Here is a 230686-nt window from a genome sequence, read left to right as displayed (position 1 = left end):
ATCTTCGGTGAAGGCGAAGCGAACCACGACAAATCTTTCGCCGGACTTATTGCTCTGAAAACACTGGTAGATACAGGCGGTGTCAACCAGAATGACAATATTGACGCCCCCCTGGTAAAAAATGAGCAGGAGCTTCGGGAATTCAGAGAGCGCTATACCATCAAACCCTTTCAATCTCCCCAATTGACAGAAAAAACTACCTGTTTCCTCGGTATAGACGGAGGCTCCACCTCTTCCAAAGCGGTATTGCTGGATGAAAAAGGTGAACTGCTCCTGAAAGTCTACCAGCTCTCAAAAGGAAACCCCATTGACGATACACTGGAACTTTTGCAAAAGATCACAGAATCAGAGAGTGGGAAATACTACGATATCAAAGGTCTTGGCGTCACCGGCTACGCAGCAGATGTACTCGGTGGTGCACTCAAAGCCGATGCAAATATCATCGAGACCATTGCACATATGAAAAGTGCGCAGCAGGCTTTCGGTGAAAGCATCAATGTCATCTGTGATATCGGCGGACAGGACATCAAAGTGCTTTTCATGGAGAACGGGATGATGAAAAATTTTCGTCTCTCCAATCAGTGCAGTGCCGGTAACGGAACCCTGCTGCAGAGTATGGCCAAGCAGTTCGGTGTTCCGGTGGAAGGCTTTGCAGATGTTGCCTTTGCCGCCAAGCAGGCACCGCGTTTCAACTACGGATGTGCCGTTTTTCTCGATACGGATAGAGTGAACTTTCAAAAAGAGGGATACACCAAAGAGGAACTCTTTGCCGGCATATCGAAGGTCCTGCCCAAAAATGTCTGGCAGTATGTCGTACAGGCCCCCAACCTTGCCATGTTCGGAGACCACTTCGTGCTGCAGGGAGGAACACAGTACAACCAGGCAGCACTTAAGGCACAGGTGGATTACATAAAAGAACGTGTACCCAATGCCAGGGTCGATGTTCATCCGCATCCGGGAGAAGCCGGAGCTATCGGCGCCGCACTTGAAGCAAGAGATGTCGTACAGAAAAGAGGCACGGCCACCTTTGTCGGGTTGGAGGAAGCACTGCAGATGACCTATACTTCCAAGACAGATGAGAGTACGCGCTGCCATTTCTGCACCATCAACTGCTCACGTACCTTCATCGATACCCATACCCCTTCTTCGGAGACCGTGCGTTACATTGCCGGGTTCTCCTGCGAAGATGGTACAGTCGAGTCTGCAGATGCCTTTAAAGCACTGAAAAGTTCCAGAAAAGCATTACAAGAAACCGTACCAAACCTTGTCAAAAAAGAGTCTTCCAAACTTTTTGCACCCACCTATATGCTGGATAAAAAGCCGACAGAATCGACACAGGTGAAAAGACAGGAAGTCAAAGTGACCCTTGGAGGATGGGGACCGACACTGCGCAGGGAGATCACACAGAATTTCAAAGTCAGTTCAGTGGAAGATACAGCCTACAGGAAAGCACTGAAGATCGCTATTCCCAAAGTACTCAATGTCTATTCTCTGGCTCCCTTCATGCGAACCTATCTTGAAGCGCTTGGCATCGACCCTCTCAACATCCAGTTCTCCGGTTTTTCCAATGAAGATATGTACCTTGAAGGAGCCAAATACGGTTCTGTGGATTCCTGCTACCCTGCCAAAGTGGCACAGTCTCATGTCTATGCACTGATGTACAGCAAAAAATTCGCGAAAAAAACATTTGACTACCTATGGTTCCCCGCCGTGACGGAGCTTCCCGGTTACGTTCAGCATACCATGGGACAAACCTCATGCCCCATCGTTTCCGGTACACCGAAAGTGGTCTACTCCGCCTTCACCAAGGAGAAGGACCTTTTCTCGGAGAGGGGGATCGTTTATGTCGATGAAGCGCTGAATTTCGATAACCGGAAACTGCTTGAAAAACAGCTCTTTGCCACCTGGGGAGACAGGCTGCGCATTACTGAAGATGAGAACAGATGGGCGGCCGAGCAGGCGTGGAAGGCACTTGATGAAAACGACCGGGAGATAATGGAAGAGGGACACCGCATTCTAGATGAGGCAGAAAAAAACAGCGAGGTTATTATTCTGCTGCTTGCACGTCCCTACCATTCCGACCCCGGGCTCAACCATGAAGTTCTCGACGAATTCCAGTCACTCGGGTTCAAGACCATCTCCATGCGTGCCATCCCCAAAGATGAAACCTATCTGATGCGCTTCTTTGGAGAAGAAGTCGCACAGGGAATCATAGAATCCCCTTATGATATACGAGATGTCTGGGCAGAGAATTTCTCGACCAATTCGGCACAAAAGGTCTGGGCGGCTAAATTCGCTGCACGGCACCCCAATGTGGCTGTACTTGACCTCAGTTCGTTCAAGTGCGGGCATGATGCACCTACCTATGCCATTATCGATAAAATACTGGGTGCAAGCCGTACACCGCATCTGACCCTGCACGATATCGATGCGAACAAGCCCGGCGGATCGATCAAGATACGTGTCAAGACCTTTGCCTATACTTTGGAACAGTATAGGCAAACGCTTTTGGATAATTTGTCTTGTCACCCTCAAGGGGATATAAAAACTTTTGAAAATTCGAGTGAAAGGGTTTTGGTATGATGTATTCTTTCAAAATAAATATCTTTTCTGTTTTACGATCTTCTCTTTCTACCTTTTTAGAAAAGGTAGGCCAAATGCGTCATCCCTCTCGAATCGCTTCGCTTTCAAGGTCGTTCGGGATGACATTTTCTTTTTTTAAAAACAAGGCTAACGCCAAATACAACGTTTTTTTATCAAAATATGCTTTGTTGTCTCTGAGCACTGGGTGTACAGATGCGTAGGTATGCATATTGCAAAGCAACATGCCGAGAGCATCGCCCGTACACTTGTGAAGAGACGCTTTTTTGCCTACTTTTTTCTAAAAAAAGTAGATTAAAAGCCTTACATACAAAACCAATTTTGGAGGCAACCATATGAGTCAATCCTGCTCCAGTATCAAAATGACCGACAAGAACGGTGATCTGAGTTTCATTAACAAAGCGCCTTCCCAATGGAGAGACATTCCCTCCAAACCCATTGAATATGCCCCAAAAGAAGAAACCATCTTCCTCTCGGGTGGATTGACACTCCTGCAGGACAAACTGGTCGAAGCAGCCCTCAACTCCATGGATATAAACTTTATCGCCCTGCCCAATCCGGACTTCAAATCCTTTCAGACGGGAAAAGCCTTTGGGAACAGAGGCCAGTGCAACCCTACCTACTTTACCGTAGGGAACCTGGTCAAATATCTGCAGGACCTCCATGACAAACAGGGATTGAGCAGTGAAGAGATCATCAGAAAATATGTTTACATCACTGCCGGAGGATGTGGCCCATGCCGTTTCGGTATGTACATCACCGAATACAAAAAGGCATTGCGAGATGCGGGCTTTGAAGGTTTCAGACTGACTTCTTTCGAACATGACAAGGGGATCTTTCAGGGAGATACAATAGAGGAAGATATTCTCAGTTTTACCCCAAAATTCTTCATTAGACTCATCAAGGCCGTCATCATCGGCGACATCATCAACATTCTGACCTATAAAATGCGCCCCTATGAAGTGGAGAAAGGAAGCGTTGACAAGGCTGTAGAAAAATGTAAAGAGATCGTATCCAAGGCTTTTCTGGATCATTCCAGTCTCATCAATGCACTGTGGAAGTGCCGGACTGTCCTGGCGAAGGTCAGACTGAACCGTCTGCAGCCCAAAGCAAAAGTAATGGTCATGGGAGAATTCTGGGCTGCTATGACAGAGGGTGACGGGAACTACAATCTACACAGATTTCTGGAAGCCGAGGGGGCAGAATGCACACCGCAACCTATCACGAATCGTCTGATGCTTAGCATCTGGGAAGCAGAACAGGCTCTGAACAAAAAAGAGAAGCTCGCTGTCGAGAACGGCAAAAAAATAGACTTCTCGAACGTCAGAACGCGCATGCTCATCAAAGCCGGAAAAGCGGCTGTCAAAACCCACTTTTCACTTTATGCCAAAGCCATCGGCCTGCATGACTATGACATTCCAAATATGGAAAAGCTGGCAGAGCTTGCAAAGGAGTACTATACACTCGACTGCAGCGGAGGAGAAGGGCACCTTGAGGTGGCACACCTCATCGAAAGCGTCAAGCACAATCTTGCACACCTCGTCATCTCCATCAAACCTTTCGGATGCATGCCCTCCTCTGCCGTATCGGACGGAGTCCAGTCACTGGTGACCAGCCGCTATCCGCAGGCGAATTTCCTCAGCATAGAGACATCGGGAGAAGGTGCAGCCAATTTCTACAGCCGTGTGCAGATGGCACTCTTCAAAGCCAAACAAGCTGCCAAAGAGGAATATGAAGTATTAGAAGTACCGGAGCATATTCCGGAGAAGTTGAACAATTACCTCTACCAGCCCAAAAATGAAAAAGCAGGTACCGCAGCGCAACTTATTGACAGTCTTGTATAAAACTGGTGTTGTGGGGGCACAACACCCTACGGAAACAATGTTTTGTTATTAATTGTGATTTTATCATGAAGCTGTAGGGTGTTGTCCCCCGACAACACCAATACACCGCATATTATCAAACGATCATCGGTGCAAACGCTTTGGTACTCACCCTCACCTTCTGCCCTATCTTCAGGTTCTCTGCTTCCTGTGAAGAGACCACCACTTCAACAAGCTGCTGTCCGATGGAAACAATGGCCACATAGATCACATCCACTTTTGTAATATCGAGCAGTTCACCCTCGAAAGAGAATTTCTGGGAGCCCTGTGTTTGAAGCAGTACCTCTTTGGGCTTGCCGTCATTGATGATCTCTCCCTGCTCCAGCACCAGTACGCGTGACGCCAAACGGTAGATCTCGCTCGGGTCATGGCTGACCATGATCGTTGTGGTACCGAACTCTTTATGCAGTGCCAGTATCTCGTTTTGCAGTTTCATCCTCATTTCAGGGTCGAGTGCAGACAGCGGTTCATCCATGAGCAGCAGTCTGGGACGCTTCATCATGGCACGACAAAGACTGACACGCTGCTGCTGTCCGCCGCTCAGAGAATGCGGCAGTCTTTTCTTTAAGTCATACAACTCCGTAAGCTCAAGTAAACGATCCGACAAGACTCTGTCATTCTCAACAAAGAGCAGATTCTCTTCTACCGTCATATTGGGGAACAGGGCATACTCCTGAAAGACATAACCGATCTCTCTCTGCTGTGGAGGAAGAAAATGTTTCCCGTCCTGCCAGATCTCTCCTGAAACAGTAATCTTTCCCTCCACCTTTTCCAGACCGGCAAGTATTCGCAGCAGGGTTGTCTTCCCACTCCCGCTTTTCCCTGTCAAGGCAATAAAATCCTGCTCTTTTATCTCTAGATCGACAGAAAGATCCATCTCTCCCGTACTGCCGTGAAGGCTTTTTTTTATCTCTATCTCTATCATTGTAAACCAAACTTTTTATGCTGTTTTGCATTGAAGATATAGACAGCCAGCAGCACCAAAAAACTCATGACGATCATAATGGCGCTGTAGATATGTGCAGAGGTATAGTCCATCATTTCGACCATATCATAGATAGCCACCGATGCCACTTTCGTCTCACCGGGAATGCTGCCTCCCACCATCAGTACCACACCGAACTCGCCGACCGTATGGGCGAAAGTCACAATAAGCGCAGTCATCAGGGAAGGTTTGATGTTGGGCAGTGCCACTTTGAGGAGCGTCATCCATCTGCTTTTGCCTGCGATGTAGCTCGCTTCAAGCATATTTTTATTGAGCGATTCAAATCCGCTCTGCAGGGGCTGGACCATGAAGGGCATGGAGTAAAAACAGCTGGCTATCACCAGTCCGGGAAAAGAGAAAGCCAGCTTGACGCCGAATATCTCTTCAAAAAAGGCGCCTATAGGTGAATTAGCGGAAAGTGCCCAAAGCATATAAAACCCCAGAACGGAGGGCGGCAGTACGATAGGCAGGGCTGTAACAGCTTCCAGGACAGGCTTCACTTTGGAGCGTGTCTGTGAAAGGTACCATGCCAGAGGCAGGGCTATCGTAAAAAGAATCATTGACGTGATCGCCGCGAGTTTGAATGAAAGCACAAAAGGTGTGAATTCGATGGTCTGAAACAATTCATTCATGGATGATCTCCTGAATGTAGATTTCACTCGCTTTGATGAGTGCCGTGACCTTTTCACCTATATGCAGATCCATCTTTTTCAAAGCATCTGCAGAAATGATCGCCTCCAAAGCGGTATCAAAATGCTTTAAAGTCACAGCACTCAACAAGACACCCTCTTCAATATTTTCTACAATAACCGGCAACTGGTTGGCATAACTCAATGATCCGCCGATGTGCTTCCCTATGGCTATGTTCGTTGCTTTGACTGCAAGTTTGACCACGGTTCCGATCCGGACGGTATCACCAAGGTCCAAACTCATCATTGTCAGGCTGTCACCCTGCACATTGAACTGTACGATGTTGAGATTTTCAACCGTATCGATGCCGGTGATCGCTGCAGTAATGCTGTTCATCTTCTCTTATGCCTGTTTATTGATAACAAAGCCGTACTTTTTCATGATCTGCTGCACTTGCGGGGTTTGCATAAACGCATAAAATGCTTTGGCCAGTTTTGACTTTGAACCATGTTTCGTGATGCCGTATCCCTGCCTCAGCGGTTCATGAAGCGAATCATCTATCAGATAATAACTGCTGTATTCACTCCTGGCAATGCTTGGGGCAAGTACCAGTGAAAGCGCGATGATGCCTATATCCGCCGCTTTCATATTGATATAATTCGCCGTTTGGGAGATATTCTCGCCAAAGACGATTCTGGGTTCAAGCACTTTGTAGAGTCCGACACTTTCAAGCGCCTGTTTAGCTTTTTGTCCATACGGCGCATGCGACGGATTGGCAATGGTCACTTTATGTACCCATGACATTTTGAAATTTTCAAACCCTTTTTTCGCATCAAAATGTCCGTTCTTACTCCAGATAACGATCCTTCCTATAGCATACAGTTTGGGTTTTGTCACGATATTCCCTTTTTTATACAGACTTTCCACATAATCCATATTGGCGGAGAAGTAGAGATCGTATGGCGCCCCTTTTTCCACCTGTATCCTTCCCTTGCCCGAAGAACCGTAAATCATATTAACGGTATCATCCGGATGCTGTGCCAGGAACTTCTCTTTGATACTGTCAAGCGCGAATTTCAGATCACTTGCCGCAAAAACCGTGATCGTATCGGCAAAGAGCAGACTGTTTAGCAGTAAGATTCCCCAAAAGAGTTTTTTTAGCATTGCATCTTCCTCCTTATCTTCCCAACATCAAATTTTTTGCTTCAATTACTACTATAACACTACTGCTCTCTGCTATTGCCAATTTCTCAAAGTTCTCCAGGGACATTACAGAAACGATCGTATCATGCTCGCCGATATCTACCGTTATCTTCACATTTTTCTTGTCTTTTTCTATCTGTACTACCCTGCCTTCAAGATGGTTTTCCATCTCATTCTTATTCTCGTTTTCCACAAGGAGGTAAACATTTGAAGACTTACAAATAGCCGTTACCACCTGTCCTTCTTTTATATCAAGATCTTCAACGGCTTCTTCCGTGATCACAGAAACCAGTTCTTGCCCACTTTTTAATTTCAGGTAAACCTTTGCATTGACCTCTCCGGGTTCAATGGCTGTAACCACTGCCTGTATCTGGTTTCGTGCCGAGATCTGCAATCCCAGCCGCCCAATGGTTTTAAACGCTCCGCTCTGAATGTCCGTCAATTCGGAAAGACGTTCCAGAAAACGGTTATGCTCTTCTTTCAGTAGTGCATAATTCTCCAAAAGCTGCATTCCATACGCGGTTATGGTCGTTCCACCGCCATCCTTTCCGCCTGTTTCCCTAAAAACAATGGGTTCCGGAGAGAGTGCGTTCATCGCATCAACCGCTTCCCAGGCACTTTTGTAACTCATGGGTACTACTTTAGCCGCCTTGGAAATGGAACCATGCTCATTTATCGCATACAAAAGGCGTATACGTTTTTCCAGCAGGAACGGTTCACCTGAAATTTCAAAGGTAAGTGGCGATGTGACTTCCATCTTTTTCCTTATATACTTAAATACATAACGAAAATATTAGCATTATATACCTTAAGAAACAACGCCCTTGACAAACTAACCTAAAAGTGTTATTATCCGCCCACATGGGGATGACTTGGTTTCGACTGGAGTAGTCGGGGCTATGTGCATGTCGGACTGGGCAATTCCGTTACGCGGCCCACTTAGCTTAAACGCAAACAATACAGATTATCGTCCAGCTTACGCAGTAGCGTAAGTCATTAACCCCGCTAACGCGGAGGACTGCCCTGCCGGTGAGTGTCATCTTAACCGGATCTTTGGGTATCACATCTGATGACTATGCTCCGTGGAAGCCATGCCACGGTGTGAGAATTCTGGCTGGTTTGATGTAGTTTTGGGTGTTGAACGAAACCAAACGAGACCAATCAACACCGACTAAGCATGTAGAGTCATAGTCCTAGCTATTTTAGGACAGGGGTTCAATTCCCCTCATCTCCACCAAATTCAAATGTAATACTTCTTAAAAAATTATAAAAAATCACTATCCTCTGTAAACATCATTTATTGTGATTATATTTAAATCAGAAATCTATACCAAATAGTTTTTTATGCTCATTTAATTCCAATATTACATCATTTTTATCTACTTTATTAGCATACTCAAGAGCTCCTTGGAATTTTGTATCACTAATTGAACATATATATTGACTGGCATTATTTTTTGCATAATCAAGAGCTGTTGCTATTTGCCTTTCATCAACAACATCATATAGTATATTATCATGACTTGAAAAGCCTATTAAATTAGAATTCAAATCATAGGTAAGCATATCGTAAATAAATATTTTCATCATTCCTATTCCACTACTTTCATCAGCTTGTATTTTAGGATCGATTTTATATACATATTTAGCTTTCATTGTAGAATTTATATCTATGTCAAGATACCCTGGTTTTTCATAGAACTTATTTGATATATCCCTAAATTTAGTTGCAAGAGATCCAAATTGAGACTTCATTGTTTTTGATGCTTTTATAAGTTCAAGTTCAAACTTATCAATTTCAAGTTTTAACTGCTGCTTTTCCTCTTCATACCTCTCTTTTTCTTTCTCTTTAGCTTCAAGATCTTGAAGCTTATTCTTTAATTCATCTCTATATCTTAATAATTTATTATACTCTTCAAGAGCTCCTTTAGATTCTAAATATTGAAGCAATTTAGATCTTTCTTTATCTAGTGATTCTATTCGTTGTTTTTCAATTTCAATTTCTTTTATTAAAATTTCAATCTCTTCTTTAGCTTTTTTCTTTCTATTCTCAAATAATGTATTATGAAATTCTTTTACTGCCTCAAGATGTTTAATAACTTTATCATCTAAAAAGAATTTAGCTTCATTATAAATTCTTTCAACTCTATTTATATCAACATCTTCTTGCTTGTTTACACGGATAAGCTCTTCTCTTAAATTCAAATCCCTTCTTAACATAGATAATCTATTTTCAGAATCTCTAAGCTGTAATGTTAATTCATCAGCTTTTTCTTTTATTTGATAATAATCTTCAGCTATTTCAAAATTTTCTATATCTTTTTCAATTTTTTCTAACTTTTCTTTTATTTCATAAATCTCTTCTTTATTTACGGTCTCTTGAAGCTCTTTTAAATAGGCAATAATTTGTTTTAAAGCTTGTTGCTTGTTATAAAGCTCTTTTTTCTTGTCAATATAATGAATATCTAATCCCAATAACCAAGCATTTATAGCATTATTTTTAAAAGCTTCTTCCGTAGAAATTTGTGCCGTTGCTTTTTCATAAGATTGCCTATTAAATCTCACGAACAAATCACGAAAAGTAAATCTATCATTATCAACACTTTTATTCAAAAAATCTTTTAAGTCTTTTAGCTTTAATTCCTCTTCGTCTAATGATATGATCTTCCCGTCTCTTGAAATTTGGTGTATTTCATCTTTAATCTTAAGTTGTAGGGTAACTGAAGTTGTTAAATTTTGCAACACTTGATCAAGTAATTTATTTTGCCCAGCAAGCAAATAATTTATAAGTTGAATTGACATTGTTTTTCCAACACCATTAGATGTTTCTTTCTTATCTTTATCAATTTTTGTACCGACAATTAAATTTAGCCCATCTTTAAACTCAATAGTAGAAAACTTTGAATTATTACTTGTAATTTGTAGAAGCTTCATAATAACTCCAATATATCATCTTCTTTTATATTTATTTTCCCTATCATATAAAGAAAATCTACAGTATATATCAATCTATCAAACTTAATATCTTTTACATAATTATCTTTTACATATAAAAAAATATCATCAAGCCTCATAGAGCCATATTTTTGAAGTACATTAACAACTTCTGACCCTATTACAATTAAAGCATCTTCAATTTTAAATATTTTATCACCCATTACCATTATCTTTTTTCCCTATATCACATATGTCAAAGAAATATCCTATTACTATCCATAATGCAATAGATAAATTATGATCATTATTTAATTTTTCATATATTTTTTGATAAGTTTCCATAATTGCATGTTCCTCATCCATACTTTTTAATAAAGCAATATATTTCTTTTTAATATACTCTCCTACTTCATCAAGATATTCTTCTCCAATTTTATCTTTAAATTCTTCAATTGTAACTCGTGCATTTTTAACTATTTCTATAAAAAATATTTTAAATTGCTCTGTTTTTATATTGATATCTATTTTTTCATCTTTGCCTTGAAAAAACTGAACTCCTCCAAAATTAACAAATACATCAATACTTTTAACTTCATCAATATCCGCAATAAAGTCTATTACTTTTGATATTTTATCAAAGTCTTTAAAGTTATCAATATTTACATCAAAATTTAGTAAAGAATATATTTTTAAATGGCTGCTATTATCATTCTGCCAAGCATCCATAATCAAACCTATTAAACGACTACTATCAATTAATTCAATCTCAATAGGCTTCTCATTCTCTTTAAGTTCCAATACCGCTGACACTAATTTAGCTGGAGCATCTTTCAATTTGGTATTTACTACATAATGCCACCCTGAAAAGTCCCACTTTTCTTTTGCTTTAGTATAGTCTTCATTCATTTTAGATATAGCATTAGTACCTTTCAGGTCTGCTGGTCCATAAACTTGAATCAGGATATTTCCATTGGTTCCATCATTTCCATCATCACCACCACCAGAAGCAACTCCTAAAAAATCATCACCATATACAATCTTATAAATATAGACTACAAACTCTTCAAATTCAAAGCCTTCTTTTCTAAGAATAGCATTTGATATAAGTTCTTCTAATTTTTTAATGGTCATTTACCACTTATCCTAATATTTTATTAATTATTCTTCTATATGAAAATAATATACCTCAATCTCGAGGCAATATATTATTGGCATATCTTACCATTTCCTTTAAAAGTAAAACAATCATCATTAGACTAATTTTAGCATATTTATATCAAAAAGAACCTCAAAAATAATATTTGAATAATATTTGAAAATTAAGACACCTAATGATGAGACGGCACAAGTCATCAAAGAAGCAAGAGTTGGTGAGAATATGACTAAAATCAGTAGGAATCAACAACCTCGATCCAAGGGTACGGGGTATGAATCGGATTTAAATTTATTGGTGCTGACCTGCCCCAAAAAATAGATCTATTCCCAAAGTTAGACTTTGATTGTATATCAAGCAGCATTTTGTCTGCCTGAAACTTTTGATGGTGGCTGGTTATCCAGTGCACTGTGAGGTCGTTCATGATTATAGCTGTAACGCCACTTTTCTATGATGACCTGTGCTTCTTTTCTGTTTAGGAACCACTCTCTGCTCAAACACTCATCCCGGAACTTTCCATTGAAGCTTTCAACATAGGCATTTTGCCAGGGAGAGCCGGGTTTGATGAATGCAGGACCGATATTGTGCTCTGTCAGCCATTTGATCAGTGCTTTTGCTGTAAACTCCGGACCATTGTCCGAACGGATAAACTTTGGTCTACCATACAGTGTCATCAGCCTTCCAAGGGTTTTAATGAGATGGTTGGCTCTGATCGATGTGGCTACTTCAAGTGCCAGGCATTCTCTGGTATATTCATCTACCACCACAAGGATCTTCAGTTTCTGGCCATTGGCAGCACGGTCACTGATAAAGTCATAACTCCATACATGGTTTGTATGTTGGGAGAGCAGCTTCATGGGATCGGTACCGGGTCTTTTCCTTCGTGGCCGTCTCTTTGGCAGTTGGAGGTTTAGCATCTTCCATATCCTGTATACCCGTTTGACGTTCACATGTTCTTCTGGTTGTTGCCAACCCAGCATTACGGCAATACGTCTGTAACCGAACCGTGGATAGGTTTCGCTAAGGCTTTTGACCGATTCCATCAAAGGCCTGTCTTTTGCTGGCTGCTTTGGCTCATAGACCAATAGAGAACGGCTCAGGCCGATCTCTTTGCACGCCCGCCGCTGGGATATCTGATGATCCATCATCATTCTGACAGCTTCACGTCTTGCAGCAGGCGTTACCACTTTTTTTCCGTGATCTCCTTGAGTGCTTCATTGACAAGCATCTGTTCGGCCAAAAGCTTTTTCAGTTTGGCATTCTCTTTTTCCAGCTCTTTGAGTCGTTTTACTTCGGAAACACTCATACCGCCATAGGTACGTTTCCACTTATAAAAAGTCTGTTCACTGATATTGTACTTTCGGATAATCTCTCGTTGGGTATCCGCTATCTGAGCCTCTTGCAAAATCTTGACGATCTGCTCTTCGCTGAATCGTTTCTTCATCTTGTCCTCCAGTAGTATTGACATTATAGTCTAACTCTGGTTTTGGCTCAAATTTTGGGGAGCAGGTCAGTGCGACGTGACTCACGATAAATTATCACTTAAGGTCGATAATGCATCGATCCACAAGGTCGGGGAATTATTCCCGAGAGGATTCAATTCATTAACTGAACAACATATCTCACATTTCTACCAGCCGTTCCCTCTACTTGTTCTATGAGGTTTTTTGAGACCAGATCAGCGATGTCTCTCTTGGCTGTGGCGGTAGAAGTTTTGGCTATGGAGATATATTTTTTTGTATTTAGACCACCCTCGAAACCATCTTCTCCTGCATCCAATAACTTATTGAGCACTTTTATTTGGCGAGTGTTAAGTGAATACTCTCTTGCTCTATCCCAAAAATTGGCTTTTTGTATGGCTGTTTGAACCTGCTGTAGTGATATTTCTATAGCTTTGTTTATCATATCTGTATGCCATAATATCCACTCTGTTATCTCTAGACTTTTATTATATATAAGTTTTTGACTATGTTCCAAAAGCTCATAGTAGCTCTTTTTATCCTCTACTATGGCTGTAGATATGGAGTAGTACCCATCATTTAATCCAAGCTCTTTTGATAATACATAGTTTGTTATTGCTCTTGCAATTCTACCATTTCCATCATCATAAGGGTGTATAGTCACAAACCAAAAGTGGGCTATTGCGGCTTTAGTGTAAGGTTCTTCTGTACTTGTGTTTACAAACGCTAAAAAAACATCCATCTCTTTATCTAAAATATCTGGCGGTGGTGCAATGTAGTGTGTCTGTTCTCTGCCACCCTTATAGGAGACAACAGACATCTCCTCTTCTCTAAATTTAGCCACATTTATTTTATACAATCCACTATATCCATCAGGAAACAGCGTATTATGCCATCCATTGAGACGTTCAACTGTTAGTGGCGAGTTATTTGTACTGCTATCCATAAACATAGCCACAAGTCCATCTGTGTGTTTAGTAGAAGTATCTTTTTTTGTAACGCTACCAGCCATCTTTTTTAAAATAGATGAACGAACACTCTGACGATCTAAAACCTCTCCTTCTATTTGAGAGGAGGTAACTATTTCATTGATAGAAGATTCCACTTTAAGAGCATTGCTTTTTTGAACTCCGAGCATGGTAAGTATGCCATCTAGTCTGCCGCTGTTTTGACTCACAGACAATAAGCTTTTATTCAATACATCCTTATTGTATCTGAAATGAGGATAGTTATCATCTTGCCATATCCATATTTTTTCATCTTGCATTTCTATCCTTGGTCTGTGTGAGCTGATTATTTCAGATAATCGTATCATAATATGAGCTGATTGTCAAATTTAAGCAGCTCAAAGGTACAATAATTCTTTATCTGTCTTGCAGATAAGATGCAAAGTATTTGAAGTGGTACACGAATTGGTACACAATTTAGAGCCTATGGCTTGAAATCACGGTTTTAAGGGAAAGTAAAATTTCCTTCACCTCCACCAAACTACAATACAAAACAAATCACAAAAGCCATTTTGTATAAACACTGATTTTCGTTAACTCAGAAATGCTATCATTAAAAATATACAGACAGGAGATATTATTATGTTAAAAGATCTATTTTACATTGGCCTGGGCGGTGCGCTTCTGGCGAAGGAAAAAGTTGAGAAAGAGCTCAATGAGCTGGTTGAAAAGGGCAAACTGAACAAAGAAGAGGCTCAAAAGCTGATCGACAAGGCCAAAGCCAAAGGCGAAGATGAAGAAAAGGAGTTCAAGTCCAAACTCAAAGAGGCGATCCGTGAAGTCCTTGAAGAGATGGACCTGGCTACCAAAGCCGATATAGAAGCACTGAACAAAGAGAAAGAGAAAAAAAAGTAAATACTTGAACCTTTCAAATTATTCGCCCGGACGGGTCAAAAAAGTTTTTGTTTTTCTGCTGACAGTTTATCTGCTGATCAAAAAGAAAGAGCGTTTTCTTTTTATGCGCCCGCTTTCTCCTTCCGAGTTGAGGGAGAGCATCAACGAACTGGGTGCGAGTTTCATCAAACTGGCACAGGTACTGGCCACAAGAGCCGACTTCTTCAATGATGCCTACCTGTCCGAGTTGCGTTCCCTGCACGACGAGATCCCTCCCATGTCTCACAGGAACTTCAAAAAAGTCTATGACCGTGCTTTTGGGAGCAGTAAGCCCTTTGAACGTTTCAACGAAGTACCCATCGCCAGCGCTTCCATAGGGGAAGTGCATGAGGCTTGGCTCAAAAGTGGAGAACATGTGGCGGTCAAACTGCGCCGCTGGCAGATCGAAGAGCAGGTCAAAGCGGATATCCGGATATTAACTTTTTTCAACCGGATCTTCCGTCCGCTTTTTTCACACTACACCAAGAACTCCATCGATTCGCTCATAGCTGAATTTTCCGATATGATCCTCAAAGAGGTCAGCTTCACCAATGAACTCTCCAATCTCAAAAGTTTCAATATGGTCTACGAGAAAAGCGGTGTCATTTTCCCTGTTCCCTATGAGGCACACTGCTGCGATGATGCCATTGTAATGAGCTTTGAAAAGGGCATCCGCTTCGACGACAAAGAGGCGCTTCTGAACAACAGGATCGACTTTCAGACCGCCATGCACAAACTGATAGAGTTCTACACTGAGCAGATGCTGATCAACGGTTACTTCCATGCAGACCCGCACCCGGGCAATCTTCTGATCCGCGAAGACGGACAACTGGTACTTTTGGATTTCGGGATGGTCAAGCGTATCAGCAATCCCGCCCGTATCGCGATCATCGAAATGGTCAAATCCGCCCATGAGCAGGATTTTGAACTTTACATTTCCAGCTGCAAACGCCTGGGGGTCATCACCTATGAAGCACCTCAGGACCAGATGACCGAACTTGCACAGAAAATGTTTGAGATATTCAACGACGATTCGCTCGATGCGACAAGCATGCAGGAACTTGCTTTCGGCGTTATGGCATCGATGCGGGATTTCCCGTTCAAACTGCCGCAGGAAGCGATCTACATCATGCGTGCCAGTGCCATTATCGAAGGTCTGGGGACCATCTATATCCCCAATTTCAACGGTGTCAAAGACATTCTCCCCCTGCTCCAGAAGAACATCCCAAAAGCACTGGGAGCAGATAGCGGCATACTCGAAACGGTTATAGATGAAGCGGGATCACTTCCCCTGACACTCAGGCAGATCAAAACCGGGATACAGAAGATCAGTGAGGATGAGCTGCGGGTTCATTTGAGCGAAAGGCAGTTGGAATGGCTTGAGAGCCGTTTAGCTAATCGTCTCAATTCGCTTAAACTCTCGTTTGTGCTGATCTTGCTCGCGTTTTTCATTCTGTTGATCGATCCTACCTACAAAATGGCAGCGATCATACTCTTTGCCACAGGAGCGGTCAGACTGCTTTATAAATAGGGCACCTCTAATAGTATTTTCATATTCGTACAGTTTCATAAATACGCGGCTCCCAGCGCATGGGAAGCAGTTTATCCAGAGTCATCCATTAGCGATCAACGATCTTTCTTTCAATATCTGTACTTAAAGCCGTTGTCATTTCATAAGAGATCGTACCGAACTGTCTGGCGGCTTTTTGGGCATCATTCATAATAACAAGCTCCTCTTTTTCAGATTCCAGAATAATGAAATCCATGGAGACACGCCCCAAGATAGGCAATCCTTCTGCTGTGATATACGGATGGGCGCTGTCACCGCGACACCAGCCGTCACCATACCCCAGGTCATAGGTTGAAACGGTCATCTCTTCAGGTGCCGAAAAATCCCCTCCGTACCCTACTCTTTCACCTTTTTTAAGTCTGCGGGTAGCGATCTTCTTTGCAGACAGGGACAGTACTGGTTTCAAGGGGATGTCATCAAAAGCGTCAGGCAGTTCATTGTAACCATATGCGCCTATGCCAACACGTACCAGGTCTTCATCGAATGTTTTGGTACGCAAAATAGCCGCGGAGTTGTGAGAATGGAAACGTACATTCATGAAACCGGCCTCTTTCACTCTCTCTTTCACTGATTCAAACCGCTTCTGCTGCCAAAAGAGTTCTGAACCCATCTCATCGGCCGAACGGAAATGGGTCATGACCCCCACAAGTTCCAAATCTTTCTTTTGGATCATTTGCAACGCACTCTCTAACTCTTCGGGTGCGATACCGTTACGATGCATCCCAGTGTCGACCTTGAGTTCCACTCTGGCGCCCAGCTCTGCATTTTCTATGTCGTTCAAACAGTTGAGTGCAAAAGAACAGATATCATCTTTGACCGCATGGTCTCCCAGTACCAGTACCGTCCGGAAGAGTTCTTTGATATTCTTGGCTTCCTCCATACTCCTGACCACTGCATGCCTGATGCCGAACTCTGCAGAGAGGAAAGCCATAATCTCAAGGCCGTGACCATACGCATTGTCTTTTAGTACAATGGCAATCTTGTCGATTGAACCGGTCTTTAATGCAATTTGGTTAAGATTATGATAGAAATTTTCTTTATTGATCGTAATAGTTGCCATATAGGATTATACAAACATAATGACTAAAGGGGGATTAAAATGAATTGGCTTACACTGCTTGAGATTGGCGGTATGTTCTTTACCGCCTACCTCATCTTTCTGCTCATCAAAGAGTTCAAGAAAAGCATTAGAGAGAGCAAACAGGGAAAAGTAAGCGGGAGATGTGACCTTGACTGAGAGAAGAATGGTTGCCGAATGGGAGCGTCAACGCTGCGTACTTATGTCTTTCCCCCATGAGCATACCGACTGGTACGATCCGGAAGATCCAAGCTCTCTCAATGAAGCACTCTCCCCTTTTATCCGTATCGCCCAGGCCATTGCCTACAAAGAAGCGGTTTACATCATTTGTCAGGCGAAAGAGAAGATAGCGTCTATGTTCTGCTCTACCAGGAACATGACTTTTATTGAGATACCTACCAACGATACGTGGATACGTGACTACGGATACATCAGCATAGAGGAGGATGGGCAAACAAAACTGCTCGATTTTGTCTTTGACGGATGGGGTGGAAAATTCGAAGCCGAACTTGACAATAGTGTCAATACTCTTTTACATCAAAAAGGCTATATGGGAATCACACAGCTTGAGCATATAGACTTCATACTTGAAGGCGGTTCCATAGAGAGTGACGGGAAAGGAACCATTCTGACAACGAGTCAATGCCTCTGTAATCCCAACCGTAATGGAGGATCGACAAAAGAAGAGGCAGAACACAAATTGAAAGAGTATCTCAGTGCAAAAAGGGTACTCTGGCTCGATCACGGCTATCTTGCAGGGGATGATACCGATGGCCACATCGATACACTGGCACGCTTTACTGACGAAGCTACTATTGCCTATGTTCAGTGTGAAGATTCGGAAGACGAACACTACCATGCCCTCAAAAAGATGGAGGAGCAGCTTCGAAGCTTCAGGCAGCAGAACGGCAACCCCTATAAGCTGGTCCCTCTGCCCATGTGCGAAGCCAAATATGACAAGGAGGGGAAAAGATTGCCTGCAACCTATGCCAATTTCCTCATCACGAACGATGCACTGGTATTCCCGACATACAGCGACAGTCAAAATGACAGCAAAGCGGAAGAGATATTAAGGGAATTGTTTCCGGGGAGGGAGATGATCCCGGTGAACTGCCTGAAACTCATAGAGGAGGGAGGAAGTCTCCACTGCTCTACGATGCAGGTCGCATATTAACAAGGAATCATTCATTATGAAAACAGCATTGATACAACAGAAATTTTATGAAAACAAAGAAGATACTGTCCGGGCTACAGTAGAAAAGATAGAAGAAGCTGTCTCCAACGGCGCAGAACTGATTGTTCTTCAGGAGCTTCATCAGAATGAATACTTTTGCCAGAGCGAAAATACCGCATTCTTTGGTTATGCTTCCGACTTCGATGCAGATGTGTCATTTTGGGGAGATGTCGCAAAGGAGAACGGCATCGTTCTTGTCACCTCGCTTTTTGAAAAACGTGCACCAGGGCTCTATCATAACACAGCCGTTGTCTTTGAAAAGGACGGCAGTGTCGCGGGGAAATACAGAAAAATGCACATTCCCGATGATCCCGGCTTTTATGAAAAGTTCTATTTCACGCCGGGAGATATGGGGTTTGAACCCATCGATACATCTGTGGGCAGACTGGGGGTTCTGGTCTGCTGGGACCAGTGGTACCCCGAAGCGGCACGCATCATGGCACTCAAAGGTGCCCAATTGCTCATCTACCCTACTGCCATAGGCTGGTTCGATGAGGACAGCGAGGAAGAGAAAAATCGGCAGCTCGAGAGCTGGATCACCATACAGCGTTCCCATGCCATCGCAAACGGCATTCCGGTACTCTCCTGCAACCGTATCGGTTTTGAACCCGATAGCAGCGAAGTGTTGAACGGAATCCGCTTCTGGGGGAACTCTTTTGTCTGCGGTGCACAGGGAGAGATGCTCGCACAGGCCAGTAACAGCACAGAGGAGATACTCTATGCCGATGTTAAACATAAACGCACCAAAGAGGTACGTGACATCTGGCCTTTTCTGCGTGATCGTCGCATTGAGGCATATGACTGCTTGCTCAAACGCTATTGTGACTGAATTTAAGAGACTTTAACTATAATCCATTCAGATAAACAAGATAAAGGTATATTATGGCTACAAGAAAAGAGATCATGGACCTGCCTATCACAGCGGTAGAGAAAGGAAAGCCCGTTCATTTCAAAAACCCACCCAAGGCATTTTATGAGGCTATCGGTGGAGAAGAAGGGATGAAGGAGCTGATGTACAACTTCTATGACAAGATATACGAAAGCAAGATCGCCCATTTCTTCCCTCAGGATGAGGAGGAGTTCGAAGAGGTCAAAAAGAAGAACAGCAAATTCTTCATCCAGATCTGCGGCGGACCAAAAGTTTATGAGAATGAGAGCAAAGGGATGGAACTCAACGAGTACATGATCCGAATCCATGATGATTTTTCTATTAACGAGAACAACCGTATAGAATGGCTTGGCACTATGCGTGAAGCATTGGCGGACAAAGCACAGCATGTCGATATTGGACTGATCAGAGAGTTTTGGGAGTATCTTGAAGCATTCTCCAAGTTGACTGTCAACAATTTTGCCGACGGAAGTACCTACTATGCAGCCTATACACAGGTGAAAGAAGACTAACAGAAATCGGGGATCGTGTAACCATTATAAATAGTACTGTCTGGAGACAGCGCCCTACCCATTCATTATCCATCCAAAAGCGCTTTTCGCCTTTGTTCCCACCACATGAACGCAAACATCAATCCCGGTGTTTTGGCGATACTCTCGTCAAATATAAAAGCCTGTGCCTCTTTGACCGGAAGTGCGATCACTTCGATCTGCTCAGCATCCACGCCACCGCCTTCTGACACCTTCATACGCTCATCAACTTCGGCATAATAGAGGGTCTGCCTGCTTCCGGCAAATCCGACGGAGGTATAAAAAGAGGTGATCTTTTCTATTTTATCCAGCGGTACATTATAGCCACACTCCTCTTCTATCTCCTCTTTGGCGATCTGTTCAAGAGAAAGGTCTTTATCGACGATACCCGCACAGAGTTCAACGGTCAGACCGTCATGATTGTTGATGTAGACAGCCGGACGGAACTGCTGCACCAGAATAAAAGCATCTTTTTGAATATGATAAATGAGTATAGCCACACTGTCGTGCGCTTTGACGATCTCCCAGCTCTTTGCCGTGCCGTTCTGCTCATAGGTTGCCCTGGCTGTGGAGATGAACCTTGGATCTTCCAGAGGATGTAAAGTAAATTTCTCAATCTTGTTCTGCATCTTCAAACTTCCCTTTGTCGTTGACATGTACCGTTCCTGTATATTCTTTCCCCCAGATATAGGAGGGGGTATCGTTCAGGAGGTATGCTTCGAGTTTTTTCCTGTTCTCTGCCGTACCCTTGATACTCACTTTTTTGTACCGGGTCTCTTCTACATCTTTATATTTAGTGAACTTCTTCAGAATGGTTTTCCCGATGGACCTCTTGCGAAGATACTTCATCGGATCGACCCAGCGGCCGTTCTTCTTAAGCCCGAAGTGGAGATGCGGTCCGGTACTTCTGCCCGAACTGCCTACATAGCCGATGATCTGTCCTTTTTTCACTCTCTGGCCACGCTTGACACGTATGCGGCTCTGATGTGCATAGAATGACTCATAGCCCCCGGCGTGTCTGATCTGGACAACCCTGCCGTAACCGCCTTTCCATCCGGCAAAACTGACTTTACCGTCATTGACCGCCAGCAGGGGTGTACCGCGTCTGGCACCAAAATCTGTCCCGTGATGCGGACGGTAACGGTGCAGGATGGGGTGCCAGCGTCTGTAGGAGAAACTTGAAGTGATACGTGCATGACGCAGCGGCATCCCAAAGGTGCTTCCTTTCTCTTTGACACGTCGCGTATAGATCACTTTCTTTTTTCCTGTCACCGTATAGGCTACTTTTTTACCTGTCTCCTTATAGCCATTCCCATCCTCATCGACATAGATGAACTGTTCACTTTTCCTGGTCTTGACCTTCATCACCCTGATCTGGGGCATCGTATAGGGAACCCCCACCCTGCTGCGCTGGGTATAGACAAATGCAAGCATATCGCCTTTATGAAGTTTTTTTGTATTGATAACACCTTTGAGTGCCTGGGAAGCTTTTTTTGCCACACTGTCCCGGCTGATGGCTTTCTGGACATCGGTATAGGGATTGGAACTGATGATCACTTTGGCAAAATATTCCTGTGTCTTGTAGGCAATAGGGATAATGTCGAACTTGTATCTGTCTTTCTTAACTTCTTTGAAAAGATGTATCTGCATCTCTTTGGAAATGGGGATCAAAGCCTGCATAAGGCTACCGTTGTCATCCAGCAATTCATAATATTTGTATTTGCTCTGGATATCGGAGAGATATTCCTGGTCTTGGGGGGAAATAGAATCAAGCATCTCTCTTGAGATATCATTAAAATCCAAATAGTCTGCAAATGTGAAGTCATGAGGCCATTCCTTCATTTTGGCTTTCATTCCAAATGAAAAACTGAACAATACAACGATCAATATAAGATATTTCAATTCTGCTCCAACCCCGTTATCTAGGCAATATTATAGCCAATTAAACTAAATGGGTATGTGAAGCGGATATTTACAATCAGATTTTTAATCTTTTGTCTGTATAATCAAATAATTGGGAATATCTAATTATAGAAACTGCCCACAACACTATTTTTCAAAGGATCATAATGATCAAAATAGCATTGATATTGCTGACTGCCCTGCCCCTTTTTGCAGGATTTTTTCCTTCGACCGTTCACACTTCCGTTTCTGTTGCCAAAGGAGACACAATAGCACTTCGCTCCTCTTTTCCTGCCAACGGTATGAGTGGCATCATCGTACACAACTACGGTAGCGACCTTCAGGCTATTACTGCCTATATTGCGCAAACTTCAAAAGGGCATGCAAAAGTGATCAGTAAGGACATCATACATCATGACAAGCTGCCTACCATAAAAACACCGGTCAGAGCAGGAGACAAGGTCATAGGCGGGTATCTTTATAACAATGTTCTGCTTCTTGCCCCTGATGCAGATACTTACGCAAAAGTCACTTCCTCTTACACAAAGAATTGGATACACCCGGATCTCTTTGCCATTTACCTTTCCAAAAGAGGCGATGCCTTTCCTACACGTGAAAATCTTTCCTCCTTTGCCAAAGATTACCAGATAGGACTCATTTGTATTGTTCGCAAGAATTCCCTGGTACTGCTTGACCCTATTTCCGGCAGGATCATCAATAAAAAGGCGATGGGAAATCTTCCTGCAAAAGCACAGTTTCCTTTCTATATGCACTTTAACGAGATCCGGACGGGATGGTTCTCAAAAAGCAGTACGGGAAGCTACTATCAGACCATGGAGGCATTGTAGTGCTTGATCCGAAACATGTAGAGACCCTCAAAGAGATCGTAGGCAAAGAGAATGTCTACAGTGACAAAGCTCACCGTATCGCCTACTCCTACGATGCCACACGTACTCGTTTTGAACCCGATGCAGTCGTTTTCCCAAGAAATGAAGAAGATGTAAGCCGTATTCTAGTCTACTGCAACCACCACGGTATCGTTATCACCCCGCGAGGTGCAGGTTCCGGTTTTACGGGCGGTGCGCTTCCGACCAACGGCGGTATCACACTTGCCATGGAAAAACATATGAACAGGATCCTTGAGATCGATATGGAGAACATGGTCGCAGTGGTACAGCCGGGAGTGGTCAACATGGACCTGCAAAGAGCTGTGGAAGAGCTCCGTCTGTTCTACCCGCCCGATCCTGCCAGCGAAGAGTATTCCACCCTTGGCGGGAATGTTTCCGAAAATGCCGGCGGTATGCGCGCAGCCAAATACGGCATCACCAAAGATTATGTCATGGCCCTGCGTGCCGTGCGTCCCAACGGTGATATCATCCGTGCAGGCAAAAGGACTATCAAGGATGTGGCAGGCTACAACATCGCCGGTATTCTTATTGCATCCGAAGGTACGCTTGCCGTCATTACCGAAATTACAGTCAAACTGCTTCCCAAACCGAAGTTCAGGAAAGCCTATATGGGCATCTTCCCCTCTGTTGACAATGCAATGAACGCTGTCTTCAGGTCGCTTTCCGGCGGTGCGAACCCTGTTGCCATGGAGTTCATGGATGCTCTTGTCGTACAGGCCCTCAAAGAGAAACTGGGCATCGAACTTCCCGAAGATGCAGGTGCCCTGCTTATCGGCGATGTGGATGGAAATGTCATTGAAGAGGTCGATTTTCAGCTTGAGATCCTTGAAAAATCTTTTAAAGAGAACGGCGCACAGGATTTTGTGATTGCACACACCGACAAAGAGAGAGACACACTCTGGTATGCGAGAAGAAATGCTTCTCCTTCCATTACCGTCTTCGGAAGCAAGAAGCTCAATGAAGATATCTCCGTACCCAGAAGTATGCTTCCCGAAGCGCTGAAACGTATCTACGAGATCGGTGAGCGTTACAATTTCAAAGTGCCTTGCTTCGGGCATGCCGGAGACGGGAACATCCATGTCAACGTGATGGTGGACGGTTCTGACGAAAAACAGCTCGAAGAGGGACATAAGGCCATAGAAGAGATTTTCGAACTGGTCGTCGATATGGGCGGGACACTCAGCGGAGAACACGGTATCGGTACCAGCAAGGCTCCTTTTATGAATATTGCTTTCAACGAAGCGGAGCTCTCACTTTTTAAAGATATCAAACATGCTTTCGATCCGAACAATATCTTGAATCCGGGGAAAATGGGATTACCCGGCGTATGATCCAAAATGAAACTTCAAGAGAAGAGAATTGAGAAGAGCAGGATGAGAAAGCTCTTTAGGGAGTATTATATTTTTCTCAGAGATTTCTTCAAAGATCTTTTCGATGACAGACTGGGCTACTATGCCTCCAGTCTGAGTTGGAATACCATTTTTTCCATCATCCCTCTGCTCGTCATTCTGCTTTATGTCTTTACCACCCTGCCTCTTTTCCATGAAATGTACGACAAGGTACAGCAACTCATTTTTGCCAATCTCATGCCCACACAGTCCAAAGAGATCATGGAGCACATCAATACTTTCATCGCCAATTCGGACAAGCTTGGAATAGTAGGTGTATTCTATGTCACCTTTGCGGCCATTATGTTCTTTAAGAGTTACGACTATATCGTCAATGATATTTTTGAACTGCCCAGCCGGGGAATTATGAAAAGTATCAAAACCTATCTTTTGCTGATTGTGCTGCTGCCTACGATGATGGGGGCATCCTTTTATGTTTCCACTCTCATTCAGGGTTACCTGAACCAAAATGAGATCACAAGCACTATCCATCTCTATTCCGTCATTCCCTATATCATTATCTGGAGTGTATTTTACATCGCCTATCAACTCTCTGCCAATACAGCCATCCAAAAAAGAGCGGCACTTACCAGTTCATTCATCGCGTCACTCATCTGGTACCTTTCCAAAAGCGGATTTGTCTTCTATGTCATGCACAACAAGACGTATACTTCAGTCTACGGCAGTATCAGCACCGTACTCTTTTTTCTTCTATGGATCTATATCTCCTGGGCGATCTTCCTGCATGGATTACGCTTCTGCTACCTGCTCAATAAAGACAAAGAGATAGAACATATTTAAATCCGGATTAAAAGAAAAACAGAAAACCTGCATAGGTAAATGCACTGCCTAAAGCAGCGTAGAACATCGGCCTGTACCTGATAGCAGCTAGAGACAACAGCACATACACAGCTCCCGCCCAGAGAGGCAAAAAGTGTTCTGTACCGCTGGAGGGAAGATCGAACATCCACAGCAATGCATTGTCCAGCAGATTCCCCATACCCAGAAGATGCAAAAAGATCACCAGAGGATAGAAAGGGATGAATAGGATGGACAGGAGTGGAGAAAAGAGCTGCAATATACTTGTCGTTCCAAAGATCATATGCACGACGGGAAGCATCAACAGAAATATACCTACGGGGATAAACAGCAACGTGATGAGCCATTTGTTATATTCCCTGAAATACTGCAAAAGCAGAAAAATATAGAAAACCCCCGCCACAGAGAGCCAGAACCCGAGGGAGACAGAGAGTGAAGGGAAAAGAACCGGCAGCAAAGCCGCAACCATGGCCAGAAAACTGAAACTGAGAAGCTCAATGGCCATCAGAAGTACAGCCCATCCCGCCAGGATCATTGCATAGGAGCGTATCAGGGAAGGCGGAGCGCCTACGAACCACACATAGATTCCCAATACGACTATCGCTATCAGGCCCACATCAAATAACGCATATCTATAGGGAAAGTAACGCTGCTGCAAAGGCCGGTACAGCAACAACAGTCCACCATAGACCAGTGCCCATAAGATCCCAAGATGGAAGCCGCTGAGTGCCACAAGATGGCTGACACCAAGCAAACTTATTTTTTCCCTTATCTCTTTTGAAAGCGGGGTCGCAAAAAAGATCGCATTATAGAAACTGCCAATCTTCTGGTCACTGTGCTGGGAAGCCACCTTTTCCAGTACGTCTTCTTTTACACCTGCAGAAACAGGGTCATTTGACCTGATACGACTTTTAACATAGAAACTTCCCAGATAATCAGTAAAACCTATCTTTTTACTGGGGAAAATTTGCAGGCGTAAGCGTCTGTTTTGAAGCAATTCCTTCTGATGCGTCACCGTATAAAAAGTCAGTCCGTTATCGCTGTGAAGTTTCAGAACTTGATAGGAGCGTTTTCCCTTTTGCTTGATATAGGCATTAAGCACCGTAGCATAGGTATAATAGAAAGGCTTTGAAATAAATTCCGTGTAGTTTTTATATTCCCATCCGAGTCGTATGGAAAACAGAAACAACAGAATGACCATAGTCCAGACAAAACTTTTATGCGTTTCAAAAAGTTTTGGTTTTTCCATAGGGGTTCCCTGTCTGCTTTTTTGGTGCGTGCACCCCAAGGGCATTACGCACTCTACGGTTTATATGGAGGGCATATCCACGGAGATATTCCCTGTATTGGCAGGGATGTCACTCTCTTCATACACCACTTCAAAGGCAGGAGAGTGCGTTGCATCCACAAAACGCGTGTACTGTTTCTGAAAGACCAGATCGACCGTCCCGGTCGGTCCGTTCCTCTGTTTGCCTATGATGATCTCCGCTTCCTCTTCGGCTTTCTTCCTGAAATCGGAAGTATACTCTTTCCCTTCCGCCTTGGCTTTCATCTCCTTCTCTTTCTCTTTGGCTTCACGGTAGACATCATCACGATAGACAAAAAGAATGATGTCGGCATCCTGCTCTATCGCTCCCGATTCACGCAGGTCAGAGAGCATTGGACGCTTGTTCTCTCTAGCTTCCAGTCCACGGTTCAGCTGTGAAAGCGCCACGATAGGTATCTCCAACTCTCTGGCCAACTGTTTCAAGCCTCTGGATATTTCAGAGACTTCCTGCTGTCTCCCCTCTTTGCCTTCACCGCTCATCAACTGAAGGTAGTCGATGATCGCAACGGATATCTCCGGATGCTGTGTCTTGAGCTTACGCAGTTTGCTCCGTACATGGTGGATGGTTGCATACCCGCCGTCATCGACAAAAAGCTTTTTCTGCGAAAGTTCATCTGTCGCAGCAGAGAGCTGGCTCCACTGCTCATCACGCAAGTCCCCTATCCTCAGCTGCTGCAGTGGTATGGATGTCTTGGCAGAAAGCAGCCTCAGCATCAGCTGCTCCGCCGGCATTTCCAGCGAGAAGAAGGCTACCCCTTCGTTTCTTTCAATGGCCCTGAGCGCCATATTGAGTACCAGGGCAGTTTTCCCCATTGCCGGCCTCGCAGCAATGATCACCAGGTCCCCTTTACCAAACCCGGAGGTTTTATCATTCAGATTCTTGAACCCCGTATCCGTACCAATGAGTTTAGAGTTTCCCAGCGCTTTGAGACGGTTGATCTCATCCATCATCGCCAGAGTGATCTCTTTGGATTCCCTGAAGTCTTCATTGGTATTGTTCTGGGTGATCTCGTAGAGTTTCTTCTCTACCAGGTTCATTACCTCTTCGGCAGGCAAGTCATCCTCTATGGTGACTTTCTTGATCTCTGTCGCCAGAGTTGCCAATGCCCGCTTGCTTGATTTGGCTTTGATCTCGGAAAGGTAGGCTGCGGTATTGGAGATGGGGTTTGCCGAAAGCAGCTCAAGCATCGCCACTTCATCGAACTTGCCCATACTGACAAGCTTGGAACGGAGGAATTCTTCATCTATGGGTTTCTCTTCCCGTGAAAGTTCTTCCATTGCAAGAAAGACATGCTGGTGGAACGGCAGATAGAAATCATGCGGATGAAGTTTCGCGGCGATCTCCTCATAGATCTCCGGATCAAAAATAATGGCTGAAAGTACTGCCCTTTCGATATTCAGGTTATACATGTTTTCCATGAAACTACCTTCTATTTCTGTAGGGTGTTGTACCCTTACAACACGCTGTTTCAAAAGGTGTTGTCATGGGACAACACCCTACATTATTTATTTTGTTCTGCAAACTTTTCTACCTCTTCCACAAATCTCTCTACCAACTCACTCTCAGGCAGTTTTGCCACCACTTCCCCTTTGACCATCACCAGCCCGCTACCTTTGCCATAGGCTATGGCCACATCGGCATGCTTGGCCTCTCCTATGGCATTGACCACACAGCCCATGACAGAGACATCCATCGGTGTTTTAATGTGCGCCGTTCTTTTTTCCACCTCGGCAACGGCAGAAACAAGGTCCGCCTCTATCCGCCCGCAGGTAGGACAGGAGATGATGTTCAACCCCTCCTGCACCCGTCCGCTGTCTTTGAGTATCGCCTTGCCTACTTTGATCTCCTCTTCCAGTTCGCCGGTAATGGAAACCCGCATCGTATCGCCTATGCCGTCCAGCAGCAGCGCTCCCAGACCTATGGCCGATTTAACCGTGGCATGAAAGATCGTACCCGCTTCGGTGATACCGAGATGGAACGGATAGGCATTTTTGGGACGCAGCATTCTGTAGGCATCCACTGTCCTGTCTACATCAGAAGCCTTTAGAGAAACTTTGATATCGGTAAATCCAAGGTCTTCGAGAAACTTGATATTGTATTCCGCAGAGGCAACCATGCCTTCCGCCGTCGCGCCGTACTTCTGGTCGAACTCTTTTTCCAGAGAACCGGCATTCACACCTACACGTATAGGCAAATTACGCTCCTGACATGCTTTTACGATCTCTTTGATACGTGATTTTTCACCGATGTTCCCCGGGTTGAATCTGATGCAGTCCACCCATTTGGCCGCTTCGAGTGCCAGTCGGTAGTTAAAGTGAATATCGGCAATGAGTGGCAGGGATATCTGCTCCCTGATCGCTTTAAGCGCCAAAGCATCTTCTATTTCGGGCACGGCGACACGCACCATATCTGCCCCGGCAAAATGCAGCCTGTTGATCTGCTCTACCGTTGCGGCTACATCACGTGTATCACTATATGTCATCGACTGTACAGAGATCGGTGCATCACCGCCTACGGCAACATCTCCGACGTAAATTTTTTTAGTTGGGTATCTTTCTTTCACACTTAACCTTCATTATAATTGTTTTATTTTATCGTAAATTATTTAATCCGTCGTAGGGTGTGCAATTGCACACCGATCAAAAGTTAATCTATGATTCTTTATGAATATCCATAGGCTAATGCTTTGTAAAAGATGTGTGATCTCTCTTGTATGTTCCGGGTTAAAATAATAATACGCATGCAAAAGGTGTGCTATTGCACACCCTGCATTGCATACCCTACGAAAACTCGACCGGGTCCATATCTATCTCTATCTCCCGTCTGTCTACTGCATGCAAAGCTTTTAACAGAGGCACCCGGCTCTTGGCGCGCAGCAGTATGTTGAAACGGTATTTGTTGGCAATGCGTTCAACAGGTGCTTTGCCGTGACCGACAATTTCAATGTCACCGAACTGTTTGAGTTTCGTCACCGTATCCAGTGTGATCTTCCCTGCTTTGGCTTCATCTTTATGGGCTATGAGTATACGTGCCAGTGACGCGAACGGTGGATAGCCTGCCATTTCAAGAAACACCAGTTCGTCCCTGATGAAATCTTCATAGTCATGCAGATAGTTTTTGAAAAACTCCGCATCACCGGTCTGAACGATCACCTGTGCTTCTTTGGCCCTTCCGCTTCGTCCTGCTACCTGGAACAGCAGGCTCACCGCCCGTTCCCTGGCTCGGTAATCCGCCAGTCCCAAAATGTGGTCCAACCCCATGATCACCGAAAGCGTGATATTGGCATAGTCATGCCCCTTGCTCAACATCTGCGTACCAAGCAGCAGATGGCTTTCTCCGCTCTCAAAACGCTTGAGGGCATTTTTAAGCTGCTTTGCCGTACCGATGCTGTCCCTGTCGAACTGTTCTATTTCTATACCCTCTATGGCATTGCCAATGACTTCCATAGCCTCCTGGGTTCCCATACGTTCACTCCTGAGCGGTGTATGCCCGCAGTAGGTACAGGTGTCGACTATGGCTTCGGTAAAGTTGCAGTAGTGGCATTTGAGGTGTCTGCGCCTGCGATGCAGTGCCATCCCCACCGAACAGTAGGGACAGAGATGCGTCTTGCCGCAGCTTTCACAGTAGAGGTATTTGAAATTCCCCCTCGTAGGCAGAAAAAGCAGCGACTGGTTCTTTGCTGCAAAATTCTGCTGCAAGGCATTCAAAATAGGTGCATTGATGCTGTCACCACCGATAAAACGGTATTCTTTTTTCATCTGCACATAGGGCTTCCCAAGCTTGACCACATCATACTTATAGTAACTCGCAGCCGAAGGTGTCGCCGAAGCCAGCACCACTTTGGCACCCAGCCTCTGCCCCATAAGTACCGCCACATCGCGTGCATGGTAGCGCGGCCTGGTCTGTGCCTTGTAGCTGTCGTCATGCTCCTCATCGACAATGATCAGCCCCAGGTCTTTTAGCGGTGTAAAGAGCGCCGAACGTGCCCCGGCAATGATGCGGACGGTTCCGCTCCCAATGCCTTCAAGTATCTGCTCTTTCTTCTTTTTGGTGATCTTAGAGTGCCACATCGCCACGGTATCGCCAAAATAGACCTTCAGACGCTTCTCCATCTGCGGAGAGAGCGAGATCTCAGGCATCAGGAAAATAGACGTTTTACCCTCTTCGAGCATCTTTGCCATCAATGAAATAAATATTTCCGTTTTCCCCGAGCCGGTCACACCAAAAAGTAGGGCTTTGTCTTTTTTCAGGAGCTGGGCGTAGGCTTTTTGTTGTATTGTCGTTAACGTAGGGTGTTGTACCCCTACAACACCACAAGGCTGTTTCTCATGGTCTGTTTTTAAAGGTGTTGTCATGGGACAACACCCTACAGCATATGGCAAAAATAATGAGATAGCTTCGGAAAATGAGGAGAAATAGTACTCAGAGATGAATTTGGCGATCTCCATTTGTACAGTATTGTAAGCTTTGCCGGATGCGGAAACGATCTCAGCCGTTTCAAAATCAGGCTTTTCAACCTCTTTGACCACAACCGCATCTTTTTGGGTAGATTTAAGAGGAACAGAGATTATGGAACCCGCATCTAATGTTTGTCTGGAAAAATAGGTCAAAGCAGGAGCGCTTGACCTTAAAAGAAGAATTTCGTAGTAATGCACTTACTTATTCAAGTTCGCTACAGTCAGAGGAGGTTTTACAGTTCAGTTTATTGCCTGAAAGCGTAAAAACCGCATCTGTCCCGGTGGGACTCCTGAAAGTATACTGCGTATTGCTGTCACGCTTCCAACATTCATTCGCACCGGTTGCACAGTTTTTTACCGGATATTCAAGCACGGGATTGGAACTGTTGTTATCGAAGTACCTAAATGCATAGGTACTGTCTCCCAAGTCACCTATGGCTGTAAAATCACCCCGCAAAATACGTTTCTGGCGTTCAGTACTTAATGAACTTCTGACTGATGCCAGGGTCGCCCTTGCTTTGGTAATGACGGCATCATCACGTGTAGCTGCCAGTTTTGGTATAGCGATTGCTGCCAGAATTCCAATTACCACGATGACAAATACCAATTCAATCATGGTGAAAGCTTTTTGATGTTTATGGTGCATAGAAATCCTTTTTTGTGTCATTTTATTATTATATTATATCATAAAAGCAGGAAGTTATCTTTCATGCAACACAAAAATATATACTTTAGGGAACCTCTATCGTACGACTGTCTCTCCGCCCAGTCTATACGATTTATTGCTGATGGCAGATATCGCAGGATCGGCCTTCACTGCCTCACAGATGTAATCTGTTGTATCCGTCCCATCCGTTATGGTCAAATTACCTTCATTTATCGTCGTGAAGGTGAGGCATACCACGTTGTCATGACACAATACGAAAGTTGTGGGACTGAGTGCACTACCGGAGTCCACAAGACCGGTACAGCCAGCCTTTTCAAGCGGTACACTGGTAGCTTCGGTCACATTCACGCTTGTCCATCTGTCATTTCCCTGTGAGGTATAAAAGGCTTGAAAGTCACCAAGGGTTTTTCTTGCATGGCTTATGATGGCAGAAACCTTCGCATCATCTCTGGTCGCTGCCAGTTTCGGGATGGCAACTGCCGCCAATATACCGATAATGACAATGACAAAGACCAGTTCGATCATTGTAAACGCTTTTTGATATGGAGTATCCATAGATATCCTTTTAACTTTCATCAGAAAATAAATAAAAATTAGAAAATAAATAAAAAATTAGAATTTATTTTCTAATGCTTATTGAAATATGCATTCCCACGTTGTACGTGGGAACTAGTAAAATAAGGCAAGCCTTATCTTACAACACCTACACCACCAAGTTTATGTGTTTTTGTATTTCCTGCACCATCAGTAAGTGCTATAATAGCAGGATCACTCACTACACCATCACATACGGTACTTGTTCCTGAAGATGCTGCTGTCGCATTTATATCTGTCTGTGTCGCTTTGAGAGTTACACATGGCTTACCTTTTGCCTCATCACACAAATAAACCGTACCTATAGCATTTGTACTGGATGTTGCTAGAGTCGTACATCCATTATCTGTGTAAACAGGTACATTCGTTACATCACTTAATTTGGCAGTTTTCCATACTGTACCACCTTGTGAAGTATAATATGAAGACATATCACCCAAGGCTGTTCTTGTATTTGCAATAACGTTAGAAATCTTTGCGTCATCTCTCGTTGCTGCCAACTTTGGAATGGCAACCGCTGCCAAAATACCGATAATTACAATTACAAAGATCAATTCGATCATTGTGAATCCGCGTCTCATGTTAGTCATGATGAACTCCTGAAAATAAATTTTAGTACCAATTCAATAATCGGCCCACTAAAAGTATATGATACTATAACTTAAATGAATATAAAAAATTTTGAACCTGTACGTTCCCGCTCTATGTATTTGACTTATCTTTCTTTTTTATAGTATCATAAATTAAAAGAGATTGGAGGGATTGCATTTGAAAAGCGAAAACTGTGAACACAACATGAAACAAATGAGACGCGGATTCACAATGATCGAATTGATCTTTGTTATAGTAATCATAGGTCTACTTGCAGGCATTGCCATCAAAAAACTCTCTGCCACAAGGGATGACGCCAAGCTTTCAGCTGTTGTATCAAACATGTCGATCTGCATAACAGACGCTGCTGCCCATTATACAGCCACCCATCGTGATTATACATTAGCAGACCATCCTGTAGCATGCGACAAGAACAGTACCATGTGCTACAATATCGTCTATTCCGTCAATGGCGAAGACTTCAATGTAACAACTGATCCAACAGCCGCTCCATACTGTACAGATATAGACTATGTAGGAGGCCACCTGGCCAGAAGTTATGACTTTGGCGGCATTGGTGTAAACAGAAATTAAAAAATGAAGATATAATAATAAGGAAAATAATATGCAAAAACAATGGTCATCATTTCGGATCACACTTCTACTTTATCTAGTCGTTCTCATTCTCCCTTTCAGTTTTTACTTCGTCTACTCATCATTTGAGACGATCAAAACCGATACATTGATCGTCCGCCAGAGCAGCTGGATCCCCGGTGCAATAGAGCATACCTCAAATGAAAATGATATACTCCAGATAGACAAAAATCTCAACAACATTGCACAGTGGGCAAAAAAGAACGCCGACTCCAAACTCTACATAGGTGCGAAATCACTCTCGCAGGATCTCTCAGATGTAACAGCATGCTGGAGCGCATCCAAAAAAGATCTTTCTGCACAAAAGGGGAAATGTTACGATCTGGCTGAAAATATGGCCGTCAACATTGAAAAGATGGTCTACCTGAAACAGAAAGAGATCATCAATGTCTTTTACATCAGCCTTTTACTGGCTATGATATTCACACTTCTTCTAATCTACTTTGTAAGAGTATACATTCATAGACAGATGAAAAAGCATGCCATTCACGACCACGATACAGATCTTTTCAACCAAAAATTCTTCCTGGCGGAACTTCAGACTGCAGTTGCCAGAGCAAAAAGAGAGAACAGTCCACTCTCCATCTTCTTTTTGTCGGTAACAAACCTGAAGGGTGGGATTTATGATGCGAAGCAGCAGAAACATCTTGCACAAAAAATAGCGCATGTTATCAGTATGTCCACAAGGGACAGCGATACAGTATGCCGTTACGATGAAGAGCATTTCGCCATACTCATGCCCATGGCAGACAGAGAAGCTGCACTCCATCTTGAAACACGTCTCAAGACAGCATTGTCACATTATGAATTCCATGTAGATCCGCAACCTGAATTTGATTTCATAACAACACAGTTCGACAACAGCGAAACGGAAGAATCATTTATAACGCGGAGCAAGAATTGATGTAAGAGCTATGAGAGCACGGCACCAAAAAGTATTTACTCTCCAAAAGAGAGTAACGAAAGGTAATGCTTTACAGACCATCCAGCGTTTCGATAAGCAGTTCTATCTCATCTTCATAGGAAGTGGCCTGTTTGGCCAGACGAAGATAGGCTTTGAGAAGCTTATCGGGTTTATTGTCTGTATGCAGGTTGACACCGGCATCCGAGAGGTCCTTGTTGACAAAATCCGCAAAATCATCTTCAAGTTTAATTTCATAGCGGTTGCCGCAGACAGTAAGTCCTACATTTTTCATATTCAAATCCTTCAGATATAGAAATTAAAAATCAGAAGATCAATTTTTAATTGTTACCTTTCAACTGTACTATGACAGCAGCGCCTCAACTTGTGCGATTATTTTTTCGATCTCTGCATCTTTTTCAGCTAATTCCCTTTTCAGTGAATCGATTATAGTATCTTTTTCACTTTGGGAACCAGACATATTTGCAAGCTCTGCATTGAGTTGCTCATTTTCATTTTTGAGTGCTTCGTAATCTGCTTTCCATTGCGTAATCTTTTCCTGTAGTTTCTGTAAGGCTGTCATCGTTCGCTCCATGATAATATTTTTTCTGAAACGCTATCATAGCAAAAGAATCAGAAATTGGAAATTAGAAATTGGAAATATCCTGTATAAAACAGCATCTCCTCCAACACCAAACCAACTTGCTTTCTATTTTCTGAATTTGGATTTAATAAATATTTAAGTTAAAATAAAATACAATTAAATTTAAGTTATTGTTTTAGAAATGCTAAACCTATCGTGAGGTAGGGACAGAAAGCTATGGGTCTCATGTAGATTGCCAGGTTGCCGATATGGACAATAAATAGAGAATACTATCTCAGTAGAGTTTTTTATTTACATATTTTTTGTAATCTCCCCCCCCCTGTCTTTTCTGTCCCTTAAATTTTTTATATTTTAAAGGATCATTATGTATTCTCTATACAGACCAATAATAGTTTTGCTATCTCTTCTGTTTATTACTACAGGTATGGAAGCCGGAGGAACAAGCTTTGGTATCACCATCAAAGCTACTCCACTTTCCTATGATGAGTTTTCACTCCCCAGATTAACAGATGATGAGTTCAATAGCCTTTCTACCGAAAAAAAATACAAAGTGGCCACCAAGCTTTACAGCACTCTGTATTATGGTACTGACATGAATGATATTAACACCAGTATTCAATCGGGTACTTTTATCAGTCAAACCTATGACATGTTCGATCGGGAGAACAGTGCTGCGGAAGTCAGTGACGTGGAAGAATTGATTGGCCAGTATTACAGTGCCACCAAAAACGGTCAAGTCATAGTACCGATCCTGGCAAGACTGTTTCATTTGACACCCGGGAAAACATACTTTAACCATTGGGCCGCCTATGTATTGGCCCAGAGTATACTTTATTGTCCCGGACTGGAACTTCCCAATGTCAAAGAAACCGATGCCTATGCTGTCTACTATTCCAATCTTGTAAATGAACTTAATGCCGGTTCCAGTTTGCAGTGGATCACTTTTAAACATATGATATCACAATCCAATTGGAGACGGTTCAAGAGCCCTGAGGACAATGGCCGTGAAATGCTGGAGATCTACCTGTACGATATGAATGACAGTCACGTACCTTTGGCTGCACAGGCACTACAGAACTGGAAACTTGATAGAGGCAGCAATACGTTGGTCATCGAGGAAGGAAAGGGAAATACAGAACCGATCACTGACCTGTTCGAAGGTACCACGGTTACCAGCGGAACAGATTTTTACAGCAGCCTTGTCCTTCAACCTGACTTTTTGCCCACTGTGACCAGAAGATTGGTGAATATCTATTTTTCAACTTATACGGATACACAAAAAGACGATATCGTTTCCCAACTCGTTATGAGCAATCCAACAGCATGGACAGACCTCCTGAAAGAGATCATCTATTCCAGGGAGTATTTATTGAATTCCAACAGAATACGCTCCTTTGAGGAACTCTTTCTCCCTATAGCCAAAACAGTGGACTGGCATCCACATAGTTCTTCTTTTTTCACCCTCTACGATGCTTTGGATAAGATGAATCAGGCATCTATGGCATACAAGCTGGGAAGAGCAGTCAGTGCACCCCTCAATACTTATTCTTTTGCCTGGATGCACAAAAGTTTAAGGGATAACCTAATGACCAAATTTGAAAAGAACTCCTCTTTTGTATCGATTGCCGACGGATGGGGCTTGAAAGAGATATTTGCTGTTATTCCAGATACGCTTACAACCAATGTAGAGGTAGCCGAATATATGGTGCATTCTCTTTTCATTTCCACAATCGGAAGGGATGCTACGGCCAATGAGCTTCAAATGTTCAAAGACCTTGTAGATCCAGACAAATATGATCCCGATCTGTTCAACAGCTATGGCAGGCTGGTATTAACAGGAAGCGACAATCCTGACCTGGATGCAAAGATGCGGGGATATATCGCCGATCTTATCCTTGATTATATTTCCAGACTTGGCGAAACATATCAATTCATAACAAATTCATAGGAGAATATCATGAAAAAGAACATTCAACGTCCAGAAGAACATATCGACCGACGAACCTTTATGAAAGGTCTTGGTGCTTTAGGCCTTTCTTCTGTATTCCCCAGTACTTTGTCTGCTGCCGCTCTGGACTACGATCAGATCCAGTTCGATCCGAATATCTACAACGACAACAATGCCCAGACCATTATTGTTTATCTTACAGGGGGTGCTGCAGAATTTGCAGGGAACCTCACAAACCTGGACGAGATAAACAGTGCAAGCCAGAATCCCTATCCTCTCCCCTCCATGACACCTACACAAAACAACTGCTGGCTGGAAGCAGGAGGTGACAGCATCGAGAAACTTCTGGCAAATGGAGATATGAACCTTTTCAGGACATGTTTCAGAACCTTTGATGATTCCAGGTCCCATGGTGTATGTTCTTCCCAGGCACAGTATGGGCAGGCTACTCAGGGAACATCCGGTATTGTCACAAATATCGCATCCATTCTGTATAACAAAGGAGCGGTCACCGAACCGACAGCCAATGACGAGATAGGAAAGAATTTCCCTTTTGTTTCAATGGAAAGTACGATATCACCGCTCTATGCCAAAGGCGGCATCGATCTGCCTTCATTTCTCGAACCTGTGATATTCGACAGCAAAAGTGCTATCAAGAATCCTTATGCAAGATCCTCCTCCCCACTGATAAACCGTATCCTCAATACACAGACCGAAGAGACTATTGATAACCTTCTGGACACACAGGCAACTCAGACCAATACACCAGGGACGATACAGGACAATTTTGACAAAAGAGCTATTCTTGCACAATATACGGACGAATTGAATGCCATACCGCTGCCTGAAGGTGTGAGTTACCCTGCACACAATGAATATGCGGATAAATTACAATTGGCAATGAAACTTCTTATCCATAATGCACATACCAAAGTAGTGACCATCGGTGCTATAGGCGGACTGGGAGGATGGGACGACCATCAGAATGCACTTGCACAATATAGCAACAGAATGAAACAGCTGCTAAGCGCACTCGATGCAGCCGTAACCCATATGAACGCAGCGGCGCGCACAAACATCAACATTGTGGTCTTTGGTGAGTTTGGACGGAACCTGAATTATAACAATGCAGCGGGATGGGACCATGGGAACAACCAGAACGTATACTGGATAGGAGGAAAGGACTATATGAACCAAATGGGTATTGTCGGAGAAACGGAACTCTATACTACAGGAGAACCCGACCGTCTCTACAATAGACCGAAAAACTTCGGTCAGGAAGGAGAATCATATCATTTTCAAGTCTTCAGCATTGCTGCGACACTCTATAATATTTATGGTATCACCAATCCTGAGATACTCACTGATAACAATATGCCCATCGACGGCCTGCTAAGTTAAAAAAAGGAAACAGTTATCTTTCCCAAAGATTGGTCTCGACATATGTATGTCCGGGCTGATAGAATTCGAAAAGGTTTTTCAATACATTGATCCCAGTCATATCTGCCAAGCGTGTCAGATCCAGACCTATACCGATATAGACTTGCTGACTTTTAGCAATATCTATATCATAAGCCCTATATCCTCTTGTATAGTAGCCGAGCTGCACTTCCATATACCCAAGCGGCGTATCCTGCAACTCTTCGACGCCGGCAAACTTGAAAGCAATTAGATGTTTCATCCCCGAATAATCTGTCGCCGTATCTATATGTTCCAGATAACCTGACGAGGGTAGGTATTCCAGTCGAACATCAAGAAATTTATCGACACCGGGATTGGATCTTATCAGATAGGCGGTTACAGCACCCATCCCATCTGCCAGGAGATCCTCCTTTGAGAAACCGTAATGACTTGTACCATCACCTACCTCCAGCAGAGTCATTGCCAGCATTGCAGAGAGAGAACCATACAGAGAGGATTCCTCCAGACTCCATCCTCTATCCTGCATACGGGAGCCCAAAACGCGGGAGAGCAGATAGGTCATATAGAAGTGTCCTGTTTTATCGGCACCTCCTGTATCCGAATCTTCTTCAAACCAGTCTTCTTTTGTAACATGAAAAGATTCTGTACCCCAATTCCAATTTTGAAATCCCCATAGAGCGATCATGATATCAGCAGCAAGATTATCTATGATCATCCCTTTTTTTGGGTCTTCTGTCATTAATGTATATTGATTCATCTTTGCTGTTGTACTATTGAGATTATTGACCCATTCCGCACTGTAGGAAAATGTGTACAGGAAACACAGGAGAAATGTTTTTTTGAACATCAGTTCACCTCTTTCACAATCATTTTTTTATTGTAGCATAAAGAAGATATCAGCCTTATTGCAGCTCTTTGGGCATCCGGCCGTAAAAACTGCCGTTCAGCTGTGTATGATTGACAAGATATTGTCTGAACCTATGATAAAGCTTCCTGTCTGGCAGCTGAGGGTCGGACCAGAATACTTTGAGTTCTTTCCCCTTGTTCGTCAATCCTTCTATATCGTAAACGGCTTCTCCCAGCGTAATGGTGGGTATACCGTATTCGATAGAGGTAAGGCCGACCGTACTGTTGATGGTCACCGTACCTCTGGTATGTTTCAGTATCTCAGGCAGAAATACATCATGAATAACGATAACAGATTCTCTGATCTCCAGGATATTGGCCTGCTCGAGGATGAATTTCCGGTAATTCTTCCGTCCTCGGTCCACCGGGTGATGCTTGAAAACGAGATAGGTATCTTTGGGGGCATATTGTGCAAACGACTCCAGGACTTCAATAATAAATTTTTCGATCGATCTGTACCTGGAATGCTGAAGTATCTGAAAATCATTATGTGTCTGAAGTGGTACAAAATAGTATCTGCCTGAAAGTGTGACGGTCAGCCGTTCAAGACAGTCCCGCTCGGTCACGGCGTACAATGCTTTGCGAAACAGTCCACGGATCCCGTAAAAAGCTTCCTGTACGGCAGAAAATTCCCTGTGGTGCCTGTAATGCGGGTAATGGATGCCAAACAGGTTGGAAATTGCATAATAAAGTGTAGCCGAAATGACCATTTTTGTTTTACTGCTTTTTGCATGTACAGGTTCAGGAACCATCTCATCCCCCGTAGAGGAAAGATAAAAGGCAGGATTTTTACTCAGTTGGCTGAAGCCATTGACACCGAATTTTTCCATTGTGATGTAATGGGGCCGAAGATATCCCTCCTCAAACACAAAAACGTCGATCCCTTTTTCTTTGGCAATGGCTGTTGTCACTTTCTGATAATACCGGCAGTCACCGAAAAGAAATACCATATCAATCTTTTTTTTTCCTAAAAATTCTTCTATGAATTTTGGCCAGACTTCACATACATCTCTGAAGGGTATATAATTGTCACGGTATGAAAAGAACTGATCGCCCATATTGAATCCGATACGATAGGTGATGGCACCTTTTTTTCTAAAATTCTTATCCAGCTTTTTGAAGAATGTACCCATAGGGCCCTGTAGAAAAAGTATTCTCTTGCCTTCTAAAGATCCAAAATTATTCACCCTTTAATGCCTTTATACACCATTGAATTTTTCTAGATACTATATTGCGACTATCGACATATACTTTATATAGACTGTTTTTATTATAGCGTTTTTTTTCTTCATCTATTTTATTTAAAATTACTTCAATTTCACATGGTTTACTGTCTACCGGATTTATATATCGGGGATAGACGATCAAGGTGGCAGCGACCAATTCATCCAGAGTCCTTCTTCTTGTGCGTCTCGGAACGGTTTTTCTGTCAAATGTCAAGCCCCATCCTGCATAAAAAGGAGTACCGTATGTATAGACCTTTTTCCCGCGTATCAGTGCTTCAAATCCGACCAGTGAGGTCATAGTATGCACTTCATCCGAGAGTGCAAGTATCGAATCCAGACTCGTATTCGCTATCATCATATCACAATACTTCATGACATCATCATAGGCTACATTCCCTTTTCTGTTCCCTGCCAGGACATCAGGGTGGGGTTTATAGACAATATATGCTTCAGGAGCATGTTTTCGCGTTTCCTTTATCAGTGCAAGATTGCTCATACCGTTTGCTCCATACAGGATGGAGGCATCATCCTCGACCTGCCCAGGGATGAGAATTACCTTTTTCTCGTTGGAATAATGCGGCAGAATCAATTTTCTTTCCCGGTCCGCATTGTATTTGGATATTCTGTGCCTGACAAGATAATCCTGTAGTCTTTGGGCACGTACAATAAGTTCAGGTCCGAAAGTAGCGGTGTTCAACATATGTTCCAGATCACTCTCTTCATGCGGATCAAAATAGATGCCTCTGCTGTCCATCACAAGGGAATAAGGCCTTGTAAGATCTGAGCCCAGTGATACTGAACGGATAAAACCGTCTTCTACCCGCCACAGTTTCCCTTCACCGCCTCCAATATAGGCTTCCACTTCCGGAAAGGGGTTTTTCCCCCAAAGGTAAACAGAGGAATGCTTCGTCAGGCCTTTCCCGAGTGCTTCATCCAGTGTCCGGCAAAACACTATCTCGCCTTCTTCTGCAAAAAAAGGCTTGATGAAGTTTCTTTTCCAATAGGAAAATCCAAAAAGGAATATCCGCTTTTTTCTCTTACGGTAAAGAATATAATTGAGTGAAACACCAAGCCTGTACCAGATATGCCTTTTGAGGAGATCATAACGCCATAATCCCCGTAACTGCTTTAAGGATCTTTTTCTTTGTTGTAAATATGCCAGGAAATGCTCCAGCACTATTCTATCGTTCTGCTGCAGTATGCAGTCCTCCAACAGGTATTCGATCATGCATGTCCGGGACGAATCCACATAGGGAAGCTCGATCTCCCCTTTCAAAAAGGAGACTCCTGCTTTCACAGGGTCGTAAAATACAGAACTTTCCCTATTGCTGCTGTTCTTTTGGTGTATCCGGTAGTTCACCAGTGGTTTCTCAACGGTAATACGCACCCCGTACAGTTCATTGACCAAAGCGATCCATTGGTCATGAAATGCGACACATTCCGGAAAAGGCAGTATCTTCTCTTTCAATGCACGGTTGAAGAGGAGCGTGTTTCCCATCACACCGCAGGGGCCGGCAATATGTCCGATATCCTTCGTGGGTTTAAGTCTATAATGCTTCATACTAAAATAGGAAAGGTACTTCAGCCTGCCCTGTTCATTGATCACATGCAGATCGGAATGGACCATTACGGGATGCTCCGGAAAAGCCTTCTCCTGTTCCGCCATTGCATCCATCTGTATCTGCAGTTTATCCTCTTCCCAGATATCATCCTGGTCACTCAGAGCGATATAGTCGGCTGTACTCAGCCCAATACCCTTTTCAAAGGTTTTGACAAACCCGATATTTTCTTTGCTTTCATGAAGGGAGATCTGCGGACAGCGCTGCATATATTTCCGGACGATATCGAGAGTCCGATCGCTGGACCCGTCATCACAGATGATCAGTTCCAGAGAACTGTAGCTTTGGGAGAGTATAGAGTCGATCTGTTCCGAGATAAAGGCTTCTCCATTGTATGTCGCCATGACAACAGAGACCAGGGGCTGCACATTATTTTCCATGGTACTTGCCGTAGATGGAGTGTCTGTGATCCATGTAGCCCTGCCACAACATACGGATCGAAAGTATCCTCTCATTGCCGAAAAGGAGTTGTTTCATGAAAAACTTCATAAGATAGCGCCCTCTATTCTGAATAAAATCCGGAAAATCATCCGTATATTTCTTTTGAATGTACAGATAATTACGCAGCATATAATACAAACGCTGTGCCGGATACAGCCTGATGTTCCCATGGGTACCCAAAGGAGTGCCCAACTCATGGTTCAGATAGACTGTCTGATCCCGAAGGATATCATAGCCGTGGCGCTGTAACTCAAAGCAAAAAGCATGATCGACCTCATCTATGAAAAGTGCTTCATCGAAGGCACCGGCATTCAATGCATGTTCTACATGCAGCAGGTTTCCGGACGACAGTACAGCCTCCTGTTTGACATACAATGTCTCCACAGAATGCTCTACAAATTTCCGGTTATGCATCGGGGCAATCACGCCTACTTTCCCATACTGTCTGAGTGATACAAAATGCGCCAGATAATCCGACCACTCTTTTTTGCCGAAATAGGAGTCCTGATCCATAGTCAGCAGCCAATCGTAACCATCCTTCTTTGCATGTTTCAAGGCGAGATTGAATGCCTTGGCGATACCGATATTCTCATATTGATGGATCACGGAGACATTCGGAAAAGAGAGCAGTTTCTCTTTCAGAAATACCGAAAGAGCATGCTCTTCGGTATTGTCAACAAGATAGAGATGCATTACTTCATGACAGTAGGTTTCAATATGGGAAAGTACCTCTTCGGAAGGGTAGAAGAGAAGGACGACTGCTGCTATCTTTGGCATAGTACCCTTTCTCCCGGACCGTGGATTATTGGACGTTGTACTTTTTCAAGTACCAGTCAACAGTCTTGATGATCCCCGTATCAAAGTTCTCGTCCGCTTTCCAACCCAGCTCATTTTCAATTTTGGTCGCATCGATAGCATAGCGTCTATCATGTCCTGCCCTGTCTTCCACAAAAGTGACCAGCTCTTTATAACTCTTTTTTACAGGTATTTTCTCATCCAGTATCCTGCAGATCGTATCTGCGATCTGCAGGTTGGTACGCTCGTTACGTCCTCCAATATTATAGACATTTCCCTCTTTCCCTGCATGATAGACCAGATCGATCCCCTTGCAATGATCCAGGACATAAAGCCAATCCCGTATATTTTTTCCATCTCCGTAAATAGGAATACTCTCTCCTGCCAACGCCTTTCTGATGATCGTCGGTATCAACTTCTCATCATGCTGCTTCGGGCCATAATTATTCGAACAATTCGTGATCACCGTATTCAGGCCATAGGTCTCCTGATAGGAACGTACGATCATATCGCTTGAAGCTTTTGAGGCGGAATAAGGGGAATTTGGGGCATACGGCGTCTTTTCGGTGAAAAGATCCGTCTCATTCAGGGTACCGTATACCTCATCGGTGGAGATATGGTGAAACCTGCACCCTTTGTACCCCTTTTTGTAGCTAAAAGGTTTTTCCATCCAGTGTTTTTGCGCCACATCCAGCAGAGTAAAAGTACCGTTCACGTTGGTCTCTACAAATACTCCCGGGTTCTTAATGGAATTATCCACATGGGATTCCGCCGCAAAGTGTATTATCCCGCGAATGTCATACTCTTTGAAAATAAACTCGACCAGCTCACGGTTGCAGATATCCCCTTTGATAAATTTGTATCTCGGGTTTTCTTCACATTCCTTCAGGTTCGCGAGATCTCCGGCATAGGTCAACAAATCGAGATTGATCAAATTGTACTCCGGATATTTTTCCAAAAAATACGGTGCGAAATTCGAACCGATGAAGCCTGCTGTTCCAGTTAACAAAATACTTTTCATTTTCTTTCACCCATTGTTCTGAGACAGGTATCCAATCCATCTTTCCAGTATGGGATTTCCAGATTGAAAGTCTCTTTTATCTTTGCTTTATTCAACAAAGAGTAGTATGGCCTTTTGGCCGGCGTTGGATAGGACTTTGTCTCTATCGGATTGATCTTGCACTCCAGCTTCGCCATCTTCATGATCTCTTTGGCAAAATCGTACCAACTGAGCACCCCCTCGTTCGAGTAGTGATAAATCTCAACCTCTTTATTCTCTATCTGTGGCACAATATCCAGGATCGCCTGTGCCAGGTCCCGTGCATAGGTCGGTGTACCCACTTGATCGAATATTACTCCCAATGTATCTCTTTCTTTCCCCAGACGCAACATGGTCTTGACAAAATTGCTGCCGTAGGTGCTGTAAACCCATGATGTTCTGATAATTACCGTATTGTCCGGGTTGATCTTCCGTATTGCTTCTTCCCCTGCCAGCTTGGTCCTTCCGTACACACTGGTGGGGTTTGTCCTATTACTTTCAACATAGGGCATGAAGTTCGTACCGTCAAAAACATAATCGGTTGAGATATGTACAAATCTGATCTCCCGCTCTTTGGCGATCTGTGCCAGATACTTGACAGCCAGGTGATTGATCCTATCAGCATTCTCCTCATCTTCTTCCGCTTTGTCTACAGCCGTATAGGCGGCACAATTGATAATCACTTCAATATCTTTTTCAAGGCAAAAATGTTTTATTGCATCTTGATCTGTTATATCCAATACACTTCTATCTGTGAAGTGAAATATTGCATTATTATTAACAAGTTCACGAAGTTCACTCCCCAGCTGCCCTCTGCTCCCCGTCACAAGTATATTAGGCATAGTAGTTCACACCGTATTCAAACAGATCATCTGTCTCATACAGTTCCGGTTGCCTGGTATCTTTCTCTGAAAGCTTTATCTCTTCCAAAGGCATAGGCCATTCAATCCCCAAATCTTTGTCGGCATAGGAAATGCCTCTGTCACACTCCGGAGAGTAGTAGGCATCCACTTTATAGGCAAATATCGTATCATCGGCCAATACGATGAATGCATGCGCAAATCCCCGGGGAACCAGAAGCTGGCGTTTGTTCTCACCGCTCAATTCAACGGCAACATGTTGTCCAAAAGTCGGGCTTCCTTTACGAATATCCACAGCAACATCCAGAACACGTCCCTGTATAACACGTACCAGCTTTGTCTGTGCATGAGGTGGGAGTTGATAATGCAACCCTCTAAGAACACCATAAGAACTTTTGGATTCATTGTCCTGACAAAAATCTATTGTGTATCCCAGAAATTCGGAAAGTTTATCCTGCCTGAATGTTTCTACAAAATATCCTCGCTCATCACCATGAATCGCAGGTTCAACTATCACAACATCTTCGATCTCTGTACGTATAAAGTTCATTTTCCACTCCCTCTCCTATTGCGCTCTTTGAATAAGATACTGACCATAATTGCTCTTCTTCAACGGCTCTGCCAGGGTAAGTAACTGCTCTTTGGAAATATACCCCATCTCATACGCAATCTCTTCGATACAGGCTACCTTCAGAGATTGTCTCTTCTCAATGGTCTGTATGAACTGGCTTGCTTCAAGCAGAGACTCGTGTGTACCCGTATCGAGCCATGCGTATCCTCTACCCATGAGTTTCACCCGAAGTCTTTCCTCCTCAAGATACATTTGGTTCAGTGTAGTGATCTCGAGCTCACCGCGATCTGAAGGATTCACTTCCTTGGCTTTCTTCACGACATCATTCGGATAAAAATACAGTCCTACCACGGCATAATTGCTTTTGGGGTATTTCGGTTTCTCCTCCAAAGAGACAACATTACCCCTTGTATCAAACTCCGCTACACCGTAACGTTCAGGGTCACTGACATAATACCCGTACACGGTTGCTTTATCCTCTATTTCAGCATTTGCAATACTTTTTTTCAACAGTTCCGTCAATGCATGACCGTAAAATATATTGTCCCCCAGAATAAGACAGACATTATCATCGCCAATGAACGATTCTCCCAGTAAAAAGGCCTGTGCCAACCCGTCAGGAGACGGCTGTGCCATATAAGAGAACTGCATACCGATATTGCTTCCGTCGCCCAGTAATTCTTCAAATCTCGGGAGATCCTGCGGTGTAGAGATAATCAGCACTTCTTTGATCCCTGCAAGCATGAGTACAGAAAGAGGATAGTAAATCATCGGTTTATCATAAATGGGGACCAACTGCTTGCTCACACCTTTAGTAATCGGATAGAGTCTTGTCCCGGATCCCCCCGCTAAAATAATACCTTTCATACTATTATTTTACCACGAACCAGGGATTCAAAAGATTCTCTTTATTGTAGACTACAGGTCTGTCATTTTCAAACTGACAGGTCATCTTTCCACTTTCTCTTACGACTGCATCGGCTGCTGCCGTATCCCACTCCATCGTAGGAGCAAGCCTAGGATAAATATCGGCTTCTCCCTCAGCCACCATACAAAGTTTCAGAGAACTTCCTTTGGATACCTGTTCAATATTTCGCGTATCAAGTGCATCGATAAAAGCCTGTGTCTCTTCGGAAAGATGGGATTTGGATGCAACAACACTCATTTTTTCTTTCTGGTCAGGATTGCTGCACAGAGGAAGCTTTTGGTCATTCTTAAAAGCACCCTCTCCTTTTTTAGCTTTGTACATATCTCCCAGCGCCGGGGCATAAACTACCCCCAGAACCGGTGTATCTTTATGGATCAACGCAATATTGACCGTAAATTCACCGTTTTTCTTAATGAATTCTTTTGTCCCGTCTATGGGATCGACACACCAGTAGTATTCCCACCCTTTTCTCTCATCATAGGTGATGGTCTTTCCCTCTTCGGACATCACAGGTATGCCGTACTTCTCCAACCCCTCCATGATCACTTCATGAGAAGCCGTATCTGCCTCGGTCAACGGGGACTTGTCATCTTTATATTCGATGGAAAAATCTCTGTTATATATCTCCATAATGGTATTGCCTGCATCCTGCGCGATCTTTTGAATATCGTTTAAATCGATTTTATCCAGCATTTATGTAACCTTTTTCTTTTAAATATCCGATAACCTGCTCCGCCGATTCGGCGATAGTCTGATCTTCTGTTTTAACATGTATTTCAGCTTCTGCAGGGGCTTCATATGGAGAAGAAATACCTGTAAAGTTCGGAATTTCTCCTTTACGCGCTTTTTCGTACAAACCTTTGGGATCTCGCGATTCACAGACTGCTATCGGTGTATCTATGAAAATTTCAATAAATTCATCTTTCTCCACCAGTGCACGTACCGCATCTCTCTCTTTTTGAAAGGGAGAGATAAACGCTGTCAGAACGATAGTCCCCGCATCCACAAAAAGCTTGGAAACTTCACCGATACGGCGTATATTCTCTACCCTGTCCTCATCTGAAAAGGTCAAACCTCTATTGAGCCCCATACGGATATTGTCCCCATCCAGCAGATAGGTGTGCTTTTTCAGTGCAAGCAGTCTGCTCTCAACTGCATTCGCAACGGTGGATTTTCCGGAACCGCTCAGCCCTGTAAACCAGAGTATACAGGGTTTTTGTGTTTTAATGGCGGCACGTTCCTCTTTGGTGACATGATGGTCATGCCATACAATATTCTCATTTGACATAATGTTTCTTTACGTATTTTGCTATGATCTCTGCAGCTTCATCTGCACTTAACTTGTTCGTATCTACCGTGATCTCCGCATGCTGTGGTTCTTCATAGACATCATTGATGCCGGAAAAGTTTTTCAATTCACCCTTCATCGCTCTGTCATAGACCCCCTTATAGTCACGGGATTTGCAGGTTTCTATATCGGCTTTGACATAGATCACAATATTGTTCTTGACCATCTCCCGTATCGCTTTGCGTGATTCCGTATAGGGAGAGACAAAGGTCGCTACCGTAGAAATGGAATTTTTCTGCAGTCTCTGAATCAGAAAACCGATACGGTGCATATGTCTGTTCCTGTCCTCCCGCGTATAGCCGATATCGGGGATCAGGTCTCGGATATCTTTCGAATCGATACGTTCAATAGGGATATGCAGTTTCTCCAGCTCAGTATAGACCTTATCCGCGATCGTGGTTTTTCCCGAGAGCGGCAAGCCTGTGAACCAGAGGTTGAAAGGGTCTATCTTCTTCTTTCCCCAGTGGATTCTCTGCCATATTTTTTCATGTCCCCAGTAGAGAGCTACTTTGAGGACCGTTTCGATCAATCCTGCAGCAATAGCAAGATCCAGCCGGTCAAAGAAAAAATAGACGATCAGGATGGTCGTGGTCGTGGCCACAACCCTCCAGCTGATCCCCTTGACGATCGAACGCTGGTTGGTCTCTCTGTACATTAGACGACTTTACATTCCCATTCAGGGAAGTTCTCTCTGATATACTGGTTCAACGCTCTCTCTGCATCGGTATACTCTTTTTCCGACAGCTTTGCGGCATCCTCTTCACGTCTGCTCACACCGACGATCATTCCTGCACCGACAGTATTGTTGGTGATCCTGTCCACGACAATAAATGATCCCGTCAGGCGGTTCATTTCATACGCATCCGCTGCGATCGGCTGTGTCAGGACCATTTTGCACGAAGCGATATCATTCAGGCCGAGACTGTGCACCTGCTCTCTCTCATAGGTATTGACATCGACCTTATAGTTGATATGTTCAAAGGCACCCGATACGACTGAAGTAGCCCGCTTGATATCGTAAGATCTTCCGACTTCCATAGGTGTCTCGTCCATCCATACCAGCATGACCTTGAGTGAGTTCGATACTCTCGGCAGACTCTTCGTATGTACGATCATATCACCACGCGAGATATCGACCTCATCTTCGGTCGTAATGGTCACGGCCATAGGCGCATAGGCGAATTGGGTTGTCGCCGTTCTATTGTCTTCGGTAATGTCACCCGCATTGATAATACTCTTCACTTTGGTCGTTTTTCCTGAAGGCAACACTGTGATCTCATCACCCACTTTCACTTCACCTGCGGCTATGGTCCCGCAGAAACCTCTGAAATCAAGGTTCGGACGGTTGACGTACTGTACGGGAAGTCTGAAATTCTCCGCCGTCTGTTCTTTGGAGATATCCATACTGTCCAGCAGTCCAAGCAGCGGCATGCCGGTATACCATGGCATCTTCTCGCTTTTATCGACTACATTGTCCCCTTCCAGCGCAGAAACGGGGATATAATAGGTATTTTTGATCCCCAGTTCATCTGCCAGTACACCATAGGCTTTGGAGATGTCGTTATAAACCTCCTCGCTGAAATCCACAAGGTCCATCTTGTTGATCGCAACGATCACATGTTCTATACCGAGCAGGTTCACGATGAAACTGTGTCGTCTTGTCTGCGTCAATATCCCCTTGCGTGCATCGATAAGAATGATCGCCACATCCGCGGTAGAAGCACCTGTCACCATATTTCTGGTGTACTGTTCATGGCCCGGAGTGTCCGCGATGATAAACTTTCGGTTCTCGGTTGCAAAGAATCTGTAGGCGACATCGATCGTAATCCCCTGTTCCCGTTCGCTCTGAAGTCCGTCTACAAGCAGAGCCATATCGATCTTCTCGCCGGTGGTCCCATACTTCTTGCTCTCACCTTCCGCCGCTGAAAGCTGATCGTCAAAGATCATCTTTGAATCATAAAGCATACGCCCGATCAATGTACTCTTTCCGTCATCTACCGACCCGCAGGTCAGGAAACGCAGCATGTCCTTGTTCTCATGTTCTTTGAGGTATCCCTCTATATCCATCGCTATTTTGTTGTTCTCTTGTGACATCCTAAAAATACCCCTCTATTTTTTTCAATTCCATTGCACCTTCCTGATCCTTGTCTATCAGTCGGCCTTCTCTTTCCGAGCTTGTCGAGAGCAGCATTTCTTTGATGATCTCCGGCAAGGTAGTCGCTGTCGAATTGATGGCACCGGTCAGAGGATAGCATCCCAGTGTTCTGAAACGCACCATCTCTTTTTTGGCTTTTTTTCTGAGTTCTTCGGGCATACGTTCGTCATCTACCATAATCTTCGTACCCTCATACTCTACGACATCCTGCTCTTTGGCAAAGTAAAGAGAAGGAATAGGGATACCTTCCAGATAAATGTACTGCCATACATCCAGTTCCGTCCAGTTTGAGATAGGGAATACACGTACACTCTCACCTTTTTGGATAGCCGTATTGTAAATGTTCCAAAGTTCGGGTCGCTGGTTTTTCGGGTCCCATCTGTGGTGTTTGTCACGGAAAGAGAAAATACGCTCTTTTGCACGCGATTTCTCTTCATCACGACGTGCTCCTCCTATGATCGCATCATAGCCGCCTTCATTGAGCGCCTGCTTCAAGCCTTCCGTTTTCATAATGTCAGTATGCACCTTGGAGCCGTGTTCAAAGGGAGAGATATTCATCTTGTCACCCTCGGGGTTCGAATGCACGATCAGGTCGAATCCGAGATCCTTGGCACGTTGGTCACGGAACTCTATCATCTCCTTGAATTTCCATTTGGTATCTACATGCAGCAACGGAAACGGCAGTTTGCTCGGCGCAAATGCTTTCATCGCCAAATGCAGCATAACGGAGGAGTCTTTTCCCACCGAATACATCATCACCGGATTGGTGAATTCGGCGGCAACCTCCCTCAGGATATGTATAGACTCCGCTTCAAGCTGTTTTAAATGTGTTAATCGTTCTCTGGTCATTTATTGATTCCCTTTCCCTAAAACTTAAGTTATATTATACTCTACATCATATTATAAGGTCATAATCCAAAAATTATTTACACATTATTTAATAAAATTTATGTTACATTAAAAAAACAATAAATACATTAAGGAGGAAAGAAGATGAACAGATATATACAGGGTCTTATTGCGGGCGGTATCTGCACAGCCATTGCAATAACGAGTGCAGGAGCGGAGAACGGGGTGGTTGTCCATAGGATTCAAAACAAAACAGCAATAAACCTGGATTATGCACATGCGATTGCTATGCCTCTGCCTCTGGTCTCGGGAGATGAATCCACGATTGAGTTTGAGATAGCAAGTACCCTTTCAGAGGGGGAACCTGGTGTCAGCAAAGGGTCTGCAGGACCTGTTGAGAATATCAGGGCATTCATTTCAAAAGTACCCGAGTCAGAGACAGAAGAAAGTGATCGGGATGTAACACCTATGGAATTTGGAACAACATCACACCCGTTCAGTACAACAAGGGTCGATGTCTACGGTAATAAAATTTCATACAGATATCCTTATAGAGCGGCAGGAAAACTTTTTTTCAAAATAGGCTCTTCAACTTATGTCTGCTCAGCTTCACTGATTAAACCGGGTCTTGTTGTTACTGCAGCACACTGTGTCTCTGAGTTCGGTCAAAATGAGATATTTTCTGATTTCGAATTTATTCCTGCCTATTATAAAGGGATCGCTCCCTATGGTAAATGGAAAGCAAGCCATGTGACGGTCAAGGAGTCATATCTGGATGGAACGGATCACTGTGCGGTGACCGGTCCCGGAGTTGTATGCGAGAACGATGTAGCGATCATTACATTGAAACCTGTCTTATACCAGGGTGAAGCAACGTATGCAGGTGATCTTACCGGTTGGCTTAGTTATGGTTGGGACGGATGGGGATATACCACATTCAATAAATTTGGTGACAACTCCGTGGTACAACTCACACAGTTGGGATATCCTGTTTCCCATGATTCAGGTCGTATGATGCAGCGTACCGATTCTACAGGTTATGTATCGGGGATCAATGCTTCCAATACCATTATAGGCTCACGTCAAACCGGTGGTAGCAGTGGGGGACCCTGGATAGCAAATCTAGGAGAAATAGCAACACTGTCAGGTACATTTGTCGGAAGTGACAGTACATCCAATACCGTGCTGGGAGTTACAAGTTGGGGATATACTACCAATGGACCGAAAGAAATGGGGGCAAGTCCATTCACTAGCACAAATATCGTGGAATTGGTAGACGGTGCGTGCGCCGATACGCCATCAGCCTGTAGTGAATAGATCGATCGGTATCGGGGATACGGCCCTTCCCGGTACCGATATTATCTTTATTTCCTCATCCCTTTGATCCACTCAACCTTTTGTTTCTTGGTGAGTATCTGGAATGTTTTGTCTATAAAGTTTGCATTTGCCTCTATACGTACTTTTGCCGCAGTCTCACCTTTTTTGATATAAAGATCCTTATTGAATCCTTCTTTCGAAAAAATACGGCCTTTTGGTATTTCTGCTCTTCCCTGCTGCAGCTCTTTCCTTTGTTCCTCTTTGAATTTTTCTATCTGCTCTTTCTGGTTTTTCTGAAGTTCCACTTTTTGCAATGCATTCATCAATTTCCCCTGTTGCCCACCGGATGCATAGAGCGTACTTCCTGCAATTACCATACTCCCGATGACAGGCAGAGCTATATGTTTCAATTTCATGTGTATTCCTTTGAAAATATTTTATATGATATATAATAATATACCATAGGGGGTGCATTATAGCATCATATGAATAATGACCCCTTACATTCAAAGTGCACCCCTGTCACAGGTTTATCAGATCGGTATATTAAATACTCAAGACTTTTCTCATTTGTTCTCTCCAGCGCTCAAGAGAAAAGCGTTTCTTTGCGCTCGTATAAAGTGTTTCACTGGCTTTCTTATAGAACTCACGTCCCTCAAAGAGTTTACGGACCTTCTCTTCAGCCTGCTTTAAAATGACATCTCGTGAAATACTCTGCTCTATCAGAAGTGATTCCATATCCGTACCGCTATAAACTTCATCAATAATGCCAGTCCTTGTACTTATCATCGGTACTTTGCTTGCAATACTCTCAATAGCGAAATTGCTAAAACCTTCATAGAGAGAAAGCTGCATTGTAAAATCTACCTCTTCATATAACGCCGGCATTTTTTCATAAGGAATATTATGGAGCACGATTACATTTTTCATTTCATCAGAACCTCGTACAGGTTTGTCTGTAGCAAATACCCAATAGATATCAGGGAACTTTTTCGCAAGTTTCAGTGTAATATCCGGTCTTTTCTCCTGAGTAGACCATCGGCCGGCATAAAGACCCACGATTGCATTCTCGGGAATACCATGCTCTTTTCTGATATTCAGTTCTTTTTTCCCAGAAGGCAAAAAAAGGTCAAAATCGAATCCGTTATTGATAACGATACTATCTGCATCAAAATGTTCTTTCAGCTCTGTCTGTACTTTTTTGGAAACAGAGATCACCTGGTCTTTATTGCGAAAACTGGCTGCTTCCGCATAGGCTCTGACCTTGGAATTATAATCTTGGGCAAGGTTTTGTTCAAGCATATTAAAACCTACTGCAAAGACTGCATGTACCAATGTGATCACCTTGGTATGTTCAGTCGTATGACATACACCGCCCACCGAATCATTCGTCACTACAAGGTCATACGAACGCCAGTCATAGGTACCTGCCAGCAGAAAATGATCATAGTAGACCATGATATTCCCCTCACTGAGTCCTTTCTGCAGTTTTTCGACATCCAGGTCATAATAGCTTCTCGTATCTACTTCCCAGCCGGCATCCTGGAGCATATTCATGATCTGCAAATTCACTTTTTCAATCCCTCCAACATGCGTCAGTGGTAAAGATGTGAAAATCAGTGCTCTTTTTTTTCTTCCCTTTTCTTTCTCTTTTATGGCCGGGACCATTTCTGCCGCCAGTGATTCGACCATGCCCGATTCTTCATTGGCTTTCCGTTCTTTTGTTTCAGTCTTTTGCAACTCCATGAACACATACGAAAGTTTTTTATTCCTGAACCTTTTTTCGGTTTCTTTGAGTCGATCCGTCACTTCATCGATCTGTTCAGAGGTAATACCCAGTTTTTTTGTGATCCTGTCACGGTATGTACGAATAAGATATCTTTTGTATTCTATATCTGGTAAAATCAGGGAAGAAAGATCTTCTACATGGTTTAATGCAAAACCCTCTTTTTTTGCCGTATTTACAAATTTTTTCATATTGCGCGGGTTTTGTTTGTTCCCGGAAAAGGTATCCATCACCAGAATCCTCCCCCCCCTCTGTTAAAAGGCTGCCCGCTTTCTCAAAAAGAGAAGAGAAAGAACCCTGATCGGCACTCTCTCTGAAAATAATGATGTCATACTTCGTCTCTGTTTCAAGCTCTTTGAGGTCCGTATGCAGAAACTCTGCATCCGGGAAACGTTTCTTTGACTTTTTGATTACTGTTTTATCTTTGGAAATCCCTGTATACTCGAACCCTTTCTCCATAAGTCTTTTGGGCAGAAGGTCCAGCCCTGTACCGACCACCAGGACTTTTGCAGGTGCTTTATACAAATATCTGAAAAAATAATCGACTACATTCTTCTCCGCCTCTTCCGGAGTATCGTCCTTATTCATATATAGACCGTGATGCTGCCCCTTGTTTTTTTTATCTTTAGACAGCTTTTTCACAAGGTTAAGGTGGATAAATTCTTTATTTTCTTCAAACTTTGGATTAGGCACTGTTCATTTCCTTCTTTTTTATTTTTTGATCTCAGGGAATTACAAACCCAATATACGAGTCATTTTTTCACGCCATGCTTTCAGGGAAAAAGTCTCTTTCGCTGTTTCGTACAATTCTTCACTGGCTTTTTTATAGAAAGGATACGACTCTCTAAGCAGAGTGACCTTCTGCGCTGCCCGTTTTAAAATGACCTCATGGGACATATCCTGTTCAATCAGCAGAGGCTCCAAAGGTGTTCCCATATACACTTCATCTATAATACCCGTTTTTGTACTGATCATCGGTATTTTTGTAGCGATCGTTTCCATCGCAAAATTACTGAACCCTTCATATGAGGAAAGTTGCATAGCAAAGTCTACACCTGCATACAATGCCGGCATCTCTTCATAGGGTACACTGAGAATAACTATGATGTTCTTATACTGTTTATATCTGGGATCCACCTTGTCTGTTGCAAATACCCAATAGATGTCCGGAAACAGACGGGCAAGCTCAATAGTAATATCCGAGCGCTTCTGTACCGGATCCAGTCGGCCGGCATAGATCGCAACCAAAGCCTCTTTGGGAATAGCGTACTTCTCCCGTAATTCACTTTTGACATTCCTGAAGCGTTCAAATTCAAAACCATTCACCACTACATGGCTTTTTTGCCCGAACAGTTCAAGAAGTTCATCGCTGACCTGCTGAGAAACCGCTATCAGTCCGCTTTTATTGCTGTAACTTATCTCTTCAGTAATATTTTTCAGACTCAGTACGTGTGGTGGGAAAACGCCAGGAAAAGCATGCTCCACCTCTTTGCCTACACCACTGAAAATACCATGGGAAATCGCGACTACTTTTGTTTTTTCTGTAGGATGGCATGCACCTCCTGCATTGTTATTGCTGACAACCAGGTCATAGGATTTCCAGTCCAATACACCCGCAAATGCAAGACACTCGAATAGTGCAGTATCTGTTCCAAGCAAATATTTTGAAAGTGCTTCCTCCTGAATATCGGCCGTACAGCGTGCATCTACCTCCCAGCCATGGTCATGTAGAAGGTCTGCTATGTTCTGGTTGATCTTTTCAATACCACCCACGTGTGTCAATGGTATCAAGGTCAGAAGCAGTGCTCTTTTTTTTCTTCCCTTTTCTTTCTCTTTTATGGCCGGGACCATTTCTGCCGCCAGTGATTCGACCATGCCTGATTCTTCATTGGCTTTCCGTTCTTTTGTTTCAGTCTTTTGCAACTCCATGAACACATACGAAAGTTTTTTATTCCTGAACCTTTTTTCGGTTTCTTTGAGTCGATCCGTCACTTCATCGATCTGTTCAGAGGTAATACCCAGTTTTTTTGTGATCCTGTCACGGTATGTACGAATAAGATATCTTTTGTATTCTATATCTGGTAAAATCAGGGAAGAAAGATCTTCTACATGGTTTAATGCAAAACCCTCTTTTTTTGCCGTATTTACAAATTTTTTCATATTGCGCGGGTTTTGTTTGTTCCCGGAAAAGGTATCCATCACCAGAATCCTCCCCCCCTCTGTTAAAAGGCTGCCCGCTTTCTCAAAAAGAGAAGAGAAAGAACCCTGATCGGCACTCTCTCTGAAAATAATGATGTCATACTTCATCTCTGTTTCAAGCTCTTTGAGGTCCGTATGCAGAAACTCTGCATCCGGGAAACGTTTCTTTGACTTTTTGATTACTGTTTTATCTTTGGAAATCCCTGTATACTCGAACCCTTTCTCCATAAGTCTTTTGGGCAGAAGGTCCAGCCCTGTACCGACCACCAGGACTTTTGCAGGTGCTTTATACAAATATCTGAAAAAATAATCGACTACATTCTTCTCCGCCTCTTCCGGAGTATCGTCCTTATTCATATATAGACCGTGATGCTGCTTCGGGTTTTCTAATTCTTCTAATATTTTGCCTAGCATTTTCTGGATCATGCTCTTTTTCTTTTTCACTGTATATTCTCCAATATCAACTTCCTACATAAAATCCGTATCGCCATATGTCAGGAACCATTTTCCTTTGATCTCTTCAGGGTTTAAACCCTTAACGATACTGATGGTAGGGATCACAATATCCGTATTATTGATAAGTGCTCTGGCATGGTTAAAAAGTTCGATCCGTGATTCCGGAACCCATGCCCTCAACAATTTGGCACCTTCATTATGAGCAATGCGTATCGCTTCGTTAATGATCATTTCAAACTGTGCTTTGGGTGCGATGATATCCATCAATGCAGCCAGCTTGTCCTCTATCCTTAGGACAAAGACACCCAACAGTTTCTCTTTCTCATCATAAACAAGATATGTCTGATATTTGATTAGAGGATGTTTCATGTATCTTCTTCTGAGATACTGTGCATCCCTTATACCGATGATATTTTCTTTGAATTCATCCGCCATTGTATTCCAAAGGGCATTAATAGTCTTATCCATCTCTTTATTATAATCAAACAAATCAACATTTATCAGAGGGGAGGCTTCTCTTTTTTTTGTATACCAATCCACTTCTTTCACTTTGTCAACTTCTGTATAAAGACCCATTTTCTCACCGAGTCGCATATGCCTATCATTTGGGAATCCATAGGTCAAAAGGAATTCTTTATTCACACCAAGATTACTGAGTATCCATGCTTTTGTCGAACTGAAGAAGGGACTGTTCGTTTTGATCCCGCCTCTCGCTTTGGCAGAGACCATAGTATCACAGGGCTGTATTGCACGTTTATGTTTTCCAAAATAAAGTATATCTCTTGCCATTCCGTTATAATGCGCGATAATCTTCCCGTCTTTCAACGCACAGACTGCACGCCATTGTACACCCTCATATTTCCATTTCCAAAACTCCTGGCTCATAGGCCCTTTGAATACTTCCTCAAAGAGTTCAATTAACTCTTTTTCATATCCTACAGGACTGACCAGTTTAAAATCACGTTTGCCTTCGCCTGCTGCATTAATCGGGGCCAACCTTTCATCCAAGAGCTGATGGAGCAAGGCATCATGTTCAACACATTCTCTGTCATGCATGACCAGGTTTTTGTTCTCTGTACTGTCAACTGTTCCAGACTCAGTTTTCAGTTTTTGCAGCTGCATGATCTTTGCTGCTTTCTCAAGGGAAAGCGTTTCTACCCTTTTCTTTAATTCCCGGATTTCTTTGGTGTATTTATCATCCTGGGATTTATGATTCGGGATATCAGCAATGGCCTTTTCATGTTTTTGTATCGTTTGTTGCAGTTCCCTAATATGATTCAACTGTGCCTTATGCGTTATGGTCAACTGAGTTACTCTGTCTTTCAATACCTTGTTTTCTTCTTTTATTCGTTCTGCATCCTGTGTAGAGATATGCTTGGTATCCAAAGAGGCTTTCCCACTTTTCTGTATCGTATCCTGGAATTCACGCAGACGTCTGATCTGTATCTCATTGGTACGAGACAGCTTCTCTATCTGCTGTTTCAGTCCTTTGTTTTCCTCTTCCATGGTATTCAGTTTTGCTGTTTGTGTCTCAATGGTTCCAACAAGCCTTTCCCTCTCTTTATCGGGGAAATTACCTGTTCCTTTTTTCTTTCCTTCACTACCCTCTTCCCGGGAATGTAGTTTTTCCAGGATATCAAAGGTCTGATTTAGTTCTGTAGCATCCCATATTTTGGACCATTTGTCATATATTTTTAATTTCCATTGTTCCTTTTCTGTCTCACCGGTTAACGTCTCCTCTCCACCGATTCTGTTAACATGACAGACTGCTGCCGTTTGGTCAAGGTAGTAGAACTCGGAATGCTGTGCCAGTTGAAGAAGGAAATCCCATTCTGCATTCATTTTAAAATGCTTATCGAAACTGCAGCCGTTCTCAACGAGCTTTTTGGAAAAAAGTACGGAATTCAAAGGAATATAGTCGAGTCTCCTCAGCAATGCAGGAATATAGGAACGGTTCACATACTCACTCTCTTCACTCTTCTGCTCCACCGTAACCGCACCGTAGCATAACAGCCGGTTTTTATTTTCAACTACTGTCTGTACCAGGTTTTCAATATACTTTTCATCGAACCTGTTTTCATCATCCAGGAAGATACAGTAATCACCTTCTGCCATTTTAAGCAGAGTGTTTGCACTGCGGGCAGCCCCCTTGGGTTTTTTGTTGTTTTTCAGGTAAATACGGCTGAAGACAAAGTCATTCACGATATGCTGTACACTTTCGGTACCGTCATTCACAATATTGATCTCGATCTGCCGATAAGTCTGTCTTGCCAGGGAATCAAGAGCCTGCCGTAACAATTCCGGTCTGTCTTTTGTCCGTATCAGTACAGAAACCAATGGAAGTGCAACGGATCTCATCCTGCCATGATATCTTCCCAGATTGCCATAATAGTAACTCATGAGATCGGATCTGATATTTTCAAAACGATAAAAAGCTTCCACATAGGCCGCCTCTTTAGGCGGAAGTGTATATGTACGCAAATGATTCATCGATGTGATCGTCGTAATAAAATCAAGCTGGGCCTGCTGAGAAGCATATACCTTCATAGCCTTGGTCTTCCGTTCCATAACGGCACTGATATCGACCAGTGTATTTACCGGAGACTGGTTGGCGATCTCATAGGAAAAGACATTACCGGTAAATTGAATACTCTGTAAAGCGTTCCATACGATCCATGCCGTTGCACGGTGATCGGGATGATATTCCAGAGGAGAAGTGAAAAAAACATTACGCGGTTGATATTTCTCTATCAGGTCAACCACCCTTTGTATCGTATCCGGGTTGACTTCGAGTCCCTGATCAGGTGCACCGAAAAAATAGCACTCCCCAACTCCCAGTATCTCTGTTGCTTTGCGCAACTCCTCTCTTCTTTCCTCTTGAGCTCCACCCATTGCACCATCTGTCATCATCACGACATTGACGATCTGTTTTTTGTCTGTCATTTTAAGAATCGTACCACCAAGACCAAATGTTTCATCATCCGGATGTGGCGCAAATACCAGTGACGGACCTGCAGGAATCTCTGATACACTATATGGAATAAATTGATAATCTTTTAACATTAAAAAACGTTCCCCCCCTTCTTTTTTGATATTTCATAGACAATTTCAGTGTTAACGTAGAAAAAATCTGAAATCAGGTTCCACTGCTTTATGATTTTTTACAACTTACAACAAAAATTCAAGCCAGAAAATGAACCAAAATTATAAATATTATTATACCTGATTTATTTTCAAATTCTTCTAAACCATAGAGGAATATCTGGAGAGTATACCAATTTACTTTTTCTATCGAAAAGGTGTATAATTAAAATAAGTATTCTAAATATTATAAAGGATAAAGGAGTAATATTTATGAAAAACATAAAAAACAGACTTTTTGAAACAATAGAAAAGATCAATGACAGAGTCATAGATATCCGTCATGATCTTCATGCACATCCTGAACTTTCCGGACACGAAGAACATACGAAATATCTGGTCAAAGGCATACTTGAAGCCAGCGGGTATGCGGTCAGGGAGAGCGAGAAACATTTTGGGCTGATCGCTGACCTGCGGGTAGACGACAATGCCCGAACCGTTGCCATTCGTGCCGATATGGATGCCCTGCCTATCGAGGAACAGACGGGGAAACCCTACAGTTCCAGGGAAAAGGGGATCATGCATGCCTGCGGGCATGACAGCCATACGGCCATTGCACTGGGAACTGCCATTGCAATGGCGGAACACAAAGAGGCACTTGCGGGCAATGTACGGTTCATTTTTCAGCCTTCAGAAGAGAGCAAGGAAGGCGGCAGTGTCGAGATGATAGCAGACGGTGCACTCGAAGGAGTGGATGGCATCTTTGGGCTGCACGCCTACCCCTACCTCAAAACCGGGCAGATAGGATACAAATACGGTGTCATGATGGCATCGGCAGACATTTTCAGCATCGAAGTTTTCGGCAAATCTGCGCATGGCGCCAGACCGCATGAGGGCGTAGATGCCATCCTGGTGACCGCCATGATCGTCAATTCACTCAATCATATCGTCTCACGCATGATCGATCCGCTGCACCCTGCCGTCATCTCTCTGGGAACGATCGAAGGAGGACGGGCCTCCAACATCATTTGCGACCATGTCCTGCTGAAAGGGACCGTGAGGACCATCAATGAAAGCGTGAGGAACAATATTCCCAAAATGATGGAAGCTTCCATCAAGGGCATCTCTGAATCGATGGGAGCGACCTACAACTTTGACTATGAATTCGGACAACCCGAGCTGATCAACTATGACAAGATGGTAGATATCATAGTGAATGAGGCCAAAGGGATCATTGGAGAAGAGAATTGCATCGATCTCGTCGATCCGGTGATGGGAGGGGAGGATTTCTCCGAATATTTAAAAATCGTTCCGGGTGCCTTTTTCAGGCTCGGTACCTGCAATGAAGAGAAAGAGACCTGTGTTTCACAGCACAACAGCCGTTTTGACGTCGATGACGATGCCCTGCAAGTCGGCATGAAGATCATGGGGGCTTCCGCCCTTTCCTTTCTGGTACAAAAGGCTGAGTGATGCATGAGAGTATCAGCCTGAAGATCCCCAGCGACCTAAAGTTCATGAGGATCGTCGAAGACCTCATCGGAGATACCTGCGAAACATTGCCGCTGACCAAAGAGGATACACAGGCACTCATAGACAGTACCGGGGAATTGATTGAGAATGCCGTCCTCCATGCCTACAAAGATTCTTCCGGTTACATTCAGGTAGGCTTGTACCCTTTCAAGACCGGTCTCAGGATCGATGTGCATGACTGGGGTCTTCCCATGTCCTTCAAAAAACATATCAGTGTTCCCATCAAAGAGGATGCCTCCGAAGGCTTTAATCACATCTACGACCTTATGGATCTTTTTGAGTACCAGAATCTCGGGAAAGACGGAAAGAAATTCATCATTATCAAATATGCTTCCCATCCCTTACATGCAAAAAAGGCAAATCAGGAACATCTATCTTTTCCTCCCCTGCAAAAGAGTGAAAAAAGAAGAGAGAGCGAAGGCTCAGATGAGATTCCTGTTACGATCCGAGAGTACCGGGAGGGAGATGAAGAAGGCATTGCCCGACTGATCTTCAAGAACTACGGTTACAGCTACATCAAGGACCTTTTCTACTATCCGCGGAAGGTCTTCGAATCACATGGAAAAAAGTTCTACTCCATCGTTGCCCAGAGAGAAGAGAGGATCATCGGCCACTTCGCCCTGGTACTGGTACCTGAATCGACCATAGCAGAGATAGGGGTTGCCGTGGTAGACCCGGAATTTCAGGGAAGAGGTATCATGAACCAAATGCTCAAGCTAGTCCTGCAAAAAGCCAGGAAGATCAATCTCGATGCGGTGTTCGGTGAAGCGATCATGTTCCATATCTACAGCCAAAAGGCCAACCTCAGGCACGGCTTTTCCGAAACAGCACTAATGCTGGGGAAAGTACCTGTCGATACAACCATTGTCAACAATGAGCTGGCCATGAAACACAGACGGGGTTCGGTACTTGTCGGTTATTACTTTTTAAACACAAAGAACAAAAATCTTTTTTTTCCCGCAGTCTATAAGAAAAAGATCGAACAAACCTATAGAAATGCCGCTGTACCTTTTGAAAAAGCCAAAAAGAAGAAGGAGAAAACCACCGATCATATTTTTCTGAGCTACACCTTTGACCCGCCGACCAATGTCGCCAAGATCAGGGTCGATCGTTACGGCAAGGATTTCAAACAGAAATTCATTATACTGCTCAATCAGCTCAAAGCGAAACACTGTGATATGATCTATGCGGATATCTCACTTGAGGGTATCCCGCAAATCGACAAAGTAATCAACATCATGAACAAAAGAGGATTTTTCTACAGCGGCGTAATGTTCTACTATCATAAGAAGAAAGACTATCTCAGGTTACAGCTCAAGAACAGCGACAAGATCGGAAGCAGGAATTATGTCTGCTACTCCGATTTCTGCAAAAAACTCTCAAAATACATTCGAAAAGATGAACAGAGGGTCAAAAAGGCTTAGTCCGGAACCCGGCTTCAGTTCAAAACGGTGGTCTGCTGCCCGATCTCCTGATAACGTGTATAGTAGTACTCGACAAATGTCTTTATCGCTTCATTCTTAGGCAGATAGACCCCTGTGTTTTTCACGGTATATCGCCCCAGATATTCGTTTGCATCAACTTTTTTGAGATAATTTTCTGCTAAATCTTTGTAAGCGGAAGTATACGCTTCTTTCATCGCATCATACCTGGAATAGTCTATCTTGATCTGTCCATCGTAAGTAATGATACCGGAACTGAACAGGATGTCTAAATGTATGAGCCCTTCACAGTAGTACGGCAGTACTTCACCTACTTCACGCCATGCCATCAGCCCGACCGCACGTGATACAAGGTCATCGACGATGTGGTGCTTCAGCGCTTCTCTCTCATTATGGAAGAAAGCCATGAGCCCGCCGGTAGTGGCTTTGAACTCTTCGATGTTCTTGAACTGTCCGGTACCGTTCATCTTTGTCTCGGTATCGGAATCGATCCAGAGAATATGCCCGTACTCATGCCCGATGGTGGAAATGTCGTAGATCTCCTGCCACAGTTCGGGCTCGTTTTCAACTAGTGCCCGCTGTTTTCTGACAAAAGCTTCACCCATCGTCTCCACGGAGAGCTTCATGACCGGTTTGGATTTTTTGCTCTCCATCACGAAGTCGGCATAGGCAAATATCTTCTTACCCAGTTCGGAAGAGACTTCTTCATCGTTAGGTACCACCTGCGCGGAGAAGAGTCCGTTGAACTCCGCTGCATAGTAGAGCATCGGCTGGCCGATATAGAGCTGTGTTTCATCGACCTGAAGCAGGTTCTTGCTCATCGTATGCAGTGCTTCTTCTCCAAAACTTTTTGCCATTTCATAGGCGAAGAGCTTGATATTATTTCGGGTATGTGAGCCCTCCTGAAGCTTGGGATTGACGATACGAAGGTCCCATTCAAGTGCTACCGCCTTACGGTAGTGATCTTCATAGTACTCCAGCGGGTGCCCGACCTGAAGCGGTGTAGTGATCGTCATCCATCGTCTGTCAACCTCTGCCCACATTCTGACAAGTTCATCAATTTTCGTATGAGTAAAGGCCTCTTTGATGGCGCTGAAGTAGGCGATCCACTCATTTTTCTGCCCATAGACCTCGTCTTCATGCTTGCCTAGCAGCATAATGAGCTGTTCAAGTGCCGTTGCTACCTGCTTTACCTGCTCGGGGAATGCTTCGGCATAAGCGACACTTTTGAAACTGTCACCCTCTTTTTCAAGTACCGAGTAACACCTGTCTGCCACTTCTCCGTTCTCGTCCCTGTCAAGCAGCGACTTGTTCTGCAGCATTTCGAAGACCTTGGCATCATCCCCGTTGAACATTTCGGAGAGCTCCAGATTGACCGTATAGATGATCTGATGCGTCCAGTAACTCTGCCATTCTGAGAGGCGCAACCCTACAAAATGCGCTCCCAGGATCAATGATCGGTAAAACGGTGTCAGCAGTTTACGGTTCTCTATCCATCCGATGAGCGACTCATGCCGGGCAATATGCATGGTACTGACAAACCCGTATGCCAACTCTTTCTTGACACGGATCTCCTCATCGTTCAATCCAAGCTTGCCGAGTACCTGCTCCAGAGCATCTTCGCGCAGATTGACGATACGCGTCAATGCTGCCATCACGCTGTCGTCATCCCTTGGAATATCCAGCAGTTTCAGGAAAGCATTTACCACTTCCTCCGCTCTTTGGTTCTCACCACCTCTGGCGATCTCATAAAAACCGTTCAGTTCCGCCTGCCTATCCTGCAACTCCAGATAGATCGCCTGAAGGTCGTTCATGAATTGTTCTTTTTTATGACTCTGCATTTAGTACCTCGCTGTACTGAATTTTAATTCTTGTCATTTAATATCCTCCGTAGGGTGCGTAAACACGCACCTTTATGATGTTTGGCCTTTCGGCAATACCATTTATTGTATACAAATTTTATTATGTGGTGCGTATTTACGCACCCTACAGCTATTTTGTTTTCAGCATTTGAATGATCGGTTTTGCCAATGCCAGCGCCTTTCCCCGGTGGGATATATTCTTTTTAATATCATCATCCAGTTCACCAAGTGTTTTATGGAATCCCGCAGGGATGAACATCGGATCATACCCGAAACCCTTCTCTCCTCTTGCTTCGTCTATAACATCACCGTGCATCCATCCGTGTACGACATACTCGCCGTATTTTGAGACAATGGCTATGGCTGCGGTGTAATACGCCGGGGTACTTTTGAGACCCTTCTCTTTGACTGCCTCTACCAGCTTGTAAAGATTCTCCTTGTCCGTTACATCTTTGCCGGCATAACGTGCAGAATAGATACCCGGTGCCCCGTTCAAAACGGGCAAAGAGATCCCGCTGTCATCTGAAATAACCAGATAATCTGTTGAGGGGTCTTTCTCTTTCAATTTTTCGTAGATCGTACGGGCTTTTATCAGGGCATTCTGGGCAAAAGTGTCACCGTCTTCCACGATATCGAATGCACCGAGCAGATCGGAGAACGCTACCACTTCATCTTCGCACATCTGCCTGAATTCACGCAGTTTTCCTCTGTTTCCGGTTGCAAGTACCAACTTCATAATGCTTTAACCTTTTCTTTACTTTTTAGGAATATAATAAGACAAATTTTATCGTATTAAAGGTATTACCATGATTAAACAGATCATGCCCCTAAGTCTTATCGTCGCCTTGAGATTTTTCGGACTTTTCATTGTGCTTCCCGTTCTTTCCATCTATGCCATGGAAATGAAAGGCGCCACTCCTTTCCTTGCAGGACTTGTCGTGGGGGGCTACGCCCTGACACAGGCAGCATTCCAGGTGCCTTTTGGGCTGATGAGCGACAAAGTGGGCAGAAAGAAGACCCTGCTTTTTGGGCTGCTTATCTTCATTGCTGGTTCGGTCATCGCTGCCATGAGCGACAATATCTATATGCTGCTTATCGGTCGGTTTCTGCAGGGGGCTGGTGCCATCGGTTCCGTTGTCTCCGCAATGATCGCCGACCTGGTCAAAGAGGAACAGCGCGCCCACGCCATGGCGATCATGGGCGGGACGATCGCGATGAGTTTTGCCGCTGCAATGATCATCGCGCCTCTCGTCGGCGGATACTGGGGCATTGACAAACTCTTCTGGCTGACCGCCATTCTTTCTGTCATGGCCATCGGTATTCTCTTTACTGCCGTTCCCCAGCCGCCCAAGATCGTGCACTCCTATGCCGAAGAGGAATCGAAGATGCTCGATGTCTTCAAGGACAAGTCACTGACACGTATGTATATCACTTTTCTTTTCCACTCTTCCATTATGACGATGGCATTTTTCATCATACCCCTTGTCATGACACAGGCTCTTGACGACGGCGGTTTTGGATGGAGCAAAGCGGAACTCTGGAAGGTCTATCTTCCGGCCATGGTTTTCGGCCTGCTCGCCATGGGGCCGGCCGCGGTCTTTGGAGAGAAGTACGGCAAGGGGCGTGAAATATTCATGATCTCCGTTGCCGTCATTCTTTTGGGTTTTCTTGCCATGGGCTTCGCCTCTTCTCCCTGGCTCTTCATTGTCGGTGTCGTTCTTTTTTTCATCGGCTTCAACATGTTCGAACCTCTGCTTCAGAGCTTTGTGAGTAAATTCGCCAAAGTACACCAGAAAGGTGCCGCGCTCGGTGTCGCCAATACCTTCGCCTATGTCGGGATCTTTCTGGGAGGCCTGCTTGCAGGGTTTCTCATGCAGCATTACGGCAGAGGTACACTGGCAATCTTCGTTGCCGTTCTCTCCGCCGTATGGTTCATCTGGGTAGCAACGATGCCAAACCCGAACAACCGAGGCAATGTCTATCTCCCTCTTGACATTTTCGACAGGAACAAAGTCGCAGCGCTTACCGACCATCCCGCCATTGTGGAAAGCTATGTGAATGAGACGGAGAATATCGCCGTCGTAAAGTATGAAAAGGATATGATCGACGAGGATGAAGTGAGAGGGATGTTGCTAGACTAGCTTGAAAGGTTTATCCTAAACAAGAGGCTGCTTCCGGGTCGTTTGGAAGCAGAAATATCAGGATGCTAGCACTTACCCAGATCGACAACTCTGTACTCGGCATTCATTAGGTCGCACGCTCTTTTAGTGATGTTCTGAATGGTGAAACCAAACTTCTCGAAAAGTTGTCCTGCCGGAGCGGAAGCACCGAAGCTCTCCATACCAAGCACATCATCCGCATAGCGGTAGTACTCGGTTGCAGTGGCCGCTTCCACAGCCAGTACTTTAGTAGCCGGATCTACAACACCGGATTTATAGGCCGCATCCTGCTCGTTGAACAGGTCAAGACACGGTACAGATACCACGTTGGCCTTTACACCCAGTACTTCAAGGTGGCAGGCTGCCTGCAGACACGGCATAAGTTCAGAGCCGCTCGCCATCAGTGTCAGGGTCGCACCTTCACGTTTTTTGACCATGTAAGCACCCTTGCCTGGCTCACCAAAGTCTCTTTTTGGCTTGAGTGTCTTGAGCTTCTGTCGGCTCAGGACGAAACCGTGCGGTGCATTGATGCTCAGTGCAGTTTTCCACGCTTCAACGTTCTCTGTGGCATCTGCCGGTCTCCAGACATAAAAGTTAGGCAGCGCTCTGAACTGGCTCAGCTGTTCGACAGGCTCATGCGTCGGCCCGTCTTCACCCACACCGATACTGTCATGCGTCCAGACGAAGAAGTTCTGGATGCTGGTCAGTGCCGCGATACGTACAGCCGGTTTCATATAATCGGAGAAGACGAAGAATGTCGCATTGAATGGCATAGTCGTGCCGTACAGTGCCATGGCATTGGTGATCGCTGCCATGGAATGTTCTCGGATACCGAAATGCAGGTTCTTGCCTTTGGGGAAATTGCCCATGTCCTTCAGCTCTGTTTTGTTCGACGGCGCAAGGTCCGCAGAACCGCCGAGGAAAGACGGTACCGCTTTGGCAATAGCGTTGAGAATCTTTCCGTTTGAATCTCTTGTCGCCACTTCCGCATCATTGGAGAAATCCGGATACTCAACAGTCGAGAAGTCAGGATTGAGTAGTCTCTCCAACGCTTCGTTCTGCTCGATCAGCGGCGCTTCCTTCTGTCTGTGGATCCACTCTTTTTCAGCCAATTCACCCTCTTCGATAGCACATCTGAAACGCAGCAGGACATCCTCGGGGATCTGGAAGGTCTGGTCGGGGTCGAACCCTTCTTTAGTCTTGGATGCGCGGATGATATCTTCACCGAGCGGTGCACCGTGCGTATGGTGTGTCCCTTCCAGCTCTCCGGCGCCTTTTCCGATGATCGTGTTGGCAATGATAATTGTCGGCTTGTCCGCTTTTTTTACTTCATTCAGTGCCTCATCAATCTTGTCATAACAGTGCCCGTTGACTGTCAAAACATTCCAGTTCTGTGCTTCGAAGCGTTTGGCGACATTTTCGCTCCAGGCAATGTTCGTATCACCCTCGATCGTGATCTCGTTGGAATCATAAATAAGTACAAGATCTTTCAGTCCAAGGTGTCCTGCGAGTGCACAGGCTTCATAGGAGATACCTTCTTCAAGGTCGCCGTCACCGCAGAGGCAGTAAACTTTATGGTCAATGAGTTCACAGGTTTCAGAATTTACCTGCTCTTTGGTAAAGGCTTCGGCCATGGCAAAACCGACTGCATTGGCGATACCCTGTCCCAGAGGACCGGTCGTGATCTCTATACCTGCAGTATGGCCGTATTCCGGGTGGCCCGGTGTTTTGGAATCGAGCTGACGGAAATTCTTCAGGTCATCAAGACTGACATCATAACCCCAGAGGTGAAGCATCGAATAGATAAGTCCTGTCGCATGTCCTCCCGAGAAGACAAGACGGTCACGGTTAAGCCACTTGGGATTTTTGGGATTGTGCGAGAGATGCTCGGAAAGTACCACTGCAATATCGGCAAGCCCCATCGGTGCACCCGGGTGTCCGGAGTTCGCTTTCTGTACCATATCTGCCGCGAGGAATCTGATGGTATTCGCCATTTTTTTACGCATTTGGTTCTGCTCTGTCATTGCCATTTTATATCCTTAAAATTATATGCAAGTATGTCATCCTGAATCAAGTTCAGGATGACGTGTTTTTATGTCTGTACAAATATTTGTTCATCAGGGGTTGCAAGGCGGTCTGCAACTTCTCGTCGAAGTCTTCAAATCGTCTTTGTAAATCTTTTGCCAGAGTATCTGCCTGAACGACAGTCTCCTCCAGTCCCAAAAGATTGACAAAGCTATTTTTATCTGCATCGTTCCCCGTGGTCTTTCCCGCTTCCTCTTCCGTCTGTGTCTCGTCGACGATATCATCCTGTATCTGAAAAAGCAGCCCCAGATCGATCCCGAAATCATACAGGTCTTTCTGTACATCCGGTGCAAGCCTGACGATCACCGCGCCCATTTGCAGGCTGACGGCTATAAGCTTGGCCGTTTTATTGGTATGGAGTACCTTGACCTCATCGATCGTCAGAGGTCTGTTCTCAAAATAGCAATCGATCGCCTGTCCCAGGACCATCCCTCTACTACCACCGTCACGTGCAAGTAGTTCGACCAGCTTGATCTTTACATCTTCACGAAGTGGTGCTTTGGCAATGAGGTAAAACGCATCCGAATTGAGTGCGTCACCTGCGAGAATAGCCGTAACCTCATCGAAACGTTTATGCAGTGTCTGGTGTCCTCTTCGCAGGTCAGCATCATCCATTGCTGGTAGATCATCATGTATGAGAGAATAGGTATGAAACATTTCAAGTGCCAGTGCTACAGGCAGTGCAGAGTCATACAGCATCGGTTCATACGCATCCACGATACTCAAAAGCAGCATCGGACGGAAACGTTTCCCCCCTGCCTGCAGCATTGCACCCAATGCCTCTTCATAGACAGGATGAAAGCTCGTTACTTTTGGTAGGTTCGTACTCAGATAGGCTTCAAATCTCTGCATTTATTCTCTTGAAAATTAAGTGATAGAATTATATCTAATTTCGATAAAATAAGCATATGGAAAGTACACAATTAATGATTATGATAAAATGGCTGAAGCGGATATCGGCAACGGGAGCGATAGGAATATGGCTGTATGCTATAGCCGTATTCGCCAAAGACCCTGCACCTTTTGCAGAACTTGTCCCTTACTGCATGGGAAGCACCATGCTGATCTTCGGTGTATTGACCGGAATATTCAAAGGGCTGGAATACTGGGAAGCACACATCAAAGAGAAAGAGAAAAAACAATGAAGAAAAAACCCGTTAAAAACGCCACAATGTTCAACATGAAAGGTATTTTGATCCTGATCGCTTTTGGGGTGTGGATCAACCTCATGATGGGCATCAAAGAGAATTATGAAACTCTGAAAGATGCGATCTATGCATTGAGCGGGAACACACTTCTGGTAATAACGGTCACCTATGTTATTTTGGTGATCATAGGTATTTTTGTCGAAACAAAAGATACCGACCGCTTTTCATAGAGGAAAAGAGTCGGAATCTCTTTTCTTTACACTTTACACTTCCTGGCGATCTCGGCGATCACTTCATCAAGACTCTTGTTTTCAACATTGACGATAACATCTGCGACTTTCAGATATGCTTTTTCACGTTCGTTGTAGAGTCTTTTCGCTTCTTTCTCTTTGGAAAAAAGCGGCCGCTTCGCCAGTTTGGCTTTGGCATTTTTCGCTGTTTTGAGACGCTTGTGTATCCACTCAAACGAAGCTTCAAGCAGTACTACCGTTCCTAGCTTGTCAATATTGCCAACTTTGTAAAACCCGCCGCCGCAGGAGATGAGCGTCCCTTTGACACACTTCTCTATCCAGTCGGCGGTTTGCTGTTCACACTGTCTGAAGTACGCTTCGCCCTTCTTGGCGAAGATCTTCTTGACCTCTTTGTTCTCTTTGGATTCTATAAGATCGTCCGTATCGATGTTGTAAACACCGTACTTTTTGGCAAAGGCACGCGCAGTTGTCCCTTTTCCTACTCCCATAAATCCAATCAAAATAATATTTTTTTTCACTGATTTCCACCTAATAAAAGCATTGCAACGCAATGCAGATCTTCACTCTTCACTCGATGAAACAAAGTTTCATCACTATACCATATTATAGCGGTCAATGATCTTTTTGAGACGTTTACGCAGGTTCCTCAATGCATCCTCTGCACTCTCGCCTTCAGCGACCAGAGATTCGAACTCGTCAAACTGTATCTTGGCGACCCATCCGATCTTCTTATGTTTTTTGATCCCTACGAAACGTACTTCACCAAAATGCTCAATGGCCATTTTATAGATACGTTCAATTCTCTCATCCAGTGTTTTTGATTCTTTTCTCACGATATTCCTTTTAACTTGATATGATTCTTATTACTTTGGCTCTCATTATAGCATAGCATTGATCAGACTTTGATCTTCTGCCACTCCCCTTTATCGAACGTCCTCCATAGCCAGATCGCCTTGACAAAAGTATCCGAGATCATCGCCAGATAGACAAAGAGGATATTGTGAAAATACCAGCTGAGCAGAAAGGCGGGTATGATACGCACGGCCCAGAGAGAGATCAGGTTGATCTTTAGTGTTCTTCGACTGTCACCTGCTCCTCTGAGAGCACCGGAGAGGACGAAGTTAAATGCCAGGGGTATCTGGGAAACACCCACGATCCGCAGATAAAGGCTAGCCTCTTTAATGGTGGCGGGGTCATTCGTAAAGAACCAAACGATCTTTTCAGGCATGAAGATCATAAAAAATGAAAGTATGAACATGAATCCCGAAGTATATTTCAGCACCAGAAGTACATCTTCTCTGGCCTGCCGGGGATTCTTGGCTCCCAACCCCTGCCCCATCAGTGCCATAGCTGCAATGGTAAACCCTATACCGGGCATGAATGCCAGCCCCTCGACACGCAGGCCTATCTGATACCCGGCAAGTACGGCCGTACCGTAGTGGGCGATAACGACGGTAAAAAGCATGAAAGATCCGAAGGTAAGAGCACGTTCCATGGAGGCAGGCAACCCCACCTTCAGTGCACGTTTAAGAAGCGACTTTGAGTGGTACCATAGCGGTATATAAGGTGTCCTGTGACGTACATACAATACGACATAGACAAAAAATTCTATGATATTGACGATCACCGTACCCACGGCCGCTCCCATAACACCAAGTTCAGGAAAACCGTATTTACCAAAGATCAACAGATAATTCAGTATTACATTCAGTAGAATAGAGGAAATTTTGACATACATCGGCGTTTTTGTGTCACCTGCAGAATTGAGTGCCGCTACGAACACCAGTTTCATAAAAACAAAAGGCATCATCCAGGTCAGTGTCTGTACATAATCCTCACCCAGAGCCACGACTTCAGGTGCCGTCCCGAACCATACAAAAATATTCGATGCAAGGAAATACCAGAGGATCATTACCGGCAGACTCAAAAAGAAAGCGAAGCGCAGCAGCGTCGAAAGCCCTATGGAAGCACGTTTCATACGCTGGGCTCCAACAAAACGGGATAACAGGGCAGACGTACCTACATTCAACAGCGTGAGCACGGCAAAAACGAACATCAGAGACTGCAGGCCAAGCCCCACGGCTGCAACGGCAAAGGCAGAGATACGCCCCACCATGATCAGGTCAGTGATCACCTGAAGCATATCGAGCAGCGAATTGATGGCAGCAGGGATGGAGAGCTTGAGTATCTTTTGATGTTTTACAGGGAAATATCTTAGCAAAGCGGCTCTTTTTTGAAAAGAATTATACTGCAATGAGCTGAGAAAGAAAGGCGTACAGGAACACGATGGCTACTGCCGCCCATCCGAGCATCCAGCCCGTAGCCCTGAGGCGTTTATGTTCGCGGAACATCCTGCGTGTTTTGTAAAGCACAACAGGGTAGGAGAACATCACGAACACAACAGGCAGATAGGCCATCAAAGTCAAATGGTACTTTACCACTGCCAGCTTCACCGCTACAAGAGAGGTATAGACAAAACTGTAAACGATCAGCAGTATAAAGACTTGAAGCGCAACAAAAACAAAATAGGCACCTCTGCTATTCTGTTCATCATTATAGTATTGCATTCTATTCCTTCCTTTAGAGGTTCCCTTTACTTATTCTGCTAAAATAATACAATAAATCACTTAGGTTATAATACATTTATGAGACTTTTTATCGCTTCACCTGTCAGGTTTGAGAACTATAGCAAGATCCAAGATGATTTCAAAGATATTATGGAGGGGAAATGGGTCGAAGAGGAGAACCTGCATCTGACATGGGTCTTTCTGGGCAATGTTCCGGATGAGAGACCTGTCATCAAGAAGATGCAAAAGGTCAGCGTACCCGAAAGGGAAGTGACCATTGCCGAACTAGGGTATTTTGGCAGACCTCCCAGGGTCTTCTTTGCCAAAGCGGAAGACAGAGGTCTCTACGAAACAGCCCAAACTTTCAAAAAAGCCGGATTTGACCTCTACCGATTCAAACCTCATGTTACCCTTTGCCGCATCAAAGAAATCTATGATTACAAACGCTACAAGGAAGTGCTCAAAAACTATAGAGAAAAAGATCTCGGTCTCATTCTACCGCAGATCACGCTTTACAGAAGCGAGCTCTCAAACACAGGGCCGGAGTATACATCTCTTTATACACTCTAAAAAAACCTATAACACTTTTCTGATCGCTTCGACAAGAACTTCCTTCTCTATTTGCCGTATCGTTTGGTCATACTGTTCGAAACTCAAACCTTCTTTGCAAACTTTTTTTTGCAATATGATCTCCCCGCCGTCCAGTTCGGATGTCACCCAGTGTACCGATACACCACCCTCTTCATAGGCATCATTATAACTCTTCTCAATGGCATTGAGTCCTTTGTGCCTTGGCAGGAGTGAGGGATGCAGGTTGACAGACTTGACATGTTCTGTAAACACCGGTGTCAAGATACGCATGAAGCCTGCAAGTACCGTAAGATCCGGGGCATAATACTGCAAGCGCTTGACGACCTCTGTATCAAAAGTTTCTCTGCTTTCATAGGCTTTGGAATCGACGATCTCCAGAGGGATATCCGCTTCTTTAGCCACTGCAATACCTTCGGCTTCAGGGTTGTTTGTCAAAGCAACGACAACTTCAGCCTCTTCAGGATGTAAAGTATTGACAATATGGGCGAAGTTGGAACCTTTGCCGCTGAAAAGCACCGCTATTTTTTTACGCTTTACCATCTCTTCTCTCATTAAAGGGAATCTCTAAACTGTTATTGTTAGAGCGTATTCTATCGTGTTACACTTTATTGCTCCAAATATGCTAAAATCTCTTTATGATAAAAATTTTACTTCTTTTTTTGACACTTATCATACTTTCCCCTGCCGGCATTCTGCAAAAAGCCATAGACAAAGCGCCGTCAGGAGCCACACTGAAACTGCCCTCTGGTATCTATCGTGGCAATATCGTCATCAACAAACCTTTGACGATCATCGGGTCGGGAAAGAATGTCATCATCAAAGGTGACCTGAACGCCACGGTCATTACCCTGAACAGCTCGCAGGTTACGCTCAGGAACCTTCAGATCATGGGTTCGGGCGACAGGATGGAGAACCTTGACGCCGCCGTTTCGCTCAACCACGTAAGAGAATGCGAGATCAGTCATTGCAGGATCAGCGACACGCTATACGGGATCGATATGAATATGGTCAAAGATTCCGTCATTTCAGACAACACCATCACTTCCAAAAAGCATGCCGTTCCGCTCAGAGGCGATGCTCTGAAACTGTGGTACGCCAGCGGCAACATCATCAGGGACAATACCATCGAACGATCAAGGGATGTGACGCTGACCTATTCCCACCATAATCTTTTTTTGCACAATACCTTTCTGCACAACAGATACGGGCTACACCTCAGTATGAGCCACGGCAACAGTATCAAGGACAATACCTTCCGCTACAATGCAGTAGGCATACTGATGATGGGGATCAAAGACACTAACGTCACAGGTAACAGGATACTCAGTTCCAACGGTGCTGCGGGTATAGGCGTGGTCGCAGACAAGGTCTCCAATTTTCATTTTGACCACAATACGCTGAAATTCAACACGAAAGCACTCTATATCGACGTCAAAAGGACCGAGAGAGGCAAGCAGAGGTTCATTACGCACAATACCATAAGCTATAATACCGAAGCTCTGCATTTCCATGCCGATATCAAGAACAATATAATTGCGCACAATGTCATCAAAGGAAATATAGAGGATGTCCTGCAGGACCTCAAAGCCAAATACGGAAAAACCAATACTGTAGAGTATAACTACTGGGACCGCTATGAAGGTTTCGACAGGAACGGGGACGCTATAGGGGATACGCCCCACCGCATCTTTCTCTACGCCGACCAGCTATGGAAATATGACAACAAGATCAAGTTTTTCTATGCCACGCCCATCATGTCGGTCATCAACTTTCTCTCAAGAATCGCACCGTTCATTACACCCGTCTTGCTTCTGGAAGACAGCAAACCGCTTATGAGCCTTCCAAAAGAGGGAGCCCCTCAATGATATCCGTTGGCAGCATGGCATAGGAAGCCCCCTCGTACTTTCCGGCGGAGAGCACCAGGGCCAGAGAAGCCTGTATGGCAGCTTCAACCCCAGGATATCCCTGGGCGAGAAGCGAAACGATGAGACCGGAGAGAACATCCCCGCTGCCGCCTTTACTCAGTTTTGCATTACCCATAGGGTTGATGTAGAGTCGCTCCTCCTGCATGATAAGCATATTCGCCCCCTTAAGGAGAAGCGTGACATGCGGATAACAGGCATTGAACCTGCGTACAGTCTCAAAACGGTTCTTCTGTATCTCCTCCACACTGAGGCACTCTCCCGTCAGATGCTCCCACATGGCGGAGAACTCTTTGGGATGCGGCGTCACGACGATATCCCTCTCTTTCTGCTTGAGGATCAACAGTATCTCACTATGATGGAAACTGTCCGCATCTAGAACGACAGGAAGATGGCTGTCAATGAGATACTGCTGAAGGAACTCCTGTTCGAAATGCTCTCCCAGCCCCATCCCTACGGCGATGGCGGAAGCGGTTCCGGGCACAACGGTCGAATGCATCAGATAAGGCGGAGGGGAGATCTTTTCATGTACCACCAGCGTCGTCAAACCGGCACCGAATCTGCTTGCAGCAGTACCTGCGATGATCCCTGCCCCCTCCTTTTCACCGCAAAAAACAGCGGCATGCCCGAAGGTTCCTTTGTGTGCCGTTTCTACCCTTCGGCTGGGCAGCTTCAGATCGCTCTCTTCAAGAAGAAAAGTACAGCTTCCCGTCTCGTACTGCACCGTGCTGACACCAAGATCTACACGGATGATCTTCCCTACATAGTCTTTACCCTCATCAAGATAAAGCGCCTCCTTGTACGCCCCCATCGTAACAGTCACATCCGCTTTGAAAGCCATGGGCATCAGACGGCCCTCTTCTCCCAGACCCGTCGGAATGTCACAGGCGATCCTGTGCCCTCTAAAACTGTTGAGTCTATGTACGATGAACTGCGTCTTCTCGTCAATCTCTCTGCTCAGCCCCGCGCCGAAGACCGCATCGACAATCACATCCGCATCCTGCATCTCTTCCGTGAGATACACTCCTGCTGCCTGTGCTCTCTGCAGCTGCAGTTTCGCCATTTCCGACTTCACACCGAACGGGACGGCAAGCCGGATATCATAGCTGCCGTGAAGCTGACGTGCCAGAACGATGCCGTCCACACCGTTGTTGCCCACCCCCGAAACAATCAAAACAGAAGACCCCGCTTCGAAATGTTCCTGAATGTATGCGGCCATGCCTCCTGCCGCATGCTCCATCAAGATATCTTCCGTCAGACCATACCGTTCATAGCAGCGTCTATCCAGCTCGTAACAGGATTTAAATACTTTTTGCATTGTTTTTCCTTCATTGGGTCCAAAATGACTTTTGGGGATTTTATCTTTTTATCTTACCATAAATTTATTTCGATATAATCCGAAACTTTGTTTCCACTCTGGTCATTTGGCCGGAGAAATTTTGAACAGGAAGGGGGTGCTTTTCGATGCCAGGAATTAAACTTACACCACGTGACTCTTTTGATGATGCTTATAGAAAATTCAAAAGACAAAGTGACAGAAACCTTATCGTAACTGAAGCGAGAGCTAGACAGCACTACGAAACTAAGACTGAAAAGAGAAAGAAAGAGAAGATCGCCACTCGCAAGAAGATCCTCAAGAAACTCTTCATGCTTAGAAGATACGAGAGCAGACTGTAATTGGTCCTTGACGGAGCTTCAGCTCTGTCACTCGCTACTACTTTTTTACACAAATCCTACAAAACATTTTCCAACTCATTACAACTTAGACAACTTTTTGATAGAATATCTCATCAATCATTAACTATTAATTGTTAATTATTAATTCTAAACCGAAGGTTTTCCCATGACATTTACAGCCCCTCTCCAAAAAAACGCTATCAGGATCATGCTGCTTGGTTCCGGTGAACTGGGTAAAGAAGTCGCCATCGAAGCGCAGAGACTCGGTATCGAAGTGATCGCTGTCGACAAATATGAAAATGCACCGGCACACCTGGTCGCCAACCGTTCATACGCTATAGATATGCAGGATGAATCTGCCGTACTTAAACTCATTGAGAAAGAGCAGCCCAGCTACATCCTTCCCGAAGTGGAAGCGATCTCCATCTCGGCACTTTTCGAAGCGGAAAAAAGAGGCTTTCACGTTATTCCCAATGCCGAAGCGGTCAACAAGACGATGAACCGTAAGAACATCCGTGTCTTTGCCGCCGAAACACTTGGACTAAAAACCAGCGATTATGAGTTCGTGACCACGCTCGAGGGCCTGAAAGAAGCTGGTGAGCGCATCGGTTTTCCCTGTGTCATCAAGCCCGTGATGAGCTCATCGGGACACGGACAGAGTATCGCTAAGACAGCCAATGACATCGAAAAGTCATGGGAGATCGCCAAAGAGGCTCGCGGGGATGCAAGTGAACTGATCGTGGAAGAGTTCGTTCCTTTTGATTACGAGATCACCCTGCTTACTGTACGTAACGAGACAGGAACCGTATTCTGTGAGCCCATAGGCCATGTACAAAAAGACGGTGACTTCATCCTCTCCTGGCAGCCGATGCAGATGTCTCCAGAAGCACTCAGAAAAGCACAGGAGATCGCCAAAGCAGTCACGGATGGCCTGGGCGGTCGCGGGATTTTCGGAGTGGAGTTCTTTGTCAAAGATAATGAGGTCTACTTCTCCGAACTCTCCCCCCGTCCGCACGACACCGGCATGGTCACGCTGATCACGCAAAGCCAGAGCGAATTTGCACTGCACGTCAGAGCCGTACTTGGCCTTCCGCTTGACTTCACTTTCTACGGAAATGGTGCCTGTGGTGCCTACAAAGCAAAGAATGAGAGCCACAGCCCGGTACTCGAGATCCCCAACGATGCCTTTACAAAAAACTCCTTTGTCAGGGTCTTTGGAAAACCTGAATCACACATCGGCCGCCGCATGGCAGTAAGCCTTGTGCTTGACAAAGACGTAGAAGCTGCCAAAGCACGGGCGACAGAGATCGTTTCACAGATCGATGATCACTAAACAGTATGTACTCACTCTCCCTTCTCTTCACAGGGGGATGCACCTGATCACAGAGAGGATCAACGACCTTCTCGACGGCTCTGTCCAGACAGGGACGGTGCATGTTTTTCTACAACATACTTCAGCCAGTCTCTGCCTCAATGAAAATGTGGACCCGCGTGTGCGCAGTGATGCAGAGACCTTTCTAAATGACCTCATCCCCGAAAATTACCCAAAATTCCTCCATACCTACGAAGGCAGTGACGATATGCCCGCACACATGAAGAACATGCTGCTTGGCTCCTCACTGACCCTTCCCGTCACACAGGGCAGACTTGCACTGGGGACATGGCAGGGCATCTACCTGTTCGAACACAGGGACTATGCCTCTGGCAGAACACTCATCATTACATTACAAGGAGAATGACCATGCCAAAACAGATCGTCATACTGGACACGGAAACACTCGGGGAAGACCTGGACCTCAGCCCGCTGGAACAGTTCGGAGATGTGACACGCTACAAGAACACCACACCTGACGAAACACTCGGTCGGATACAAAATGCCGACATCGTTATCAGTAACAAGGTTGTATTGAGCGAAGAGATGATGAGGCAGTGTCCAGACCTGGACCTTATATGCATCGCTGCTACAGGGATGAACAATGTCGATCTGGAGGCTGCGAAAAAGCTTGGCATTATAGTCAAAAATGTCTCCGGTTACTCCACCCAGTCGGTGGTACAGCATACCTTTGCCATGCTCTTTTACCTCCTTGAACATCTCAAATATTACGACAATGTCGTTCAGACCGGACTCTGGACCATTTCAGGACTCTTTACCGATGTCAGCAGGCCTTTTTACGAGATCTCCGGGAAGAAATGGGGGATCATCGGTATGGGTACCATCGGCCAGGAGGTCGCCAGGGTTGCTTCTACTTTTGGCGCACATATAAGCTATTACTCCACCAGCGGAGAGAACAGCGACCAAGCCTATATTCAGCAGCCTCTCGATGTACTCCTGAGCACCAGTGACATCATCTCCATCCATGCACCGCTCAACGAGAAAACTTACGGGCTCATCAACGAGACCAATCTCCCTCTGCTGAAAGAAAAAGCCATTTTGCTGAACCTCGGAAGAGGCGGCATCATTAACGAGACCGATCTGGCCTACGAACTGGACAGAAGAGAGATCTATGCGGGCCTCGATGTCCTTGAAAAAGAGCCGGTCGAAGCAGACAACAGACTCATGCAAATCTCACACAAAGAGAGACTGCTGATCACACCGCATATTGCCTGGACAAGTATTGAAGCAAGAGAAAAACTGCTTGAAGGAATCGTGGAGAATATCAAACAGTTTTTGAAAGCGACACCTGTATGATAGATGTATTGGTCATCGGTTCGGGCGGCGCTGGTCTCTCTGCTGCTCTCGCAGCCAAGGAAGCAGGAGCTTCCGTACTGGTCATAGGTAAAATGTACCCGACAAACTCCCAAACTTCCATGGCTCAGGGAGGCATGAATGCTGCACTTGGCAATGTCGATGAAGACCATATTTCCCTGCATATCCAGGATACGATCAAATCTGCCCATGGGCTCTGCGACGAAGATATGGTACGTCAGATGTGTGGTGATGCACCCAAAACGATTGAGTGGCTCGAGAGCATCGGCGTACCCTTCTCACGTCTAGACAATAGCAAAGAAGGCATTGCAACCATCTCCCAAAGACAAATGGGAGGCGCTTCAGCCAAACGTGCCTGTTATGCGCAGGACTATACCGGTCTGAAGATTCTTCATACACTTTATGACACCTGTCTCAAAGAGGGTATTGATTTTATGGATGAACACTATCTGCTTAACCTCATCGTTCCAGAAGATACAGTAAAAGGAGCCACTTTCCTCGATATCCGTACAGGAGAGGTCAAACAGATCGATGCCAAATCCATCGTAATGGCAACGGGCGGATATGGGAGCATTTACCACGGCTTTACGACCAATATGTACGGGGCGACCGGTGACGGAATCGCTACGGTACTTCGTGCCGGAGGTGCAGTCAGCGATATGGAGTTCATACAGTTTCACCCTACTGCGCTCAAACATTCCTGCATTCTCGTCTCGGAAAGCGCCAGAGGGGAAGGCGGCTACCTGGTCAATGAAGCCGGTGAGCGTTTCATCGATGAACTTAAACCGCGCGATGAAGTGGCACGGGCAATCTTCGCACAGATGAAAGAGGCTCAAAGGGTCTTTCTCGATGTGCGCCATCTTGGTGAAGAGAAGCTGATGGAACTGCTTCCACAGGAAGTAGAACTGTGCAAACTGCATGAACATGTAGATCCTGCAAGTGAGCTCATTCCTATCAAGCCTGTTGCACACTACTCTATGGGTGGGATAGATGTTGATTATGCTCTTGAGGTCAATGGTATAAAAGGATGTTTCGCAGCCGGTGAGTGTTCCAATGCCAAGGTGCACGGAGCCAACCGGCTTGGAGGGAATTCCCTGCTCGAGATCACTGCTTTTGGACGTTTTGCAGGAGAGAATGCCTATAAACACAGCATCTATGCAAGCTCCAAACCGGCCGATGATGCACAACTCCAAAAAGACCAAAAAGAGATAGAAGCTATCTTTTCCAAAGAGAGCAGTGTCAACTTCTACAGTTCCAGAGAGGCACTGGGAAACCTCTTCTATGAAAAGGTGGGTATTGTTCGGGAAAACGGGCAACTCAACGAAGCGCTCCAGGAGGTCATTGCCATGCAGGTTTCACAGCAGCAGATGGGTATTTCAGACAAGAACAAAACCAATAACCAGAACCTCATCGAATTTCTGGAATTCAAAAATGCCCTACTCCTTGCACCCACCATCATCTCCGCTGCCATCGCCAGAGATGAAAGCCGCGGAGCACACTACAAGGTAGGGTTTGAAGAAGAGAATGAAGATTTTAAAAAGCATTTTGTATTACAATGGAAGGATTAAATATGATACTATCTCACTTTCGTAGGGTGTTGTGCCCCCACAACACCTTTTCTAAAGATAAGACACAAAATCATGCCTTTTTTCTAAACTTACACTATTGGTGTTGTCAGGGGACAACACCCTACAGAAATAAAGGCTTTTTATGCAAATAAAAATCCTACGCAGCGAAACCAACACCTATCAGGAGTACCGTCTTCCTGCCGGTGAAATCCCGCTGCTTAGCGCTCTGGTCTACATTAAGGAGGCCCAGGATGCCACACTGACCTTTTCTGCAGGATGCCGTGCGTCCGTTTGCGGCACCTGTGCAGTACGGGTGAACGGAAGGGAAGAGCTTGCCTGCTCCTATAAGGTCAAGCCCGGAGATGTCATCGAACCGCTACAGTACCACTCCGTACTGCGCGATCTCAAAGTAGACAAGGACAAAGCCAAAGGGACACTCAAAAAAGCAACCACTTGGCTACAGAAATTCCAGGAAGCTCCACTTACACCTGAAGATGAAAAACGTACGGAGAAACAGACGGACTGCATCCTCTGCAATGCCTGCTACTCCGCCTGCCCCGTCTTTGCAGTCAACCCGGATTTCCTGGGTCCATTCGCTCTTACACGTGCTTACCGCTACAGTAAAGACAAGCGTGAAGGAAATGCCAAAACCATCATCGACAACATTCAGAGCAACGGTGTATGGGATTGTACGTTGTGCGGAGAATGTACGGCGGTCTGCCCCAAAGGCATTGACCCCAAAATGGACATTACGATGCTTCGCGGAACTTCACTACAGCACGGTCATCAGGACCCGTCATTTGCTTCGCAGAATTTCGGTGGACCTGATTTTGGAGGCGGCGGGTTCGGGTTTGACCCCAATGCAGGGTTTTAGGTATTCTTAAACCCCTCAATGATCTCCTGCGGGATCTTCATGGGCCGCATCTTTTTACTGTCCACAAAGACCCACTCTGTCTTTCCCTCGCAGATAAGTGCACCATCACTCGGACGTGTCAGTTCGTAGCGACGGGTTGAGAGGATCTTCCCGATATCTTCTATCCATGTTTTCATTTGGAGTTCATCATTTTCGAAGGCAGGTCTTTTATACTCGATGTTATGTGATTTGGCGACCCATGTGCCGCCAAGTTCCAGACATTTTTCATATCCGTAACCGACAGCAGCAGAGTGTTTTGTGGCTGCATCTATCATCCATGAGAGGTAGGTGACGTTGTTGACATGGCCGTTGAAGTCAATATCTTCTTTGTTTACATTGAAGTTATAAATATATGGTTTCATATTTTATCCGACACCTTCAATTCTATCCGAATACACACGCACCAACTTATATTCTTCACTCATTAATAGAACATCATTCCAAATATGACTTACTACATCATGAAATACTTTCATTTTCATATTTCCCAATTTGATATGTATGACTTTTGGTGGGGGATTGTTTAAAAGTACTCGGTCTGAGAAGTCAGCATCTTTGGTAATAATTGTAAGATTATTCTCTTTGGCGTACTGCCATATTTCACTGTCTTTCATATGAGGATTCAGATCAATAACGTGAATATGTGCTTCGTTTCTCCACAAAGAGAAATAATAAGGCAGATTGGCATCAACAATATATTTTGGCATAGATTATGCTATTTTTTGCAATGAATACTTTTGCCCCATAAGTTCTGAGGCAAAACTGAGACAAGTTTGTATATCTTCTTTTGTAAGCGTTGGATATTGTTTTAATATTTCACATTCACTTTCACCGGCACTTAAGAATTCTAAAATCGTCTGGACAGTAATCCTCTGCCCTCTAATGGTTGGCTTGCCATTACACAGATCCGGGTCAATTGTAATTTTCCCATTAAAATAACTCAACTTTTCTTCTGTCATGGTGCCTCCTTTAACTTTTTTTATAGTTTTAGTATAGCACAATATTTGAAATACACTAAATATCCCGAGGATCGACGATCTTACCTGCGATGGCAGAGGCGGCGGCCACGGCAGAGTTGGCAAGGTATATCTCCGACGTTCTGGCACCCATGCGTCCTACAAAGTTACGGTTGGTCGTTGCCACACAACGCTCGCCATCACCCAGGATACCCATATATCCGCCAAGACAGGCACCGCAGGTAGGGTTGGAAACCACAGCACCCGCTTCGATAAGGATGTCCATCAAACCTTCATGCTGTGCCTGCATCAGGATCTTTTGTGTTGCAGGCGTAACGATCATTCTCGTATGCTTGGCTACTCTCTTGCCCTTCATGATCTCAGCAGCAATCCTCAAATCCTCGATACGTCCGTTCGTACAGCTTCCTATCATCACCTGGTCGATCTTAAGATCATCTGCAACAGCCTGCTCTACAGGTTTACCGTTACTTGGCAGGAACGGATAGGCGATCACAGGAGAGAGGTTCTCCACATCGATCGTGATGACCTGACAGTAGTTCGCATCGTCATCGGAGTAGTGGATCTTCGGCTTCGCTCTGAGTCCGCCGTTGACCTCTTCTCTTTCAATGAGATACGCTTCCGTGATGTTGTCGACCGCGATGATACCCGATTTCGCTCCCGCTTCGATCGCCATGTTACACATGGAGAATCTGTCATCCATACCAAGGTGCCCGATGGCATCTCCGGTAAATTCCAATGCTTTGTACAGTGCTCCGTCCACACCCAAGATGCGGATGATCTCCAAAATGATATCTTTCCCGTAAATATGCTCACCGGGTTTCCCTGTGAGCACCACCTTGATCGTTTCTGGCACCTTGAACCAGTTGCCGCCTGTGATCATACCAAAGGCAAGATCGGTACTTCCCATACCAGTGGAGAATGCCCCAAGGGCACCGTGCGTACAGGTATGAGAGTCTGCACCGATGATGACATCACCGGGGATCACCAGACCTTTTTCGGGAAGCAGCGCATGTTCGATCCCCATATCTTTCTCATCGAAGAAGTACTTGAGATCATGCTTGTAGGCAAACTCTCTTGATATCTTCGCCTGGTTGGCCGAAGCAATATCTTTGGCAGGGATATAGTGGTCCATTACGATGGAGAAGTTGTCTGGCCTGGCAAGCTTTTCCGCACCGCTCTCTTCAAATGCGCGAATCGAAATAGGTGTTGTAATGTCGTTACCGATGATCATATCGATATCAACCCTGACGATCTCTCCTGCATGTACCTTTTTACCGGCATGCTCCGAAAAAATCTTTTCTGTAATTGTTTGTCCCATAGGAGAATCCTTACTATAGATAAATTACGCGAATTATAGCGAAATAAAATTATGCTAGAATTTCAAGCATGAAACTCTACGAACTCAAAGCCATCGCAGAACGTCTGAACGATTTTGGCTACATCTCCCGTGCAAGACGCATCGAGGACAATACGCTCGAACTCGTCTTTGACAAAGCTGACAGCTATTTCTTCAACATGACCAGAGGCCACAGCTTCGTTTACAAAGCTCCAAGCCAACGACCTTTGCAGGGTTACAATGCCCCTTTTGACACCCTGCTTCATTCTCTTCTGAGCGGGAGCAGGCTTTTGAATGTCGAAGTACCCGACGGTGACCGCATTTTACGTTTCACCATTGCTCCGAAAAGTTCATATAAGGACAAGATCATCTATCTGCAGCTCGAATTTACGGGCAAGAACACCAACGCCATTCTTCTTGATGAGAACGAGGTGATTATCGAAGCACTCAGGCATATCGATGCGGACAGTTCGTTCAGGGTGATCCGTCCGGGGGTGGAACTGCTTCCCATCCCGCCGCACGAACGTAAAGAAGAGAGCAGACATATAGACAATATCGACACCTGTCTCGAAGAGAAATTCAGAGAGGTACAGGCAAAAAAACTCTCCGAAATGAAGAAACAGAAACTCACTTCCATTTCCAAGAAGATCAAAAAACTCTCGCAGCTTCTGGCAAAACTCCCCGACGAGAAGAAGCTGAAAGAAGAAGAGAAGAAACAGAAAGTGTACGGCAATCTTGTCCTTGCGAACCTCTATCAGATCAAACCCTATGACAGCAAACTGAAAACCTACGACTTCGAAGGCAATGAGATCAGCATCCCCCTGCCAAAGAATGTCAAAGTCAACCGCATGAGCGATCATTTTTTCAACCTCTCGAAACGTGCCAAAAGCAAGGCAAAGAACATTCACATAGAAAAAGAGAACCTGGAGAGCAAAAAAGCCTTTTACGAGAACATCCGTTATGCACTTGAACAGGCAAAACAGCCCTATGAGCTTGAACTGCTGGTCCCCAAGCGTGGAAAATCCCAGCGAAAGAAAGAGAGGCTCAAAGAGGGCGAGCTCTTCTGGATAGAGGATTACAAGGTCATGGTGGGGCGCAACAGCAACGAGAACCAGAAGCTCCTCTCCATGGCCAAAGGGAACGACATATGGATGCATACCCGGGAGATCCCCGGCTCCCATGTTATCATCCGTACCGACAAACAGAATCTACCCGATTCCGTACTGCAGGCAGCTGCGAAACTCTGCGTAGATTTCTCTACCGATCAGCCGGGCAATTACCTGGTCGACTACACCAAACGGAAATTCGTAAAGGTCCAGGAAGGCAGCCATGTCGAGTATGACAAATACCAGACCATAGCTGTACTCAAAGAGGGTGTGGAGATACGTATATAGCGACCTCTAACCCTAGTCGTGCTATAATCATTGCTAATATAAAACAGGACAAAAAATGACACGGATTTTTACAGACTATCAGGAACGTTGGCTTACAGGTATCGGGCTGCTTGCCCTGGTTGGATTCATAGGCTGGGTAGACAGCTTTTTTGTCATGTGGCTTTTTTTGGGAACCATCTACATGTTCGCATTCTATGAAGCGATGAAGCTCTTCAAACTGGTAGGACCTGGAGCCTATTTCTGGGCGGCGCTACTCTGGTTCTTTGCCTACTTCTACCCCAACCCCGACGATCTGTTCTATTTCGTTGCGATCATCTTCGGTGCTTCTATAGCATACTTCCACAATTTTGACAAAAGACTGATCCTTCCTTTTCTCTACCCGGTCAGCGGTATCTTTTTCTTTCTGATCCTTTACAACGATTTCGGCATTGCCGCGATGTTCTGGCTGCTGGTAACCGTTGCGCTGACAGATGTGGGTGCTTTCTTTACGGGCAAAGCAATTGGCAAGACCAAATTTTCCGACACTTCGCCCAACAAGACACTTGAAGGCGTCATCGGAGGCGTACTTGTCGCTACAGCGGCAGGGACCTATATCGGTATGATCGTTGCACCGCTCTGGATCGCTTTTGCCGTTACCTTTTTCACCTCCGTGGCTTCGGTCTTCGGAGACCTCTTCGAATCCTACCTCAAGCGCGAAGCGGGCGTGAAGGACTCAGGCGACCTTCTTCCCGGCCACGGCGGGATACTCGACAGGATCGACGGTTATCTCTTCGGTGCGCCCATGATGGTTATTGCCCTAAGAGCCTTCTTATAGCCAATGCCATCCTCCATCATCATCCTGGGTTCCACCGGCTCTATCGGGGTTAATACCCTCATTGTTGCCGAACACTACAACATCACTATCGAAGCACTGGTAGCAGGGAACAATATCGACCTGCTTAATCAACAGATCGCAGTACACCAGCCCAAATTGGTCGCCATCGCCAATGAGGCCGACAGGGGCAGGGTCAACCATCCCCGTGTGCTCTGCGGTGCCCAAGGCATACTCGAAGTCATAGAACACTCCCAAAGTCGTACAGTGGTCAATGCCCTGGTAGGCTATGCCGGCCTCGCTCCCACACTCAAAGCAACTTCACTGGGAAAAAAAGTGGCTCTGGCGAACAAGGAGTCACTGGTCGTTGCCGGAGAGTTCATCGATATGTCGCTCATCACACCGATCGACTCCGAACATTTCGGACTCTGGTACCTGATGAACGAACGCCCTTTCTCCAAGCTCTACATCACTGCAAGCGGCGGCGCCTTCAGGGACTGGGAACTGGACAAAATGAAAGATGCCACTTTCTCAGATGCGCTTAAACATCCCAACTGGTCCATGGGAAACAAGATCACCATCGACTCTGCGACCATGACCAACAAACTCTTCGAACTGCTCGAAGCCAAATGGCTCTTTGACACTTCCAATATCGATGCTGTGATCGAAAAGAGATCGGTCATCCATGCCCTGGTCGAATTTGTCGACGGCTCTACAACAGCGCACTTTGCGGGAGTGGATATGAAGCTGCCCATCGCTTTTGCACTCAAGGGCGAAGTGACCAAAGAGATCCTGCCACCGACAAACCTTCTGGGTATCGGATCGCTGGAATTTCTGCCCATAGAATCTACCCGTTACCCCATCTGGAATATTAAGGAACACATATTGCAGAACCCGCATCTTGGTGTCGTGGTCAATGCTGCCAATGAAGTGGCCATCAAAGCTTTCCAGAAAGAGAAATGCTCCTTTTTCGGGATGAGTGAGATGGTTTTGGATGCCTACAAAAAATTTGAGAATGTAAAGGCGAATAATATTGAGGAGATCATCCAAATAGACAGGGAGGTGAGACAATATGCTGAATCGATGTAGGGTGCTGTGTCCTCACAGCACCAAAAACAAAACGGATCCTCAATCAAATGGTGCCGTCAGGGGACAGCACCCTACGCGGAGATATAGGAGATATATATGAAAAACAAATACCTTATTCTCCACGGCTGGGGAGGTTCTGATTCCCCGCACTGGCAGGCGGAGCTTGCCTGTGAGATCGCAAAGAATTATGGTACGGTCAGTTTCCCCCTGCTTGACAACTGTCACTTTCCAAACAAAAACAGATGGATAAAGCAGGTCAAGGCGATCCTGGAAGATTTCAGGCCGGACACCGTCGTATGTCATTCCCTGGCCAACACCCTCTGGTTCTGGCTCTGCGAAGAAGATATTGAAGGTGTAGAAAGACTTTTCATGGTATCCCCGCCAAGTCTGACCACAACCGAAAGTACCATCAGAACATTCTTCCCCTGCCCCATGCCGGATGATCTTCATGCCAAAGAGGTTCATATGATCATCTCAAGCAATGACCCTTGGATCACCGTAGAAGAAGCCTCACGGATCGCAGAACATTACAATATCCCTCTCACAATTATTGAAAATGCAGGGCATATCAATGCAGACAGCGGGTATGGAAAATGGGAATTGATTGAACAATTAGTAATGGAGAAAAAATGTTAAAAAACCGTAGGGTGTTGTGCCCTCACAACACCAAATTTATCACGGTGCCGTCAGGGGACAGCACCCTACAGAGGCAAATATGATCCTCAGTATCGAGTCCAGCTGTGATGACAGCTCCATCGCCATTACCGAAACAACCACAAAAAAGATCCTCTACCACAAAAAGATCTCCCAGGAGGCGGAACATTCCTGCTACGGCGGAGTGGTCCCGGAGCTGGCATCAAGACTGCATGCGGTAGCCCTGCCCAAGATACTCGAAGAGACAAAACCGTGGTTTGACAAACTCAAAGCAGTTGCCGTCACCAATCAGCCCGGCCTTGGCGTAACGCTGCTTGAGGGGATCGCTATGGCAAAAACGGTGGCCGTACTGCAAAACATCCCTCTCATCCCCGTACACCATCTCAAAGGGCATATCTACTCGCTTTTCATAGAGAAGGAAACCCGTTTCCCTCTTCTGGTACTCCTCATCTCTGGCGGGCATACACAGGTCATACGCGTTAAAAATTTTGAACATATGGAGATCCTTGCCACCAGCATGGACGATTCCGTAGGGGAGAGTTTCGACAAATGTGCCAAAATGATGGGTCTTGGCTACCCCGGAGGGCCGCTCATAGAAGCGCTTGCCCTCAAAGGGGACGAGAACCGTTTCAACCTACCCGTACCGTTGCGCAACTCTCCCCTCATTGCTTTTTCCCTCTCCGGCCTGAAGAATGCCGTACGGCTTACCGTTGAGAAGCTTGGGGGCGCAGAGAAGATGACAGAACAGGACAAAGCCAACCTCTCCGCCTCTTTTCAAAAAGCAGTCAAACTGCACCTGCTCCAGAAAAGCAAGAAAATCTTTGCCAAAGAGCCTATCAGGGATTTTGCCATCGTGGGAGGTGCTTCAGCCAACCAGTACCTCAGAGGTGCTTATGAAAACCTTTGCCGGGAATTCGGGAAGACCATGCATGTCGCCCCTCTCCAATACTGTTCAGACAATGCAGCAATGATAGGAAGATACGCCATAGATGCCTACGAACGAAAACAGTTCATCGATCCCAACAAGATCGATATCGTCAGTACCAAAAAACAGCAGGCGGGAATGCTGTTGTAGGGTGTGCAACAGCACACCTTTCGAATGTCGGTTTTTACTTTAATGTCAATTTTGTTTATAGGTGTGCTGTTGCACAGCCTACGAAGACTTAACAACAAAAAAACAAGCAAATTTTAATCTGTGGTGCATGATTATGCACCCTACGGAATTGCGTATCAAAAAAGTGATAATCTCATGATTTCAGACACACTTAAAGTATCCCAGAAAAATATTTTCCCAAATGCTGTGAAATCCCGGCTACAGCATGCTTTCCCTAAGTTTATTTCGCTAAAATATATACTAATAATACCCCAAGAAACGGAGTTTGACTATGGCAGAATATGGTGCGAGTAATATTAAGGTCCTCAAGGGACTCGAAGCGGTAAGAAAAAGACCCGGAATGTACATCGGTGATACCTCTACAAAAGGACTCCACCACCTCGTCTACGAAGTGGTTGATAACTCCATCGATGAGGCAATGGCAGGGTTCTGTGACACGATCAAGGTCACCCTTACCAAAGCAGGTTCTGCCATCATTGAGGATAACGGCCGTGGTATCCCTGTTACAGAACACCCGACAGAGAAGATCTCTGCTGCCACAGTTGTGCTTACCGTGCTGCATGCCGGTGGTAAATTTGACAAGGACACCTACAAGGTTTCCGGTGGTCTTCACGGGGTCGGGGTCTCCGTAGTGAACGCACTTTCCAAAGAACTTCACCTGACCGTTTTCAAAGATGGAGAGATCCATGAACAATCCTTCAAAAAGGGTATTCCTCAGGAACCACTTGTAGCAACGGGACCAACACGCAAAAAGGGAACGAAGATAGAGTTCTGGCCGGATGACTCTATCTTCACTGAGGGCGTCACTTTCCAGAAAGAAATTCTGAGCAAACGTTTTAAGGAGCTTGCCTATCTCAATCCTAAGATCAGAATTGAATTTAAAGACGAGAGAGACGGTACCAAGGAGATCTTTCATTTTGAAGGGGGGATCAAACAGTTCGTTGAAGACATGAATACAAAACCGCCTCTGACCAAAGCACAGTTCTTTCAGGGAAAAGCGGATGACATAGAGATCGATATTGCACTAATGTACTGTGATTCGGATACCGAAAAGTCACTCTCCTTTGTCAACAACATCAAGACCCCTGACGGTGGTACCCATGAAGCGGGGTTCAGAGCGGGACTGACCCGTTCGATCGCAAGCTATATCGCCAAGAATGCCTCTGCCAAAGAGAAGGGAGTGAAGATTACAGGCGAGGACTGCAAAGAGGGGCTTATTGCCATTGTCTCCGTACGTGTTCCAGAACCGCAATTCGAGGGACAGACCAAAGGAAAGCTCGGTTCAAGTTATGTACGCCCATTGGTACAGAAATTTTTCTCGGAGCACTTTAACAAATACCTTGAAGAGAATCCCACAGAGGCCAAAGCCATCATGGCACAGGTATTGCTTGCCGCACGCGGCAGGGATGCTGCCAAAAGAGCCAAGGACCTCGTCAAACGTAAAGACTCCATGTCTGTGGGAACGCTTCCGGGCAAACTGGCAGACTGCCAAAGCAAAGACCCCGAGATCTCTGAGATCTACCTGGTGGAAGGAGACTCAGCGGGCGGTTCGGCCAAACAGGGACGGGACAGAGTTTTCCAGGCGATCCTGCCGCTCAAAGGTAAGATCCTCAATGTAGAAAAAGCCAGACTGGAAAAGATCCTCAAGTCGGACGAGATCAAAAACATGATCACTGCACTGGGCTGCGGAATCGGAGAGGAATTCAATGAAGACAAACTCAGATATCACAAAATCATCATCATGACCGATGCCGATGTGGACGGTTCCCACATCCAGACACTGCTGATGACCTTCTTCTTCCGCTTCCTGCAACCCGTAGTGGAAAAAGGATACCTCTATCTCGCACAGCCGCCGCTGTACCGCTATAAAAAAGGGAAGAATGAAACTTACCTCAAAGACGACAAGGCACTAAACGATTTCCTTATCGAGAATGGTATCTCTGTCATTGAGAGCAAAACGATGGGAGAAAATGACCTTATAGACCTCTTCAAGCTCGTGGCTTATTATAAAATGACGCTCAAAGAGATCGAGAAGCGTTTTGCTCTGCCTGAAGTGCTGCGCTATATGATTGAGAATCCGGATATCATCGGTACCTCGAACAAAGCGTTGGCGAAAACACTTGAAAAGTACATCAAAGAACTGGGATATAACATTCTGAACAAAACGATCACAGAAGACAGACTGCACTATTTTGTTCAGACCAACGACGGACTTGAAGAGCTGATCGTAGATGAGACCCTCTTTACCAACCCACATTACAATGAGGCGATCCACATTCATCAGAAGATCCAAGAACACATCACTGACGAGTTCAAAGACAAAGACCTCCTGGCACTCTTTGCAGAAGTGGAAGCTTCAGCCAAGAAAGGTGCTTATATCCAACGCTACAAAGGTTTGGGGGAGATGAACCCTGAACAGCTTTGGGAGACGACGATGACCCCGGAGAACAGACGACTACTCCAGGTCAGGATCGATGATAGCGAAGAAGCAAGTGAAACCTTTACACTCTTTATGGGAGACGAGGTAGAGCCAAGGCGTGCCTACATCGAAAGTCATGCCAAAGATGTCAAACACCTGGATGTCTGACCCATGCTACAATCTGAAAGACAGGAGAGAGGAAGACGGTTCGAACTGGCTTTAAGAGCCGGTATCCCTGTTGTTCTACTCATCTCTCTTGTCTTGTATGCCGTATTCTTCCATGAAAAAAAAGTTGAACTGACACTGGAGAATGGTATACTCTTTGCCTCTATTGTATTCATTAGCGTCTATTTCATCTATTTTCTCATCAATCTCAGTGTCAATGAAACACTGGTAGATATGGCAACACAGGGATACAATGAAAAAGCGTTTATTGCCCAGATGGAAGCCTATAAAACCAGGACCATTGCCCTGCTTGTTATCCGAAACCTCAGTACGATCAGTGAGAATTACAGTACCGATGAAGTGGACGTGCTTCTCTACTCAATTGTGCACAAACTTCACAATGAGTTCAAAAAAGCCGGCTTTGGAAATGTACTGATCGCAAGACGCTACGGTGCCGAATTTCTTATTGCTGTCGACAAAAAGAGTGAAGAGATAGAGCATATCTTTGAAAACTTCATTAAGCAGAATTGTACCATTAACAATATAGAGCTCGATTATGCCTTCTCCATGATCAGAGATATAGATGAAGATATCGAAACAACCATTCTGCATCTCAAAGACCTTCTTGCTGCCCAAACGCAAAAAAAAGAAAAAATACCTGTGCCTGATGCAAAAGAAGTATCACAAACTGAAGCAGCTATCATCGAAGCACTCAAGGAGAAGAATCTTCTTCTCTCGTTCCGTCCACTTTTGAATGTAAAAACCGGGAAAACAGATATCTATGAGGTTGCAGTAAAACTGCGATCACCAAGTCATAAAGATATACTTCCAAGAGAGTTTCTTCCCATTATAAATCGTCTGGGACTGGGACGGGAATATGATCTTGCCATATTTACACATATTCTTTCTCTTTTACCTCTTGTAAATGACAGTATTTCATTCTCTTTCAATCTTTCACCTTTCTCATTGCGTAATGGTGATTGCCAAAAAAAATTCTTTTCATTTCTGGAGGAAGCATCTGCTGATCCTTCACGTATTATCATCGAGCTCTATGAGAGGAAGACACACCATAATCTCAGCGGCTATCTGGAGACACTACAAAAGTTCAGAACAAAGGGTATTCGTATCGCCATAGACAATTTTGGTTCATCCAACGCTTCCATGGAATACATGAAACACTTTCATTTCGACATCGTACAGTTTGACAGGGACTACGTCAGTAAACTCGAAGATGCCAATACCCATGCTATGCTAAGCTCTCTGGTCAGCATGTCAAAGAGTCTTAACATCACTACCGTGGCAAAGTGGGTAGACAGCGAAGCACAGAAAAAAGAACTGATCGCACTGGGTATCGACTACCTGCAGGGTTTTGGTATTGGAAAACCCGTTACAGAACAACAACTCATACAAATATACAATTAAAGGAACACCATGAAATACGGAGAAAAAGAGATACAGGAGTTCGACATCAATGCCGAAAAGAATTTCTGGCCGAACGAACACGAAAAGAATTACACTATCAATATAGAACTTCCTGAGTTCATGTGCCTTTGCCCACGCTCTGGTTACCCGGATTTCGCAATAATGAAACTTTCATATGTTCCTGACAAAAAAGTCATTGAGCTCAAAGCACTTAAACTCTACATCAATTCTTTCATGTACAGACACATCTCCCACGAGAACTCCGCCAACGAGATTTTCGATGCACTCTACAGCAGACTGAAACCAAAATCAATGAAACTCATCGCCGATTTCAACCCCAGGGGGAATGTGCATACCATCATTGAGATAGACAGCGATACGTTTTAGCCAAGTCACTGTTTTATGACAATATGACATATATTTGATCCCTGCTGCATAAATCCTATATGATACTTCTATAATTCAAAGAAGGATGATTATGATGGATTTCAAAACTGTCATGCAGCGGATCAGAGAGATACTCATTGCCCAGAAAAAGAAAAAAAAGATACTCGACAGAGAGATAGCTTCAGCACTGCACCTCGACCCCCAATACTTTGCCGTGATCAAGAAAAGAAACAAGATCCCCTACGAAGCCATTGCCTATTTCTGCAAAAAAGAGCACATCAACATGAACTGGGTCCTGATGGAACAGAAACCAACCTATTTAAGCCAGACCTGATTTACAGCTTGATAAAGAGGAGATATTTCTTCATCTCCTCATTCTTGCCAAACCCTATGATCTCTATATCACTATATTGTTCATTTACGTCCATTCTGAGCCCATACATCATCGTATCCATATCAGATATCAAAAGTAGAGGGATAAGCTCTCCTATGGTAATTTTTGCATCACTACCATCCATTTCAAAGACAAGTTGTTTGCCAACAGGGTCAAGATAGTATTTATTCAGAGATGCTTCACCTGCATAGATGAGTTTGGAAGGATCTTTTGTATCCTCTTTCAAAAGCCCAGCAGTCAGAATATAATCTTCAGCATTACCTATCGATTCTCGTATATCTTCTATGAGGTCTATGATGACTTTCATTATGTTCCTTAAATTAATATGGTGAATTATAGTATAAAAGTTTATAGAAAGTTAAAATGCTAGATTTGTTGGATTGTATTTAGGTTTAAATAGTTATAGATTTTGTAGTAGTTTGCTGTAAATTTGAAGGTTGTATCGAAGGAGCGTACTCCCAGTACATGACTGAGATGCTCCTTCAAAGTTATAGTGAAATACTACGAAAGATTAACTATTTCTCTTTTCGATGATCTCTTTGGCTACATTCTGAGGAACCTCTTCATAATGATCGAATTCCATAGCATATGTTGCACGTCCCTGAGTCATTGAACGAAGGTCAGTTGAGTAACCGAACATTTCAGAAAGTGGAACAAACGCGTTAACGATCTTGTTACCCGCCCTGTCATCCATACCGTTCACCTGTCCACGTCTTTTCGCAACATCACCGATGACATCACCCATGAATTCTTCAGGTACCTCAACTTCAACTTTCATCATTGGCTCAAGAATGACCGGGTTCGCTTCTCTACAACCGTCTCTGAATCCCATAGAACCGGCAAGTTTAAACGCCATTTCAGAGGAGTCAACATCGTGGTATGAACCGTCATAAAGTGTTACCTTGACATCTTCTACCGGGTATCCTGCCTGAATACCTCTTGCCATTGCTTCCTGTACACCTTTGTTGACCGGCTGGATAAATTCTTTAGGAACAACCCCACCTTTGACTGCATCAACAAACTCATATCCAAAACCTGGTTCCTGCGGTTCGATCTTGAGGAATACATGACCATACTGTCCACGTCCACCGGACTGTTTCGCATACTTGTACTCTTTGTTGACTGCTTTTCTGATAGTCTCACGGTAAGCAACCTGTGGCGCACCGACTTCAGCTTCAACTTTGAATTCTCTTTTCATTCTATCGACGAGGATCTCAAGGTGAAGTTCACCCATTCCTGAAATGATAGTCTGACCGGATTCTTCATCTGTATTGACACGGAAAGAAGGATCTTCTGCAGCAAGTTTACTCAATGCAATACCCATTTTTTCCTGGTCAGCTTTTGTTTTAGGCTCAACCGCAACAGAGATAACGGGATCAGGGAAGTCCATTCTTTCAAGAACGACTTTATCTTTATCTGAACAGAGAGTATCACCGGTCGTTGTGTTCTTAAGCCCAACAACCGCTCCGATCTCACCTGCGTAGATCTCGGAAATTTCTTCTCTTTTGATCGCGTGCATCTTCATGATACGACCGACTCTTTCTTTCTTCTCTTTGGTAGAGTTAAGCACGTATGAACCAGATTCCAAAGAACCTCTGTATACACGGATAAATGTCAACTGTCCGACAAAAGGGTCAGTCATAATTTTGAATGCCAGTGAAGCAAACTCGCCGTCATCTGTAGATTCAACAATTACCTCAACATTCTCGTCCTCCATTTTGGTACCCTTGATCGGTGGTGCTTCAACTGGAGAAGGAAGGTAGTGAACAACAGCGTCAAGAAGTGTCTGAACACCTTTGTTTTTGAATGCTGTTCCAGGAAGCATTGGAACTACGTGCATATTGATCGTTGCTGCTTTGATACCAGCCATGATCTCTTCAGTTGTAAGTTCTTCACCTTCCATGTATTTTTCCATAAGCGCTTCGTTACCGTCGACTTCGGAAATACCTTCGATCAGTTTTTCTCTGAACTCTTCCGCTTGATCCTGAAGCTCCGGACGGATATCCTGCTCATGGTATGCAGAACCCATTTCAGCATCTGCATCCCATACGATCTCTTTCATTTTGACAAGATCGACCACACCTTCGAAGTTTTCTTCAGCACCGATAGGAAGCTGGATAACAAGAGGGTTACCTTTGAGTCTGTCTCTGATCTGTCTCTCGACTTCAAGGAAATCAGCACCGGTTCTGTCCATTTTGTTTACGAAAACCAATGAAGGTACACCATAACGGTTTCTCTGTCTCCATACTGTCTCAGACTGAGGCTGAACACCACCAACTGCACAGAATACAGATACGGCACCGTCAAGTACTCTCATGGATCTTTCAACTTCGATCGTAAAGTCAACGTGGCCCGGAGTGTCAATGATGTTGATCTGTTTACCCAGCCATTCACAAGTTGTCGCAGCGGAAGTAATCGTAATACCTCTTTCCTGCTCCTGCTCCATCCAATCCATCGTTGCTGCACCGTCGTGAACTTCACCGATCTTGTGTTCAACACCTGTGTAGAAAAGGATTCTTTCCGTTGTTGTTGTTTTACCTGCATCGATGTGCGCGGCGATACCGATGTTTCTTACGTCTTCAAGTTTGTGCGTTCTTGCCATAACCTAGTTCCTTACCATCTATAGTGAGCAAATGCTTTATTCGCTTCTGCCATTTTGTATGTATCTTCTTTCTTCTTGAAAGCAGAACCTTTTTCAGTTGCAGCATCCATCAGTTCATTGGACAAACGCTCCATCATAGTTCTTTCATTTCTTTTTCTTGCTGCATCAACGATCCATCTTATTCCGAGAGACTGCTGTCTTGCAGGTCTTACTTCAATAGGTACCTGGTACGTTGCACCACCTACTCTTCTTGATTTTACTTCCATAACAGGCTTGACGTTATCCATCGCTTTGTTGAATACTTCAATACCTTTTTCACCAGTTTTTGATTCAATTCTTTCTAACGCAGAATACATGACTTTTTGCGCAGTGCTTTTCTTACCATCAAGCATGACTGCATTGATGAATTTTGTTAATACTTTAGAACCGTATACTGGATCTGGCAGTACCGGTCTAACAGGAGCTTTTCTTCTTCTCATTATTTTTTTCCTCTTCAATCTTTTATTACTGATTTACTCAAGTTTTATCCCCTAAGGATTCTTGATAAAACCTGCTCAAGTCTGTTCCCAGACTAAACTTTTACTTTTTAACGCGCTTAAATAATGTTGAAATTATTTAGGTTTTTTAGTACCGTACTTAGATCTTGCAACTGTTCTTCCAGTTACACCTGAAGCATCGAGTGCACCACGAACAATGTGATACTTTACACCAGGTAAATCTTTAATTCTACCTCCACGTACAAGTACGATAGAGTGTTCCTGAAGGTTGTGACCTTCACCACCGATATAAGAGATTACTTCAAATCCTGAAGTCAATCTAACTTTGGCAACTTTTCTAAGTGCTGAGTTAGGTTTCTTTGGAGTTGTTGTGTAAACTCTTGTACATACGCCTCTTCTCTGAGGACATTTTACGAGTGCAGGTGATTTTGATTTTTTCACTTGCTTCTTACGTTCTTTACGAATCAATTGGTTAATTGTAGGCAAATCGTTTCCTTTCTTTGTTAGTTTGAATTGAATCTGGTTCTTACACCAAAACTAAATACTCGCAAAGTACTTAATTTTGGCCTATAGAGACAAAAATGGAGGCATATTATATCGAAAATTTCTTTGCTTTTTCTTATATTCGGGGAGTGTGGTGTGAGCAGGACATTCATGCCGCCCTAAAGGTGACATGAATGGGAGGAGGTGCTGCTTACTCGGCAGCGGAGAATTTGATCTCGTCAGAGTCGATCATACCTGTACCCACAGGGATGAGACGGCCAATGACGACGTTCTCTTTGAGGTCTTCGAGCATATCCACCGTACCGGCGATAGAGGCTGAAGTCAGTACTTTCGTCGTATCCTGGAAGGATGCCGCAGAGATGATAGAGTCTGCACCGACCGCTGCACGGGTAATACCCACAAGCATCGGTTCAGCGATCGCAGGCTCTCCGCCAAGTGCGATCACTCTCTGGTTCTCTTCCTGGAACTTACGGCGGGAAATGATATCTCCGGCAATAAAATTGGAGTCACCGCTCTCAACTACTTTGATCTGTCTCATCATCTGAGATGTTACGATCTCGATGTGTTTGTCAGAGATGTTAACCCCCTGTCTACGATAGACCATCTGGACTTCGGAAACGATATAGTCATACAATGCTTTTTCACCTAGTGCCGCAAGGATATCATGGCTTGATACAATGCCGTCAGTCAATTTCTCACCGGCATGGACATATTCGCCTGTATGCACAAGTGCCACTTTGTTCTTATCGATGAACTGCTCAGTTATCTGACCATTATCACCGGAGATGATAAGTCTCTCTTTTCCTCTAAGAGGTTTACCGAAGCTGACCACACCATTGATCTGTGCGATAAGCGCGATATCTTTCGGACGTCTTGCTTCGAAGAGTTCGGAAACCCTTGGAAGACCCCCCGTAATATCTTTGGACTTTATCGCCGCTTTTGGTGTCTTTGCCAAAATATCGGCAATATTCACTTCTTCACCATCCTTGACGAACAGGATCGTTTTGGGGTCAAGCTGATAACGGATCAACTCACCCGATTCAGTTGCAAGCGTGATCGCCGGCTTATAGGCTGCAGGAATATACTCGTTAAGTTCCAGTCTTGTATCGCCGGTCACCTCATCAAACTGTTCTACAACAGTCACACCAGGAATGATATCTTCAAATTTCAACGTACCCTTTTGCTCTGCAATGATCGGCTCGGAATACGGGTCCCATTCTGCGATCACGACCTGTGTCATTTTCTCCGGTGCGGAAAGTCTATCACCTCTCTCCACTTTGGCATTGTTGTCCACCTGGACCACGGAACCTCTGGAGATGTAGTGTCTTCCCGCCTCTCTGTTGTTGTCATCGACAACCACGGCAAAAAGGCCTTTTTCTTCCACTTTGTCTCCGGCTTTTACACCATCGTGTGCTTCAAGGTAATCTCCCTTCAGAAGGAAGAACTTCACGGTACCTTTGGCTTCGGAAAGTACTTCCTGTGTCACCGGAGCACCGTCTTCCACCTTTAATTCAGATGCGAACGGGATACGGCTTGGGATACTCCAACCCTCTTTGATCACTTCTACAATAGAGTCACCCTCTTTCACTGTATCACCATCTTTGAGAGGAAGGAAGAGTTTTCCTTCGATCTTACCGGCAACCCCGGCAAGCTCGTTCGACTTGGCAACATCTGATTTTCTCAAGTTGTACCTAACCTCATCATCACCGTTGTTCTCTACAGAGATCACGATCTCATCGTGCGTAACGATGATAGAGACTTTTCCTTTGTTTACCGCTTTGATCTTCGGCTCGACCAAAAGTACTCCGGCATTTCTTCTGTTGGCAACGATCAGTTTGCCCTCTGTATTACGATAGACTGAAAGATTGTAGTATCTGACGAAACCTTCTTTTGTCGCCACGACAGAACGCTCTTCTTTACCTGCTGTTGCCGTACCACCGGTGTGGAAAGTTCTCAGCGTCAACTGTGTCCCCGGTTCACCGATCGACTGTGCCGCAATAACACCAACTGCTTCACCACGCTTGACAATTTTGTTATCAGCCATGTTCAAGCCGTAACATTTTGCACAGATACCTTTGGGAGCCTTACAGCTTGAAGGTGCTCTCATCACTACAGACCTTACACCTGCTTCCTGCACTCTTATCGCCGTTTCTTCGTCAATCATCGTACCTTCTGACACCAGTACTTCCGAAGTGATAGGGTCGATGATATCTTCTGCCAATACTCTTCCGTAAATCCTGTCAGCCAGAGGTTCGATCATTTCGTTACCCACAACGATATCGGATACCTCCACGCCTTCGTGCGTACCACAGTCGGTCATGGATATCTTCACGTTTTGCGCAACATCGATCAGTTTTCTGGTCAGATAACCCGCATTTGCCGTCTTAAGTGCAGTATCCGCAAGACCTTTTCTCGCACCGTGGGTGGAGATGAAGTACTCAAGTACGTTCAGACCTTCACGGAAGTTCGAGGTAATAGGTGTCTCAATGATCGATCCGTCAGATTTTGCCATCAGGCCCCTCATACCGGAGAGCTGTCTGATCTGCGCCGCAGAACCTCTCGCCCCTGAGTCAGCCATCATGTGAACGGAGTTGAACCCCTCTTTGTCTTTTCTGATCAGATCCATCAATGCTTCGGCAATGGCGTTGTTCGCATCGGTCCAGATATCGATAATCTTGTTGTATCGTTCCTGGTCCGTCAAAAGACCCGCAGCGTATTGTCGCTGGATCTCTTTGACCTCTTCTTTGGCAGAAGCGACACGGGACTCTTTAATCTCAGGGATAATAATATCATCAATGGAGATGGAAACACCAACTTTCGTCGCATATTTGAAACCCATATCCTTGAGGTTATCAAGGAAACCGGCTGTTTCCGAAACACCGCCGATTTTATAAATGTAATCCACCAATGCACCGATATCTTTCTTTTTGAGTACTTTGTTCCAGTACTTCTCCGGTACATAATCGGGAATGATCGATTTAAGGATCAAACGTCCCGCCGTTGACGTGGCAATGCGTCCGTCAAGTACTGTTCTGATACGTGCGTTCAAATCAAGTGCCTGCTGCTCGAATGCGATCTCTACCTCTTCAACATTGGCAAAGAGTTTATGCTGCCCTTTGACATCCTTCTTTTCGAGTGTCAGATAGTACAATCCAAGAATCATATCCTGGGATGGTACCGCGATCGCTTTACCGGATGCAGGAAGCAGAATGTTCATGGAAGCGAGCATCAATACTTTTGCTTCGGCAATCGCTTCATCTGATAGGGGCACGTGTACCGCCATCTGATCACCATCGAAGTCGGCGTTGAACGCAGAACATACCAATGGGTGAAGCTGGATCGCTTTCCCCTCGATCAGTCTTGGGTGGAAGGCTTGAATAGAGAGCTTGTGCAGTGTCGGGGCACGGTTCAAAAGAACCGGATAGTTCTCGACAACCTCTTCCAGACACTCCCATACCTCATTCACCTGCTGTTCAATCATCTTTTTGGCCTGCTTCAATGTAGTCGCATAGCCTTTCTCTTCAAGTTTTGCCATCAGATGCGGCTTGAAAAGTTCGATCGCCATCTTCTTTGGAAGACCACACTGGTCCATTCTCAGGTCAGGGCCGACAACAATAACGGAACGTCCGGAGAAGTCGACACGCTTACCCAGAAGGTTCTGTCTGAAACGTCCCTGTTTCCCCTTGATCACTTCCGAGAGTGATTTCAATGGTCTCTTGTTCGCACCTTTTACCGCATTTCCGCGTCTGCCGTTGTCAAACAGTGCATCAACCGCCTCCTGAAGCATACGCTTTTCGTTTCTAACGATAATTTCAGGCGCATCGAGTTCTACCAGTCTTTTCAAACGCTGGTTTCTGTTGATCACTCTTCTGTAGAGGTCGTTCACATCAGAAACCGCGAATTTACCGCCATCCAGGCTTACAAGCGGTCTGAGGTCCGGCGGGAGAACCGGAAGCTGTGTCAACATCATCCATTCAGGCCTGTTACCTGAATGGAGAAATGCTTCGATGACTTTAAGTCTTTTGACAATGGTTTTTCTTTTTGCTTCGGACTTTGTTGCCTGAATGTCTTCTTTGAGCTGTGCGAACATATCGACAAGGTCAAGGTCTGCAAGGAGTTCCTGCACGATCTCCCCACCCATTCTGGCATCAAGACCCGTGTCACCGAAACGTGAAACGATCTGCTGATACTGCTCTTCATTGAGCACATCATACTTCTGAACAGGGTTGAGCCCTTCATTGTCATAACTCGCCTCACCCGGTGTTTTGACAATATACGCTTCATAGTAAAGTACACGCTCTAGGTCTTTCATCTTGACACCCAAAAGTGTACCGATTCTTGACGGGAGGGAAGAGACATACCAGATGTGTGCCACAGGTGCGATAAGGTCAATATGACCCATTCTGTTCCTTCTTACTTTTGAAGAGGTTACCTCAACCCCACATTTTTCACAGACCACACCTTTGTAACGCATCTTCTTGTATTTACCACACAGACACTCGTAGTCTCTGATCGGTCCGAAGATCTTCGCACAGAAGAGCCCGTCACGCTCCGGCTTAAGCGTCCTGTAGTTGATGGTCTCAGGCTTTTTTACTTCACCGTAACTCCAGGAAAGTACCTTTTCAGGACTTGCCACTTTCAATTGAAGGGCCGCAATATCCTTCGGTCTGTCATCACTGTTCAGATCAATCGGTGTTAAATTCTCTAAAAACTTACTCATCTTCACTCTCCACTTCTTTTTTACTCTCATATAGCTCTGCGTCAAGTCCAAGGGCCTGAAGCTCTTTGGTCAATACGAACATCGTTTCAGGCACACCGGAAGCCGGTACAGATTCACCTTTGGTCAGCGCTTTATAAGCTCTAGCTCTACCTTCAACATCATCCGACTTGATCGTCAGCATCTCTTTGAGGATATGGGAAGCACCGTAGGCTTCAAGTGCCCATACTTCCATCTCTCCGAATCTCTGTCCACCGAACAGTGCTTTACCACCGACCGGCTGTTGTGTAACAAGCGAGTATGGTCCGGTTGAACGTGCGTGTACTTTCTCATCGACAAGGTGGTGCAGTTTGAGCATATACATGTATCCCACGTTGACACGCTCGATCATCTTCTCACCTGTTTTTCCATCATACAGTGTCATTTTACCGTCACTCTCGATCTTGGCCAATTCAAACAGTTTGTCAAACTCAGCCTGATTTGTACCTTCAAATACAGGTGCTGCGAACTTCACACCCCTGCTCCAGTCTCTACCATAGGCAAGAAGCTCTTCGTCACTCATTTGAGAAAGAACCTCTTTTGCATTCATCAGCTTGGCAACATCAGCGATCTCGATCATTTTGGCTCTGAGCTCTTTGATGAAATCCTCTGTTTTATTGTCGAACATCTCCTGGATCTGTTCACCCAGTCTCTTACCTACAAGCCCAAGGTGAACCTCGAGGATCTGTCCGATGTTCATACGCGAAGGTACCCCAAGCGGGTTAAGGATGATCTCAACAGGTCTTCCGTCTTCCATATATGGCATATCGATCTCAGGAACGATATTGGATACGATACCTTTGTTCCCGTGACGTCCCGCCATCTTGTCCCCAACTTTGAGCTTTCTCTTTGTCGCGATGTAGATCTTGACCAATTTTGTCACACCTGAAGGAAGAATATCGTCCTTCTCAAGGATACTCAATTTCTCTTCATGCTCATTCTTGAGTCTCTTCTTCTGTTTTAGGAAGTAATTCTTCAAGGATTCGTACTCATTCTGAACCTCGTCAGAGTAAGACTGGACTACACCTCTAAGCGCAAATCTATTCACTCCCTTGATAGTCTCTTCATCAATTTTGCTGCCTGCCTTGAACTCGTTATCACCGATCGTGACATCTTTTGCAAGTTCCTGCCCTGAAAGGTAGTGTGCGATTCTCAGGATCTCTTCCCTGTCGATCATCAATAGCTGATCATGGTGGTCAGAGTCAAGGATCGCTTTTTCCTCTTCATAGGCCTGGATCGCTCTTGCATCTTTCTCGTATCCTTTTTTGGTGAATACTTTGATGTCAACAACAACCCCTTCCATAGATGCCGGACAGTAGAGTGACTTGTTCACAACATGGCCCGCTTTCTCGCCGAAGATCGCCCTGAGGAGTCTCTCTTCAGGCGTAGGTTTGATCTCTCCTTTTGGAGAAACTTTACCGACAAGGATCATACCCGGTTTCACATACGTACCAAGCTGAACAATACCGCTTTCGTCAAGGTGAAGCAATTCATCTTCACGGATATTCGGGATATCTCTGGTGATCTCTTCCGTACCATGTTTCAATTCTCTTGCTTCCACCTCTTTCTCGTAGGTATGAACAGAAGTGAAAGTGTCTTCACGGATAAGCTTCTCTGAGACAATGATCGCATCCTCATAGTTGTATCCGTACCAAGGCATGAACGCAACCATGATGTTCTTACCGATCGCAAGTTCACCTTGATCCATATTCGCACCATCGGCAATGACCTGTCCGGCTTCGAGGATATCTCCGAGTTTGACAATCGGTGTCTGCGTGAATGTCGTATTCTGGTTGGTTCTCATATTCTTTTCAAGAGGATAATGGTCGATGAATACACCGGTTTCATCTTCACCCATGACATAAATGTTCTTCGCATCCACTTTTTCTACTTTACCGGCTCTTTTGGCCTTGACCGCTTCCCATGCATCACGTGAAACAATCGCCTCCATACCGGTACCGACTACAGGGGCATCTGTCTTGAGCAAAGGTACTGCCTGACGCTGCATGTTCGATCCCATCAGTGCACGGTTCGCATCATCATGCTCGAGGAATGGAATGAGTGCCGCTGCCGAACCGGAGATCATCAATGGAGAGATATCGATAAGATCCACCCTCTTCGCTTCATTCAGCTCGATATTTCCGTTCAGTCTTGTTTCGATAAGGTCTTCAACGATCTTTCCGTTCTCATCTACTTTGGTAGAAGCAGGTGCGATACACTTGTCCTCTTCCTGTGTCGCCGTGATATAAACGATCTCATTGGTCACCTGTGCATCTTTTACCACTTTGTACGGTGCTTCAATGAACCCATGTTCGTTTACTTTCGAATAGGTCGCCAATGTATTGATCAGACCGATATTTTGACCTTCCGGAGTCTCGATCGGACAGATACGTCCATAGTGCGTCGGGTGTACATCCCTGACCTCAAATCCGGCTCTCTCTTTGACAAGACCACCCTCACCCAGTGCGGAAAGACGTCTTTTGTGCGTCACTTCAGAGAGCGGGTTCGTCTGGTCCATGAACTGTGACAATTGCCCTGATGAAAAGAACTCAAGGATCGTATTGGTGATCATTTTCGAGTTCACAAGGTCGTGCGGCATCAACTCATCGAGTGTACCGGAGATCGTCGTCATCTTGTCCTTGATCGCTTTTTGCATCTTGACAAGACCGTTGTGAAGTTCGTTACCGAGCAGTTCTCCGATCGCACGGATACGTCTGTTACCAAGGTGGTCCCTGTCATCGATGTGCCCCTGACCGTTCTTAACCTTGATAAGGTACTTCACTGTATTGATAAGGTCTTCGGCAGTCAAAACTGTCGCATACTCAGGAATATCAAGACCAAGCTTGTGGTTCATTTTCATACGACCGACTTCTGTCAGGTCATATCTTTCCGGATCAAAGAAGAGCTGTTTCAGGAATGCTTTTGCTGCTTCAGGTGTTACAGGCTCTCCCGGTCTCATTACTTTATAGATACGGATGGCAGAAAGCACATTCTCATCATCTATCTCTTCAGTCTGCTTGAGCAGTCTGAGGCTTTCGTTGTCAGCGATGAACGCATTGATGATGGATCTATCTGTACCTTCGGCAAGGTCATTGATAATTTCGATACTTTCTATACCCTGCTCGATCATTTTTTTGAGTTTCGTTTCATCCAGCGGAGCAACCACGTCGTACAGTACTTCACCACTCTCCTGATCGATCACTGCTGTAGCCAGATGTCTCTCCATCAGCATTTCAAGAGGGTATTCTATCCACTCTAAACCATTCTCAATGAGCTGCTGCGCTTTCTTCTTTGTCAGTCTCTTACCGGCATTGACAATAACATTGCCATCCATATCTTTCACATCATATTCTGCTCTTCCGTTAAAGTCTCTCGGATCAAACTTCACAAGGAACCTGTTGTCTTTAATGCTGATCTCTTTGGTAGGATAGAAGAGTTTTACAATATCCTCTTTGGTATAATCCAGCGCTCTGAAAAGGATCGTTACAGGGATCTTTCTTCTTTTGTTGATACGTGCGTAAAGAATATCTTTTGCATCATACTCGAAATACAACCATGATCCTCTGTCAGGTATGATCTGTGCGGAGTAGAGCAGCTTGTGACCTGCCGTCGTACTCTCTTCCTCTTTGAAGATAACACCAGGCGATCTGTGAAGCTGGTTGACGATAACCCTTTCTACACCGTTGACGACAAATGATGTCCTCTCTGTCATCAAAGGAATATCACGGACGAATACCGCCTGTTCCTTGATCTCTTTAGGATCAAGCTTCTCGCCTGTCTTCTCGTCTCTGTTCCAAATGGTCAGTGCGATGTTCATTTTCAGTGATACAGAGTAGGTAAGCCCTCTCTCCATACATTCTCTAACGGTATATTTCGGTTTAATGATCTCTGAGTTTTTGTATGTCAGTGTGAGTCTGTTCTGCTGATCGTGGATAGGAAAAGCCGATCTGAATACACGCTCGAGTGTAGAGTGTTTTCTGTCTCTTTCACCCAGCATCAAAAAGTTTTCATAACTTTTCTGCTGAAGCTGCAATAGGTTGGGGATTTCAATCTCTCTTGGGGTTTTGGAAAAGTCAACGCGGAGTCTGTTACCAGAATGTAAAGAATTTAACATGGTTATCCTTATGTTTCATTGTTAAGAACGCTTTTAGAACAGAATCTAAAATCTTCAAAAGCCAGATAAAATGCCAGGCATCTCTACTGCAGGTATCTTAGCTGGCTTTTGTGGTCACGAATGCCTATGTGCGCAATAGGCCGATCGTTATTTCAGTTCTGTCAATAAGGTTTAATAGTATTTGTTAATGTATTGGATACACAAAGAAACTATTAGAGGAGGGTATGAAAATGTCTCCGAATAGTTTATCGCTGCATCCAAGTAGGTTGTACAACAATGTTCAGGCACAAGGCCTGAACGAATTTAAATAATCGGAAGGATTATTTAAGCTCACAAGAAGCACCTGCTTCTTCGATCTGCTTTTTAAACTCTTCAGCTTCTTCTTTAGAAACACCCTCTTTAAGTACGGTAGGTGTTTCTTCAACAGCTGCTTTAGCTTCTTTAAGTCCAAGACCAGTGATCGCTCTTACGACTTTGATCGCATTAATCTTCTTAGCACCTGCATCTGTAAGAACTACGTTGAATTCTGTTTGTTCTTCAGCAGCTTCACCACCGGCAGCAGCACCACCGGCAGCTACGACTGTAGCCTGTGCAGTTACGCCAAATTTTTCTTCGAATTCTTTTACAAGCTCGGAAAGCTCAAGAACAGACAAGTTTGAGATAAACTCTAATACATCTTCTTTAGTTGTTGCCATTTTTATTTCCTTAAAAATATTTTTTACCAATAATAATGAGAAACTATTTGCTTCTCAACAAAGAGCCGTGTGGCTCTCACCACACATTAAGCCTCAGCTTCTGCTTCTTTTTTGTCAGCAAGTGCCTGCAAGCCAATTGTAAAGTTTTGTACCGGAGCATTCCAAACATTAAGAAGCATACCGATAAGTTCGTCTCTTGTAGGAAGTTTCGCCATTGCATTAATGGTTTCCATACTTGCGACTTCACCTTGGATGAGACCCGTTTTGATCGTAAAGTGATCTTTGAACTGTGTTGCCGCTTTATCGGCGATCTTACAAGGAAGTACTTGTGTATCACCCCAGATTACAAGGTTAGTGTCTTTAAAGTCAACTGCTTCACAACCTGCATTCTGCAATGCGATCATTGCCAGTCTGTTCTTGACGACTTTGACTTTTGTATCTTCATCTTTTGCAAGATTTCTTACAGTTTCAAGATCCTCAACCGTCATACCCTTGTAATCACAAACGATAATGGCACCAGCGTCTTTAAACTCTGCTGTCATCTCTGCGACCAATTCTTCTTTTCTGGTTCTTGTCATATTTTTCTCCTTCCGATCTACAAAAGGGTGTGGATGACCACACATATACCTTTTCAGATATATTAATTAAGCTTTCGCCCCTGTTGTCTTTGACCTAAGATATGAGAAATCACCGCTTTCATTCCGAAGAGACTACTGACGGTTACTCTCAAAAAAGTTCTACTTATAGGACTTGTTTGAAAATAAACACTCCGGCAGTTGCCGGAGCCGTAGAAAAATTATTTGATTTCCATTACTTCAGATGCATCCAGTGTGATTGACGGGCTCATTGTCAATGATACTGCTGCATTTGTGATATATCTACCTTTTGCAGAGGCAGGTTTCGCTCTGTTGATCTTTTCAAGCAGTGTCACGAAGTTCTCTTTGATCTTCTCTGTATCAAAAGAGATCTTACCGATACCGGCATGAATATTCCCTTTTTTATCTACTCTGAAATTGACTTGTCCACCTTTGGCATTTTCAACTGCTTTGGCAACATCCATCGTTACTGTACCTGTCTTAGGATTTGGCATAAGACCTTTTGGTCCAAGTACTCTTGCCACTTTACCGAGTACACCCATCATGTCAGGAGTAGAGATAACGATATCGAAATCGATCTTCCCTGCCTGGATATCTTCAATAAGGTCTGCTGCACCAACAAGGTCTGCACCTGCTGCTTTAGCTTCATCGGCTTTTGCATCTTTTGCAAAAACTGCTACTCTAACTGTTTTACCTGTTCCGTGAGGAAGAACAACTGATCCTCTGACCATCTGGTCTGCATGTCTTGGATCTACGTTAAGGTTCAATGCCACTTCTACTGTTTCATCGAATTTTGCAGATTTGAGTTCTTTGAGTGTAGCCATCGCTTCATCAACGCTGTATTCTTTAGTTGCATCTACTTTTTTCAGCAGTGCCTCTCTTCTTTTACTTAATTTTTTTGCCATCTTTTTCTCCGCTTTTTGCTCCCACATATTTTAAATCTATGTGGTAATGATTTTATCTTTTAAACAGTCCGTTCTCGCAAACAATATTAGTCTACGATCTCGATACCCATACTTCTGCATGTACCGGCAAGGATCTTTGCAGCCGCTTCTCTGTCATTCGTGTTAAGGTCCGCGATCTTCTGATCTATGACCTCTTCCAGTTTGGCCTTAGTAATAGACCCTACCTTGTTGAGGAGAGGGTTGTCTGTACCTTTTTTAACTCCGGCAGCTTTGAGGATCAAGTCACTCGCAGGCGGTTGCTTTGTCTCAAATGTAAAACTCTTGTCTACATACACTGTTACGATAACAGGGATCTTGAATCCCATTTTATCTTTTGTCTTTTCATTAAAAGCTTTACAAAACTCCATGATGTTTACACCACGCTGTCCAAGTGCTGGACCTACCGGTGGTGATGGGTTAGCTGATCCGGCGGGGATCATCATTTTAAACTTTTCAGCTATCTTTTTTGCCATCTGTTCTTCCTTTGTTTGATTTAACCGCTAAAGGGTTATATGATTTTTTCTACCTGGGTATAGAGGATCTCGACTGGTGTGTTCCTACCAAAGATCGAAACGTTCAACTTCAGCTTGCCATGATCAAGATCATACTCTTCGACCATACCTGTAAAGTTTGCGAACGGACCATCCACGATACGGACCATTTCACCTGTTTCGAAATCGACTTTTGGTCTTGGTGCGGATTTCTGCTCCATTTTGTCCAAAATCACTTTGATATCCGCTTCAGTCAGAGCGGTAGGTGTCTTTTGTTCACCGATAAATCTAGATACTCTTGGCAGAGACTGGATCTTGTGCCAAAGATCAGTATCCAGGTCTATATGTGCAAAAGCATACCCGGGATAAAGTGTTCTCTCGGTGATCTTCTTTTCACCGTTCTTCACTTCGATAACCTCTTCTGTAGGGACAACGATACGTTCAACTTTATCTTCCATACCGTAATCGGCAACAAGTTGTTCAATTGCTCTTTTTACAGATAGTTCACTACCTGAATATGTTTGGATTGCATACCACTGAAAAGCCATCTTCTCTTTACCTTACAAAACTGATGAAATGATTGATGACATCAAAAGGTCCACCAATGCTAAAAATATTGATATTACAGTCACCACGAGGAGAACTGCCAAAAATGCCTGTCTTACTTGTACTTTTGTTGGAAATATTACTTTATGTAACTCCGCTTTCGCGTTTGCAATAAATGTTGAAATTTTTCCCATATTGTGTTACCTTTATTATGGCAGGCCAAGAGGGACTCGAACCCCCGGCACCTGGTTTTGGAGACCAGTGCTCTACCAACTGAGCTATTGGCCTAAATAGAATTTAGGTTGTCACTTGAACCAAGGTGCAAGTGACGGATTTCAAAGAATCAGCTTACAGCTTCATCTCTTTGTGAACAGTATGTTCTTTACACCATTTGCAATACTTCTTAAGTGCAAGTTTTTCTGTTGTTGTTTTTTTATTCTTTGTTGTGTGATAGTTACGTCTTGTACACTTTTCACAACCAAGGTGAACTGTTTCTCTCATTGTTATCTCCTAATGATAAGTTTGCAAGAGACGCTTGTCTCCCGCAAATGTTTACTTAAGCGATGATCTTGGAAACAACACCGGCACCAACAGTTCTACCACCCTCACGGATAGCAAATCTTGTACCTTCATCAAGCGCAATCGGAGCGATAAGCTCAACATTGATCTTAACGTTGTCACCTGGCATAACCATCTCAGTACCTTCCTGAAGCTTCACTGAACCGGTAACATCTGTTGTACGTACGTAGAACTGTGGTCTGTAGTTGTCAAAGAATGGAGTGTGTCTACCACCTTCCTCTTTAGTCAATACATAGACTTCAGCTTCGAACTGAGTATGAGGTGTGATTGAACCTGGCTTACAAAGAACCATACCTCTTTGTACATCTTCTTTAGCGATACCACGGATAAGAACACCACAGTTGTCACCAGCGATACCACAGTCCATTTCCTTACGGAACATTTCAACACCTGTTACAGTTGTTTTCTGAGTATCTTTAAGACCAACGATCTCGACTTCGTCACCTACACATACCTGACCCCTATCAACTTTACCGGTTACAACCGTACCACGGCCCTGGATAGTAAAGATATCTTCGATTGCCATAAGGAAATCTTTGTCAGTCTCTCTTTTTGGCTCAGGAATATACTCATCTACTGCTGCCATCAGTTCAAGAATCTTTTCTGACCATGGTCCGAGTGTACCAGCTTTTGCTTCTTCAAGTGCCTGGAATGCAGAACCGGCTACGATTGGAGTATCGTCACCCGGAAAGTCATACTCAGAAAGAAGTTCACGTACTTCCATCTCTACAAGCTCGAGCATCTCTTCTTTGTCTTCATCATCAAGCTGATCTTCTTTGTTCAGGAATACAACGATGTATGGTACACCTACCTGCTTGGAGAGAAGGATGTGTTCTCTTGTCTGAGCCATTGGTCCATCAGTCGCAGCGATAACAAGGATCGCACCGTCCATCTGTGCAGCACCTGTAATCATGTTCTTAACATAGTCGGCGTGACCGGGACAGTCAACGTGAGCGTAGTGTCTGTTTTCAGTTTCATACTCTACGTGAGAAGTAGCAATCGTAATTCCTCTTTCTCTCTCTTCCGGAGCATTATCGATCTGATCGTAATCCATAAGCGCTGTATCGTTCTTAGTTGCAAGTACTGCAGTAATTGCAGCTGTAAGCGTAGTTTTACCGTGGTCAACGTGACCGATAGTACCGATGTTAACATGCGGTTTTGTTCGTTCGAATTTTTCTTTAGCCATGCTTTTTCTCCTAGCGTGATGTTTTAAAGGCAGTATTATACCTTAATTTTCTTATGACCCCATACCATATGGACAAAACTATTACACAGCTGTAACACTTTTGTCCATATTTGTGGAACGTGGAGCCCATAGTGAGACTTGAACTCACGACCTCTTCCTTACCAAGGAAGTGCTCTACCCCTGAGCCATATGGGCAAATCTTTATATACGGATTCTCATATACAGAGAATTACCAATATAGTTAAAACGGAAATATTAAATCAAATTGTCTGAGATTATTAGTAGCACAAGGATCAACAACACTGTTGCCGGAACCGACTGCCGAAGTTAATAATAGTATGTGAAGTACATAATTCACACAGCTCCCAGTTTATGGAGCGGGAAACGAGACTCGAACTCGCGACCCTCAGCTTGGAAGGCTGACGCTCTAGCCAACTGAGCTATTCCCGCGTCTTTATGTGACTTAACATAATGGTGGTGAGTGAAGGATTCGAACCTTCGAAGACATAGTCAGCAGATTTACAGTCTGCCCTCGTTGGCCACTTGAGTAACTCACCACATATATTCGTTTGTCATATTACTGGTACAAACACTGATAATTATTGTTCTAAATGGAGCTGGTAAAGGGACTCGAACCCCCGACCTGCTGATTACAAATCAGCTGCTCTACCAGCTGAGCTACACCAGCACCATCGCATTGAAAGCTGTTACACTTAAAATGGACGGGAATTATAGACAAAAAAGTTTTAAAAGTCAAGGATTTATGTAAAAAAAACAAAAATTTCTCTTTTTTATCCTTTTTAACTAAAATACCTACATTAATTACAGTGAAGGAAAATATCCATGAAGATACTACTGGCACCCAGCGAAACCAAGATATCCGGAGGAGAAGCACCCTTCAGGCTTGATACACTTCTTTTTCCAGAACTTTTGCCCTACCGGACCAAACTGCTGCACAGCTATACCAATATCCTTCAAAAAGGCGATATGCAGGTACTTTCTAAAATGTTCGGCCTGAAAAAAGAGGCGGATATCCGTTCACATATCAGAGACATCATTCATGAGCCGGCCATGAAAGCCATCGAGCGCTACACCGGTGTGGCTTTTGACCATCTTTCCTACACCACGCTGGATACAAAGGCACAGAAATACATAGATGAGCATGTCATCCTCAACTCCAACCTCTTCGGATATCTCCGGGCCGACGACCTCATCCCGGAGTACCGTCTCAAACAGGGAGAGCCTGTCGGGGAGATCAGGGTGGAAAAGTTCTATCATGAACACGGTGCCGCAGAGATGGAAAAATACCTTGCAGATGAAGAAGTCCTCGACCTGCGCGCCGGCTTCTACGACAAGTTCTACAAACCTGCCAACCCCTACACCACTCTCAAGTTCATCAAAGGGGGCAAAGTGGTCAGCCACTGGGCGAAAGCCTACCGGGGTATCGTACTGAGAGAGATCGCTAAATCCAGAGTTGAAAGTATTGACGATTTCATGAAGCTGCCTATTCAGGGACTTGTCATACAGGAGATACAGACCAAAAAGAATAAAACTGAAATCATCTATAGCATAGAAGCATAAATATGAAACTACCAAGCGAAGAGACACTCTACTGGACCATGGTCATTCTGCTTTTTTTCGGTGTCATTCTCGGCATTATTTTTGATACAAACTACGGGTAAAACAGAACCTAAACAAGATTTTGTTATGCTCTAATCACTTATTTTACAGGAGAGACCTATGACCATTACCAAACGTGTGACTTTCATTGCCAAAGAGGGAAGCGAAGAGAAGATGAAGGAGCTGCTTTCTGCCATGGTGGCACCCAGCAAAGCCGAAGAGGGATGCATTTTTTACGAAATCTTCCAGTATGAGAACAATCCCCGCAAGTTCATGGCAGTTGAGACCTGGAGAGACGAAGCAGCGCTCGACGGGCACAAAGCGTCTGAACATTACGCAACCTACAAGTCAAGCTACGAACCCTATTGCGAAAAGAAATATACCGATGAACTCATCGTGTTGGGATAAGCTTTGAAGAATCTATGGGATGATACAAAAGCATCTGCATGCAAAGATGACCTGGCCCTGAGGGTCTATACTTCCAACCTGCTTGGTGAGAGTGATGAGCTTGTACTGCATGGCGGAGGCAACACCTCCGTCAAGATCAGAGAGAATGGAGAGGATATTCTCTATGTCAAAGGAAGCGGATGGGATCTCGTATCTATCAAAGAAGAAGGCTTCGCCCCTGTCAGGCTCACAACTTTGCTGGAAATGGCAAAGCTCGAATCTCTGAGTGATACTGACATGGTGTCTGGACAAAAAGCCGCCATGACAACCCCTGATGCACCCAATCCTTCGGTGGAAGCAATACTGCATGCGCTGATCCCTTTCAAATTTGTGGACCATACCCATGCCGATGCGGTGGTAACCATTTCAAATTCCAAAGAGGGCAAGAGACTCATAGCCGAACTCTTTCCCGGTTTTCTCATCGTCCCCTATGTCATGCCCGGGTTCATCCTCGCACATACTATATACAAAATGACACAGGATTTTGACTGGGAAAACTGCAAAGGGATCATCCTGCATCATCACGGTATCTTCACGTTTGATAATGACGCTAAAAAGTCATATGACAAAATGATAGAAGCGGTCACCGTTGCCGAAGATTTCCTGAACAAGAGAACCACACTTACGTTCAATGACTATGAACCGAAAGCAAGCCTCGACACCGACAAGCTCAAAGCATTGATAGAAAAAGCCAAGGGACACGAAGTCATCATAAAAACAGATCAGAGCCCTTTGGCACTGACCTATGCATCACACCATAAGCTGAAAACATTCGCCACAAGAGGCGTTTTGACTCCGGAGCATATCCTCCGAACAAAAAGAGTACCGCTGGTCATCGAGGATCGTGACATTGCAGGAGCCATTACCGAATATATCGCTGCCTACATAGCCTATTTCAATCGTCATGCAAGCAATGAGATCATGCTGAACCCCGCGCCGAACTATACGGTTGTAAAAGATTACGGCGTGGTCCTCTTTGGAAAGGATGAGAAAGAAGCGGACATTCTCAAGGATATTGTGGCGCACACAATGAAAGCTGTACTCAGAGCAGACCAGCTCGGAGGGTACCGAAGCATCAGTGAAAAAGAGAGTTTCGAAATGGAATACTGGGAACTTGAACAGGCAAAGCTTAAAGCGTAGGGTGCGTAACACGCACCAAAGTGGACATCAGCATACGGTCAAAATACAAGCCGAAAGGCCTAAACAGTAAAGGAAACAAACCGATGCAATACCTCATGGCGATCGATGCGGGAACAGGAAGTATCAGAGCAGTCATCTTCGATACAAAAGGCAATCAGATCTCCGCTTCGCAGCAAGAGTGGACACACATAGAGGAGGAAGGCGTACCGAACAGTATGACCTTCGATACGGAACACAACTGGGTACTGGTGACTGCCTGCATCAGGGATGCGCTTGATCAGGCACGGCTTCAGGGAAGTGATATCGCCGCTGTGAGTGCGACCAGTATGCGTGAGGGGATCGTACTTTATGATGAAAACGGAGAAGCCCTCTGGGGTGTGGCCAATGTCGATGCCAGAGCTGCCGAAGAAGTAAGATATCTCAAAGAGCAGTTCCCGGACATTGAAGAAGCATTCTATGCCCTGTCCGGACAAACTTTTGCACTGGGCGCACTGCCCAGAATTCTATGGCTGAAGAACAATCGGCCCAAACTTTATGAGAAAGTCGCTTCCGTATCGATGATAGGGGACTGGATACTGGCAAAACTCTCCGGCATCATTGCAACAGACCCCAGTAACGGCGGGACCACCGGTATCTTCTCTCTTAAAGAGCGCACGTGGGTACCCTCCATGGCAGAGAAGGTTGGACTGAAAGCCGATATCTTCCCTCCCGTACTCGAACCCGGTACCGCCATCGGCAGCGTCACGGATGATGCCGCTGATAAAACCGGACTTTCCACGGCTACAAAAGTAGTGATGGGTGGAGGTGATGTGCAGCTTGGTTCTGCCGGACTGGGTGTGGTCAAAGAAGGGCAGGTTGCCATCCTTGGCGGTTCTTTCTGGCAACAGGTGGTCAACATCAAAAGCGACACCCCTCCACCGGAAAATATGGGTATCCGTGTCAATCCACACGTAGTCGAAGGACTCTCCCAGGCTGAGGGGATCACCTTTTTCAGTGGGCTGATCATGCGCTGGTTCAGGGATGCTTTTTGTGATCTGGAAAAACTGGAAGCTGAGAACAGTGACAGGGATGCCTATGCGATCCTCGAAGAAAAAGCCAAAACCGTACCGGTCGGATCCTACGGGATCATACCCATTTTTTCCGACAGTATGAAGTATGGCAAATGGTACCATGCAGCCCCTTCCTTCATCAACCTTTCTATCGATCCGGAAATATGCAATAAAGCCTCCATGTTCAGAAGCCTCGAAGAGAACGCCTGTATCGTCTCGGAGATCAACCTGGAAAAGGTCAAAGCCTTTACCGGCCTGGACTTTGAGGAGATCGTCTTTGCCGGAGGAGCAAGCAAAGGGGAACTCTGGTGCCAGATACTTTCAGATGTCACAGGGTGCCGCATCAGGATTCCCACTGTGACCGAAGCAACCGCACTGGGCGCAGCAATGGCTGCGGGTGCCGGTACAGGCATCTATGAGAGCATTCCCAAAGCGGCTCAGCAGCTGGTGACCTGGGACAAGACGTATCATCCCAATATGGATCACCACAGGGGATATAGGGAAATAGCAGAAAAATGGCAGAAAGTCTATGCAGCGCAGCTTGCCCTGGTGGACCTGGGGCTGACAACATCCATGTGGAAAGCACCGGGAGTTTAGGAATACAGTATGGCAAAATCAAAGAAAAATCTGTTTGAAATGGGTAGCGATCTTGGTGATGGCTGGCAGTCAGACAACAAAAGTAAACAGAGCAGCAAAGAGAAAACCGAAATCAAAACACCCGATAAACACCGCTTGCATTTCGCCAGGGAAAAACGGCGAGGAAAGACCGTAACGATTGTCAAGCCTTTCTTTCTGGAAGAAGATGCACTCAAAAAGCTTCTCAAAACACTCAAGTCCAAACTGAGCACAGGCGGTACGGTCAGAAACGACACGCTCGAATTCCAGGGAGAAGTACAGGAGCCTCTGCGCACCCTGCTTGGGGAACAGGGATACAGATTCAGGATATGATACAGTAAGAGCAGAAAGTTCCTTGATACAACATGTATGCTAAACATTGTTAGCCTATTCATGTTAGTATATTTGAAATATTTTATAAAACCCCGATCCTGGAACAGTATTCTTAATAAAGCGTGTTGTGCCTCCGTGTCAAATATTGGGTAAAGAGAGCTTTATGGACACCATTACATCATTTATAAAAAAAGAGTCTTCTGCCGGTATACTGCTGATCATTGTCACTGTTCTGGCACTCATCCTGCAAAACAGTTTTCTCAGTGCCGCCTACACCAGCTTTCTGCATACACCCGTAGAGATACGTTTTGGTGCACTTCATATAGCCAAGCCGCTTCTTTTGTGGGTCAACGATGGGCTGATGGCTATCTTTTTCTTCCTCATCGGGCTGGAGGTAAAAAGGGAGGTCATGGAGGGGCATCTCTCTTCCCTGAAACAGATCACGCTTCCAGGTATAGCTGCAGTCGGAGGAATGATCGTACCTGCACTGATTTTCATTCTTTTCAACAAAGGCGAATCATTTGCGATGAACGGATGGGCCATTCCTACAGCGACCGATATTGCTTTTGCATTGGGAATCTTATCTCTGCTGGGGCCCCGTGTGCCACTTTCGCTGAAAATCTTTCTAATGGCCCTGGCCATCATCGATGACCTGGGTGCCATTGTGATCATAGCCCTTTTTTATACGACTGACCTTTCCACGCTTTCCATTACTGTCGCAGCCATTTCCCTTGCCATACTTTTCATCATGAACCGTATGGATGTCGCGATCAAATCAGCTTACATCGTCATAGGTATTATATTGTGGGTATCGGTACTGAAATCCGGTGTACATGCCACCCTGGCGGGAGTAGCACTTGCTTTTATGATCCCTATGGAGTCCAAAGACAAAAAGGGGAATCGCTTTTCCATGGCAAAAGAGATGGAGCACGACCTGCATTACTGGGTTGCCTTCCTGATCCTTCCTCTGTTTGCCTTTGTCAATGCGGGCGTAGATCTCAAAGGGATTTCTCTCGAAGCGATGAGCGGTCCTGTTCCTCTGGGGATCATGCTGGGGCTCTTTGTCGGTAAACAGGTAGGGGTATTCGGATTCTCATGGCTGGCCATCAAAATGGGTATAGCCTCTTTGCCCAAGGAGAGCAGCTGGATGATGCTCTACGGGGTAAGTGTATTGACAGGGATCGGATTTACTATGAGTCTCTTTGTGGATTCCCTTGCCTACGATGATACACAGATATATCACTATGCCGACAAGCTGGCCATTCTACTTGGATCATTTCTTTCGGCTGCCGCAGGATACCTTATCCTGCGTATGCAAAAAAACAAAAATGTAGAGAGTTGATCTCTACTTCCCTATCGCCAAAGCGTAAAGCACCATCTCGTCATTTTCCAGAAAGTCATTAACCTCATCGTCATAATAGGCACCGATACCGGAACATCCGATACCAAGGTAGAGTGATGCAATATAGAGCCGGTGGCCAATGATACCCGCTTTCTGGTAAAGTGCCTGATAGTTTTCCCCTTTGGAGGTCAGGAAAAATACAAGGGCTCCCTGCGCAGCAAGACTGTACTGTTCCAGACACAGATAGCCGGCTTTTTGAGAGAAGTCGCCGTATTTCAGGTAGGCTCCGTCTTTGTACAGCCCCAAGGGCATATCCAGCACACGGTTGACGGCCACATAGATATTCACCTCTTCGTCACAGTCGCTCAAAACGGGCTGGATGAGTGTCTCCATGATGAAATTGAATTGCCCTTTGGTAATGGCTCCTTCATGAAACCCTCTCTGGGACCTGCGCTGAAAGATCGTTTCTCTCAGCCTCTCTTTCTGATAAGTGAATTTTGGAGCCCTGATACTCTTTTTGCATCCCTGAAGCTGCATCGTAGCTTCATAAGCTTCTTCAATGAGAGGATTTTTCTCAAAAGTACGGCTGCCGTCCACATAGGGCAGTTCGAATTCGATGCCCTTCACCTCCTGTCCGGCCAAAGGTACGGCTACACTGCAGCCTGACACAAACCACTCTCGATCTTCAAAACCGAACATCCTGTTCAGTGTTTCTCTTTCAATACCATAGACCATCTGTACGGCATGGGGTTTCAACAGTGCTGCCGCTTCCACGCTCCCCAGGAGATGTCCTGCATCCAAAAGGCAGTAGCGGAACGCCCTGTTCCTGTATTTCCACGAAGAGCGGTAACAGATAGCCGAGACCAGGAAAAGATAGCCTTTCATCGCCGTCTTGTACCCGAAATAGGGCTCCAGCCCTTCCGTTTCACTGATCTCATGAAGCAGGGTCAGAGAGCTTGAACTGACCTCATAATGATAGATACCGTCTTTTATCCCCTCTACGCCACGGGCCTGAAAATAGAGTTCATTGGGATACAGCGCGCCCGCGGAGGGATTGATACGCAAGTAGTATTCACCGCCCGGATAGCTTTTCTTTGCCGTCAGTCCTGCAATATGGAAAAGGAAATTCGCTTCTTCGTTTTCAAGGTCGAGCTTATATTTTGGATAACTGCCAGGATAATTCTTGTAGGTACCCGGCTGATCTTCCCAAGAGAGGTAGTTAGGGTTTTGCCGCACGGAAACATAGGAATGCTTTGTCATATCGTGATACCAGAACATCAGTACCACACTTCCGGATATGCGCTTTTCAACTCTTCAATCTTAATACAGGCAGCTTTAAACAGGATCGCATACCTTATCTCATCTGAATAAATCTCTTTATGCTTCTCGTAGGATGTCATGACCTTGCGCGCCTTTTCACTTGCATTACTTTTATTGAGCTTCAAATGTTCAAAAGCAACGGCACCGTTGATCAGGCCTTTGGCAAGGTTTGCCAGAGGGTCCTTTTTCAGACGCAGGGGGTGCCAGGCTTCTTCCAGTACTTCATGCGCATCAAAGTATTCCCCCTTATCCAGCAGTATGATGTACTGTTTCAGCGCATCCTCAAGGTCTTCGTTCATGGTCAGCATACTACTTCACCGCCTTTTTAATCTTTTCAATCAACTGCGTTATATTCTTGTCATGTGCAAAACAGGTGTTGATCTTGCAGGCAAGATACTCGTCACTCTGTTCAACTTTGCTTAAAACGAAAGGATACCCTATACTATCAATCTCTTTGTGCGCATCAAGTAACATTTGCCTATTCGCATGGATGATAACATCACCTTTTTTGAGGAGAAGATAGAGTTCCGTAAACCGGGGAGCTTTTGCCGGACTCTTCTGCAGTACAGCCCCCTGCATCTCCACGGTTTTTTTTACGACAGCCAGATAGTTCAGATCTTCGTTCAATGCTGCTGTCTTCAGAAGCGACTCCAGCATTACGCTGAGTGCCGAAGTATAGTACCGGTCGTCAAGATCGGCCAAGGTTCTGACCCGATCGTCACTAAGATACCAGATACCCTTTCGGTAAAACTTCTCCACCGCCTCTTCGCACAATATTTTTGCCCAAGAGAGATAACGCTCGTCATAACTCCGTTCATAACCTTCTATCAGGGCATCCGTCAAAAAAGCATAGTCTTCCAATATTGCTTTCTGTTTGGGTGCTTTTCCGTAAAGTGTCTGATGGTAAAGCTTTCCGTCACGACGCATCAGCATCCAGAGTTTTTCCAAACTCTTTTTTGCATCATCAAGATACTCCGAATCAACTCGGGAAGCAACAAAAAGCGCTTTGACCATCATCGCATTCCATGCCGTAATGATCTTTGTATCCACAAAAGGGAAGCGCCTCGTTTTGCGCAGTTTCTTCAGGTAGCGTTTGACCTCTTTGAGCCTTGAAGGTTCTTTGCTTCCTGTAATATGCGGGAGGGAAAGTTCTCCATCCACATTACCATCCTCCTCTATCCCCAAATAGGCAAGCGCTTCTTCTGTCTCAGAAATGCTCAATCCTTTTTTCAAAAGTGCGTCTTTCACTTCGTCGTAATTGTAAATGAAATAACCGCCCTCTTCTCCGTCACTGTCCGCATCGCTTGCGGAAAAGTAGAGGTCCTCTTGCATAAAGTGCTCCCGTATCTGCGCTATGGTCTCCTGCACGACCCTTTTGTACATAGGGTCCTTCGTCTCTTCATACATCTGCACATACACCGGGATCAGTTCGGCATTGGTATAGAGCATTTTCTCGAAATGCGGGCTCTGCCATTCCCGGTCTGTCGTGTAGCGGAAAAATCCTCCCCCTATCTGGTCGTAAAGCCCGCTTCGGGCCATTTTTCTCAGTGTCGTATCGGCCATGCTGTAGGCCCTTTTGTCACTGTTCAGTCTGTAAATGGTCAGGAGCAGCACTATCTTGGAAGCTTCCGGGAACTTGGGACGGGAAGCAAATCCACCGTTTTCCCTGTCAAACTCTTTTTCTATATCGTTCACCGTTTTTTTGAGCAGCTCTTTTGTGATATCCTGCGTAAGTTTTTTACGGGAAGCATTTTTTGCCTGAGCCTGCCTATATTTGACTATCCGTTTTTGCAGTGCTGTTTTGTTCTGCCTTAATGAGGCAAAGGCAGGCAGCATATTCAGCAATCCTTTGGAGCCGTATCCTTCCTCTTTGGGTATGTATGTCCCCAGATGGAACACTTCGCCTTCCGGCGTCATAAACACACTCAGAGGCCACCCTCCCCTTTTACCATAATAGTCCATATAGAGCTGCTGATACTTCTTGTCTATCTGGGGGTATTCTTCTCTATCCACCTTGATGGACACAAAGTCATCATTCAGTAATTTGGCTACCGTTTCATCCGTAAAGCTCTCCTTCTCCATCTCATGGCACCAGTGGCAGGTACTGTAGCCGATGGAGAGAAAAATGAATTTGTGTTCTTTCCCGGCTTTCTCAAACACTTCCTTGCCCCAAGGGTACCAGTTCACAGGATTGTGCGCATGCTGTTGAAGATAGGGAGAATCTTCATGGATGAGTGCATTGGTATATGCCGGTTTGGCCCAGGTGACTCCGGAAAGAAGTAAAAAAAACAACACCAGATGTTTCACAGAGATCCTTTTGCTATAATGATTATCAACTATACCATAAAGAGATACAAATGACACAAGAAGAAAAAGAAAATATACGCACAAAGATAGAAGAAGACATCGAAACGCTCAAAGAGCAGATCAGCACACTCGAAGAGAAGGTCAAACCCATTTCTCCGGACTGTTCACTGGGACGACTCACCCGGCTCGAAGCGATGGGTGAACAGCATGTCAACAACAAGATACTCGACGAGTCAAAGGTCCGGCTCACCAGACTCCGGAATGCCCTGCTTCGTATCGACAAACCGATGTTCGGTATCTGTATAGAGTGTGAAGAGGAGATAGGCACAGGCCGGATGTCCGTACGTCCGGAAAGTGTCAGATGTGTAGCATGTGCGGGAAATCATTAAACCTAAAATGTACATCTTCTTCGCGTAAGGTGCGTAGACACGCACCCTACAGAAATCAAAGCGATTCAATATTCCCAACGACTTTCCCCACAATACTGACCTCATCCGGCGCCAGCACTTCGGGAGAGTAGGCTTTATTATCCGAGATGAGCTCCACCATTCCATCCGCTCTCTGGCGGATACGCTTGATGAAAAGTCCTGCAGTGGTTGAAGCGATGAAAATGCCGTCTTTGTTGATATTAGTCTGGTTCCTGTCTACAAACACGATGGAGCCATCCTGCAGTGTCGGTTCCATTGACTCACCATCCACATGAATGGCTTCAAGCTCTGTGTTTCCCACCCCTACCATATTGTGCATGATCTTCTCATCAACAGTGATCGTTTCGTAATTCTCATCAAAAACTTCCGCCCCGCCGCCCGCGCTTGCCCGTATGTCAGAGAAGTAGCGTACCTGAAAGAACTTTTCTGTCTGCTCCTTGAGCATATCGACCGCCTGGTCAAAGAAGAGCCAGTTGACTGATATCTTTTTAAGGGCACAGAACTCGAGTATCTCTTCGTAAGGAATGGAATTCCTTTTTTTCATTGTGGCAAAGGTTGCCTGGGGGATATTAAGCGCCTGGGCGACATCTTTGTCAAAGACCTTCCCTCCGATCTTCGTTTCAGAGATCACATCTTTGAGTTTTTCTATTATTTCATTGAAATTCACCATTTTTCACTCCTCTTTCATATTTATATTTCAAATTATAATATGTTTTTCCTAAATGTATGACAATTTGACATATTTTTTAACTATTTTTATACTTTTACATACAATTTGACATATATGGCGTTAAAAAAAGAAAAAGGATTTAAAATGGATTTTAAAAGAAACAGAAACCTCTTAAGTGAAGCTATGAACTCAGGATGCAGAACGGCAGCGGAATTTGCACTCTTTCTGAAGATCAGAGCGAAGTGGGTATAATACAAAATCAAATTTAAATTTGATTTTGTATAACCCGGATGCTATGCAAGCAGAAGCACGTCCACTTCATCCCCTACCCCTTTGGAGGTATCATCCTCTGAAGTGACAAGCAGGGCGACATTTCCAAGCATATTGGTCAGAATGGCAGAGGTACCCACCTTCTTTCCTTTGAAGTCAACATAATACTCTCCCTGAAGCAAAGAGACGTTACAGGCAGTGAACTCCGCTTTTTTGGCACGTTTGATGAAAGGCTCTTTCAGTTTGGCTTTCACTTTTTTCAGGGAAGACTTTCCTCTCTGCAGTTTTTCTATCAGAGGCACAACATACAGAAGTGCCGTGACCGTTGAGGAGTAGGCAAATCCGGGAAGCCCGACAATAAACTTGTCCCCTTTGCGTGCCACGACAATGTGCTGTCCGGGCTTGATACGTACTCCTTTGAACACTACTTCGCAACCCAGTTCGGTGATCACGTCTTTAACAAAATCAAAATCACCTACACTTACACCGCCGGTGGTCACAACGATATCACTCTTCTCAAGCGCTTCCGCCATAGCTTTTTGGATACTTGCTTTGTCATCCTTGATGCATCCAAGCTGCATGGGTATGCCGTCATATTTCCGGACGATTGCTTCGACAGTGTAGTTGTTCGATGAGCGTATCTGGGCATCATTTGTCTGTACTTCTCCCAGATCAAGCAGTTCGGAGCCCGTAGAGAGTACGGCGACCGTCGGTTTTTCATAGACCATGACAGAAACAATGTTCAGTCCTGCCATCACACCGATTTGGGGAAAATCGATCTTTGTTCCCGCTTCAATGAGTTTCTGTCCTTTGGCATAGTTCTCTCCCACTTCACGTACGGAAAATCCCTGGGGGACTTCCTCTTTGATAATGATCTCGTCATCATCCACTTCCACATTTTCAATGGGAATGAGTGTATCTGCACCTTTGGGCATCAAAGAACCCGTAAAAGTCTTGATGCAGGTACCACCGATCACTTCATCTTTCAAAGCAGATCCGGCAGGATTGATACTGGCTATCTTGAGCCTGCCCATGGCTATATCATCATGATTCAGGGCATAGCCGTCCATGGCTGCTGTCGGGAATTCCGGAGAGTTGTGGTCAGCCACCACATCTTCTGCCAGGACATACCCCTGCGCCTCCATGATATAGAGTTTTTTTGTTTTGTACTTCTCGATCTGCAGCCCCTCAAGGAGTGTCATCGATTCATCAAAGTGTATCATGTGAAAAGTTCCCTTTTTATACTGATTTCAAAAAGAGCAAAGCTCTTTTTGATGCACCATCCTCAGCGGACGGCTCTTGCGAAACCTGTTTCGCTTTTTATTTAATACTTAACAATGCATAATTAATAATGTAGGTTTGTATCGTATTTCACGCCACCCTCTATTCAGTATAAGCATTGCAACGCAATGCTTACAATCACTCTTCACTCGCAGGATTACGCCAGCAACCCTGCTCCGTCCATCGGTGTACTCCGATCTTCTGCATAGATACGTTCACCGTTCTTCACATCATATTTCCAGATCGGCGCATTGGCTTTGAAATCTTCTACAAATTCTTCTATCAGCTCCAGTGCCACACGGCGTTTGGGAGAGAATACCGCGGAAACATACGAAGAGGTGTGGACGGGCACATCACCGATCGCATGTGCCATTTTGACCACTGCTCCCCGTGCCCTCGCTTTCTCCTGCCACTCATCGAACCACTTCTGAAGTACCGGTTCATAGATATCGAAACTGAGCGCTTCTATCTCCTCTTCTGCACGTATCGTTCCCACAAAAGGAATATACGCACCGTAGTTGGACTGGGCCTCTTCATCCAGCCACCTTCCAAAGATCTCTTTGACATCCAAGGGACCGTTATACAGTTCCATAACTCAGCCTCCACAAACCGGCGGAAGGATAGATATCTTGTCTCCCTCTTTTAGCGGTGTGTTCAAATCACTTACCATCGTATTGTTCAGTGCTACTGCACATTTTGGCAGCCACTCTTTGACCGTACCGTCTTCTTTGAGTTTTTCAGCAACATCTGCAAGCGTCGCTGCTTCCATCTCTAAGGGTGCTTTGCCGATAGGACCAAGAAATTCCACTTTTATCATTAAAAAGCCTTTATGCAATCTGAGGCGATTATAATTCTTGTTTGGTATAATTACGCTTAAAAAAGGGAGTGGTATGCTATTTGGTTCTATCAGCTATCTAAACCTTCTCCCTTTCCAGCTCTTTCTCAAACGCTACCTCAAAAGTTCCTCGGCAAAAATGGCTTTCCGCTATAAACGTGCTGTTCCCTCACAGATCAATAGGTCACTCAAAAGGAAAGAGGTCAATGCCGCTTTCATTTCATCAATCGAATCCAGAAAGTTCGGATGTACGGACCTGGGCATCATCGCAGATAAAAAAGTCTACAGTGTCTTGCTGCGGGAGGGAGAAGACCAATATGATCCCGCTTCCGCCACATCCAACCGACTGGCAAAAGTACTGGGTCTCAAAGGCAGGGTACTCATAGGTGATGCTGCACTCAAGTATTACCTGGGCGGAGGTGAAGGCATAGACCTTGCAGAGGCATGGTATGAAAAAACAGGTCTGCCCTTTGTCTTTGCCAGACTATGCTATAACAAAAACGGAGTACAGGTGGAAAACCTGGCAAAGCAGTTTGCCCGTACAAAAGTACGTATCCCGCAGTATATCTTGAAAAAAGAAGCGAAACAGAGAGGGATCACCCCCAAACAGCTCACCTGGTATCTGGAACAGATCTATTATACGATGGGATACAGGGAGAAGAGGTCTTTAAAAAAGTTTTTGAACACGTAGGGTGCTGTGCCCTCACAGCACCCTACGCGATCGTTGATACCGCTCTCTCTATACGATCGATCGTCTCATCCACTCCTATGATCGCCATCACTTCGTCCATCCCTGCGCCGGTCATGCTTCCCAGCAGGCTGACACGAAGCGGCATACCGATCTTCCCGAACCCGATCTCCTTCTCCGCAACGATCTTCTCCATTACTTCATGGTAATCTACCGGAAGATGCAGCGGTTTCTCCCAGGTCTGCAGCATCGCGATGAAATCCGTCAGGATCTCTTTTGCCTCTCCCTTGAAAGCTTTTTTGACAGCCTTCTCGTCATAGTCTGTCGGAGCAGTGAGGATAAGCTTGATCTGCTCAGCCAGTTCTACAAGTGTTTTCCCACGCTCTTTGGTCGCATCGAGCAGCATTTCAAGCTTGTCGTGTTCACTGATATCCACACCAAACGGCTTCAAAAGTTCTGCCAGTTCGCTGTTACTCTTGTTCTTGATATAGTGGGCATTGAGCCAAAGCAGTTTGTCAAGATTGTAGTTGGAAGCAGACTTGTTAATATCTTTCGGGTCGAACAGCTCTATCATCTCTTCCACGGAGAAGATCTCCTGGTCGCCGTGACTCCAGCCGAGACGCACTAGGAAGTTGAGCAGGGCCTCAGGCAGGAAACCAAGCGCCTTATACTCCATCACATCCGTCGCACCATCCCTTTTGGAAAGTTTTTTTCCCTGCTCGTTGTTGATCATCGCGACATGGTAAAAGTTAGGGATTTTGAAACCAAGCGCATTGTAGACCACGATCTGTTTCGGTGTATTGTAGAGATGGTCATCTCCCCGGATCACATCTGTCAGTCCCATCAGTGCATCATCGATGGCAACGACAAAATTGTAGGTAGGGCTCCCGTCACTTCTGGCAATGATGAAGTCATCTACTTCATTTGCTGCAATATTCATCGCCCCTTTGACACCGTCCACAAAAGAGATCGTCCCCTCCTGTGGGGCCTTGATACGAATCACCGGGTCCACACCTTCGGGAGGTGTCCCTGTAAAGTCACGGTAACGGCCGTCGTAGCGTGTACGTTCTTTTTTGGCCATCTGCTCTTCACGCAGCGCATCCAGCTCCTCTTTGGTCATATAGCACTTATACGCCTTACCCTCTTCGAGCAACTGGTCAATATATTTTTTATACAGGTCAAAACGTTTGGACTGATACACGACCTCTCCGTCATGACTCATGCCGACCCACTCAAATGCTTTCAGGATGGCATCCTTAGCTTCTTCGGAGTTACGCGCCATATCCGTATCTTCGATACGCAGCAGGAACTTCCCGTTGTTATGTCTGGCCGTCAGCCAGGAGAAGAGAGCAGTACGCAGACCGCCGATATGTAGATACCCTGTCGGAGAGGGTGCAAAACGTGTTACTGTCATGATAATACCTTCGTATGAATTAGTGGAATTGTATCAAAAATGTGGTTAAAGAGGTGGAGAGACAAAGAGCCGGAGCTCTTTGAGTTTTATTTTTTCTTAGTATCTTTTTTGACCTTGACATCATTCTTGACATTCTTAGCTGTTTGTTCGCCAATACCCTCGACCCGCTGAAAATCCTCGAACGATTTGAACTTCCCCTTTTTACGCTCTTTGATGATGGCATCCGCCTTCTTCTCACCAATACCGTTGATTTCCATAAGTTCGGACTTTGAAGCGGTATTGAGTTGATGCAGACTCATTCCGAACAGCGATGATGCAGCAAAAATCAAAAATCCTGTTACTATCTTTTTTAGCATTTTATTTCCTTGGATTTATTTTTTATTATGATTTTAAATAATAAAAATATTATAGCAAACTATTTCTTGAAAAAACACTCTCTTCACTTCTATTCGTTAAATAATAAATCCTACAGTATAATTCTATAAAAATAAAAGTATACACACAATGAGCACTCTCTTCGTCTATCCATTTCTTATATCACTGTCCATGCTCATCACAATAATCTATTTCAGCCATAGATACCAACTTTTCATGGACGATGCGGACATTGCAAAACCTCAACGCTACCATACAGACCATACACCCAGGGCTGGAGGTATGGGGATAGTACTTGGGATGCTTTTTTTCATCTTGACGCCTATAGGAGTAAAACTGCTTCTTCCGGCAATACTTGCATTTCTAAGCGGTATTTTTGAAGATCTTCGCCATTCATTAAGTCCCAGACGCCGTCTGGTCCTCCAAGTAGTCGCTGCAATGAGTGCTATCTGGCTCACAGACTCCGTTGTCACCTATTTGGGTCTGGGTATCAGTATGCCCTATTGGATGGGAGTGTTTTTCAGTACATTTGCCATTGTAGGAATGATGAATGCCGTCAATATCATTGACGGATTCAATGGACTTGCTTCAGGCATCATTCTTCTTATCCTGCTCTCCTTCGGTATCACTGCCTACCGGCAGGAGAACTTTGACATACTTGATATCATACTGATAACAAGCGGTGCCGTCTTTGGATTCTTCTTGCTGAACTTCCCCAAAGGCAAAATTTTTCTTGGAGATGGCGGAGCCTATCTACTCGGGTTCATTGTTGCCGTTATCGGTATTTTGCTTGCCAGTAAATATGAAAGCGTAAGCCCATGGTATATACTTGCCATCTTTATCTATCCTGTCTGGGAAGTCCTCTTTTCAATCATAAGAAAGCTCTACATAGGACACTCGCCCCTGCAACCGGATGCAAACCACTTTCATATGCTTGTCTACAGACAGATTACACACAACAATCCTTTAACCTCACTCTTTATCGTTGTTTTCATATTTCCATTTATAACACTCTCAACCATCTTCCCGAATAAATCAACTACCAATATCGCTATCGCTATGGTCTTTATTATCTGTTATCTGACCCTCTATTATATGCTTTACAAAAAAGAAGCCAAACAACCATAGACTATCTCTTCAGTTTATATATCCTGCTGTACGGAGACGAGACTACCGGCTCAAAAAGCTCTTTATCATACTTACCCAGAATGAACATCTGAACATACATGGAGCGGAATGTCTCTTCATCCATGACCATGAATCTGCCGTAACTCTTCATAAAAACGACCACATACTGTCCTTCTGCATGATACGGCTGTGTCTGTATCTGCGTTTCTCCGTTTTTGGTCATTTGGGTAACAATGAAATACTTTACAGGTACTTTCTGTTTCCCAAAAAAGAGCTCACCTTTTTTTGTATCAAACACAATCCCGTTGGAAAACTGAAGTACCCCATTATCATTTTTCACTGCATTTGTCGGATAAAAAGCGATCTTTCTCTCAGCTTTGCCTGTAGTAAGGTCCAAATTCCCGAATACCGCTACAGTAGGAAAGATATTGAGCATTCTATACGGCAGGTAAAGATAGATATTCCTTGTTTTCTTTGGAAGCTTATATGCATCATTTTCCAACTCGGAGAGAAGAAGATTCGGATCAAGCTGCTCTTTCTGCCCGTTCTTAAAAAGTGTGTCTGCAATCGTTTTATATCCGGATGAGACATAGGTCTCTACTGCCAAGCGGCTTAAATTTGCTGCCACTTCAGGAGAGGTCGTTTGCATGATTTTGGAGATAATAAAATTATCGTTCTGGTGCTTCCCGCCGTCAATGATAGTATTGGTATCGGAGTAGAACCAGATAGGATAACCATAATCCCACCATGCCATCACATAATCTTTGGAATCAGATACCTTCCTCAAAGCATCAAGATCCTGTACTTCTGCTTTATTTAAAACTGTCGGAACTTTATATTGGATGATGTGTTTAATATTGGGGTACAGCATACTTGCAGTCAAAACAGTCATTCCTACCAGATAAATGCTCTTCTTGTCTGAAACTGTCGTGGTAATGATATGAAAAAGGTATATGACAGACATGGCTGCCACAGGCACAGCATATACGGTAAATCTCAGCCCTCCCCACAAAGCAAATACACCTATTCCCACCAAAGGAAGCGCCAAAATGAATGCACGATGGCGGATGACCAGAACAATATATCCGACAAGAGAGAGGATCACACCTATCTGCGAGCCTGAGATTCGATTGGCAAATGTTTCAAACGGGATCTTCCCTGCTTCCCGGATAGTTTGGGTTACACCATAAAAGTGCAGACCTGCTCCTGTCGTTCCCGTGGCAGTATAGAATGATATTTTTGAAAGGATCAGACCGAATACATTTCCAAAATACATAAAAAGTAAAAAAAGTATCCCGATAACAAACAAAGACTTTTTATGCTCAAATGACGATTTAAGCAATATAAAATACAGGACAACAAGTACCGCTATTTTGACAATATAGGAATAGGGATCTGCCAGCGGGAATGGAACCAAGGCCAAAAAGACCAGAATAATTGAATTGTACGTGGTATCTTCATTCCGGTGATAAATAATCATATACACGGCATACAGTGTTCCCATTGCATAGACGATGGAGGCACCCGCATCATACAAAAACGGATAGACAGCAATTGCAAGCGCTGCATAAAGTGCTGATTTAAGATTGAAGTCGATCGTACTCTTCATCAAAAAGTACAAGATAAACATTGGTGCCATAGCAGAGAACATATCGGTATCATAATAGCCTGTCATCGTTCTGTTGTAGTAGCTCCAGGCGATAGAGCCGAGCAGCGCGGCGAAGAAGCCCCACAGCGATCCTTTGTACAGACGTGCGATCAGGATGATCGGTATCACCACCAGGCTCGAAATAATTGCAGGCATATAGAGGATGACCGTCTCCAGACTGAAGGGAGTGACCTTCGTCAGAAGCACTGTCAGGGCGACCGTACCAAAAGACCACATATCGGGGATGCGCGGATTGTCCAGATGCATACCGTAGAGTACTTTCTGTGCCCCGGAAGCGAAAAAGTACCCGTCATTAGTGTTGATCATCAGTTGCCCGTTCCAGTAAAAGTTCGGATTGTCCTGGAATTGATAGACCCAGATCATGCGTATTGCAAAACTGAAAAGATAGGCAACAAGCATAAATAGCAATACCTGCCTTCTTTCGAACCCCTGTGTTTTCTCCATAAGTAAAAGCCTTTAAAATTTTCTCAAAAGATTATACAGTTTTTCAACTATAAATAGCGGCAGAAGCCGGGGAAGAAAACGTGTAAAAAAATTTCGCACCCTGTCCAGCGCAGGCCAGAAACCTGTCTGACAGAAGTTCTTTAAAACACTTTCCTTTTTGAATTAAACTACTTGTCATTTAGTTGCCATTTATAAAAGGGGATTAATTCTATTTTAATGTTGTTTTCCAATATAGCATCTTCCTGATCGTAAGTGACAATAGTACCCTTTTGAAGATTGAAGTTTTTACAAGCAGCAAGTAGGCCTTTCATCTCTCTGTTTTTTGTATCTTCAACACTCATATCATAGGTCACTTGGATCGCCTGTGCAATACAGTTGTTTTCATTTACTATAAAGTCGCATTCATGATTGGCATCGCGATAATAAAAAATATCTTGGCCATTTCTTTTCAACTCTAAAAAGACAGCATTTTCAAGTGATTTACCTATATCATCAGAAAACTTGAATGCGGTTGCATTGTTTAAACCTATATCAATACTGTAAATCTTCTTTTCCCCCAGTTCTTTCTGGACAAGAGACTTATCATACTTGTGTAAAACCAATGCCAAATAAATATTTTGTACATAATCTAAAAAATCATACAGTGTGTTTTTTCCTATTTTGATACCGCTTGATTTGAGTTCATTATATATTTTGTTGATAGACACTTGCTTCGTTGAAGAAGCGATAATCCTCTTCAGAAAAAACTTTAGTGCGACCGTATTTGTAATATTATAGCGTTCTGCTAAGTCTTTATAAAGCAATACATTAAAATACTCTTGTAAAATTTTATTTTTGTATTGATCTTCCAAAAACAGGGTTTCAGGAAATCCGCCATTTGTTAAAAACTTCTCTTGGGCATTTTTAACATGTGCAATACTTTTTGATGAATATAAGTCAACATCAATATCTTTAAACGCAAGGTACTCACTAAACGAAAGTGGATAAACTTCGAAAGATAAAGTACGACCTCTTAAGCTTGTAGCTATCTCAGAGCTTAAAAGCTTTGAGTTTGACCCAGTTATAAATATGTTTTTACTAATCGTATCATACATTCTTCTTACAAATTTTTCCCAACCCGTGATATTCTGAATTTCATCAAAGAAAAAATAACACTCACTCAAGTTCTGCTCAGGGTAAAGTTCTAAGAAGGCTTGCAGTACCAAGTCCAACTCATCTATACGTAACTCAAGTCTTTCATCTTCAAAGTTTAAAAATAAAATTCTGGTTTTATCGATTTTTTCCGACAGTTGATTGATCATGTCATAAAGTATAGACGTTTTCCCGCATCTTCGTACACCAATCAGCGTAATGATTTTTTTAGTATCAACAGGCGGTTGTAAAGTACGAGGTTTTACATCAAATTTAGCATTAAGATGAAAATCTCTTATAATTCTTTTGAGTTCTTCTTTCTTTTTCATAAAGAAGATTATATATGTTTATTTCTTTAATACAGATAAATATTATCTCGTCCTTGTTGCTTCTGTCGGCAGCAGCAATCTATACAGAGTGCATTCTTGATGCACAAACAAAAGAGCTTCTTTTCTTGAAAACTTTATTGATTTTCCATTCCTAATAAACCTTTAGATTTTTCTCAAAAGGTTATACAGTTTTTCAACTATAGCTACCGGCAGAAGCCGGGGGAGAAAACGTGTAAAAAGATTTCGCACCCTGTCCAGCGCAGACCAGAAACCTGTCTGATAGGCTACTTTTTCCAAAGCCAACTCATCTTTGGCATACTTCCACCCCTGACGACGGGCTATCATATCCCGACCTGTTCTCGCCTTTACCAGTACTTCAGGAATGTTTGCAAAGCGCTTCCCTTTTTGAAGCATTCGCATCCAAAGGTAGTAATCTTCAAATCCGTTCATGGGCAGGTACCCACCGGCATCCAGTACCGCTTCCTTACGGAAAACGACCGTCATGTGGTTCAGGGGATTCCGGTGCTTCGCAAAGCGTACGATCGCCTCATGCGAAGCAGGCACCCGTCTTTCTTTGTTGCAGATTTCGTGGTTACTGTCGAACTCACATATCCACCCTCCCACTATGTCCGTATCAGGGTGTTCCGACAAATAGGCGAACTGCTTTTCAAAACGATCAGGAAGGGCGATATCATCCGTATCCATTCGTGCGACCCATTCGTAGGAGCAGTGTTTTATACCTCTGTTCAGTGCAATACCCAATCCCTGGTTTTTCTCAAGAGAAACAATTGTATAAGGGGATGAAGAAGTATTCATATGTTTCTCAATCACCGCATCGAGTTCTTTTGTCAAAGGACCATCCTTTACAAGCACGATCTCTTCGGGCGGCAGGGTCTGTCGTTCGATACTCCTCAGGGAGTGTTCCAGAAAAAGCGGGTTCTCCCTGTGATAGACGGAGAGTAGAACGGAATACTTCATCTTTGTCTTCTTTCAACGGGGAAAAGCAATTCAGGGAGAAATTCAAAATATGTTTTAGCAGTATTCCAGTCGAACAGAAGATAAAACATTCCGTTAAACAGGTGTTGAAAAACATAAAATATCCGCAACAGAAAAGCGGAAACTCTGCCAACATGTTTTTCCAGGTAATATATACTGCTCTGGTACCTGTATTTTGCAATAGGTGTCAAAGCTTTACTTTTTCTTGTTTTGATGAATCCTTCATTATGGACGATCGTAAAAGCTGTATCTATCACTATCTCATATCCATGTTCAGAAATACGTCGACAGAGATCTTCATCTTCACAGTACAGAAAAAAGTTCTCATCAAAGCCTTTGATTTCATTAAAAACTTCTTTTCTCATGATCATACACGCCCCACTGACCCAGTCACACTCTTTACAGGTAACCTGATCAGAAAAATTATCCAAATACGTACCTATAAAAGTTTTTTGTAAAAATGGTAAATATGAAACAACCCCTTTCAAATTTTCAACCAAGCCAAATTTTCTTACAAAGTAACCGATTTTGAGCGATTGCATAATAAATGTCTTCAATGTGGAAAAAGCACCGCAGTTCGGCTGAATCTGCATATCAGGGTAGACTACTTTAGGGGCAAATACACCTATCTTTTTTTCATTTTGTACTATAGCTATAAACGTATCAAAGCCCTCATCTTCTATCAAAGTGTCAGGATTGATCAGTACAATGGTATCTGTACTGGAAAGTGCCACTCCTACATTATTTGCAGCACCGTATCCAATATTTTTATCCATATATCGATAGATAATATTTTCCGACAGACCGGAAAAATATTCTTTGCTACCGTCAGTTGAAGCATTATCCACAATCACAATTTCATATGGTAAACGGAAGCATGATATCGATAATGAAGATATCAGTTTCTGGATATCTTCTCTATAATTGTAGTTGACTACTACAAATGAGATTTTTTTATCTATCATACTTCCCCATTTTTCCTTGTATCGCATCTATCATACCATAGCAAATATACAGAAATTTTTGCAACTTGTTCTTTTCATATAAAAAGATCTTTATCATATCCCTTAATATCTCTGTTCCCCAGGCCACTTCAAGTTTCTTATGAATGGCAATAACATTTCTTGCACGATAATAATAACGCACCGGCGGATAATTGTAGCAATAGATATTTTTACCGAAAAGCTGACGAAGAGAGAGTTCTCCCAACTTATGAAAGAGGATTGCCTCTGAAACCTGTATCACTCTGTAGCCATGTCTCTGCAGACGAAGACAATATTCATTATCGACATAATCAAGGAACAGTTCTTCCAGAAAAGGACCGGTTTTTCTGTATGCCTTCAGGGACAAAAGGTTTCCGGATGTCATCACCACTTTTTTTTCTATGCACCCATGCTCCCGGGAAACCGTATGTATTTTGCTGGCATGAAATGGGGAGAGAATCCCCAATGTAGGGATATCCACAGTCCCCAAGCATTCCAACATTGTAGAAAGCATCTTTTCGCTTACCCTGCTGTCCTGATCCATGGTAAGTAAAAAATCATATCCGTCTTCTGTTGCCTTGTTCGCGCCTACATTCAATGCATTGGCGATCCCTTTGTTCCCCCCGTTATCTACATAGACTATCTTCCCAGTCTGCTTCAATTCATTTATAAGTGACTCATTCTTATCATCAGAGTTATCTACAGCATACACTGTATCAACTTGATCGATATAGGAATCGATATTCTCTTGAATTTCATCTGCAGGATTGTACAATACTACGACAGCCGCTACTCTCATCCTACAATATCCATCAATATATTTTTCACATACAAATAATTTTTATACGGATAAAGTACTTTATGATACCTCATACCGATATAAAATGTTTTAAGATGAATTTTTTGATCCAGATAGTTTTCAAAGTATGTTATCGTATCAGATAAAACAGTTTGATATCCAGAAAGGCATTCTGGATTTTTCTTTAGAACATAGAGATTTTGCAAATGCTTTTTATACCCGACAGTTCGATAAAAATCCATGTTCCGGTATCTATTTTTAACATTCCTATACACTCTTTTCAAAACAGGACTGTCATCACCCCGTCCGGTGTCCTGTGCAGCATGTTCTCTATAGCGTGTCAAACATTCATCCGTATACTTCAAACTGTTTTTTTCGGCCGCACACAAAGCCAGCCACCAATCATGATACGTAACTCCTTCAGGAAAGGGACAAGCATTGTCCAAAAGATTTCTATGCATTAAAACCGTACATCCTGTTACAACATTTTTGAACAGCAGGTTTTCAACACCGACCATGAAACCGTTCTCTTTTTTCCAGGAGGGAATCACTATCTCATTTTTTGCATCAATAATGGAACAGTCACTGTGTATCATCAGTTGTAAGCCGATTTTTTCCAGCAAAAATTCAAGCTTGTGTGGAAGCCAGATATCATCCTGATCGGCAAGTGCGATATATTCTCCACTGCATAGGGAAATGGCCTTTTCAAAATTTTTGACAAAGCCGAGGTTCTCTTCATTCACATAATATTTCAATCCATGGGTATCAGCATATTGTTCCAGGATCTTCACCGTTTCATCTGTAGAACAGTCATCTGTTACAATTACTTCTATGTTTTTATACGTCTGCGCATAAACTGAATCCAGCTGTTCTGTCAGGTATTTTTCACCATTGTAGGTTGCCATTGCTATCGATATTAAAGGAGGTTTATTCATATTCGCATCTTTTTTTATATTCAAGAATTTTCTTCTTTAAAGTCTCTCTGCTGTTTGCAAGCATATCACTATATTTATCATTTTGAAAATTCCAGATACTGGATGCCTGCTCTTCTTTATGGTCTACCAAAAAAGGAAATATAGTGACTACTTTTAACTCTTTCTGTGCTTCAATATACCGATCGATGGTATTTATAAGAACATCATCACTTTTTTCATTCCAACGCAATAATGTATCAAAAATACTTTTATGGTATATATTAAAAACCGTACTTGTCATTTTGTTTAAATAAATAAATTCTGTATTCTTATAAAATTCAATTCTTGAAACTTCTGCATCTTCATGGAGGTCAGAGATCAAACCCGAAAAAATATTCCATTCATGATTCGTTTGAGTTAAATACTCAATAATCGATTCTAATTTTTTTTCAAAATCATCTGAAAACAGAACATCATCTTCACATATAATGACGTAGTCCCACTTGTTCCTTTTTGCATATTGAATAAGATATTTATAGCTATATGCACATCCTTTCCACCCAAAATAATGTCTCAAACCATCAAATATACTAAAATTATACTTATTATCCAAAAGAAAAGATTCTCTTCGTTCTATATTTTCCGGCAATCCCAAACAATACCTTTTCTGATTATTTTGAGAGAGCATATCAAATGGCAATTCTGAAAAGTTTATTAAATCTACTGATAGCAAAAATCTTTTTATATAGAACTCCAGATTATGGTATTTATTATTTATTGGAATATAGAATATTCTCTTGTAATTGATATTATTTTGCTGTAAGTATGCAATATGAGTTAAATCACTATCGAATATTGCTATGGCGTTCTTCAAAACATTAAAATAGTGCCATTTAGAATACACAGAAGATGGTATCTGGGAATTGCGGGAAAGTATAATATAGTTTTTGGGAAAGTATTTAACATTTTGCGGGTCAATAATGATATACAAATCATCCGTAAACTTTTTTTTCTGCTCAGAAACAATATCCACTTCAAACTTTTCACTAAAAATATTTTTTAATTGCAGAATGAGTTCGGCATTACTGCCATATGTCAAAATTTTTACAGTTTTGATATTTAGGTTATTTACGTTTTTGAACTTTTGTATTATTTGATATTCTTTCTTCCTAATTTTTTTTTCATATAAGTACTGTTTTATATAGTTAAAAGTATCTTTTGGTCCTTCATCTATCAAAAGTGATATAAGTTTAGCCATTTTGGTAAAAATACTATTTGTCATTTTTATAACCAATTATACATTTAAAAAAAGATTTAAAATACTTTCGCATACTATATTTTTTTAAAATTGATCCATTTTTGTAAAATACCTTTGCATTGCATTTTACATTGATAAGCAAGTTGTGCCAAAACTTTTCTTCTATAATAATCTTCAGGGTTTTATCATCTATAAAAATGGTTCGATTATTTGCTTCAAGTATCACAGTAAACACATCATCCATCTTATCTATTTCAACAGCTTTTCCTAATACAATATTTGTAAATGATTTGATTTGATCAGTCTTCAGAGAGCAATTTAAATTATTTAACATTTTTTTTCTTACCATATTTGCAACCTCAAATTGCCTTGTTGATTCTGTTTGTCCTGGATGTAACCGGTATTGAAGTAAATATAGTGGCAAATTATGCAGTGTATGTTCTTTTGACAATTCAACCCATAAAGCATAATCCTCTGCTTTATTATAGGCTTCTTCATAGTTAATATGTTCAAAAACTGTACTTCTGAATATTACCGAGGGATGAGCCAAGGCTGAATCAAATAATAAATAAGATTTAATCTGTTCATGCCCTACGGGATATTGCCACTGCTCAACATTATATCCAATAGTCTTTACCCATGTTCCACAGACATCAATATCCGGATTCTCCTCCATAAACTCCACCTGCTTCTTAAACCGCTCCGGCAAACTGATGTCATCCGCATCCATACGGGCGATATATTTCCCTTTAGCAAGGGCAATGCCTTTGTTTAGCGTTTTAACGATCTGCAAGTTCTCTTCATTTTTCACATAGACGATTCGAGGGTCATCATATGAGAGGATGATCTCTTCTGTCCTGTCAGTGGAGCCATCATTTAAGATAATAAATTCAAAATCAGTATAGGTCTGGTGTAGAATACTGTCAATAGCTTCATTGAGATACTTTTCTCCATTATAGACGGGCATCACAACAGAGATCATTGGCGTATTCATAGTCGTATCCATTCTTTCGGGACAAGATCGTTGGTATTAATGGTAGTATCATTGAACCACTTTTTAGGAGCCACTACGATCTTGTCTTCATTTTGATTAAGCCAAGCACCCCACCAGCTGAATGAACTATTGGCAATAATGTTATGTTTGCATTGGCTCATAAGATACATCTCTTCATGGTCAGGTGTATCTTTGTCCAGCGATACAAAAGTAATATTTTCAATAAAATTCAAGTTCTCTTTAGCCCAATCAAGATCATCACTGAAAATGAAAAAATGCGTCGGATGACTATTGCTCTGGAGATAGCGTACAGCACCTTTGTAATACTCCAAAGAACATGTTCCGTGAACACTGTTTGTATGTGCATTTGACACATAATCCCCGCGTCTGATATGTAAACTGACAGATACGGATTGATTGATTTTTTTTTCATAAGCTCGACTTTCTTGATGAAGTCCATCTTTTAAAAGAAACTCTTTGAGTAGCGCGTCTCTGTAGTCTAAAAAATACTTCTCACTTTGCCAGTATCCTTGAAAATAGACGTTGTCTTTTAGTTCGTACACATGTGAGTCATAAGAAAAACCAGATTCCTTATAATAATAGCTAGAAAGAGGGCGCGATGTTCTTTGTAGCTTTCGAGCCACTTTTTTAAATAGTGTTTCTTGTTCATACTTTAGCTTATCAATCTCATCTATATCAGCCAAATCTAAAGAGATATTATAGAGACTTAGTTCATATTCACGTAGATCATAGTTACTGAAATCTTCAATGTCTAATTTTACAACCGCATCAGTTTTGTGTGCCATAGAATAAGCAAAAGCATATTGAAACATTTGGTTTCCTAGGCCACCTAAAATATTGATTATAATCACATGAATTTCTTGATAAATGATTTAACTTTAGCAGGCAATTTTGACCATACTTTTCGAGCGATTGATTTTATAAAATAATTTCTATTCTGTTTAATAGGATATATTGATTCTACAGGAGGCAACTCTGTATAATGATGCAACTTTTCTAAAAATTTATTTTTTTCATTTGATGTACACGATTCTACAATATAGTTGATGTGTTTAATTTTATCCGGTCTTTGTCCATACCACTCTTGATACTCAATATATCTAAGTATATTGTCATCAATTGGACTTGGTATAAAAATACTACAATCAACACTAAGATCAACTAATTTTCTGTTTTCTATTACATTCTCAAAAAAAGCAGGTTTGATTAAAAGTTTTTGGTATGTAGGTAAAACCTCATATAAATCAAATCTAAACTCAATTTCACCTGTATCCGTATGGATAAAATCAACATATCTTTGTCCATTCATGTTTGACATAACAATTTCAAGCCCTTTTTCAATATACTGATTTCCTACATTTAAAATAACTGTAGTCATTTTATCAATGTCATAACAAAATATATCGATATCAGAGCCTTTTTTATAACTAGGCAAATCCTTGTTTGGCTTGATAATACAATATATTTGATGATTAAATTCCTGAAAGAACTTATCTAAATCTAAAATCATTCTATTACCTCACCTACAATTATTTTTTTCATATCTCGCGATAACAGAACAGAAGCACGATGAAGACCATCTAAAATCAGATAATCATTATTGACTTTTTTAACGACTATATATGCATTACAATAATCATTCTGTAAATATTCCAGTTTATCTGACAAAGCAATCAATCGCTCTGGATAATAATCTTCTGTCAATACTCCACCAATATATTTATCAATATACTCTTTGTAAATTGATATATCTTTAGTTAAGCCTTGAAAGTGAGGAGAGTTCATTATATTAGTACTTGTTGTAGAGCAATCATATCTATTCTTACCTACTGCAATATTACAAATAAGCGCATTAATAGGAATTTTTTTTATCTTCAGCTTATTTATTTTATCAATATAATAAGGTAGGGATAAATACTTATTTCTACTTTGAAATATTTTAACCCCTTCTTTAAAAGAAAGATATTTGAGAATGTAGTCTGTCTGTAATTCATTGTCTGATGCATGAATTATATGGTTTTCAGTACGTTTTCCATCTTTTCTAGGATTATACTTATCTCTTATTTTTTCTTTTAATTGTTTTAAGCTTAGAGATTCTTCATGTCTAAACGAACCTTCCCCAAGATAATCAACGTCAGGATTTTTATTTTCAATAAATAAAAATATAACTTCTTCCGGTGTTTTTTTTAAATATTTCGTTTTTGCTTTTAAATGCTCAAAAGGTGCATAATCATATGAGTAGATTACTTTTACAAGCTTATTAATAGATTTTGGTTTATGAAAAATAATTTTTTTTATATTAAAATCAGGAGATTCCCTTATTAATAAACGTATCTCTTCAAAATATTTTATTCCATGTCCCCAAATTAAAATATAATCTATTCTCTTCATAATAATTTATTTATGCTCCACTTTATAGATGGTGCGATAATTCCTACTCTTTTGTCTTGCCAATATTCTGATATAGTAAAACGATTTTGAATTTCAAACCCTATGGAAATGCTTTGGTCGTTTAGAGGGTTAAATAACCATTCTTTTTTATATATTGACGCATCTAATACTAAAGTATAATTACCTTCATTTAAATATTCCAGAGGTATTTTACTTGTAAATATATATACTCCTTTTCTAATTGAAGAACTTTTGTATGATGAGTCATCAGTAAATAAAGATCTATATAGGTAATGATTTGAAGAATCAAATAGACTATAACCAAGTGTTAAGTCCTTAATATCTTCTGTCACCTGTATTTTGATCATTGCCAGGGCTTCATTTATATGTTTTCGATTAATAATTGATAATAGTGACTTATCCTTATTTACTATTTTTAACTCTAATGGTATAATACTTTTTTTATACTTTTTTTCCTTATTTTGCCAATACGATGCAGATTCTAGTGTGTAAGTTTGATTATACCTTCCTATGACTTTTTCTGTATCTCCTACAGAAATAATTTTACCTGCATCCATATAAATAACTTTATTACAAAGCTTTTGAATTTGAGACAAGTTGTGACTCACAAATAAAATAGTTCTACCGTCCTGGCTAACTTTTTGCATTTGGCCAAGACTCTTTTTTTGAAAAGCTGCATCTCCAACCGCCAAAACTTCATCCACCACCAATATTTCTGGTTCCAAATGCGCCGCAACCGAAAAAGCCAGACGAACGTACATCCCACTGGAATAACGCTTGACAGGCGTATCTAAAAACTTTTCCACCTCTGCAAAAGCAACGATCTCATCGAACTTCGCTTTTATTTCTGCACGGCTCATACCCAAAATAGCACCGTTTAGAAAGATATTTTCCCGTCCTGTCAGTTCTGGGTGAAAACCTGTACCTACTTCCAGAAGACTGGCGATGCGTCCGTTGATGTGGATCTTCCCTGTGGTCGGTTCAGTAATGCGTGAAAGAACTTTAAGCAGCGTCGATTTACCTGCACCGTTACGACCGATGATACCGACTTTGTCACCCTTGTTGATCTCAAAGTTCACATCTTTTAATGCCCAGAACTCTTCAGTGCTTTCATCATCAGCTTTTTTTTCTGCAAAGGGGTTGAGTGATGTGATGATCTTTTTCCCGCTGTTCAGGAGCACATCCTGAAAAGTTTTATACGGCTCCTGTTTCTCATGCTTAATGAGGTACTTTTTGCCGAGATTTTCGACTTTAATGGCGATGTCAGAATGGCTACTTGGCATAATATCCTCCCGTTTTCGGTGCACCGCGAAACTCTATTTTATCTTCATCTTTAAGTTGCTTTATCCACCGTTCTATATTTTTTACAGAAGTATTTAATTCCTTAGCAAAGAAAGGAGTCTTTTTATTGGGTGTTTTTTGTATGAGAGTATACAGTAATTTTACTCCCTCATTTACTCCCTCATTTACTCCCTCACTTACTCCCTCATTTACTCCGACATAGTCTTTCTTTTCTTTATAGACAGTAACCCTAAAACCTTTTTGAATCTCCTCAAACTTTGGCTTAGGAAGACGATGTTCTTTGCACAGCCTTTTTATTCTGTCTATGCCTGAACCATATTTTTCTATGAGGCCACATTCTTTAAACATGAGCGCGATCAGCTTGTTTCTTGTTTTTGAAATATAATTATTGCTTTTCAACTCTTCTATCGTCAGATCATCATACAGACCACCCGGGTTGAAAAACTCTATACGATCATCAAATATCTTAATAATACTGTCACTACTGTCACGATAGTCCCTGTGTACGATCATATTGAGCACGATCTCCCTAACCGCTTCCAAAGGGTAGTCATAACGCTCTTCCCTTTGTGGATTTCCCGTAATGATATACTCCACCATAAAATGTTTTCTAAGAAAGACAATGAGTTCATCGATCTCTGTAAAGAGATCCGTGTTGAGAGAGATACTGTCTATAATGTCTGTGGGGGTTTTAAATCGACCCGCCTGAACACCCGAGATAGCATTAAAATCTTTAGAAAAAAGCAGGTATGCGCCAAAAGTGATCTTGTCATCTACGATCAGGCCGTATTTTTGCAGTATCTGCATAGGCGTGTCATGAAAGATTTTACCAAAATGTCTTTCTATTTTCTCGATGAACTGTTCTACTTTTTCTAGACTTATATCATTCAGACTTTGTCGCTCATCGACATAGTAGTCCCAGGAACTGTTTTTGGTCTTCAGGTATTCATTGGCAATCTCTTCCATGTTCATCACATGGTTGGAGTTCTGTCTTCTTAGCAGATATCTGTTTTTATAGCTTACCGGCTTGATGGGGTACTCTTTAACATCAACAACAACGATTTGCTTGCCGTCAATCTCTACAACATCCATGTCCGGGATAACTGACGGAGAAGTGTTTTGCTTTACCTGATTGATCCAGCTTTGCAGACTCTCTTGCTTGAGCTCAACACCCATAATCTCACCCTTGTCACTAACCCCAATAAAGACTTTACCGCCCTTGGCATTGGCAAAAGCGACGATAGACTCTATGACTTCTTTTTGAAAAGAACGTTTGAATTCTGTTTTTTGTCCTTCTCCTGCTTTAATTTGTTTCAGTATCTCTTGCATCTAGATCACATCCGCAAAAGTTTTTTCTGTTTTTCTAAAATGGTAAATACCTAAAATACAAAGAAAAGTTATCATAACAATCGACATCATCAACTCTGTCATATTAAAAGCCGTTCTTCCTCCACTGATCGCCCACCTGAAACCATCTATGACACCTACCATCGGATTCAGGTAATAGAGCAACTGAAACTTTTCGGGTACGATCGTGGTACTGAAACCCACCGGAGAGATATAAAGCCCGAGCTGCACGATAAAAGGTATGACAAAACGGAAATCCCTGTACTTTACATTCAGTGCTGCCACATATAACCCTGCACCCAACGCTGCAAAAAAAGCCAATAGTAAAAACAATGGCAAGGTCACTATTTGCCAACCTGGGAGATACTGATACCACAGCATCAAAGCGATCAGTATCACAAAAGAGATCAAAAAATCCACCCCTGCAACTATAACCGACGCAGCAGGGATGATCAATCTGGGGAAATAGACTTTCGAAATAAGGTTACTGTTACCGATGAGACTGTTACTGGCATCAGAAAATGCCGTGGCAAAAAAAGTCCAGGGAAGCATAGCTGCAAATACGAAAATGGAATAAGGCACCCCCTCGCTTGGCAATTTTGCAATCTTTCCGAAAACCACAACAAAGATCATCATCGTTAAAAGCGGACGGAGTACAGCCCATGCCACACCAATAATGGTCTGCTTATATCTTACCGCGATATCACGCCATGCCAGAATATAGAATAGTTCACGGTAGCGCCACAGATCCATCCAGTAGTGGCGTTCAGCCCTGCCTGCTTCTATAGTAAACTCAAAATCCCTACTATTGTTTTTCATTAATCTCTTTATATTCTATATTTTGTTTAAATATTATATCCAAAACCTAATTATTTTCTCTTCTTCCTACGCCTCATTAACCAATACACCAAACTGCCACCAAGCACCAACCCGGCCAAGACCTGCACCCAGGCACTCAGAAGAATGGTTTTGTGAATAATCGCATGGTGAACCTTGTTGTCAATCCTGACTCCTGCGAATTTGGCAGTATGTACCATGAGAGAGACGGCGAGGTCTTCGCTTGGCATCTCCTGGTGACAGCTGAGGCAGACGCCTCTTCTGTCAAGTTTGCTTCGCGTTTCGTTGTCAAGTGCCTGAGAGAGTTTCCAGTGGTCTCCTACGGTCTGTACCTGGGTACCGTTCTCATCAACAAAACGGGAGAGATCGTCTTTGAGGTTGGGAATGCCCGGCATCTGCTCATCCGTTCTGTTCGGCAGAACCGTTTTGTCCGCACTCATCAGGTCTACGATGGTCGTTTTGCTCTGGTCGGCAAAGTATTTTCCGCCCTCTATGCCGTAACCCAGTGCTTTGGCGGAATCATGGCAGGAGGTACAGGTTCTTGCCTTTTTGGTAATGGTATGCGGGTTGACAGGCGACATGACAATGGAGTTGACACCCTCTTTGCCTCTTCCCTCTTTGTTGGGGATATTGAAGATGTGATTGTGTAGTTTTGCTTTGCCGTCCTTGCCGATGACCGTCAGGATGACCTGACAACCCGGGATGACAGGAGAAATCCTTCCCTCTCCGTTCTGTGCCAGGGCAGGATTTTCCCAGCGCAGGTAGGATCGCGTCTCGGTCACTTTTCCGTCAACCAGAAAGTCCTTAAGGTTGTGCACTTCAGCCGTCACACCGTTGTGATGGCTTGCAGAAGCGGCCAGATAGTCTGGGTTCTGCTTACCGCCGCTGTAGTCTATCTTGACATGACAGCCGTAACACTGCGGTGCCCAGGTCGCGTGGCAGGTATAGCACTCCAGCCTGTCCGTATGTGCCTTGATCTGGTCCATCGCCACCAGCCCTTCTTTGGAGATCTTGCCCTCTTTTTTGAGCAGTTTGAGCGGTTTGAGCGTCAAATCTTTCCCTGAAGCCAGATGCATGACCACTTCATTGCCTTTTCTAATGGCTTTGGGAAGCGGGTTTCCGCGTGCAGAGAGCAGGAAACCATCACCCTTGTCTTCGGGAACATACCCCTGCTCCAGGTATTTGGCCAGGGTATGCCCCACCCCTCTGGACTTACCGGTCTTCGGTGTGGTCTTGAACTCGTCACTGTAGCCAAGCGGCAGTTCCCACGGGTATTTGTCCGTCGTTCCGTGGCAGTCCTGGCACTCGATCTCCACGGCACCCAGGTTTGCTCCCACATTAAAACCGTCCCCGTGATGATCAATGGACGTGTGGCAGTCCTGACAGAGCATCCCCTTGGAATAGTGTATGTCCTCTTGCAAATGCAGGTAACGCTTGGTATGCAGCTTGGGCTGCCCGTTCCCCTGGGCATCGAAGTTGGCCTGATACTCCGTTTCCATCAATCCCTGATAGCTCACACCGATACGCTTTCCTCGGTTGTGACAGGTCGTACAGGTCTCCACCGGGATCCCGGAGTAGGTCTTGTCATGGACTTTCACTTTTACCTTTCGTGAAGACTGGATAGCGTGTACCAGCAGGTGGCCGGAAGCATTCTTGTCAATGGTCGGGTCATTCCCCTCATAATACCCTTCGTTGGAGTAGGGAATATGGCAGGAGGAGCATCCGATCCCCCGGAAGTCTCCCCTTCTTTTACGTCCTTTGCCGCCCGTATGGCACCTGAGACATTCCTGCCTGAGATAGGTATAGACAGAAAGTGTAGGATCTTTCTCTATCTCCTCCGCTGTAGGTGCAGGGGGCAGTGCTTTCATCTTTTTCGGAAAGCCCTGCGGTTCTTTGACACTCAGTTCTTTCATATACTTGCTGTAAACATCCGTACCGATGCGTTTGTGTATGTTTTCATTACCGAAGTTGCTGTGGTTGTGGTCATACCCGTCCTTGGCACCAAATCCCCACAGGGCGCCGTGGATCTTTCCGGCTTCAGTTGCCATAAGATTGTTCCACTGTGCCGCTATCTGCTTCTTGTGGCACATCCCGCAGGTATTTTCGTTGATCCACGGGCTTCCCGGATCCGGGTAGAAAGCTTTGGGGCCTTCATTGTCTTTAAAGTACTCCGGTGTTCCTTTATGCGCCTTTTCCTTGGTCGATGCCTCAGGATTTCCACCGTGACAGACCACACAGTCATTGCCTCTTATATCGGCTTCATCCGCCTTGGCAAAAATCTTATCCATCATTTTGGATTTGTGGTCCCTTATATGCTCAATCCCCTGGTGGCATTTGAGACAGCTATTCGTCTCTCCTGCTGCCACCACAATGGTCAGTACACTTAAAAAATAGAGTATTTTTTTCATTTTTTTAATCTCCTGCTATAGAAGACGATTATAGCAAAAAGTTTTTAGCTTCAGAGGATTCTTACCGGTTTATGCTATAATTTATGATTTTAAAAAGCTAAAATAGGGCACCTCCAATACCCCTTAATGAAAGAGACTACATGAACAAACTGATATTCCTTGGATTACTTACATTTCTGACCTTTTCGCATGCCCGCATGGTCAATGCGGTCGCACTTACAGTGGACGGAGAAGCAATCACTACCAATGAGATACGGAAAGTACAGAAAAAGGCCGGTGTATCCCGTCAGCAGGCGATCGACCTGCTGATACAGGACAGACTGCAGAAGGAAGCGATGAAAAACATTAAGATCTCTGAAGAGACCATCGATGCCAAGATCGCACAGATCGCGAACCTCAACAATATCAGTATCCCCCAGATGCAGAAAATGCTCAAAAAGCAGGGAACCAGCTGGAGCAAATACCGTGAGTCCATACGGCAGGCATTGAAAAAAGAGCGCTTCTTCAAAGAGAAGGTTGCAAGGACCATTCACTCTCCAAGTGAAGAGCAGCTCAAGCTTTATTATGAAACCCACAAAGAGGCATTCGTTATGCCGACTTCGATCCAGATGACAGAATATTCAGCCAAGTCGGAGAAAACACTCCAGAATTTTTTACGTACAGGAAGTGCCAAAGGTATCAAAAGCATTTCTGCATCCAAAAAGACAAAAGGAATGAACCCTGCCATGCTCTCCATGCTGCTCTCCACACCAGACGGAAGATTTACCAAACCGATCAATGCCGGCGACAAATGGGTTGTTTTCAAAGTCAACGGCAAACAGGGGAAAAAACTCCTTCCTTTTGAAGAAGCACGCAATGCCGTGGCAGCTAGATGGAGACAGGAGCAGCAGAATCAGGCGTTGAAGGATTACTTCTCCAAAATGAAGACTGAAGCAAAAATACACGTTATTAGAAAATAATCGCCAAAAGGAAGAAGAGATGGGACTGAAACCGGATAAATGGATACGGGAAAAATCACTCAAAGAAGAGATGATCATACCTTTTTGTGAAGGACTGGTAGGCGAGGGAGTCGTCAGTTACGGACTGAGTTCCTACGGCTACGACATCCGTGTCTCGAATGAGTTCAAGATTTTTACCAATATCAATGCCGAGGTCGTTGACCCCAAAGATTTCAACGAGAACAATGTGGTCGATTTCAAAGGCGATATCTGCATCGTGCCTCCGAACTCTTTTGCGTTGGCACGTACGGTCGAATATTTCAAGATGCCTAAAGACACACTGGCGATCTGTTTGGGGAAAAGCACCTATGCCCGCTGCGGGATCATCGTAAATGTCACACCTTTCGAACCTGGTTTCGAAGGACACATTACGATCGAAATATCCAACACGACCCCACTTCCTGCAAAGATCTACGCCAATGAAGGGATCGCCCAGGTCCTTTTCCTTGAAGGCGATGAGCAGTGTGAGACGACTTACTCAGACCGTAAAGGGAAATATCAGAGCCAGACAGGGATCACTCTGCCAAGAATCCTGAAAGAACAGTGATTCTTTTTGGATGCCCATAGGCTAATGCTTTCTATCTCTATTAAGTAGCCTTTTATTCTCTTTTGTGCTACAATGCCAAAAATTTCTTATATAAAGTAAGTATTGAATGAAAAATCTAATTATCGTCGAATCACCAGCAAAAGCACGCACCATCAGCAGTTTTTTGGGCAAGGACTACAAGGTCATCGCCTCCAAAGGACACATCAGAGACCTTCCTAAAAGCACCTTCGGTATCACTATCGATGATGAAACAGGCAACCTTATCCCCAAATACTCCATCCCCAGAGATGCCAACCCTACGGTCAAAGAGCTGAAAAAACTTGCCAAAGAGGCCGAGACCATCTATATCGCGACCGATGAGGACCGTGAGGGAGAAGCCATCGGCTACCACATTGCCAAAGCGATCGGCAAAGAACCTACCGAGCTGCCGCGTATCGTCTTTCACGAGATCACCAAATCGGCCATCCAGCATGCACTCGAGCATCCCAGAAAAGTAGATATGGACTCGGTAGATGCACAACAGACACGCCGGCTGCTTGACCGTATTGTGGGCTACAAGCTCTCACCACTGCTTGCCAGCAAGATACAAAAAGGGTTGAGTGCCGGGAGGGTACAGAGTTCTACACTGAAGATCGTAGTCGACAGAGAACGTGAGATCAAAGCCTTTAAGCCCGAAGAGTACTGGACCATTGATGCCCTGTTCGAAAAGAAGATCGATGCCTCCATCTATGACTACAACGGCCTCAAGATCGACAAACTGACCATCAAAACAGATGCGGATGCAAACGAGATCGTGGCCTCTGCCAAAGGTGAATCTTTTGTGGTCTCCTCCATTGAAAAGACCAAAAGAAAGACCAAGACACCCCCTCCATTCATGACCTCTACCCTTCAGCAGGCAGCCTCTACACAACTGGGCTTCTCACCAAAAAAGACGATGATGGTCGCCCAGAAGCTCTATGAAGGAGTGAAGACGGACAAAGGGACTATGGGTATTATCACTTATATGAGGACTGACTCACTCAATCTTGCCAAAGAAGCGGTTGACGCGGCACGTACACATATCAAAGAGACCTACGGCAACAAATACCTTCCCGCCAAAGCAAAGCATTATGCAAGCAAATCCAAAGGAGCACAGGAGGCACACGAAGCGATCCGCCCTACCCGTGTCGATTTTGACAGTACCCAGGCAGCCAATTTCCTGGGTGCCGACGAACTCAAGCTCTACCGTCTCATCTACAACCGTTTTCTTGCCTGCCAGATGACCGAAGCGGAACTTGAATCACAGACCATCCTTTTCAAAGGAGAGAAGTGTACCTTCAAAGCCAGCGGAAGAAAACTGCTTTTTGACGGTTTCTACAAAGTGACGGGATACGGTGAGAAAGACAAACTGCTTCCCGAACTGAAAAAAGGACAGCCCGTCTCTCTCGATGATATCAAAGCGGAGCAGCACTTTACCGAACCGCCCCCGCGTTATAACGAAGCCAGCCTGATCAAAAAACTCGAATCTCTAGGCATTGGCCGTCCAAGTACCTATGCCCCTACCATCACTATTCTTCAGACACGGAAGTATATCGAGATAGAAAAGAAGCGTATCCACCCTACAGAGATCGCATTTACCGTTATAGAGATGCTTGAAAAACACTTTCCGGAGATCGTAGACAGTAACTTTACTGCAAATATGGAAGAGACACTGGACAAGGTAGCCGAAGGCAAGACCGACTGGCAAACCATCCTCAAAGAGTTCTACACCCCGTTCCTTCAGAAGATCGAAGAAGGGAAAAAGAGTATCAAAAGCCTCAAAGTGGCAACACCGACTGGCGAAAACTGTCCCAAGTGCGGCTCCGAATTGTTACTCAGAAAAGGTCGCTACGGGGAGTTCATTGCCTGCAGTAATTTTCCCAAGTGCAAATACACCAAAAATACAGATGGTACTGAAGTCGAACAGCCCGAAGAGACCGATGAAAAATGTGAGAAGTGCGGCTCACCCATGGTGATAAAAAATTCCAAAAGAGGGAAGTTTCTTGCCTGTTCTGCCTACCCAAAGTGTAAAAATGCCAAATCACTCACCCCACCCAAAACATTGAGTGTTCCCTGCCCGGAATGTGGAGGGAAACTTCAGGAGAGAGAGGGAAGACGCGGCAAATTCTTTGGCTGTGAGAACTATCCCAAATGCAAGTTCATCGCCAATTTCGAACCTGTCGACAAAAAATGCCCCGAATGCGGTTACACAATGGGGAAAAAGACACTGAGAGGCAAAGAGGTATATGAGTGCTTCAAGTGTAAACACAAAGAAGAGGTACAATAGCCCAATGCCGACCAAAAAGCTGATCTTTTTATGTGCCATCAATAATATCCTCAGCGGTACCTGCAAGGAAGACTGTAAGTTCTGCACGCAAAGTGTCAGGTATCATGCCGATATCGAACGCTACAGTTACAAGAAGATCGGGCAGATCGTAGAAGAGGCCAGGCAGGCAAAAGCCAACGGAGCTTTGGGATACTGTCTTGTAACAGCCGGTAAAGGTCTTGATGACAAAAAGGTAGACTTCGTAGCACGTGCGGCACAGGCGGTCAAAGCAGAGGTAGAGGGGCTTAACCTCATTGCCTGTAACGGCACTGCTAGTCTGGAACAACTGATCTATCTAAAAGAACACGGCATTGACAGCTATAATCACAATCTTGAAACTTCCGAACGCTACTACCCCGAGATCTGCCTCACTCATGGCTGGCGGGAGCGCTATGAGACCTGCGAGAACGTCAAATCGGTCGGTCTGGCACTCTGCAGCGGAGGGATCTTCGGCATGGGAGAGACGGAAGAGGACAGAAATGAGCTTCTAATGGCCATCGCTTCACTCCAGCCGGAATCGATACCTTTGAATTTCTACCACCCCAATCCGGCCCTGCCCATCAAGACACGTAATATCGGTTTTGAAGAAGCACTGGAAATCATCCGAAAAGCCCATGCCCTGCTGGGAGAAGATCGTCTTCTCATGGTCGCAGGGGGTAGAGAACTTCTTTTTAACGGAAAAGAGGGGGAAATGTTCAACGCAGGGGCAAACTCCATCGTCATTGGTGACTACCTGACCACTTCGGGACTTGCCCCGAAAAAAGACCAACTCATGCTGGAAAAACTGGGCTACGAGGTAGCGACAAGCTGTGATTCACACTGATATTTCACTGATACTCACCCTTTCACTGCTGATATGGGGCAGTCCTTTTGTCTCAAAACTTCTGCGTATACCCACCCCTCCTGTGGAAATCATTCTCGGTTCTGTCGTTGCTTTTGCAGGCCTGGTCGGTCATAATCAGTATTTTGACATCATTGCTGAAGTCGGATTTCTCTATCTGATGTTCCTGGCAGGGATGGAAGTAGACCTCAAACAGATCACCCGCAGTCCCAAAGCACTCATCAGGCGGTCGATGCTATTTTTGGGGATCATGGCCTTCTTCTCCGTAGCTGCAGGTATTCTCTTTCACCTCAACACGATCACTATCATCTCCATGCCTCTCATCTCCATAGGGATCCTCGCCTCTTTGGCAAAAACTTACGGAAAGGAGCAGCCATGGATCAGACTGGCTTTCATTGCAGGGATCCTGGGAGAGATCATCAGTATCGCCATATTGACTGTCTTTGATGCCGCCAGCACAACAGGCGTGAACATGACACTGGTCACGAAAGTAAGCTATCTGGCTGCTTTCATTACCGTGGTATACCTGCTCTATAAGTTGCTTCGCCTTCTCTTCTGGTGGATGCCGGAACTCAAGAATACACTCATGCCAAAGCTCGATACTTCCGATCAGGATATCCGGCTTGCCATGGCACTCTTCTTCATTCTTATCGCTATTATGCTCTATTTGAAACTGGAATTGGCTTTGGGGGCTTTTATTGCGGGGGTGGCTATCTCGGCATTTTTTCATCATGAAAAACAGCTCGAAGCTAAGATCTCAAGCCTGGGATTCGGCTTTCTGGTTCCGCTCTTTTTCATTCATGTGGGGGCTTCATTCGATCTGAAATCATTAGCAGAAGAAGGGGTAATCACCGGTGCACTGCTGATCACCGTACTGATGATCCTTTCACGTGTACTTGCAGCCGTGGTCCTAAGGCAGATCAGCGGATCAAGAGATGCACTCCTGGTCGCATTCTCCCTCTCTATGCCTCTGACCCTGCTCGTTGCAGTTGCGACTATAGGCTATGAGACAAAACTCCTGCATATACTGAGCTACTATCAATTGATACTGGCCAGTATCTTTGAAGTGATCCTTTCCATGCTGCTGATCAAATGGATCAGCGGAAAAAGGGCGGCCGGTTAATCCCGGTCAACCTCTTTTATTGCCTCTTCCAACAGCTTCTTTGCATTCTCTGACGCTGCTTCATTTTCTTTAGCAACATTGATCTCGTCAATCGTTTTCTCTGCAGAAGCTTCACTCTTTTTTTCATCTACATCTTTTTTCGCCGCTTCCTCAGCCTGTTTTTTCTCTAATGCAGCTTTCTCTGCTTCAAGCTTTGCAAGTTTTTCGGCAGCTTTTTTCTCTTCAGCAGCTTTTTTCTCTGCCTGTGCCTGTTTGATACGCTCAAGTTCTGCTGCTTCTTTCGCTGCTTTTTCCGCCGCTATACGTTCCTGTTCGGCTTTTTGGGCTGCAACCCTCTCAGCTTCAATACGCTCCTGTTCCTCTTTGACCTTTTTGAGTCGCGCTGCTTTCTCTTCAGGGCTTTCTATGGCTACCACCGAAGTGGAAGGGCTTTCGACCACTTCACTTGTCTCTTCAACCACTTCAACCGTTTTTTCGGGAGCAGCTTTTGCAGGCGTGGCAGTCTCTTCGGTTGTTGCAGCTTCAGGAGTTTCTTCCTCATCATCTCCTTCAAGGTCCAGATCCTCTTTTGCCTCTTTTTCTTTGGCGATCTTTTCAAGATCAGCCAGGAGCTGTTGCTCAGCCTGATCAATCTTTTTGATATTAGTCTTCGGATCAAAAGGATTCTCCGAAGCATTTGCTCCCACCATGGCTACGATTGCCGCTACCCATATATACTGTTTCATGTCCTACTCCTTTGGTTCTAATTGTTTTAGTTCAAAAAGCGCTTTCTGCAGCTTTTGGTTCTCTGCTTTCAGACTTTTCTCTTCCTGCCTCAACATCTCTTTTTTCTCGTTGAGATGGTTCAGTACGGTCAGTGAATTCTCCCCGTAGATTAAAATACCCACATAGATACCAAAGAGCAGCAGGCCTATCAGCGTGATCAGGATCGCTTTGAGCGACAGACCTGCTATGGCTTCTACTCTATTGATTTTAGGCAAAAGCTATCCTACTTTGAAAAAAGCGAACTGCCAAGGTATTCAAACTGTCCCAGTTCCGCCTCAATCGCCAGCAGCCTGTTGTATTTGGCTATTCTGTCAGATCTTGCCGTAGAACCCGTTTTGATCTCTCCGGTGTTCAGGGCTACTGCAAAATCCGCAATGAACGTATCTTCACTTTCACCCGAACGGTGACTCATCACACAGGTATAGCCTGAACGCTGTGCCAGTCTGACCGTCTGCATCGTCTCAGAGACCGTACCGATCTGGTTGGGTTTGATCAAAATAGAATTGGCGATATCTCTCTCGATACCTTCAGCAAGAATCGCAACATTGGTCACAAAGAGGTCATCACCCACAAGCTGGACTTTATTTCCAAGCACTTCCGTCAGTTCTTTCCAACCTTCCCAGTCATCTTCACCAAGCCCATCTTCGAGAGAAACAATAGGGTATTTTTCACACATATCTGCATAATAGGCAATAAGCTCAGAACTTGTAAGCTCTCTGTTTTCTGAACTCAATACATATTTTCCGGTATCATTCATGATTTCACTTGCCGCTACATCCAATGCTATTGCGATCTGTTCACCCGGCACATATCCCGCTTTTTCGATCGCCTTCATGATTACCTGGATAGGCTCTTCATTGCTTTTGAGGTTTGGCGCAAAACCTCCTTCGTCGCCGACTGCCGTACTCTCTCCCATCTCATCGATGATCTTTTTCAGATGATGATACACCTCAGAAACGGCTCTTAACCCCTCACTGAATCTGTCAAAGCCGATCGGCATGACCATATACTCCTGAAAATCTACAGAGTTGTTCGCATGCTCTCCTCCGTTGATGATGTTCAGCATCGGAACGGGCATCGTGACGGCATTGGCTCCGCCAAGATAACGGTAAAGCGGCATTTTCAGAGAACTGGCCGCCGCGCGCGCCACTGCCATGGAGACACCCAGCACCGCATTGGCACCAAGGTTGGCATAATTATTCGTACCATCCAACTCTTTCATGATCAGATCGATCTCTGCCTGATTGAAAGGACTGAGCCCCACAAGGGTGTCATTGATCGCTCCGTTGACATTATCACAGGCCTGCAGAACGCCCTTACCCATATAACGGTCTCCTCCGTCACGCAGTTCAAGTGCTTCCCGCTTTCCGGTACTCGCACCGCTGGGTACGATTGCGCTCTCTACAGTACCGTCACTCAGACTTACAGTCGCTTTTACGGTTGGATTTCCCCGACTGTCCATCACCTCTGTTGCCACGATATCATCTATAAAAACCATATATATCCTTTGAATACTGTAATTGGATATATTTTACCTAAAAAATTCTGATAATTGGTAGGTAGGCTACAGTAAAGAAAACTTAATCGGTATAAAGTATCAGAAAAGAGCCTTTTAAGTCGTCTTAACCCTTTTCAAAAAAGTAGATATCTTGATTTAAGCAAAGGGATTTGAAGCATATCGATCATCTTTGTATTGGAATCATGAAAGCTTGCGATAATCTTTTGCCGTTTTTCACTATCCAGGTATTGTGCTTTCTCAGTCTCCATACTGTTATTGTCTTCCATGAACTGATTCATCAATTCATATCTCAAGTTTGGATTTAAGCTATTGGATACTCGCAGTTTGTGTACCTGCTCCAAAGAAAGGCTCTCGTTCTCTTTTTTATTTTCAATATTGAAACTTTTGAGATACGCCCTGTCAAATCCCAAAGAAACCAGGAAATTTTCTGTTGGATGCAGGTGAGGTATACGCGAATCAAAAACATCTATGATCACATTTTTCTTTGTTGTTACCATCAAGAGTCTGCTGACAAGCATATTGTAGTTCGCAATGCCTCTGGAACGGTGCAACCATTCATCAAAAGTGAGGCTGACACCATCTTTTACGACCTGTTGATAGAGGGATTCCAGGAATCTGTCCTGTCGGCGCAGATTAAGAATGAATTTGACTTTTTTATCTTTGAATACATCGAGTAATGGCTTTAGTTTTCTAAAATCACCAATAAAGGTCAACAATTCACTGCTCACTACCAGGTTCTTTCCTTTATGTGCTTCCACTTCAGCAGCAAGGTCCCGCAGAATCTCATTCCTGTATTTTGCTATATCCTGTTCCACATAGGATGGCCCTTTGTGAAGATCCAGTTTCCAGACCAGATCGTGATGGCATTTCAGATCATGATTCAAGCCTGTCTGAATATAGTGATAGCCATGCTCCTCAAGAAAAGATTTATTGTGATACAGAAAACCCTGTATGCTTGAAGTCGCTGTTTTCGGTAATCCTATATGGATATATACATTATTATTCATGCACTAAACCTTTCTAAAATCATATTCCACGCTGCGCAAAGACCGTCATAATATCCAATTCCTTATTTCCCGTAAAGTCATCTTCAAGTTGCAATATACCCAATACCTCATCATCGAGAAGACGGTTCCGGATCATGTATTCAAAGGTAAAAAGAGAGATGTCTTTCATTCTTTCACTCTCTATATCAATAAAATCAGGCGGAACGATGGAGAGTGCCGCTATGTAATCTTTTATACCCTCCATGATCTTGTTTTGTACTTCGATAGATGCATGCTTCTCTTTATAGTGGGGGACAGGCTTGCCTTTCTCATCTTTAAAATTGATCAGCTGTCCCTTGTCTGATGTCAGGAAAGCTTCCAGTACCAGTGCATATTTGTAAACGGTGTTACAGTTATCGGCAAGGTCAATCCCATCGGCAAAATAACCATGCAGCCTGATATTTTCATTTTCTATGCGTTTCACTTTCTCCGTAGTGACAAAGTATTCTCCAGTCAACTTTTTCTCTGTCAGTTGATGCAGATAGTTCTGGATCGTACCGGAGTATCCCAGGTCGATCAGTACATCCTCATTCTCTTCAAAAAAGCCTATGGAATCAAGATACGCCAGGTATGCACGGTGTTCACCTTCGGCATGTTTGTTTATGAGGTCGATATGCTCGACAAGCAATATGTAGGCTTTGTCCAGTCCGTTATTGTCCACAATCTCAAAATCCTCAATACCGCTTTCAGCAAGGAAACTTTCACTCAGCCCTACCCTGCTGTAGAGCATACTGCTGAACATGCCTTCATAATTTCCGAGATCCATTATCATGTTTTTAAGATTGTCTTCATTCTTTATAATCGCACCCAGCATAGCCCGTCTCGATATCTGGAGGTAATACTCCCTTCCTTCGGGTTCAAGCTGTTTTGTCTGAAGGAACTGTTCATAAGTCTTTTGCAGGAAATAACCGTCCCTCGCCAGGAAAAAGATCCTTTTGTCACTGAACTTACGGTATACATTGTTGACGAAGAGGTAAAAGAAAGGTGCCAATGCCGTATAGCCGAAGGTGTACGGCGAACATTTCTTCGAAAACTTCAATACTGTTTCGGAGAGTTCAAAAGCGGATGAAAAGAGTTGATTGACCACCGGCCCCATTAGAAGCATTTCTGTTTCGGACACTTCTCCGAACTGCTGCCTGAATGCTTTTCCGAAAGGTGATTCAAAGAATGCGTTTCTTTCGGAAAGCACGTGAAAAGTACCTATCCCGAAGTCACCCGGCAGTTTAGCATCCGAAACCTCACTGTCACCGATCATCAATGTTCGGGAGGGATCGATACGCTTTGAGTCAACCAGGTACTTCCAGACCGTTGTATTGTCCTTTCTGTACCCGGTGTCGGAAGAGACAAAGAGATTCTCTTTTTTGAATGGTATATTGTGCTTTTTCAGGATCGCCATCACCTGTTCCGTCGTCAGGTACATATCGCTGACGAAAAGTATATCGATATCGTTATCGTAAGCATATTGCAGCAAGGCTATGGTATCCGGCTTGGGAATGAGTGTCTTCATTTCATAATCGAAATCCATACTCCTGAGATAATCGACCATTTCAGGCGTATAGTCGCTGTGAAGGTGGATATGGTCGTAGATATCTTCATAACTGACATCTCCCGTATATGTCTCCGAGATCCTCAGCTTATACTCCGTCTCTTTACGCACTTTCATAAAGTCTGAACGGGTAGAGAACTTTGTGTCAAACTTTTCTTCCATGATCCTGAAGAGGTTATCGGGATAGAAGATGGTACGTGTAACCAGCGTATCAAATATGTCAAAAATAACACATTCTTTCTCTTTCACGATATTCTTGGCCGTTTCCAGTGTCTTGGCCTTGTGCTGGTTGAAATTCTTGTGTGTCACATTCTTCGTATACTGCATCCGTTTACGGTTCTGTTCTATATAGTCATAGCCGTTCAAGCGAGTTACATAAGCGAAAAGCCTTTCAAGCCCGTGGGCGATAGTCCCGTCGTTCCCTATGGGCTCTTCCGGGAAGTCCTCATATCCGATATCCGAATCCAGTATCTGAGAGATTGCAGAAGGCCTGAACCAGAACATCGTACCCGCAGGATAGTCGATGTAAGTCTGGTCCAATATGGGGTTCAGCTGCGTCAGATGCAGCCTTTGCAGCAGTCCTCTAGCTACTTCTTTGTTGGTAAGCCAGGTATACCCCCAGTAGGGTATCATTCCGTAATTGTCAGAGAAAAGCAGTCCGAGTTTCTCGTTCTCTACAAAAGCTGAAAGAATATCGTCTACGATCTCTTTGCTTCCGAGCAGATTGTGGTAAAGGTGGTTTCTCCAGTTTGTCTGTTCACTTCCGCCATAGAGTGATTTTTTACCGTGTATCTTGCAGCAGACATCATACGATTGCAAAGCTTCGGAGAACTCTACCAGGAAAGGGGCAACGTCACGGCCTCTGTTCTGTACCGGTTTTATCATGAAATTTTTATACCCTTTTTCTTCTAAAAAGGTTTCAATCTCTTCCACGTTCGTATCTTCGGAAACGGAAATAAAAAGGTCCGGCCGGGGGAAGATATTATCGATAGAGCCGATGATATCTTCCAGTACATCAATATAGAAAGCATGGATCACGACAGCGATCTTGAGATCGATCTTTTCAAGAGGCTGGGATACAAGAGGTAAAGGCAAAGGCTCAATAGATACATTGTTGACGTTATACCCCATGGTTTTTCTGTTTTGCTGTTTGCCTGCAAGTATATAATGTACCAGCGGATTGATGCCGGAGTGAAGCACTTCAGGGTATTGGCTCAGATAATACCCGGTGCTGAAAGTTTCGCTGGGGTCCCTCAACTCTTTTGCTCCGAACATAAGGTAATGCTCCAGCGGTTCCATACTACCGTTCTTGATATCCTCATAACGGGAAAGATAGAACGATGTATCAAAAAGACCGCTTTTCTCAATAAGCATTCTGTTCATGGCTAAGGGGTCGAAGTCCTGCATCTCTTCTTCAGGTTTCATAAGACGTTCCCCTTTGAGAACTTCCTGGTAGCCAACCAGAAGAAAGTGTTCAAAACCGGAGAGATATTTTTTTTGTTTGACCTTCTCATCCACATCGCTGTTCAACATAAGATACATTGTTTCATCATAAGGGTCCAGCCCTTCCAGTAAAATACGATTACCGGAATACAGCTCTTTCATCCCCATATCACGGAAATGTTTATCGATGCTTGCTATTTGTCCCTTTTCAAGCGCGAGAAAAAGATCAGTGTTTTTTTTCAAATATGCTGCTTGATCCAGCTTTAAAAGAAATTTACTATATACTTTTTTTCTCAGAACCCCGGGAATTGTTTGAGATTTAAAAAATTTCAACCATTTTTGATATTTTTTCATTAACAGATAAATTCCTTTACTCTTCTGCACTATTTATTAGAGGATTATATCCTAATCGATTGTAAACATTACTGTAACAGGAAAAGGCACAATACAATATCACCTCTTCTTTGATATAATACAAAAAAGGAAAAGAGGGTATTCTGTATGAGAGATTTCCAAATTCTGAATTTTCAGGACCTGAACATAGTAAATGCTACTGTATTTCGCAAGCCTCTTGAAGAGATAAAGTTCACAAACAAGGAGTGCATTACGGTAGTGATCATACGGGATCCCTATGAATATTTCGATACTGTCCTTGAACAACATATTGAAAATGAGATGAGTCCAAATCTTTCCAAAGAGGTCCGTCAAGCCATGGCTACATTAGACAGTGAGGCATTTTTAACATGGTTTTCCACACTGAACTATCTTCCCCTCATCAATCCACAGACATTTCAACTGGATATGCGCAAACGGATCAAAAATGCATTGAAACGTCTTGAACTTTTTGACTACGTCGTACCTTATGACAAGATAGATCTTTTTTTAACACATATTGCTCCTGATATCACCATTCATACAGCAGAAATACAAAGGCCATCTTTTTCCCTCGGTGCAGTAAAGAAAAGTGAGCTTACACAAATATTCGTAAGGAAAGATCTGCAGCTCTACGAACATACCCAGTCACTGTGGAAATTATCAGAATCCAAGCAATATAAATCATTAAAGTCACTGATAGAGAAAAAAGAACCTCAAAAAAAACAAAAACAAAAACAAAAACAAAAACTTTACCATGGACTCGTGGGTAAAATAAGCGAAAATACAATACGAGGCTGGGTAATCCATATGAAACGCTCTGAAAGTGTTATAGTCGGCATTTACAAAAATGGTACATTACTGAAAGAAATAAAAGCGGATAAAATGCGTCCTGATATACAAGAGATTACCGGTCATTCTACCAGTAAATGCGGCATCCATATTACTTTTGAGACTGCTGTATTTAAAAAGGGTGACAAGATTGAAATCAAAACGCTTCCTGACGGTGTCATTATCCCCTTGGGAAAACAGGCCAAAGAATTTCTTGGAATGGATTAAACCGTTATTGGGATTTCAGCTGTGTTTTCAGGGATGCTTTTAAATCAGCAATGTTCTTTCCCTTCGGCCTCAACCTGGATACCCTTTTAATAATCCGGTAGGCATTCTCCACATCCCCTCTTCGTTCAAGCAGGATAGCGATATCTCTTAATATATCTGCCTCTTTGTATTTACCGGAACTCATTCTATTCAGCTGTGGCTGCTTAAACCAGTGGTCAATTGTTTCGTAATTTTCAATATGTGGGATCTTTAAAAGTTCTGCCAGTTTATACAGTGCATAATTACTATATCCATGCTCAAGTTTTTTAACTGTACAGTGATATAAATATTCTCTGATCTTTTCATTTTTCTGCAGATAGTCAAAGGCCTTCTGAAGAGATATGTGCTCCCTATCGGCAACATTGTTCTTGTCAAAAACCAGTATTTTCTTCTTGTCTGTGATATCGATACCATTCAGGAAAGTATCACTGATCTTTTTTTCTTCTTCCGCAAAAAAAGATTTTAACTGCATATACAATTCATCATCCAGACCATTTTTATACTTTCCCGACGATACTCCAGAGTTCATTTCTGAATACTCCTGTAAACAGACATCGATCGTATGATTGTGCGGCGATTCTCGATCCAGCACATAATTGATCATTCTTTTTAATTCCAGGGCATCTTCCGTATAGCTGGGGTTGATCTTTTTGTCTTTGAGCACAAAACCATCGAATTTCATTCCCAGCTGATCTATAAAATCTTTTTCGATACGTCCTTCTGTAAAATGATCCTTCCCGTAGGGCCTTACGATCAGATTTTCTCTACCAACCAAGTTTTCCCACTCCTGATAGATCTTTAGAAAAGACTTATTGATCAGATTGCCTGCACTATTCTGCTTACGTAATATAGACTGTGCATACTGGGTAAAATTCAGGGTACCAAAATGTCTTTTTATCACTTGGTTATGTACGGAGATACAGTACTCAACGATATCTCTGTGATAGGCAATGACCAATACCCTCTTACCTGATAAAAGAGGTGCCATTTTTTGTGCAAGATTAAAAAATGATTCGGATGAGAGCAATAACAGCCTGTTTTTGCTTTTTGCATTATTATACCAGCTAGAGAACAAGACCTTTGCATCATCAGTACGATTTTCTATCAAAGCGATCGCCAATTTTGAATGCCCCCCTGAAATACCGTTTGGATCCATACCGTGTTTGGGGTAGGCCATCTCTTTGTTTTGCAACACATAACGGTTTTTAAGAAAAAAATTCTGTAATGCTGAAGTACCCGACTTTGGTGCTCCTATATGCAGGACGAGATCATATTTCTCTTTTAGAGAAAGGGGTTCATCTATTCCTTTCCCTGGTATCAACTTGTTCTTTAAAAAACTTTTTATATACTTCATAATGATCCTTATATACCCTCTCTTCTCAATATTTAACTGAGCGAAATTCTGAAGTCTTCAAACATTTTGGTCAAATGTCTATTGTAGCAACGGTCATTCTCTAGATTCTTTTTCCACTTTTTCTTCATATACCTGATCTCCTGCCTGAACCGTTCCTGCTTCTCCTTTGTATCTTCCGAGCCTCTGCTTACTGATTCGTGATGATAGAGTTCCACATAAGGGGTCCATAGGTTCCTATAGCCCTTGGCTTGCAGTTTGAGACAAAAATCTACATCATTGAAAGCCACTTTCAGGTGCTTTTCATCCAAACCGTTCACTTCTTCATATAATGTCTTTCTTACCAGTAGACAGGCACCCGTGACCGCAGCATAGTTCTGAATGATCTGCAGACGGGAAAAATAGCCGAACGAACCCCTGGGGAAGTATTTATGCGAATGTCCTGCAACACCTCCGATACCAAGCACGACACCGGCATGCTGTATGGTATCGTTATCATAGTAAAGCATTGCACCTACCGCACCGATTTCCGGACGTATGGCATGCTGTACCATTTCGGTAAGCCAGTGCGAGCTGATAATCTCAACGTCATTGTTCAGTAGCCCTAATATTTCACCTTTCGCCAGAGTAGCACCGAAGTTATTGATCGCAGAGTAATTGAAAGGATAGTGATATTCCACGATCCTGATATGTTCATATGTTTTAATTTTTTCAAAATATTCCAGCGTACGGACATCGGTCGTTTCATTATCCAAAATAATAATCTCATAGTTCGGATAGTCCGTATACTTCAAAATACTTTCAATACACTTGGAAAGAACCTCATACCCGTCACGCGTTGGAATCAATAGTGAGACAAGCGGATACTCTCTCCTTATATGATACGTTACTTTGTACGTATTTTCCAACATTCCTTTCTCTACAGTGACATCCCCGCCTGTTTCTCTAAAATAACTCTGCAGTGCCTTGATACCTGCATCGGTCGTATAATGCTTTTCGGCAGGGTCTAAAGCTGTCGAACCTTTGATCGCACGCCAATGATAAAGAATTTTGGGTATATGTGCGATCTCCTCATCTTCTATATGCAGCAGAGACCTCAGGATCAGGTCATAATCCTGACTGCCTTCGTATCCTTTTCTAAAACCTCCTACAATATCCACGATCTTTTTGGATATCAGTGCAGGATGGGAAATATAGTTCTGGGAAAAGAACATGTCAGGGTTCCAGTCTGATTTGAAATGGGGTTCAAAACGTCTGTTCTGCTTATCTATTTTATCCTCATCTGCATAAATGAGTTTCAGTCCCGGCTTATTGTTAAGTCTTCTTGCCATCCGGTACAATGCATCGGAAGAAAGCATATCATCATGATCCAGGAACAAAACATATTGACCGGTCGCCACAGAAAGTGCAGAGTTCGATGCTTCGCATATGTGACCGTTTCTCTCTCTATAAAGTACTTTGATACGCTCGTCAAGCCCCTCATAGTATTTAAGTGTCTCCAGTGTCTCTTTGGAGCTTGACGCATCATCCGCAATACACAATTCCCAATTCCCGTAAACCTGTTTCCGGACAGACTCTATCATGGCAATCAAATATTTTTTTTCAGTATTATAGGTCGGTGTGATGATGGAGATCAACGGGTTGTACGACAACTCGCTGATTTTCTTAACGGCTTTTTCATTCTTTCGTATCCACTGGCTGTATGTGGATGCTTTCTCTTTGTTGCTGCTTGCACTGGGGACCAAAGAATAATATTCTCTGTTCAAATGGGAACGCACTTCTTTCATCCCATTTTTTTTAAACCGGGCATACGACTTTCTTATCACTCTAAAAGGGTTGCTCTTGCGCTCATACCACATGATATAAAGAATTTTTTTCAACATTTGGACAGTACCGGGCCCATACTTACATTTATATTCATCGATTTACAATACTATTCGGGCTTAATCTTTATGATCGTTTATGATCATAAGGATTGCCATTAAAATAAAATATAACAATAAAAGAATAACCAAAGTGGTAAAGAGATCCCATATCACATCCGGATAGGTATATGTATCGGCTACTCTTGGTGAACTAATAACTACAAGATGTTTGGCCGTTTGGCTTACTTCTGTTTTAAGTTCTTCAAGAGTCATTAATGACTGTTGATAAACTTGTTTACTGAAATCCATCTCACTTTTTAAAAGTTCATATTCAAAAACATTTGTGTTCAGTTCATTCAGCTTCGTGGCACCTGCCAATTCTTTTTTGATCTTCCTTATTGATTTTTTAAGATTATCGATAGTTTCTTTAAGCATTTTCATCTCAGTACCGTTGGGGTTCCAAGTCCTTAGTTTACTGCTATAATCTACTTCACTTTTTACAAGATCTGTTTCCAGGGTCGCGAGGATTGTTGTTTTTCGCTCCACATCAATATTCGGATCGATGGTCCCATGTTCATTTTGAAATTTGATCAATGCTTTGATGGCTTTCACAAACGAAGCTTTATTCTGTTTGCTTTGCTGAATGATAAACCTCAATCCCAATATGGCATTTTCCTGAAAAAATTTATTGATGACCTCATCCGAATGCGTTATGATACTGTCCAATATCTGTTTGGATTTGACAGGATCCGCATGGGCAAAAGCAAGAGAGATCGTACCAGATGTTTCATCATATATCACTTCCAGGTCACTATTGTATCGTTCCAGAAGATTTTTTTTACCTGCATAATAATACGGTATGGGTGTATCTTTATAAAGCCTGTGAATGAAATCTACTGTTTCACTGGTATAATATTGTGAAAGATGATATTTCTTATCAAGATACTCATACATTTCATTGGAACGTATATAAAGTTCAATGATAGCTGAATCCTGCGTATCGTCAGAAGGTTCACCAAGCATAGCAGAACTAAGGTCAAGTTGCTGTTTTTGGGAAAGGTCATATAACCTGACAATACTCGTTGACTCGTATCTTTCTGTCTCAATATAGACAATATATATTGAGATCATAATAAATAGAACCAAGAAAAAAAGTTTTATAAATGCTTTCATGTGCTGCCTTTGCTTCTGTTGATTTCTTTATAACGGTTAATTGCATCATCTATATCTTCATAATAATATAATTTTCCCTCATGAAGCAAGAGACCTGCCTGACAAAGCTCACTTAATGTTTTCATATTGTGACTGACCAATAGAATATGACAATGTGCGATCTTTTCCCGAAGTGCTTTTTGAGCCTTCTCTTTAAAACTGGCATCCCCTGTTGACAATGTTTCATCTATAAGCATATAATCAAAATCAAAGGCCAAGCTTAATCCAAATCCCAACCTTCCTTTCATACCTGACGAATACGTTTTTATAGGCATATCGAAATAATCCCCAAGTTCGGCAAAGTCCTTGACATACTCAATGATCTTTCTTGTCTCTTCATGTGTTTTATTATAAAGGGTACAGACAAATTTAATATTTGCTTTTCCCGTCATATTCGGTACGGATCCTCCGCTCAATCCTAATGGCCAGGAGAAACTTTTTTTAGAATAAATACTGCCCCTGTTCGGGAATTCGATCTTTCCAAGCATTCTCATAAGTGTAGACTTTCCTGAACCATTGCGTCCCAGAATACCGATATTTATTTCCGGTAGTGTCATGGTGACATCATCAAGAATATATTTTTGATCTTCATTCGTCAAAAAATACTTGGTAACATTGCGTAGCTCAATCATATCGATATAATCTTCTTTTCCTGTCGTGTATACAACCATATGCCTATAAATAGAGAAACAACGGTCCAAAGTGCCATATATCTATAATCAACGAACCGGTCATCCAGGTCATAAAGATATGCTCCATGTATCATTTCCATGAAATGCACCAAAGGATTGTAAAGAAAATATTTCTGATACTCAGGTGTTACACTGATTAAAGGGAAAAAAACTGCCGAGACGATCATTAGACCAAAAGAAGTAACGGCAACTATTTTGCCTATACTGACAAAGAAAGTGTTCCCGACAGCCACGATAAGTCCAAGACCAAAAGCAAACAGTGCCAGCCATAGATAACCGGCAACCACCATTAACAAGTTCTCGGGTTTCATATTGTCATACTGCCAGAAAAAACCGATACATACGAACAAAAATATAATGATACTTGTTATGAACATTGATTCAAGTGACTTCGCGATCATGGTATCTATAGGTTTCACCTGTTTATAGGTATAAAGTCCTTTATTGGAGATAAATATATTCGAAGATCCCCCAAATATTTTTCTGAACATATTGAATGCTATAAATCCTGAAGCCATAAACACATAGATATCGTAATTTGCACTTGCTCTTCCCATAATCTGCACCCTGATAAGGATAAACATAGTCACTTGCATAAACGGTTCAAAGAATGTCCAGAACAGCCCTGCTTTTCCGACACTGATTTTTCTATTTAATTCTCTAAGAAAAAGTGCTTTCTCTACAGCCAGGAAAATATGTAATGGTTTTCGTGATTTCAAATTATATTCCTGCCCATTTATAATTATTCAATATCACCCTTTGAGTTTTATTTACTCTTTATTTACTTAAATATTTAAGTGTCACGAATGGAGCTGCAACTTTTGATATCGTTTCAAATGGTGAAGTCATGTCATCAGAGGCAACTTTGAATTTTTTCCACTTATTCGGTTTGACATATACGATGTCATTTGGTCTGAGCATCAAACCCGCATAACGCATTGTATCAAAATTGGTAAGATCAACTTTACGTATCTTCATACCTTTCCGGGTATCATTTGAGATGATCAATATTTCACTCCTTACAGCAGAGTCAGTCAACCCTCCTGCAAAGGCTAATGCTTCAAATAAAGTCATTTTCTCCTTATCCAGTTTAAGGACTCCCGGGGTTTTAACTTCTCCCAGGACATAAAGCCGCTTATTCATGACCTCAACATATACGGTAGGAGAATTCAGATGCTTTTTATACTCTTTCATAATATGTTCTGCTGCCTCGGACTGGGTCAAGCCGGCAACTTTGATCTTTTCTATCAGAGGAAGCGTTATATAGCCTGATGCATTGACCAATATTCCTTCCTGTTTTATCGATTCTCCTAATCTGGCCCCTGTTCCTATATTCTGCTGAGGATCTTTAAAGAGAGTCACATCAAGCCTGTCTTGTGGCAGGATACGGTATTCGATACTTCTGCTGCTTACATTCTTTTCCTCAATAGTCTTATTTGACTGCAAAAGCTCGTAATCTGATTTTCCGGCACATCCATTCAACAGCATGGCAACGGCAAACAGAATAATTAATTTCACACTATAAGACACTTCCCCTTCCCCTTTTCTTTCCTGAAATAATAGTGATATTATACTCTAACTTCACTTTATCCTCTCCTGTCAAAAGAGTGGCGATAAATGGACGTAAAGTCTAAGAACTAAAATTGAATGATTTACCGCGTTGGTATTACATCTTTTTAATATTATGCTAAAATCACATCATATCATTTATATGTACTATAATGATTATTTTAAGTCCACGAAGAGGAAGTATGCCAGACTTTACCGTAAGCAGCCCCTATAAGCCTGCCGGAGACCAGCCCACAGCCATCGATTCTCTTGTCAAATCCATCGAGTCAGGCAACCGCTACCAGACTCTGCTGGGTGTCACGGGATCGGGGAAGACCTATACAATGGCAAAGGTGATCGAGAAGACCAAAAAACCTACACTCATCATGACACATAACAAAACACTGGCGGCACAGCTTTATTCTGAGTTCAAAAGTTTTTTCCCGAACAACCATGTGGAGTACTTTATCTCCTATTACGACTATTATCAGCCGGAAGCCTACCTACCGCGTCAGGACCTTTTCATAGAGAAGGACTCTTCTGTCAATGAAGAGCTGGAACGACTGCGTCTGAGTACGACCGCCTCTCTGCTCAGTCACGATGATGTCATTGTCATCGCATCGGTCTCGGCCAACTACGGTTTGGGTTCCCCGGAAGACTACAAGACCATTGTACAGAAACTGGTCGTGGGAGAAGAATACAATCAGAAAGATCTGCTGCTCAAGTTCGTCGATATGGGATACAAACGCAACGATGAATTCTTCGATATCGGGAATTTCCGTGTCAGCGGCGAAGTGGTGGATATCTATCCGGCCTATTCGGATGAATTTGCTATACGTATAGAGTTCTTTGGGGATGAAGTGGAAGCGATCTACGAATTCAACTCACTGACCGGAGAAAAGAACAGAGATCTCAAAGAGGTCACTGTCTACTCTGCCAACCAGTTCATCGTCAGCAAAGAGAAACTGGCACGGGCGGTCAAGACCATCGAAGAGGAACTGGATGAGCGGCTGGCCTATTTTCAGAAAGAGGACAGGATGATCGAATACAACCGCTTAAAACAGAGAACGGAGTTCGATCTGGAGATGATAGAGGCAACGGGGATGTGCAAAGGGATCGAAAATTACTCACGTCATCTAACCGGGAAAAAGCCCGGAGAGACTCCCTACTCAATGATGGACTATTTTGAAGCGATGCATGACGACTACCTTGTGATCGTTGACGAATCGCATGTCTCTCTTCCTCAGTTCAGAGGAATGTATGCCGGGGACAGAAGCAGAAAAGAGGTACTGGTTGACCATGGTTTCAGGCTCCCCTCGGCACTTGACAACCGGCCTCTGATGTTTGACGAATACATCAACAAGGCACCACATTATCTCTTCGTCTCCGCAACACCTGCACCTTTGGAGATAAAACTCTCCCCTGTGGTGGCTGAACAGGTGGTACGCCCCACAGGGCTGCTTGATCCGGAGATAGAGGTCATCGACAGCACCTACCAGGTGGAGGACCTGCATGACAGGATGAAGCCGGTGATAGAGAGGGGAGAACGCGTGCTTGTCACCGTATTGACAAAAAAGATGGCAGAGGAGTTGACAAGTTACTACAATGACCTTGGTCTCAAGGCACGCTATATGCATTCAGACCTTGATGCTATCGAACGGAACCAGGTGATCCGTTCCCTGCGTCTGGGAGAGTTCGATATTCTCGTGGGTATCAACCTTCTCAGGGAGGGGCTTGACCTTCCCGAAGTGAGCCTGGTCGCTATACTTGATGCGGATAAAGAGGGCTTCCTTCGCTCCCGGACCTCGCTGATACAGACAGCCGGAAGGGCGGCAAGAAATGCCAACGGCCAAGTGCTTATGTATGCCAAGAAGATGACAGACTCGATGAAGGAAACGATCGAGACCACCCAGCAGAGACGCCAGAAACAGATTGCTTACAACAAAGCGCACGGCATCACGCCTACGACGACCATACGGGAGCTCGATACCAATCTGAAGGTGGAAGACGCCGGCGAACTTTACAATAAACGCAGCAAACTTGACAAGATGCCCAAAGCCGAACGGCAGCAGCTTGTCAAGGAACTCAAGGCTAAAATGCTTGCTGCCGCTAAGAATCTGGAGTTTGAAGAGGCAGCACGGCTGCGGGATGAGATAGCAAAAATCAAAAAACTGTAGATTTACAAAATGTTTTTACATTTTTGCTATAATATACAAAAATATATTTTAATATGTAATACAGGCAGGTAAAATGACTCCGGACCTTAACTCTCCACAACTCTATTTCAACCGTGAACTCTCATGGCTTCAGTTCAATTCACGTGTGCTTGCACAGGCACTCGATGAAAAGCTTCCTCCACTGGAGAGATTGAAGTTCCTTGCGATCTACGGAACAAACCTTGATGAGTTCTATATGATACGTGTTGCCGGTCTGAAAGCACTGTTCAAAGCACGCATACAGGAGAGCGGGGCAGATAAGCTCACCCCTACCGAACAGCTTGAAGCCATACGCGAGTACCTCCACAAAGAGCAGGAGATACTGGAGAAATGCTATGCTTCCATCATCTCCGAACTGCATATCCATGGTGTACATGTCAAGAATTTCGATGCACTCAATGCGACCGAGCAGTCGCAGATCGAAGAGATCTTCTTCAATGAAATCTTTCCGGTCATCATCCCCATTGCCGTAGATGCTACACATCCCTTTCCGCACCTGAACAATCTCAGTTTCGGACTGGCAATGACGCTTCAGGATGATTCAAAAAATATCAAACACGGCCTGATCCGTATTCCGAGGGTCCTTCCGCGTTTCATTCATATTGACCACACCTATGTGCCCATTGAAAGTGTCGTAGAATATTTTGCTTCCGAACTCTTCCCCGGGTTCAAGCATCTTGCCTCTACACCATTCAGGGTCACGAGAAATGCCGATATTGAGATAGAAGAGGAGGAAGCGGATGATTTTCTTGAAATTCTTCAGGAGGGGCTGCGCTCAAGGAACAAGGGATCGTTAATCCGTCTGGAACTGATGGATGGGGCAGATGAGGGACTGTTACATTTCCTGCTTTCCCATCTTGATCTCGACGAGGATGACATCTACTCCTACAAAGGCGTACCGCTGAACCTCGGCACACTGTGGCAGATCGTGGGCGACAAATCACTTTCTCACCTTGTACTGCCGACCTTTACACCCAAGGTTCTGCCGCCTCTGGACAGCGAGAATATTTTCAATGCCATTGAGAAACAGGATATCCTGCTCTACCATCCTTTTGACAGTTTCGAGCCGGTGATACAGTTCATCAAAGAAGCCGCTGACGATCCCGATACGCTTGCCATCCGCATGACCCTTTACCGAGCGGGACAGAAGTCACCCATCATCAAAGCGCTGATCGATGCGGTCAGGGACGGAAAACAGGTAATGGTACTCGTTGAGCTCAAGGCCCGCTTTGACGAAGAGAACAACCTGCGCTGGGCCAGAGCCCTTGAAGATGCCGGGGCCCATGTCGTGTACGGCATCCCCGGTCTCAAGGTCCATGCGAAGATCGCACAGGTCATCAAACGAAAAGGGAAAAAACTGCAGAGTTATGTACATCTGGCAACCGGGAACTACAACCCAAGCACGGCGAAGATCTATACAGATATCTCCTACTTTACCTCCAAAGAGGCTTTCGGTACCGATGCGACGCACTTTTTCCATTTTTTGACAGGATTCTCCACCTATACCAAGCTCGATACCCTCTTTATGGCACCGGTGCAGATCAAGCCCAAGCTGATCAAACTCATTGACAAAGAGGGCAAACAGGGGAAGAACGGACACATTATCCTTAAAGCCAATTCCCTGGTGGACAAAGATATCATCAAGGCCCTGTACGTCGCTTCCCAGGCAGGCTGCAAGATCGACCTGATCATACGCGGTATCTGCTGTCTCAAGCCGGGGATCAAAGGGGTGAGTGAGAACATCACCGTCTCTTCTATCATCGGGAAGTATCTTGAACATCCAAGGATCTACTACTTTAAGAACAACAAGGTTAACTGCTTCATCTCCTCTGCGGACCTGATGCCCCGAAATCTGATCCGCCGTATCGAATTGATGACGCCTATTCTCGAAGAAAAACTGACACAGAAGATCGTGCAGATACTCATGCTCCAGTTGGCGGACAATCAGTTGAGATGGGAACTTCAGGAAGACGGGAACTATGTAAAGGTACCGCTGCTTGGCAAGCCGATCAACAACCATGAGGTACTTGAACAGTATGTCAACAAAATTTACGACAAGACCAAAAAAGAGACACCGGACTATGTCAGCCGACTGGCAAGCCGCATTCTCAAAGAATCGTAGGAGAAAAAATGATTTTAAAATTCAAAGAATGGACACCCCAACTCAAAAAGAATGCCTGGGTAGCCGAAGGGGCTTCTGTTATAGGGCGTGTCACAATGGGTGAGGACTCGGCAGTCTGGTTCGGCTGTGTGGTACGCGGCGATGTGCATTTCATTACCATAGGTGACAGAAGCAATATACAGGATCTAAGCATGATCCATGTGACACACCATAAAAAAGCCGATATGTCCGACGGGAACCCGACACACATCGGAAACGATGTCACAGTGGGCCACCGTGTGATGCTGCATGGATGCACCATCGAAGATGCCTGCCTCATAGGCATGAGCGCCACCATACTCGATGGTGCAGTCATCGGCAAAGAGTCGATCGTGGGTGCAGGCAGTCTCGTGACCAAGAACAAGAAATTCCCGCCCCGATCGCTCATAATGGGAAGCCCTGCCAAAGTTGTTAGAGAATTGACCGACGAAGAAGTGGCCGAACTGTATGCTTCGGCGGAGCGGTATGTAAAATTCAAGAATGAGTACCAATAAATATGAATAAGGTCATCACCAAAAGCCTGCAGGATATACTCTCGGGTGAGGTCCTCCTCTTCGTTTTGAAGGTCACTTTTGCCTCTCTGATCGTCACGGCACTTTTTGTCTGGATATTTGGAGGTTTTCTCAGCGGTTTTATCACGAGCTATCTCTCATGGATCCCCTGGGAATGGCTTCAGACAACCGGTGCCTCTGTTGCCACGATGGCAGTGGCCTACATGCTTTTCATCGTAATCATTTCCGTACTCACTTCCCTGATGGTCGAACCGCTGCTGATCAAACTTGCCAAAAAACATTACCCAAATGTACCGGTGGCCGGTTCGCCCAATATCACGACTTCCGTCTTCCTGAGTATCAAAGCGGCCCTTCTCTTTCTGCTGCTTTTCCTTTTTACCTTTCCTTTGCTTTTCATCCCGATATTGGGGCAGGTATGGATGCTCTGGCTCTGGTCCATCATTTTAAAAGCACCGACAGCCTACGATGTGAGTTCTCTTTTTATCAGCGACAAAAAGGTCATCAAGGAGAAAACAAAGAAGTCAACACTCATCGCCATGATCGCCTCACTCTTCAACTATGTACCGGTACTGAACATCTTCGCCCCGGTCTTTGCCCAGATCCTATTTTTACATTATATTTTGAAAGACAGATAAAAACAGTGTTTTTATCTGTCTGACATAGCAGCATAAAACATTTATATACCCGGGTACTACAGATTTTTGTTCTTTTGGCCACGCTCTTTTCTGCTTGAAACAGAAAATTGCAAAAGATCATCCGTGGTCCTGACATACTCCGGCAGATTCTTAAAACTCTTTTCCATCACTTTTGCCGCACAGACCGCATCGCTGTAAGCACGGTGATGTGTTGCCGTATCGATCTTTAGAAAGTCGATGAGATAGGCCAAGCCGTAGCGTTCGCTCTCGAAGGTCCGCCTGGCAAGGTCTATGGTACAGAGTTTCGGATTGCCGATGCCTCCCAGGCCAAAGCGTTCAAATGAAGCGGTCAGAAAAGAGTAGTCGAAATTCGCATTGTGCGCAACAAAGACCGCGTCACCCATGAACTGCCGCAACTGCGTCAATGCAGCTCTTCGTGTCGGTGCACCTGCCAGATCGGTCGGTTCGATACCGGTAATCTTCGTAATGTACTCAGGCAGAAAGGCACATTCGACAAACGTTTCCAGCCTGTCAACGACTTCTCCTTTTTCCACCATGACCGCACCGATCTCTATGACCTGGGAAGTTCCCGGTTTGCTACCGTTAGTCTCTATGTCTATGACACAGTAACGCTGTTCCCGGTAGGGGGTGAAAAAGGTTTTGAGCAGATAACGCCCCTGCACATCCTGCTCTATGGGATATCCTGAAGCCTGGAGCAGAAGGAAGATCGTATCGCTGTCTTCCAGAAGCGTCGTATACTTTACGGCAATATGCCTGTACTGCTCTTCACGCAACACTCCGCTATGTTTTCGGAATGCCGAAGTGAGTTCGTCAAAGACTTTTCGCATTGCGCAGGAACCACTCCACTTTCTGAGGATCTTTCTTTCCCTTGACCGATTCGACACCTGAGCTGACATCGACACCGTAAAAACCGTACTTCTTTACCTCGGTAATATTCTCCGGGGTCAACCCTCCGGCAAGAATGATCTTGGAGCAGTCCACCCCTTCGAACCACTCAAGGTTCAAACGTTTTCCACTTCCCCCGTAAGCTTCACAATAGGCATCGACGAGACGATACCGGTCCGGGAACCTGTGTATATCTTCGGCGCTGCGCACACGTACTACAGGTAGGGTTTTGAGTGCAATGGCATCAAGTGACTCTTCGTCCACATCAAAATGTATCTGTGCCAGCGAGATCTCCGAATATTTGCAGACCGTTTCTATGGTCTCAACCCCCTCATTGACAAAAAGTCCTACTCTTTCCACAAAAGGAGGCAGCTGGTCGATGATCCGCTTGGCATCTTTGGGTGTAATATAGCGCGGCGATTCATTATAGAATACAAATCCAAGAGCATCAGCTCCACATTCTACCGCATGCATGGCATCTCTCAGGTTGGTAATTCCGCATATTTTTACTCGCATCGTTTTCCTTCGTAGGGTGTGTAATCACACACCGCATAATAAAATTAATATACAATCAAGCTTCTCACCCAAAGGCTCTACGAAAAGTACGTAGATACGCAGCTTCCCTTATTTTAAAGAGGAGATCGCCTCGTTAATCCCTTCCGGGTGCTTGTAGACAAAAGAGCCTGCCACCACAACATCAACACCTGCCGCTGCCAGTGCTTTTACATTCACATCATTGACCCCGCCATCCACTTCGATCAGACACGCCGGATTGCGTTTTTCGATCAACGCTTTGAGACGTTGTGCCTTTTCAATCACGGATGGGATGAACGTCTGCCCTCCAAACCCGGGGTTGACACTCATCAGCAGTACCATATCGAGATCTTCCAGAAGGAACTCTACCGCTTCGGGCAGCGTATGCGGGTTCAGTACGATCGACGGTCTGATACCCAGTGAACGAATCTTCTGTATGAGTCTGTGCGGATGTTTCTCCTCTTCGATATGAAAAGAGATAAATTCCGGTTTCAGCGGGGCGAAGAGGTCAACAAAAAAACTGTTGTTCTCCACCATAAGGTGGATGTCCAGCGGCTTGGTCGCTGCTTTGGATACGGCCTCCACAACGACCGGACCAATGGTAAGGTTCGGGACAAAATGGCCATCCATGACATCCACATGTACAAGGTCACATCCTCCGTCACAGACAGCCTGCACATCACGCGCAAGGTGTCCAAAATCCGCAGAAAGTATACTGGGTGCTACTAACATAGAATTCCTCATGTATTAAAGTGCCGTATTATATCACAGCGTAGGTAAGAGGGATTTGTCAATAAATCTACCCAACTATCAGGTCCCATTAAGCAAAATTTATGCTCATTTTGTCTATAATCGCACAAATTTTTCACGTTTGTTCAAAGCGAACGTAATTCACTCAAGGAAATACATATGTCAAGAAGATGTTCAGTATCTGGAAAAGGCCCACTGGTAGGAAACAATGTTTCTCACGCAAACAACAAGACAAAGAGAAGACAGCTTCCAAACCTGAGATCTGTAAAGATCACGATGGAAGACGGAACAACCAAAAGAGTTAAAGTTGCAGCTTCTACACTTAGAACCATGAAGAAAAAAGCTGCGCAAGCTGCAGCAGCAAATTAATCTTTCAGATAGGAGAGGGTATACTCTCCTATCATGACTTCTATAGAAAAGCTTAAAAAGTTTCTCGGCTGGAGAAGCGCGCAAAAACCACATATTACACTGAATGATGAATTTTACTCTCATTTAGCCCCGTTCAGATTTCCTCTCATACTTACTGTTCTTATTATGCTTTTGGGCACAATAGGCTATATGGTCATCGATAATTTTCCACTCATGGATGCCATTTATCAAACGGGGATCACATTTACGACCGTTGGTTTTGGCGAGATACGGCCTATCTCGGATATCGGTCGTATTTTCACCATTACCCTCATCATATTCGGATTTGTGGTCTTCTCCATCGCTGTGGGTATCATTGCCGAAGTGGTGAAAAAGGGAGACTTCCAAAAAATTGCCAAGGAGCGCAGAATGCTTTACGAGATCGCCAGACTGAAACAGCACTTTGTCGTCTGTTACCATAACGAATTTACCATCCAGGTCACCAAACAGCTTCGTGCCAACCATATTCCTTTCGTGGTCGTCGACCCCAGGGAAGATATGGAGGAAATTGCGAAAAAATACCACTACCCCTACTTTGTAACCGCCGAACCGCATACGGAGGAGGGCATACTCAAGTCACATCTCTCCTCAGCAAAAGGGGTCATAACCCTTGCCGACAATGTCGCAGACAATATTGCAACGATCGCTTCAGCCCGTCTTTATGAACGTGAGATAGGACGTAAAAGGAAATTTCTCATCATCGCCAATGCCAAAAGCAATGAAGATGACCAGAAACTGCTGAAGCTCGGTGCGGACAAAGTGGTGACCGCCACCAAGCTAATGGCCCAACGGATCAATGCCATGGCGGCACGTCCAGATATGGAGAACCTGCTTCAAGAGTTCCTCTACAAGAAAGACACACCTCTCGACATGGAGGAGGCAAAGGTTTCGAAGACTTCATGGCTGATCCTTAAAAAGATTAAAGCCGCACGCTTCAGGGATGTTGCCAATGTAACCATCATCGGTATTCGCCAAAAAGACGGAAAATTCATTCCAATGCCAAAGGGCGACACGATCATCATGCCTGAATCCAAACTGCTTCTGATCGGTACGGAAGACGGGATCAGACATGCCAAGAAGATCATCCGTAAAAAAGAAAAACCCGAAGAGCTGAAATACGTATAGCATTAGAAATTAAAAATTTTGACATAAATCTACGTTCATGTCAAAAAAGGAAAACATTATGTTCAACTATAAAATTACACCACTAGAGAACGGTCTTGAGAATGTTCAAGGCTTTTACTGCGATGCGGTCAATGTGGGGATGCGTCCCGATACAGAGCAGGGAGATGTGGCATTCATACGCTCCGAAGTACCCTGTAATATCTCTGCGGTATTCACAAGCAACACATTCCAGGCTGCACCTATCAGGCATTATCAGCGTTATGGAAAAGATTTCCAAACTGATTTTGTACTGATCAATGCCAAGAATGCCAATGCAATGACAGGAGAAAAGGGAATAGAAGATATTGATACCATCATATCAACACTGCATCAAAAGCTCTCTGTCACTAACCCTGTTATGAGTTCTACAGGCGTCATAGGCTATCGTCTGCCTATTGACAAGATCTGTTCCGCCTTTGACATACTGGACTTCAGTGCAAAGAATTCCCATAAAGCTGCACGGGCCATTATGACGACCGACAGTTTCAAAAAAGAGCTGGCATACTGTGTGGAACTCTCGGACGGAAGCCATTTCAATATTGCTGCCATCTGTAAAGGTGCAGGGATGATCAATCCGGCCATGGCGACCATGCTCTGTTTTATCGCTACCGATGCGGATATTCCAAAATCCGACATGGATACCTTGCTGCACGCTGGAACAGAGCAGTCGTTCAACCGTATCTCTGTCGACGGCGATACTTCCACCAACGATACGGCCATGCTCCTTGCCAATGGACAAAGTACCGCCTACAATAAAGAAGCTTTTTCTGCCGTCCTAAACCAACTTATGTTCGAGCTTGCCATGATGATACTCAAGGATGGAGAGGGCGCTAACAAACTGGTTGCTTTTGAAGTTAAAGGTGCCAAAAATGAAGAAGAAGCACGAAAAGCTTCCAGCGCGTTAAGCAATTCTCTGCTTGTCAAAACAGCCCTTTTCGGTGAAGACCCAAACTGGGGACGTATCGCTTCCACCATAGGGGCAAGCGGCGTTGCCTGTGACGATACCAGGCTGACCATACACTACGATGATCTGCTTATCTACTCCGATACCTTCAGGGAGCTGGACAAGGAACGTGAAGAGCAGGCCTACCATATTATGAAACAGGAGCAGTTCACCGTTACCTGTGATCTTGGAATGGGAGAGGGAGCCTACACTTCCTACGGCTGTGACCTGAGCTATGAGTATGTGAAGATCAATGCCGAGTATAGAACCTGAGAAGCGTTAAGCTGACTTGAACTGCTTTAAGTCAGTAGCTTCGAAACCAAAGCGGTCGTAGCGAAGTGAAGCCACGAAGGCAAACTTTAACATTACTCTAACCACAAAGAAGATAAAATACATCCAAAATATACCTTAGGAGTAACCATGTTACACGAATACAGAGATGACATACACGAACTGAAACAGCAAAATGCACACTTCGCGAAAATCTTTGAAAAGCACAATGAGCTTGACCAGAAAGTAGAAGATGCCGAAGCAGGCCGTATCCCATTGACAGATATGGAACTTGAAACATTAAAAAAAGAGAAGCTTCTTCTTAAAGATGAAGCCTATAAAATGATCATGGATTACAGAAAATCCAAAGCATAATTCCTTTTTAGCGGGCGCTTTGCCCGCACTGTTCACCTCCTATTTTTTATTTCATTTATATCCCGTAAGCACTACCAGGAAACCATCCCATGACAGCATTCAGCACTATATTAAACATACCAAAAGCCCTTTTAGGTACTCTTGAAACACTCGGTTTCAGTACAATGACAGAGATACAGCAACAGAGTATCGGCCCGATACTCGAAGGCAAAGATATCCTCGCACAGTCCAAGACCGGGTCGGGGAAAACACTGGCGTTCGGTATTCCTGCCGCCATACGTACCAATGTAGAGACAAACAAACCACAGACCATTGTCATCACCCCTACCAGAGAACTGGCAGAGCAGGTTGCCATGGAACTCAGAAAAATCGCTGCCTACAAAGCCAATCTCAAGATACTGACACTCTACGGAGGAGTACCGCTGCGGGCACAGGCGGGCTCTCTGGCAAAAGGAGCGCATATCCTCATAGGAACACCAGGACGTATACAGGACCACCTTGCCAAAGGAACATTGACACTGGAAAGCATCAAAACCCTGGTACTCGATGAAGCGGACCGTATGCTCGATATGGGATTTTATGATGAAATTGTAAAAATTGGCTCCAATATGCCAAAGAACAGGCAGACACTGCTCTTCTCGGCAACTTTTCCTCCCAAGATAGAAGCTCTGGCAAAAGCCCTTCTTAAAAACCCACTGACCATTAAAGTCGATACCGTGCAGGAAGCAATGAAGATCAATGAGCTTGTCTATGAGACAGCGGACAAGTTCAAAACACTCAATGCCCTCATAGGGTCCTATAAACCAGACTCACTTCTCATTTTCTGCAACACAAAGGCAGAAGTCATTTCTCTGGCAGACAGACTGCAGCAGCGTGGCCACTCAGTCATTGATATACACGGAGATCTTGACCAGAGAGAACGTAATGAAGCGGTCATTCTCTTCTCCAACCATTCCAAAAGAATTATGGTTGCTACAGATGTCGCTTCTCGAGGACTTGACATTAAAAATATCTCACTGGTGGTCAACTATGACCTGCCTTTCGACAAAGAGGTCTATACGCACCGTATCGGACGAACAGGACGTGCCGATGCCTCCGGTATGGCAATATCTCTCTACGCTCCCAATGACAGCGAGAAGTGTTCCTGGATCACTTCTCAGGCAAAAAAAGCAGACCCCAGTGAACTTCGTGTCGATGCAAACTTTAAAATGCTTTCCGAGTTTGATAGCCTCTGCCTCAATGGAGGGAAGAAGACCAAGTTACGCGCAGGGGATATACTGGGAACATTCTGTAAAGAGATAGGCATCAATCATACGGAGATAGGAAAAATCACTATCACTGATACTAAAGCATATATCGCTTTACATCATACTGTGGTCGACAAAGTTCTGAAAGCCTTGAAGAGAGTGAAGATCAAAAAGAAAAAGTATATTGCCTGGAGAGTAGATTAATCCCCATCGAGTATCTCCTCTCTCCGTTTGTGCCGTACAATATAGAAAAGTGTGATAAATGCAACACTGATAAGTGCGATTAACGTCGCCGTGTGGAGATACTCGGAAATCAGTTGCTCATTTGAACCCAGAAGGTATCCGAGAGCAACAAGAACGACCACCCAAATACCAGCACCCAGTGCCGAATAGAGAGAAAAACGTATGAGATTCATACGTGCCAGTCCGGCAGGAAGAGAGATCAGCTGCCTGATACCGGGGATCAGTCTTCCGTTGAAGGTGGAGAGTTCTCCATGTTTGGCAAAAAATGCTTCCAATCTATCCAGTGTCTCTGCTTTGATAAAAAAGTATTTACCGTATTTCAAGAGGAATCGTCTGCCGAAGTGCATAGCGAGATAGTAATTGAAAAGTGCCCCACCTACAGAGCCTAAGATACCGATAAGTACAACAAGATACACATTCATCTCACCTTTATAGGCAAGGTAACCTGCCGGTATCATAATAATTTCACTGGGGAAAGGGAAGAAAGTGCTCTCAAGGAACATCAGAAGGAAGATACCCCAGTAGCCCATACCCCCTATTGTTTCAACAAGGGTAGCGGCTATTTCGTGTATCATACAGTCTTATTTTTCAGAATAAGCGCCAACAGCTGTCAATCTCTTGTATCGCTGATCCAGCATCTCGTCAAGAGAGAGTTCCCTGAGTGCTTTGACACTTTCCAGGAAGTATGTTTTAATGGCTTCAGCTGTGGTGACCTTGTCACGGTGCGCACCGATAAGCGGTTCATCAAGTACATCATCGACCAGTTTATGTTCCAGAAGATCACTTGGTGTGATCTTCAATGCTTTGGTTGCCGTCTCTACCTTGGAAGGATCATTCCATAGGATCGCAGAACAGCCCTCGGGAGAGATAACGGCAAAAACCGAATAACGCAACATGGCAAGCTTGTCAGCTACACCGATAGCAAGTGCACCGCCTGAACCACCCTCACCTATGACAATAGAGACCATGGGCACTTTGGTTGCGGAAAATTCAAAAAGATTTCTTGCGATTGCTTCACTCTGCCCTCTCTCTTCCGCACCCAGACCGGGGTAGGCACCCGGGGTGTCAATGAGCATTAATACCGGTATATCGAACTTCTCAGCCAGTCTCACCGCACGAAGCGCTTTTCTGTATCCTTCGGGATTGGGCATCCCAAAGTTGCGTTTGATCTTGTTCTTGACACCACGCCCTTTTTGTTCGCCGATCAGCATGGTTTTCTGTCCGCCGATCCATCCGATATAACATAAAATGGCAGGGTCGTCACGAAAAGCGCGGTCACCGTGTATCTCATAGGCATCGTCCATCAGCAGTTTGATATAATCAAGTGAATAGGGTCTGTCCGGGTGACGCGCCAGTTGAAGTTTTTGATAATCACTCAGAGAACCAAAGGTCTTCTCGACCTCTTTTTCAAGCTCTTTCTGATATTTTTCTACCGCTTCCAGGTTGGCAATGGCATGAGCAGATACGATCTCGTGTTGTATCTTCTCTATTTTACTCTCAAAATCCAGATAGGTTGCCATGCATGTTCCTTATATTTTTTTAAAGATAACTACACCGTTCGTGCCGCCAAATCCGAAAGAATTGCTCATAACCACATTGAGATTTGCTTTTCTTGCCTTATTGGGGACATAATCAAGATCACAGTTCTCATCCGGTGTTGTATAGTTGATCGTTGGAGGCAGTACACCGTCTCTCATCGCCATAAGTGAAACGACCGCTTCAATAGCACCTGCTGCACCAAGACAGTGACCTACCTGTCCTTTGATGGAACTGACCGGAGGACAGTTCTCTTTACCGCCAAAGAGCACTTTAAGGGCTGCCGTTTCATTTTTGTCATTTACAGGCGTGGAGGTACCATGTGCATTCACATAATCCACCTTAGGCTCTCCTGCCATTTTATAGGCACCCTGCATAGCACGAAGCGGACCATCCATGGTTGGTGTTGTGATATGGTTGGCATCACCGCTCTCACCAAATCCAATAAGTTCTCCATAGATAGTAGCCCCGCGTGCCACAGCATCTTCATAGACTTCAAGCACCAGCGCGCCGGCACCTTCACCCATAACAAAACCGTCCCGGTCCGCATCGAACGGCCTGGAAGAAGTCTGGGGGTCATCGTTTCTTGTCGAAAGCGCTTTCATGGCTGCAAATCCACCTACACCTACCGGACAGATCGCGGATTCCGCACCCACTACCAGCATTTTATCAGCAGTCCCGACCATAATAGACTTTGCCGCTTCACTAATGGCATGTGTTCCGGCAGCACAAGCCGTCACGGAAGAGAGATTGGGGCCCTTGAGATTTTGATAGATCGAAACAAAACCGCCAAGCATATTGACCAGAGAGGATGGAATGAAGAACGGAGAGATCCTTCTGGGGCCCCTGTTTTCACAGATCACTGAGTTTTTTTCTATATTCGGTACTCCACCAATCCCTGAAGCAGAAGCAACACCAAATCTCTCTCTATCGATATCGTCAGAGATCTTTGCATCTTCCATTGCTTCCGCAGCGGCTTTGAGACCAAGCTGTATGAATCTGTCGGCCTTTTTTGTCTCTTTAGCATCCATAACAGTCAAAGGATCGAAGTCTCTTACTTCACTCGCGATCTTGGCTGTTTGATTGGAAGGATCAAACAACTCTATGGTATTGATGCCACATTTACCCTCAATGATCGCGGAAAATGCACTTTCTTTATCAAGTCCAAGAGAATTGATCATTCCCAAACCTGTTACTACTACTCTTCTCACTGGCTCTCCTGTCTCTGCTTAAATAAGATATATATCAACACATCATAAATGGATTGAGATATATGTTATACATCCTCCCCACAAAGGGAGTATGCACGGGTTATACGTTTTCGATGAACTTGATCGCGTCACCGACAGTAGCGATTGCTTCTGCCTGATCGTCAGGAATTTCGATATCGAACTTCTCTTCAAGTGCCATTACCAATTCAACGACATCAAGACTGTCCGCCCCAAGGTCCTCTACAAATTTAGAATCTTCTTTTACCTCATCCGGGCTCACATTCAGTTGCTCTACAACTACTTCTTTTACATCATCAAATAATGCCATTGATTTCTCCTTAAGTTTGTTAAAAATACGCACAATTATAACCTAAAAATGATAAAAAAGGCATAGGGCACCCAAAATTAGGTGCAGGAAAAGTCATATTTGTTCTCCCGGGCAAAAAAAATCATTTGCCGAGAAGCTTCTTTTTGACAAAAGGATCATGAAGGTTTTTTCCCTGCAGCATTAACAGTTTCATTTCATCATAAGATATAAGACCCTTTTTTTTCTTTTCATACGCAGCAAATCCATATCCCATAGGGTCATGTGCAATACGCGTATACCATGCTTTTCTGACATCTACCCAGTGATGTGTGTCAAGTGTCTGGGTTACGATCTTTGCAATGGCAGGTTTGTGATTCTTCAACCAGAGTACCACACACCCAATATCATCAAAGAAATAGGTATTACCCTCCTGGGTAATGATCTGTGCCTCATATGCCAATGCTTCAATATTCATATTGCACTCGGAACACTGGTATTCTTTGGGTTTGATCTTGATGATCTTATGTGCAGTATTGCCTTTATAGACATATTTTGATCCCTGATCATTGCCAAAAGAGAGAAGCAGTATCACCAAAATAGCGATCACTACCACAAAAGTCAATAAATTTATCACTATTTTTTTCATAACCATACTCCATTTTTAAAATAATAAATAGCTACATACCCGCTACAAAGCAGGACGAACATAGTTAGTAATACTATTGCAATTCGCTTTAAAGTTTGTGAAACAGTATGAAAAAAAGCATTCATGATCGCATAATCAATTGCAAAGAATGTTCCCAAAAGCAATAACCCCCAAACAGCATAACCGACATAATGGTAATGATCCTGCAGCATACAGAAAGGACATTTGTGGGTAGGAAGTTCGTAGATATAGGTACCGAAGAAATAGACTACCGCATAATATCCGACCACAACGAACAATATGCTTGAAGCCACACTGACAAAAGAAAGGTTGGAGAGCAGACTCAAAATGATCAATGCAAAAAGCAGATAAAAGAGCATCAGAAGTTTAGGAATATCCAAGCCAAAAGGCAGACTGTTCGCACCACCTGTCTGGCCAAAGATCACTGAACAGCAACTGACAGGATTAGTAGTTTCAATATGGGTGAAGTAGAGTATATCCAAAAGGAATTCTGCACTGAGCAGAACAAAGATAAACAGGAAAAACCATGATTTCAGTTTAAGGTAGGGATAACGCTTCGCTTTCAGGTCTATACTGTTGATACTGAGCCACAGTCCGCTCAAAAAGAGGATCGCTATTTTCAATGCCAGCAGAGGATTGCCGTAGGCATTCGCCTTGATCACACCGGCACCACACATCGCACCGGGGACAAGATCGGAAAGGGTATCGATGGTATAAACAAAATAGGGTAGCAATATGATCTTAAGCACGATGGCAAAAAAGATAATAGTCATCACCAGATAGGAGCGGTTTTCAAGCGTGAACTGTTCTGTGGTAAAAGCATCAAAATTCCACTTTTTAACCAACCCGACAGTCACAAGAAATGCAAGAAAAAGAAGAAGATAAAGTACCGTCTCCGAAAGCAGATAGACGATTACTTCATTGTTTAAGAGAATTTCATTCATCGTTTTTTCCCTAAGCCTTTCGGCGAAACCGGGATGACATGAGAACTGCCAAAATGGTGGGCAAGGCCCACCCTACATTTCCTATCGCTCATTCTTCACTATCCTGCCATCTTCCATATGTACCACTTTGCTCACAAAAGGAAGTCCTTCAAACAAAGGATCATGTGTGGCAACGATGATCGTTTTACCCATGTCGTGTAATGATTGGAGTATCTCTATGAACTTAAGAGAATTGGCTCTGTCAAGATTGGCAGTAGGCTCATCACAAAGGATGAGTTTAGGTTCATGGATCAATGCTCTGGCGATCGCACAACGCTGTTTTTCGCCGCCGGAAAGTGCCTTGACCTCCTGGGATGCTTTGTGTGAAATCGCTGCCAGTTCCATACTCTTGTCCGCCAACGCTTTGATCGTCCGCATATCAAATCCGGAATTAATCAGCGGAACGATCACATTCTCTTCTACACTGAGTGACTCCAAAAGATTAAAGTGCTGAAAGATCACGCCTATGGTTTTTGCACGATAGGCAGAAGCATGCAGATCAGGCAGTTTTGAGATCAACTCTCCATTCACAGCAATCTTTCCTCTACTGGGCTTATCAAGTGCAGCAATCAGTGAGAGCAGTGTTGATTTTCCACTTCCACTGACCCCGCTTAGCACAACACATTCTCCTTCACTTACTTCCAGATCAATGGATTTAAGTGCTTCAAAAGCCCGGGGAGTACCTTCATTATAGATTTTATTGACATTTTCCAATACAACCATTATCATGCCTTACTCTCTCTTTGGTGTGCAATTGCACACCCTACACCAAACAGTGCAATTGCACACCCTTCTCTTGATTCTTCACTTCCTGTTCTCAAAGCATTGCCTCCTTGGGGGGTGTCACTGCAATCTTCCATGCAGGGATCAATACTGCTGCCAAAAACGGAACTGCATAAAAAAGAAAGATCGACCCCAGTACCCCAAACTTGACAACCGGTATAAAGGTAACATGATTGGCAAGGTTGGAGCCTCCCAGGAAAATATGGCTCAATAATGGTGCATCCCATACAAATACATACAGGTATGCCAATACCACCCCCAGTGTGAAACTTACCAGAACGATCACCAGATTTTCATAAAATTTCAATTTCAAAATATCTTTAATACTCCAGCCTACCGCACGAAGGATCCCTATCTCTTTTCGCTCTGTAGAATAAACCATGGAATACCGCTGATACAGTATCAGCATAAAGGTGACGATGCTTACCAGATAGAGGATCAGGAAGAGTCCTCCCTTGTAGTTATAGAGGTTCTCGTAGGCTTTTTTCACTTCTCTTTTTTCTATGACACGAACATCATAGAAGAGAAGGTGCAGTTTGCTGATAATATTGTCCCATTCAGCATCATTGGGAACATTAAAGGTAATATCGGTCACCTCATCTTCTCCCAGACCAAAGATCTCTCTTGCCAGGTCTATAGGCATAATGATCATATCGTTAGCCATAAGATCGGCTTGCCGGGGGAGTGTTTGATAGATGTTTACTTTTTTAAATGTGCCTTTGGGTGTTTTAAACGTAAAATCATCTTTGAAATAGTGCGCCTGAAGAAACTTCCTGACACCCTCGCCTACCAGCATGCTGTCTTTGGACAGAAAACGTTTCAAATCCACATCTTTTAAAAGTGTTTGCAGTGCCTGATTGTTCTGTTCGTCAAAAAAATCTATACCGACCACCAAAAAAGACTTTTCTCTCGGAGCAAAGAAGTATCTTCCGTATATCCGGGATGCCACCTGTGTAACACCGTTAATATCAAGTATTTTATCTACCCACTCAACAGGCGTATTGACAGGTTTTCCTGCCTGTACTCTGGTCACAGTAAAATCTCCCTGCTTATGGAGTGCAGACAAAAGAGAATGCTGTAAAGACGAAGAGAGGAACAGCACGGCACTTAAGAGAAAAATGATGATCACTGAGATCAGTACTGCTCCGATATGTTTGCTTTTTTGCTTAAACAGCAAAAGGGTCAAAAAATGTAAAAAAGCACTATTTTCCATAAACAAAATCCATTCTGTTCAATGCCTGCATCTGTGGATAGGCAGGGTTTGAAGCAGTTTCATAAAAAAGTATCCTCGGTTCGTAATATGACACACTTAATGCGGGAGAAGAAAAATCTGTTATAGCACTGATCTCCTGTAATACCTCTTGTGGTGTTTTTCTGTTGTAGTGCAGATAATGCACTGCTACCAGACCTACCGACAGAGCCAATAGCATCACCAACACAAAAAAAGGCTTGGTCATTTACTGTTCTATTCCGTCTAATGCCATGACCATTTTATCGGTAATCTCATCAAATCTCACGATGGCTTTACCATGATGTTCAGCCATGAATGTTTGTGCACTCTTTTTGTCCTTAAATGCAATAAGCTCATGCCCCATCGGGCCGAATACATCTGCATCCAACACATAAAAAGCCTTTTTGGCAGGGATTTCTTCTATGGTATAGTAATCACTTACAATCATTTCAGAGATATGGGTACGGTCATACGGAAAATCTCCATCGAAGATATAATATTTCATCATATCTTTTACCCCATCAAAATAATAGACTTTGCCATCATGTTTCATCATGGCAGCCCACTTTGGATATTTTGAAACGAACATACCGCATACCGGACATTTTGCATCTGCAGGTACTGTCAGATGACGACTCTTTTCTTTTACACTCCCCTGCTGTAGATAATAGGCTACAGCTTCGAGTTTGGAAGAGGATAGATGCCTGCAGGCGAGAGAAGCTTTGATCTCTTTTTTTATCGTCTCTACAGTACCTGTTGCCTGAGGAAGTTTACTTTGATCACACATTACTTTGGCAATGCGTTCACCTTTTTGGGCGAGTTTCATTGCTTTGATAGCACTACTCTGATCTGCAAAGAGAAATACAATACTCCATAATGCTATAAAAATAATTTTTAACACGTTTATTTCCCTTGCAGGGTATTGTCTCATGACAACACCCTCAATATATAATTTTTGTATCTATTTGAATTATCGGTGTTGTAAGGATACAACACCCTGCGGTTTATCTGTTTTTCAGATAAAGTCCGACTGCCTGCAACTGCTTACCGTTAAGACCTTTACAAAGTTTATTGTCTATGATGAATGCTTTGGCTTCAGCCGTAGACGCAAACTTCTTATCGGTTTCCTGACACATTTTACCATACATCATTTTACCTTTTTGTGCCATCATTGCCTGCTTTTTTGCGATCATTTTACTGTCTTTGGCGAACTCTGCTTTGGCAGCTTCCAATGCCCCTTTGAAATCGGTCACTTTTCCACCGTTTGCTTTTGCAAAGGCTGCTGCTTCTGCTTTACTGGCAAAGGCATATTTACTCACTGCTGTCATCGTACCTTTTTTACGGCTTCCTACAACATAGAAAGCCTTTTCTGCAGGGATGAATTTAAGACTTGTTACATCTACGACTTTAATATTGGTTAATTTTGAACCTTTTTGCATATCTTCAACCATACAGTGAATAGAGCAATACTGCTTTACTTTACCATCTACCGTTGCTGCATGATTTGTCTTATAGAACATTGGAAGTGTCATACCACATTCAGGACAAAATACTTTTGCTTTACCCTCTTGTAAAAGTGTTGCTTTGCCTTTGGGTACCGCCTGAAACATTTTCATCATTTTTTTTGGATGACCTACCTGTTTCATTGCAGCTCCACATTTACCTGCCGCACATTTCATTTCAGCATGTGAAAAGTTTATCATTGCTCCCAATGCCAATAAAACAAATAACAATTTTTTCATTTCATATCCTTATAGTTTTTATAACTTATATTAATATAGTAGTGTTAAATTAGTGTTAATAAAGTCTATGAATTTCCTCAAGCATGTTGTCAACAGTGATATCCTCTCCATGAGATGTCAAAAAATCTGTCAGATACTTTTCGGAAGCTTCCATCCCGCCCTCTTTTTCCACTTCTACCAGCTTTTTATAGATCGGATCCAACACATCGGTCACATGTTTGGATATCTTCTTTCTTGACGCTTTGTATCCAACCGGTTCTCCATTTTCGTCTCTGAGTATGTCGAAATCGGTAAATACCCAATAGTATCTCCCGTCCTTGGCAAGATTTTTGACTGCGGCGATAAAGTTATGGCCGTTCTGTATCCTGTCCCAGAGTATCTTAAAGAGTATTCTTGGCATATCTGGATGCCGAACAATGCTGTGCGGCTGGCCGATAAGCTCCTCTTTGGTATAGCGAGAGATCTCTGCAAAGTAGTCATTCACATACGTGATAATACCCTTCAGATCGGTATCACTCTCTATATAGACATTGTTTTTAAGTTCTATCTCTTCATTGATGGGTTCTGGTCTTTTCATGGTTAAATCCTTTTTATTAAAATCATTTTTGATGCAAAGAACTATTGCTATAATCCCACTATTTTTTCTCAGCCTTCATGGCTCCGCTTTCGCAGCTAAAATTAACACCTGTGTGTCGATTTTTTAACAGGGATTCCTGCCTACGCGGCTTCACTTCGTTACGACCGCTCCGGTTCCGCCTCTACAGGGTTTCCGGCCTTCGCGGGTCGCTTTGCTCCACCGCTTCGGTTTCAAAGTTGTTCTCTGCCTTCGCGGGTCGCTTTGCTCCACCGCTTCGGTTTCAAAGTTGTTCTCTGCCTTCGCGGGTCGCTTTGCTCCACCGCTTCGGTTTCAAAGTTGTTCTCTGCCTTCGCGGGTCGCTTTGCTCCACCGCTTCGGTTTCGCAGCTAAAATCGACACGCAGGTGTCGATTTTTTAACGCTGCTCACATATCCAGATACCGGATCAAACCTTTGCTTAACTTTGAAAACGGCAGGATTTTGGTTCCTCCATGCTTCATCATGAAGAGTTTGGCATTCTCTTCCGATGCAAAGGGGATGAGATCATCACCATGCGGTCCCGTAAGCCTGCTTCCAAAGACGTAGACCGCTTTGGTAGCATCCACTCTCTGTCCGCTGATGAAATCCTGCACATACATCGTTTTGATACCGGTCGGCAGCAAATGATGCTTGATGAAATACTCCTGATGCTGGTAGGCCTGCATCATCGCTTTGACTGAAACGAACTGTACCTTTTTTTTGTTTTTCAGTTCTGCTTCGCAAAGCCATTTTTCATATTTTTTCAACGGTAGCTGATAGACAGGATCCGATGCATTCTGGTCAAGCAACAGAACCTTCGTGTTAAAGGATGTCCCTGCAATACCTATACCGCTACACAGCAACAGACTTAAAATAGTTTTTTTCATCAACACTCCTTATAAAAGATCTTTTTTTCTAAAAGCAATATAGCCAAAATAAGCCAAAAATGCACCTATGATAATAGGATAAATAATCGCATAGATCATCAAAAATGTCGATCCGAGTGTATCAAGCAGATAATAGGCTACAGGCCCGATAACCGTCAATTCAGGATCGAAGAGCGAAATAGCCCCTATCCGGAACACTTCTATGGGGTTGAGCATGGCCAGTGTAACGATCAATCCGTCACTCATTCTGTTCTGCAGCATCAGTCCCATCAGTGCAATGTCGATGAATGCCAGCATAGCTATCCATACGACAAAAGAACTCCCCAATGCAATATCCGTTGACTTGACGATAGTTGAGAGGAAGAATGCTAAGCCCAAAAAGACAAAACTCAAAGAAAAAAGCAGCGTAGAGTAAAGAAATACCATACGCCATGGCATCTCTCCGCCTTTAAAAAGACCGAAGATGACGCCGAGAATCAGCGCAAGAAAGACCGGCATAAAGACTGTCAAAAAACGTCCCAACATCTTGCCCCAGTAGTAATCGTTCAACGATACAGGGAATGAGAGCATATATTCCAGCACATTGCTTTCCCTGTCTCCCGAGATCGACTTGACTGTGGTGATCAGTATAAAAATAGGCAGAATTATGATCGTTACCTGAATAAAGATCAACAACATACGGCTGAGACCAGTAAAACCCATTACCACAGAGTCGGAAACACCCGTAATGAAAAAGAGTGCCATTAGTCCACCAAATACCACCGAATAGACATAAAACCATTTGGAGCGCAGCGACTCTTTTACATCCAGGTAAGCTATCAGAAAAAGATTTTTCATCAATAGCTCCTTACTTTTTTGTTATTCTGTTTTTCAATTATTTCTATCTTCTCTGCAACCTTCGGATAGTCCAATGTTTCTACCCCTTTTGGTACGGTCTCTTCAGTGTAGGCAGCAAAACCATACGCCATCGGTGTTATAGCGCCGCTCACGTATTTGGCTTTACGAGCATCAATCCATTTGCCTGTCTTGGCATCGGTGATCCAGATGATCGCCTGCTCTTTCCAAGGAATCTTCTCTTCATCCATCCAGAGCACAGCACAGCCGAGATCATCAAATTTATAATCTTTTCCCGTTTTCGGGTCAATGATCTGTACGGCAAACTTACGTTCGCTGATCGCCATTTTACAGCGTTCGCACATATCCCGGTCCCAGTGCATCTGCTGCACCGCACCTACTTGTTTTTTTTCACATCCGGCAAAACCAAGCAATAGAAAAAGCCCTATAAAAAACGTTAAACTAAATCTTTTCATCTTCCACTACCTTTCCCAAATCCATGTATATTTTCCGGTTGATCAGTCCCTCTATCTCATCGAGTCTGTGGGTAATAAAAAGCGTTGAACACTCTGTATCGATTTCTGTCAGAAGCTCATAAAACTTTTCCCTGCCTTTGGGATCAAGGTTAGCCGTAGGCTCATCGAAAATGAGCAGGTCGCTTTTTTTGGAAAGTGCAATAGCGATCAAAAGTTTTTGCTTCATCCCTCCGGAAAGTTTAAAAAAAGGCTTGGAGATATGCTTTTTGAGATCCAGATCCATTCTGTCTGATTCCTCAAATATTTTCGCTCTGGATACTCCCGAACTGCGTTCTACATACAATAGCAATTCTTCCAAGCTCAGTTTGACCGGAGGAGGAAGCTGCGGAATAAAACTGATGTTTTTCAACACATCCACTCTGCTCTTCACCGGATCAAAGCCATCCACAGAGATCTTTCCGCTGTCTATATGGTAAAATCCAAGCATAGCGCGTACCAGAGTGGTCTTCCCCGCACCATTGGGCCCCATCATTGCAATACGGTCCCCCCCTTCTATGGTCAGGTCTACATTGTCGAGTACTTTGCTTCCCATAAATGTCTTATTGACTTTTTCAGCTTGAACCAACATCTATACCATATCCTTCAATCTAAAGTCATAATTATATGCATCGGTATGGCATACATCAAAACATCGTCCGCAGAGAGTACAGTCGCCATTGACCACCAGCTGTGTCTCAACGCCTTTCTCTTTACGCTCCTTGTCATACTTTGGCTTGATAAATTCCAGTACATGATCCTCAAAACAGGCATTCAGACAGGCACCGCAGTGGTCACACTTGTTCATATCCCATTTGACTTTTGTCATGCTGATCCAGCCAAGCATATTGTAGGTCGTTCCTACAGGGCACACATATTTGCACCATGCTCTTCTCGAGTAAAAAATCTCTATAGCAAGTACGACCAGTACCCATACCAAAGCCAGACTCCATCCATACGTGATCGCACGGCTGATATAGCCGATTGGATTGAGTACTTCAAAAACCAGATAACCATCTATGGCTGCTGCAGCCAAAAAGATCGCCCAAAATACAAAACGCACATTCGGCGTGAATTTGTGCTCTTTGATGATCTTCTTTCGTACCAGTATCTGATGGATACGCTCTCCTATTTCACTCAGAAGTCCGTAAGGACATACCCATGAGCAGTATGCTTTTCCTCCAACTAGAAAATAAAATACGATCAGCGTTACAGACCCGATGATCACATTCGTATGAAAATGGTGCTCTGCAGCAAAGATCTCCAGCGCGGTGAAAGGGTCGATCAAGTGAAATCCAAAGAGTCTCGATCCGTTCAGTGTACCTTCCAACATCTGCAGGTCGATATGGAAAGAGAGGAAGAAAAGAAGGTTGATAATGATAATACTCAACCATCTCCATGCCCTAAGTGTCAGTCTGAACTTGCCAGCCTGCGTCTTATAATACAAGGTACTCAGGAGCGGTGCATTGATCAGCTCCCTGACACTACCGTTATATCTGTCCATTTGCTATCCTTTATAAAGCTGCTAAGCAGTTGGGAACTGCTTTGGCTTTTACTGTTGCTGCTCTTTAAGCTTCTGCTCAAATGAGCCGATCTCGTCTGAAAGTGCCTGCATTTGGCTCTCATCCATTTTGCTGAGCAATCCATACATCACGTAATTCTTTCTTTTCCCGGATTTGAAATCTGTCAGATCCTTATGCACGGTCTCAGCACTCAGTCCAACCAGCTTTGGACCAATGATCCCTTCACCGTTCACTCCGTGACAGGAAGAACATTTCTGCTTATAAAGCGGGCTTACACTGAATGCTGCGACATTTCCAGCTTTATTTTTCAGAGCCTGAAGTTTCTCATCCAGCTCTTTCTTTTTCTTTGCCTGTTCTTTTTCGATATCGGCATTGCTCATTTTTTCTACAGGAGCTTCCTGTGTTACAAGCTGTGTACCCGTATCTAGCTTTACTTTTATCTGTGTTTTGGCGATCATTTTCTGGATCTCTTCGAGCTTGTTCACTTCTCTGTCTGACTGATAGACCATGAACATTGCTCCCAATGCAAGTACGGTTACGATTGCAGCTAATATGTGTTTCATTTCTGTTTACTCCTCATTTCTTTGATTTGTCTGTTGAATCTTTCTATCTCTTTGGCGATACCCTGCAGTCTTTGCTCATCGATGCGGTTCACCAGTTCTTTCATCAATGCATTCTTTTTTTCTCCAGTCTTAAATGCTTTAATCTGGCTAAAGATAAAGGTGGCATTCTTATCCAGCAGTGCCGGTCCGATCACACCATTGGCATAGTCATCATGGCAGGCAGAACAAAGCAGACGGTAATCCGGGCTGAGCTGTTGAACCATCAGAGTGATCTGCACTCGTTCATACGGTGACCTGATATCTCTGTAGGCATCAAGTTCTGTTCTTACTTTCGAAGTTTCAGAATTATATTCACTACTGCCTTTTTTTTCTTTATTGTAGGAGTAGTAGAACTGTCCACTGTTCTCTTTGGAACCATCTTCTTTTTTCAAGGCTTTCACAGCACCTTCAGTCACGACGATACCCTTGGCACTGGCTTCTTTACCGGCTGATTCTTTTGGCTTCTCTTCTCCGCAACCAGTCAAAATAAGCAGGCTGACTCCCAGTGAAAGGACCAATATTTTATTACGCATTTTGACTTCCTTTATTTTTTTCATACACATCTGCATAGGTAGCATACGGAAGTATCTGCAGGACTTTGGTTGGACAGAGTTCTACACATGCACCACACCCGACACAGGCGTCACGTATCTCAGGGAAAAGCCCTCCGTCTTTTGACACCATTCCTATTGCCTGGCTCGGATCAGGTTCAAACGGACAAAGATCCGCACACAGGCTACAATTTTTACCTTCCTGCTCACTGAGTTTTTTCAACAGTTCCTTCTGAAGTATTACTTTTTCAGGATCATTGGGGTTCATTACCACTTTTCTGTTTTGACGCTCTGTATCACTGATCACTTTGGTATGCTCATAGATACGTCCGATCATATCATCGGTTACCTTCTTATTATCCAGGGCCAGACAGGCACTTTCATTGACCACGATTGCCATACCCATGTGTACTTTTTCGATCACGTTCGCTTCATGATCGAGTGCCCCTGTGGGGCATGCCAATACACAGGGAAAGGCTTCACAGAGATAACATCCCCTTGCCAGAGGATCGATATAAGCCGTTCCAACACCTGCTTCCCCATCTATATCTTCCAGCATAATAGAATCATAAGGACAGACCTGGAGGCACTGTCCGCACTTGATGCACATTGAAAGATACTGCTCTTCAGGTACAGCTCCGGGAGGACGCAGCCGTCCCTTTGTCAGTTTGAAGTCCTTTGCCGCCCAGATACCGCCTGCTGCAGCTATGCCAAGTACACCCAGACCTACAGCCTGCTTCATGAACTGGCGTCTTTTTTTCTCTTCTTTTGAAATAGTTTTCTGTACTTTTTCTTCCATTATACCTGTCCTTCATGCATTTTGGGATGCTTATCGCTTAAAAGCAGTACCGGCTCCGAAAAAGGAGCCAGCTTTGCCAGAAAATTCAATATCGAGATCACGGGAGATCCGTAAAAGAATTTAATATTCGGATTTAAAAGCCATACTTTATCTGCATACGCATAATAGTTATAGGGACCATCCCCTATACCGTCACCATTCTTGTCAAACCCTTCATAGTCGTCCCAGTAGTTCCCGTCAAACTCATTCTCTGTTATTCTTGTATTATACGAATCATTCATTACATTTTCAATATTTCCTTTAAAAATATTATTTACGAACGTATTGTGGAGACTTAAAGAATGGAAGTGTATCCCTTCACTGTTGTAAATAATACGATTGCCTTCAATAAGGTTTGTCGTATCAGGCTCATAGGGTGACCGGTCGATGAACAATCCTCTGGCACAATATATGATCGTATTGTCTTTAAGTACAAAATTGCTTGCATCTTTCATACCGATCCCAAGCCCTGTTGTTCCCAGAGAATTTTGTATCAGATTTCCAGTAGCCACCGTATCCTGCGAATACATAAAGAAAATACCTACTGAATTATGTTTGTAGACATTGTCTTTGACAATATTCTTTCCGGTATACATAAAATGCAGTGAATATCTGCCGTACTCACCTCGGTTCTTTTCTATGAGGTTTCCATGTGAATACCATACAACGAAATCACGTGACTTGTAAAGATGGTTGCCGCTCAGATGGTTGTCATTACTGTACCACAGGCGGATACCATCTCCCCGGATACCGAGGTCAAACGGTTTGGACTCGATATAATTATCATTAATCTCCGAACTACTCACTTCGGACATATCGATCCCGAACAGACAATCAACGATTTTGTTATTTTCTATATGACACTGTGTCGTTTTTTTCATGGAAATACCAGCATCGACCTTTTCATGTTCTTCGCCACTGTGTCTGATGGTTAGGTTTTTCACGGTAACACCGGAACTCGTGATGGTCACCACAGTACCTTTTCCATCACCTTCGATGATGGCTTTCTGGTCTTTCCCGTCTATGATAAGCGGTTTGTTTATCACGATATTTCCATGATAAAGCCCCGCCGGTAACTCCAGACGGGAGCCCGGTTTTGCCTGATCAATAGCATCCTGCAATACATTACCTGCCAGAGACAGTGAACTGATTGCGATAGTGAATGCTATGATCTTCTGTAACATCTTAGGCTGCTTGTTCGCTTTTCTGATATTTACGTTTTGCCGCCAGTGCCAAAATACTCAACACAGAGATAGCTACCAGGAGCCAGAAACCAAGTGTTGGGTAAGAGTGCGTCGTAAACTGTGCGACTTTACCGTCCCCGAAGACCGTAGGGGTGAAGGGTTTGATCTTGAAGGCTCCCCAATCATGCATATGATGTCCGAACCAATAGAGCCAATAGGAGTAGAAGCCTATGAAAACGATCGGTAGTGCCACAGGGATCAGCATCAGAAGATTGAAGATCCTGTTGTTGTAGATCATGAACATCGCCATCAGCCACGCTACGAAGATCAAAGCATATGGAGCCAACATACGAAGATATGGTGCCCCTCTCTCCATCGGATCCATTCCGATATAGTGGTTGATCGTATTCATTTCATGAACATCGCCACTAAATCCGTCAAAATGGTAAAAGACCGGGATTCCTTCCGGGAATGCATCTTTAGGGTAATTCGGTGCTTCGAGCGACACATACCAGATCGGTGCGGTCACGACATTCAACTCCATATCATCCTCGATCATTTTCTTCAGATTGTTCGCATCCTCTTTGGGGATATTGGGCGAAACATACCTGCCCTTCTGATAATAATCCCAGGTCTTGATGGTAAGGTCGGAGAGCTGGTCTCCCTTGCCCTGCCTTCCCATCTCGACGACATTGTGCGTGAACACCGCGGGGATTACGAACCAATAAAGCAGAATGCCCAATGCCAGCAGTGTAAATATTCTTGACTTTGCCAAAGAACTCATGTGTATCCTTTCTTAATAGATATACCAAAAAACTTGAATAGATCAAGTTTTTTGAGATACCTATATATCTTTCATATATTCTACCGTTTTATTCTATGAATAGACTTGATATCTATCAAGCTAAATTATATTTTTAAAATATAAGTGGGAATTATAATGTAGGCTACAAAGGGCTTTACGCCCTTTATAGAATGTAGATCTTAGAAGAGGTTTGCGTTCTCGTCGATCCACTTAAGATATTCGATAATATCGTTGGTCTGTTCTTCTGTCATACCCTGGTTAGGCATACGCAGGTTGAAGTAGTTGATCATAGACTTGATATAGTCATCATCATACATCTTTTCAGGATGCATGATCCACTGTTTCGCCCATGCTTCACCATTCTCGTGTCTCTGGAGTACACCTGTCAGGTCTGGACCTGAAGATACTTTACCGATAACGTGACATCCGTTACATCCACCTTCAAGATACGCTGCTTCACCACGCTTAGCAGCAGGGCTCATAGGTTTAGCTACTTTTTTGACCAAGAGGTCTTTCGCTCTGATACCAACGTCCGCCGTCTTAACCATATATTGCCAGATCATGTTCTCGAACAGAATTGCTTTATCAAGGTCTCCTGCTTTAACAGCTTCATCTGATTTTTTCTTCTGTTCAGCGATCTTACCATACTGATCAAGTGCATCTGTTACCAGTGCTTTGATAGTCGGATATTTTTCATAATGATTCTCTTTTAGGAACTTCACAACACTTTGGATGACTTTGTCTGTCGCATTGTTCACTGCTACAGTCTGGTCATACTCTTTTTTGAGCTGCTCAGGACTCATTGCTGCCATTTTAAGTTTCTTGGCTGCTGTATACTTCTTGTTCGGATCTTTGACCAAAAGGTAACCCATCATCTCAAGGTGCAGTGCAGAACAGAATTCTGTACAGTAGTAAGGGAATACACCTTCAAGATCTGCTTTGAATGTTACAGCAACTGTTTTACCTGGCTCAAGAGATGTATGTACATTGTACGTATCTACTGTGAAACCATGTGTCTCATCTTCAGCTCTTTCAAGGTTTGTAAGATAGAAGGTTACTGTATCACCTTTGTTCACTGTTACATGTTCAGGGTTGATGTGTGATCTGACCACTGTTCCATAAACATAGACATGGTTTCCTTTTCTTACGATCTTTTCCTGACCGGCAAGTGTCTTACCTTCATGTACTTTACCTGTAAAGGCATTCGTACCCATTTTATAACGTACTTCTGTCTTCAGTTTGCTTGCTCTGATGGCTACTGCCTGGTGAGGCTCACCCAATGGAACAGGCATATCGTAGAGCAGTTGCATTTTTTTACCACGAATATCGATCAACTGGTGGTTTTGAGGATGCAATGGCCCGATCTCGTTAAATCTGTCGATCGCAAGTTTGTTCAATGCGATGATGTAATCTCCCTGAGGATCTTCCGTTTTACCTTCCATACCACAGAGGTGACCGATGTTGTAGTTAACATTCTGTCTGTCTTCCACTTTACAGGTCTTGTAGTTCCATTTGACAACCTGGCTGTCAACATAGAGAGACGTATAGATCTCACCGTCTTTCCAGTTCTTACCATACTGGTTATGTAATGGCCCGAGGCCCAACTCAGCCTGACAGTGCATTGTTTTCTTCAGATCAAGAATAGGAATACCGTACGGATCTTTCCCTACATACGCTTTATGCTTGATCGCATCCTGTATCTTGTCAAAATCATACACTGTCGCATGTGTATCGAGTTTACCACAGACAACAATACTTTTACCGTCAGGTGATACATCGACACCATGAGGTGATTTTGGCTCAGGAATAAGGAAAAGCGCATCATTCTTGATCGCAACTTCCATAGGAACGACTCTGGTACCATTGATCATTTTTACATTTTTAGGATCTTTTGCAAGTTCCGCAAGTTTTTTCCAGTTATACACATGAAGGAAATCCGTATCGTTACGGCTCATACCCGCTTCGAATGGAGGAAGACCTTTTTCAATACCACCTGTATATAGCTCGGAGTTGAATGAGTTGGTGAATCCCCAACCAAAACTTGCTTCTTTACCTGCATCGGAAAGATCCTGCATATAAGGAGGCATTTCGATCGTAAACGATTTTTTCGGATCGATTCTTCCGATTTTCGGGTCGAACTTCCAAACTGTTACACCACCACGATAAGTCTCTTTATACTCTTCGATAGGATGGTAGTTATTGTCAAGCGGTGCTCCATACTGACACGCTTCCAGAATATACTCTGAATTCGGTGTAAAGAATGCTCCACCATGGTCAGATTTGAAAACAGGGTTCACAACAATCTGCTTGGTAACGAAGTCCTTCAAATCAATAACAGCAAGACGTGGATTGGCTTTATCATTGATAACCAGCCATTTACCGTCATATCTACCGTTTGTTTCGGAAAGCGCTGGGTGGTGTGTGTCACCCCACGTGATCTTCTTTCCTCTGATATTACCCTGGGCAAGGACTTTTTTGGTGTCATCATCATAACCCCAACCCTGCCAAGGTTCCGGCGTAAATACACCGATGTATTTGAGAATTCTCATTGACGGAACACCATACACCATGATCTGTCCGGACTGACCGCCCGAAGAGAATACGATATATTTGTCACGTCCGCCGCTTGGTGTATAGGTTTTAGCCGCTGCCAATAGGTCAGCCTGCGTCAAACCTCTCTCTTTCATCACATTATCCAGGGCACTTGCACCAAAAAGTGTAGATACACTCAATGCAGACCCAAGAAAAAGCGATGTCAATTTGCTTAACTTGTAGCTCATTATTTCCTCCTAAAGAATTTTAGTCAACAATGCAACAGCATTATTGCCCATGGCTTCATTATAGCTTATTATTATTATTAAGATAATTGATTTGCGTCAAGAATTTAACACTAATTTAACATTTGGGTAGAAAGGGATATCTTTTTTACTGGTATTTTAAAATATTTGAAGAAAAAAGGATTGTCGGGATCAGTATGCAGGAATCAGAACAAAAAAACAATGGCAGGGATGCGGCTGAGCATCAGCTCACCCTGCACAGTATTAAAACTTATAACTCAGGTTTGTATAAATATAGCGTCCTGGTTCATTCATAAGCATTACTTCACCTCCACCTGAAATAAGTGTCAGGTCCTCATAGGTGTTCGAAACGGCATAGGTTTTGTCAAAAAGGTTATCTACACCTACCGTTACTTCAAAGTGATCCGCGAACGTTTTGCTTCCTTTGAGATTAAGCACGGCATATCCGGGAAGGTACTGCTCACCGTTCTCTGCATCATAGTCATCCCATGCACTTGCCGCAATGACTTCGGCACGAAGCAGATAGTCACCAGGCTCTTCAAAGTTGATCCCCGCTACCAGTTTCATTGGAGGGATCTCAGGCATATTGGTTCCGGTCTGTCCGCTAAGAGGGTTCTTCTTTTCACCTTTCTGAAAGGAGAGCGCCCCGTCAAGATACAGGGTATCCGTCACGATATAGCTTCCGCTTACTTCAACACCGTACAGCGTCGCATCCATATTTTCAAAACGGTTGATCATTTTATCAGCATTGTAGAAGATAAAATCTCCCAGTTTACTGTAGAAAAACTTTGCTTTGAGTGTTGCATCTTCAAACTGTGTCTCTCCACCAATGTCAAATTCTGTATTGGTCACAAGGTCCAGATCAGGGGTTCCAAGTACCTTGCCCGCTTTCTGAAAATAGAGTTCCCGTCCGTCCGGTACTCTTGATGAGTGGCCTACGCCTCCAAAGATTTTCGTCTTTTCATCCATATGGTAGGTTAACAATATATTTCCGTTCAACGCGTTGTAGTCATTACTTTGCAATGTTCCCAGACCGGGTTCTACCGATGTATCGTCATATCTCAAGCCAAGATCGACATCAAACTTGTCGAAATGTATCTTGTCTTTGGTAAAAAAAGCGATATTTCTGGTGTCAACATCCGGTATGCTCACCCCTTTGTACATATCGTTCTTTCCATAATACGCCCCATTCCAGTTACGCAAACTGTAGTCAATTCCCACTGTAATCTCGTGCTTATCAAGATCGAATCTGTTTTTGATCTTGGCTCCCTGCGTATCTGTCGTCAGCCAGTTTTTCATCAGCATCATACTGGAAGCTTTTCTGTACATATTGCTCATAGGATGGTCCACATCTGACTTGTAAAGCTGTATATCAAGCTCTTTGGAGTAGCGGCCCAGTTCGTTGAGGACATATTCCGCATTATAGATATTGGAATCATCATACAGGGCATCCATTGGTGTCGTCGGGTAGAGGACATCATCACTTCTGTTGCCCGTATAGCTCAGTTTCAGCTGCTGGTTATCCGTAATATCCCAGAACACCTTGGCAAGAACGGTCTTCTTTGTAAAAGCATCCATATCACGATATTGAGGCAGGAATGCCTGTCCTTTCAACTTTTTGTCATGTGCCATATTCCCGTTGAGATTGTTATTGATATAGTTATCTACCTGCTGTGCAAAATCATTGCCGTCACCATCTTCATACTGTCCGCCACGTTCAGCCGAAGCACTCAGAAGAAACCTGATACGCTCCGTACCGCCACTGACCATCGCAGAGGCTTTTTTGTAATTCCAGCTACCGAAATTCAAAGCGGCATCTCCATGAAATTCCTGGGTCGGTTTTAGTGTTTCAACATCCACATTGGCGCTCAATGCACCAAAACTCTCTACATCAAAAGGACCGTCATCTATAGTGATATAGTCAATATTGTTTGCCAGGACATGTGAAATGGGAGGGTCCATCCTGTTCGGACAGGCACCGTAGATCTTCGCGCCATCTATTGTAACATTGATATTGTCCTTCTTCTGTCCACGGACAATAATATCGTTTGCGATCCCACTTCTTCGCACCAACATCACGGAAGGCGACTGCTTCATCAACGCTTCTGCTACATCGGCAGATTTAATATCATCTCCATGCACATCTTTATGTACTTCCGTATCGACCTTCGCTTCCACATCGATCGTTCCCAGCTCAGCTTCTGCCGCATACAGGGATGCTGCACAGACCAAAGACAGGTAGATTCCCTTTTTCATATATCACTCCTCCAAAATTGTTTTTAGATATTGTGGCATGCTTCTGTTAATTATGTGTTAAGTTTATGTTTTTTATAAGGAAACGAGCAAAAATCGTTATCTTAACTGATACCGAAGCGTTAAATTTACCGTTTTGGGGAGGCTGACAGGAATATGCTTCGTGCTGAGGGGGAACGCTTTTTCGACTGCCCTGCGTGCCGAAGAATGGAAGACCTTTGGACCGCTGATCGAAATGTTACCGACATGTCCGTTGGAAAGTATGGTGAAACGTACTTTAACCGACCCCTGCATACCTCGTCTTTTGGCAATACGCGGATAGCTTTTGTTCTGGTTGATCCGTTGCCTTACCGTAGATAGAAAACGGTTTTTCTGTGAAACACTGGCATGTCCACTGCCCCGGCGTTTGACCCCTACCCTACTGCTTTGTGCCGTTCGTGTCCTTACCTTTTTTTTCTTGACTTTTTTCTTCTTTTTGATCTCTTTCTTTTTTGGCTTTGGCTTTTTTACTTCAGGTACAGGAAGTACTTTAGGTTTGACAGGTTCCGGGATGACCTTTTCAACCACCGGCTCCTCTTTAACTATCGGTTCAGGCTCTGGTTCAGGTTCAGGTTCTTCTTCTACAACAGGTTCCTCTTCTGCCTCCTGGGCTTCAGGAACCACTTCAGGGACGAATTCGCTCAGGCAGAGTTGGATGGCACTGTCCTGCGCTGCCTGGTCCGCAATGATATAGGTACGCATCAGGTAGAAATAGCCCCCAAAAAGCAGGGCATAGAGAAGTGTGGTAATGATGAAGGAGACCAGATTACGATGCTTGACCACTACTTCCCTTTACTGTAAGAATTTTGAAGTGTAGCAAAGATATATTAAAAATGGGCATATCTAATAACCCTAGAAGTGCCCATATGTGTTAATTCTAATCAATTCATAAAAAGGACCTATGCCAGATAGATCACTTCTTCAGGCTCCACGATATGTGCTTTGGCATGCAGTTCATTTTCAAGTACAGCTCGGAGGATCACCTGCTTGTCCTCTTCTCCATGCACAAGATAGATACTATTAAGGCCTTCGATCTGTGAGATCCATTTGACAATGCCCTTCTGGTCGGCATGGGCGGAGAATCCGTTAATGGTATGGATACTCGCCTTGATGAGGATATCTTCATTGTAGATCTTCACCCATCGTGCTCCGTCGACGATATGTCTTCCCAAAGTACCGACGGCCTGATACCCTACAAAAATGACGGCATTCTTCTTGTTCCATAAACGGTTCTTGAAATGATGCAGTATCCTGCCGCCGTTGCACATACCGCTGCCCGCAATGATGATCGCACGGGTATCCATGTCGTTGATGGCTTTGGAAGCTTCTACATCAAGGGTATAGACAAGGTTCTCAAAATCGAAAATCGTTCCATCTTCTTTCTTGATCTCCTGACACTCGGAACTCAACAGTTCGGAATAGTTCCTGTACACTTCTGTTGCACGGGTCGCCATAGGGCTGTCAACAAATATTTTGCACTGCGGCAACTCTTTTCTCCTGTGCATCTGCTTCAGGATGCAGAGAAGTTCCTGCGTCCGTTCCACGGCGAACGAGGGGATAATGACATTTCCCCAGTCTTTCATGGTCTTGATGATCACGCTTTTGAATTCCGTAACAGTATCCTCTACACCTTGGTGGTCACGGTCGCCGTAGGTGGACTCTACATACAGATAGTCGGCATGGGTACATGGAGCGAGGTCTTTCATGACGATCTCGGTATCGTTGCCTATATCTCCGGAGAAAACTATGGTATGGTCCACACCATTCTCTTTATAGCGTATTTCAATAAAAGCGGCCCCGAGGATATGGCCGGCATCCCGGTAAGTGATCTCTATATCATCCTCCAGAGTGAAAGACTTGTCATACTCCGGATAGTGCCAGTCAAACTCGAACACATCCTCCACATCGGCTTCTACATATAACGGTTCCATGACACCCTCTTCTTTTCCCTGCCGCTGGGCCTTTTTGTATTTGGTGTTAAAATCTTCCTTCATGATCTTGGCACTGTCAAGCAGAATGATCTCGGCAAGGTCATGTGTCGCATGGGTCGCATAGATCTTTCCGGTAAAGCCCTCTTTCACCAGTTTCGGTATGCGCCCGACATGGTCCAGATGGGCATGGGTGACCAACAGATAGTCCACTTCGGAAGGGTTAAAATCAAAAGGACCGTAGTTACGCTCCTCTTCCTGACCCTGAAACATCCCGCAATCCACAAGGATACGGGGACCTCCGTCTATCGTAAACAGGTGACAGGACCCCGTCACCACTTCTGCTGCACCGTAGGAGACGACTGTAGCCATATACATTCCTTTTTATTGTATTGATAAGTCAATTGTACACCTTATTCTTTAAGCTATGGTTTATATATTTATCCCAATCAGTGGTATAATAAATCAAAACATTAAAACAAGGCTACATGATGACCAGTGAGATAGTAGGGCAATTTTTATTGTTGTTGGCACTGCTTTTCGGACTGACCTATATTTTGGCCGGTTTTATGGAACGTTTGAGGATCCCGGGTATTCTGGCTGCACTTTTTGTCGCCATGGGTGCACACTATACCCCGATCGGTGATTTGCTTTCCCATGGTATCTTCAATGAGATCTTTACCCTGCTTGCCGAACTGGGCGTACTTTTTTTACTTTTCTTTATCGGTCTGCAGATCGATATGCAGGAGATGCGTTCGCAAAGCAAAAACATCATAATAGCCACGGTATTGAACACCATCATCCCTTTTGCACTGGGTATAGCAGTGATGCGCTACCTGGGGTATGACTGGATGGTATCTTTTGTGGTGGGATTGACCCGTATGCCCACAGCCGAAGCGGTGATAGTACCCATACTGGATGAATTCAATCTTATCAGAACCAAGGTTGGCAACTATATTGTAGGTGCGGGTGTCCTTGATGATGTGATAGAAGTCTTCCTTATCGCTTTTGTTTCTCTGTGGATTGGCGATAAAAGCGGGTTGGCCACAAATGATTCCACTGCGATAATCGACCTTGTACTCAATATCATCATCTTTATTGCTGCTGCCTGGGTGGTACGTAAATGGATCCTTCTTCCTCTCTCGCACTGGTTAAAGATACGGGTTGCCAATCTCATTTTATTAATGATCATCGTTCTTTTTGTTTTTGGCGGGTTTGCAGAACGAACGGATCTAGGTTTGGTTGTAGGTGCCATTGTGGCAGGTATGCTAATGCGTCCGGTCTTTAATACGGCAGGGGATGTAGGCGTTCAGGCCACCAAGGCAGTGCGAGCCGTAAGCTACGGCTTTTTTGGTATTGTCTTTTTCTTATGGATAGGTATGAGTGTCGATCTCAGTGGTATGTTTAAGGCACCTGAACTTGCGATCCTGCTTTTTCTGGCTGCCTTCGTAGGTAAGATCATCGGTATTTTTCTCATGGTCCCTATGGGACAGCTTAACAGCAAAGAAGCATGGACGATCGGGATCGGACTGAACGCCAGGCTTACTACCGAGATCATCGTGGCAAAACTTTTACTCGATGCACAATTGATCGACACCCAGCTCTTTACTGCACTGGTAGCAGCCTCTTCAGTCTCTACGATCGTAGTACCGCTTCTTTTCTCCCTGATGGTTTCGTTCTGGAAAGAAACACTGATGCAGTCTGCTGTATCCAAAACAAAAAAGAAAAAAATAGAAAAACCTGAAAAAGAACAAATACCGTGGTATGCCCAAAAGTTCGACACGGTATGCAAGGCCCTGGGTACTGATCCGCAAAAAGGTCTAAGCAAAGATGAAATAGTTCAGCGTCAGGCACACTATGGTCCAAACCGTATCCGTTCAGTACACAAAGAAAAATGGTACTGGATACTCTTCAGGCAGTTTACGGATGTTCTGATCATCATCCTGCTTATTGCCGCGGCGATCTCCTTTGCCATAGGAGAGATAGGAGATGCTGTCACTATTATGATCATTGTCATATTGAACGGTATTCTCGGCTTTATTCAGGAATACAAAGCTGAAAAAGCCATAGAAGCACTCCAAAAAATGCTTTCCCTACGCTGTAAGGTTTTAAGAGACGGAGAGAAAAAGGAGATCGATTCAACCAAACTGGTCCCCGGTGATATCGTTTTTCTCGAAATCGGAGATAAAATACCGGCAGATCTCCGGCTCATTGAGGCAGTCAACCTCAAAGTAGACGAGTCCGCGCTGACCGGAGAGTCCGTTGCTTCTTTGAAAAACATAAAAGCTGTACCTCAAAAGAGTGCATTGGGTGAACGGAGCTCCATGGCATGGATGGGCACCAATGTGGTCAATGGCTATGCCAAAGGTATCGTCGTTGCTACGGGTATGCAAACTGAATTTGGAAAGATCGCAAAAATGACCAGTGAGGTAGGCAGCACACAGACACCTTTACAGAAAAAACTGGCAGTTTTGGGTAAAAAACTCGGGATCTTCTCTGTTGCCATCGCAGCGTTTGTCGCAATCATCGGATACCTTCTGGGCAAAGATATGATGGAAATGTTTCTAACGGGCATCTCTCTCGCCGTAGCGGTCGTACCTGAAGGTCTGCCGGCAGTTGTGACCATTACACTGGCACTCGGTGTCAAAGCGATGGTCCGTCAAAAAGCCCTGCTCCGCCGTTTGCAGGCAGCCGAAGCACTGGGCAGTGCCAACGTCATCTGTACCGATAAAACAGGAACCCTTACACAAAACCAGATGACCGTGCAAAAAGTATGGCTTTTTAGCGGTGAAATAGATGTAACAGGAAGCGGATATGATCCAAAAGGCCACTTTGAAAAAGATAAGAAAAAGGTGGATTACAAAAAGAGACAGGATCTGATCGAACTGCTCAAAACCGGGCTTATCTGTACCCATGCCGGGCTGACCAGGGAAAAGGATGCATGGAAGATCACCGGAGAACCCACTGAAGCATCATTGATCGTTGCAGCCTATAAAGCCTGGCTGACGCCGGAAGTGGACGAAAAGATCACCACGGAGTTCTCTTTCAATTCCCAGAGAAAACGCATGAGTGTCATCGTTCAGGAAAAAGGTAAAAATATCGCCTATATCAAAGGAGCACCCGAAGTGCTCCTGGAACGTTCGAACTACTATTTCGACGGGGAAAAAGTACAAGCGCTTGATGCACAGAAGAAAAAAGCCTTCGAGGATGCCTACAGCCAACTGGCACGAAACGGCCTGCGTACACTCGCACTGGCAAAACGTGTATTGCCTAAAGGGATCAAGCTCGATGCCGATGCGGTGGAGAACGATTTGGTTCTCCTGGGAGTCGTCGGCATCATCGATCCGCCAAGACCCGAAGTACATCATGCCATACAAACAGCCAGAACGGCAGGTATCAATGTAGTGATGATCACCGGAGATGCACCGCTTACTGCCATGGCGATCGCAAAAGAGGTAGGTTTGGATGCCAGGCATGGTATTACAGGCAGCCAACTGGATACGCTTGATGATGACGCTTTGAAAAATGCGATACATGAAGGAGCGATTTTTGCCAGAACCACCCCGGCAGACAAAATGCGAATTATCAAAATACTGCAGGATGAAGGCCTGGTTACGGCCATGACCGGTGACGGGGTCAATGATGCACCCGCACTTAAAAAAGCCGATATCGGTATTGCCATGGGAATGAGAGGAACAGATGTCGCTAGAGGTGCAGCAGACATGATACTGCTCGATGATAATTTCGCCTCCATCATCAATGCGGTCAGAGAAGGACGCAGACAGTATGATAACATCAAGAAATTTGTCACCTATCTGCTCTCATCGAATATCGGAGAGGTCATAGCGATCTTTGTCAATATTCTTTTGGGCGGACCGCTGATCCTCCTGCCTGTGCAGATCTTATGGATGAACCTGGTCACAGACGGGATGACCGCTGTAGCATTGGGCATGGAAAAAGCAGAAAAGGGTGTCATGCATCGTCCGCCAAGGGCCAGCAGTGAGTCTTTCCTTCAGTACAGAGGCATCATCATGATTATACTGTTAGGCGGCTATATCGGTGGCGCAACACTATGGATATTCCATCATTATCTCAGTTCCGGCCTGCCTGAAGCACAGGCCATTGGGCTGGCACAGACCGCTGCTTTCACAGCCATCATCATTTTGGAGAAAATGAATGTATTCAACTACCGTTCACTGCATGCTCCTATATATACCATGGGGTTCTTCAGCAATAAATGGCTTATTGCCGCCTGGATTACGACGGTCTCCTTACAGGTGGCAGCTGTTTATGTACCATTTCTGCAGGAGGCCCTGCATACTGTTCCGCTTGGCTGGAAAGACTGGCTTCTGATCTTTGAGATCTCCCTGCCGATCTTTGTCGTGACCGAACTTTACAAAATAACAGAATGGTTCTTGTTAAAATCCAAAAACGCACATACAGAAAAAGAAGGAGCCTGACCTATGGACTACGTGTTGGTAAAATCTCTCTTGATCGCAGTTCTGCTCGGCTTTGCCATAGGACTTCAGCGTACGATGTCCCATCTCTACAGTAACGATGTCGGATTCGCTGCAGGTTCACGTACATTTGCACTGATATCACTTCTGGGATTTATGTCAGGATGGATGTACCAATTTGCCCCTTCCATTATAGTGGTCGCCTCTGCCTCTATAGCAGGTATCATCATACTCTCGTATTATATGAAGAGCATCCATTACAAGAAAATGGGAATGACCTCTCAGATCGCCGCGATCATCACCTATCTGCTTGGGCTGATGGCCTATTTCCATCTGGAACAATATGCCGTTTTCATCGGAGTCATAATGATCGTCCTGCTTGACATCAAACCAAGACTGCAGAGAATAGAAAAAAATATCACTCCCACAGACCTGAATGCCAGTATTCTGCTACTGGCCATGACCTTTTTGATCCTTCCCATCCTTCCGGATGAAATGATCGGCCCCTATAAGCTTTTCAATCCCTACAAAACATGGCTCATGGCCGTCATCATCGCAGCGATCTCATTTGTAGGCTACATTGCCATCAAAATCCTGGGCAATAAACAGGGTGTATTGCTTACAGGGCTTTTCGGGGGGCTTATCTCTTCTACTGCTGTTTCAATCTCCCTCTCAAAGATGTATACAGCGCAAAAAGAGTATCTGAACAATTATGCGGCAGGTATTGCCATCGCCTGTACCCTGATGTACCTGCGTGTACTTTTTGAAGCGCTGGTAATTAATATGGAAGTTGCCTGGCATCTGCTCCTGCCTTACACTCTGGCTGCCTTAAGCGGTTTCGCCTATGTCTATATCATCTATAAACAGGCTACCCAAACAGCACCGGGTATACAGAACGAAATACTAAATAAGAATCCCCTGCAGCTCAGTGAAGCCATCAAATTCGGTATACTTTTCGGGGTCATCTATGGTGCCATTACCATAGTCAAACAAGGATATGGAGATATCGGTGTTTACATTGTCTCTTCCTTTTCGGGCATTACCGATGTCGATGCCATTACCCTTTCGCTCTCACAGCTTGAAGCCGACAATAAACTGCCTATACTGACTGCCGTCAACGGGATCATTATCGCTTCTGTCGTCAACACTTATGTCAAGCTGGGGATCGTTTTCTGGATGGGTGGCAGAAAGTTGGGTATCAGAGTATTATGGTTCGTCCTGCTCACCACAGGCATGATGGGAGCAGGTCTCTGGATAGACACTGTACTGCCATTGACACCCTAACAAAAAAGTTCAATGCGAACCATTTGTCTGGCCAGATGACTCTTCCGCCTGTGTGACATACTTTCTGCGTATATTGAACTGCAAACTGGTTAGGTAACCGACCAGTACCACACTGACACCCGTAGCCACCAGAATGTTGTAATCAAAGGTCAGTTCGAGGGCAAGTACCACTGCTGTCAACGGTAGTTTCATCACCACCCCCATAAAGACCGCAGAACCTACCGCCGCAAAAAAGAATGGCTCAAAAGGAAAATGGGAATAAAAGGTGATGATCTCCCCGTAACCGTATCCGACCAGCGCACCGATACTCATCAAGGGAAGGAAAAGCCCGCCCACGGCATTGGCATATAAAGAGACCGTTGTACCTACAATACGCAAAATGATAATCAGAAATATAAAATAGACTGAGATCGACTCTTTATTGTTGATAAGATGCATCACGATCTCTTTCCCTGAAAATCCTGCATGCGGTTCAATAAGCAGGATCGTTCCTATAACACTGCCGCCAATCAGGGAGAAGACCATATTCCTCATGGTGCGAAACTTCTTAAAGATCTCAAGGTCTATGATATGTAAAAGTCGTTTTTTCATAAAAAGGTAGAGATAGATGAAAATCGTGATGAATGGAATAAAGATCAGGATCGGCATGACATAGTAGTAATCAAATTCTTTGCCCAGAGAACTGTGAAACGAGATGGAATCCAAAAATTTCACTGAGATTGAAAAAGCAATCACTGAACCCAGAATAACATATCCTATATACTGTTTGATGAACTGGTAGGCGATATTCTCTATGGAAAAGACGATCCCAGTAAGCGGAGAAACAAAGATTGCGGCAATACCGCTGCTCGCTCCCACACTGATCATCATTTTGACCAGCATTATAGGAAGGTTGAACAGACGGTGTATCTGATAGGCCACCATCGCTCCCATACCTGCAGACGGACCCTCTGTACCCACGGCATATCCACTGGAAACCGAAAGCGTGGATGCAATAACCTTGAGAAAAAGTGTTTTGACATTGATAATCAACTTGTTCTGACTCACAGAATCGGCAATCTCCGTCAAACCATATTCGCGGATGTAATTGTCTTTTGAGATCAAATAATTGACAATAAAGATCGCTACGGTCGGCACTACATAAAGATACCAGGTAGGTAATACAGGGATCGTTTCAAAAGGGTCCCCCATGAACAGCAGCCGTGTCGTAAATGCGATCAGCATTTCATAAAAAGTAATGAAAAATCCACTGATAACACCCGTCAATAATGTTGCAATTATCAGTTTGGCAATCATCCTAATATCTATCCTTTTATTCTACATGATTTATTATATACTTTTTTAAATAAAAAGCACTCAGGTTCTGACATGAACCCCACTGAGATCAAGCAACACACTGGTCCCTTCGCCTTTTTTCGATTTGATCTGTATCCCTATTCCTTCATCGTTACAGTAAGCTTTAACCAGGGCCAACCCGATCCCCTTGCCTTCTTTTTTTCTGTCACTCTGATAGTAACGTTCATACACCTTCAGAAGTTCGGCCTCATCCATCCCCACACCTTCATCGCTGATCGTAAGCACATTTCCATCGAGTACCACAGAGATCAGGGATGTTTTATCCGAATACTTCATCGCGTTCATCAGAAGGTTGTCTATCATCTTCTCAAAACCGATCCTGTCGACCCTGATCTTCATCTCACCGACATCAAGATGAAAGCTGTTGCGACCGAATGATTTAAATGCTTCTATGCGTTCATGAAGCAAATGATACAGAGTCACTTCCTCTTTTTCGATAGGATGGATCTCTTTTTGAATACTGTAAACCAACTCTTCATACAGTCGTTCCAATCTATCGGATGATGCTTCAATACGCTCCAGTCGTTTGAGGGACCTCTCTTCTTCCTGTAAATGTTTTTTCAACATAGATGCATTGGCTTTAATGGTCGCGACAGGGATATTCAGTTCATGCAGTATCTCCGAACTAAGATGCGAAAGGTTGGCATCGAGCTGGGCTTTTGGAGCCAGAATATGTGAGGAGATAATATACCCCCATCCCCCGGCAAGAATAAGCACAAGCAGTACAGCCACAAGAAAATTCACTTCGGAAAAACCTTCATTTTTCAAGAACCAGTAGAGGAAACTCAATAGTATTGCTACACTGGAAAAATAGCCAAGAGCTGCAAGCAGTATCTGTTTTTTATGGTTCGATATCTTCACGTTTCCCTACTCTGCCCACCGGTAACCTACACCACGGACATTGACGATATTCTCGGTGAAATACTTCTTCAACTGCGTGATGTAGACACGCAGTGCACCGTCACTGGCACTCTGCCCTGCCGCCCAGAGTCTGCTCTTAATCTCATCACTGCTAACCACTTCACCTTTAGCCTGTATCAGCAACAGCAGCAGTTCGATCGCTTTTTTTGTCACATCCTGTGTTTTCCCATCCAGGTAAAGCGTCTTTGCAGCCGTATCGAGACTGTATTCGCCTATACTTATTCTCTCCTGACGAATCTGGCGACGCAGTACAGCCTGTATGCGAAGCAGCAGTTCATCCAGGTCGATCGGCTTTTTCATATAGTCATCCGCCCCTTTTTCAAAGCCTTCTGAAAGAGAAGATTTGTCCTCTCTGGAAGTTAAAAAGATCGTCGGCGTGGTATCGCCGCTCTGACGCAATTTCTGCAAGAGATCAAAACCGTTCTCATAGGGAAGATTCACGTCAAAAAGATAAAGATCGAAAACCTGTTTATAACTCATCTCCAATGCAGAATAAGGGTCCATGGCTGTCTCTACCGCATATCCCTCTTCTTCCAGAAAATCTTCCAGAGTCTCGTTAAAAAGCTGATCATCTTCCAGCACAAGTATACATACCAACTGTTTTTCCTTCATGTTTGCAATAGTTTCTAAAAATATTTTCATCCAATATGACAAAGAAATACTCTACCCATGGAATGGACGCTTGCGTTTGCAACTGCCGGAGTATTGAATGAAAAATATACCACATTTATAGACGATTATACCTCAAAACGGTTTATCATGATATAATCTGGGTCAAACATATTTGGAGAAGGTACTCTTTTGAAACACGAACATTCATTTTTCAAACATACCGAAGGCAAAATACTGATCGCCGGCCTGGGACTTTTAGGGCTTTTTGTTTTACTGATCCTCCTAAGTGCCCTCTTTTCTCAAAAAACAGCCCAGACTTTTTTAAGCATTACGGCAGCCAATCTCATTTTTGGAAGAATGGCCGGTCTTTCTATAGGTATTTCAGCACAGATGGATACCCAATTATTAATACTCTTTAACTTTTTCATTGAGTCGATCATGGTCCTGATACTTTATCCCTTGTTTGTACAGAGCTGGAACAAACTTGAGATCATTACCTATGAACCCCTCCATAACTTTTTTGAACGTTCACAAAAAACAGTAAAGAAATACCAGCCCTATATCAAAAAATACGGTGTCCCCGGACTGATACTCTTCGTGCTCAGTCCAGTCGCCATGACAGGGCCGGTCGTGGGTAGTTTTATAGGCTATATCATTGGATTCAACCACCGTAAAACACTAACGACCATTCTTTCGGCCACTCTCATAGCCATTATACTATGGGTCTACCTCATCGGTCACTTTAAAGATTTTCTTATCACATACAGTCATATGATCTCTATTGGATTCCTGACAGTGGCTATTTTAATGGGGGTGTGGTATTTGATGAAGAAGTATGTGTTAAAATAAAAATAGGTTCCGACGCTAAAAACGTGAAACAGTTCACGTTTTCTTAACGGTTCTTCCAGCCTACGCGGGTCGCTTTGCTCCACCGCTTCGGTTTCGACGCTAAAAACGTGAAGCAGTTCACGTTTTCTTAACGCGTCTCACATATACATCCCGCCGTTGACTTTTAGGGTTTCTCCTGTAATGTAGGAAGCATGGTCAGAAAGCAGGAAAGCGACCGCTTCGGCCACTTCTTTCGGCTCACCAAACCGTCCCATCGGTATCTTTGCGGTAAAAGCATCTTTCACTTCATCTTTAAGCACGTCTGTCATCTCAGTAGCGATGAATCCCGGAGTGACTGTATTGTAACGGATGTTCCTTGGCGCGGCTTCAATGGCGAAGCTCTTCGTCATTGCGATCGTCCCGCCTTTGCTTGCCGCATAGTTGGTCTGACCGGCATTCCCCGTCTCACCTACGATGGAAGCGATGTTCACCACCGAACCGAAACGCTTTTTCCCCATCACTTTAACCGCTTCACGACAGCCGATGAAGGTCGATTTGAGATTAGCCTCTATGACCGACATGAAATCTTCCGTTTTCATACGCATTGCCAGTTTGTCATTGGTGATCCCCGCATTATTCACAAGGTAGGAAAGTTCACCATCCAGCTCAACGATCGACTTGATCGCAGCAACAAATGCCTCTTCGTTACTCACATCAAAACCAATCACTTCGGCTTTACCGCCTGCTGCTTCGATATCCGCTTTGACTGTATTGGCCTCCGCCTCACCACTTCTGTAGTTCACCCATACTTTGAGACCCATCTGGGCCAGTGTCTTTGCGATCTGCGCACCAATCCCACGGCTTGCACCTGTTACCAGTACATTATTTCCCGAAAATTTCATTCTTGTCCTTTCTTGATTTTGGAAGTGGATACTTTAGTTCACCCCCTCTTTTGGTGAAGCTGAAGCTTTCACTTTCCTGTTTATTTGTCACATTCAAAAAGTTTATTCTTGATATCCTCGAATATCTTGTAATCCTCTTCGCTGATCTCATCCGAATAGATAATATGGTTCAACTGTTCAAGCAAGTGAAACTTTGAGAGCTTGTCATCGCAAAGCGCCTGATTGATGATCTCGATATGCTTGTCAAGGTCATACTCTGCATCTTTTATCTTGTAGAGAAATGCTTTTGCCTCTTCGGGAGAACAGTCAAAATCCTGCCCCATGATCTTGCAAAAAAGCGGTGCCTCTTTCTCAATATCCCGATGATCCACTTTGATAATATGTGCCAGCAATGTCCCTACCGACTCTTTGATCTTCTTTTCCATTTTGATACCTTTAAGCTATTACGCTACTAAAGCGATAATGAATTCCTCCTGTCATTGTACCAAAATATTTATTACCTCACAAATTACACGATCAGCGGTTCATCCATCTCTTCAGGAATATCCAGTCCCATCAGTTTCAGCACCGTAGGCGCGATATTGTTCAAACCTCCACCTTCCTTGACCTTATCTACACCATCTGCAAGTATAAAACACCACACTTCACCTACCGTATGGTTGGTCAGAACATGCCCTTCAATATCACACATCTCTTCACAGTTACCGTGGTCACTGGTCAACACGACAGCATATCCGTCTTCTTTGGCTTTTTCAATGATCTTTCCAAGTTCACTGTCCACCGTCTCGACTGCCTGCCGTGCCGCATCGTAATTGCCTGTATGCCCGACCATGTCACCGTTGGCAAAATTCACCACGATAAACTCATAAGCCTCATCCATGGCTTTTCGGACCGCTTCGCCGACCTGTAGTGCCGACATCTCCGGTTTCATGTCGTAAGTCTTGACATCCGGACTGGGAATGAGTACACGGCTCTCCCCTATCATCGGCTCCTCGATACCGCCGTTCAAAAAGAAAGTCACATGCGCATATTTCTCTGTTTCTGCCGTATGCAGCTGTCTTAGTCCTGCATGTGCGATCACTTCCGCCAGGGTATTTTTAGGTGCTTCTTTTGGGAAAAGTACAGGATAGGGGAAAGAGGCATCATACTGTGTCATCGTCGCGATATGCAGGGGGATGAACTTGCGCTTAAAGGCATCAAAGTCCGGATCTCCCAGGGCAGTGGTTATCTCGCGTACCCTGTCCGAACGGAAATTGGTTACAATGACCGCATCTCCCTCTTTCATGCCGTCATACCCCTCAAAGGCTACAGGTTCGATGAACTCATCCGTTTCATTCCTCGCATAACTCTCATCGACATAGGCTTCAGGGCTCAGTGTTGTTTTTGGAGTCGCTTCCGCAATGGCACGATACCCTTTTTCTACCCGCTCCCAGCGATTGTCCCTGTCCATCGTGTAAAAACGTCCGCCTATGGTAGCAATGGAGATATCTTCATCGCAGATCGCTTCGATCTGTTCAATATAGCACTTTGCAGACGTCGGACTAACATCCCTGCCGTCCGTAATGAGATGCAGGAAAACCCTTTTGCCTCTGCGTTTGGCCAGTTTGGCAAAACCAATGGTATGCTCGATGTGAGAATGTACCCCGCCGTCACTCATCAGCCCAATAAGATGTACACGGTCACTCTCCCCGAGTATCTCTTTAAGTGCCTGGTTCTCTTCGATGCTGCCGTCTTCCAGTGCCAGTGATATCTTGACAAGATCCTGATACAGGACCCGTCCGGACCCGATCGTCATATGTCCCACTTCGGAATTCCCCATCTGTCCCTCAGGCAATCCGACACTCAGACCATGTGTCGATATCAGAGCATACGGTGCCGTTTTGAAAAGCCTGTCATAGGTAGGCTTTTGGGCTGCCTCAAACGCATTGCAGCCTCCCTGTGGTTTATATCCGATCCCGTCTGTGATGATCAACACTGTTTTCTGTAGTTCCATGACTGTCTCTTTTTTATTGAAATAATAGTAAAATAAGCTTGTTTAAACCTAAAAATGAAAGTCGCCTATGCTCTATGAACTAAACAACCTGCTCCACATGCACCTTTTTGGCTATATCTCAGTACGTGCCGGTTTTGCTTTTCTTCTGGCATTCCTGCTTGTCCTGATTCTCATGCCCAAATATATCGCCTGGGCTATTTCCAAAAATGCCAACCAGCCCATCAGCAAATATGTAGCAGCCCATGCCAGTAAAAGTAAAACTCCTACTATGGGCGGGGCTGTTTTCATTATTGCCACGGTCATTGCCGCTTTCATCGTGATCGATCTGGAAAACATTTATGTATGGATAGGACTTTTTACCCTGATCGGTTTCGGACTGGTAGGCTTCAAAGACGACATCGGGAAGATCCTCTCCGGTGACAATCTTGAAGGGCTGACGCCCCGCGGGAAAATGGGTCTTCAGATCATTATTTCCCTTATTTCCACAGCTCTGCTTATCTACTCCGGATTCCCTACCGAATTCTACGTACCCTTTGTCAAAACACCGCTTTTTGACATGGGCTATTTCGCGATCCCTTTCTGGATACTGATGTTCCTCGCTGTCACCAACGCGGTAAACCTCACCGACGGACTTGACGGGCTGGCTACAGTGCCATCCATCATCTCTCTCATCTCCCTCGGGGTCATCGTCTATATTACCGGTCACGCCATCATCAGCCACTACCTCCTCATGCCCCATATCAAAGGCGTAGGGGAGGTTCTTGTGCTCACTGCGGCACTTGCCGGCGCATTGATGGGTTTTTTATGGTACAACTGCTACCCCGCGGAGATATTCATGGGCGACACGGGAAGCCTCTCCATCGGTGGATTCCTGGCATACCTCGCCATCCTGGGCAAAAGTGAAGTACTTCTGATCCTCATCGGTTTTGTTTTCGTTATGGAAACCCTTTCTGTCATTCTACAGGTCGGAAGCTACAAACTACGAAAAAAACGCATTTTTTTGATGGCACCGCTGCACCATCACTTTGAACTCAAAGAATGGGCAGAGAACAAGATCATCGTCCGCTTCTGGATGATTGCTTTCATCACCAACCTGCTCGCACTCATAACGCTGAAGATCAGATAATATGAAACCCACTCTATTCGGATACGGTCTTACCACAAAGGCGATCGCCAGAAAACTTGGCGGTGGTTGTACTTTCTTCGATGACAAGACAAATGAACCTTACACGGATGAAATGGGAAACCATATCTATCCTTCATCCATGTTCGATCCGGACAAAAGCGAACTTGAAGTCACCACGCCAAGCCTCAAACCGGATCATCCGCTTATCCAAAAAGCGAAACACCTGCTCAGTGAATACGACTACTTCCTTTCTCCTGCAGGGTACTGTCCCCCGACGGCACCGGGAACCCCGGACTGTACTAATGGTGCTGTGAGGGCACAGCACCCTACACATACCAAACCGTTCACGGTTTGGATTAGTGGTACCAACGGCAAGACGACAACGACACAGATGCTCATACACCTGCTCGAAAAGCGCGGTGCGGTAAGCGGAGGAAATATCGGTACGCCACTGGCAGATCTTGATCCCGATGCACCCATCTGGGTACTGGAGACCAGTTCTTTTACCCTGCATCACACCCGAACTGCTTCGCCAAACATCTATCTGCTGCTTCCCATCACTCCGGATCATCTTGACTGGCACGGTACATCGGAAGCCTATGCTGCCGACAAGCTTAGACCCCTGCTCACCATGAAAGAGGGAGAGCTCGCGCTTGTACCCAAAGGGCTTGATCTGCCTGAAACCAATGCTTTTATTGTCGAATATGACTCCATCGACTTTCTTTCAGACTATTTCAATATCAATCCAGCCCGCATCAACTTCAAAGCAGCTTTCCTCGAAGATGCCATGCTGGCGCTGGCAATCACACGGGTCCTGTTCGATGAAGTCGACTATGAGCGTATCAACACTTTCAAAATGGACCTCAACAGGCAGCAGAAACTTCATGATGCAAAAGGAAGACTCTGGGTAAATGACTCCAAAGCCACCAATGTCGATGCAGCCATCCAGGCTATCCGTGCCTATGATGATCATCATATCCATCTCATCGCCGGTGGGGATGACAAAGGTGTCGACCTGCATCCTTTTTTCGATGCCATGTCACAAGTTTCCCTTACATTATATACCATTGGAACAAACAGTGACAGACTGCTTTCTCTTGCCAACGAATATAACATTGAAGCAGTAGCGTCGAAAACACTTGAGAATGCTGTCACCAATATTGACAAAAAGATGGGCACAAATGATGTTGCACTGCTTTCTCCTGCCGCTGCAAGTTTTGACCAGTTTAAAAATTATGCCCAAAGAGGAGAAATTTTTATAGACCTGGTCAAAAAACTTTAACACGAACCTCTTTTTACTTTAAGGTTTTGCTGTTATAATTTCAGCCACTTACAAAAACAGTGGCTCCGTAGCTCAGTTGGTAGAGCAATGGATTGAAAATCCATGTGTCGGCGGTTCGATTCCGTCCGGCGCCACCATCCAATCACTTTCCAATTCACAAATTTTTAAAATATACACTTAGATGATGACTTATAGATATGTCTGCATCCTGTTACCCTATAAACTGAATCACTTATATAATACTTCATTATCAGTCTCTTATCTTCAGGAAATACCGTTTAAAAATTGTTTACAATTCTTAATAAAAACAGGTATTTTTTTTAAAAAAAATTTAAAAATATTTTTAAAGTTACGGAAAGCCCGTATTTCAGGGCATTATAGATGGTTAACAATTCCGTTAACTTTTTATTAATTTACTTGACATTTATAAATATAATGTGCTATAATTCGCTTGTATTCAAAAAAATCAAGGAGATTACAATGAAAAAGACATTATTACTTTCAGTAGTAGCATCGACATTAATTATGGCAGGTGGAGACATCGAGCCAGTAGCAGCACCGGTAGTAGAGACTTCCAACTGGGAGTGGAGTGGAACAGCTAAGCTTTATTATCAAACAATGGATCACGAGAACTATACCATTAATGGTGCAGTAAACCCTAATGCTCGTGTTGTTGGTGATAGCAATGACATGTTTGACAGAAGATCATCTGCTGCAGACGCAGGCCTTCAGCTTAGAGTAGCAAACAAAGATGTTATTGGTGGTCTTGGTTTTGGTGCTGAACTTACAGCAATCAATACTCTTAACCTTGTAAACTACGGTGTAGTAACTGCATCTATGCAGAGTGTTGGAGCAGATGCAAATGCAGCAGATGCTGATGATATATTAAGTGGCGCATGGGTAAGCCAGGCATATTTGACATATGGTTTTGGAAATACTTCGATCAAAGTAGGTCGTCAGGAACTTCCTAAGTCTCTTTCTCCATTTGCATTCTCTGAAGGTTGGAATATCTTCAAGAATACTTTTGAAGCAGCACTTATTGTTAACACGGACCTTCCGGACACTACATTGGTTGGTGCTTATGTAAACAGAGCAAACGGTTCAAGAAGTTGGGCTGGTTCAATTGTTGCTATTACAAATGCACATGATATGACTGACTGGGCTGATGTTGGTGAGGATGGAGCATATATGCTTACAGCACAGAACAAATCTATTGCTAATTTAACATTGACTGGTTCATTCTATTATGCACCTTCATTTGTAAAAGCTACAGATATGGATGTGACTATTTTCTGGGCTGATGCAAAATATAATAATGCTGATTTCCCTGTAACAGTTGCTGTTCAAGGTGGTGTACTAGATTATGATGCCATAGGTGCAACCGATACTCAAACAACAGCATTTGGTGCTAGAATCGGTGGTAAAGTTGGACCAATTGCTCTATCTGCAGCTTATACAAGTGTTGATATGGAAGCAAATAGTATTTCTGTAACTAACCTAGGTACAGGTGTTAAATCTCCACTTTATACTCAGCAAGTACTTAACCAGGTATTCATCGATGGTCACAACGGTGACGCTGACACTTGGCAAATCAAAGGTGTATACAAAGGTCTTGGCGGTAAATTCGTTGCTCAGTACGCTAACTCTGATACAGAGAATGACTGGAACTATGGTGAATTCGACTTCATCTATGGAACAACATTCAACACTGCTTACGGTGACCTCGGTCTTAAAGCAATGTGGATCAACCAGGACTTCGACGGTGCTCCTAAAGCAGGTGTGAACAGTGGAGACGACACAAACAACGTTATCCGTCTGATCGCTTCTTACGATTTCTAGGAACTGTTTTAAACAGACCTATTCTTAGAGTTCAGGCTTTTGCCTGGCTCTAACTTTTCTTTCTTCTTTTACCTATTTATATTTTTCCAACCTTATAACAGAAACCATATTTAGCTATAATGCTGCAAAAGTTTAAATTTACACTATAGAGAAACCATCATGTCAAATACTATAAGAATTAAAATTCAATGCAGGGAGGCACTAAATGCCGAGTCGTAAAAAACTACACCTTGTCAGCCTCGGCTGCACTAAGAATCTCGTCGACAGCGAAGTAATGCTTGGCCGTCTCAAGGAGTATGAGATCACCGATAACAATACGGAAGCAGATGTCATCATCGTCAATACCTGCGGGTTCATCGATGCTGCGAAAGAAGAGAGTATAAACACCGTGCTCAACCTGCATGATGAACGCAAAGAAGATTCCATCCTTGTTATGAGCGGCTGCCTCTCCGAACGCTACAAAGAAGAGTTGCAGCAGGATATGCCCGAAATAGACATCTTTACCGGTGTAGGTGACTACGAAAAGATCGATGAACTCATCGCCTCCAAACAGAGTACTTTCTCTCCGGAAGTTTATCTGGCAACGGAGACATCGGGAAGAGTCATTACCGGCTCGAATTACCATGCCTACATCAAGATCGCCGAGGGGTGCAACCAAAGCTGTTCCTTCTGTGCCATTCCGAGCTTCAAGGGGAAACTGCACTCGCGTTCACTTTCTTCCATCGAGAAAGAGGTACGTATGCTGGCAGAGCAGGGCTACTACGACTTCTCTTTTATCTCCCAGGACTCTTCTAGCTACGGGAGAGATATGGATCTCAAAGACGGGCTCATTGACCTCATCAAAACAGTCGAAGCCATTGAAGGTGTACGTTCCGCACGTATCCTGTACCTCTACCCAAGTACAACAACTTTTGAACTCATAGACACCATTGCTGACTCCAAGATCTTCCAGACCTATTACGACATGCCCATTCAGCACATCGACGATACCGTTCTTAAAACTATGAAACGCGGTTTCGGAGAGAAAAAGACCATTGAAGTGCTTGAACATATGAAAAGCAAACCGGGTGCCTTTCTCAGAACCTCGGTCATTGCGGGGCATCCCGGAGAGAGTCAGGAGAGTTTCGAAAAACTCTGCACTTTTATGGAGGAGTTCGGTTTCGACCGCTTCAACACTTTCCACTACTCCAACGAGGAGACAACGACTGCCTACCAGATGGAACAGATCCCGCCAGAGGTCATCGATGAGAGAGCCGAGATACTCGGAGAGATAGCCGAGAGATCGACCCTCAGATCGCTTGAAAAGATGGTAGGGAAAACCGTAGAACTTGTTGTTGATGGAGAGAGTGACGAACACGAATACCTTCTTTCCGCAAGACCGCTGCAGTGGGCAGTGGATATCGACGGTGAGATCCTCATCAACGATACTTCAGATCTGCCGATTGAGTATGGTAAAATGTATGAAGCAAAGGTGACAGAACTTGTAGGGGATCAACTACTCGCGACTTTAATAAAACCTGTGCGATAGCACCTCAATAAATCACTCAAAGAGTGCCTTGTCTCTCCGAACGACCTTGAAAGCAAAGCGATTCGAGAGGAGAGACGATTTTTTGCTTCGTTTTTTCTAAAAAAATGAAGAGAGAAACAATGCCACACATTGAATAAAGAGGAAATAATGCTAAACATAGATACAAAAAATCTACAGAGCAAAAAAAACCTTTTAGCATTCTCCGCAGGCATAGACTCCTCAGCCCTGTTTTTTTTACTCATAGAAAATAACATCAGATTCGATATCACTATTGTAGACTACAACATCAGAGAACAGAGTAAAAAAGAGCTAGCCCATGCCAAAGCGTTGGCAAAAGAACATAAACTCTTCTGTCATACCATTCAAGCACCTATGTTTGATACACACTTTGAAAGCAAAGCACGAAAATTCCGTTATGAATTCTTTGAGTCACTCATTCAGACAGAGGGATATGACAACCTCATCACTGCCCATCAGCTTAACGACCAGCTTGAATGGCTGCTGATGCGCCTGACTAAAGGGGCGGGGGTTTCTGAGCTTATAGGGCTGAAACCTGTAACATATAGAGAGAATTATACTTTAGTCAGACCTCTCCTTGAGTACAGCAAAGATGAACTGCTTACTTATCTGAAAGAAAATAATCACCCCTATTTCATCGATGAGAGCAACATTGATGTAAAGTATGAGCGTAATCTTTTTAGAAAACAATTTTCTGATCCTCTTATGGCAAACTATAAAGAGGGGATCAAACGCAGCTTTGATTACTTGAGAAAAGATAAAAAATCTCTTGAAAAAGATTTTGAAACAATTTTCACAGAAAAAAAGTTAAAAATCATCAAACTGCATACCATCTCTGCAAAAATCAAGGCAGCCGATCTTGCTTTAAAAGAATCCGGCTACCTTCTTTCCGCATCCCAGCGTCAGGAGATAAAGAAGGAAAGAAGCTTAGTTATCGGCGGGAAGTGGGCGCTTGAATTAAAGGGCCATATGCTCTATATCGCACCCTACCTCAATAATAAAATGCCAAAGTCATTTAAAGAAATGTGCCGTCTTGCAAAGATCCCCGCCAAAATAAGACCATACTGTTTTCATCAGAACATTGACGTAACACATATACAAACTGTTGACTCTTAGTCTGAAACCGTTGACTTATCCATTCATTTTTTTTCCAAAAGTGAAAATTTATAGTTCACCCCAAAAACAATATCATAGGTAGAGAGCGTTCCATTTCTACTGCGCACATAACTCCCTCCCAGTTGTCCTTCCCAGGCCCTGTCAAAATGATACACTATCCCCCCTCCAAGGGAACCAAAAGCACCACCGCCTATATCGATACCGCCTCCGCCGCCTACACCACCAAGCGCTTCAGCGTAAAGAGAAAATTTACCATGGGGATCACTATGGTAACCTACACCCATAATTCCCTCTGCATAGCCTCCGGCATCTCCATTATAAGCCCAAAATGTCTGGCCGGTAAGATAGCAGTTCTCATTCATATAACGATCAATCGCAAAACCCAATAGATCAACCTGTCCGTTTTTCTCTGCATTTTTAAAGAGCTTATCGCTATTTAAATGCGATTTATGAATCATTCTGAAAATCCATGCACCCGGCTGCACCGAATATCCGTCATTGGACTTAGGCATATGATCCATAATTGCGGTTTCGTATCCTATATTTGCACTGTAAGCCGTAGCCTTGAACGTGCCATTGAATGCATCAACCATTCCACCTTTAATCCCCAGAGTCAGATGTTCGGTCAACCTTGCATCCAAACCTGCCTGTACTTTATAGACCAGCCCTCCGCCTGTATCAACCTTACCTCCACCTGAAGCACCCAAGGCACCCTGCGCATCAAAATAAAGGGGAAGCGCACCCAGCTGATAGCGATATCCGAGTCCACCAAAAACTTCCATATAACCATCAGCCTGGCCACCGCCTGCACCGGACAATTGTATAAAATGATACATAGACTTGCTGTGAAAACTATCGAGCTCAATACCTGCCAAGGTAAAGGGGTCTGTATTTGTAGTTCCACCTACGTTTAAACTGTCTGAAGAGGGAACATAGTGCGCCACAACAAAGGAGGCCTCCATCTCTCTCATACCGAACAGGTCATTGTCCAGTGCAGACAAGGCACTGTTTGAAAAGTGATGCCCCTTCACATAACTCCCGTTTGTCAGTACTTCGGCTGAAACATAAAGCTGAGTACTCTCTATATCACCATTGGGAAAATTGACATGACTGACCCCCAAACCGAAAATAAAATTTTCACTGCGATAACTTCCTTCTATATAGGGACGGAGCATCAGACCACCTCCCTGTGGTGCGCTGCCTCCGCCACCTGCTCCCAGGAAAAGACCACTTTTAAGCTGAAAATCTTTTATGGGAGTATAACGCAGGCCACTTTCCGCTCCTACGGTAAAAAAGCCTCCTCTTTCCCCCTCAACAGCTCCGTAAAGACCAACTCCCCCATACCAGTATTCATTCAGATCAAAAAGTATTCCTAAGCCAACCAGTCCCATATCTTCTTCATCAGATATCGAGATCTTTTCATAACTTATCTTTTGATGCATTGTATAGTTCTCAAGTGATGGCGCCTCTTCCGCCCCTGCAAGACTTATACAGATTAACAACAACAAAGAACTGTTTTTCATTGTTCCCCCCTCTCTTTGATTAGTTAACAACCTATAGATAATTCCATGTATTTTAGCATACTTTATTTATCAGCAAGAGGATGCGCCTTCATATACTCCTCCATCTTCCTGACAGAACCAAGTTTTGTATAGATCTGCGTGGTTGCCATGGTCTCATGCCCCAGAAGTTCACTCACATCGGCAATACGGGCACCATGGTTCAGCAGGTGTGTTGCAAAAGAGTGGCGCAGCTGGTGGGGCGTGACCTTCAAACCCTCTTTTTTAAAGAGCTTTGTCAGCTTGTAACGAAGCTGTGCACTGTTCAGAGGAGCATTCCCTTTTTCAAAAAGATATTTTTTGGGTCCATTCTGCTCCACATACTCGATGATTAGTCTTTGCAAAGATGCCATCATAGGCAGCTCTCTTACTTTGCTGCCCTTCCCGTGTATTTGTATCCATCCACTTTTGATATCTTCAAGTTTCAACCCGCTCAGCTCGGAGATCCTCAAGCCAAGACCGTAAAGCATGCTTATAAGCAGTTTTTCTTCCATATTTGCCTTAGACAATACTTCTTCTATATACTGCTCTTCAATGGGCTTGGGGAGACTCTGGGGTACCTTAATGGACTCATCAGCTATGAGTTTCACCGAAACATTACATTGATCTTCGAGATATTTGACAAAGGAGCGCACAGCTGAAAGTTTTTTGACGATGGTCTTTTTACTGTTTTTAACAATGTTAAAGCGAAAAGGGGTGATATCAAGAACTCTGATACCGTCCTCTTCATAAAAGTGGCTCACTTCACTCATCTGACGCAAAGCGATCTCATACGTAGTAACAGTGGTTTCAGAATAGCCACGGACATCTAACAGGTACTCAAGGAAATCCTCAATAAATCCTTTTAACTGCTCACTGCTCACTGCTCACTGCTCACTGCAATATTGTGTGTTCCAGCATCCGTTCAGACAGAAATGCTTTTGCCTCTTCAAAGTCCATACCTTCCAGACTGATACTTTGAAGATAGAAATCAACTTTGCTAAAAGGTTTTGGGATCACAAATCTGTCCCAACTTTTCAGCTGCCAGTAATTCTCTGCCATGAAATTCATAATAAAGATCGGTAATCCGCTTTTCAGTGCAATGCCCACAGCACCGTCACTCATGGAGTGTCTTGGACCTCGTGGGCCGTCAGGGGTTATTAGCACCTCTTCGCCTGCCTTGATACTTTTAAACGCCTGTAAAAGTACCTGTCTTGCACCTCTTTTTGTAGAGCCTCTCAGAGGTCTTATATGGAGGTATTTCAGGGTCCCTGCGATCAGTGAGCCGTCAAAATGGGAGGAGATAATGGCAGAGGCCAGCTGCTTTTTATGGATCTCTCTATAAGCCTGTGGACTCATAAAAAGTTCTCCGTGCCAGCAGACACAGACATGCTGTTCTTCACCGACTGGAGAGATGAAGTGGAATTTTTTAGAGGTGCTGAACCAGATGATCCGCATCAATACATAAAGAAGAGGAGGAACAGTGACCTTCGCCACAGTTCTGAAGAAATGTTTCATTATATTCTATACCAATACACCGTCGAGCGCACCACGTGATGTTTTGGTAATCTTGACATCTGCGATCTTCCCGAGAAGCTCTTCGCTGCCCTCTACAAAAACAAGCTTCCCGTCATCACTGCGTCCGGAGACCCTGCCGTTGGATTTGAGTTCGTCAAAATAGACTTCATGCACTTTTCCAAGCTGTGCATCCATGATCTCATCGAGTATTTCTGTATGTCTTGCCTGCAGCCGTGTCAACCGTTCGCCTGCGATCCTGTTATCGATCTGCTCTTCAAATTCTGCCGCTTCTGTATGGGGCCGTGGAGAGTACTTGAAGGAAAAAAGCTGCTCAAAACGTACTTTTTCCAACACATCCATTGTATCTTCAAAATCCGCCTCGGTCTCGCCAGGGAAACCGACAATGATATCTGTCGAGATGGTCGCTTCGGGGCAAAGCGTACGAATCTTTTCACAGCGGCCCAGAAAATTCTCTTTCGTATAGCCACGTTTCATCGCCTTGAGAAGAGAAGTCGAGCCACTCTGAAGCGGTACATGTATCTGCTTGCATAACTTCGGGTTGGAAGCGAACTCTTCAAGGAATGCGTCATCCATATGCAGAGGATGGGGAGAGGTGAAGCGAATGCGCTCCAAACCTTCGATCTTAGATATTTTTTGAAGCAGTCCGGTAAAATCTATCTTCTCCTCAACCGCACCGAAACGTCTGCCGTAATTGTTGACGTTTTGCCCAAGAAGCATCACTTCTTTGGCCCCACTCGATACAGCTTTTGTGATCTCCTGTACCAGCAGGTCACTGGGGATGGAGATCTCATCGCCCCTGGTTGCCGGAACGATACAGAAAGTACAGGACTTGTCACACCCGATAGAGATATTGACCATCGCTTTGAAAGGATTGGTTCGGTATTCACCGAATGCATAGGTACTTTCATCATAATCCGTATCGATCTCAACGGCATGTTTCGTATTGACCACCTGTGTGATCTTGGAGACATTCCTCGCACCGATGACAAAATCTACCGACGGTGCTCTTTTGATGATATCTTTTCCCAAATGGCTTGCCGTACATCCGGCAACCCCTATTTTGGCTCCTGGTTTTTTATGTTTGTTGAAAACACCGATCTCTGAGAAGAGCTTGGCAACAGGCTTTTCCCTGACCGAACAGGTGTTGATGATGATCAGGTCTGCCTCATTGAGATTCTGGGTAAGCTCGTAAGGCTCTTTTCTGTTCAGCTCCGCGATCATATGTTCGCTGTCACGGACATTCATCGCACATCCGAGTGTTTCTATGAATAATTTTTTCATTTAAAATAGTGGCAACAGATAGTGTTGTAGTAGAGAGAAGATAAAGAGGAATGATTTTTATGCAAGATTCTACCGGCACGCACTATGCGCCGCCTGCTCTCCTTATGCAATAATGTGTACTTCGTAGATGAACTCGTTGTCATCAAGACCGTATTTCACTTCACGCATATAGACAGAATACCCTTTCTCTTCGAAATACTCTATAAGCTCTTTGAGCTCTTTGTGTGAATTATCCTTGTCGAAGTAAAATATCGATCTGCTTGCTAGTTCCTCTTCCAGTTTTTTAAGTTCTATTGTTTTTGGCTTTGCTTTCAGTGTCGTTCTAGCAAGTTTCAGTTTCATGGTTTAATACCCTTTGCGCGTTATTATTTCAGTTTATGACATCAATTTGATTTATTATACTTTATTTTCGGTAAAGCTTGGATTAGATATAATCTCATTCTTCAAAAACACTGCTCTCCCGGACGTTCTTAACACTGTTATGTTACCCCTTGTAGCGGTATGAATTGAAACTTTATCAAGGAAATGAATTATGGAAAAAATATTAGACATCATCGAAGCGATCGCACATGAGAAAAATATCTCAAGAGAGCATGCCATCGAAGCCTTCAAGGATGCTTTGGTCAATACAGCCAAAAAACTGACAAGCTTCACAAGCAACTTTGAAGTAACGATAGACAACGACACAAAAACATACTCCGTGCACAAGGTCATTACCGTTGTGGCAGACGATGACGAACAGCTTTACGTTGAAGTAGGCAAAGATGACAACAAAGAAAAGATACTCTCCGATGCTTTCATGCCGCTTTCCGAAGCAAAGGAATTCGACGAATCCCTTGAGATCGGCGACAAGTTGACAGAGGAATTCGTGCTTGAAGACTATGGACGTACAGCTTCTGCCAATCTTTTCAGGGAACTCGAATACCACATACAGCGACGTATCGAGCAGGACCTCTTCGAGAAATACCGAGAGAAAGTCGGTACCGTCATGCTTGGAACTGTCAACCGAATTGATGCAGATGACAACACCCATGTAGAGATAGGAGAACTAAAAGGTATCTTGACACTCAGAAACCGTATCAAAGGTGAGAAGTTCAAACGCGGCGATACCATCAGGGCACTGCTTCGATACGTCAGTGTCGATCCCCAGTACGGCCTTTTTCTTGAACTTACACGTACCTCTCCCAAATTCCTTGAAGCGCTGATGGCAAGTGAAGTACCCGAGATCGCAGACGGTGTCGTAGAGATCGTCAATGCAGCAAGGATTCCGGGGGAACGAGCAAAGATCGCCCTGAAAACAGAGCAGATGAACGTGGACCCTATCGGTGCGGCCGTCGGTGTCAAGGGTGTACGTATCAACGCAGTAAGCGAAGAGCTGAACGGTGAGAACATCGACTGTATCGAGTATTCACCGATACCGGAGATATTCATCACAAGAGCCCTAAGCCCTGCGATCACCCAAAGTATCAAAGTAGACCAGGATGAGAAAAAAGCTGTCATCAACATTACCGGTGATCAGAAAGCCAAAGCCATCGGTAAAAGCGGTATCAATATCCGTCTGGCATCTATGCTGACAGGCTATACGATAGAACTGAATGAAGTCGAAGGTATTACAGAAAGACAGCCTGAATCTGCTGCCGGCGCTGAAGCGGAGAAGACAAAAGATACAAGTGCCTTGGAAAACCTGTTTAAATAATATTACCACGTAGGGTGCTGTGCCCTCACAGCACCATTTATTCCGATTTAAATTTATCCGTAACACATGGTGCCGTCAGGAGACAGCACCCTACAGATAGCATCTCATCCCTAACAAAAGATCATCTCCGTAAAACTCTCCACTTCCAGAGAAGCAGAACCCACCAGAACACCATCCACACCTTCAATAGCAGTAATTTCTTTAATGTTTGCCGGTTTAACTGAACCGCCATATAGGAGTGGTCTGTCAAAATGTTTTTTCAATGTACTATGGGTTGAAGCGATTTCTTCAACTTTTGCAGAACGCCCTGTACCGATCGCCCAGATCGGTTCATAGGCAATGATAAGTTTTTCATAAGCAAGATCGATCCCTTTAAACTGGGAAAGCAGATGAACCATCACTGTATCCTCTCCTTCTTCCCTCACTTCCAAAGCCTCGCCGATACAGTAAATGATCTCAAAACCCTTTGATTTGAAATAAGAGAATTTTTGGGCAATCAGCGCCTGATCTTCCCCCAGAATATCACGCCGTTCACTATGTCCGATGAGAATGGTTTTGATACCGAATTCGTCAAGCTGATCGAGGCCTATCTCACCGGTAAAGGCACCATTCTTCTCTGGATAAGCGTTCTGTGCACCGATCGTGAAGTCACCATCATAATGGTCAAGTGCCGTTGAAGGAGGAAAGATGAACACACGGTCTTCACTGCGTTTTGAAGCCAATTTCTGATTCAAAGCATCCAGATACGCTTTGGTTGATGCACGTGTATGATTCATTTTAAAATTGGCTGCAAAGATCATTATGTATCCCTTGATTTTTCTTAAATATTTTACCCATTTCGGAAGTGATAGCTTCAGCCTCACCAAAATGCGGAGCCAAAGCACCGCTTCAAGCTATGCTTGTTTTTTAGTTTTCCAGTGCTTCTATGCCCGGAAGCTTTACGCCCTCAATAAGTTTCAGGCTTGCACCGCCACCGGTACTGACAAAGGTCATCTCATCCACGTCTCCAGCTCTCTGAGCCACATCGGCTGTATCACCTCCGCCAACGATGGTCGTGGCATGTGTCTCGGCGATATGGTGGGACATCATAATGCTTCCCTTCGAGAACTTGTCCATCTCGTAAACGCCCATCGGTCCGTTCCAGATGATCGTCTGTGCATCATTCAGGACTTCACGGAAAAGTCTCGAAGATGCCGGTCCCGTATCGAGTCCCATCCAGTCATGCGGGATCTCCTGGGAAGGAAGATATTTAACAGCGGTATTTTCAGAAAATTCAGGTGCTACGACAAAATCGACAGGAAGATAGAATTTCACTCCCAAAGAATGTGCCTTTTCCATAATATCTCTTGCTTCTCCAATCAAATCATCTTCCACAAGTGATTTACCGATCTCATAGCCCTGTGCTTTCAGAAAGGTAAAAGCCATACCTCCACCGATGATCACTTTGTCAACTTTATTCAGCAAATTGTTCAGTGCTTGAAGTTTTCCAGAAACTTTTGAACCCCCAACAACGGCAATAAAGGGTCTGATAGGGCTCTCAAGTACTTTACCGAAGAAGTTCACTTCTTTACTTAAAAGAAAGCCAGCCGCTTTGTGGTCTTTATCAAACTGCATAGCAATCGCATAGATTGAAGCATGCTTTCTGTGACAGGCGCCGAAAGCATCATTGATATAGACATCTGCAAACGATGCCAGTTCTTTGGCAAATGTTTCATCGTTGGCTGTTTCCCCTGCTTCATAGCGGAGGTTTTCAAGCATTAAAATATCCCCCTCCTGAAGTTTTGATGCTTTTTCTTTGGCATCCGGACCGACAACATCATTTGCCATATATAGTTCATTTTTGATCTTCAAAAGTGTGTGCAGTCTTTTAGCTATCGGACGCAGAGAATATTTTTC

216 protein-coding genes, 6 tRNA genes, 1 other RNA gene and 1 riboswitch (2 of these 224 only partly in view) are annotated in these 230686 nt (G+C 44.0%); of the genes, 73 read left to right on the top strand and 150 right to left on the bottom strand.

Going from position 1 to position 230686, the window contains the following annotated elements:
- Together YH65_RS01695 and YH65_RS01690 are read left to right on the top strand one after the other, a co-directional pair.
- A protein-coding gene (locus YH65_RS01695) for a BadF/BadG/BcrA/BcrD ATPase family protein (protein WP_046550352.1) crosses the window boundary here: on the top strand, positions 1-2583 show its 3' portion. Its footprint begins 843 nt before the window's first position; only the last 2583 of its 3426 coding nucleotides appear in the window; its start codon lies beyond the left edge, outside the window; the stop codon is at positions 2581-2583.
- A 353-nt stretch (positions 2584-2936) separates the two neighbouring features.
- Entirely contained in the window at positions 2937-4445 is a 1509-nt protein-coding gene (locus YH65_RS01690; protein WP_046550351.1) for a hypothetical protein, read from the top strand.
- A 115-nt stretch (positions 4446-4560) separates the two neighbouring features.
- Here the strand turns inward: YH65_RS01690 and YH65_RS01685 are convergent, their stop codons facing one another.
- From YH65_RS01685 to YH65_RS01665, 5 genes are read right to left on the bottom strand one after another with little or no spacing between them, the layout of a single operon-like run.
- Positions 4561-5409, bottom strand: a complete 849-nt coding sequence (locus YH65_RS01685) for an ABC transporter ATP-binding protein (protein WP_046550350.1) — start codon at positions 5407-5409, stop codon at positions 4561-4563.
- Positions 5406-6101: a molybdate ABC transporter permease subunit gene (gene modB, locus YH65_RS01680; protein WP_012083872.1), complete on the bottom strand. Its 696-nt coding sequence runs from the start codon at positions 6099-6101 to the stop codon at positions 5406-5408. The genes YH65_RS01685 and modB overlap by 4 nt, the downstream gene beginning before the upstream one ends.
- Complete coding sequence (locus YH65_RS01675) at positions 6094-6495, bottom strand: TOBE domain-containing protein (protein ID WP_046550349.1); 402 nt, start codon at positions 6493-6495, stop codon at positions 6094-6096. The genes modB and YH65_RS01675 overlap by 8 nt, the downstream gene beginning before the upstream one ends.
- Before the next feature lie 6 nt (positions 6496-6501).
- Positions 6502-7263 (bottom strand): molybdate ABC transporter substrate-binding protein, encoded by a 762-nt coding sequence (gene modA, locus YH65_RS01670; protein ID WP_046550348.1) that lies wholly within the window; start codon positions 7261-7263, stop codon positions 6502-6504.
- Between the two features lie 13 nt (positions 7264-7276).
- Positions 7277-8059: a TOBE domain-containing protein gene (locus YH65_RS01665; protein WP_046550347.1), complete on the bottom strand. Its 783-nt coding sequence runs from the start codon at positions 8057-8059 to the stop codon at positions 7277-7279.
- Between the two features lie 106 nt (positions 8060-8165).
- Between YH65_RS01665 and ssrA the strand changes: the two genes are divergently transcribed.
- Positions 8166-8539: a transfer-messenger RNA gene (ssrA, locus tag YH65_RS11360) on the top strand.
- 80 nt (positions 8540-8619) lie between these two features.
- Here the strand turns inward: ssrA and YH65_RS01660 are convergent.
- The 5 genes from YH65_RS01660 to YH65_RS01635 form a co-directional block, all read right to left on the bottom strand.
- On the bottom strand, positions 8620-10236 hold the full coding sequence (locus tag YH65_RS01660) for a DUF2326 domain-containing protein (RefSeq protein WP_046550346.1): 1617 nt from the start codon (positions 10234-10236) through the stop codon (positions 8620-8622).
- Positions 10233-10466, bottom strand: coding sequence for an ABC-three component system middle component 6 (locus YH65_RS01655; protein ID WP_154806457.1), 234 nt, complete (start codon positions 10464-10466; stop codon positions 10233-10235). The genes YH65_RS01660 and YH65_RS01655 overlap by 4 nt, the downstream gene beginning before the upstream one ends.
- Entirely contained in the window at positions 10453-11370 is a 918-nt protein-coding gene (locus tag YH65_RS01650) for a hypothetical protein (protein ID WP_046550344.1), read from the bottom strand. Before YH65_RS01650 ends, YH65_RS01655 begins: the two co-directional genes overlap by 14 nt.
- Before the next feature lie 375 nt (positions 11371-11745).
- Positions 11746-12836 (bottom strand): IS3 family transposase gene (locus YH65_RS01645; RefSeq protein WP_154806503.1). Its coding sequence is split into 2 segments (ribosomal slippage): positions 11746-12575 and positions 12575-12836, totalling 1092 coding nucleotides; the frame shifts between segments, so codons are not numbered across the junction.
- Positions 12837-12988: 152 nt separating this feature from the next.
- Positions 12989-14119 carry a Fic family protein gene (locus YH65_RS01635; protein ID WP_046550341.1) on the bottom strand — a complete coding sequence of 377 codons (1131 nt, stop codon included), beginning with the start codon at positions 14117-14119 and terminating at the stop codon, positions 12989-12991.
- Between the two features lie 322 nt (positions 14120-14441).
- Here YH65_RS01635 and YH65_RS01630 point away from each other — a divergent pair, with 322 nt between their 5' ends.
- Positions 14442-14714 (top strand): phasin family protein, encoded by a 273-nt coding sequence (locus YH65_RS01630; protein WP_046550340.1) that lies wholly within the window; start codon positions 14442-14444, stop codon positions 14712-14714.
- Between the two features lie 4 nt (positions 14715-14718).
- On the top strand, positions 14719-16263 hold the full coding sequence (locus tag YH65_RS01625; protein ID WP_046550339.1) for an ABC1 kinase family protein: 1545 nt from the start codon (positions 14719-14721) through the stop codon (positions 16261-16263).
- Positions 16264-16351: 88 nt separating this feature from the next.
- On the opposite strand, the gene YH65_RS01620 is transcribed toward YH65_RS01625, so the two are convergent.
- Positions 16352-17362 carry an alanine racemase gene (locus YH65_RS01620; protein WP_046550338.1) on the bottom strand — a complete coding sequence of 337 codons (1011 nt, stop codon included), beginning with the start codon at positions 17360-17362 and terminating at the stop codon, positions 16352-16354.
- 39 nt (positions 17363-17401) lie between these two features.
- On the opposite strand from YH65_RS01620, the gene YH65_RS11455 reads away from it, so the two are divergent.
- The 4 genes from YH65_RS11455 to YH65_RS01605 are packed head-to-tail and all read left to right on the top strand — an operon-like array spanning position 17402 to position 20015.
- The gene (locus YH65_RS11455) at positions 17402-17539 is read left to right on the top strand and encodes a hypothetical protein (protein ID WP_154806456.1); all 138 of its coding nucleotides are present in this window, start codon (positions 17402-17404) and stop codon (positions 17537-17539) included.
- On the top strand, positions 17526-18554 hold the full coding sequence (locus tag YH65_RS01615; protein ID WP_084722000.1) for an agmatine deiminase family protein: 1029 nt from the start codon (positions 17526-17528) through the stop codon (positions 18552-18554). The genes YH65_RS11455 and YH65_RS01615 overlap by 14 nt, the downstream gene beginning before the upstream one ends.
- Positions 18555-18570: 16 nt before the next feature.
- Complete coding sequence (locus tag YH65_RS01610; RefSeq protein ID WP_046550336.1) at positions 18571-19443, top strand: carbon-nitrogen hydrolase; 873 nt, start codon at positions 18571-18573, stop codon at positions 19441-19443.
- A 53-nt stretch (positions 19444-19496) separates the two neighbouring features.
- Positions 19497-20015 carry a globin domain-containing protein gene (locus YH65_RS01605; protein ID WP_084721999.1) on the top strand — a complete coding sequence of 173 codons (519 nt, stop codon included), beginning with the start codon at positions 19497-19499 and terminating at the stop codon, positions 20013-20015.
- Positions 20016-20080: 65 nt separating this feature from the next.
- Here YH65_RS01605 and YH65_RS01600 read toward each other — a convergent pair whose 3' ends face one another.
- Both YH65_RS01600 and YH65_RS01595 read right to left on the bottom strand, forming a co-directional pair.
- A complete protein-coding gene (locus YH65_RS01600; RefSeq protein ID WP_084721998.1) occupies positions 20081-20689 on the bottom strand; it encodes an NUDIX domain-containing protein in 609 nt (202 codons plus the stop codon).
- Entirely contained in the window at positions 20646-21935 is a 1290-nt protein-coding gene (locus YH65_RS01595; RefSeq protein WP_046550334.1) for a peptidoglycan DD-metalloendopeptidase family protein, read from the bottom strand. Before YH65_RS01595 ends, YH65_RS01600 begins: the two co-directional genes overlap by 44 nt.
- Positions 21936-22102: 167 nt before the next feature.
- Here YH65_RS01595 and YH65_RS01590 point away from each other — a divergent pair, with 167 nt between their 5' ends.
- From YH65_RS01590 to YH65_RS01580, 3 genes are read left to right on the top strand one after another with little or no spacing between them, the layout of a single operon-like run.
- A complete protein-coding gene (locus YH65_RS01590) occupies positions 22103-22783 on the top strand; it encodes a plasminogen-binding N-terminal domain-containing protein (protein ID WP_046550333.1) in 681 nt (226 codons plus the stop codon).
- Entirely contained in the window at positions 22783-24174 is a 1392-nt protein-coding gene (locus tag YH65_RS01585) for an FAD-binding oxidoreductase (protein ID WP_046550332.1), read from the top strand. Before YH65_RS01590 ends, YH65_RS01585 begins: the two co-directional genes overlap by 1 nt.
- A gap of 42 nt (positions 24175-24216) precedes the next feature.
- A complete protein-coding gene (locus YH65_RS01580) occupies positions 24217-25032 on the top strand; it encodes a YihY family inner membrane protein (protein ID WP_046551962.1) in 816 nt (271 codons plus the stop codon).
- Positions 25033-25039: 7 nt separating this feature from the next.
- Here the strand turns inward: YH65_RS01580 and YH65_RS01575 are convergent, their stop codons facing one another.
- The 7 genes from YH65_RS01575 to YH65_RS11685 form a co-directional block, all read right to left on the bottom strand.
- Positions 25040-26299 (bottom strand): ComEC/Rec2 family competence protein, encoded by a 1260-nt coding sequence (locus YH65_RS01575; RefSeq protein ID WP_046550331.1) that lies wholly within the window; start codon positions 26297-26299, stop codon positions 25040-25042.
- A 60-nt stretch (positions 26300-26359) separates the two neighbouring features.
- The gene (locus YH65_RS01570; RefSeq protein ID WP_046550330.1) at positions 26360-27796 is read right to left on the bottom strand and encodes a replicative DNA helicase; all 1437 of its coding nucleotides are present in this window, start codon (positions 27794-27796) and stop codon (positions 26360-26362) included.
- An 83-nt stretch (positions 27797-27879) separates the two neighbouring features.
- On the bottom strand, positions 27880-28941 hold the full coding sequence (ispG, locus tag YH65_RS01565; RefSeq protein ID WP_046550329.1) for a flavodoxin-dependent (E)-4-hydroxy-3-methylbut-2-enyl-diphosphate synthase: 1062 nt from the start codon (positions 28939-28941) through the stop codon (positions 27880-27882).
- A gap of 217 nt (positions 28942-29158) precedes the next feature.
- Complete coding sequence (locus YH65_RS01560; protein ID WP_245609207.1) at positions 29159-30988, bottom strand: primosomal protein N'; 1830 nt, start codon at positions 30986-30988, stop codon at positions 29159-29161.
- Between the two features lie 49 nt (positions 30989-31037).
- Positions 31038-31481 carry a type II secretion system protein gene (locus YH65_RS01555; RefSeq protein ID WP_046550327.1) on the bottom strand — a complete coding sequence of 148 codons (444 nt, stop codon included), beginning with the start codon at positions 31479-31481 and terminating at the stop codon, positions 31038-31040.
- A 96-nt stretch (positions 31482-31577) separates the two neighbouring features.
- Positions 31578-32057 carry a type II secretion system protein gene (locus YH65_RS11690; RefSeq protein ID WP_046550326.1) on the bottom strand — a complete coding sequence of 160 codons (480 nt, stop codon included), beginning with the start codon at positions 32055-32057 and terminating at the stop codon, positions 31578-31580.
- A gap of 134 nt (positions 32058-32191) precedes the next feature.
- Entirely contained in the window at positions 32192-32659 is a 468-nt protein-coding gene (locus tag YH65_RS11685; protein WP_425427561.1) for a type II secretion system protein, read from the bottom strand.
- A gap of 205 nt (positions 32660-32864) precedes the next feature.
- Here YH65_RS11685 and YH65_RS01540 point away from each other — a divergent pair, with 205 nt between their 5' ends.
- Both YH65_RS01540 and YH65_RS01535 read left to right on the top strand, forming a co-directional pair.
- Complete coding sequence (locus tag YH65_RS01540; protein ID WP_046550325.1) at positions 32865-33281, top strand: type II secretion system protein; 417 nt, start codon at positions 32865-32867, stop codon at positions 33279-33281.
- A 31-nt stretch (positions 33282-33312) separates the two neighbouring features.
- Positions 33313-34245, top strand: coding sequence for a GGDEF domain-containing protein (locus YH65_RS01535; RefSeq protein WP_046550324.1), 933 nt, complete (start codon positions 33313-33315; stop codon positions 34243-34245).
- Between the two features lie 70 nt (positions 34246-34315).
- Here the strand turns inward: YH65_RS01535 and YH65_RS01530 are convergent, their stop codons facing one another.
- Together YH65_RS01530 and YH65_RS01525 are read right to left on the bottom strand one after the other, a co-directional pair.
- Complete coding sequence (locus YH65_RS01530) at positions 34316-34537, bottom strand: hypothetical protein (RefSeq protein WP_046550323.1); 222 nt, start codon at positions 34535-34537, stop codon at positions 34316-34318.
- 69 nt (positions 34538-34606) lie between these two features.
- Positions 34607-34837, bottom strand: coding sequence for a DUF3450 domain-containing protein (locus YH65_RS01525; RefSeq protein WP_154806455.1), 231 nt, complete (start codon positions 34835-34837; stop codon positions 34607-34609).
- A gap of 182 nt (positions 34838-35019) precedes the next feature.
- Positions 35020-35094, top strand: a riboswitch (cyclic di-GMP riboswitch).
- Between the two features lie 116 nt (positions 35095-35210).
- Here YH65_RS01525 and YH65_RS01520 point away from each other — a divergent pair.
- On the top strand, positions 35211-36794 hold the full coding sequence (locus YH65_RS01520) for a hypothetical protein (RefSeq protein ID WP_154806454.1): 1584 nt from the start codon (positions 35211-35213) through the stop codon (positions 36792-36794).
- A gap of 9 nt (positions 36795-36803) precedes the next feature.
- Entirely contained in the window at positions 36804-38195 is a 1392-nt protein-coding gene (locus tag YH65_RS01515) for a DUF1501 domain-containing protein (RefSeq protein WP_046550320.1), read from the top strand.
- 13 nt (positions 38196-38208) lie between these two features.
- Here YH65_RS01515 and YH65_RS01510 read toward each other — a convergent pair whose 3' ends face one another.
- From YH65_RS01510 to cysD, 13 genes are read right to left on the bottom strand one after another with little or no spacing between them, the layout of a single operon-like run.
- Positions 38209-39063 (bottom strand): DUF2279 domain-containing protein, encoded by an 855-nt coding sequence (locus YH65_RS01510; RefSeq protein ID WP_046550319.1) that lies wholly within the window; start codon positions 39061-39063, stop codon positions 38209-38211.
- A gap of 55 nt (positions 39064-39118) precedes the next feature.
- A complete protein-coding gene (locus YH65_RS01505) occupies positions 39119-40309 on the bottom strand; it encodes a capsule biosynthesis protein (protein ID WP_052746051.1) in 1191 nt (396 codons plus the stop codon).
- Positions 40302-42347, bottom strand: coding sequence for a capsular polysaccharide export protein, LipB/KpsS family (locus tag YH65_RS11160; protein ID WP_052746050.1), 2046 nt, complete (start codon positions 42345-42347; stop codon positions 40302-40304). Before YH65_RS11160 ends, YH65_RS01505 begins: the two co-directional genes overlap by 8 nt.
- Positions 42337-43185, bottom strand: a complete 849-nt coding sequence (locus YH65_RS01495; RefSeq protein ID WP_046550318.1) for a glycosyltransferase — start codon at positions 43183-43185, stop codon at positions 42337-42339. Before YH65_RS01495 ends, YH65_RS11160 begins: the two co-directional genes overlap by 11 nt.
- Before the next feature lie 25 nt (positions 43186-43210).
- Positions 43211-44224 carry a dTDP-glucose 4,6-dehydratase gene (gene rfbB, locus YH65_RS01490; protein ID WP_046550317.1) on the bottom strand — a complete coding sequence of 338 codons (1014 nt, stop codon included), beginning with the start codon at positions 44222-44224 and terminating at the stop codon, positions 43211-43213.
- On the bottom strand, positions 44221-45084 hold the full coding sequence (gene rfbD, locus YH65_RS01485) for a dTDP-4-dehydrorhamnose reductase (RefSeq protein WP_046550316.1): 864 nt from the start codon (positions 45082-45084) through the stop codon (positions 44221-44223). Before rfbD ends, rfbB begins: the two co-directional genes overlap by 4 nt.
- On the bottom strand, positions 45077-45652 hold the full coding sequence (rfbC, locus tag YH65_RS01480; RefSeq protein WP_046550315.1) for a dTDP-4-dehydrorhamnose 3,5-epimerase: 576 nt from the start codon (positions 45650-45652) through the stop codon (positions 45077-45079). Before rfbC ends, rfbD begins: the two co-directional genes overlap by 8 nt.
- 15 nt (positions 45653-45667) lie before the next feature.
- Positions 45668-46540, bottom strand: coding sequence for a glucose-1-phosphate thymidylyltransferase RfbA (gene rfbA, locus YH65_RS01475; RefSeq protein ID WP_046550314.1), 873 nt, complete (start codon positions 46538-46540; stop codon positions 45668-45670).
- Positions 46541-46544: 4 nt separating this feature from the next.
- Entirely contained in the window at positions 46545-47294 is a 750-nt protein-coding gene (gene cysQ, locus YH65_RS01470; RefSeq protein WP_046550313.1) for a 3'(2'),5'-bisphosphate nucleotidase CysQ, read from the bottom strand.
- Entirely contained in the window at positions 47284-47889 is a 606-nt protein-coding gene (cysC, locus tag YH65_RS01465; RefSeq protein WP_046550312.1) for an adenylyl-sulfate kinase, read from the bottom strand. Before cysC (YH65_RS01465) ends, cysQ begins: the two co-directional genes overlap by 11 nt.
- Positions 47879-48604 (bottom strand): adenylyl-sulfate kinase, encoded by a 726-nt coding sequence (cysC, locus tag YH65_RS01460; RefSeq protein ID WP_046550311.1) that lies wholly within the window; start codon positions 48602-48604, stop codon positions 47879-47881. The genes cysC (YH65_RS01465) and cysC (YH65_RS01460) overlap by 11 nt, the downstream gene beginning before the upstream one ends.
- Complete coding sequence (gene cysN / locus YH65_RS01455) at positions 48604-50043, bottom strand: sulfate adenylyltransferase subunit CysN (RefSeq protein WP_046550310.1); 1440 nt, start codon at positions 50041-50043, stop codon at positions 48604-48606. Before cysN ends, cysC (YH65_RS01460) begins: the two co-directional genes overlap by 1 nt.
- Position 50044: 1 nt before the next feature.
- Complete coding sequence (gene cysD, locus YH65_RS01450) at positions 50045-50953, bottom strand: sulfate adenylyltransferase subunit CysD (protein WP_046550309.1); 909 nt, start codon at positions 50951-50953, stop codon at positions 50045-50047.
- 144 nt (positions 50954-51097) lie between these two features.
- On the opposite strand from cysD, the gene YH65_RS01445 reads away from it, so the two are divergent.
- The gene (locus tag YH65_RS01445; protein WP_052746049.1) at positions 51098-52270 is read left to right on the top strand and encodes a trypsin-like serine peptidase; all 1173 of its coding nucleotides are present in this window, start codon (positions 51098-51100) and stop codon (positions 52268-52270) included.
- 47 nt (positions 52271-52317) lie between these two features.
- Here YH65_RS01445 and YH65_RS01440 read toward each other — a convergent pair whose 3' ends face one another.
- The 5 genes from YH65_RS01440 to YH65_RS01425 form a co-directional block, all read right to left on the bottom strand.
- Positions 52318-52686: a hypothetical protein gene (locus YH65_RS01440; protein ID WP_046550308.1), complete on the bottom strand. Its 369-nt coding sequence runs from the start codon at positions 52684-52686 to the stop codon at positions 52318-52320.
- Between the two features lie 130 nt (positions 52687-52816).
- On the bottom strand, positions 52817-53938 hold the full coding sequence (locus tag YH65_RS01435; RefSeq protein WP_281175048.1) for a glycosyltransferase family 4 protein: 1122 nt from the start codon (positions 53936-53938) through the stop codon (positions 52817-52819).
- Between the two features lie 187 nt (positions 53939-54125).
- Positions 54126-54644 carry a class I SAM-dependent methyltransferase gene (locus YH65_RS11605; RefSeq protein WP_245609206.1) on the bottom strand — a complete coding sequence of 173 codons (519 nt, stop codon included), beginning with the start codon at positions 54642-54644 and terminating at the stop codon, positions 54126-54128.
- Positions 54645-54788: 144 nt separating this feature from the next.
- Complete coding sequence (locus tag YH65_RS01430; RefSeq protein WP_169745656.1) at positions 54789-56612, bottom strand: glycosyltransferase; 1824 nt, start codon at positions 56610-56612, stop codon at positions 54789-54791.
- 111 nt (positions 56613-56723) lie between these two features.
- Positions 56724-59774 carry a PIG-L family deacetylase gene (locus YH65_RS01425; RefSeq protein ID WP_046550305.1) on the bottom strand — a complete coding sequence of 1017 codons (3051 nt, stop codon included), beginning with the start codon at positions 59772-59774 and terminating at the stop codon, positions 56724-56726.
- 291 nt (positions 59775-60065) lie between these two features.
- On the opposite strand from YH65_RS01425, the gene YH65_RS01420 reads away from it, so the two are divergent.
- Both YH65_RS01420 and YH65_RS01415 read left to right on the top strand, forming a co-directional pair.
- Entirely contained in the window at positions 60066-61262 is a 1197-nt protein-coding gene (locus YH65_RS01420) for an amidohydrolase (RefSeq protein ID WP_046550304.1), read from the top strand.
- Positions 61262-62746 carry a GNAT family N-acetyltransferase gene (locus tag YH65_RS01415; RefSeq protein ID WP_046550303.1) on the top strand — a complete coding sequence of 495 codons (1485 nt, stop codon included), beginning with the start codon at positions 61262-61264 and terminating at the stop codon, positions 62744-62746. Before YH65_RS01420 ends, YH65_RS01415 begins: the two co-directional genes overlap by 1 nt.
- 14 nt (positions 62747-62760) lie before the next feature.
- Here YH65_RS01415 and ciaB read toward each other — a convergent pair whose 3' ends face one another.
- Together ciaB and rdgB are read right to left on the bottom strand one after the other, a co-directional pair.
- Entirely contained in the window at positions 62761-64605 is a 1845-nt protein-coding gene (ciaB, locus tag YH65_RS01410) for an invasion protein CiaB (RefSeq protein ID WP_046550302.1), read from the bottom strand.
- Between the two features lie 151 nt (positions 64606-64756).
- Entirely contained in the window at positions 64757-65362 is a 606-nt protein-coding gene (gene rdgB / locus YH65_RS01405) for an RdgB/HAM1 family non-canonical purine NTP pyrophosphatase (RefSeq protein ID WP_046550301.1), read from the bottom strand.
- A gap of 70 nt (positions 65363-65432) precedes the next feature.
- Here rdgB and YH65_RS01400 point away from each other — a divergent pair, with 70 nt between their 5' ends.
- Positions 65433-66767: an MFS transporter gene (locus YH65_RS01400; protein WP_046550300.1), complete on the top strand. Its 1335-nt coding sequence runs from the start codon at positions 65433-65435 to the stop codon at positions 66765-66767.
- A gap of 65 nt (positions 66768-66832) precedes the next feature.
- Here YH65_RS01400 and tkt read toward each other — a convergent pair whose 3' ends face one another.
- Complete coding sequence (gene tkt, locus YH65_RS01395; protein WP_046550299.1) at positions 66833-68815, bottom strand: transketolase; 1983 nt, start codon at positions 68813-68815, stop codon at positions 66833-66835.
- A 46-nt stretch (positions 68816-68861) separates the two neighbouring features.
- Complete coding sequence (locus YH65_RS01390; RefSeq protein ID WP_046550298.1) at positions 68862-69722, bottom strand: polyprenyl synthetase family protein; 861 nt, start codon at positions 69720-69722, stop codon at positions 68862-68864.
- Between the two features lie 56 nt (positions 69723-69778).
- Between YH65_RS01390 and YH65_RS01385 the strand changes: the two genes are divergently transcribed.
- The gene (locus tag YH65_RS01385) at positions 69779-70015 is read left to right on the top strand and encodes a hypothetical protein (RefSeq protein WP_154806453.1); all 237 of its coding nucleotides are present in this window, start codon (positions 69779-69781) and stop codon (positions 70013-70015) included.
- Positions 70012-70248, top strand: a complete 237-nt coding sequence (locus tag YH65_RS01380; RefSeq protein WP_046550296.1) for a hypothetical protein — start codon at positions 70012-70014, stop codon at positions 70246-70248. The genes YH65_RS01385 and YH65_RS01380 overlap by 4 nt, the downstream gene beginning before the upstream one ends.
- Positions 70249-70274: 26 nt before the next feature.
- On the opposite strand, the gene YH65_RS01375 is transcribed toward YH65_RS01380, so the two are convergent.
- The 4 genes from YH65_RS01375 to YH65_RS01360 form a co-directional block, all read right to left on the bottom strand.
- Positions 70275-70787: a shikimate kinase gene (locus YH65_RS01375; RefSeq protein ID WP_084721995.1), complete on the bottom strand. Its 513-nt coding sequence runs from the start codon at positions 70785-70787 to the stop codon at positions 70275-70277.
- A gap of 75 nt (positions 70788-70862) precedes the next feature.
- Positions 70863-71102, bottom strand: coding sequence for a hypothetical protein (locus YH65_RS01370; protein WP_179944237.1), 240 nt, complete (start codon positions 71100-71102; stop codon positions 70863-70865).
- Between the two features lie 62 nt (positions 71103-71164).
- On the bottom strand, positions 71165-72490 hold the full coding sequence (locus YH65_RS01365) for an MATE family efflux transporter (RefSeq protein WP_046550295.1): 1326 nt from the start codon (positions 72488-72490) through the stop codon (positions 71165-71167).
- Positions 72491-72512: 22 nt separating this feature from the next.
- Positions 72513-72836: a hypothetical protein gene (locus YH65_RS01360; RefSeq protein ID WP_046550294.1), complete on the bottom strand. Its 324-nt coding sequence runs from the start codon at positions 72834-72836 to the stop codon at positions 72513-72515.
- Positions 72837-72914: 78 nt separating this feature from the next.
- Between YH65_RS01360 and thpR the strand changes: the two genes are divergently transcribed.
- Positions 72915-73406 (top strand): RNA 2',3'-cyclic phosphodiesterase, encoded by a 492-nt coding sequence (gene thpR / locus YH65_RS01355; protein ID WP_046550293.1) that lies wholly within the window; start codon positions 72915-72917, stop codon positions 73404-73406.
- Positions 73407-73412: 6 nt separating this feature from the next.
- Here the strand turns inward: thpR and purN are convergent, their stop codons facing one another.
- Positions 73413-73967 carry a phosphoribosylglycinamide formyltransferase gene (purN, locus tag YH65_RS01350; RefSeq protein WP_046551955.1) on the bottom strand — a complete coding sequence of 185 codons (555 nt, stop codon included), beginning with the start codon at positions 73965-73967 and terminating at the stop codon, positions 73413-73415.
- A 95-nt stretch (positions 73968-74062) separates the two neighbouring features.
- On the opposite strand from purN, the gene nosD reads away from it, so the two are divergent.
- Positions 74063-75292 carry a nitrous oxide reductase family maturation protein NosD gene (gene nosD, locus YH65_RS01345; RefSeq protein ID WP_084721994.1) on the top strand — a complete coding sequence of 410 codons (1230 nt, stop codon included), beginning with the start codon at positions 74063-74065 and terminating at the stop codon, positions 75290-75292.
- Here the strand turns inward: nosD and YH65_RS01340 are convergent.
- Entirely contained in the window at positions 75258-76667 is a 1410-nt protein-coding gene (locus tag YH65_RS01340; RefSeq protein ID WP_046550292.1) for a bifunctional ADP-dependent NAD(P)H-hydrate dehydratase/NAD(P)H-hydrate epimerase, read from the bottom strand. The two genes, nosD and YH65_RS01340, sit on opposite strands and share 35 nt — an antisense overlap.
- 146 nt (positions 76668-76813) lie before the next feature.
- Between YH65_RS01340 and rpsU the strand changes: the two genes are divergently transcribed.
- The 6 genes from rpsU to YH65_RS01310 all read left to right on the top strand — a co-directional run bounded on the left by rpsU (position 76814) and on the right by YH65_RS01310 (position 82175).
- Positions 76814-77026 carry a 30S ribosomal protein S21 gene (gene rpsU, locus YH65_RS01335; protein WP_011979849.1) on the top strand — a complete coding sequence of 71 codons (213 nt, stop codon included), beginning with the start codon at positions 76814-76816 and terminating at the stop codon, positions 77024-77026.
- 166 nt (positions 77027-77192) lie between these two features.
- Positions 77193-78359, top strand: coding sequence for a formate-dependent phosphoribosylglycinamide formyltransferase (gene purT, locus YH65_RS01330; RefSeq protein WP_046550291.1), 1167 nt, complete (start codon positions 77193-77195; stop codon positions 78357-78359).
- A complete protein-coding gene (locus tag YH65_RS01325) occupies positions 78349-78765 on the top strand; it encodes a secondary thiamine-phosphate synthase enzyme YjbQ (RefSeq protein WP_046550290.1) in 417 nt (138 codons plus the stop codon). Before purT ends, YH65_RS01325 begins: the two co-directional genes overlap by 11 nt.
- Before the next feature lie 2 nt (positions 78766-78767).
- Positions 78768-79715, top strand: a complete 948-nt coding sequence (locus YH65_RS01320) for a D-2-hydroxyacid dehydrogenase (RefSeq protein ID WP_046550289.1) — start codon at positions 78768-78770, stop codon at positions 79713-79715.
- Complete coding sequence (locus tag YH65_RS01315; RefSeq protein WP_046550288.1) at positions 79712-81301, top strand: FAD-dependent oxidoreductase; 1590 nt, start codon at positions 79712-79714, stop codon at positions 81299-81301. The genes YH65_RS01320 and YH65_RS01315 overlap by 4 nt, the downstream gene beginning before the upstream one ends.
- Before the next feature lie 142 nt (positions 81302-81443).
- Complete coding sequence (locus tag YH65_RS01310; RefSeq protein ID WP_046550287.1) at positions 81444-82175, top strand: succinate dehydrogenase/fumarate reductase iron-sulfur subunit; 732 nt, start codon at positions 81444-81446, stop codon at positions 82173-82175.
- Here the strand turns inward: YH65_RS01310 and YH65_RS01305 are convergent.
- Genes YH65_RS01305 through leuC form a run of 4 tightly spaced genes read right to left on the bottom strand, consistent with a single transcriptional unit; the run spans position 82172 to position 84509 of the window.
- Positions 82172-82576: an acyl-CoA thioesterase gene (locus tag YH65_RS01305; protein WP_046550286.1), complete on the bottom strand. Its 405-nt coding sequence runs from the start codon at positions 82574-82576 to the stop codon at positions 82172-82174. The genes YH65_RS01310 and YH65_RS01305 overlap by 4 nt on opposite strands.
- Before the next feature lie 3 nt (positions 82577-82579).
- Complete coding sequence (locus YH65_RS01300) at positions 82580-82921, bottom strand: DUF5615 family PIN-like protein (RefSeq protein ID WP_052746048.1); 342 nt, start codon at positions 82919-82921, stop codon at positions 82580-82582.
- A gap of 3 nt (positions 82922-82924) precedes the next feature.
- Positions 82925-83173 (bottom strand): DUF433 domain-containing protein, encoded by a 249-nt coding sequence (locus tag YH65_RS01295; RefSeq protein WP_046550285.1) that lies wholly within the window; start codon positions 83171-83173, stop codon positions 82925-82927.
- Positions 83174-83228: 55 nt separating this feature from the next.
- Positions 83229-84509 (bottom strand): 3-isopropylmalate dehydratase large subunit, encoded by a 1281-nt coding sequence (gene leuC, locus YH65_RS01290; protein ID WP_046550284.1) that lies wholly within the window; start codon positions 84507-84509, stop codon positions 83229-83231.
- Positions 84510-84577: 68 nt separating this feature from the next.
- On the opposite strand from leuC, the gene YH65_RS01285 reads away from it, so the two are divergent.
- The 9 genes from YH65_RS01285 to YH65_RS01245 all read left to right on the top strand — a co-directional run bounded on the left by YH65_RS01285 (position 84578) and on the right by YH65_RS01245 (position 94316).
- Positions 84578-85921, top strand: coding sequence for an NFACT RNA binding domain-containing protein (locus tag YH65_RS01285; protein ID WP_046550283.1), 1344 nt, complete (start codon positions 84578-84580; stop codon positions 85919-85921).
- 55 nt (positions 85922-85976) lie between these two features.
- Positions 85977-86735, top strand: a complete 759-nt coding sequence (locus YH65_RS01280; protein ID WP_046550282.1) for a phosphatidate cytidylyltransferase — start codon at positions 85977-85979, stop codon at positions 86733-86735.
- Between the two features lie 3 nt (positions 86736-86738).
- The gene (dxr, locus tag YH65_RS01275) at positions 86739-87821 is read left to right on the top strand and encodes a 1-deoxy-D-xylulose-5-phosphate reductoisomerase (RefSeq protein ID WP_245609205.1); all 1083 of its coding nucleotides are present in this window, start codon (positions 86739-86741) and stop codon (positions 87819-87821) included.
- Positions 87822-87917: 96 nt separating this feature from the next.
- Positions 87918-88457: an RBBP9/YdeN family alpha/beta hydrolase gene (locus YH65_RS01270; protein WP_046550281.1), complete on the top strand. Its 540-nt coding sequence runs from the start codon at positions 87918-87920 to the stop codon at positions 88455-88457.
- 79 nt (positions 88458-88536) lie between these two features.
- Positions 88537-89550 (top strand): tRNA (adenosine(37)-N6)-threonylcarbamoyltransferase complex transferase subunit TsaD, encoded by a 1014-nt coding sequence (gene tsaD, locus YH65_RS01265; RefSeq protein WP_046550280.1) that lies wholly within the window; start codon positions 88537-88539, stop codon positions 89548-89550.
- Between the two features lie 310 nt (positions 89551-89860).
- A complete protein-coding gene (gyrB, locus tag YH65_RS01260) occupies positions 89861-92176 on the top strand; it encodes a DNA topoisomerase (ATP-hydrolyzing) subunit B (RefSeq protein WP_046550279.1) in 2316 nt (771 codons plus the stop codon).
- A gap of 3 nt (positions 92177-92179) precedes the next feature.
- The gene (locus tag YH65_RS01255) at positions 92180-93595 is read left to right on the top strand and encodes an EAL domain-containing protein (protein WP_046550278.1); all 1416 of its coding nucleotides are present in this window, start codon (positions 92180-92182) and stop codon (positions 93593-93595) included.
- 9 nt (positions 93596-93604) lie between these two features.
- Positions 93605-93982, top strand: a complete 378-nt coding sequence (queF, locus tag YH65_RS01250) for a preQ(1) synthase (protein ID WP_046550277.1) — start codon at positions 93605-93607, stop codon at positions 93980-93982.
- Positions 93983-94073: 91 nt separating this feature from the next.
- Positions 94074-94316, top strand: coding sequence for a hypothetical protein (locus YH65_RS01245; RefSeq protein ID WP_046550276.1), 243 nt, complete (start codon positions 94074-94076; stop codon positions 94314-94316).
- Position 94317: 1 nt separating this feature from the next.
- On the opposite strand, the gene YH65_RS01240 is transcribed toward YH65_RS01245, so the two are convergent.
- From YH65_RS01240 to YH65_RS01150, 19 genes are all read right to left on the bottom strand, one after another.
- Positions 94318-94683 carry a hypothetical protein gene (locus YH65_RS01240; protein WP_046550275.1) on the bottom strand — a complete coding sequence of 122 codons (366 nt, stop codon included), beginning with the start codon at positions 94681-94683 and terminating at the stop codon, positions 94318-94320.
- A 204-nt stretch (positions 94684-94887) separates the two neighbouring features.
- A complete protein-coding gene (gene fusA, locus YH65_RS01235) occupies positions 94888-96978 on the bottom strand; it encodes an elongation factor G (RefSeq protein WP_046550274.1) in 2091 nt (696 codons plus the stop codon).
- 11 nt (positions 96979-96989) lie between these two features.
- Positions 96990-97457: a 30S ribosomal protein S7 gene (rpsG, locus tag YH65_RS01230; RefSeq protein WP_052746047.1), complete on the bottom strand. Its 468-nt coding sequence runs from the start codon at positions 97455-97457 to the stop codon at positions 96990-96992.
- A 132-nt stretch (positions 97458-97589) separates the two neighbouring features.
- On the bottom strand, positions 97590-97961 hold the full coding sequence (rpsL, locus tag YH65_RS01225; RefSeq protein ID WP_011979826.1) for a 30S ribosomal protein S12: 372 nt from the start codon (positions 97959-97961) through the stop codon (positions 97590-97592).
- A gap of 208 nt (positions 97962-98169) precedes the next feature.
- A complete protein-coding gene (gene rpoC / locus YH65_RS01220; RefSeq protein WP_046551950.1) occupies positions 98170-102699 on the bottom strand; it encodes a DNA-directed RNA polymerase subunit beta' in 4530 nt (1509 codons plus the stop codon).
- On the bottom strand, positions 102692-106849 hold the full coding sequence (gene rpoB, locus YH65_RS01215) for a DNA-directed RNA polymerase subunit beta (RefSeq protein ID WP_046550273.1): 4158 nt from the start codon (positions 106847-106849) through the stop codon (positions 102692-102694). The genes rpoC and rpoB overlap by 8 nt, the downstream gene beginning before the upstream one ends.
- Positions 106850-107169: 320 nt before the next feature.
- Positions 107170-107544 carry a 50S ribosomal protein L7/L12 gene (rplL, locus tag YH65_RS01210; protein ID WP_011979823.1) on the bottom strand — a complete coding sequence of 125 codons (375 nt, stop codon included), beginning with the start codon at positions 107542-107544 and terminating at the stop codon, positions 107170-107172.
- Between the two features lie 86 nt (positions 107545-107630).
- A complete protein-coding gene (gene rplJ / locus YH65_RS01205) occupies positions 107631-108122 on the bottom strand; it encodes a 50S ribosomal protein L10 (RefSeq protein ID WP_046550272.1) in 492 nt (163 codons plus the stop codon).
- Between the two features lie 218 nt (positions 108123-108340).
- Positions 108341-109045: a 50S ribosomal protein L1 gene (gene rplA / locus YH65_RS01200; RefSeq protein WP_046551949.1), complete on the bottom strand. Its 705-nt coding sequence runs from the start codon at positions 109043-109045 to the stop codon at positions 108341-108343.
- 86 nt (positions 109046-109131) lie between these two features.
- On the bottom strand, positions 109132-109557 hold the full coding sequence (gene rplK, locus YH65_RS01195; protein WP_046550271.1) for a 50S ribosomal protein L11: 426 nt from the start codon (positions 109555-109557) through the stop codon (positions 109132-109134).
- A 35-nt stretch (positions 109558-109592) separates the two neighbouring features.
- A complete protein-coding gene (gene nusG, locus YH65_RS01190; protein WP_046550270.1) occupies positions 109593-110123 on the bottom strand; it encodes a transcription termination/antitermination protein NusG in 531 nt (176 codons plus the stop codon).
- Between the two features lie 12 nt (positions 110124-110135).
- Complete coding sequence (secE, locus tag YH65_RS01185; RefSeq protein WP_011979818.1) at positions 110136-110315, bottom strand: preprotein translocase subunit SecE; 180 nt, start codon at positions 110313-110315, stop codon at positions 110136-110138.
- An 18-nt stretch (positions 110316-110333) separates the two neighbouring features.
- Positions 110334-110409 (bottom strand) — tRNA-Trp (locus YH65_RS01180).
- A gap of 60 nt (positions 110410-110469) precedes the next feature.
- On the bottom strand, positions 110470-110622 hold the full coding sequence (gene rpmG / locus YH65_RS01175) for a 50S ribosomal protein L33 (RefSeq protein WP_011979817.1): 153 nt from the start codon (positions 110620-110622) through the stop codon (positions 110470-110472).
- Positions 110623-110677: 55 nt separating this feature from the next.
- A complete protein-coding gene (gene tuf, locus YH65_RS01170; protein ID WP_046550269.1) occupies positions 110678-111886 on the bottom strand; it encodes an elongation factor Tu in 1209 nt (402 codons plus the stop codon).
- Between the two features lie 120 nt (positions 111887-112006).
- Positions 112007-112081 (bottom strand) — tRNA-Thr (locus YH65_RS01165).
- 178 nt (positions 112082-112259) lie between these two features.
- Positions 112260-112336, bottom strand: a tRNA-Gly gene (locus YH65_RS01160).
- 22 nt (positions 112337-112358) lie between these two features.
- A tRNA-Tyr gene (locus YH65_RS01155) sits at positions 112359-112443 on the bottom strand.
- Positions 112444-112498: 55 nt separating this feature from the next.
- Positions 112499-112574, bottom strand: a tRNA-Thr gene (locus YH65_RS01150).
- 155 nt (positions 112575-112729) lie between these two features.
- Between YH65_RS01150 and YH65_RS01145 the strand changes: the two genes are divergently transcribed.
- From YH65_RS01145 to nhaA, 6 genes are all read left to right on the top strand, one after another.
- Positions 112730-113467, top strand: coding sequence for a YaaA family protein (locus YH65_RS01145; protein ID WP_046550268.1), 738 nt, complete (start codon positions 112730-112732; stop codon positions 113465-113467).
- Between the two features lie 159 nt (positions 113468-113626).
- Complete coding sequence (locus tag YH65_RS01140) at positions 113627-113914, top strand: putative quinol monooxygenase (RefSeq protein ID WP_046550267.1); 288 nt, start codon at positions 113627-113629, stop codon at positions 113912-113914.
- A 3-nt stretch (positions 113915-113917) separates the two neighbouring features.
- A complete protein-coding gene (locus YH65_RS01135) occupies positions 113918-115093 on the top strand; it encodes a class II aldolase/adducin family protein (protein ID WP_046550266.1) in 1176 nt (391 codons plus the stop codon).
- Positions 115094-115176: 83 nt separating this feature from the next.
- Complete coding sequence (lsrK, locus tag YH65_RS01130) at positions 115177-116739, top strand: autoinducer-2 kinase (protein WP_046550265.1); 1563 nt, start codon at positions 115177-115179, stop codon at positions 116737-116739.
- A 9-nt stretch (positions 116740-116748) separates the two neighbouring features.
- Complete coding sequence (locus YH65_RS01125) at positions 116749-117090, top strand: SUI1 family translation initiation factor (RefSeq protein WP_046550264.1); 342 nt, start codon at positions 116749-116751, stop codon at positions 117088-117090.
- A 163-nt stretch (positions 117091-117253) separates the two neighbouring features.
- Entirely contained in the window at positions 117254-118432 is a 1179-nt protein-coding gene (nhaA, locus tag YH65_RS01120; RefSeq protein ID WP_046550263.1) for a Na+/H+ antiporter NhaA, read from the top strand.
- 3 nt (positions 118433-118435) lie between these two features.
- Here the strand turns inward: nhaA and YH65_RS01115 are convergent, their stop codons facing one another.
- Genes YH65_RS01115 through YH65_RS01105 form a run of 3 tightly spaced genes read right to left on the bottom strand, consistent with a single transcriptional unit; the run spans position 118436 to position 122059 of the window.
- Entirely contained in the window at positions 118436-119692 is a 1257-nt protein-coding gene (locus YH65_RS01115; protein ID WP_245609204.1) for a SagB family peptide dehydrogenase, read from the bottom strand.
- 17 nt (positions 119693-119709) lie between these two features.
- Positions 119710-120060, bottom strand: coding sequence for a DUF309 domain-containing protein (locus YH65_RS01110; protein ID WP_046550261.1), 351 nt, complete (start codon positions 120058-120060; stop codon positions 119710-119712).
- Between the two features lies 1 nt (position 120061).
- Positions 120062-122059, bottom strand: a complete 1998-nt coding sequence (locus tag YH65_RS01105) for a thioredoxin domain-containing protein (RefSeq protein ID WP_046550260.1) — start codon at positions 122057-122059, stop codon at positions 120062-120064.
- 50 nt (positions 122060-122109) lie between these two features.
- Here YH65_RS01105 and YH65_RS01100 point away from each other — a divergent pair, with 50 nt between their 5' ends.
- Positions 122110-122448, top strand: a complete 339-nt coding sequence (locus YH65_RS01100; RefSeq protein WP_046550259.1) for a TraR/DksA family transcriptional regulator — start codon at positions 122110-122112, stop codon at positions 122446-122448.
- 55 nt (positions 122449-122503) lie between these two features.
- Here the strand turns inward: YH65_RS01100 and YH65_RS01095 are convergent, their stop codons facing one another.
- From YH65_RS01095 to YH65_RS01080, 4 genes are all read right to left on the bottom strand, one after another.
- Positions 122504-123157 carry a LexA family transcriptional regulator gene (locus YH65_RS01095; protein WP_046550258.1) on the bottom strand — a complete coding sequence of 218 codons (654 nt, stop codon included), beginning with the start codon at positions 123155-123157 and terminating at the stop codon, positions 122504-122506.
- 293 nt (positions 123158-123450) lie between these two features.
- On the bottom strand, positions 123451-124650 hold the full coding sequence (locus YH65_RS01090; protein ID WP_046550257.1) for a molybdopterin molybdotransferase MoeA: 1200 nt from the start codon (positions 124648-124650) through the stop codon (positions 123451-123453).
- A gap of 215 nt (positions 124651-124865) precedes the next feature.
- Entirely contained in the window at positions 124866-125300 is a 435-nt protein-coding gene (locus YH65_RS01085; RefSeq protein ID WP_046550256.1) for a molybdopterin synthase catalytic subunit, read from the bottom strand.
- A gap of 3 nt (positions 125301-125303) precedes the next feature.
- The gene (locus YH65_RS01080; RefSeq protein WP_046550255.1) at positions 125304-125525 is read right to left on the bottom strand and encodes a MoaD/ThiS family protein; all 222 of its coding nucleotides are present in this window, start codon (positions 125523-125525) and stop codon (positions 125304-125306) included.
- A gap of 73 nt (positions 125526-125598) precedes the next feature.
- Between YH65_RS01080 and YH65_RS01075 the strand changes: the two genes are divergently transcribed.
- Positions 125599-126234, top strand: coding sequence for an MqnA/MqnD/SBP family protein (locus YH65_RS01075; RefSeq protein WP_046550254.1), 636 nt, complete (start codon positions 125599-125601; stop codon positions 126232-126234).
- Positions 126235-126256: 22 nt separating this feature from the next.
- On the opposite strand, the gene gltX is transcribed toward YH65_RS01075, so the two are convergent.
- On the bottom strand, positions 126257-127645 hold the full coding sequence (gltX, locus tag YH65_RS01070) for a glutamate--tRNA ligase (RefSeq protein WP_046550253.1): 1389 nt from the start codon (positions 127643-127645) through the stop codon (positions 126257-126259).
- Between the two features lie 86 nt (positions 127646-127731).
- Positions 127732-128001, bottom strand: a complete 270-nt coding sequence (locus YH65_RS01065) for a ComEA family DNA-binding protein (RefSeq protein WP_052746046.1) — start codon at positions 127999-128001, stop codon at positions 127732-127734.
- Between the two features lie 148 nt (positions 128002-128149).
- Between YH65_RS01065 and YH65_RS01060 the strand changes: the two genes are divergently transcribed.
- Entirely contained in the window at positions 128150-129148 is a 999-nt protein-coding gene (locus YH65_RS01060) for a glycosyltransferase family 4 protein (RefSeq protein ID WP_052746045.1), read from the top strand.
- Position 129149: 1 nt separating this feature from the next.
- On the opposite strand, the gene YH65_RS01055 is transcribed toward YH65_RS01060, so the two are convergent.
- The 15 genes from YH65_RS01055 to YH65_RS00985 form a co-directional block, all read right to left on the bottom strand.
- Positions 129150-131261 carry an STT3 domain-containing protein gene (locus YH65_RS01055; protein ID WP_046550252.1) on the bottom strand — a complete coding sequence of 704 codons (2112 nt, stop codon included), beginning with the start codon at positions 131259-131261 and terminating at the stop codon, positions 129150-129152.
- Between the two features lie 167 nt (positions 131262-131428).
- Positions 131429-132721 carry an ATP-binding protein gene (locus YH65_RS01050; RefSeq protein ID WP_046550251.1) on the bottom strand — a complete coding sequence of 431 codons (1293 nt, stop codon included), beginning with the start codon at positions 132719-132721 and terminating at the stop codon, positions 131429-131431.
- A 162-nt stretch (positions 132722-132883) separates the two neighbouring features.
- On the bottom strand, positions 132884-133699 hold the full coding sequence (locus YH65_RS01045; protein WP_046550250.1) for a glycosyltransferase family 2 protein: 816 nt from the start codon (positions 133697-133699) through the stop codon (positions 132884-132886).
- Positions 133696-134682 (bottom strand): glycosyltransferase family 2 protein, encoded by a 987-nt coding sequence (locus tag YH65_RS01040; protein ID WP_046550249.1) that lies wholly within the window; start codon positions 134680-134682, stop codon positions 133696-133698. The genes YH65_RS01045 and YH65_RS01040 overlap by 4 nt, the downstream gene beginning before the upstream one ends.
- The gene (locus YH65_RS01035; protein WP_052746044.1) at positions 134672-135499 is read right to left on the bottom strand and encodes a glycosyltransferase family 2 protein; all 828 of its coding nucleotides are present in this window, start codon (positions 135497-135499) and stop codon (positions 134672-134674) included. Before YH65_RS01035 ends, YH65_RS01040 begins: the two co-directional genes overlap by 11 nt.
- Positions 135496-136434: a glycosyltransferase family 2 protein gene (locus YH65_RS01030; protein ID WP_154806452.1), complete on the bottom strand. Its 939-nt coding sequence runs from the start codon at positions 136432-136434 to the stop codon at positions 135496-135498. The genes YH65_RS01035 and YH65_RS01030 overlap by 4 nt, the downstream gene beginning before the upstream one ends.
- Positions 136427-137671: a glycosyltransferase family 25 protein gene (locus tag YH65_RS01025; RefSeq protein WP_169745654.1), complete on the bottom strand. Its 1245-nt coding sequence runs from the start codon at positions 137669-137671 to the stop codon at positions 136427-136429. The genes YH65_RS01030 and YH65_RS01025 overlap by 8 nt, the downstream gene beginning before the upstream one ends.
- Before the next feature lie 13 nt (positions 137672-137684).
- Positions 137685-138665, bottom strand: coding sequence for a glycosyltransferase family 2 protein (locus YH65_RS11155; protein WP_052746042.1), 981 nt, complete (start codon positions 138663-138665; stop codon positions 137685-137687).
- The gene (locus YH65_RS01015; protein ID WP_046550247.1) at positions 138662-139537 is read right to left on the bottom strand and encodes an alpha-1,2-fucosyltransferase; all 876 of its coding nucleotides are present in this window, start codon (positions 139535-139537) and stop codon (positions 138662-138664) included. Before YH65_RS01015 ends, YH65_RS11155 begins: the two co-directional genes overlap by 4 nt.
- Entirely contained in the window at positions 139534-140196 is a 663-nt protein-coding gene (locus tag YH65_RS01010; protein ID WP_052746040.1) for a hypothetical protein, read from the bottom strand. The genes YH65_RS01015 and YH65_RS01010 overlap by 4 nt, the downstream gene beginning before the upstream one ends.
- Positions 140193-141077, bottom strand: a complete 885-nt coding sequence (locus YH65_RS01005) for a ParB N-terminal domain-containing protein (RefSeq protein ID WP_046550246.1) — start codon at positions 141075-141077, stop codon at positions 140193-140195. Before YH65_RS01005 ends, YH65_RS01010 begins: the two co-directional genes overlap by 4 nt.
- Positions 141074-142381 carry an ABC transporter ATP-binding protein gene (locus YH65_RS01000; RefSeq protein WP_046550245.1) on the bottom strand — a complete coding sequence of 436 codons (1308 nt, stop codon included), beginning with the start codon at positions 142379-142381 and terminating at the stop codon, positions 141074-141076. The genes YH65_RS01005 and YH65_RS01000 overlap by 4 nt, the downstream gene beginning before the upstream one ends.
- Complete coding sequence (locus tag YH65_RS00995; RefSeq protein WP_046550244.1) at positions 142371-143729, bottom strand: ATP-binding protein; 1359 nt, start codon at positions 143727-143729, stop codon at positions 142371-142373. Before YH65_RS00995 ends, YH65_RS01000 begins: the two co-directional genes overlap by 11 nt.
- Positions 143730-144566: an ABC transporter permease gene (locus YH65_RS00990; protein ID WP_046550243.1), complete on the bottom strand. Its 837-nt coding sequence runs from the start codon at positions 144564-144566 to the stop codon at positions 143730-143732.
- 50 nt (positions 144567-144616) lie between these two features.
- Positions 144617-146992: a multiheme c-type cytochrome gene (locus tag YH65_RS00985; RefSeq protein WP_046550242.1), complete on the bottom strand. Its 2376-nt coding sequence runs from the start codon at positions 146990-146992 to the stop codon at positions 144617-144619.
- Between the two features lie 140 nt (positions 146993-147132).
- On the opposite strand from YH65_RS00985, the gene YH65_RS00980 reads away from it, so the two are divergent.
- From YH65_RS00980 to YH65_RS00960, 5 genes are all read left to right on the top strand, one after another.
- Positions 147133-147951, top strand: coding sequence for a peptidylprolyl isomerase (locus YH65_RS00980; protein WP_046550241.1), 819 nt, complete (start codon positions 147133-147135; stop codon positions 147949-147951).
- Positions 147952-147970: 19 nt separating this feature from the next.
- The gene (gene dcd, locus YH65_RS00975; RefSeq protein ID WP_046550240.1) at positions 147971-148537 is read left to right on the top strand and encodes a dCTP deaminase; all 567 of its coding nucleotides are present in this window, start codon (positions 147971-147973) and stop codon (positions 148535-148537) included.
- Between the two features lie 106 nt (positions 148538-148643).
- Positions 148644-150842 (top strand): type I DNA topoisomerase, encoded by a 2199-nt coding sequence (gene topA / locus YH65_RS00970; protein WP_046550239.1) that lies wholly within the window; start codon positions 148644-148646, stop codon positions 150840-150842.
- 4 nt (positions 150843-150846) lie between these two features.
- Positions 150847-151704 (top strand): biotin synthase, encoded by an 858-nt coding sequence (locus tag YH65_RS00965; protein WP_046550238.1) that lies wholly within the window; start codon positions 150847-150849, stop codon positions 151702-151704.
- The gene (locus YH65_RS00960) at positions 151691-152845 is read left to right on the top strand and encodes a cation:proton antiporter (RefSeq protein WP_046550237.1); all 1155 of its coding nucleotides are present in this window, start codon (positions 151691-151693) and stop codon (positions 152843-152845) included. Before YH65_RS00965 ends, YH65_RS00960 begins: the two co-directional genes overlap by 14 nt.
- On the opposite strand, the gene YH65_RS00955 is transcribed toward YH65_RS00960, so the two are convergent.
- The 5 genes from YH65_RS00955 to YH65_RS00935 form a co-directional block, all read right to left on the bottom strand.
- Positions 152842-153570 carry a hypothetical protein gene (locus YH65_RS00955; RefSeq protein WP_046550236.1) on the bottom strand — a complete coding sequence of 243 codons (729 nt, stop codon included), beginning with the start codon at positions 153568-153570 and terminating at the stop codon, positions 152842-152844. The two genes, YH65_RS00960 and YH65_RS00955, sit on opposite strands and share 4 nt — an antisense overlap.
- A 3-nt stretch (positions 153571-153573) precedes the next feature.
- Positions 153574-153825 carry a hypothetical protein gene (locus YH65_RS00950; RefSeq protein ID WP_084721990.1) on the bottom strand — a complete coding sequence of 84 codons (252 nt, stop codon included), beginning with the start codon at positions 153823-153825 and terminating at the stop codon, positions 153574-153576.
- An 8-nt stretch (positions 153826-153833) separates the two neighbouring features.
- Positions 153834-155108: a phosphopyruvate hydratase gene (eno, locus tag YH65_RS00945; protein WP_046550235.1), complete on the bottom strand. Its 1275-nt coding sequence runs from the start codon at positions 155106-155108 to the stop codon at positions 153834-153836.
- A gap of 134 nt (positions 155109-155242) precedes the next feature.
- A complete protein-coding gene (locus YH65_RS00940; RefSeq protein WP_046550234.1) occupies positions 155243-156136 on the bottom strand; it encodes a hypothetical protein in 894 nt (297 codons plus the stop codon).
- 19 nt (positions 156137-156155) lie between these two features.
- Positions 156156-159407, bottom strand: coding sequence for a rhamnan synthesis F family protein (locus YH65_RS00935; protein ID WP_169745653.1), 3252 nt, complete (start codon positions 159405-159407; stop codon positions 156156-156158).
- A 258-nt stretch (positions 159408-159665) separates the two neighbouring features.
- Between YH65_RS00935 and YH65_RS00930 the strand changes: the two genes are divergently transcribed.
- The gene (locus YH65_RS00930) at positions 159666-160595 is read left to right on the top strand and encodes a hypothetical protein (protein ID WP_046550232.1); all 930 of its coding nucleotides are present in this window, start codon (positions 159666-159668) and stop codon (positions 160593-160595) included.
- A 4-nt stretch (positions 160596-160599) separates the two neighbouring features.
- Here the strand turns inward: YH65_RS00930 and YH65_RS00925 are convergent, their stop codons facing one another.
- From YH65_RS00925 to YH65_RS00900, 6 genes are all read right to left on the bottom strand, one after another.
- Positions 160600-161988, bottom strand: coding sequence for a hypothetical protein (locus YH65_RS00925; protein ID WP_046550231.1), 1389 nt, complete (start codon positions 161986-161988; stop codon positions 160600-160602).
- A gap of 32 nt (positions 161989-162020) precedes the next feature.
- Positions 162021-163772: a glycosyltransferase family 2 protein gene (locus YH65_RS00920; protein ID WP_169745652.1), complete on the bottom strand. Its 1752-nt coding sequence runs from the start codon at positions 163770-163772 to the stop codon at positions 162021-162023.
- Between the two features lie 156 nt (positions 163773-163928).
- Entirely contained in the window at positions 163929-165023 is a 1095-nt protein-coding gene (locus YH65_RS00915) for a KpsE/RkpR family capsule polysaccharide export protein (RefSeq protein WP_046550230.1), read from the bottom strand.
- Entirely contained in the window at positions 165020-165694 is a 675-nt protein-coding gene (locus tag YH65_RS00910; RefSeq protein ID WP_046550229.1) for an ABC transporter ATP-binding protein, read from the bottom strand. The genes YH65_RS00915 and YH65_RS00910 overlap by 4 nt, the downstream gene beginning before the upstream one ends.
- A complete protein-coding gene (locus YH65_RS00905) occupies positions 165691-166473 on the bottom strand; it encodes an ABC transporter permease (RefSeq protein WP_046550228.1) in 783 nt (260 codons plus the stop codon). The genes YH65_RS00910 and YH65_RS00905 overlap by 4 nt, the downstream gene beginning before the upstream one ends.
- 58 nt (positions 166474-166531) lie before the next feature.
- Positions 166532-167272, bottom strand: a complete 741-nt coding sequence (locus YH65_RS00900; protein WP_245609203.1) for a polysaccharide biosynthesis/export family protein — start codon at positions 167270-167272, stop codon at positions 166532-166534.
- A 233-nt stretch (positions 167273-167505) separates the two neighbouring features.
- Here YH65_RS00900 and uvrB point away from each other — a divergent pair, with 233 nt between their 5' ends.
- The 4 genes from uvrB to YH65_RS00880 all read left to right on the top strand — a co-directional run bounded on the left by uvrB (position 167506) and on the right by YH65_RS00880 (position 172826).
- Entirely contained in the window at positions 167506-169479 is a 1974-nt protein-coding gene (gene uvrB / locus YH65_RS00895; protein WP_046550227.1) for an excinuclease ABC subunit UvrB, read from the top strand.
- A 73-nt stretch (positions 169480-169552) separates the two neighbouring features.
- Positions 169553-171640: an RNA degradosome polyphosphate kinase gene (locus YH65_RS00890; RefSeq protein WP_046550226.1), complete on the top strand. Its 2088-nt coding sequence runs from the start codon at positions 169553-169555 to the stop codon at positions 171638-171640.
- 8 nt (positions 171641-171648) lie between these two features.
- A complete protein-coding gene (locus YH65_RS00885) occupies positions 171649-172173 on the top strand; it encodes a gamma carbonic anhydrase family protein (RefSeq protein ID WP_046550225.1) in 525 nt (174 codons plus the stop codon).
- A 2-nt stretch (positions 172174-172175) separates the two neighbouring features.
- Positions 172176-172826: an EI24 domain-containing protein gene (locus YH65_RS00880; protein ID WP_046550224.1), complete on the top strand. Its 651-nt coding sequence runs from the start codon at positions 172176-172178 to the stop codon at positions 172824-172826.
- 56 nt (positions 172827-172882) lie between these two features.
- Here the strand turns inward: YH65_RS00880 and YH65_RS00875 are convergent, their stop codons facing one another.
- The 3 genes from YH65_RS00875 to rpe form a co-directional block, all read right to left on the bottom strand.
- Positions 172883-173674 carry a 3'-5' exonuclease gene (locus YH65_RS00875; protein WP_052746038.1) on the bottom strand — a complete coding sequence of 264 codons (792 nt, stop codon included), beginning with the start codon at positions 173672-173674 and terminating at the stop codon, positions 172883-172885.
- The gene (locus YH65_RS00870; protein ID WP_046550223.1) at positions 173658-174248 is read right to left on the bottom strand and encodes a phosphoribosylanthranilate isomerase; all 591 of its coding nucleotides are present in this window, start codon (positions 174246-174248) and stop codon (positions 173658-173660) included. Before YH65_RS00870 ends, YH65_RS00875 begins: the two co-directional genes overlap by 17 nt.
- 108 nt (positions 174249-174356) lie before the next feature.
- Entirely contained in the window at positions 174357-174998 is a 642-nt protein-coding gene (gene rpe / locus YH65_RS00865; RefSeq protein ID WP_046550222.1) for a ribulose-phosphate 3-epimerase, read from the bottom strand.
- A 177-nt stretch (positions 174999-175175) separates the two neighbouring features.
- On the opposite strand from rpe, the gene rpmB reads away from it, so the two are divergent.
- From rpmB to dbpA, 5 genes are all read left to right on the top strand, one after another.
- Positions 175176-175385, top strand: a complete 210-nt coding sequence (gene rpmB / locus YH65_RS00860; protein WP_012083928.1) for a 50S ribosomal protein L28 — start codon at positions 175176-175178, stop codon at positions 175383-175385.
- A 33-nt stretch (positions 175386-175418) separates the two neighbouring features.
- The gene (locus YH65_RS00855) at positions 175419-176549 is read left to right on the top strand and encodes a potassium channel family protein (protein WP_046550221.1); all 1131 of its coding nucleotides are present in this window, start codon (positions 175419-175421) and stop codon (positions 176547-176549) included.
- Between the two features lie 58 nt (positions 176550-176607).
- The gene (gene argJ, locus YH65_RS00850) at positions 176608-177804 is read left to right on the top strand and encodes a bifunctional glutamate N-acetyltransferase/amino-acid acetyltransferase ArgJ (RefSeq protein ID WP_046550220.1); all 1197 of its coding nucleotides are present in this window, start codon (positions 176608-176610) and stop codon (positions 177802-177804) included.
- Positions 177805-177951: 147 nt separating this feature from the next.
- Positions 177952-178176, top strand: a complete 225-nt coding sequence (locus YH65_RS00845; protein ID WP_046550219.1) for an HP1242/YdcH family protein — start codon at positions 177952-177954, stop codon at positions 178174-178176.
- Between the two features lie 89 nt (positions 178177-178265).
- Complete coding sequence (gene dbpA, locus YH65_RS00840; protein ID WP_046550218.1) at positions 178266-179627, top strand: ATP-dependent RNA helicase DbpA; 1362 nt, start codon at positions 178266-178268, stop codon at positions 179625-179627.
- Here dbpA and YH65_RS00835 read toward each other — a convergent pair.
- The 26 genes from YH65_RS00835 to YH65_RS00710 all read right to left on the bottom strand — a co-directional run bounded on the left by YH65_RS00835 (position 179624) and on the right by YH65_RS00710 (position 203846).
- Positions 179624-180241: a DedA family protein gene (locus YH65_RS00835; RefSeq protein WP_046550217.1), complete on the bottom strand. Its 618-nt coding sequence runs from the start codon at positions 180239-180241 to the stop codon at positions 179624-179626. The two genes, dbpA and YH65_RS00835, sit on opposite strands and share 4 nt — an antisense overlap.
- A 6-nt stretch (positions 180242-180247) precedes the next feature.
- A complete protein-coding gene (gene accA / locus YH65_RS00830; RefSeq protein WP_046550216.1) occupies positions 180248-181186 on the bottom strand; it encodes an acetyl-CoA carboxylase carboxyl transferase subunit alpha in 939 nt (312 codons plus the stop codon).
- Positions 181187-181195: 9 nt separating this feature from the next.
- Positions 181196-182413, bottom strand: a complete 1218-nt coding sequence (locus tag YH65_RS00825; RefSeq protein WP_046550215.1) for a beta-ketoacyl-ACP synthase II — start codon at positions 182411-182413, stop codon at positions 181196-181198.
- A 100-nt stretch (positions 182414-182513) separates the two neighbouring features.
- Entirely contained in the window at positions 182514-182741 is a 228-nt protein-coding gene (gene acpP / locus YH65_RS00820) for an acyl carrier protein (RefSeq protein WP_012083936.1), read from the bottom strand.
- A gap of 121 nt (positions 182742-182862) precedes the next feature.
- The gene (locus tag YH65_RS00815; RefSeq protein WP_046550214.1) at positions 182863-183366 is read right to left on the bottom strand and encodes a hypothetical protein; all 504 of its coding nucleotides are present in this window, start codon (positions 183364-183366) and stop codon (positions 182863-182865) included.
- Entirely contained in the window at positions 183363-184331 is a 969-nt protein-coding gene (locus YH65_RS00810) for a hypothetical protein (protein ID WP_046550213.1), read from the bottom strand. Before YH65_RS00810 ends, YH65_RS00815 begins: the two co-directional genes overlap by 4 nt.
- An 81-nt stretch (positions 184332-184412) precedes the next feature.
- Positions 184413-185099 carry an ABC transporter ATP-binding protein gene (locus tag YH65_RS00805; RefSeq protein WP_046550212.1) on the bottom strand — a complete coding sequence of 229 codons (687 nt, stop codon included), beginning with the start codon at positions 185097-185099 and terminating at the stop codon, positions 184413-184415.
- 88 nt (positions 185100-185187) lie between these two features.
- Complete coding sequence (locus YH65_RS00800) at positions 185188-186366, bottom strand: ABC transporter permease (protein ID WP_046550211.1); 1179 nt, start codon at positions 186364-186366, stop codon at positions 185188-185190.
- The gene (locus tag YH65_RS00795; RefSeq protein WP_046550210.1) at positions 186356-186610 is read right to left on the bottom strand and encodes a hypothetical protein; all 255 of its coding nucleotides are present in this window, start codon (positions 186608-186610) and stop codon (positions 186356-186358) included. The genes YH65_RS00800 and YH65_RS00795 overlap by 11 nt, the downstream gene beginning before the upstream one ends.
- The gene (locus YH65_RS00790) at positions 186611-187285 is read right to left on the bottom strand and encodes a nitrous oxide reductase accessory protein NosL (protein ID WP_052746037.1); all 675 of its coding nucleotides are present in this window, start codon (positions 187283-187285) and stop codon (positions 186611-186613) included.
- 103 nt (positions 187286-187388) lie between these two features.
- Positions 187389-188126 (bottom strand): nitrous oxide reductase accessory protein NosL, encoded by a 738-nt coding sequence (locus YH65_RS00785; protein ID WP_046550209.1) that lies wholly within the window; start codon positions 188124-188126, stop codon positions 187389-187391.
- A gap of 55 nt (positions 188127-188181) precedes the next feature.
- A complete protein-coding gene (locus YH65_RS00780; protein ID WP_046550208.1) occupies positions 188182-188703 on the bottom strand; it encodes a PAS domain-containing protein in 522 nt (173 codons plus the stop codon).
- A 424-nt stretch (positions 188704-189127) separates the two neighbouring features.
- A complete protein-coding gene (locus tag YH65_RS00775) occupies positions 189128-189607 on the bottom strand; it encodes a nitrous oxide reductase accessory protein NosL (protein ID WP_052746036.1) in 480 nt (159 codons plus the stop codon).
- 9 nt (positions 189608-189616) lie between these two features.
- Positions 189617-190444 (bottom strand): ABC transporter permease, encoded by an 828-nt coding sequence (locus tag YH65_RS00770; protein ID WP_046550207.1) that lies wholly within the window; start codon positions 190442-190444, stop codon positions 189617-189619.
- Positions 190444-190917: a hypothetical protein gene (locus YH65_RS00765; RefSeq protein WP_046550206.1), complete on the bottom strand. Its 474-nt coding sequence runs from the start codon at positions 190915-190917 to the stop codon at positions 190444-190446. Before YH65_RS00765 ends, YH65_RS00770 begins: the two co-directional genes overlap by 1 nt.
- Positions 190904-191545 (bottom strand): ABC transporter ATP-binding protein, encoded by a 642-nt coding sequence (locus YH65_RS00760; RefSeq protein WP_245609202.1) that lies wholly within the window; start codon positions 191543-191545, stop codon positions 190904-190906. The genes YH65_RS00765 and YH65_RS00760 overlap by 14 nt, the downstream gene beginning before the upstream one ends.
- Positions 191546-192457, bottom strand: a complete 912-nt coding sequence (locus YH65_RS00755; protein WP_046550205.1) for a NapH/MauN family ferredoxin-type protein — start codon at positions 192455-192457, stop codon at positions 191546-191548.
- Between the two features lie 48 nt (positions 192458-192505).
- Positions 192506-193039 carry a c-type cytochrome gene (locus YH65_RS00750; RefSeq protein ID WP_046550204.1) on the bottom strand — a complete coding sequence of 178 codons (534 nt, stop codon included), beginning with the start codon at positions 193037-193039 and terminating at the stop codon, positions 192506-192508.
- Entirely contained in the window at positions 193036-193611 is a 576-nt protein-coding gene (locus YH65_RS00745) for a c-type cytochrome (RefSeq protein WP_046550203.1), read from the bottom strand. The genes YH65_RS00750 and YH65_RS00745 overlap by 4 nt, the downstream gene beginning before the upstream one ends.
- Positions 193604-194428 (bottom strand): 4Fe-4S dicluster domain-containing protein, encoded by an 825-nt coding sequence (locus YH65_RS00740; RefSeq protein ID WP_052746035.1) that lies wholly within the window; start codon positions 194426-194428, stop codon positions 193604-193606. The genes YH65_RS00745 and YH65_RS00740 overlap by 8 nt, the downstream gene beginning before the upstream one ends.
- A complete protein-coding gene (locus YH65_RS00735; protein WP_046550202.1) occupies positions 194428-195651 on the bottom strand; it encodes a nitrous oxide reductase family maturation protein NosD in 1224 nt (407 codons plus the stop codon). Before YH65_RS00735 ends, YH65_RS00740 begins: the two co-directional genes overlap by 1 nt.
- Before the next feature lies 1 nt (position 195652).
- A complete protein-coding gene (locus YH65_RS00730; protein ID WP_084721986.1) occupies positions 195653-196435 on the bottom strand; it encodes a cytochrome C in 783 nt (260 codons plus the stop codon).
- Between the two features lie 200 nt (positions 196436-196635).
- Positions 196636-199236, bottom strand: coding sequence for a Sec-dependent nitrous-oxide reductase (gene nosZ, locus YH65_RS00725; protein WP_046550201.1), 2601 nt, complete (start codon positions 199234-199236; stop codon positions 196636-196638).
- Positions 199237-199497: 261 nt separating this feature from the next.
- Positions 199498-201510: a TonB-dependent receptor gene (locus tag YH65_RS00720; protein WP_046550200.1), complete on the bottom strand. Its 2013-nt coding sequence runs from the start codon at positions 201508-201510 to the stop codon at positions 199498-199500.
- 96 nt (positions 201511-201606) lie between these two features.
- Positions 201607-202329, bottom strand: a complete 723-nt coding sequence (locus YH65_RS00715) for an energy transducer TonB (protein WP_046550199.1) — start codon at positions 202327-202329, stop codon at positions 201607-201609.
- Between the two features lie 116 nt (positions 202330-202445).
- The gene (locus YH65_RS00710) at positions 202446-203846 is read right to left on the bottom strand and encodes an MBL fold metallo-hydrolase (RefSeq protein WP_046550198.1); all 1401 of its coding nucleotides are present in this window, start codon (positions 203844-203846) and stop codon (positions 202446-202448) included.
- A 119-nt stretch (positions 203847-203965) separates the two neighbouring features.
- Between YH65_RS00710 and YH65_RS00705 the strand changes: the two genes are divergently transcribed.
- On the top strand, positions 203966-207934 hold the full coding sequence (locus tag YH65_RS00705) for an HAD-IC family P-type ATPase (RefSeq protein ID WP_052746034.1): 3969 nt from the start codon (positions 203966-203968) through the stop codon (positions 207932-207934).
- Positions 207935-207937: 3 nt separating this feature from the next.
- Complete coding sequence (locus YH65_RS00700) at positions 207938-209215, top strand: MgtC/SapB family protein (protein ID WP_046550197.1); 1278 nt, start codon at positions 207938-207940, stop codon at positions 209213-209215.
- Positions 209216-209224: 9 nt separating this feature from the next.
- Here the strand turns inward: YH65_RS00700 and YH65_RS00695 are convergent, their stop codons facing one another.
- Genes YH65_RS00695 through YH65_RS00685 form a run of 3 tightly spaced genes read right to left on the bottom strand, consistent with a single transcriptional unit; the run spans position 209225 to position 212089 of the window.
- Positions 209225-210511, bottom strand: a complete 1287-nt coding sequence (locus tag YH65_RS00695; RefSeq protein ID WP_046550196.1) for a chloride channel protein — start codon at positions 210509-210511, stop codon at positions 209225-209227.
- Between the two features lie 60 nt (positions 210512-210571).
- Positions 210572-211432: a sensor histidine kinase gene (locus YH65_RS00690; protein ID WP_052746033.1), complete on the bottom strand. Its 861-nt coding sequence runs from the start codon at positions 211430-211432 to the stop codon at positions 210572-210574.
- Between the two features lie 6 nt (positions 211433-211438).
- A complete protein-coding gene (locus YH65_RS00685; RefSeq protein ID WP_084721985.1) occupies positions 211439-212089 on the bottom strand; it encodes a response regulator transcription factor in 651 nt (216 codons plus the stop codon).
- A 204-nt stretch (positions 212090-212293) separates the two neighbouring features.
- On the opposite strand from YH65_RS00685, the gene YH65_RS00680 reads away from it, so the two are divergent.
- Entirely contained in the window at positions 212294-212953 is a 660-nt protein-coding gene (locus YH65_RS00680) for a COG2426 family protein (RefSeq protein WP_046550195.1), read from the top strand.
- Positions 212954-213090: 137 nt separating this feature from the next.
- Here YH65_RS00680 and fabG read toward each other — a convergent pair whose 3' ends face one another.
- The 3 genes from fabG to gpmI form a co-directional block, all read right to left on the bottom strand.
- Positions 213091-213834 (bottom strand): 3-oxoacyl-ACP reductase FabG, encoded by a 744-nt coding sequence (gene fabG / locus YH65_RS00675; RefSeq protein ID WP_046550194.1) that lies wholly within the window; start codon positions 213832-213834, stop codon positions 213091-213093.
- Between the two features lie 80 nt (positions 213835-213914).
- A complete protein-coding gene (locus YH65_RS00670; protein WP_046550193.1) occupies positions 213915-214259 on the bottom strand; it encodes a tellurite resistance TerB family protein in 345 nt (114 codons plus the stop codon).
- A gap of 83 nt (positions 214260-214342) precedes the next feature.
- On the bottom strand, positions 214343-215827 hold the full coding sequence (gpmI, locus tag YH65_RS00665) for a 2,3-bisphosphoglycerate-independent phosphoglycerate mutase (protein ID WP_046550192.1): 1485 nt from the start codon (positions 215825-215827) through the stop codon (positions 214343-214345).
- A gap of 67 nt (positions 215828-215894) precedes the next feature.
- Between gpmI and mraY the strand changes: the two genes are divergently transcribed.
- From mraY to tilS, 6 genes are all read left to right on the top strand, one after another.
- A complete protein-coding gene (gene mraY, locus YH65_RS00660) occupies positions 215895-216953 on the top strand; it encodes a phospho-N-acetylmuramoyl-pentapeptide-transferase (RefSeq protein ID WP_046550191.1) in 1059 nt (352 codons plus the stop codon).
- Position 216954: 1 nt separating this feature from the next.
- Entirely contained in the window at positions 216955-218235 is a 1281-nt protein-coding gene (locus YH65_RS00655; protein ID WP_046550190.1) for a Mur ligase family protein, read from the top strand.
- Between the two features lie 61 nt (positions 218236-218296).
- Positions 218297-218372 (top strand) — tRNA-Phe (locus YH65_RS00650).
- Between the two features lie 343 nt (positions 218373-218715).
- Entirely contained in the window at positions 218716-220074 is a 1359-nt protein-coding gene (locus YH65_RS00645; RefSeq protein ID WP_046550189.1) for a hypothetical protein, read from the top strand.
- Positions 220075-220279: 205 nt separating this feature from the next.
- Entirely contained in the window at positions 220280-221602 is a 1323-nt protein-coding gene (gene rimO, locus YH65_RS00640) for a 30S ribosomal protein S12 methylthiotransferase RimO (protein WP_046550188.1), read from the top strand.
- 147 nt (positions 221603-221749) lie between these two features.
- Positions 221750-222736, top strand: a complete 987-nt coding sequence (tilS, locus tag YH65_RS00635; protein WP_046550187.1) for a tRNA lysidine(34) synthetase TilS — start codon at positions 221750-221752, stop codon at positions 222734-222736.
- A 23-nt stretch (positions 222737-222759) separates the two neighbouring features.
- Here the strand turns inward: tilS and YH65_RS00630 are convergent, their stop codons facing one another.
- From YH65_RS00630 to YH65_RS00610, 5 genes are all read right to left on the bottom strand, one after another.
- Positions 222760-224259, bottom strand: a complete 1500-nt coding sequence (locus tag YH65_RS00630; RefSeq protein WP_046550186.1) for a hypothetical protein — start codon at positions 224257-224259, stop codon at positions 222760-222762.
- A gap of 62 nt (positions 224260-224321) precedes the next feature.
- Entirely contained in the window at positions 224322-225158 is an 837-nt protein-coding gene (locus tag YH65_RS00625) for a tyrosine-type recombinase/integrase (RefSeq protein WP_046550185.1), read from the bottom strand.
- A 10-nt stretch (positions 225159-225168) separates the two neighbouring features.
- Positions 225169-225792 carry a lysophospholipid acyltransferase family protein gene (locus YH65_RS00620; protein ID WP_046550184.1) on the bottom strand — a complete coding sequence of 208 codons (624 nt, stop codon included), beginning with the start codon at positions 225790-225792 and terminating at the stop codon, positions 225169-225171.
- 6 nt (positions 225793-225798) lie between these two features.
- On the bottom strand, positions 225799-227094 hold the full coding sequence (gene miaB / locus YH65_RS00615; RefSeq protein ID WP_046550183.1) for a tRNA (N6-isopentenyl adenosine(37)-C2)-methylthiotransferase MiaB: 1296 nt from the start codon (positions 227092-227094) through the stop codon (positions 225799-225801).
- A gap of 102 nt (positions 227095-227196) precedes the next feature.
- Positions 227197-227436, bottom strand: a complete 240-nt coding sequence (locus YH65_RS00610) for an HP0268 family nuclease (RefSeq protein ID WP_046550182.1) — start codon at positions 227434-227436, stop codon at positions 227197-227199.
- A gap of 190 nt (positions 227437-227626) precedes the next feature.
- On the opposite strand from YH65_RS00610, the gene nusA reads away from it, so the two are divergent.
- Complete coding sequence (gene nusA / locus YH65_RS00605; RefSeq protein WP_046550181.1) at positions 227627-228790, top strand: transcription termination factor NusA; 1164 nt, start codon at positions 227627-227629, stop codon at positions 228788-228790.
- Between the two features lie 110 nt (positions 228791-228900).
- Here the strand turns inward: nusA and YH65_RS00600 are convergent, their stop codons facing one another.
- A complete protein-coding gene (locus YH65_RS00600; protein WP_046550180.1) occupies positions 228901-229590 on the bottom strand; it encodes a triose-phosphate isomerase in 690 nt (229 codons plus the stop codon).
- A gap of 106 nt (positions 229591-229696) precedes the next feature.
- Positions 229697-230686, bottom strand: partial view of a phosphoglycerate kinase gene (locus tag YH65_RS00595; protein ID WP_046550179.1) — the 3' portion only. It continues 207 nt past the right edge of the window; the window shows 990 of its 1197 coding nt (coding positions 208-1197); its start codon lies off the right edge, out of view — the gene reads right to left on this strand; it ends in the stop codon at positions 229697-229699.

The sequence above is a fragment of the Sulfurovum lithotrophicum genome, assembly GCF_000987835.1.
Lineage (GTDB): Bacteria > Campylobacterota > Campylobacteria > Campylobacterales > Sulfurovaceae > Sulfurovum > Sulfurovum lithotrophicum.
Note: the sequence above shows the minus strand (reverse complement) of the source record. Positions and strands in the feature narration are given on the sequence as shown.

Bases quoted from the DNA above. Each gene is read 5' to 3' on its own strand.
- YH65_RS01055 (WP_046550252.1), bottom strand. From the start codon at position 131,261: ATGGAGAAAACACAGGGGTTCGAAAGAAGGCAGGTATTGCTATTTATG.
- YH65_RS01000 (WP_046550245.1), bottom strand. From the start codon at position 142,381: ATGCCAAGTAGCCATTCTGACATCGCCATTAAAGTCGAAAATCTCGGC.
- YH65_RS01090 (WP_046550257.1), bottom strand. From the start codon at position 124,650: ATGATACACTTTGATGAATCGATGACACTCCTTGAGGGGCTGCAGATC.
- topA (WP_046550239.1), top strand. From the start codon at position 148,644: ATGAAAAATCTAATTATCGTCGAATCACCAGCAAAAGCACGCACCATC.
- YH65_RS01035 (WP_052746044.1), bottom strand. From the start codon at position 135,499: ATGAGAGTAGCGGCTGTCGTAGTATTGTACAATCCTGCAGATGAAATT.
- cysQ (WP_046550313.1), bottom strand. From the start codon at position 47,294: ATGCTGGATAAAATCGATTTAAACGATATTCAAAAGATCGCGCAGGAT.
- YH65_RS00955 (WP_046550236.1), bottom strand. From the start codon at position 153,570: ATGAAACAGTATATATGGGTAGCGGCAATCGTAGCCATGGTGGGAGCA.
- YH65_RS01390 (WP_046550298.1), bottom strand. From the start codon at position 69,722: ATGCAGAGATTTGAAGCCTATCTGAGTACGAACCTACCAAAAGTAACG.
- ciaB (WP_046550302.1), bottom strand. From the start codon at position 64,605: ATGCAGAGTCATAAAAAAGAACAATTCATGAACGACCTTCAGGCGATC.
- YH65_RS00880 (WP_046550224.1), top strand. From the start codon at position 172,176: ATGAATAAGGTCATCACCAAAAGCCTGCAGGATATACTCTCGGGTGAG.
- gltX (WP_046550253.1), bottom strand. From the start codon at position 127,645: ATGACAGTAACACGTTTTGCACCCTCTCCGACAGGGTATCTACATATC.
- rfbA (WP_046550314.1), bottom strand. From the start codon at position 46,540: ATGAAAGGTATTATTTTAGCGGGGGGATCCGGGACAAGACTCTATCCG.
- fusA (WP_046550274.1), bottom strand. From the start codon at position 96,978: ATGGCAAGAACGCACAAACTTGAAGACGTAAGAAACATCGGTATCGCC.
- YH65_RS01110 (WP_046550261.1), bottom strand. From the start codon at position 120,060: ATGCTGACCATGAACGAAGACCTTGAGGATGCGCTGAAACAGTACATC.
- YH65_RS00735 (WP_046550202.1), bottom strand. From the start codon at position 195,651: ATGTTACAGAAGATCATAGCATTCACTATCGCAATCAGTTCACTGTCT.
- tuf (WP_046550269.1), bottom strand. From the start codon at position 111,886: ATGGCTAAAGAAAAATTCGAACGAACAAAACCGCATGTTAACATCGGT.
- cysC (WP_046550312.1), bottom strand. From the start codon at position 47,889: ATGTCAAATGAGAATATTGTATGGCATGACCATCATGTCACCAAAGAG.
- YH65_RS00765 (WP_046550206.1), bottom strand. From the start codon at position 190,917: ATGAAAAGATTTAGTTTAACGTTTTTTATAGGGCTTTTTCTATTGCTT.
- YH65_RS01080 (WP_046550255.1), bottom strand. From the start codon at position 125,525: ATGATAAAAGTGGAATTTCTTGGTCCTATCGGCAAAGCACCCTTAGAG.
- YH65_RS01515 (WP_046550320.1), top strand. From the start codon at position 36,804: ATGAAAAAGAACATTCAACGTCCAGAAGAACATATCGACCGACGAACC.
- YH65_RS01660 (WP_046550346.1), bottom strand. From the start codon at position 10,236: ATGAAGCTTCTACAAATTACAAGTAATAATTCAAAGTTTTCTACTATT.
- YH65_RS00730 (WP_084721986.1), bottom strand. From the start codon at position 196,435: ATGAGTTCTTTGGCAAAGTCAAGAATATTTACACTGCTGGCATTGGGC.
- rplA (WP_046551949.1), bottom strand. From the start codon at position 109,045: ATGGCAAAAAAATTAAGTAAAAGAAGAGAGGCACTGCTGAAAAAAGTA.
- YH65_RS00925 (WP_046550231.1), bottom strand. From the start codon at position 161,988: ATGAAGTATATAAAAAGTTTTTTAAAGAACAAGTTGATACCAGGGAAA.
- dcd (WP_046550240.1), top strand. From the start codon at position 147,971: ATGGGACTGAAACCGGATAAATGGATACGGGAAAAATCACTCAAAGAA.
- YH65_RS01125 (WP_046550264.1), top strand. From the start codon at position 116,749: ATGGCAAAATCAAAGAAAAATCTGTTTGAAATGGGTAGCGATCTTGGT.
- YH65_RS01315 (WP_046550288.1), top strand. From the start codon at position 79,712: ATGATAGATGTATTGGTCATCGGTTCGGGCGGCGCTGGTCTCTCTGCT.
- rpmG (WP_011979817.1), bottom strand. From the start codon at position 110,622: ATGAGAGAAACAGTTCACCTTGGTTGTGAAAAGTGTACAAGACGTAAC.
- rpoB (WP_046550273.1), bottom strand. From the start codon at position 106,849: ATGTTAAATTCTTTACATTCTGGTAACAGACTCCGCGTTGACTTTTCC.
- YH65_RS00645 (WP_046550189.1), top strand. From the start codon at position 218,716: ATGAAAAAGACATTATTACTTTCAGTAGTAGCATCGACATTAATTATG.
- YH65_RS01100 (WP_046550259.1), top strand. From the start codon at position 122,110: ATGACACAAGAAGAAAAAGAAAATATACGCACAAAGATAGAAGAAGAC.
- YH65_RS00990 (WP_046550243.1), bottom strand. From the start codon at position 144,566: ATGAAAAACAATAGTAGGGATTTTGAGTTTACTATAGAAGCAGGCAGG.
- YH65_RS00670 (WP_046550193.1), bottom strand. From the start codon at position 214,259: ATGGAAAAGAAGATCAAAGAGTCGGTAGGGACATTGCTGGCACATATT.
- YH65_RS00930 (WP_046550232.1), top strand. From the start codon at position 159,666: ATGAGAGATTTCCAAATTCTGAATTTTCAGGACCTGAACATAGTAAAT.
- YH65_RS01655 (WP_154806457.1), bottom strand. From the start codon at position 10,466: ATGGTAATGGGTGATAAAATATTTAAAATTGAAGATGCTTTAATTGTA.
- YH65_RS01400 (WP_046550300.1), top strand. From the start codon at position 65,433: ATGATTAAACAGATCATGCCCCTAAGTCTTATCGTCGCCTTGAGATTT.
- YH65_RS01040 (WP_046550249.1), bottom strand. From the start codon at position 134,682: ATGATAGATAAAAAAATCTCATTTGTAGTAGTCAACTACAATTATAGA.
- YH65_RS01570 (WP_046550330.1), bottom strand. From the start codon at position 27,796: ATGGAAAACATGTATAACCTGAATATCGAAAGGGCAGTACTTTCAGCC.
- YH65_RS01445 (WP_052746049.1), top strand. From the start codon at position 51,098: ATGAACAGATATATACAGGGTCTTATTGCGGGCGGTATCTGCACAGCC.
- YH65_RS00710 (WP_046550198.1), bottom strand. From the start codon at position 203,846: ATGGCTACAGTCGTCTCCTACGGTGCAGCAGAAGTGGTGACGGGGTCC.
- rfbD (WP_046550316.1), bottom strand. From the start codon at position 45,084: ATGCCTAATATACTTGTGACGGGGAGCAGAGGGCAGCTGGGGAGTGAA.
- YH65_RS01145 (WP_046550268.1), top strand. From the start codon at position 112,730: ATGAAGATACTACTGGCACCCAGCGAAACCAAGATATCCGGAGGAGAA.
- leuC (WP_046550284.1), bottom strand. From the start codon at position 84,509: ATGGGACAAACAATTACAGAAAAGATTTTTTCGGAGCATGCCGGTAAA.
- YH65_RS01305 (WP_046550286.1), bottom strand. From the start codon at position 82,576: ATGAAACCATATATTTATAACTTCAATGTAAACAAAGAAGATATTGAC.
- YH65_RS00600 (WP_046550180.1), bottom strand. From the start codon at position 229,590: ATGATCTTTGCAGCCAATTTTAAAATGAATCATACACGTGCATCAACC.
- YH65_RS01630 (WP_046550340.1), top strand. From the start codon at position 14,442: ATGTTAAAAGATCTATTTTACATTGGCCTGGGCGGTGCGCTTCTGGCG.
- YH65_RS01295 (WP_046550285.1), bottom strand. From the start codon at position 83,173: ATGACAGAAGAAAAGTTGAGTTATTTTAATGGGAAAATTACAATTGAC.
- YH65_RS01325 (WP_046550290.1), top strand. From the start codon at position 78,349: ATGATCACTAAACAGTATGTACTCACTCTCCCTTCTCTTCACAGGGGG.
- YH65_RS01440 (WP_046550308.1), bottom strand. From the start codon at position 52,686: ATGAAATTGAAACATATAGCTCTGCCTGTCATCGGGAGTATGGTAATT.
- acpP (WP_012083936.1), bottom strand. From the start codon at position 182,741: ATGGCATTATTTGATGATGTAAAAGAAGTAGTTGTAGAGCAACTGAAT.
- YH65_RS00770 (WP_046550207.1), bottom strand. From the start codon at position 190,444: ATGAAAAATCTTTTTCTGATAGCTTACCTGGATGTAAAAGAGTCGCTG.
- YH65_RS01320 (WP_046550289.1), top strand. From the start codon at position 78,768: ATGCCAAAACAGATCGTCATACTGGACACGGAAACACTCGGGGAAGAC.
- nhaA (WP_046550263.1), top strand. From the start codon at position 117,254: ATGGACACCATTACATCATTTATAAAAAAAGAGTCTTCTGCCGGTATA.
- uvrB (WP_046550227.1), top strand. From the start codon at position 167,506: ATGCCAGACTTTACCGTAAGCAGCCCCTATAAGCCTGCCGGAGACCAG.
- YH65_RS00755 (WP_046550205.1), bottom strand. From the start codon at position 192,457: ATGGACAGATATAACGGTAGTGTCAGGGAGCTGATCAATGCACCGCTC.
- YH65_RS01530 (WP_046550323.1), bottom strand. From the start codon at position 34,537: ATGAAAAATGTAGGACTTACTGTCTGCGGCAACCGCTATGAAATTAAA.
- nusA (WP_046550181.1), top strand. From the start codon at position 227,627: ATGGAAAAAATATTAGACATCATCGAAGCGATCGCACATGAGAAAAAT.
- rdgB (WP_046550301.1), bottom strand. From the start codon at position 65,362: ATGAAGTTGGTACTTGCAACCGGAAACAGAGGAAAACTGCGTGAATTC.
- argJ (WP_046550220.1), top strand. From the start codon at position 176,608: ATGTTCAACTATAAAATTACACCACTAGAGAACGGTCTTGAGAATGTT.
- YH65_RS01300 (WP_052746048.1), bottom strand. From the start codon at position 82,921: ATGCCAAAATATATTGTTGATGCCAATCTGCCTTATTATTTCTCTTTG.
- YH65_RS00630 (WP_046550186.1), bottom strand. From the start codon at position 224,259: ATGAAAAACAGTTCTTTGTTGTTGTTAATCTGTATAAGTCTTGCAGGG.
- YH65_RS00855 (WP_046550221.1), top strand. From the start codon at position 175,419: ATGACTTCTATAGAAAAGCTTAAAAAGTTTCTCGGCTGGAGAAGCGCG.
- YH65_RS00985 (WP_046550242.1), bottom strand. From the start codon at position 146,992: ATGAAAAAAATACTCTATTTTTTAAGTGTACTGACCATTGTGGTGGCA.
- YH65_RS00610 (WP_046550182.1), bottom strand. From the start codon at position 227,436: ATGAAACTGAAACTTGCTAGAACGACACTGAAAGCAAAGCCAAAAACA.
- purN (WP_046551955.1), bottom strand. From the start codon at position 73,967: ATGGTAAAGCGTAAAAAAATAGCGGTGCTTTTCAGCGGCAAAGGTTCC.
- eno (WP_046550235.1), bottom strand. From the start codon at position 155,108: ATGGTTTTTATAGATGATATCGTGGCAACAGAGGTGATGGACAGTCGG.
- YH65_RS00940 (WP_046550234.1), bottom strand. From the start codon at position 156,136: ATGAATAATAATGTATATATCCATATAGGATTACCGAAAACAGCGACT.
- rplK (WP_046550271.1), bottom strand. From the start codon at position 109,557: ATGGCAAAAAAGATAGCTGAAAAGTTTAAAATGATGATCCCCGCCGGA.
- rplL (WP_011979823.1), bottom strand. From the start codon at position 107,544: ATGGCAACAACTAAAGAAGATGTATTAGAGTTTATCTCAAACTTGTCT.
- thpR (WP_046550293.1), top strand. From the start codon at position 72,915: ATGAGACTTTTTATCGCTTCACCTGTCAGGTTTGAGAACTATAGCAAG.
- YH65_RS00875 (WP_052746038.1), bottom strand. From the start codon at position 173,674: ATGCGAAAAGTCTTTGACGAACTCACTTCGGCATTCCGAAAACATAGC.
- YH65_RS00750 (WP_046550204.1), bottom strand. From the start codon at position 193,039: ATGAAACACATATTAGCTGCAATCGTAACCGTACTTGCATTGGGAGCA.
- YH65_RS11455 (WP_154806456.1), top strand. From the start codon at position 17,402: ATGAATTGGCTTACACTGCTTGAGATTGGCGGTATGTTCTTTACCGCC.
- YH65_RS00795 (WP_046550210.1), bottom strand. From the start codon at position 186,610: ATGACCAAGCCTTTTTTTGTGTTGGTGATGCTATTGGCTCTGTCGGTA.
- modB (WP_012083872.1), bottom strand. From the start codon at position 6,101: ATGAATGAATTGTTTCAGACCATCGAATTCACACCTTTTGTGCTTTCA.
- YH65_RS00870 (WP_046550223.1), bottom strand. From the start codon at position 174,248: ATGCGAGTAAAAATATGCGGAATTACCAACCTGAGAGATGCCATGCAT.
- nosD (WP_084721994.1), top strand. From the start codon at position 74,063: ATGATAAAAATTTTACTTCTTTTTTTGACACTTATCATACTTTCCCCT.
- YH65_RS00965 (WP_046550238.1), top strand. From the start codon at position 150,847: ATGCCGACCAAAAAGCTGATCTTTTTATGTGCCATCAATAATATCCTC.
- rfbC (WP_046550315.1), bottom strand. From the start codon at position 45,652: ATGAACTTTATACGTACAGAGATCGAAGATGTTGTGATAGTTGAACCT.
- YH65_RS01025 (WP_169745654.1), bottom strand. From the start codon at position 137,671: ATGGCTAAACTTATATCACTTTTGATAGATGAAGGACCAAAAGATACT.
- YH65_RS00810 (WP_046550213.1), bottom strand. From the start codon at position 184,331: ATGAATGAAATTCTCTTAAACAATGAAGTAATCGTCTATCTGCTTTCG.
- YH65_RS00910 (WP_046550229.1), bottom strand. From the start codon at position 165,694: ATGATTGAGCTACGCAATGTTACCAAGTATTTTTTGACGAATGAAGAT.
- YH65_RS11155 (WP_052746042.1), bottom strand. From the start codon at position 138,665: ATGAATACGCCAATGATCTCTGTTGTGATGCCCGTCTATAATGGAGAA.
- rpsU (WP_011979849.1), top strand. From the start codon at position 76,814: ATGCCAGGAATTAAACTTACACCACGTGACTCTTTTGATGATGCTTAT.
- YH65_RS01050 (WP_046550251.1), bottom strand. From the start codon at position 132,721: ATGAAAAAGAAAGAAGAACTCAAAAGAATTATAAGAGATTTTCATCTT.
- YH65_RS00780 (WP_046550208.1), bottom strand. From the start codon at position 188,703: ATGAAAAGACCAGAACCCATCAATGAAGAGATAGAACTTAAAAACAAT.
- YH65_RS01415 (WP_046550303.1), top strand. From the start codon at position 61,262: ATGCATGAGAGTATCAGCCTGAAGATCCCCAGCGACCTAAAGTTCATG.
- rfbB (WP_046550317.1), bottom strand. From the start codon at position 44,224: ATGAAAAGTATTTTGTTAACTGGAACAGCAGGCTTCATCGGTTCGAAT.
- YH65_RS01115 (WP_245609204.1), bottom strand. From the start codon at position 119,692: ATGACAAAGCATTCCTATGTTTCCGTGCGGCAAAACCCTAACTACCTC.
- lsrK (WP_046550265.1), top strand. From the start codon at position 115,177: ATGCAATACCTCATGGCGATCGATGCGGGAACAGGAAGTATCAGAGCA.
- YH65_RS01030 (WP_154806452.1), bottom strand. From the start codon at position 136,434: ATGAATAAACCTCCTTTAATATCGATAGCAATGGCAACCTACAATGGT.
- nosZ (WP_046550201.1), bottom strand. From the start codon at position 199,236: ATGAGCTACAAGTTAAGCAAATTGACATCGCTTTTTCTTGGGTCTGCA.
- YH65_RS01140 (WP_046550267.1), top strand. From the start codon at position 113,627: ATGACCATTACCAAACGTGTGACTTTCATTGCCAAAGAGGGAAGCGAA.
- YH65_RS00995 (WP_046550244.1), bottom strand. From the start codon at position 143,729: ATGCAAGAGATACTGAAACAAATTAAAGCAGGAGAAGGACAAAAAACA.
- YH65_RS00620 (WP_046550184.1), bottom strand. From the start codon at position 225,792: ATGAAACATTTCTTCAGAACTGTGGCGAAGGTCACTGTTCCTCCTCTT.
- modA (WP_046550348.1), bottom strand. From the start codon at position 7,263: ATGCTAAAAAAACTCTTTTGGGGAATCTTACTGCTAAACAGTCTGCTC.
- nusG (WP_046550270.1), bottom strand. From the start codon at position 110,123: ATGGCTTTTCAGTGGTATGCAATCCAAACATATTCAGGTAGTGAACTA.
- rpoC (WP_046551950.1), bottom strand. From the start codon at position 102,699: ATGAGTAAGTTTTTAGAGAATTTAACACCGATTGATCTGAACAGTGAT.
- YH65_RS01675 (WP_046550349.1), bottom strand. From the start codon at position 6,495: ATGAACAGCATTACTGCAGCGATCACCGGCATCGATACGGTTGAAAAT.
- YH65_RS01520 (WP_154806454.1), top strand. From the start codon at position 35,211: ATGTATTCTCTATACAGACCAATAATAGTTTTGCTATCTCTTCTGTTT.
- rplJ (WP_046550272.1), bottom strand. From the start codon at position 108,122: ATGACAAGAACCAGAAAAGAAGAATTGGTCGCAGAGATGACAGCAGAG.
- rpe (WP_046550222.1), bottom strand. From the start codon at position 174,998: ATGTTAGTAGCACCCAGTATACTTTCTGCGGATTTTGGACACCTTGCG.
- YH65_RS01575 (WP_046550331.1), bottom strand. From the start codon at position 26,299: ATGGAAAAACCAAAACTTTTTGAAACGCATAAAAGTTTTGTCTGGACT.
- YH65_RS11605 (WP_245609206.1), bottom strand. From the start codon at position 54,644: ATGAATAAGGACGATACTCCGGAAGAGGCGGAGAAGAATGTAGTCGAT.
- YH65_RS11690 (WP_046550326.1), bottom strand. From the start codon at position 32,057: ATGGATACTCCATATCAAAAAGCGTTTACAATGATCGAACTGGTCTTT.
- rpsG (WP_052746047.1), bottom strand. From the start codon at position 97,457: ATGAGAAGAAGAAAAGCTCCTGTTAGACCGGTACTGCCAGATCCAGTA.
- rimO (WP_046550188.1), top strand. From the start codon at position 220,280: ATGCCGAGTCGTAAAAAACTACACCTTGTCAGCCTCGGCTGCACTAAG.
- YH65_RS01380 (WP_046550296.1), top strand. From the start codon at position 70,012: ATGAAGAAAAAACCCGTTAAAAACGCCACAATGTTCAACATGAAAGGT.
- YH65_RS00785 (WP_046550209.1), bottom strand. From the start codon at position 188,126: ATGAAAAAATTGTTATTTGTTTTATTGGCATTGGGAGCAATGATAAAC.
- YH65_RS00845 (WP_046550219.1), top strand. From the start codon at position 177,952: ATGTTACACGAATACAGAGATGACATACACGAACTGAAACAGCAAAAT.
- YH65_RS00720 (WP_046550200.1), bottom strand. From the start codon at position 201,510: ATGAAAAAGGGAATCTACCTGTCTTTGGTCTGTGCAGCATCCCTGTAT.
- YH65_RS01590 (WP_046550333.1), top strand. From the start codon at position 22,103: ATGATCAAAATAGCATTGATATTGCTGACTGCCCTGCCCCTTTTTGCA.
- YH65_RS00655 (WP_046550190.1), top strand. From the start codon at position 216,955: ATGAAACCCACTCTATTCGGATACGGTCTTACCACAAAGGCGATCGCC.
- YH65_RS01605 (WP_084721999.1), top strand. From the start codon at position 19,497: ATGGCTACAAGAAAAGAGATCATGGACCTGCCTATCACAGCGGTAGAG.
- gyrB (WP_046550279.1), top strand. From the start codon at position 89,861: ATGGCAGAATATGGTGCGAGTAATATTAAGGTCCTCAAGGGACTCGAA.
- cysC (WP_046550311.1), bottom strand. From the start codon at position 48,604: ATGTACAGAGAGACCAACCAGCGTTCGATCGTCAAGGGGATCAGCTGG.
- YH65_RS01435 (WP_281175048.1), bottom strand. From the start codon at position 53,938: ATGGTCCCGGCCATAAAAGAGAAAGAAAAGGGAAGAAAAAAAAGAGCA.
- YH65_RS00775 (WP_052746036.1), bottom strand. From the start codon at position 189,607: ATGAAAAAAACTATTTTAAGTCTGTTGCTGTGTAGCGGTATAGGTATT.
- cysN (WP_046550310.1), bottom strand. From the start codon at position 50,043: ATGTCACAAGAGAACAACAAAATAGCGATGGATATAGAGGGATACCTC.
- YH65_RS00800 (WP_046550211.1), bottom strand. From the start codon at position 186,366: ATGGAAAATAGTGCTTTTTTACATTTTTTGACCCTTTTGCTGTTTAAG.
- YH65_RS01425 (WP_046550305.1), bottom strand. From the start codon at position 59,774: ATGTTAAAAGATTATCAATTTATTCCATATAGTGTATCAGAGATTCCT.
- YH65_RS01385 (WP_154806453.1), top strand. From the start codon at position 69,779: ATGGAAAGTACACAATTAATGATTATGATAAAATGGCTGAAGCGGATA.
- YH65_RS01665 (WP_046550347.1), bottom strand. From the start codon at position 8,059: ATGGAAGTCACATCGCCACTTACCTTTGAAATTTCAGGTGAACCGTTC.
- YH65_RS00760 (WP_245609202.1), bottom strand. From the start codon at position 191,545: ATGTTGGTTCAAGCTGAAAAAGTCAATAAGACATTTATGGGAAGCAAA.
- YH65_RS01010 (WP_052746040.1), bottom strand. From the start codon at position 140,196: ATGATTTTAGATTTAGATAAGTTCTTTCAGGAATTTAATCATCAAATA.
- tkt (WP_046550299.1), bottom strand. From the start codon at position 68,815: ATGGCAATGACAGAGCAGAACCAAATGCGTAAAAAAATGGCGAATACC.
- dbpA (WP_046550218.1), top strand. From the start codon at position 178,266: ATGACAGCATTCAGCACTATATTAAACATACCAAAAGCCCTTTTAGGT.
- YH65_RS00705 (WP_052746034.1), top strand. From the start codon at position 203,966: ATGACCAGTGAGATAGTAGGGCAATTTTTATTGTTGTTGGCACTGCTT.
- YH65_RS01620 (WP_046550338.1), bottom strand. From the start codon at position 17,362: ATGGCAACTATTACGATCAATAAAGAAAATTTCTATCATAATCTTAAC.
- YH65_RS00815 (WP_046550214.1), bottom strand. From the start codon at position 183,366: ATGAAAAAAATAGTGATAAATTTATTGACTTTTGTGGTAGTGATCGCT.
- YH65_RS00805 (WP_046550212.1), bottom strand. From the start codon at position 185,099: ATGATAATGGTTGTATTGGAAAATGTCAATAAAATCTATAATGAAGGT.
- YH65_RS00915 (WP_046550230.1), bottom strand. From the start codon at position 165,023: ATGAAAGCATTTATAAAACTTTTTTTCTTGGTTCTATTTATTATGATC.
- YH65_RS00695 (WP_046550196.1), bottom strand. From the start codon at position 210,511: ATGATTGCCAAACTGATAATTGCAACATTATTGACGGGTGTTATCAGT.
- YH65_RS00885 (WP_046550225.1), top strand. From the start codon at position 171,649: ATGATTTTAAAATTCAAAGAATGGACACCCCAACTCAAAAAGAATGCC.
- cysD (WP_046550309.1), bottom strand. From the start codon at position 50,953: ATGACCAGAGAACGATTAACACATTTAAAACAGCTTGAAGCGGAGTCT.
- YH65_RS01535 (WP_046550324.1), top strand. From the start codon at position 33,313: ATGCAAAAACAATGGTCATCATTTCGGATCACACTTCTACTTTATCTA.
- queF (WP_046550277.1), top strand. From the start codon at position 93,605: ATGAAATACGGAGAAAAAGAGATACAGGAGTTCGACATCAATGCCGAA.
- YH65_RS00745 (WP_046550203.1), bottom strand. From the start codon at position 193,611: ATGCGTAATAAAATATTGGTCCTTTCACTGGGAGTCAGCCTGCTTATT.
- YH65_RS01430 (WP_169745656.1), bottom strand. From the start codon at position 56,612: ATGAATAAGGACGATACTCCGGAAGAGGCGGAGAAGAATGTAGTCGAT.
- YH65_RS00740 (WP_052746035.1), bottom strand. From the start codon at position 194,428: ATGGAAGAAAAAGTACAGAAAACTATTTCAAAAGAAGAGAAAAAAAGA.
- YH65_RS00835 (WP_046550217.1), bottom strand. From the start codon at position 180,241: ATGATACACGAAATAGCCGCTACCCTTGTTGAAACAATAGGGGGTATG.
- YH65_RS01580 (WP_046551962.1), top strand. From the start codon at position 24,217: ATGAGAAAGCTCTTTAGGGAGTATTATATTTTTCTCAGAGATTTCTTC.
- YH65_RS01255 (WP_046550278.1), top strand. From the start codon at position 92,180: ATGCTACAATCTGAAAGACAGGAGAGAGGAAGACGGTTCGAACTGGCT.
- YH65_RS01360 (WP_046550294.1), bottom strand. From the start codon at position 72,836: ATGCAATACTATAATGATGAACAGAATAGCAGAGGTGCCTATTTTGTT.
- YH65_RS01065 (WP_052746046.1), bottom strand. From the start codon at position 128,001: ATGCTAAAAAAGATAGTAACAGGATTTTTGATTTTTGCTGCATCATCG.
- YH65_RS01005 (WP_046550246.1), bottom strand. From the start codon at position 141,077: ATGAAGAGAATAGATTATATTTTAATTTGGGGACATGGAATAAAATAT.
- YH65_RS01635 (WP_046550341.1), bottom strand. From the start codon at position 14,119: ATGCAAGATGAAAAAATATGGATATGGCAAGATGATAACTATCCTCAT.
- YH65_RS01270 (WP_046550281.1), top strand. From the start codon at position 87,918: ATGAAAAACAAATACCTTATTCTCCACGGCTGGGGAGGTTCTGATTCC.
- YH65_RS01690 (WP_046550351.1), top strand. From the start codon at position 2,937: ATGAGTCAATCCTGCTCCAGTATCAAAATGACCGACAAGAACGGTGAT.
- YH65_RS01650 (WP_046550344.1), bottom strand. From the start codon at position 11,370: ATGACCATTAAAAAATTAGAAGAACTTATATCAAATGCTATTCTTAGA.
- tilS (WP_046550187.1), top strand. From the start codon at position 221,750: ATGCTAAACATAGATACAAAAAATCTACAGAGCAAAAAAAACCTTTTA.
- YH65_RS00920 (WP_169745652.1), bottom strand. From the start codon at position 163,772: ATGAAAGAAGTGCGTTCCCATTTGAACAGAGAATATTATTCTTTGGTC.
- miaB (WP_046550183.1), bottom strand. From the start codon at position 227,094: ATGAAAAAATTATTCATAGAAACACTCGGATGTGCGATGAATGTCCGT.
- YH65_RS01510 (WP_046550319.1), bottom strand. From the start codon at position 39,063: ATGTTCAAAAAAACATTTCTCCTGTGTTTCCTGTACACATTTTCCTAC.
- secE (WP_011979818.1), bottom strand. From the start codon at position 110,315: ATGGGAAAAATTTCAACATTTATTGCAAACGCGAAAGCGGAGTTACAT.
- fabG (WP_046550194.1), bottom strand. From the start codon at position 213,834: ATGAAATTTTCGGGAAATAATGTACTGGTAACAGGTGCAAGCCGTGGG.
- YH65_RS01280 (WP_046550282.1), top strand. From the start codon at position 85,977: ATGACACGGATTTTTACAGACTATCAGGAACGTTGGCTTACAGGTATC.
- YH65_RS01685 (WP_046550350.1), bottom strand. From the start codon at position 5,409: ATGATAGAGATAGAGATAAAAAAAAGCCTTCACGGCAGTACGGGAGAG.
- dxr (WP_245609205.1), top strand. From the start codon at position 86,739: ATGCCATCCTCCATCATCATCCTGGGTTCCACCGGCTCTATCGGGGTT.
- purT (WP_046550291.1), top strand. From the start codon at position 77,193: ATGACATTTACAGCCCCTCTCCAAAAAAACGCTATCAGGATCATGCTG.
- YH65_RS11160 (WP_052746050.1), bottom strand. From the start codon at position 42,347: ATGGAAAATAATGTGCAGCCCCTGGTCTCTGTTGTCATGGCGACATAC.
- YH65_RS01420 (WP_046550304.1), top strand. From the start codon at position 60,066: ATGAAAAACATAAAAAACAGACTTTTTGAAACAATAGAAAAGATCAAT.
- YH65_RS01045 (WP_046550250.1), bottom strand. From the start codon at position 133,699: ATGAAGTATTCCGTTCTACTCTCCGTCTATCACAGGGAGAACCCGCTT.
- YH65_RS01240 (WP_046550275.1), bottom strand. From the start codon at position 94,683: ATGAAAGTCATCATAGACCTCATAGAAGATATACGAGAATCGATAGGT.
- gpmI (WP_046550192.1), bottom strand. From the start codon at position 215,827: ATGGAACTACAGAAAACAGTGTTGATCATCACAGACGGGATCGGATAT.
- YH65_RS01600 (WP_084721998.1), bottom strand. From the start codon at position 20,689: ATGTCAACGACAAAGGGAAGTTTGAAGATGCAGAACAAGATTGAGAAA.
- accA (WP_046550216.1), bottom strand. From the start codon at position 181,186: ATGGCAACCTATCTGGATTTTGAGAGTAAAATAGAGAAGATACAACAC.
- YH65_RS01610 (WP_046550336.1), top strand. From the start codon at position 18,571: ATGAAAACAGCATTGATACAACAGAAATTTTATGAAAACAAAGAAGAT.
- YH65_RS01525 (WP_154806455.1), bottom strand. From the start codon at position 34,837: ATGGAGCGAACGATGACAGCCTTACAGAAACTACAGGAAAAGATTACG.
- YH65_RS00700 (WP_046550197.1), top strand. From the start codon at position 207,938: ATGGACTACGTGTTGGTAAAATCTCTCTTGATCGCAGTTCTGCTCGGC.
- mraY (WP_046550191.1), top strand. From the start codon at position 215,895: ATGCTCTATGAACTAAACAACCTGCTCCACATGCACCTTTTTGGCTAT.
- YH65_RS01555 (WP_046550327.1), bottom strand. From the start codon at position 31,481: ATGCACCATAAACATCAAAAAGCTTTCACCATGATTGAATTGGTATTT.
- YH65_RS11685 (WP_425427561.1), bottom strand. From the start codon at position 32,659: ATGATCGAATTGATCTTTGTAATTGTAATTATCGGTATTTTGGCAGCG.
- YH65_RS01095 (WP_046550258.1), bottom strand. From the start codon at position 123,157: ATGGTGAATTTCAATGAAATAATAGAAAAACTCAAAGATGTGATCTCT.
- YH65_RS01085 (WP_046550256.1), bottom strand. From the start codon at position 125,300: ATGGAACTGTATAACGGTCCCTTGGATGTCAAAGAGATCTTTGGAAGG.
- YH65_RS01075 (WP_046550254.1), top strand. From the start codon at position 125,599: ATGCTATTTGGTTCTATCAGCTATCTAAACCTTCTCCCTTTCCAGCTC.
- YH65_RS01245 (WP_046550276.1), top strand. From the start codon at position 94,074: ATGATGGATTTCAAAACTGTCATGCAGCGGATCAGAGAGATACTCATT.
- YH65_RS01060 (WP_052746045.1), top strand. From the start codon at position 128,150: ATGAGCACTCTCTTCGTCTATCCATTTCTTATATCACTGTCCATGCTC.
- YH65_RS01495 (WP_046550318.1), bottom strand. From the start codon at position 43,185: ATGCCAAAGATAGCAGCAGTCGTCCTTCTCTTCTACCCTTCCGAAGAG.
- YH65_RS00980 (WP_046550241.1), top strand. From the start codon at position 147,133: ATGAACAAACTGATATTCCTTGGATTACTTACATTTCTGACCTTTTCG.
- rpmB (WP_012083928.1), top strand. From the start codon at position 175,176: ATGTCAAGAAGATGTTCAGTATCTGGAAAAGGCCCACTGGTAGGAAAC.
- YH65_RS00890 (WP_046550226.1), top strand. From the start codon at position 169,553: ATGACTCCGGACCTTAACTCTCCACAACTCTATTTCAACCGTGAACTC.
- tsaD (WP_046550280.1), top strand. From the start codon at position 88,537: ATGATCCTCAGTATCGAGTCCAGCTGTGATGACAGCTCCATCGCCATT.
- YH65_RS01310 (WP_046550287.1), top strand. From the start codon at position 81,444: ATGCAAATAAAAATCCTACGCAGCGAAACCAACACCTATCAGGAGTAC.
- YH65_RS01285 (WP_046550283.1), top strand. From the start codon at position 84,578: ATGAAACTCTACGAACTCAAAGCCATCGCAGAACGTCTGAACGATTTT.
- YH65_RS01340 (WP_046550292.1), bottom strand. From the start codon at position 76,667: ATGCAAAAAGTATTTAAATCCTGTTACGAGCTGGATAGACGCTGCTAT.